This window comes from Methanothermobacter thermautotrophicus, from assembly GCF_014889545.1.
Taxonomy (GTDB): domain Archaea; phylum Methanobacteriota; class Methanobacteria; order Methanobacteriales; family Methanothermobacteraceae; genus Methanothermobacter; species Methanothermobacter thermautotrophicus_A.
In genome coordinates, this window is sequence record NZ_QKOF01000007.1 from 1 (window position 1) to 230,686 (window position 230,686).

The 230,686-nt window shown below is 50.6% G+C and carries 222 protein-coding genes, 1 tRNA gene, 1 other RNA gene and 2 pseudogenes (1 of these 226 cut by a window edge); 109 read left to right on the forward strand and 117 right to left on the reverse strand.

Features of this window, described 5'->3' with window-relative positions; all coding sequences use genetic code 11:
• On the forward strand, positions 1-223 hold a 223-nt coding region (locus tag DNK57_RS09180), incomplete at its 5' end, for a hypothetical protein (RefSeq protein ID WP_226891192.1).
• On the opposite strand, the gene DNK57_RS07370 is transcribed toward DNK57_RS09180, so the two are convergent.
• Both DNK57_RS07370 and ffs read right to left on the reverse strand, forming a co-directional pair.
• Positions 205-289: transfer RNA gene (locus DNK57_RS07370), tRNA-Ser, on the reverse strand. The two genes, DNK57_RS09180 and DNK57_RS07370, sit on opposite strands and share 19 nt — an antisense overlap.
• A 61-nt stretch (positions 290-350) precedes the next feature.
• An RNA gene (gene ffs, locus DNK57_RS07375) (signal recognition particle sRNA) lies at positions 351-666 on the reverse strand.
• A 167-nt stretch (positions 667-833) separates the two neighbouring features.
• Here ffs and DNK57_RS07380 point away from each other — a divergent pair.
• Positions 834-1,769, forward strand: a complete 936-nt coding sequence (locus tag DNK57_RS07380; protein ID WP_320056888.1) for an inorganic phosphate transporter — start codon at positions 834-836, stop codon at positions 1,767-1,769.
• On the opposite strand, the gene DNK57_RS07385 is transcribed toward DNK57_RS07380, so the two are convergent.
• The 7 genes from DNK57_RS07385 to hdrC are packed head-to-tail and all read right to left on the reverse strand — an operon-like array spanning position 1,766 to position 6,544.
• Positions 1,766-2,134, reverse strand: coding sequence for a CBS domain-containing protein (locus tag DNK57_RS07385; protein WP_192962600.1), 369 nt, complete (start codon positions 2,132-2,134; stop codon positions 1,766-1,768). The genes DNK57_RS07380 and DNK57_RS07385 overlap by 4 nt on opposite strands.
• Positions 2,135-2,156: 22 nt before the next feature.
• A complete protein-coding gene (locus DNK57_RS07390; protein ID WP_192962335.1) occupies positions 2,157-3,074 on the reverse strand; it encodes a 2-phosphoglycerate kinase in 918 nt (305 codons plus the stop codon).
• Between the two features lie 53 nt (positions 3,075-3,127).
• Complete coding sequence (locus tag DNK57_RS07395; RefSeq protein WP_320056889.1) at positions 3,128-3,808, reverse strand: metallophosphoesterase; 681 nt, start codon at positions 3,806-3,808, stop codon at positions 3,128-3,130.
• Between the two features lie 4 nt (positions 3,809-3,812).
• On the reverse strand, positions 3,813-4,337 hold the full coding sequence (locus tag DNK57_RS07400; protein WP_192962337.1) for a DUF2096 domain-containing protein: 525 nt from the start codon (positions 4,335-4,337) through the stop codon (positions 3,813-3,815).
• Positions 4,334-4,600: a DUF749 domain-containing protein gene (locus tag DNK57_RS07405; protein WP_192962338.1), complete on the reverse strand. Its 267-nt coding sequence runs from the start codon at positions 4,598-4,600 to the stop codon at positions 4,334-4,336. Before DNK57_RS07405 ends, DNK57_RS07400 begins: the two co-directional genes overlap by 4 nt.
• A gap of 60 nt (positions 4,601-4,660) precedes the next feature.
• Positions 4,661-5,569: a CoB--CoM heterodisulfide reductase subunit B gene (gene hdrB / locus DNK57_RS07410; RefSeq protein WP_192962339.1), complete on the reverse strand. Its 909-nt coding sequence runs from the start codon at positions 5,567-5,569 to the stop codon at positions 4,661-4,663.
• 12 nt (positions 5,570-5,581) lie between these two features.
• Complete coding sequence (hdrC, locus tag DNK57_RS09185) at positions 5,582-6,544, reverse strand: CoB--CoM heterodisulfide reductase subunit C (protein ID WP_226891193.1); 963 nt, start codon at positions 6,542-6,544, stop codon at positions 5,582-5,584.
• Between the two features lie 172 nt (positions 6,545-6,716).
• Here hdrC and DNK57_RS07420 point away from each other — a divergent pair, with 172 nt between their 5' ends.
• Positions 6,717-7,454 (forward strand): archaeosine tRNA-ribosyltransferase, encoded by a 738-nt coding sequence (locus DNK57_RS07420; protein WP_192962340.1) that lies wholly within the window; start codon positions 6,717-6,719, stop codon positions 7,452-7,454.
• Between the two features lie 60 nt (positions 7,455-7,514).
• On the opposite strand, the gene DNK57_RS07425 is transcribed toward DNK57_RS07420, so the two are convergent.
• Positions 7,515-8,078 carry a class I SAM-dependent methyltransferase gene (locus tag DNK57_RS07425; RefSeq protein WP_192962341.1) on the reverse strand — a complete coding sequence of 188 codons (564 nt, stop codon included), beginning with the start codon at positions 8,076-8,078 and terminating at the stop codon, positions 7,515-7,517.
• A 262-nt stretch (positions 8,079-8,340) separates the two neighbouring features.
• Between DNK57_RS07425 and DNK57_RS07430 the strand changes: the two genes are divergently transcribed.
• Positions 8,341-8,538 (forward strand): hypothetical protein, encoded by a 198-nt coding sequence (locus tag DNK57_RS07430; protein ID WP_192962342.1) that lies wholly within the window; start codon positions 8,341-8,343, stop codon positions 8,536-8,538.
• Between the two features lies 1 nt (position 8,539).
• Here DNK57_RS07430 and dph5 read toward each other — a convergent pair whose 3' ends face one another.
• Complete coding sequence (gene dph5, locus DNK57_RS07435) at positions 8,540-9,334, reverse strand: diphthine synthase (protein ID WP_192962343.1); 795 nt, start codon at positions 9,332-9,334, stop codon at positions 8,540-8,542.
• A gap of 97 nt (positions 9,335-9,431) precedes the next feature.
• On the opposite strand from dph5, the gene DNK57_RS07440 reads away from it, so the two are divergent.
• On the forward strand, positions 9,432-10,514 hold the full coding sequence (locus DNK57_RS07440; RefSeq protein ID WP_192962344.1) for a class I SAM-dependent methyltransferase: 1,083 nt from the start codon (positions 9,432-9,434) through the stop codon (positions 10,512-10,514).
• 14 nt (positions 10,515-10,528) lie between these two features.
• On the opposite strand, the gene mtnA is transcribed toward DNK57_RS07440, so the two are convergent.
• From mtnA to DNK57_RS07495, 11 genes are all read right to left on the reverse strand, one after another.
• Positions 10,529-11,458 carry an S-methyl-5-thioribose-1-phosphate isomerase gene (mtnA, locus tag DNK57_RS07445; RefSeq protein ID WP_192962345.1) on the reverse strand — a complete coding sequence of 310 codons (930 nt, stop codon included), beginning with the start codon at positions 11,456-11,458 and terminating at the stop codon, positions 10,529-10,531.
• A 15-nt stretch (positions 11,459-11,473) separates the two neighbouring features.
• Positions 11,474-12,340 (reverse strand): FeMo cofactor biosynthesis protein NifB, encoded by an 867-nt coding sequence (gene nifB / locus DNK57_RS07450; protein ID WP_192962346.1) that lies wholly within the window; start codon positions 12,338-12,340, stop codon positions 11,474-11,476.
• Positions 12,341-12,344: 4 nt separating this feature from the next.
• A complete protein-coding gene (locus DNK57_RS07455; protein WP_192962347.1) occupies positions 12,345-12,902 on the reverse strand; it encodes a methanogenesis marker 17 protein in 558 nt (185 codons plus the stop codon).
• A 1-nt stretch (position 12,903) separates the two neighbouring features.
• A complete protein-coding gene (locus DNK57_RS07460) occupies positions 12,904-14,142 on the reverse strand; it encodes a methanogenesis marker 15 protein (protein ID WP_192962348.1) in 1,239 nt (412 codons plus the stop codon).
• Complete coding sequence (locus DNK57_RS07465) at positions 14,135-14,581, reverse strand: methanogenesis marker 5 protein (RefSeq protein ID WP_192962349.1); 447 nt, start codon at positions 14,579-14,581, stop codon at positions 14,135-14,137. The genes DNK57_RS07460 and DNK57_RS07465 overlap by 8 nt, the downstream gene beginning before the upstream one ends.
• On the reverse strand, positions 14,578-14,949 hold the full coding sequence (locus tag DNK57_RS07470; protein WP_192962350.1) for a DUF2111 domain-containing protein: 372 nt from the start codon (positions 14,947-14,949) through the stop codon (positions 14,578-14,580). The genes DNK57_RS07465 and DNK57_RS07470 overlap by 4 nt, the downstream gene beginning before the upstream one ends.
• 11 nt (positions 14,950-14,960) lie before the next feature.
• Entirely contained in the window at positions 14,961-15,407 is a 447-nt protein-coding gene (locus tag DNK57_RS07475; RefSeq protein WP_192962351.1) for a methanogenesis marker 6 protein, read from the reverse strand.
• Positions 15,382-16,923: a methyl-coenzyme M reductase-associated protein Mmp3 gene (mmp3, locus tag DNK57_RS07480; protein WP_192962352.1), complete on the reverse strand. Its 1,542-nt coding sequence runs from the start codon at positions 16,921-16,923 to the stop codon at positions 15,382-15,384. The genes DNK57_RS07475 and mmp3 overlap by 26 nt, the downstream gene beginning before the upstream one ends.
• 73 nt (positions 16,924-16,996) lie before the next feature.
• Entirely contained in the window at positions 16,997-17,983 is a 987-nt protein-coding gene (locus DNK57_RS07485; protein ID WP_192962353.1) for a methanogenesis marker 2 protein, read from the reverse strand.
• 22 nt (positions 17,984-18,005) lie between these two features.
• A complete protein-coding gene (locus DNK57_RS07490) occupies positions 18,006-19,127 on the reverse strand; it encodes a DUF2117 family protein (protein ID WP_192962354.1) in 1,122 nt (373 codons plus the stop codon).
• A gap of 16 nt (positions 19,128-19,143) precedes the next feature.
• Positions 19,144-19,635 carry a type II toxin-antitoxin system VapC family toxin gene (locus DNK57_RS07495; RefSeq protein WP_192962355.1) on the reverse strand — a complete coding sequence of 164 codons (492 nt, stop codon included), beginning with the start codon at positions 19,633-19,635 and terminating at the stop codon, positions 19,144-19,146.
• Positions 19,636-20,229: 594 nt separating this feature from the next.
• Between DNK57_RS07495 and DNK57_RS07500 the strand changes: the two genes are divergently transcribed.
• Positions 20,230-20,760: a MogA/MoaB family molybdenum cofactor biosynthesis protein gene (locus DNK57_RS07500; RefSeq protein ID WP_192962356.1), complete on the forward strand. Its 531-nt coding sequence runs from the start codon at positions 20,230-20,232 to the stop codon at positions 20,758-20,760.
• Between the two features lie 21 nt (positions 20,761-20,781).
• On the opposite strand, the gene pyrE is transcribed toward DNK57_RS07500, so the two are convergent.
• On the reverse strand, positions 20,782-21,324 hold the full coding sequence (gene pyrE / locus DNK57_RS07505; RefSeq protein ID WP_192962357.1) for an orotate phosphoribosyltransferase: 543 nt from the start codon (positions 21,322-21,324) through the stop codon (positions 20,782-20,784).
• A 141-nt stretch (positions 21,325-21,465) separates the two neighbouring features.
• Positions 21,466-21,699 (reverse strand): PRC-barrel domain-containing protein, encoded by a 234-nt coding sequence (locus DNK57_RS07510; protein ID WP_192962358.1) that lies wholly within the window; start codon positions 21,697-21,699, stop codon positions 21,466-21,468.
• Positions 21,700-21,847: 148 nt separating this feature from the next.
• Here DNK57_RS07510 and DNK57_RS07515 point away from each other — a divergent pair, with 148 nt between their 5' ends.
• Positions 21,848-23,743 (forward strand): YhgE/Pip domain-containing protein, encoded by a 1,896-nt coding sequence (locus tag DNK57_RS07515; RefSeq protein WP_192962359.1) that lies wholly within the window; start codon positions 21,848-21,850, stop codon positions 23,741-23,743.
• Between the two features lie 302 nt (positions 23,744-24,045).
• Here the strand turns inward: DNK57_RS07515 and DNK57_RS07520 are convergent, their stop codons facing one another.
• Both DNK57_RS07520 and DNK57_RS07525 read right to left on the reverse strand, forming a co-directional pair.
• Entirely contained in the window at positions 24,046-24,237 is a 192-nt protein-coding gene (locus DNK57_RS07520; protein ID WP_192962360.1) for a symporter small accessory protein, read from the reverse strand.
• 12 nt (positions 24,238-24,249) lie between these two features.
• Positions 24,250-25,830 (reverse strand): sodium:solute symporter family protein, encoded by a 1,581-nt coding sequence (locus DNK57_RS07525; protein ID WP_192962361.1) that lies wholly within the window; start codon positions 25,828-25,830, stop codon positions 24,250-24,252.
• Positions 25,831-25,938: 108 nt separating this feature from the next.
• Between DNK57_RS07525 and DNK57_RS07530 the strand changes: the two genes are divergently transcribed.
• Together DNK57_RS07530 and DNK57_RS07535 are read left to right on the forward strand one after the other, a co-directional pair.
• Entirely contained in the window at positions 25,939-27,240 is a 1,302-nt protein-coding gene (locus DNK57_RS07530; protein ID WP_192962362.1) for a phenylacetate--CoA ligase, read from the forward strand.
• 38 nt (positions 27,241-27,278) lie between these two features.
• Complete coding sequence (locus DNK57_RS07535) at positions 27,279-27,710, forward strand: ACT domain-containing protein (protein WP_192962363.1); 432 nt, start codon at positions 27,279-27,281, stop codon at positions 27,708-27,710.
• Between the two features lie 30 nt (positions 27,711-27,740).
• Here the strand turns inward: DNK57_RS07535 and iorB are convergent, their stop codons facing one another.
• On the reverse strand, positions 27,741-28,331 hold the full coding sequence (gene iorB, locus DNK57_RS07540) for an indolepyruvate ferredoxin oxidoreductase subunit beta (RefSeq protein ID WP_192962364.1): 591 nt from the start codon (positions 28,329-28,331) through the stop codon (positions 27,741-27,743).
• Positions 28,328-30,184, reverse strand: coding sequence for an indolepyruvate ferredoxin oxidoreductase subunit alpha (iorA, locus tag DNK57_RS07545; protein WP_192962365.1), 1,857 nt, complete (start codon positions 30,182-30,184; stop codon positions 28,328-28,330). The genes iorB and iorA overlap by 4 nt, the downstream gene beginning before the upstream one ends.
• A gap of 318 nt (positions 30,185-30,502) precedes the next feature.
• On the opposite strand from iorA, the gene tfrB reads away from it, so the two are divergent.
• The 5 genes from tfrB to glyS are packed head-to-tail and all read left to right on the forward strand — an operon-like array spanning position 30,503 to position 36,127.
• Entirely contained in the window at positions 30,503-31,969 is a 1,467-nt protein-coding gene (gene tfrB, locus DNK57_RS07550) for a fumarate reductase (CoM/CoB) subunit TfrB (protein ID WP_192962366.1), read from the forward strand.
• A 15-nt stretch (positions 31,970-31,984) separates the two neighbouring features.
• Positions 31,985-32,707 carry a TrmJ/YjtD family RNA methyltransferase gene (locus DNK57_RS07555; RefSeq protein ID WP_192962367.1) on the forward strand — a complete coding sequence of 241 codons (723 nt, stop codon included), beginning with the start codon at positions 31,985-31,987 and terminating at the stop codon, positions 32,705-32,707.
• Positions 32,708-32,719: 12 nt separating this feature from the next.
• The gene (locus tag DNK57_RS07560) at positions 32,720-33,817 is read left to right on the forward strand and encodes a DUF1512 domain-containing protein (protein WP_192962368.1); all 1,098 of its coding nucleotides are present in this window, start codon (positions 32,720-32,722) and stop codon (positions 33,815-33,817) included.
• A 15-nt stretch (positions 33,818-33,832) separates the two neighbouring features.
• Complete coding sequence (dcd, locus tag DNK57_RS07565) at positions 33,833-34,426, forward strand: dCTP deaminase (RefSeq protein ID WP_192962369.1); 594 nt, start codon at positions 33,833-33,835, stop codon at positions 34,424-34,426.
• A gap of 12 nt (positions 34,427-34,438) precedes the next feature.
• A complete protein-coding gene (gene glyS, locus DNK57_RS07570; protein WP_192962370.1) occupies positions 34,439-36,127 on the forward strand; it encodes a glycine--tRNA ligase in 1,689 nt (562 codons plus the stop codon).
• Between the two features lies 1 nt (position 36,128).
• Here the strand turns inward: glyS and DNK57_RS07575 are convergent, their stop codons facing one another.
• Both DNK57_RS07575 and DNK57_RS07580 read right to left on the reverse strand, forming a co-directional pair.
• A complete protein-coding gene (locus tag DNK57_RS07575; protein WP_192962371.1) occupies positions 36,129-37,010 on the reverse strand; it encodes a helix-turn-helix transcriptional regulator in 882 nt (293 codons plus the stop codon).
• Positions 37,011-37,134: 124 nt separating this feature from the next.
• A complete protein-coding gene (locus DNK57_RS07580) occupies positions 37,135-37,983 on the reverse strand; it encodes a helix-turn-helix transcriptional regulator (RefSeq protein WP_192962372.1) in 849 nt (282 codons plus the stop codon).
• A gap of 93 nt (positions 37,984-38,076) precedes the next feature.
• Here DNK57_RS07580 and DNK57_RS07585 point away from each other — a divergent pair, with 93 nt between their 5' ends.
• Positions 38,077-38,817 carry a TatD family hydrolase gene (locus DNK57_RS07585; protein WP_320056898.1) on the forward strand — a complete coding sequence of 247 codons (741 nt, stop codon included), beginning with the start codon at positions 38,077-38,079 and terminating at the stop codon, positions 38,815-38,817.
• A gap of 26 nt (positions 38,818-38,843) precedes the next feature.
• Here the strand turns inward: DNK57_RS07585 and DNK57_RS07590 are convergent, their stop codons facing one another.
• From DNK57_RS07590 to DNK57_RS07610, 5 genes are all read right to left on the reverse strand, one after another.
• A complete protein-coding gene (locus DNK57_RS07590) occupies positions 38,844-39,677 on the reverse strand; it encodes a carbohydrate kinase family protein (RefSeq protein ID WP_226891246.1) in 834 nt (277 codons plus the stop codon).
• A gap of 25 nt (positions 39,678-39,702) precedes the next feature.
• Positions 39,703-40,482: a septum site-determining protein MinD gene (minD, locus tag DNK57_RS07595; RefSeq protein WP_192962374.1), complete on the reverse strand. Its 780-nt coding sequence runs from the start codon at positions 40,480-40,482 to the stop codon at positions 39,703-39,705.
• 174 nt (positions 40,483-40,656) lie between these two features.
• Positions 40,657-41,754: a DUF2226 domain-containing protein gene (locus DNK57_RS07600; protein WP_192962375.1), complete on the reverse strand. Its 1,098-nt coding sequence runs from the start codon at positions 41,752-41,754 to the stop codon at positions 40,657-40,659.
• An 8-nt stretch (positions 41,755-41,762) separates the two neighbouring features.
• On the reverse strand, positions 41,763-42,122 hold the full coding sequence (gene sepF / locus DNK57_RS07605; protein WP_192962376.1) for a cell division protein SepF: 360 nt from the start codon (positions 42,120-42,122) through the stop codon (positions 41,763-41,765).
• Positions 42,123-43,175, reverse strand: a complete 1,053-nt coding sequence (locus DNK57_RS07610) for a DUF1611 domain-containing protein (protein WP_192962377.1) — start codon at positions 43,173-43,175, stop codon at positions 42,123-42,125. It abuts the gene before it with no gap.
• 122 nt (positions 43,176-43,297) lie between these two features.
• On the opposite strand from DNK57_RS07610, the gene DNK57_RS07615 reads away from it, so the two are divergent.
• The 3 genes from DNK57_RS07615 to DNK57_RS07625 are packed head-to-tail and all read left to right on the forward strand — an operon-like array spanning position 43,298 to position 45,262.
• Positions 43,298-43,645: a roadblock/LC7 domain-containing protein gene (locus tag DNK57_RS07615; protein ID WP_192962378.1), complete on the forward strand. Its 348-nt coding sequence runs from the start codon at positions 43,298-43,300 to the stop codon at positions 43,643-43,645.
• A 28-nt stretch (positions 43,646-43,673) separates the two neighbouring features.
• Positions 43,674-44,639 carry a 3H domain-containing protein gene (locus DNK57_RS07620; RefSeq protein ID WP_192962379.1) on the forward strand — a complete coding sequence of 322 codons (966 nt, stop codon included), beginning with the start codon at positions 43,674-43,676 and terminating at the stop codon, positions 44,637-44,639.
• A gap of 47 nt (positions 44,640-44,686) precedes the next feature.
• On the forward strand, positions 44,687-45,262 hold the full coding sequence (locus tag DNK57_RS07625; RefSeq protein WP_226891195.1) for a ZPR1 zinc finger domain-containing protein: 576 nt from the start codon (positions 44,687-44,689) through the stop codon (positions 45,260-45,262).
• Here the strand turns inward: DNK57_RS07625 and DNK57_RS07630 are convergent.
• Positions 45,259-45,651, reverse strand: coding sequence for a hypothetical protein (locus DNK57_RS07630; protein WP_192962381.1), 393 nt, complete (start codon positions 45,649-45,651; stop codon positions 45,259-45,261). The genes DNK57_RS07625 and DNK57_RS07630 overlap by 4 nt on opposite strands.
• Before the next feature lie 139 nt (positions 45,652-45,790).
• Positions 45,791-46,630, reverse strand: coding sequence for a carboxylating nicotinate-nucleotide diphosphorylase (nadC, locus tag DNK57_RS07635; RefSeq protein ID WP_192962382.1), 840 nt, complete (start codon positions 46,628-46,630; stop codon positions 45,791-45,793).
• Between the two features lie 95 nt (positions 46,631-46,725).
• On the opposite strand from nadC, the gene rnz reads away from it, so the two are divergent.
• The 5 genes from rnz (at position 46,726) to nadA (ending at position 51,134) form a co-directional block, all read left to right on the forward strand.
• Positions 46,726-47,646: a ribonuclease Z gene (gene rnz, locus DNK57_RS07640; RefSeq protein ID WP_192962383.1), complete on the forward strand. Its 921-nt coding sequence runs from the start codon at positions 46,726-46,728 to the stop codon at positions 47,644-47,646.
• The gene (locus tag DNK57_RS07645; RefSeq protein ID WP_192962384.1) at positions 47,624-48,370 is read left to right on the forward strand and encodes a mechanosensitive ion channel family protein; all 747 of its coding nucleotides are present in this window, start codon (positions 47,624-47,626) and stop codon (positions 48,368-48,370) included. Before rnz ends, DNK57_RS07645 begins: the two co-directional genes overlap by 23 nt.
• Positions 48,371-48,970, forward strand: a complete 600-nt coding sequence (locus DNK57_RS07650; RefSeq protein WP_192962385.1) for a class E sortase — start codon at positions 48,371-48,373, stop codon at positions 48,968-48,970.
• Entirely contained in the window at positions 48,928-50,052 is a 1,125-nt protein-coding gene (locus tag DNK57_RS07655; RefSeq protein ID WP_320056890.1) for a roadblock/LC7 domain-containing protein, read from the forward strand. Before DNK57_RS07650 ends, DNK57_RS07655 begins: the two co-directional genes overlap by 43 nt.
• A 167-nt stretch (positions 50,053-50,219) precedes the next feature.
• Positions 50,220-51,134 (forward strand): quinolinate synthase, encoded by a 915-nt coding sequence (gene nadA / locus DNK57_RS07660; RefSeq protein WP_192962386.1) that lies wholly within the window; start codon positions 50,220-50,222, stop codon positions 51,132-51,134.
• 58 nt (positions 51,135-51,192) lie between these two features.
• Here the strand turns inward: nadA and DNK57_RS07665 are convergent, their stop codons facing one another.
• Entirely contained in the window at positions 51,193-52,296 is a 1,104-nt protein-coding gene (locus DNK57_RS07665; protein WP_192962387.1) for a DUF362 domain-containing protein, read from the reverse strand.
• 253 nt (positions 52,297-52,549) lie between these two features.
• Between DNK57_RS07665 and DNK57_RS07670 the strand changes: the two genes are divergently transcribed.
• Both DNK57_RS07670 and DNK57_RS07675 read left to right on the forward strand, forming a co-directional pair.
• Entirely contained in the window at positions 52,550-54,472 is a 1,923-nt protein-coding gene (locus DNK57_RS07670; RefSeq protein ID WP_320056891.1) for a right-handed parallel beta-helix repeat-containing protein, read from the forward strand.
• A gap of 154 nt (positions 54,473-54,626) precedes the next feature.
• Complete coding sequence (locus DNK57_RS07675) at positions 54,627-55,040, forward strand: ferritin-like domain-containing protein (RefSeq protein ID WP_394354495.1); 414 nt, start codon at positions 54,627-54,629, stop codon at positions 55,038-55,040.
• A gap of 45 nt (positions 55,041-55,085) precedes the next feature.
• On the opposite strand, the gene DNK57_RS09190 is transcribed toward DNK57_RS07675, so the two are convergent.
• The 4 genes from DNK57_RS09190 to DNK57_RS07695 form a co-directional block, all read right to left on the reverse strand.
• The gene (locus DNK57_RS09190; protein WP_226891197.1) at positions 55,086-55,796 is read right to left on the reverse strand and encodes an HIT family protein; all 711 of its coding nucleotides are present in this window, start codon (positions 55,794-55,796) and stop codon (positions 55,086-55,088) included.
• 56 nt (positions 55,797-55,852) lie between these two features.
• The gene (locus DNK57_RS07685) at positions 55,853-56,140 is read right to left on the reverse strand and encodes a DUF5750 family protein (protein WP_320056892.1); all 288 of its coding nucleotides are present in this window, start codon (positions 56,138-56,140) and stop codon (positions 55,853-55,855) included.
• Between the two features lie 83 nt (positions 56,141-56,223).
• The gene (locus tag DNK57_RS07690; RefSeq protein WP_320056893.1) at positions 56,224-57,192 is read right to left on the reverse strand and encodes an alpha/beta fold hydrolase; all 969 of its coding nucleotides are present in this window, start codon (positions 57,190-57,192) and stop codon (positions 56,224-56,226) included.
• Positions 57,193-57,197: 5 nt separating this feature from the next.
• Positions 57,198-57,428, reverse strand: coding sequence for a ferredoxin (locus DNK57_RS07695; RefSeq protein WP_192962391.1), 231 nt, complete (start codon positions 57,426-57,428; stop codon positions 57,198-57,200).
• An 82-nt stretch (positions 57,429-57,510) separates the two neighbouring features.
• Here DNK57_RS07695 and DNK57_RS07700 point away from each other — a divergent pair, with 82 nt between their 5' ends.
• The gene (locus DNK57_RS07700; RefSeq protein ID WP_226891200.1) at positions 57,511-57,855 is read left to right on the forward strand and encodes a hypothetical protein; all 345 of its coding nucleotides are present in this window, start codon (positions 57,511-57,513) and stop codon (positions 57,853-57,855) included.
• A 28-nt stretch (positions 57,856-57,883) separates the two neighbouring features.
• Here DNK57_RS07700 and DNK57_RS07705 read toward each other — a convergent pair whose 3' ends face one another.
• Positions 57,884-59,281 carry a M48 family metallopeptidase gene (locus tag DNK57_RS07705; protein ID WP_192962393.1) on the reverse strand — a complete coding sequence of 466 codons (1,398 nt, stop codon included), beginning with the start codon at positions 59,279-59,281 and terminating at the stop codon, positions 57,884-57,886.
• 274 nt (positions 59,282-59,555) lie between these two features.
• Between DNK57_RS07705 and nucS the strand changes: the two genes are divergently transcribed.
• On the forward strand, positions 59,556-60,308 hold the full coding sequence (gene nucS, locus DNK57_RS07710) for an endonuclease NucS (RefSeq protein ID WP_192962394.1): 753 nt from the start codon (positions 59,556-59,558) through the stop codon (positions 60,306-60,308).
• Here the strand turns inward: nucS and DNK57_RS07715 are convergent.
• The 3 genes from DNK57_RS07715 to DNK57_RS07725 all read right to left on the reverse strand — a co-directional run bounded on the left by DNK57_RS07715 (position 60,305) and on the right by DNK57_RS07725 (position 63,279).
• Positions 60,305-61,414, reverse strand: coding sequence for a vWA domain-containing protein (locus DNK57_RS07715; RefSeq protein WP_226891202.1), 1,110 nt, complete (start codon positions 61,412-61,414; stop codon positions 60,305-60,307). The genes nucS and DNK57_RS07715 overlap by 4 nt on opposite strands.
• The gene (locus DNK57_RS07720; RefSeq protein ID WP_192962395.1) at positions 61,374-62,270 is read right to left on the reverse strand and encodes an AAA family ATPase; all 897 of its coding nucleotides are present in this window, start codon (positions 62,268-62,270) and stop codon (positions 61,374-61,376) included. The genes DNK57_RS07715 and DNK57_RS07720 overlap by 41 nt, the downstream gene beginning before the upstream one ends.
• 67 nt (positions 62,271-62,337) lie before the next feature.
• Positions 62,338-63,279 (reverse strand): S1C family serine protease, encoded by a 942-nt coding sequence (locus tag DNK57_RS07725; RefSeq protein WP_226891204.1) that lies wholly within the window; start codon positions 63,277-63,279, stop codon positions 62,338-62,340.
• A 222-nt stretch (positions 63,280-63,501) separates the two neighbouring features.
• Between DNK57_RS07725 and DNK57_RS07730 the strand changes: the two genes are divergently transcribed.
• The 3 genes from DNK57_RS07730 (at position 63,502) to cruF (ending at position 65,726) form a co-directional block, all read left to right on the forward strand.
• Positions 63,502-64,062, forward strand: coding sequence for a manganese efflux pump MntP (locus DNK57_RS07730; protein ID WP_192962397.1), 561 nt, complete (start codon positions 63,502-63,504; stop codon positions 64,060-64,062).
• A gap of 78 nt (positions 64,063-64,140) precedes the next feature.
• The gene (locus DNK57_RS07735; protein WP_192962398.1) at positions 64,141-64,977 is read left to right on the forward strand and encodes a carbon-nitrogen hydrolase family protein; all 837 of its coding nucleotides are present in this window, start codon (positions 64,141-64,143) and stop codon (positions 64,975-64,977) included.
• Positions 64,978-64,988: 11 nt separating this feature from the next.
• Positions 64,989-65,726: a bisanhydrobacterioruberin hydratase CruF gene (cruF, locus tag DNK57_RS07740; protein WP_226891206.1), complete on the forward strand. Its 738-nt coding sequence runs from the start codon at positions 64,989-64,991 to the stop codon at positions 65,724-65,726.
• Positions 65,727-65,743: 17 nt separating this feature from the next.
• On the opposite strand, the gene DNK57_RS07745 is transcribed toward cruF, so the two are convergent.
• The 4 genes from DNK57_RS07745 to DNK57_RS07760 all read right to left on the reverse strand — a co-directional run bounded on the left by DNK57_RS07745 (position 65,744) and on the right by DNK57_RS07760 (position 69,733).
• Positions 65,744-66,610 carry a prenyltransferase gene (locus tag DNK57_RS07745; RefSeq protein WP_192962400.1) on the reverse strand — a complete coding sequence of 289 codons (867 nt, stop codon included), beginning with the start codon at positions 66,608-66,610 and terminating at the stop codon, positions 65,744-65,746.
• Between the two features lie 19 nt (positions 66,611-66,629).
• On the reverse strand, positions 66,630-67,490 hold the full coding sequence (locus tag DNK57_RS07750) for a phytoene/squalene synthase family protein (RefSeq protein WP_226891207.1): 861 nt from the start codon (positions 67,488-67,490) through the stop codon (positions 66,630-66,632).
• Between the two features lie 54 nt (positions 67,491-67,544).
• A complete protein-coding gene (locus tag DNK57_RS07755; protein WP_192962402.1) occupies positions 67,545-69,020 on the reverse strand; it encodes a phytoene desaturase family protein in 1,476 nt (491 codons plus the stop codon).
• A 161-nt stretch (positions 69,021-69,181) separates the two neighbouring features.
• Positions 69,182-69,733 carry a HEAT repeat domain-containing protein gene (locus DNK57_RS07760; RefSeq protein WP_192962403.1) on the reverse strand — a complete coding sequence of 184 codons (552 nt, stop codon included), beginning with the start codon at positions 69,731-69,733 and terminating at the stop codon, positions 69,182-69,184.
• A 211-nt stretch (positions 69,734-69,944) separates the two neighbouring features.
• Here DNK57_RS07760 and DNK57_RS07765 point away from each other — a divergent pair, with 211 nt between their 5' ends.
• From DNK57_RS07765 to DNK57_RS07775, 3 genes and pseudogenes are all read left to right on the forward strand, one after another.
• A complete protein-coding gene (locus tag DNK57_RS07765; RefSeq protein ID WP_192962404.1) occupies positions 69,945-70,874 on the forward strand; it encodes a prenyltransferase in 930 nt (309 codons plus the stop codon).
• Complete coding sequence (locus tag DNK57_RS07770; protein WP_192962405.1) at positions 70,871-71,614, forward strand: metallophosphoesterase; 744 nt, start codon at positions 70,871-70,873, stop codon at positions 71,612-71,614. Before DNK57_RS07765 ends, DNK57_RS07770 begins: the two co-directional genes overlap by 4 nt.
• Positions 71,615-74,205, forward strand: a pseudogene (locus tag DNK57_RS07775) (ATP-dependent helicase).
• A 16-nt stretch (positions 74,206-74,221) separates the two neighbouring features.
• Here the strand turns inward: DNK57_RS07775 and DNK57_RS07780 are convergent.
• On the reverse strand, positions 74,222-74,914 hold the full coding sequence (locus DNK57_RS07780) for a class I SAM-dependent methyltransferase (RefSeq protein ID WP_192962406.1): 693 nt from the start codon (positions 74,912-74,914) through the stop codon (positions 74,222-74,224).
• Positions 74,915-75,472: 558 nt separating this feature from the next.
• Here DNK57_RS07780 and DNK57_RS07785 point away from each other — a divergent pair.
• Positions 75,473-75,955 carry a flavodoxin family protein gene (locus DNK57_RS07785; protein ID WP_192962407.1) on the forward strand — a complete coding sequence of 161 codons (483 nt, stop codon included), beginning with the start codon at positions 75,473-75,475 and terminating at the stop codon, positions 75,953-75,955.
• Here the strand turns inward: DNK57_RS07785 and tsaA are convergent, their stop codons facing one another.
• From tsaA to DNK57_RS07800, 3 genes are read right to left on the reverse strand one after another with little or no spacing between them, the layout of a single operon-like run.
• A complete protein-coding gene (gene tsaA / locus DNK57_RS07790; RefSeq protein ID WP_192962408.1) occupies positions 75,956-76,369 on the reverse strand; it encodes a tRNA (N6-threonylcarbamoyladenosine(37)-N6)-methyltransferase TrmO in 414 nt (137 codons plus the stop codon).
• Positions 76,366-77,016: a cyclase family protein gene (locus tag DNK57_RS07795; RefSeq protein WP_192962409.1), complete on the reverse strand. Its 651-nt coding sequence runs from the start codon at positions 77,014-77,016 to the stop codon at positions 76,366-76,368. The genes tsaA and DNK57_RS07795 overlap by 4 nt, the downstream gene beginning before the upstream one ends.
• Positions 77,017-77,018: 2 nt before the next feature.
• The gene (locus tag DNK57_RS07800; RefSeq protein WP_192962410.1) at positions 77,019-77,378 is read right to left on the reverse strand and encodes an ArsR/SmtB family transcription factor; all 360 of its coding nucleotides are present in this window, start codon (positions 77,376-77,378) and stop codon (positions 77,019-77,021) included.
• Between the two features lie 72 nt (positions 77,379-77,450).
• Between DNK57_RS07800 and DNK57_RS07805 the strand changes: the two genes are divergently transcribed.
• From DNK57_RS07805 to rfbB, 6 genes are all read left to right on the forward strand, one after another.
• Positions 77,451-77,666 carry a hypothetical protein gene (locus DNK57_RS07805; protein WP_010877396.1) on the forward strand — a complete coding sequence of 72 codons (216 nt, stop codon included), beginning with the start codon at positions 77,451-77,453 and terminating at the stop codon, positions 77,664-77,666.
• A gap of 43 nt (positions 77,667-77,709) precedes the next feature.
• Positions 77,710-78,411: an HAD family hydrolase gene (locus tag DNK57_RS07810; RefSeq protein ID WP_192962411.1), complete on the forward strand. Its 702-nt coding sequence runs from the start codon at positions 77,710-77,712 to the stop codon at positions 78,409-78,411.
• Positions 78,412-78,527: 116 nt separating this feature from the next.
• The gene (gene rfbD / locus DNK57_RS07815; RefSeq protein WP_192962412.1) at positions 78,528-79,373 is read left to right on the forward strand and encodes a dTDP-4-dehydrorhamnose reductase; all 846 of its coding nucleotides are present in this window, start codon (positions 78,528-78,530) and stop codon (positions 79,371-79,373) included.
• Positions 79,374-79,390: 17 nt separating this feature from the next.
• On the forward strand, positions 79,391-80,269 hold the full coding sequence (gene rfbA / locus DNK57_RS07820; protein WP_192962413.1) for a glucose-1-phosphate thymidylyltransferase RfbA: 879 nt from the start codon (positions 79,391-79,393) through the stop codon (positions 80,267-80,269).
• A complete protein-coding gene (gene rfbC / locus DNK57_RS07825) occupies positions 80,262-80,819 on the forward strand; it encodes a dTDP-4-dehydrorhamnose 3,5-epimerase (RefSeq protein WP_192962414.1) in 558 nt (185 codons plus the stop codon). The genes rfbA and rfbC overlap by 8 nt, the downstream gene beginning before the upstream one ends.
• 10 nt (positions 80,820-80,829) lie before the next feature.
• A complete protein-coding gene (gene rfbB / locus DNK57_RS07830) occupies positions 80,830-81,840 on the forward strand; it encodes a dTDP-glucose 4,6-dehydratase (RefSeq protein WP_192962415.1) in 1,011 nt (336 codons plus the stop codon).
• A gap of 32 nt (positions 81,841-81,872) precedes the next feature.
• Here rfbB and DNK57_RS07835 read toward each other — a convergent pair whose 3' ends face one another.
• A complete protein-coding gene (locus DNK57_RS07835; RefSeq protein WP_192962416.1) occupies positions 81,873-82,214 on the reverse strand; it encodes a hypothetical protein in 342 nt (113 codons plus the stop codon).
• Positions 82,215-82,276: 62 nt separating this feature from the next.
• Between DNK57_RS07835 and DNK57_RS07840 the strand changes: the two genes are divergently transcribed.
• The 3 genes from DNK57_RS07840 (at position 82,277) to DNK57_RS07850 (ending at position 85,708) form a co-directional block, all read left to right on the forward strand.
• The gene (locus DNK57_RS07840) at positions 82,277-82,873 is read left to right on the forward strand and encodes a TetR/AcrR family transcriptional regulator (protein ID WP_226891209.1); all 597 of its coding nucleotides are present in this window, start codon (positions 82,277-82,279) and stop codon (positions 82,871-82,873) included.
• Between the two features lie 81 nt (positions 82,874-82,954).
• The gene (locus tag DNK57_RS07845) at positions 82,955-84,319 is read left to right on the forward strand and encodes a radical SAM/SPASM domain-containing protein (RefSeq protein ID WP_226891211.1); all 1,365 of its coding nucleotides are present in this window, start codon (positions 82,955-82,957) and stop codon (positions 84,317-84,319) included.
• Between the two features lie 9 nt (positions 84,320-84,328).
• Positions 84,329-85,708, forward strand: a complete 1,380-nt coding sequence (locus tag DNK57_RS07850) for a B12-binding domain-containing radical SAM protein (RefSeq protein ID WP_320056899.1) — start codon at positions 84,329-84,331, stop codon at positions 85,706-85,708.
• Positions 85,709-85,754: 46 nt separating this feature from the next.
• Here DNK57_RS07850 and DNK57_RS07855 read toward each other — a convergent pair whose 3' ends face one another.
• The 6 genes from DNK57_RS07855 to uvrC form a co-directional block, all read right to left on the reverse strand.
• A complete protein-coding gene (locus DNK57_RS07855) occupies positions 85,755-86,555 on the reverse strand; it encodes a hypothetical protein (protein ID WP_192962420.1) in 801 nt (266 codons plus the stop codon).
• A complete protein-coding gene (locus DNK57_RS07860; RefSeq protein WP_192962421.1) occupies positions 86,555-87,112 on the reverse strand; it encodes a YIP1 family protein in 558 nt (185 codons plus the stop codon). Before DNK57_RS07860 ends, DNK57_RS07855 begins: the two co-directional genes overlap by 1 nt.
• Before the next feature lie 130 nt (positions 87,113-87,242).
• Entirely contained in the window at positions 87,243-88,007 is a 765-nt protein-coding gene (locus tag DNK57_RS07865; RefSeq protein ID WP_192962422.1) for a slipin family protein, read from the reverse strand.
• A 256-nt stretch (positions 88,008-88,263) separates the two neighbouring features.
• Positions 88,264-88,980, reverse strand: a complete 717-nt coding sequence (locus DNK57_RS07870; RefSeq protein ID WP_192962423.1) for an ATPase domain-containing protein — start codon at positions 88,978-88,980, stop codon at positions 88,264-88,266.
• Between the two features lie 34 nt (positions 88,981-89,014).
• Positions 89,015-90,262, reverse strand: coding sequence for a methanogen output domain 1-containing protein (locus DNK57_RS07875; RefSeq protein ID WP_192962424.1), 1,248 nt, complete (start codon positions 90,260-90,262; stop codon positions 89,015-89,017).
• Positions 90,263-90,462: 200 nt separating this feature from the next.
• The gene (gene uvrC / locus DNK57_RS07880) at positions 90,463-92,202 is read right to left on the reverse strand and encodes an excinuclease ABC subunit UvrC (protein ID WP_192962425.1); all 1,740 of its coding nucleotides are present in this window, start codon (positions 92,200-92,202) and stop codon (positions 90,463-90,465) included.
• Between the two features lie 171 nt (positions 92,203-92,373).
• Here uvrC and uvrB point away from each other — a divergent pair, with 171 nt between their 5' ends.
• The 14 genes from uvrB to DNK57_RS07950 all read left to right on the forward strand — a co-directional run bounded on the left by uvrB (position 92,374) and on the right by DNK57_RS07950 (position 116,434).
• A complete protein-coding gene (gene uvrB / locus DNK57_RS07885; RefSeq protein WP_320056894.1) occupies positions 92,374-94,314 on the forward strand; it encodes an excinuclease ABC subunit UvrB in 1,941 nt (646 codons plus the stop codon).
• Between the two features lie 36 nt (positions 94,315-94,350).
• The gene (gene uvrA / locus DNK57_RS07890) at positions 94,351-97,215 is read left to right on the forward strand and encodes an excinuclease ABC subunit UvrA (protein ID WP_192962427.1); all 2,865 of its coding nucleotides are present in this window, start codon (positions 94,351-94,353) and stop codon (positions 97,213-97,215) included.
• 317 nt (positions 97,216-97,532) lie between these two features.
• Complete coding sequence (locus DNK57_RS07895; protein WP_192962428.1) at positions 97,533-98,558, forward strand: sensor histidine kinase; 1,026 nt, start codon at positions 97,533-97,535, stop codon at positions 98,556-98,558.
• Positions 98,555-98,992, forward strand: a complete 438-nt coding sequence (locus tag DNK57_RS07900; RefSeq protein ID WP_226891213.1) for a response regulator — start codon at positions 98,555-98,557, stop codon at positions 98,990-98,992. Before DNK57_RS07895 ends, DNK57_RS07900 begins: the two co-directional genes overlap by 4 nt.
• Before the next feature lie 35 nt (positions 98,993-99,027).
• Positions 99,028-100,779: a histidine kinase dimerization/phosphoacceptor domain -containing protein gene (locus DNK57_RS07905; protein WP_192962429.1), complete on the forward strand. Its 1,752-nt coding sequence runs from the start codon at positions 99,028-99,030 to the stop codon at positions 100,777-100,779.
• Positions 100,780-100,952: 173 nt separating this feature from the next.
• Positions 100,953-101,786 (forward strand): methanogen output domain 1-containing protein, encoded by an 834-nt coding sequence (locus DNK57_RS07910; RefSeq protein ID WP_192962430.1) that lies wholly within the window; start codon positions 100,953-100,955, stop codon positions 101,784-101,786.
• Between the two features lie 74 nt (positions 101,787-101,860).
• The gene (locus DNK57_RS07915) at positions 101,861-102,949 is read left to right on the forward strand and encodes a DUF763 domain-containing protein (RefSeq protein WP_192962608.1); all 1,089 of its coding nucleotides are present in this window, start codon (positions 101,861-101,863) and stop codon (positions 102,947-102,949) included.
• A gap of 186 nt (positions 102,950-103,135) precedes the next feature.
• Positions 103,136-104,230: a glycosyltransferase family 4 protein gene (locus DNK57_RS07920; protein WP_192962431.1), complete on the forward strand. Its 1,095-nt coding sequence runs from the start codon at positions 103,136-103,138 to the stop codon at positions 104,228-104,230.
• Between the two features lie 140 nt (positions 104,231-104,370).
• Positions 104,371-106,146 carry a magnesium chelatase subunit D family protein gene (locus DNK57_RS07925; protein ID WP_192962432.1) on the forward strand — a complete coding sequence of 592 codons (1,776 nt, stop codon included), beginning with the start codon at positions 104,371-104,373 and terminating at the stop codon, positions 106,144-106,146.
• A gap of 49 nt (positions 106,147-106,195) precedes the next feature.
• A complete protein-coding gene (locus DNK57_RS07930) occupies positions 106,196-106,747 on the forward strand; it encodes a hypothetical protein (protein WP_192962433.1) in 552 nt (183 codons plus the stop codon).
• Positions 106,748-106,767: 20 nt separating this feature from the next.
• Positions 106,768-107,505 carry an energy-coupling factor transporter transmembrane component T family protein gene (locus DNK57_RS07935; RefSeq protein WP_192962434.1) on the forward strand — a complete coding sequence of 246 codons (738 nt, stop codon included), beginning with the start codon at positions 106,768-106,770 and terminating at the stop codon, positions 107,503-107,505.
• The gene (locus tag DNK57_RS07940) at positions 107,506-108,948 is read left to right on the forward strand and encodes an ABC transporter ATP-binding protein (protein WP_192962435.1); all 1,443 of its coding nucleotides are present in this window, start codon (positions 107,506-107,508) and stop codon (positions 108,946-108,948) included.
• 97 nt (positions 108,949-109,045) lie between these two features.
• Positions 109,046-112,600 carry a cobaltochelatase subunit CobN gene (locus tag DNK57_RS07945; RefSeq protein ID WP_192962436.1) on the forward strand — a complete coding sequence of 1,185 codons (3,555 nt, stop codon included), beginning with the start codon at positions 109,046-109,048 and terminating at the stop codon, positions 112,598-112,600.
• Between the two features lie 243 nt (positions 112,601-112,843).
• Positions 112,844-116,434, forward strand: coding sequence for a PAS domain S-box protein (locus DNK57_RS07950; protein ID WP_192962437.1), 3,591 nt, complete (start codon positions 112,844-112,846; stop codon positions 116,432-116,434).
• Between the two features lies 1 nt (position 116,435).
• Here the strand turns inward: DNK57_RS07950 and DNK57_RS07955 are convergent, their stop codons facing one another.
• A complete protein-coding gene (locus tag DNK57_RS07955) occupies positions 116,436-117,677 on the reverse strand; it encodes a putative PEP-binding protein (protein ID WP_192962438.1) in 1,242 nt (413 codons plus the stop codon).
• A 484-nt stretch (positions 117,678-118,161) separates the two neighbouring features.
• Between DNK57_RS07955 and DNK57_RS07960 the strand changes: the two genes are divergently transcribed.
• Together DNK57_RS07960 and DNK57_RS07965 are read left to right on the forward strand one after the other, a co-directional pair.
• On the forward strand, positions 118,162-118,785 hold the full coding sequence (locus DNK57_RS07960; protein WP_192962439.1) for a hypothetical protein: 624 nt from the start codon (positions 118,162-118,164) through the stop codon (positions 118,783-118,785).
• 92 nt (positions 118,786-118,877) lie between these two features.
• Positions 118,878-119,156: a hypothetical protein gene (locus DNK57_RS07965; RefSeq protein WP_226891215.1), complete on the forward strand. Its 279-nt coding sequence runs from the start codon at positions 118,878-118,880 to the stop codon at positions 119,154-119,156.
• Positions 119,157-119,277: 121 nt separating this feature from the next.
• On the opposite strand, the gene hepT is transcribed toward DNK57_RS07965, so the two are convergent.
• The 4 genes from hepT to DNK57_RS07985 form a co-directional block, all read right to left on the reverse strand.
• Complete coding sequence (hepT, locus tag DNK57_RS07970) at positions 119,278-119,715, reverse strand: type VII toxin-antitoxin system HepT family RNase toxin (RefSeq protein WP_192962441.1); 438 nt, start codon at positions 119,713-119,715, stop codon at positions 119,278-119,280.
• Entirely contained in the window at positions 119,708-120,121 is a 414-nt protein-coding gene (mntA, locus tag DNK57_RS07975) for a type VII toxin-antitoxin system MntA family adenylyltransferase antitoxin (protein WP_226891216.1), read from the reverse strand. The genes hepT and mntA overlap by 8 nt, the downstream gene beginning before the upstream one ends.
• Before the next feature lie 191 nt (positions 120,122-120,312).
• The gene (locus DNK57_RS07980) at positions 120,313-121,125 is read right to left on the reverse strand and encodes a DUF368 domain-containing protein (protein WP_192962443.1); all 813 of its coding nucleotides are present in this window, start codon (positions 121,123-121,125) and stop codon (positions 120,313-120,315) included.
• 139 nt (positions 121,126-121,264) lie between these two features.
• Positions 121,265-122,134: a nuclease-related domain-containing protein gene (locus DNK57_RS07985; RefSeq protein WP_192962444.1), complete on the reverse strand. Its 870-nt coding sequence runs from the start codon at positions 122,132-122,134 to the stop codon at positions 121,265-121,267.
• A 367-nt stretch (positions 122,135-122,501) separates the two neighbouring features.
• Between DNK57_RS07985 and DNK57_RS07990 the strand changes: the two genes are divergently transcribed.
• Positions 122,502-122,675, forward strand: coding sequence for a hypothetical protein (locus tag DNK57_RS07990; protein WP_192962445.1), 174 nt, complete (start codon positions 122,502-122,504; stop codon positions 122,673-122,675).
• A 304-nt stretch (positions 122,676-122,979) separates the two neighbouring features.
• Here DNK57_RS07990 and DNK57_RS07995 read toward each other — a convergent pair whose 3' ends face one another.
• Positions 122,980-124,632 (reverse strand): sensor histidine kinase, encoded by a 1,653-nt coding sequence (locus DNK57_RS07995; RefSeq protein ID WP_192962446.1) that lies wholly within the window; start codon positions 124,630-124,632, stop codon positions 122,980-122,982.
• Between the two features lie 172 nt (positions 124,633-124,804).
• Positions 124,805-125,491 (reverse strand): DUF169 domain-containing protein, encoded by a 687-nt coding sequence (locus tag DNK57_RS08000; RefSeq protein WP_192962447.1) that lies wholly within the window; start codon positions 125,489-125,491, stop codon positions 124,805-124,807.
• 320 nt (positions 125,492-125,811) lie between these two features.
• Between DNK57_RS08000 and DNK57_RS09395 the strand changes: the two genes are divergently transcribed.
• From DNK57_RS09395 to DNK57_RS08015, 3 genes are read left to right on the forward strand one after another with little or no spacing between them, the layout of a single operon-like run.
• The gene (locus DNK57_RS09395) at positions 125,812-125,979 is read left to right on the forward strand and encodes a zinc-ribbon domain-containing protein (RefSeq protein WP_192962448.1); all 168 of its coding nucleotides are present in this window, start codon (positions 125,812-125,814) and stop codon (positions 125,977-125,979) included.
• Complete coding sequence (locus DNK57_RS08010) at positions 125,951-126,241, forward strand: hypothetical protein (RefSeq protein WP_192962449.1); 291 nt, start codon at positions 125,951-125,953, stop codon at positions 126,239-126,241. Before DNK57_RS09395 ends, DNK57_RS08010 begins: the two co-directional genes overlap by 29 nt.
• Positions 126,242-126,245: 4 nt before the next feature.
• Positions 126,246-127,181, forward strand: a complete 936-nt coding sequence (locus DNK57_RS08015; RefSeq protein WP_192962450.1) for a M48 family metallopeptidase — start codon at positions 126,246-126,248, stop codon at positions 127,179-127,181.
• Positions 127,182-127,417: 236 nt separating this feature from the next.
• Here the strand turns inward: DNK57_RS08015 and DNK57_RS08020 are convergent, their stop codons facing one another.
• A complete protein-coding gene (locus DNK57_RS08020; RefSeq protein ID WP_192962451.1) occupies positions 127,418-127,834 on the reverse strand; it encodes a YkvA family protein in 417 nt (138 codons plus the stop codon).
• A gap of 1 nt (position 127,835) precedes the next feature.
• Entirely contained in the window at positions 127,836-130,589 is a 2,754-nt protein-coding gene (locus DNK57_RS08025; protein ID WP_192962452.1) for an ATP-dependent helicase, read from the reverse strand.
• A gap of 470 nt (positions 130,590-131,059) precedes the next feature.
• Here DNK57_RS08025 and DNK57_RS08030 point away from each other — a divergent pair, with 470 nt between their 5' ends.
• The gene (locus tag DNK57_RS08030) at positions 131,060-132,781 is read left to right on the forward strand and encodes a thiamine pyrophosphate-dependent enzyme (protein ID WP_226891218.1); all 1,722 of its coding nucleotides are present in this window, start codon (positions 131,060-131,062) and stop codon (positions 132,779-132,781) included.
• A gap of 16 nt (positions 132,782-132,797) precedes the next feature.
• On the opposite strand, the gene DNK57_RS08035 is transcribed toward DNK57_RS08030, so the two are convergent.
• From DNK57_RS08035 to DNK57_RS08050, 4 genes are all read right to left on the reverse strand, one after another.
• Entirely contained in the window at positions 132,798-133,841 is a 1,044-nt protein-coding gene (locus DNK57_RS08035) for an ABC transporter ATP-binding protein (RefSeq protein WP_192962453.1), read from the reverse strand.
• Between the two features lie 17 nt (positions 133,842-133,858).
• On the reverse strand, positions 133,859-134,545 hold the full coding sequence (locus DNK57_RS08040) for an ABC transporter permease (RefSeq protein ID WP_192962454.1): 687 nt from the start codon (positions 134,543-134,545) through the stop codon (positions 133,859-133,861).
• Positions 134,546-134,714: 169 nt separating this feature from the next.
• Positions 134,715-135,593, reverse strand: a complete 879-nt coding sequence (locus DNK57_RS08045) for an ABC transporter substrate-binding protein (protein WP_192962455.1) — start codon at positions 135,591-135,593, stop codon at positions 134,715-134,717.
• A gap of 132 nt (positions 135,594-135,725) precedes the next feature.
• The gene (locus tag DNK57_RS08050) at positions 135,726-135,998 is read right to left on the reverse strand and encodes an ATP cone domain-containing protein (protein ID WP_192962456.1); all 273 of its coding nucleotides are present in this window, start codon (positions 135,996-135,998) and stop codon (positions 135,726-135,728) included.
• Positions 135,999-136,117: 119 nt separating this feature from the next.
• Here DNK57_RS08050 and DNK57_RS09330 point away from each other — a divergent pair, with 119 nt between their 5' ends.
• Positions 136,118-136,600, forward strand: coding sequence for a cation-transporting P-type ATPase (locus DNK57_RS09330; protein ID WP_192962457.1), 483 nt, complete (start codon positions 136,118-136,120; stop codon positions 136,598-136,600).
• Positions 136,593-137,288, forward strand: a complete 696-nt coding sequence (locus DNK57_RS08060; protein WP_192962458.1) for a hypothetical protein — start codon at positions 136,593-136,595, stop codon at positions 137,286-137,288. The genes DNK57_RS09330 and DNK57_RS08060 overlap by 8 nt, the downstream gene beginning before the upstream one ends.
• A 27-nt stretch (positions 137,289-137,315) precedes the next feature.
• Here the strand turns inward: DNK57_RS08060 and DNK57_RS08065 are convergent, their stop codons facing one another.
• From DNK57_RS08065 to DNK57_RS08100, 8 genes are all read right to left on the reverse strand, one after another.
• Positions 137,316-137,597: a hypothetical protein gene (locus DNK57_RS08065; RefSeq protein ID WP_192962459.1), complete on the reverse strand. Its 282-nt coding sequence runs from the start codon at positions 137,595-137,597 to the stop codon at positions 137,316-137,318.
• Positions 137,594-137,878: a hypothetical protein gene (locus DNK57_RS08070; protein WP_192962460.1), complete on the reverse strand. Its 285-nt coding sequence runs from the start codon at positions 137,876-137,878 to the stop codon at positions 137,594-137,596. Before DNK57_RS08070 ends, DNK57_RS08065 begins: the two co-directional genes overlap by 4 nt.
• Before the next feature lie 42 nt (positions 137,879-137,920).
• On the reverse strand, positions 137,921-139,882 hold the full coding sequence (locus DNK57_RS08075) for a histidine kinase dimerization/phosphoacceptor domain -containing protein (RefSeq protein ID WP_192962461.1): 1,962 nt from the start codon (positions 139,880-139,882) through the stop codon (positions 137,921-137,923).
• A gap of 12 nt (positions 139,883-139,894) precedes the next feature.
• Positions 139,895-144,643: a DUF3320 domain-containing protein gene (locus DNK57_RS08080; RefSeq protein WP_192962462.1), complete on the reverse strand. Its 4,749-nt coding sequence runs from the start codon at positions 144,641-144,643 to the stop codon at positions 139,895-139,897.
• Positions 144,644-144,705: 62 nt separating this feature from the next.
• Positions 144,706-145,032, reverse strand: a complete 327-nt coding sequence (locus tag DNK57_RS08085; RefSeq protein WP_192962463.1) for a hypothetical protein — start codon at positions 145,030-145,032, stop codon at positions 144,706-144,708.
• Between the two features lie 6 nt (positions 145,033-145,038).
• Positions 145,039-145,380, reverse strand: a complete 342-nt coding sequence (locus DNK57_RS08090; RefSeq protein WP_192962464.1) for a hypothetical protein — start codon at positions 145,378-145,380, stop codon at positions 145,039-145,041.
• Between the two features lie 110 nt (positions 145,381-145,490).
• The gene (locus tag DNK57_RS08095; RefSeq protein ID WP_192962465.1) at positions 145,491-146,402 is read right to left on the reverse strand and encodes a ribonuclease H-like domain-containing protein; all 912 of its coding nucleotides are present in this window, start codon (positions 146,400-146,402) and stop codon (positions 145,491-145,493) included.
• 35 nt (positions 146,403-146,437) lie between these two features.
• Entirely contained in the window at positions 146,438-148,906 is a 2,469-nt protein-coding gene (locus DNK57_RS08100; protein ID WP_192962466.1) for a DEAD/DEAH box helicase, read from the reverse strand.
• Positions 148,907-149,061: 155 nt separating this feature from the next.
• Between DNK57_RS08100 and DNK57_RS08105 the strand changes: the two genes are divergently transcribed.
• From DNK57_RS08105 to DNK57_RS08115, 3 genes are all read left to right on the forward strand, one after another.
• Positions 149,062-149,655 carry a DJ-1/PfpI family protein gene (locus tag DNK57_RS08105; RefSeq protein ID WP_192962467.1) on the forward strand — a complete coding sequence of 198 codons (594 nt, stop codon included), beginning with the start codon at positions 149,062-149,064 and terminating at the stop codon, positions 149,653-149,655.
• Complete coding sequence (locus tag DNK57_RS08110) at positions 149,652-150,152, forward strand: thermonuclease family protein (RefSeq protein ID WP_192962468.1); 501 nt, start codon at positions 149,652-149,654, stop codon at positions 150,150-150,152. The genes DNK57_RS08105 and DNK57_RS08110 overlap by 4 nt, the downstream gene beginning before the upstream one ends.
• Positions 150,153-150,232: 80 nt before the next feature.
• On the forward strand, positions 150,233-152,074 hold the full coding sequence (locus DNK57_RS08115) for an ATP-binding protein (RefSeq protein WP_192962469.1): 1,842 nt from the start codon (positions 150,233-150,235) through the stop codon (positions 152,072-152,074).
• Positions 152,075-152,127: 53 nt separating this feature from the next.
• On the opposite strand, the gene DNK57_RS08120 is transcribed toward DNK57_RS08115, so the two are convergent.
• On the reverse strand, positions 152,128-153,876 hold the full coding sequence (locus DNK57_RS08120; protein ID WP_192962470.1) for a hypothetical protein: 1,749 nt from the start codon (positions 153,874-153,876) through the stop codon (positions 152,128-152,130).
• Positions 153,877-153,925: 49 nt separating this feature from the next.
• On the opposite strand from DNK57_RS08120, the gene DNK57_RS08125 reads away from it, so the two are divergent.
• Both DNK57_RS08125 and DNK57_RS08130 read left to right on the forward strand, forming a co-directional pair.
• Complete coding sequence (locus DNK57_RS08125; RefSeq protein WP_226891219.1) at positions 153,926-156,130, forward strand: MrcB family domain-containing protein; 2,205 nt, start codon at positions 153,926-153,928, stop codon at positions 156,128-156,130.
• Positions 156,131-156,139: 9 nt separating this feature from the next.
• Positions 156,140-157,843, forward strand: a complete 1,704-nt coding sequence (locus tag DNK57_RS08130) for a DUF2357 domain-containing protein (RefSeq protein ID WP_192962471.1) — start codon at positions 156,140-156,142, stop codon at positions 157,841-157,843.
• 99 nt (positions 157,844-157,942) lie between these two features.
• On the opposite strand, the gene DNK57_RS08135 is transcribed toward DNK57_RS08130, so the two are convergent.
• Positions 157,943-158,290: a roadblock/LC7 domain-containing protein gene (locus DNK57_RS08135; RefSeq protein ID WP_115892323.1), complete on the reverse strand. Its 348-nt coding sequence runs from the start codon at positions 158,288-158,290 to the stop codon at positions 157,943-157,945.
• Between the two features lie 12 nt (positions 158,291-158,302).
• A complete protein-coding gene (locus DNK57_RS08140; protein ID WP_192962472.1) occupies positions 158,303-159,328 on the reverse strand; it encodes a H(2)-dependent methylenetetrahydromethanopterin dehydrogenase-related protein in 1,026 nt (341 codons plus the stop codon).
• Positions 159,329-159,560: 232 nt separating this feature from the next.
• On the opposite strand from DNK57_RS08140, the gene DNK57_RS08145 reads away from it, so the two are divergent.
• The gene (locus DNK57_RS08145) at positions 159,561-160,331 is read left to right on the forward strand and encodes a potassium channel family protein (RefSeq protein ID WP_192962473.1); all 771 of its coding nucleotides are present in this window, start codon (positions 159,561-159,563) and stop codon (positions 160,329-160,331) included.
• Positions 160,332-160,333: 2 nt separating this feature from the next.
• Here DNK57_RS08145 and DNK57_RS08150 read toward each other — a convergent pair whose 3' ends face one another.
• On the reverse strand, positions 160,334-160,978 hold the full coding sequence (locus tag DNK57_RS08150; RefSeq protein WP_245942831.1) for a heavy metal-binding domain-containing protein: 645 nt from the start codon (positions 160,976-160,978) through the stop codon (positions 160,334-160,336).
• A gap of 60 nt (positions 160,979-161,038) precedes the next feature.
• Positions 161,039-161,371: a YbjQ family protein gene (locus DNK57_RS08155; protein ID WP_115892527.1), complete on the reverse strand. Its 333-nt coding sequence runs from the start codon at positions 161,369-161,371 to the stop codon at positions 161,039-161,041.
• 493 nt (positions 161,372-161,864) lie between these two features.
• On the opposite strand from DNK57_RS08155, the gene DNK57_RS08160 reads away from it, so the two are divergent.
• Together DNK57_RS08160 and DNK57_RS08165 are read left to right on the forward strand one after the other, a co-directional pair.
• Complete coding sequence (locus DNK57_RS08160) at positions 161,865-162,230, forward strand: PsbP-related protein (protein WP_320056900.1); 366 nt, start codon at positions 161,865-161,867, stop codon at positions 162,228-162,230.
• 28 nt (positions 162,231-162,258) lie between these two features.
• On the forward strand, positions 162,259-162,723 hold the full coding sequence (locus tag DNK57_RS08165; RefSeq protein WP_192962474.1) for a hypothetical protein: 465 nt from the start codon (positions 162,259-162,261) through the stop codon (positions 162,721-162,723).
• A gap of 27 nt (positions 162,724-162,750) precedes the next feature.
• Here DNK57_RS08165 and DNK57_RS08170 read toward each other — a convergent pair whose 3' ends face one another.
• A complete protein-coding gene (locus tag DNK57_RS08170; protein WP_192962475.1) occupies positions 162,751-166,200 on the reverse strand; it encodes a UvrD-helicase domain-containing protein in 3,450 nt (1,149 codons plus the stop codon).
• Between the two features lie 72 nt (positions 166,201-166,272).
• On the opposite strand from DNK57_RS08170, the gene DNK57_RS08175 reads away from it, so the two are divergent.
• The 3 genes from DNK57_RS08175 (at position 166,273) to DNK57_RS08185 (ending at position 171,535) form a co-directional block, all read left to right on the forward strand.
• The gene (locus tag DNK57_RS08175; RefSeq protein ID WP_192962476.1) at positions 166,273-166,470 is read left to right on the forward strand and encodes a hypothetical protein; all 198 of its coding nucleotides are present in this window, start codon (positions 166,273-166,275) and stop codon (positions 166,468-166,470) included.
• 171 nt (positions 166,471-166,641) lie between these two features.
• Positions 166,642-166,893 (forward strand): hypothetical protein, encoded by a 252-nt coding sequence (locus DNK57_RS08180; RefSeq protein WP_192962477.1) that lies wholly within the window; start codon positions 166,642-166,644, stop codon positions 166,891-166,893.
• Between the two features lie 181 nt (positions 166,894-167,074).
• Positions 167,075-171,535 carry a cobaltochelatase subunit CobN gene (locus tag DNK57_RS08185; protein WP_192962478.1) on the forward strand — a complete coding sequence of 1,487 codons (4,461 nt, stop codon included), beginning with the start codon at positions 167,075-167,077 and terminating at the stop codon, positions 171,533-171,535.
• A gap of 77 nt (positions 171,536-171,612) precedes the next feature.
• Here DNK57_RS08185 and DNK57_RS08190 read toward each other — a convergent pair whose 3' ends face one another.
• Positions 171,613-172,473, reverse strand: a complete 861-nt coding sequence (locus DNK57_RS08190; protein WP_192962479.1) for an ATP-binding protein — start codon at positions 172,471-172,473, stop codon at positions 171,613-171,615.
• Positions 172,474-172,492: 19 nt separating this feature from the next.
• Positions 172,493-173,086, reverse strand: a complete 594-nt coding sequence (gene csa3 / locus DNK57_RS08195) for a CRISPR-associated transcriptional regulator Csa3 (protein WP_048061223.1) — start codon at positions 173,084-173,086, stop codon at positions 172,493-172,495.
• Positions 173,087-173,500: 414 nt separating this feature from the next.
• Here csa3 and DNK57_RS08200 point away from each other — a divergent pair, with 414 nt between their 5' ends.
• The 9 genes from DNK57_RS08200 to DNK57_RS08240 all read left to right on the forward strand — a co-directional run bounded on the left by DNK57_RS08200 (position 173,501) and on the right by DNK57_RS08240 (position 178,071).
• On the forward strand, positions 173,501-173,836 hold the full coding sequence (locus tag DNK57_RS08200) for a DUF2085 domain-containing protein (protein ID WP_192962610.1): 336 nt from the start codon (positions 173,501-173,503) through the stop codon (positions 173,834-173,836).
• 33 nt (positions 173,837-173,869) lie between these two features.
• Positions 173,870-174,355, forward strand: coding sequence for a hypothetical protein (locus tag DNK57_RS08205; RefSeq protein ID WP_226891221.1), 486 nt, complete (start codon positions 173,870-173,872; stop codon positions 174,353-174,355).
• A 16-nt stretch (positions 174,356-174,371) separates the two neighbouring features.
• Entirely contained in the window at positions 174,372-174,686 is a 315-nt protein-coding gene (locus tag DNK57_RS08210) for a DUF4064 domain-containing protein (RefSeq protein ID WP_192962480.1), read from the forward strand.
• Between the two features lie 97 nt (positions 174,687-174,783).
• A complete protein-coding gene (locus DNK57_RS08215; RefSeq protein WP_192962481.1) occupies positions 174,784-175,497 on the forward strand; it encodes a PsbP-related protein in 714 nt (237 codons plus the stop codon).
• Between the two features lies 1 nt (position 175,498).
• On the forward strand, positions 175,499-176,047 hold the full coding sequence (locus DNK57_RS08220) for a pseudomurein-binding repeat-containing protein (RefSeq protein WP_320056901.1): 549 nt from the start codon (positions 175,499-175,501) through the stop codon (positions 176,045-176,047).
• 150 nt (positions 176,048-176,197) lie between these two features.
• Positions 176,198-176,866, forward strand: a complete 669-nt coding sequence (locus tag DNK57_RS08225) for a hypothetical protein (RefSeq protein WP_226891222.1) — start codon at positions 176,198-176,200, stop codon at positions 176,864-176,866.
• A gap of 94 nt (positions 176,867-176,960) precedes the next feature.
• Entirely contained in the window at positions 176,961-177,143 is a 183-nt protein-coding gene (locus DNK57_RS08230) for a hypothetical protein (protein WP_192962484.1), read from the forward strand.
• Positions 177,144-177,152: 9 nt separating this feature from the next.
• Positions 177,153-177,839, forward strand: coding sequence for a DUF169 domain-containing protein (locus DNK57_RS08235; RefSeq protein ID WP_192962485.1), 687 nt, complete (start codon positions 177,153-177,155; stop codon positions 177,837-177,839).
• Between the two features lie 19 nt (positions 177,840-177,858).
• The gene (locus DNK57_RS08240) at positions 177,859-178,071 is read left to right on the forward strand and encodes a hypothetical protein (protein ID WP_226891223.1); all 213 of its coding nucleotides are present in this window, start codon (positions 177,859-177,861) and stop codon (positions 178,069-178,071) included.
• Positions 178,072-178,171: 100 nt separating this feature from the next.
• Here DNK57_RS08240 and DNK57_RS08245 read toward each other — a convergent pair whose 3' ends face one another.
• The 5 genes from DNK57_RS08245 to DNK57_RS08265 form a co-directional block, all read right to left on the reverse strand.
• Complete coding sequence (locus DNK57_RS08245) at positions 178,172-178,828, reverse strand: nucleotidyltransferase family protein (RefSeq protein WP_320056895.1); 657 nt, start codon at positions 178,826-178,828, stop codon at positions 178,172-178,174.
• Position 178,829: 1 nt separating this feature from the next.
• On the reverse strand, positions 178,830-180,008 hold the full coding sequence (locus tag DNK57_RS08250; RefSeq protein ID WP_192962487.1) for a hypothetical protein: 1,179 nt from the start codon (positions 180,006-180,008) through the stop codon (positions 178,830-178,832).
• On the reverse strand, positions 179,986-182,988 hold the full coding sequence (locus tag DNK57_RS08255; RefSeq protein ID WP_192962488.1) for a Mur ligase family protein: 3,003 nt from the start codon (positions 182,986-182,988) through the stop codon (positions 179,986-179,988). The genes DNK57_RS08250 and DNK57_RS08255 overlap by 23 nt, the downstream gene beginning before the upstream one ends.
• Before the next feature lie 208 nt (positions 182,989-183,196).
• Positions 183,197-184,450, reverse strand: coding sequence for a Mur ligase family protein (locus DNK57_RS08260; RefSeq protein WP_226891225.1), 1,254 nt, complete (start codon positions 184,448-184,450; stop codon positions 183,197-183,199).
• The gene (locus DNK57_RS08265; protein ID WP_192962489.1) at positions 184,431-184,691 is read right to left on the reverse strand and encodes a hypothetical protein; all 261 of its coding nucleotides are present in this window, start codon (positions 184,689-184,691) and stop codon (positions 184,431-184,433) included. Before DNK57_RS08265 ends, DNK57_RS08260 begins: the two co-directional genes overlap by 20 nt.
• A 49-nt stretch (positions 184,692-184,740) precedes the next feature.
• Here DNK57_RS08265 and DNK57_RS08270 point away from each other — a divergent pair, with 49 nt between their 5' ends.
• The 5 genes from DNK57_RS08270 to DNK57_RS08290 all read left to right on the forward strand — a co-directional run bounded on the left by DNK57_RS08270 (position 184,741) and on the right by DNK57_RS08290 (position 188,889).
• Entirely contained in the window at positions 184,741-185,304 is a 564-nt protein-coding gene (locus DNK57_RS08270; protein ID WP_192962490.1) for a class III signal peptide-containing protein, read from the forward strand.
• A gap of 77 nt (positions 185,305-185,381) precedes the next feature.
• Positions 185,382-185,879: a peptide-methionine (S)-S-oxide reductase MsrA gene (gene msrA, locus DNK57_RS08275; protein WP_192962491.1), complete on the forward strand. Its 498-nt coding sequence runs from the start codon at positions 185,382-185,384 to the stop codon at positions 185,877-185,879.
• Positions 185,880-185,902: 23 nt separating this feature from the next.
• The gene (locus tag DNK57_RS08280; protein ID WP_192962492.1) at positions 185,903-187,573 is read left to right on the forward strand and encodes a 2-oxoacid:acceptor oxidoreductase subunit alpha; all 1,671 of its coding nucleotides are present in this window, start codon (positions 185,903-185,905) and stop codon (positions 187,571-187,573) included.
• Positions 187,570-188,436 carry a thiamine pyrophosphate-dependent enzyme gene (locus DNK57_RS08285; protein WP_192962493.1) on the forward strand — a complete coding sequence of 289 codons (867 nt, stop codon included), beginning with the start codon at positions 187,570-187,572 and terminating at the stop codon, positions 188,434-188,436. Before DNK57_RS08280 ends, DNK57_RS08285 begins: the two co-directional genes overlap by 4 nt.
• A 114-nt stretch (positions 188,437-188,550) precedes the next feature.
• On the forward strand, positions 188,551-188,889 hold the full coding sequence (locus tag DNK57_RS08290) for a hypothetical protein (protein ID WP_192962494.1): 339 nt from the start codon (positions 188,551-188,553) through the stop codon (positions 188,887-188,889).
• A gap of 190 nt (positions 188,890-189,079) precedes the next feature.
• On the opposite strand, the gene DNK57_RS08295 is transcribed toward DNK57_RS08290, so the two are convergent.
• The 7 genes and pseudogenes from DNK57_RS08295 to DNK57_RS09205 form a co-directional block, all read right to left on the reverse strand.
• Positions 189,080-189,640, reverse strand: coding sequence for a hypothetical protein (locus DNK57_RS08295; RefSeq protein ID WP_226891226.1), 561 nt, complete (start codon positions 189,638-189,640; stop codon positions 189,080-189,082).
• A 432-nt stretch (positions 189,641-190,072) separates the two neighbouring features.
• Complete coding sequence (locus DNK57_RS08300; RefSeq protein WP_192962495.1) at positions 190,073-192,586, reverse strand: AAA family ATPase; 2,514 nt, start codon at positions 192,584-192,586, stop codon at positions 190,073-190,075.
• On the reverse strand, positions 192,583-193,839 hold the full coding sequence (locus tag DNK57_RS08305; protein ID WP_226891227.1) for a DNA repair exonuclease: 1,257 nt from the start codon (positions 193,837-193,839) through the stop codon (positions 192,583-192,585). Before DNK57_RS08305 ends, DNK57_RS08300 begins: the two co-directional genes overlap by 4 nt.
• Before the next feature lie 8 nt (positions 193,840-193,847).
• The gene (locus tag DNK57_RS08310; protein WP_226891228.1) at positions 193,848-195,374 is read right to left on the reverse strand and encodes an ATP-binding protein; all 1,527 of its coding nucleotides are present in this window, start codon (positions 195,372-195,374) and stop codon (positions 193,848-193,850) included.
• Entirely contained in the window at positions 195,362-196,423 is a 1,062-nt protein-coding gene (locus DNK57_RS08315; RefSeq protein ID WP_226891229.1) for a DNA double-strand break repair nuclease NurA, read from the reverse strand. Before DNK57_RS08315 ends, DNK57_RS08310 begins: the two co-directional genes overlap by 13 nt.
• Before the next feature lie 151 nt (positions 196,424-196,574).
• Positions 196,575-196,919 (reverse strand): YbjQ family protein, encoded by a 345-nt coding sequence (locus tag DNK57_RS08320; RefSeq protein ID WP_320056902.1) that lies wholly within the window; start codon positions 196,917-196,919, stop codon positions 196,575-196,577.
• Between the two features lie 30 nt (positions 196,920-196,949).
• Positions 196,950-197,105 (reverse strand): annotated as a pseudogene (locus DNK57_RS09205) (zinc-ribbon domain-containing protein); the annotation flags it as partial.
• 47 nt (positions 197,106-197,152) lie between these two features.
• On the opposite strand from DNK57_RS09205, the gene DNK57_RS08325 reads away from it, so the two are divergent.
• The 3 genes from DNK57_RS08325 (at position 197,153) to DNK57_RS09400 (ending at position 200,494) form a co-directional block, all read left to right on the forward strand.
• Entirely contained in the window at positions 197,153-198,445 is a 1,293-nt protein-coding gene (locus DNK57_RS08325) for a hypothetical protein (protein ID WP_226891230.1), read from the forward strand.
• Between the two features lie 68 nt (positions 198,446-198,513).
• Positions 198,514-199,782 (forward strand): amino acid permease, encoded by a 1,269-nt coding sequence (locus DNK57_RS08330; protein WP_192962498.1) that lies wholly within the window; start codon positions 198,514-198,516, stop codon positions 199,780-199,782.
• A gap of 547 nt (positions 199,783-200,329) precedes the next feature.
• Positions 200,330-200,494 (forward strand): HEAT repeat domain-containing protein, encoded by a 165-nt coding sequence (locus DNK57_RS09400; RefSeq protein WP_192962615.1) that lies wholly within the window; start codon positions 200,330-200,332, stop codon positions 200,492-200,494.
• Positions 200,495-200,885: 391 nt separating this feature from the next.
• On the opposite strand, the gene DNK57_RS08340 is transcribed toward DNK57_RS09400, so the two are convergent.
• The 7 genes from DNK57_RS08340 to DNK57_RS08370 form a co-directional block, all read right to left on the reverse strand.
• The gene (locus DNK57_RS08340) at positions 200,886-202,538 is read right to left on the reverse strand and encodes a helix-hairpin-helix domain-containing protein (RefSeq protein ID WP_192962499.1); all 1,653 of its coding nucleotides are present in this window, start codon (positions 202,536-202,538) and stop codon (positions 200,886-200,888) included.
• 125 nt (positions 202,539-202,663) lie between these two features.
• A complete protein-coding gene (locus tag DNK57_RS08345; protein WP_192962500.1) occupies positions 202,664-203,578 on the reverse strand; it encodes a hypothetical protein in 915 nt (304 codons plus the stop codon).
• A 34-nt stretch (positions 203,579-203,612) separates the two neighbouring features.
• Positions 203,613-204,161 (reverse strand): hypothetical protein, encoded by a 549-nt coding sequence (locus DNK57_RS08350; protein ID WP_192962501.1) that lies wholly within the window; start codon positions 204,159-204,161, stop codon positions 203,613-203,615.
• A 225-nt stretch (positions 204,162-204,386) separates the two neighbouring features.
• The gene (locus DNK57_RS08355) at positions 204,387-205,124 is read right to left on the reverse strand and encodes a phosphoglycerol geranylgeranyltransferase (RefSeq protein ID WP_192962502.1); all 738 of its coding nucleotides are present in this window, start codon (positions 205,122-205,124) and stop codon (positions 204,387-204,389) included.
• A gap of 42 nt (positions 205,125-205,166) precedes the next feature.
• Complete coding sequence (locus tag DNK57_RS08360) at positions 205,167-205,313, reverse strand: 50S ribosomal protein L40e (protein ID WP_010876192.1); 147 nt, start codon at positions 205,311-205,313, stop codon at positions 205,167-205,169.
• Positions 205,314-205,315: 2 nt separating this feature from the next.
• Positions 205,316-205,825 carry a DUF367 family protein gene (locus tag DNK57_RS08365; RefSeq protein WP_192962503.1) on the reverse strand — a complete coding sequence of 170 codons (510 nt, stop codon included), beginning with the start codon at positions 205,823-205,825 and terminating at the stop codon, positions 205,316-205,318.
• Positions 205,826-206,294: 469 nt separating this feature from the next.
• Positions 206,295-208,298 carry a VWA domain-containing protein gene (locus tag DNK57_RS08370; RefSeq protein ID WP_192962504.1) on the reverse strand — a complete coding sequence of 668 codons (2,004 nt, stop codon included), beginning with the start codon at positions 208,296-208,298 and terminating at the stop codon, positions 206,295-206,297.
• Positions 208,299-208,459: 161 nt separating this feature from the next.
• On the opposite strand from DNK57_RS08370, the gene DNK57_RS08375 reads away from it, so the two are divergent.
• Genes DNK57_RS08375 through DNK57_RS08390 form a run of 4 tightly spaced genes read left to right on the forward strand, consistent with a single transcriptional unit; the run spans position 208,460 to position 210,672 of the window.
• Positions 208,460-208,615, forward strand: coding sequence for a hydrogenase maturation nickel metallochaperone HypA (locus DNK57_RS08375; protein ID WP_143485748.1), 156 nt, complete (start codon positions 208,460-208,462; stop codon positions 208,613-208,615).
• Complete coding sequence (locus DNK57_RS08380; protein WP_192962505.1) at positions 208,603-209,088, forward strand: hypothetical protein; 486 nt, start codon at positions 208,603-208,605, stop codon at positions 209,086-209,088. Before DNK57_RS08375 ends, DNK57_RS08380 begins: the two co-directional genes overlap by 13 nt.
• Positions 209,089-209,135: 47 nt before the next feature.
• Positions 209,136-209,834: a DUF116 domain-containing protein gene (locus DNK57_RS08385; protein WP_192962506.1), complete on the forward strand. Its 699-nt coding sequence runs from the start codon at positions 209,136-209,138 to the stop codon at positions 209,832-209,834.
• A gap of 4 nt (positions 209,835-209,838) precedes the next feature.
• Positions 209,839-210,672, forward strand: coding sequence for a TatD family hydrolase (locus DNK57_RS08390; protein WP_192962507.1), 834 nt, complete (start codon positions 209,839-209,841; stop codon positions 210,670-210,672).
• A gap of 230 nt (positions 210,673-210,902) precedes the next feature.
• Here DNK57_RS08390 and DNK57_RS08395 read toward each other — a convergent pair whose 3' ends face one another.
• The 4 genes from DNK57_RS08395 to DNK57_RS08410 all read right to left on the reverse strand — a co-directional run bounded on the left by DNK57_RS08395 (position 210,903) and on the right by DNK57_RS08410 (position 214,444).
• A complete protein-coding gene (locus DNK57_RS08395) occupies positions 210,903-211,481 on the reverse strand; it encodes a TIGR00267 family protein (RefSeq protein WP_192962508.1) in 579 nt (192 codons plus the stop codon).
• 21 nt (positions 211,482-211,502) lie between these two features.
• Entirely contained in the window at positions 211,503-212,696 is a 1,194-nt protein-coding gene (hmgA, locus tag DNK57_RS08400; protein WP_192962509.1) for a hydroxymethylglutaryl-CoA reductase (NADPH), read from the reverse strand.
• Positions 212,696-213,562: a succinate--CoA ligase subunit alpha gene (sucD, locus tag DNK57_RS08405; protein WP_192962510.1), complete on the reverse strand. Its 867-nt coding sequence runs from the start codon at positions 213,560-213,562 to the stop codon at positions 212,696-212,698. Before sucD ends, hmgA begins: the two co-directional genes overlap by 1 nt.
• Positions 213,563-213,715: 153 nt before the next feature.
• Positions 213,716-214,444: a hypothetical protein gene (locus tag DNK57_RS08410; RefSeq protein ID WP_192962511.1), complete on the reverse strand. Its 729-nt coding sequence runs from the start codon at positions 214,442-214,444 to the stop codon at positions 213,716-213,718.
• Positions 214,445-214,666: 222 nt separating this feature from the next.
• Here DNK57_RS08410 and aroD point away from each other — a divergent pair, with 222 nt between their 5' ends.
• Positions 214,667-215,332, forward strand: coding sequence for a type I 3-dehydroquinate dehydratase (gene aroD, locus DNK57_RS08415; protein WP_192962512.1), 666 nt, complete (start codon positions 214,667-214,669; stop codon positions 215,330-215,332).
• Between the two features lie 2 nt (positions 215,333-215,334).
• The gene (locus DNK57_RS08420; protein WP_192962513.1) at positions 215,335-215,949 is read left to right on the forward strand and encodes a S24/S26 family peptidase; all 615 of its coding nucleotides are present in this window, start codon (positions 215,335-215,337) and stop codon (positions 215,947-215,949) included.
• 232 nt (positions 215,950-216,181) lie between these two features.
• Here DNK57_RS08420 and DNK57_RS08425 read toward each other — a convergent pair whose 3' ends face one another.
• Complete coding sequence (locus tag DNK57_RS08425) at positions 216,182-217,135, reverse strand: zinc metalloprotease HtpX (RefSeq protein ID WP_192962514.1); 954 nt, start codon at positions 217,133-217,135, stop codon at positions 216,182-216,184.
• Positions 217,136-217,378: 243 nt separating this feature from the next.
• On the opposite strand from DNK57_RS08425, the gene DNK57_RS08430 reads away from it, so the two are divergent.
• The gene (locus DNK57_RS08430) at positions 217,379-218,311 is read left to right on the forward strand and encodes an Ig-like domain-containing domain (protein ID WP_192962515.1); all 933 of its coding nucleotides are present in this window, start codon (positions 217,379-217,381) and stop codon (positions 218,309-218,311) included.
• Positions 218,312-218,611: 300 nt separating this feature from the next.
• Here the strand turns inward: DNK57_RS08430 and DNK57_RS08435 are convergent, their stop codons facing one another.
• Entirely contained in the window at positions 218,612-219,277 is a 666-nt protein-coding gene (locus tag DNK57_RS08435) for a histidinol phosphate phosphatase domain-containing protein (protein WP_192962616.1), read from the reverse strand.
• Between the two features lie 78 nt (positions 219,278-219,355).
• Between DNK57_RS08435 and DNK57_RS08440 the strand changes: the two genes are divergently transcribed.
• From DNK57_RS08440 to cca, 7 genes are all read left to right on the forward strand, one after another.
• A complete protein-coding gene (locus tag DNK57_RS08440; RefSeq protein ID WP_226891232.1) occupies positions 219,356-220,210 on the forward strand; it encodes a pantoate kinase in 855 nt (284 codons plus the stop codon).
• 219 nt (positions 220,211-220,429) lie between these two features.
• Complete coding sequence (locus DNK57_RS08445) at positions 220,430-220,990, forward strand: class I SAM-dependent methyltransferase (protein ID WP_192962517.1); 561 nt, start codon at positions 220,430-220,432, stop codon at positions 220,988-220,990.
• Positions 220,971-221,771 carry a 2-amino-3,7-dideoxy-D-threo-hept-6-ulosonate synthase gene (locus DNK57_RS08450; RefSeq protein ID WP_192962518.1) on the forward strand — a complete coding sequence of 267 codons (801 nt, stop codon included), beginning with the start codon at positions 220,971-220,973 and terminating at the stop codon, positions 221,769-221,771. The genes DNK57_RS08445 and DNK57_RS08450 overlap by 20 nt, the downstream gene beginning before the upstream one ends.
• Before the next feature lies 1 nt (position 221,772).
• A complete protein-coding gene (locus DNK57_RS08455) occupies positions 221,773-222,897 on the forward strand; it encodes a 3-dehydroquinate synthase II (RefSeq protein WP_192962519.1) in 1,125 nt (374 codons plus the stop codon).
• A 41-nt stretch (positions 222,898-222,938) separates the two neighbouring features.
• Positions 222,939-223,886, forward strand: coding sequence for a hypothetical protein (locus tag DNK57_RS08460; protein WP_192962520.1), 948 nt, complete (start codon positions 222,939-222,941; stop codon positions 223,884-223,886).
• Entirely contained in the window at positions 223,883-224,437 is a 555-nt protein-coding gene (gene thpR, locus DNK57_RS08465; RefSeq protein ID WP_192962521.1) for an RNA 2',3'-cyclic phosphodiesterase, read from the forward strand. Before DNK57_RS08460 ends, thpR begins: the two co-directional genes overlap by 4 nt.
• A gap of 199 nt (positions 224,438-224,636) precedes the next feature.
• Positions 224,637-226,001: a CCA tRNA nucleotidyltransferase gene (cca, locus tag DNK57_RS08470; protein WP_192962522.1), complete on the forward strand. Its 1,365-nt coding sequence runs from the start codon at positions 224,637-224,639 to the stop codon at positions 225,999-226,001.
• 91 nt (positions 226,002-226,092) lie between these two features.
• On the opposite strand, the gene priS is transcribed toward cca, so the two are convergent.
• Together priS and DNK57_RS08480 are read right to left on the reverse strand one after the other, a co-directional pair.
• Entirely contained in the window at positions 226,093-227,064 is a 972-nt protein-coding gene (gene priS / locus DNK57_RS08475) for a DNA primase catalytic subunit PriS (RefSeq protein WP_192962523.1), read from the reverse strand.
• 119 nt (positions 227,065-227,183) lie between these two features.
• Complete coding sequence (locus tag DNK57_RS08480; RefSeq protein ID WP_192962524.1) at positions 227,184-228,488, reverse strand: DNA primase; 1,305 nt, start codon at positions 228,486-228,488, stop codon at positions 227,184-227,186.
• 264 nt (positions 228,489-228,752) lie between these two features.
• Here DNK57_RS08480 and metG point away from each other — a divergent pair, with 264 nt between their 5' ends.
• On the forward strand, positions 228,753-230,686 hold the 5' portion of the coding sequence (metG, locus tag DNK57_RS08485) for a methionine--tRNA ligase (RefSeq protein ID WP_192962525.1). Its footprint extends 22 nt past the window's final position; 1,934 of the gene's 1,956 nt are visible here — the first part of the coding sequence; the start codon lies at positions 228,753-228,755; the stop codon falls past the right edge of the window.

Here is a 230,686-nt window from a genome sequence, read left to right on the forward strand (position 1 = left end):
GGCACATCCTATACACAGCCACCCACCAAACACAAACAAAATCGAAAAAATTGCATTGCTTATGCTAAGGTCATCATATAAGTTGTTTCAGCTCCATGGGATTCTGAATCCTGCAAATGTTAAGATAATCAGACACGGTTCCAGCTTCAACAAAACAGAAAAAACATTAAAATCCAGAAAAAATGAACATAAAATCATGAAAGACGCCGGGGACGGGATTTGAACCCGCGAGATCCAAAGGATCATTGGCTTAGCAGGCCAACGCCGTACCAGACTGGGCCACCCCGGCCTTACCATAGACTATCTGCATCAAGCATTATAAGTTTTTCGTTCAGGAAAGTTTGATTGGGAGGTGGGCACGTTCAGGGGTTGACAGATCTTCCATCCACCGGTGATCCTGATAACTGGCTCCACCCCGTTAATCCGCAAGCATCAGCTGTCCATGGTAGAGCTGCTCCTTTCCAGGCCTGACCCGTTCCCATGACTAAGATGGTTTACCCTGACCCTCCAGTCAGGGCCCCATCACCACTGATCCTGCGGGACGAGGCTTCGACACCAGCCATCAGGGCCGATAGACAGTCGATCAGCCGCCCCCTGAACTTCGACCGCGCCGTATAGGGGATTTGCGCTTACAGAGGACCCCTAACCCTCCAGTCTAGCCCATTTTACTGATTATATTAAGTGATATTTTAATGTTTCTATCAAATATCTTCAGAAGCCATGATTCAGACCTTAAAAAGAAGTCCGTGGTACTAAAAAATTAATAGATGAAGGTCCAATAATTAATTTCTATGGACAAACTGATGGTAATAAGTCTAATTTTGAGCCTCTACATGGCATTCAACATTGCTGCCAATGACATAGGCAATTCGGTGGGGACAGCCGTGGGTAGTGGTTCCATAAAGATGAGGAGGGCTCTCCTCCTAGGAGCCTTTTTTGTATCCCTGGGGGCAATATTACTTGGCGGGAACGTCATAAAAACAATAAGTGAGGGGATAATTCCCCAGGGACTCTTCAGCCCCAGAATGGCCCTGGTGGTAACGGCTACAGCTTCAATCTGGATAACATTCACCCTGATCAGAAAGATACCCATTTCAGGGTCAGATGCAATTGTGAGCTCGGTTATTGGAGCCGGAATTACGGCAGTGGGTATTCAAAACATGAACCTGGATGTCATTGGATTCATAGTTCTAAGCTGGCTCATCTCACCCCTCGCAGGTCTTTTGACGGGATTCCTGATATACCATGCTATCAGGAACATGATAATAAAACCACTTCAGGGTATGGGGCTAAGGGACCGTGCTGAGAAGATTTTTTCCTATCTACAGGTACTGAGCTCCTCATTCTCAGCCCTTAACCTGGGTGCCATCGATATAGCTGTTGCCGTTGGGGTTATATTCGCAGTGGGAAGTTTCGGAGGAAACTGGATCAGGATCCTCGGGGTCATCGGGCTTGTTGCTGGAATCCTCCTTGCAGGCAATCGTGTGACAGAAACAATTGGAAGAAGGATAACAGACCTGACACCAAGCAGGGGCTTTTCAGCCCAGCTGGCAGCTGCAGTTATAGTTTACCTTTTCATGGGTTATGGTATGCCTGTATCACCAACACAGACACTCATCGGATCAGTGATAGGTGTGGGGATTGCACATGGGACATCAACAGTCAAGTATGATGTTATAGGGCACATAGCCTATACCTGGATGGTCACGATACCCACATGCATTATCCTATCATCTGCAATATACATTATCACCGGATTCTTGGGTTAAAGACTCTTAAGGGCCCTTATAATATCCCCATCGGCAATTATGCCAACCATATCTCCATCATCCACCACAACAAGCTGGTTTATGATTCCCTCATCAGAGGAGTAGTCATTCATCTTTTCAATGGCATCTGCAAGGGTCTCCCCAGGCGATACGGTTGCAACATCCTTCACCATAACCTCACCGACCGTGGTTCCAAGTTCATAGTTGTCCAGTATTAGGTTGTGGCCAAGGTCTGATGCTGTGACGATTCCGGCAAGCTTACCTTCCTCAAGTACGGGAAGCGCGCTTATCCTGTGCTTCATCAGTTTCTCAAATGCAAATACGACGTCCTCAGAGGGCTCGACTGTTATAACATCACGGGTCATTACATCCTCAACCTTAACCTCATTAAGTCTTTTCAGCACCTTTTTCTCCTCCTTTAACAGTGGTCTTTGTTAATGATTTGATTATCGAGTCGATTGTTGTCACAACATCTATGTTCTCGATTACAGGCACATTGTGTTTCCTTGCCTGGTTCTCTATGTATCTGTGAATTCTTCTGATGGCCCAGAAGTAACTTATGTATCTTTTAAGGGGTCTTCTGGCCCACATCTGCCTGCAGCGTGAATAGAATCTCCCCTTATGCACGTTCTCATCGGAGACTGTCAGTACAAACATTGCAACGTTTTCCTTGTTAACAAGGTCCTCCCTTATGAAACCGGGGACTATGTGCACGCCCTCAATGACTATGCTTATCCCCTCTGTCAGCGCCCTTTCGATTACTGCCTCCACGCCTATGCTCACACTTTCAACGTGGTCCCTGAATCCTATGAGGACCTCGTCGAGTTCCGGTGGTGGGGGTATCCTGAGGGACTGGTAGGCCGTGTAGCTGGATTCATATATGGATGGAAGAAGTTCCCTGGAGACTATCTTACGCATGACCTCCCTTATCATGTCAGTACTTATCATGTTCCTTATTCCTAGGCGGTTTGCAACTTCAAAGGCGATTGATGAAGTTCCCACGCCTGAAGCGCCACCTATAAGTATTATGAGGGGTTCCTTGCACTGTCTTATCTTTCGCCAGAGCATGTATTTCTCCGCAATCTCAGGGTCCTCCTTCCTGAGATGTTCAGAGACTATTTCAACGAGTTCCTCGATGGTTATCAGATCAACACCATTCTTTTTAAGGTGAGCCTCAATCCTTGAAGCGAATGTGTATGCCCTGTTCGGATCCATCTCTGCCCGGGTCAGTGAACGTGCCAGAACACCCTTGGAGAATGGCTCTGTGTATTTCTTTCCACTTACCTCTCCCTGAACCATTATCATGATCTCACCTCAAAAAGAATTCAGTGATAATCTGGAATCCAGTTTTTATATATTTAACTGGATTTGAGATTTATGATTTCGGCCCTTATGGATCCGTCATCATCAATTTCAATCAGGGCTGCCCTGCCCTCGGAAAGCTGCCCAGGGTTTACTATGAGTGTTTCGCCGAGACGGTCCACACCGGGGGACTCATGGATGTGCCCGCAGATATTGATGCATGGTTGGTGCTTCTCAATTGCATCCCTTACACCTGTGCTTCCCACATTATCCCCTGAGGGAATCCTGTCAACCTCTGTTCCATGGGGTGGTGCATGGGTTACAAGAATAAGCCTATCATTCCCTTGGAGGTTCTCAAGGAGTTTATCCAGTTCGCCGTGTATCTCATCTTCCTCAAGTTCCAGGGGTGTGTTGAAGGGTGTTGGATTGGAACCGCCAAGGCCACAGAAGGCAAAATTCTTAACATTAAGGGTTCTTGCGTGGATATTGATGGCCCTGGAATTTTCAATTCTGGATGAGATTCCATGGGGGTCACAGTTTCCCGGTACAGCGAGCACAGGTATGTTGTGTGATGCCAGGTCATTTAGCAGTTCCTCGGCAAGTTCAGGGGGGCCGAAGTGGGTTATGTCTCCTGCCACAACAATAATGTCCACCCTGTTATTCTTCAGGTACCTGTGAAGCTCGGGGATGTTTGATCCATGGAGGTCACTGACTGCAAGGATTTTCACGAAAATCACGCTCCTATTCCCTGAAAAATGAGCCTATTTCTCTCAGGCCCTTCTTTATGTCCTCTGAGTCACCGTAAATCGCTATAAGGTCATCCTCTTCGAATTCTATTATCAGACTATGGGTTTCGGCGATGTCCTGGACCCTGTCCTCTGCAAGTGGCTCCCTGAGGTGGACCCTTGCAGCTGCAAATCCGGGTGGCGCCCCGACAATGAATTTTGATCTTGTTTCGGGGGGCCTGTGGACCTCCTCTCCCCTGGCCGCCCTTTTAAGTTTTTCAATCCATTCTGCAGGGTAATCTGTTGATACTGTCTCTGCAAGCTCAAGGAGTTCCTCCTGGATGGAGTTTAGCATGTCATTTATCCTCTTGAGCTCCTTCATCATTTCAGGATTTTCAGGGTCCGATTTGTAGAAGTTTATTGATGTCCTCACCAGCCTTACATCCTCTGTGATTGATGTGGGGACATCAACATCCCTTTTCCTAAGATCTGTTAGAAGTTCAACTAGAACGAACCATGTCTGTTCTACTGGCAGTATCATAGGTGTCCTTCCAGAATTTTTAGGGTTGTGTGGTTTATCTTTGCGCCTGCTTCTTCAAGCTCCTTTCGGATCTCATCAATGTTGTTGTAGGAGCTGAGGAAAAGCACATGGTTACTCTGGGTGCCCTTGATGGATATTATGGCTATCTCCTCATCATCTGAGAGTTCTTTTTTCTCCAGTCCTGCCTTGTAGTCCACAAAGGGTCTGAATTCTTCTGGAAGATCCTTAAGGGTGAATATTCCCTTTAAAGTGGCTATAAACAAAAAAACACCTCTGTTTATTTATGGGAGTGTAACTCCCCTGAAAAATAAATATTTTGGGGTTTATCCGCTTCCAGGTGCAAGGCGGTCGAGTTCCTCGAGTTTTTCAAGGCACTCGTCCACACATACCTGGTGGGCGTCAACCACAAGGTCCTCTTTTGGAAGACCCATTGCAAGTCCCAGTAGCTGTGCCAGGTGGAGTACCGGTATGTTGAATTCTTCACCGAACTTGTCCTTGATCTCCATCTGACCCACGTCAAACTGCAGGTGGCAGAATGGGCAGACGTTGACTATTGCATCCACACCGGCTTCCTTCATGTTTGTGAGTTTTTCCCTTGTGAAGTCCAGTGCAACATCCAGGTCCCTGGATCTTACTCCACCACCGGCACCGCAGCACATCATCTTGTCCTTGTAGTCGACTGATTTTGCTCCGGTGACCTCGACGAGTTCATCCAGTATTGTTGGCCTTTCAGGGTTGTCTATGTTTATCTCGTCGCTTGGTTTGAGGAAGTGGCATCCATAGTGAACTGCAACGTTGAGGTTGAGGGGTTTTTCAATGATTTCTGAAAGTTTGTCAAGTCCCACATCATTGTAGAGGACTTCGGCAAGGTGCCTTACGTTGATTTCTCCCTTGTATTCCCTTCCTGCCTCCTTGAGGATTTCGTTGATTTTTGCCTTCATCTCCTCGTCTTCCTTGAGGAGGTGGTTTGTTTCAAAGAGTGAACCGAAGCATCCGTTACATTCTGTCATGATGTCTGAGCCCATCTCCTCGGCAATGGTGATGTTCCTTGCTGCTATTGCAGCCCATGTTGTCTTGTCAAATGAACCGAAGACCCCTGGTGCTGGGCAGCAGGATGCTCCTTCCATGTCCTTGAGTTCGATTCCGAGTTTGTCGAAGAGGACTCTTGTTGCCTTTTCAATTCCAGGGTACCTGTTGTTCATGATACATCCTAAAAAGTATGCGATTTCCATTTGCATGCCTCCCTATTCTAGTTCACCTGTTTCCCAGTTGTATCCTATTAACTGGTCGAAGCCTGTTGCCTTGATGATTTTCTGAACCTCTTCAAGGGCTCCTGGGAACTGGTGTGTTGTTGGTGGTAGTTCTCCGAGGCCGACCGCCTTTCGGAGTGCCATTGTTGCATCGTTTATTGGCACACCGTGGCCGGTTTTTATAACGAATGATCCAACGGCCTTGTGGGCTGGTGCCATGAATCCTGCCTTGGCTGCTTCGTTCCTTGCAAGTTTCACGACATCCACGATTTTGACCTTACGTGGGCACCTTTCCTGGCAGGAGTAGCATGTTGTACACATCCAGAGGGTTGGGTCTGAGATTACATCATCCTTTAATCCCACGTTGGCCTTCCTTATGATCTGTCTAACCCTGTAGGGGGTTCTTCTTCCTGATGGGCAGGATCCAGTGCATGTACCGCACTGGAAACAGTATTCCAGGCTGTCTCCTCCGGCTGCTTTTATTTTCTCAGAGAATTCCTTGTCAATATCACCCTTTGTTATCAGGTTCTCATCTCTCTGCAGTAGAGTCATTATATCACTCCTTTCTCTTTTTTCCTCTTCATCCTCTGACCCCTCGTCGGAATCAGAATCCTCCGAAGAGGCTTCATCCTCAACAGCCTCCTCATTTTCATCGGAGGCTCTGGCTGGTTCTTCAGTTTCAGCTTCATCAGCATCTGCAGTTTTCTCATCTGAGACTTCAGAAACCTTAACAGTTTCTTCAGCCTCGGGGGCCTCAGAAACCTCCACGGTTTCCTCAGGGGCTTTTTCGTCTGCAGATGGTGAAGGTTCATCTGAAGGTTTTTCTTCAGGTTGAGGTTTTTCAGTTTCTTTAATGGGCTCGCTTGGAGTATCTGTTTCCACTGGTTTCTCTGTTTTGCTGTCCTCTTCCTTCTTCTCACCCATCAACATTTCCTTTAGGCGTTTTAGAACTGACATTGTTTTCACACCCTGAAAGATCGCTGGTTAGCAAACCTCAGATTTTTCTTATTAGACTGTGATTTTTATCTGTATATAAAGATTCCTAAAATTCGACAGAGTGTAACCTTTAAGGTTACACTATTCTGGAAATGGTTAAGTAGAATGCTACTCCAAGTAGCTATGACGGTGCATGAACATGACCACATACCAGATAAAGCTACATGACGGTCCTGCAAGGCTGGGCCTCCTTGATGACACTGAAACACCCCTACTACTTGAACATGAAGGGATGGATATAGCCCCCCATGAGACCATACCCTACAGTGTCCCGAGGGAAATTGCAGAGTGGGGTGTGGATGAAACCCTGAGGATGGCCTCCGGCTCCGGTGCAGATTATGCCTTCATACATGGATCCAGCTACCAGGACCTCAGGATAAGGTGTGCCCTTGAACTTGAGGAGATGGGGTTCAGGAGACTAATAGTGGCAAATATGGATGAACTGATTCAGAGGCCAGGGGACCTTGTGAGAATCTTAACTGCCCTGAGGGAATCTGTGAAGCCTGAAACCCTGCTTTGCTCCACATTCTCGCACCCTGCATTCATCCCCCTCCTCACCTACATGGGTATTGACCTCTTCTCAGATGCCACTGCAGAGCTATATGGGAGGCTCAGCATTCTCCTGACAGAGAGCCACACCTATCCCCTGGACACCTACGGTCTCTGCGATACCCGCGGAGGGGATCTCATTGAGAGAAACAGGCTCACCCTTGAGTTCATCGTCAGTGAGGTCAGGGAGCATATAAGGAACGGTACCCTCAGGAACCTTGTTGAGGAGCGTGCTGCATCATCACCCCAGAACATGTCAGCACTTAGGATCCTGGACCGTGAGAAGCAGAAATTCCTCCAGAGATACACACCTCTATACTAATTTTGCAGTATTCCGCGATTCACTTTTAGAATCCCACAGCTAATGGAAACCCGGCACCGATCACAACGGAGAACCCACAACAAGATAATGAAAAGACCCTGCATCCACCACATCCTCGACCTCAAATCCATTCTCCCTGAGTATCCCAATGACCTCATCCTCAGATAGCCTCAGGTCAAGGTGTGGACCCGGGGTTCCTGGAATTTTCTTAAAATCAACTATGGCGAGTTTACCACCATTCCTAAGGAGTCTCCTCACCTCGGCAAGGAGAAGGTCAACCTCCCTGTTTGCAACTATCCCATGGAACACGTTTGCCATGAAATAAATGTCAACTGTCCCATCGGGAACCGGGAGCCTCCCTGTTATATCATCAAGGAGCATTAAGATGTTTTTTATTCCTGCAGCAGCTGATCTGAGGGCTTCAACTGATGGTGGGTATATGTCAACTGCAATTACCATCCCCTCATCTCCCACAGCCTTCACTGCCTCAAGTGAAATGAAGCCATCCCCGCATCCAGCATCGAGAAATGTATCTCCAGGTTTCAGTGGAAGCAGTTCAATCAGTTTTCTGGCGTCTATGAGGTCACGTGTCGATTTACCCCCATCTGCATGCACTCTGCCCACACTAACACCTCCTCAGTTATGAGAAAAATGTCATGCCCCGGTAACTACTCTACTTCTAAAAATGAATAATCTTTCGGGATACGACATTGAGAACATCCCAATCACTGACGAAAATACCTTTCACAACCCCCACACATGATCTCCTCAGAAACCAAGAACATTCCATAATCACTGACGAACCGCCAGACAAGACGACACTGAATCCATGATCGCTGCCAAGTTATAAATAAAAACCCTAACAGATTATTAATGGTGTCCTTAGATGATAGAAAAGATTGAGCTCACCATGATAAACGGGACTGTCCATCACTTCAAGAGGGGCAAATTTGGGGTTGAAATGATAAAGGTTGACAAGGATAAGTGCCTCATACTGGTGAGCTTTGCTGAGAGAGAATTCGGGAAAAGAGAGATAATCATCCCCCTCCAGAATGTTGAAAAATGCGAGTATCTCCTGAGATAAACTACAGGATCATCCTCTCCACCACAGCCCTGGGTGCCCCCGCAATCTCAACAAGGTATTCTGCCTCAATGAAATGAAGGCCGGCAGGAATCACAAGGCAGTGAAGTGGATCCCCAAAGTCCTCATCAACCAGTGCATCTATTCTATCAGCCCTCACAACGGGTTCCTCAGACCCCGCCCTTGCTATGACAACTGCAAGGGTTTCGCCGGTAATTGTATCATCATCAAGTTTCTCTGATGCCCTCAGGAGGTACCTGAGTCCCTCATTGGCAGTCATATACCTGTCCCGGTGGGCTTCTATATCCAGGAGCACGAGGGAATGGGAGCCAGCCTCAAGGTTCTCCCCTATGTTGGTGTAGGGTGATGTGGGAAAGTAGTTATCAGTTGTGAATGGTATAGTGATTATCCTTCCAAACTTGTAGGCCTGGAGACCTGCAAGTCCAGGGGCGGCCGATACTATGGATGAAGAATGGATGACCCTCGTCTCTACACCCCTCCTGTGGGCGTCTATTAGGAGCTCGGTGTGTGTTGTTGCCACAAGAGGATCCCCCGCCACAAGTAGTGCCACATCAATCTCTGAGGCCCTTTCAATGGGGATTCTTTCCTCCTCGATTTCTCCCCTCCCCAGTACCTTCACCCTTCTACCTATTCTCTTCTCGATTGCCGATAAACTGGACCCCTGGAGCATTGCAGTGTAGAATTCAGCGTAAACCTCGTCACAGTCCTCTATGGCCTTCAGGCCCTTGATTGATATGTCATCCTCGTCATAGAGTCCAAGTCCAATTATGTATAGCATCTTAACCCTCCATAACAGGTATCAGAAACGATTAATAACGGTATATATGCACGTGACCTAATATAATAGGTGACTAAAGATAGGGGAAGTTTCAATCATGAAGGGTTTGAAGGTTCCAAAGAAGATGGCGAATGATATCATAAAGATGCTTGCTGATGGGTCAGTGCTGAACAGGGACTACCGCATAGGCAGGGACCATGAATACGTGTACATACCCCTGAGGGAGGAGGCAGTGGTCCCTGAGATTGAGGGTGCTGAACTTGTTGATCATGAATTCGAGGAGAGCAGGCGCTCCCCTGCAAACTTTACTGAGATTCTGAAATCAAAAATCCCTGAAGATGCCCTTGCATCCATCAGGAGATCCTTTGACATAATAGGGGATACTGTGATACTTGAGATACCATTGGAGCTTCATGATTACCGTTTCATCATCGGTGAAGCCGCCCTTGAATTCACAGGCAGAAAGGCTGTCTACATGAAGAGGAGTGGTGTGAAGGGGGTTACCAGGACAAGGGAGCTTGAACTGATTGCAGGGTCACCTGTGTCAGAGACCATCCACAGGGAGTATGGAAGCCGGATAAAGGTGGATGTAAAGGACGTGTACTTCAGCCCCAGGCTTGCAAATGAGAGGGAAAGGGTCGCTTCTCAGGTGAAGGATGGTGAGGTCGTCCTTGATATGTTTGCTGGTGCCGGTCCCTTCGCCATTGCAGTTGCAAGGCATGGCAGGGCTTCGCGCATCTATGCCGTTGACATAAACCCCTCCGCTGTCAGTTACATAGAGGAGAATGCCAGACTGAACCATGCAGAGGATGTTATAGTTGCAGTTGAAGGTGATGTTAGGGAGTTCCTCAGGGACAGGGAGTGCTTTGCTGACCATATTATAATGAACCTCCCTGGAAGTGCCTGCGAATTTCTTGATGATGCCATCAGGGCAGTGCGGGACGGTGGAGTTATACACTACTATGAATTTGCAAGGGACTTCAGAACACCTGCGAACCGTTTGAAGGAGGCTGCGAAGCCCTTTACTGTTGAAATCCTTGATAAAAGGAGGGTTAAATCAAGGAGCCCCGGGGTCTGGCATATTGGCATCGACGCCAGAATAAGGAAGGGTGACCCTTTAAATCAGGAAAAAAAGGTGAAGTTGTTTAGGGCCGCTGCAAAGCTGGACTCTCCTGTATGAATTCTGTTTCTCCGCTACAGGGGGTCGAGGATGCCTTTCTCAGTTATAATTCCTGATATGAGGTCTGATGGTACGATATCAAATGCTGGGTTAATGGCCTCTGTCTCCTGAGGTGCTATCCTGCATCCGCCATAATATAGAACCTCTACAGGATCCCGCTCCTCTATCTCAATATCATAGATTGAGTTTTCCATGTCAAATGTGCTCATGGGTGCTGCAACATAGAAGGGGACATTGAAACGTTTTGCTGCGAGGGCAACCATGAGTGAGCCTATCTTGTTTGCCACTCCCCCCTCTGCGATACGGTCGGCGCCTATTATCACCTTATCGATCATGCCAGTCTGCATCAGGTAGCCCGCTGCAACATCCGCTATCAACTTAACAGGGATGCCCTCCTGCTGCATCTCCCAAACACTGAGCCTTGCACCCTGACCAACTGGCCTTGTTTCATCACATATGACGGTTAAACGTTTTCCCTCACCCCATGCGGCCCTTATAACCCCCAGGGCTGTCCCGTAGTCAACACAGGCAAGGGCCCCTGCATTGCAGTGGGTTAAAACCGTGTCACCATCATCTATGACCCCTGCGCCGTGTCTTCCTATGGCCCTGTTGGTCTCCATGTCCTCCCTGTATATTCTGATGGCCTCATCCAGGGGAGAGTCAGATTTCATCACACGGTCAACCGCCCAGAAGAGGTTCACTGCTGTTGGCCTTGAAGCCCTTATCTCATCTGCTGCCACCTCAACATCCTCGCCTGCTAGTTCCGCCATTGCAACACCGAATGCTGCTGTAACACCTATGGCCGGGGCCCCCCTGACAACCATGTTCTTTATGGCATATATGACGTCCCTGTAGTTCCTGCAGTGGAAGTACTCGAGGGAGTCCGGTAGTCTGCGCTGATCTATGAGGACCAGCTCCCCATCCTTCCATTCGATGGTCTTCATGTTATCCATCCATTATCAGTAGTGGCTCGCTGGTGTCATGTCAAGGTGCTTATCGGCTCCCCTCTTCCCAGGGATCCCGTAGGCGTCTGCCCTGCACTGTGTGCATGCCCTGAATACAGGTATTATCTTTTCAACTTCGTTGCGGACCCTTTCGATCTGTTCACATGTGGGTCTCGGGTAGTCCTTCATCTCGCCCATGGGTATGAGGGGTATTATGTTCATGAGGGACGCGCCCCTCTTTTTAACCTCCCTTGCAATGTCAACTATATGTTCATCGTTGAGTCCAGGTATGAGGACGCTGTTGACCTTTACAATGATCCCCCTCTCGGCGAGCTTCTCAATGCCCTCCAGCTGGTTCCTTGAGAGAACCTCAAAGGCCTCCCTTCCATGGTATACCTTATCCCTGTAGACGACGAAGGAGTATATCTTCTCCCCTATCTCAGGGTCCACTGCGTTCACGGTTACTGTGACTGTGTTAACCCCGAGTTCTGCAATTTCATCTGCCTTGTCAGGTAGAAGGAGGCCGTTGGTGCTCATACATTTAAGGAGGTCCGGGAATTTCTTGCTGGCCTTCTTGAAGAACTCGAATGTCTCCTCATTGGCCAGAGCATCTCCGGGGCCTGCCACGCCAATTACACTTATCGGCATCTCTTCCTTAACCTTCTCCACATGTTTTATGGCGTCATCGGCTGTCATGAGCCTTCCTGTCACACCGGGACGTCTTTCACATTCGTTTATGTCCCTGGTGCAGAACTTGCAGTGAATGTTGCAGCGGGGTGCTATTGGAACATGCACCCTTCCCACCCTGTCATGCAGTTTCTCGTTGAAGCATGGGTGGACCTTTGTTATGTGTGCAAATCTTGTCTGTCTCTGATCTGACATTTCTTCACCTCATCCCATCAATTATCTCCCTCGCCTTGAGGATCCATTCATCCCTGAGTAACTCATCGGTGCATACGAGGGCGATTATGTTATCCTCTGACAGGTCCCTTATAACCCGGAATCCCTCTGGTATTATACGGAAGATTGCATCGTATACCCTCTTCTTGAGGTTGAGTGAGGGATCATGGACCGTCATTCCGGTGATATCCGAGACCGGATCCTCGATTATCACCTCAAACCTGGAGGGCTGGCGGATCCTGCCCCTTCCCTGTGTCTCCCATAGCCTTTCAAGTAGCTGTGGGAGGTAGGTCTCATCCTTTATCCTTAGATGAATGGAACCTGTGGCCTTATCAACCTCCATTTCAGCCATGTCCTCCAGGTGAACGGGTTCAGATGTCCTCTGTGTCTTAACAGCTATTATGAAGACCGGTTCCCTTGGATCAACCCATATCCTCAGGTCATCTATGGCCCTTGAAAGTTGCAGGTCCTGGAGAATCTGCCTGGTGATTATGTCGTACACCGCGGCCCCGCGGGGGTCATAGCATTCAATCTGTATTCCCATATTAATCCTCACCGGCCTTCTTCATTCCTGAAACAAGGAGCGCAGCCCCAACTGCACCGATGTGCTGTGAGTATGGTGGCACTATGACATCTATACCTCCCAGGATGTCGCTGACTGCCTGGACAAGGCCCTCTATGAGTGATGTTCCTCCTACCTGTATGAGGGGCTCCCTGACATCTATCTCCTGAAGCTGCTGCTCGTAGACCTGTTCGGCCACAGAGTGACATGCTGCCGCTGCTGCATCCTCCCTGGAGGTTCCCGCTGCCAGGGCTGTGACAAGGTCCTGTATACCGAATACTATGCAGTAGCTGTTCAGAAGGGCCTTCCTGTAGTCTCCCCTGAGGGCGAGGCTTCCAAGTTCATCTATCTCCACCCCAAGTCTCCTGGCGGTTATCTCAAGGAATCGGCCGGAAGCACCGGCACAGATACCCCCCATGGTGAAGTTGTCTGGTATGCCATCGTTGACCGTGATGACCTTGTTGTCCATACCACCTATGTCCAGGACCGTTGCCTCTCCCCTCTGGTGGTCTGCCAGGAACACTGCGCCCTTGGAGTTGACGCTCAGTTCCTCCTGGATAAGGTCCGCCCCATAGTGCTTTCCTATTGTGAGCCTGCCGTATCCTGTAACACCCATCCCATCAATATCCTCAAGTTTGTAGCCGGTCCCTGAGAGTGCCTCCTCTATGCCCTTCTCTGCTGAGCCTATGACATCAGTTGTGGGCAGCCAACCGGTACCTATGACCTCATTATCCTCCATGAGGACGACCTTGGTTGTGGTTGATCCTGAGTCGATACCAAGGGTCAGACCCTCCTGTTTCTCCCTTGCCAGTATGCTCTTCCTTGCGACGATAGTGGATAGGGCCTCCATACGTATGAAGAGTTCATCCGCCTTGGTCCTCTCTGTAAAGGAGTAGGTTACAACCGGCAGCCGGGTATTCTGCTGGATGAACCTCCTGAGCTCATTCCTCACAAGGGCGCCCTCGGCACACCGGAAGCACGTTGCTATGAAGACTGCATCTGCATCTGTTTTACCCTCAACGAGGGACATTGCCCTTGCTATCATCAGTCTTATGCTTGAACTGGCACAGTTGAAACCGAACTTTTCATAGGCCTCCTCTATGTAGTCAAGGTCTGCCTCTGGAATAACTATCTCTGCCCCGAAGGTTTCGGCGGCCTTTTCAATTTCCTTCTGGACACCGCTGTAGTCGGTTCCGCATGAAATCTGGGCTATTTTAACCATTTTGAGCCTCCAGTTCATCTAAGAAATTGTTTATCTTATTTACAACCTCTATTGTCTCCTCACGTGTGCGGGGATACTTCAGTTCAAGGGTGGGTATCCCCCTCTTCCTGAGATGGAAGACACAGAGCTCATTGGTCCTTGCGCAGCCTATGCATCCGAAGCCGAAGGGCGCCTCCTCCATTATTATGGCTGCGTCTGCCTCCTCTATGAGCGGACCGAAGATTGACATTCTGCCCCTGACACCTGATGGGACCTCTATTGCAGCGTACTTCAGTCCCTTGATGGGGTCCTCCTCGGTTATATTGAAGGGAGGCGAGTCTATTTCAGGGTCTGTGACCTTCTTTTTTATTTCCTTCTGGATTACAAGTGGCTCATGTCCCCTTCTCTCAACAAGATCAGCCAGTATCAGTGAGTTCGGTGGAAATATGGCTATCTTCAATAGAATTCCCCCTTATCTGTGTCCTGGGGTCTTCTTGCTATCTCAACCATGTCTGTGAAGAGCCCCTTTGTCGCGTCAACGATGCCCACAGCACATATAACCTCGCCCTCCTCCATGAGGGGTACGACAACGACGGGAATCCCCCTGTAGGGTCCCCTCTCAGGTGTCTCCCTGGCTATTTCCCCTGACTCAAGGACCTTCTCAAGAACGGGTCCTGTGTAGTTATCATCCACCACCCTTCCGTCCTCTATCCTGAGACCGGGTGATTCCCTGCTCCTTATTGTGAGGGGCAGACGACTTACAAGTTCATGTATGCAGATACCAAGTTCCCTCAGTTCCTCTCCAGTTGATGATGATGTTATTTTCATTTTAACCAGCCCTATGTTTTTTGTTTTGATTTTTGAGCTTCTTCAGCTATCCTGCGGAATTCATCAACAGATATCTTCTCCTTTCTTTCGGGTGTGACCTCCTGTGGTTTTTCAAGTGCCTCACATACGTATCCCAGGAGTTTGAATTCCTTCTCAAGCTGATGGTATCCCTCCCGTGCGGCCCCCCTCTGTCCTCTGCATCTCCTGGGGTCCCCCGGTGGAAAGCCCCTCTCCTTTGTGAATATGTTGGTGGGGTCAAGGCTCCTTATCCTTTTCACGGCCTCCATCACCACCTCCTCATCTCCATGGATAAGTGCTCCATAGCATGTTGACTTTATTGTGAGGGGAAGGCCAAGGAGGTGGAGTTTCTGGACGAGTTCCGATGAACTCAGCCTCGCCGATGGGCCCAGTATTATCATCCTGGTTGCCTTTTCACCCTCTTTTTCTTTCCCGGACATATACCGTATCCCCCTCTTTCAGTTTTTCAACATTCTCAATTCCACCTGTGATCTTACCTATCATGTTGGTGCCGTTGAATGGTTCCCCGGTGGGGCCATATTCATCATTGTCCTCAAGCCTCACACCCACCATACCTATGTGGCGCCGTGACATGTTGGTTATGCCTATGTTTCCCTTCTTAACGCATCTCTCAGGCGTATTTTCAGGTATGAGGCCCTTTGCCAGTGATTTATCCCCTTCAAACATGACCACCTTCATTCCAGGGAAGGCAAAGTGTACCTTTAGGGATCCTATCGGTGTGTCTATGAGGCCTGTGAGCCTGCGGAAGTACCAGGAGGATCTGGGGGCATCCGGGTCAAGTTCTATCTCAAGGATCTTATCCGGATCAATGCCAATGGTCCTGACCTTCCCCTCCCTCAGGATGTCCATGGTGTAGGGTGGGTCCTGGACCACGACGATGGCATCATCGTCAAGTATACCCTCACGCACCTGTTCTATACCATATCCCCTGAGATACTCCTCGGCCTCCTTCTGGGTCATGGCCACTGTCATTATCCTTCCAGGTTCGCATTCAACCGTTATCTGGTCTCCCTCACCTGCTATGTCAACCAGTTCCATGCCCTCTGTAACATGGCCTATGATGCTGTGGGAGGGGGTTGAAACCCTGTCCTCCCTGTAGATGTAGACCCTTCCAGCGCCCCTTCCTGTGTTTCTGAGTGTCACTGTCCCACGGTTTCTCTTGTCAATTTTTTCAGGGTCCTTTTTTATCCCCTGGAGCGAGTAAAAGCCTATGAAGGAATTTGCCTCATAGTCAACCCTGAGTTTCCCGTCCTCCAGCATCGAGAAGAAGTGTTCCACTGACTGTGGTGATTCAGGGGAGGGTTTAACCTTCACGTAGGTGAAGAGCTGGTTGCCCTCCTCAAGTTCTGTGTTGAGGTCTGTTACAGCGGCGCTTTCAACAATGCTCTTCCTTTCAACCACGGGTTCAACCGATTTCACCATGTCATCCTGGGTTAAACTCTCAACCGTCCTTTTTCCGCCGGTTATCCTTGCAAATACTCCCCTGTTCTCCCCTGGAACCCCATATACTGCTGAGTGGGGTTCCCTGGATATTATTATATGTGTTGAGTCAGGGCTGAAACCTGATAGGCTCATTATAACTTCATCTTCATCGTAGGTGAATTCATCCCCTGAGGGTTCAAGTTCTGTCCTGAGGGGCCCCATTGAGACCTCAGATGGAGTGGTCCACCTGATGCGCATGTTCTCAAGACCGGTGTAGATCCTCCTCCACTCCTCGACTATGCCCGGTGCATCATCGGGCAGGAGTTCCAGGAGTATGCTACCTGCTGTGGTCCTGATGCGGTAGGTGTCTATTGTCCTCTCAAGTTCCCTTGTACCGCTTATGAGGCAAATCAGTGTTCCCTCCACATATGGGGCGCCTGTTGCCTCAAGGGCATCCCTCACCGTGGAGCCATCCGGAAGTTCGACTTCCACCCCGTTGACCTTAACAAACATGATTTCTCCCTCATAGAATTTCTTCACTCAATCTTTTTTCCCCAAACATAGAATATCCCCATAATATGGTTCTTCAAGACTTCTCCTCGGTCACTCCGGTTATTATATCACTTTCAAGGTCAAAGAGGACCCCCTCATCATCATCAAACCGCAGATAAAGCCTCTGATCGACTATTATTTCTCCGACATCTGATGCTGTTATCCCAACGGATTCCAGCAGTTCGATACATTCATCCACATTTTCAGGGGCTGCTGTTAAAACGAATCCTGATCCTGGATACATCTTAAGCCAGCTGTCCCAGTCAACGGATCTGTTCCTTGGGATGGACTCCATTTCAATCCTTGCCCCCACATCTGAAGCTTCAAGGAGCATTCCAAGTGTTCCGAGTGTGCCGGGGTTACTTATGTCCTTCCCTGCTGTTACAAGGCGCCTCTCTGCGAGTTCTGCCATGATATCTATCTGTGCCTGCACATCCTCGGGGCTCTTATGGGTGGTTGTATCCCAGTTCAGGGGAAATGATGGGTGTGGCCTCCCATCGAGGTCTATCCCAACAATGACACGGTCCCCTGGCCTGGCGTCACAGCTTGTTATGAGGGCATCCTCGGAGGCTACCCCGGCAATTGAAACATCGAGGGCATCGTAGGGGGTGTCGGGGTGAACGTGGCCCCCCACCATTGGGACGCCGAATTTCTCTGCACCATCCCTTATGCCCTCCATGACACGGTAACATGTTTCACTGGAGTTTATTGACAGTACATTGACCATGCCCACAGGTTTACCGCCCATGGCAGCGATATCATTAACGTTAACAAGGACAGAACAGTACCCTGCCCAGTAGGGATCGGCGTCCATCAGACGGCCCCATATGCCGTCTGCTGCCAGTAAAAGAAGTTTACCATCCCCGATCCTTATTGCTGATGCGTCGTCGCCGTATCCCAGGTAGGTGTTCCCTGAAACATTGTATGCATCATTCAGAATAGAAACAATATTCTTTATTGGTCTTTTTCTTGTTACACCCTCAAAATTTTTAAGGGAATGGATGATATGATCTAAATCCAATTCCACACCTCTTTGTATCGGTTTAGGTGTATCTCACAGTGTATTCTGCACCTATATTATCTATAATCTGTAGCAGATCCTTTTTAAAGCTTTCCAAGTCCTCTATTTCAATGGTGTCCCTGCCCCTGAACAGTTCCCTGTGGATCCTTTCACCCACTATGTCATCCCATCCTCCCTCAAATTCTATTATTATGGAGCCAGAGCATTTGAAACCATTCCTGACAACCCTGTCAATGTCGCCGTCGGTGATGCCGATGATGGGAACATCGAACCTGTAGAGTATGTCTGCTGCCACAAGGGTTGTGTCGTCTCCCACGGTGACGACCAGGTCCGCGTCATGGAGGCTGTAGATGTCCTCTGCTGCGTGGTTGAGGAATGAAACCCTGTACATCTCCTTAATATTTTCTCTCAGCTTCACCTTTCTGGGTTTTACATCAGATCGTCTGAGGAGTCCTGTCTTCACCACAGCGTCCTTAAGGTTGACCCTTCCAAGTTTCTCGACACCGTGTTTCTTTATTCGCCCCCCAATTATATCTGTGATCATCCCGTCCTCTGCAACAAGTGTGACGTCATCTGAGGTTGAGGTCCCCACCACTATACCATTGACAAAGATGTTCTCGTTCGCTGAGACACCCACGAGTCTGCGGTATTCCCTGGTGTCAGGTTCCTGTTGGTTACAGGGCTCTCCATGGAATATTTCACGGCATATCTCCTGGGGGTCCACCAGTTCAAGGCCGAGCTCCTCTGCAATCTCTTCAGCAAAGGGGAGGACCTCCTCCCTCCAGGGGACAACGCTACCATCTGGCTCCCCAGGCCTTTCTATCTGTACCATGGGCGGTTTCCTCTCCGACCTCTGGAAGACCTTGTAGCCGAATCCGTGGCCGGTTATACGGGATTTTCCATAGTTCATGAGCACGACAAGGTCATGGCCCTCCTCTGCAAAGAGATCAACCGATTCACTTGGAAGTCTCTTCTCTGAGATGTCTATGACATCCTCAAGGTGGGCGTCATAGACAGCTGTTCTTCCCATGGTGCCTCCCAGTCTTGCCTTCACATGGCCGTATTTTCCAAGAAATTCTATGAGCTTTGCTGCATAGCCAGAATCAACAATGTGTGGCCCGTGAACAACCACTCCTATCCTCATGAAATCACCTGAAGTTTCAGTTTCTGTGCCTCTTGCGGACTATCCTTGAACCGCATATCTCACATTCCTCAAATTCATAGTCAGGGGGATACACCTTCCGGCACCCGGTACATACCCGCCTCCAGAGGTAGGTGTCCCTTATGCCTGATGTTAGGACACTCCTGAACCCTATACCCAGGATTTTCAGTGTGTTCTGTATTGTGTAGTCGTCTGTTATAACAAGAACTTCATCATCCCCCTTCAGTGATAACGCAAGGCCTATTACCTCCATGTCCGTGGGGGAAAGCCTCAGTATGTCTCCTGACTGGCTGATGGCATCATCCACCACCTTCATGCTTTCAGGGTCGGGTTCTGTTATTTTGAGTCTGCCTTCCCTCAGTGCATCCTCCAGTATCATCATTGACCTGAAATCCCTGATCTCATCTGTGACAGACCTTACAGTGTAATTTTCCCTTCCCTCTGGCACGTATCCATTTATGAAGGCGGATGCATCAAGAACCTTCTTCATAAAAATCACATTATCCATGTGAAACCATACTGTTCCCTTTCTTCAGCTTTGAGGGATCATCCTAATAAATGTAGTTGAGGTGATGAAGAGAGAATAGAAATAAGGAGCGAAGACCCAGAAAGACTCCAGCAAAGGATTTACATGGTCATGGTCCTTAAAAGACCCCAGGGTTGGGAGTGGTAACCGGCAAGCTATTAAAAAGTATTACATCAGAATTTAATAAAACTTTTAAAAACTCGTTTTTTTGGATTTAAATGGTTTTAAAGTCCTTAAACATGATTATGACCCCCATATGCTGATTTAAATAACTCAACGAAAACTTTATAAATAGTGCTGTCAATATATAGTAAACGGGTAGGGTCCAGGACTTTTAAAACTTATTCTGGTCTTTTAAATTGGAATTGAAACCGCCTCCAATCCAATATCAAACCCTACCCCAATCAAATCGTCATAAATTTTTATTACTTTTCTCTCCTTGTCAGAAAGGGGATTATAATCATTTTCGGTAATCCAGAAACCAGAAGACTTATAAATCGCGCCTACATAAATAAAGTGTTACGCGCATCATTCTGTATTAACAGGTGGTTGATGAATATGAAAAGTCAGAGTATGGAGGAGCACAGAACCTCAGCCCCAGTGGATATCACATGTGGTGTCATCACCCTCAGTGATTCCAAGTACAGGGAATTCCAGGAGACCGGTGAAATACCGGAAAGTGACATCTCTGGCAGACTCCTTGTTGATGCACTCTCCCGTGATTACACTGTTTCAGAATATACTGTGATACCCGATGATGGGAAGATGCTGATGTCTGCAATTCATGAGATGATCGATGAGGGGGTGTCAGTCATATTCACCACAGGCGGCACCGGCATCGGGAGCCGTGATATAACCGTTGAGACACTCAGGGAAATCTTTGAAAAGGAACTTGATGGTTTCGGTGAGATATTCAGGTATCTCTCATTCAAGGAGCTTGGAGCCGGGGCAATACTCAGCAGGGCAACTGCAGGCGTTTACAGGGGGACCTTGATATTTGCACTTCCAGGATCACCCAACGCCGTTAAACTTGGAATCGAAATTGTGGCCAGTGAGATCGGCCATCTTGTTAAACACCTGCGGGAATAGCCAGAAATATAAAGAGAATGTTCAGGAATGGTTGAAGTCAGATACCGAAAGAAGGGGTATGAGGGTTATGCCCTCCCTTTTAAATTCGTCGACAGCCCCTTCCTCACGGTCAACGACAACAAATGCCTTTTCAACGATCCCGCCGTTCTCCTGGATTGCCCTCACAGCCTTAAGGAGAGATCCGCCGGTTGTTGTAACGTCCTCAACCACTGCAACCCTGTCACCCTTCTGCAGATCCCCCTCAATGAGTTTCGAGGTTCCATATCCCTTTTTCTCCTTTCTTATCATCAGTAGAGGTTTTCTGGAGTACAGTGACACTGCAGTGGCTATGGGGACCGCCCCCAGGGCTGGGCCTGCTACCCTGTCCACGTCACCAGCCTCCACCGCTATGAGCCTCGCTATAACGTCAAGGACAGATGGATCCGTGATTGCCCTCTTTATATCAACATAGTAATCGCTTTCCTTACCTGATGAGAGGATGAATTTACCCCTCCTAACGACATCCCTTTCAGATAGAAGTTCTATAAGCTTCCTTCTGATTTCCTCTGTATCTTCGACCTGCATATTCTACAGACTCCCAGATCTGGAATGTAGCACTCTGAGCATACCTGCGCCCCGCAGAGTCTACATGTGTGAAGAAAACCTGCCTGTCCACAGATGCTGCAGATTCCCCTGAGCTCCAACTTCTCCACCGGCCCCTAGGGTCTATTCTTCGGGGCCCCTGAGGAGTATCTTGTCGCCTATCTTCTTGACCATTTCATAGGGAACTATTGTTTCGCCCTTTGATAGTCCAAGGCCCTCGGATATTCCTCCCTTCCCGAGAACAAGTGATTCTATTGTCTGTGATTCTATGTCGACTTCCACGTCCTTTACCTTCCCTATGACCTTTGCAGAGCTGTCAAGAACCTCTTTACCAACCATTTCCTCAACTATTCTCATGATACCACCATTTAATCACTGTATTTATTATTGGTCCTATTGGTATTTATAATTTTAAATACCGTTCACCGAAAGACTTTTATATTATGATATCCATTAAGTTGTTTTTCTTACAAAAATATATTTTATTTTTGGAGGCATAAAACCCATGAGAAAGGCCCTGGAAATATTCTGGAAGGACATGAAGACCGTTAAAAACAGTCCAGTTGTACTCTTCGTAATCGCAGTTATAATCTGCATCCCGGCTCTCTACGCTGTATTCAACATCCAGGCAACCCTCGATCCATACTCAAGGACCTCCAGTATAGAGGTTGCAGTTGTCAACGAGGACCGGGGAGCAAATTTCAATGGCACACACATGAATATAGGAGCAGAATTTGTCAGTGAACTCAGGAAGAACAGGAACTTCGACTGGCAGTTCGTCGACCGATCCGATGCAATGGATGGCCTCAGGAAGGGGAAATATTACGCTGTTCTCATAATACCTGGAAACTTCAGCTCTGACCTCCTGTCAATAAAGAACGGGACCCCGAGACAGGCAAGTATACAGTACATAGTGAATGACAAGTTAAACCCTGTTGCACCCAGGATAACAAACGCTGGAGCAGATGCCCTCCAGGCAAAGATAAACAGTGAAGTCGTTAAAACAGTTGATGGAATAGTGTTCGGTAAGATAAGTGAAGCAGGTGAACTTGCAAGGGCAAACAGGGATGATATACTGAGGACAAAGAGATTCATCAATGAACTTAATGGAAACCTCGGTAAAATCGATGAAACCCTCAGCAGTGCCAATTCAGACCTTGAAAAGGGACAGAATCTATGGTCATCACTTAAAGCAGATCTGCCAGAAATCAGGGACAACGCCAACTTCGTGAAGGAGAAATACAGCCTCCTTGAGGGTTACATTGGTAAAGACCCTGCAAAGGCCCTTTCAACGGTCCAGAACATGGAGTCACACCTATCAGAGGCAATAACCTCAATGAAATATCTCAGGGCAGTCCTTGCCAGCCTTTACTCAGCCACAGGGGATCCAAAACTGAAGACAGCCATTGACCAGATCGACACAAATATAGAGAAGGCCAGCTCGGTTCTCGGGATACTGCAGGCAATTGAATCCGATCTCAAAACAAAGGGCACCACTGACCGGCTTGTGAAGCTTAAGGCATCCCTCGACAGGATGGACAGCGCCCTCAACAAACTCATGGAGAGCAGGGACGAGATAGATGCTGCAATGCAGGATGCTTCATCAAAACTGGGCATGGCAAACGCCAGATGGCCTACCATGAGGTCAGCCATCCAGGATGCCAGCAGAAAGCTGAACATGATCAGCGAGGATGACCTCAACAACCTCGTGAAGCTGGCTGACATTGACCCACACGCTGTGAGGGAGTACTTCAGGAGCCCTGTGAAGATGGAGAAACAGCACATATACCCTGTGAAGAACTATGGATCTGCCCTGGCACCATTCTACATACCCATATCCCTGTGGATAGGCGGTATAATTGCCGTTGCAATGATAAGCATGAGGGTGAAGTATGGTGAATACAGCAGCATCCAGGTATATTTCGGGAGGATGGGTCTCTTCATAATAATAGCAGTATTCCAGGCGCTCATCGTTGTGGCGGGTGCGCTGCTTCTGAGGGTGCAGACCACGGGAGCTATGCTACTTCTGCTCACATCCACCTATGTGAGCATATGCTCGATGCTGATAATTTATTCACTGACCTCCGCCCTGGGAAATGCCGGTAAGGCGCTCTCAATAATAATTCTTGTACTCCAGATTACCGGTACCGGGGGCATATTCCCTGTGGAACTGCTACCACCCTTCTTCCAGGCTATACACCCATACCTCCCCCTCACCTACGCTGTCGGGGCGCTGAGGGAGGTTGTTGGTGGTGTGATCTGGAGCATCTACTGGACGAACATCGCACTTCTCAGCCTCTTTCCCGTGGTAACCTTCATCATCACGGTTCTCGTCAAGGAGAAAATGGATAAGAGGGCCCACTGGATGGAAAGCAAACTGGAAGAAAGCGGTCTTTTCTGATAAATCCCTAATTTTTTTATTTTTTGCAGCTCAATCAGCTGATTCTCTGCATGAATCTGATGTCATCCACAGAACTGTCAATCATTAATCCATGAAAATGAAATGTGTTCCCTAATAGCTGTGATTACTGTAAACCTTACAAGAGACTGTAGCCCGCCATAGAGACTACTGTAAAACTCACTATCAAAAAAAGTTCAATGATCTCTCATAGATCTGCCAGATTGTTTTAATCCAGTGTAAGGCCTTTAATCATCGACTGGCTGCACGAAAAGAGTTTTAGATGAAAAAAGTGAGGAGTGGTCTTAAAGACCAAGTTCATCCTCTTCCATTCTTTTCTCTTCTTCCTCCCACCTGAGTTCTTCCATTATCTGTTCTTCCTCATCCTCATCGCCCTGGTTCCAGTTCACCAGGCCGTATATAACGCAGAAGACCGTTATCAGGATGCAGAGGATATATGCACTCCATACCCATGGGTCAGGTATTCCAAGTACCATGCTTGACCTCCACTAGACTCCGTTAAAACATTTCTGGATGTGCTCATCAGATGGGGGTTCAGTAAGAAGGCTGACAGCCACCATGAAGATGGCTGAGACAGGCACCCCCACCAGTATCGGGTCGACCACTGGCCATGGCATCGATGCTATAACAGGCCCCCCTAAGAGTGCCTTGGCGATTCCAAGGGCCTCTGCGGTCTTTTTGTATTCAAAGAGTAACCAGAAGAGGCTTACAATGGCCCCTGAAACCATCCCGGCTATTGCACCCTCCCTTGTGGCCCTCTTCCAGAACAGGGCAGCAGTGTAGACCGAAAGGAATGATGCTGCACATATACCGAAGAAAAGGGCTGTGCCCTGTGCAACTATGCTTCCAGGGAGGAGGTAACCAAGGACAACCGCTATGAGTACCGCTATTATTATACCTCCCCTTGTGATGAGGACTGACCTATCACCCTTCTTCCTTCTTATTGTCTCATAGACGTCCCTTCCTATGGCTGTCCCCTGTACATGGAACTGTGCACTGAGTGTCGACATGGCCGCTGAGAGGAGGGTCAGCATGAAGATATATGAGAACCACTCGGGCATGGCAGACTTTATGAAAAAGGGTATTATCTTATCTGCGTTTCCACCAGCAGCCTGCACCGCTATAATACCCATCTTCCTGAAGAAGTAGACATTTGACAGTGCCCCGACGACGTAGGCGCTCCAGGTCATCACAAATATGAAGAGTGCGCCTATCAGGACTCCCCTGTTGAGTTCCCTGTTGGACTTCACCGTCATGAACCTCACTATTAGCTGGGGCTGTGCAAGTACACCAACACCAACACCCAGGATTATGGTTGATAGGAGCGTCCACCAGTATGGACTCCCATATACAGGCATGCTGGTCCACCCGGTTGCCCCTAAGGCCCTTGCCTTGGCAGGTATGAGGTGTGAAATGTTTGTGAGTGCCTGATGAGCGTCCACAACACCGCCAAGAATGTAGTAGGTCGACACAACGAGGAAGATCATTCCAAGGAACATTATGGTCCCCTGGAGGGCGTCAGTGTACATTACACCCCTTATACCTCCAAGGACAACATAAACAGCAACTATTAATGCCATCAGTATGAGGGCGATGTTGAAGTCCAGGCCGAGGGTTGTTTCAATGAACCTCGCAGCACCTATCAGGACAACGGATGCGTAGAGGGGCATCCCAAGAAAGATTATGGTCCCGCCAAAGTACTGAAGGAATCTGCTGTTAAATCTTCTCCCCAGGAATTCCGGGAATGTGAGGGCCAGCATGTTATGGCCCATCTTCCTTGTGCGCTTACCAAAGAACACAAATGCAATGAATATACCGACAAGTATGTTGAGGAACACCAGCCAGAGTATACCCATCCCGAAGACACCTGCCATGCCGCCGAAGCCGACGATGGCAGCCGTGCTTATGAAGGTTGCGCCATAGCTCATGGCCATGATGTAGGGATGGGTCCTTCTACCGGCCACCATGTAGTCCTCCGAGGTCTCTGTCCTTCTCCATGCCACGTATCCGACGTAGCCCACAAGAAGGAAGTAGATGAGAACAACGATACCTAGTATTAAAAGATCCATTCAACATCCTCCTTTATAATCCATCAAATTATAATTAATGATAATGACAGTTAACATATAAGTCTTTAGAGACAGAAAAAACAAGAAAGCTCATCGAAGGAGATCGAAATGATATGGAACCCTGAAGCCGAATGTATGAGTCAGGAAGAAAAACAGGAATTGCAGCTCAGGAGGCTCCAGAATACAGTTGAAAGAGCCTACGAAAACGTGCCCTACTACAATAAGCGTCTGAACGAGGCAGGAGTATTTCCGGAGGATATAGAAACCCTTGATGACATAGAGAAGCTCCCCTTCACCACCAAAAATGATCTCAGGGAGGCCTACCCCTTCGGCATGTTCGCAGTACCCGATGAGGAGATAGTGGAGGTTCACACCTCATCAGGGACAACAGGTAAACCCGTTGTATCAGGTTACACCAGCAGGGACCTTGAAATATGGTCTGAGGTTATGGCGAGGGCCCTGACAATGGGGATGGCCACAAGGAAGGACCGTATACAGAACTGCTACGGCTACGGGCTATTCACCGGAGGTCTGGGTGTTCACTACGGCGCCCAGAAGATCGGGGCCACGGTGATCCCCATCTCAGCGGGTAACACCAAGCGCCAGATTGAGATCATGCAGGACTTTGGCACCACAGTGATAACATGCACTCCATCCTATGCACTCTACCTTGCAGAGGTCCTTGAGAAGGAGGGTGTGGATATCAGTGAACTGAACCTGAAATCAGGGATATTCGGTGCAGAGATGTGGACCGAGGAGATGAGGAAAACCATAGAGGAAAGGCTGGGCCTCACAGCCCTTAACATCTATGGCCTCACAGAGATAATAGGTCCCGGTGTCGCAATGGAGTGTACCGAGAAGAGGGGTCTCCACATTGCAGAGGACCATTTCTACCCTGAGATAATAGACCCAAAAACCGGGGAGAAGCTCCCCCATGGGACAAAGGGTGAACTAGTGCTTACAACACTCACAAGGGAGGGCATGCCAGTCCTCAGGTTCAGGACCAAGGATATAACGGCCCTCAGAGGCGGTGAATGTGGATGCGGCCGCACCCTTGTAAGGATGGACAGGATAACTGGTAGAAGCGATGATATGCTCAAGATCCGCGGTGTTATAGTGTTCCCGTCACAGATAGAGAGGGCCCTCCTCAAGATAAAGGGACTGGAACCCCATTACCAGATAGTTGTAACAAGGCCCGAGTTCCTTGATGAACTTGAGGTACAGGTGGAGGCATCCCCTGATCTCTTCTCAGATGAGGTTAAACATGTTGAAGAGGCTAAGAGGATGATAGAGAAACATATACACAGTGAGATCGGCCTCAGGGTTAACGTGACACTTGTGGAGCCGGGAAGTCTTCCCAGGAGTGAGGGTAAGGCCATCAGGGTCATAGATAAGAGGAAATTTGACTGAAAACCATGAAGTGAGAGAGGCTCAAAGAGGTGTTTTGAATGAAACTGAAACAGATATCTGTATTCCTTGAAAACAGGAAGGGAAGATTGAAGAATGCCATCCACGCCCTCTCGGAGGCGGGCATCAACATCAGGGCACTTTCAATTGCAGACACATCCGAGTTCGGAATACTCAGGATGATAGTCTCAGACCCTGACCTGGCCAGGAGGGCCCTTGAGGAGAGAAACTTCGTTGTGAGGGTCAACGATGTGATAGCCGTGGAGGTCCCGGATGAACCAGGCGGCCTTGATGGAATACTTGGAGTCCTCACAGACCATGACATAAATGTTGAATACATCTATGCCTTCGTTGAGAAGAAGGGTGAGAAGGCCGTTGTGGTCATAAGGACAGAGGATGTGGATGAGGGCATAAGGGCCCTTGAGGATGCAGGCATACCTGTGCTCTCATCAGAGGACATCCTCATCCTCTAAATCCCTTCCCGGATACCAGCCGCACAGCACTCAGACCTCAGCTGCGGCCTTGAATCCTTCCCTGAAAGCCTTCAAATTCACGTCAATCAGCCTTGGTGGCAGGTTATCCCTCATGGAGCTGATCAGTGCCTCAGATTCGAGGGGGAATCCGGGGGTGGCTGCTGCAGCTCCAAGCATCACCATGTTGAGGGATAGTATGTGACCCGCCCTCAGTGCAATTTCCTCTGCATTGAATCCCCTCACACTCCCCACCCTATCCTCAAGGGTTGAGATTATCTCATCCAGTGGGGGATAGGGGTGCTGGCTCCTCATGAGGTTAAAGGGAGGTATAATTGATGTGTTCATAATGACCGCTGATTCTTCAGACATCTTTGGAAGGGCCCTCATGGCCTCAAGTGGTTCGAAGGCCAGCACAAGGTCTGCTTCTCCATCAGGGATGATGGATCCATGAACTTCACCCATCCTTATCTCAGTTGAGACCGACCCTCCCCTCTGGGCCATGCCATGTATTTCACTCATAACGACGTTGATGTCCCCTTTCATGGCGGCCTCACCGATTATGACAGAGGTCTTTATTATGCCCTGGCCGCCCACACCACAGACGTAGATATTGTAGTTCATCCTTTTCCCTCCGGTTTTATGGCTCCTGCTGGACATATCTGGAGACATACACTGCATCCCCTACACTTGAGGGGGTCTATGAAGACCTTCCCATCAAGGGTCACCATTGCCGGGCAGGCAAGGTCCATTATGCATTCCAGGCAAAGGTCACATTTCTCCTCATCAACAGCCATTGCCCTTCCACGGACAGCTCCAGATGAGAGCATGCATGGATACTTTGAGATCACCACAGCCACTGATTCATGCTCCAGGGCGCGTCTAACTGTTTCTGATGTTCTCTTTATGTTCATGGGGTTCACTGTCTCCACAAACTCCACTCCAGATGCCCTCACTATCTGTTCAATGGAGATCTCAGGGGCCTCATTGCCCATCCCATCAACGGGTAGACCCGGATGTGGCTGGCCACCAGTCATGGCTGTTGTCCTGTTATCGAGGACGACCAGCACAAATCTATGCTTGTTGTGCACCGCATTTATAAGGGGAGGTATGCCTGCATGGAAGAAGGTGGAGTCCCCTATGAATGAGACTATCCTCTGGCTGGTTGCAGCCGAGAATCCGCAGGAGGTTCCTATGCTCGAGCCCATGCTCAGGAGGTAATCGGCTGCAGAGTATGGTGGCTCTATTCCAAGGGTGTAGCACCCTATATCTGTAGGGAATACGATTTCATCCTCTGGTAGGCCCAATTCATCAGCAGCCCTCCTAACTGCATAGTAGACCGCCCTGTGAGGACATCCAGGGCATAGTGAGGGGGGTCTTTCAGGTATTTCAGGAACATAAGATTCCTTTTCAGCTGAAGGTGCGCCTGTAAGCTCTGATATTGCTTTTCGGAGTATGTCCTCGTTGTACTCATATATCTCAGGGAGTGTGCCGTCAAGTTTTCCATGGACATCCACGTCCAGGCGGGCGGATCCCACCACTGCAAGGACCTCCCTCTCCATTACCGGGTCAACCTCCTCCACAACCAGGACCCCTTCAAGGCCTGACAGGAACTCCTCCACCAGCCCTGCTGGGAATGGATAGGTGAATCCGAGTTTGAGTATGGGTAATTCAAGGCCAAGGGAGTCAAGGGCATCGTATACATAGTTGAAGGCCCCCCCTGATGCCACCACCCCGAGGTCTGAGTCACTGCCCCCATTGAATACTCGGTTGAGTTCTGATTCATCGGCACGTATCCTCAGTTCCCTCATCTTATCAACAAGTTTCCTGTGCATCACCCTGGCAGTGGCCGGTACCGGTACAAATCGTTCCGGTTCCTTACTGAAGAACCCCTCTGATGGTTCATGCATCCTGCTGCCCACCTCAACCACTCCCCTCATGTGGGATACCCTGGTTGTTGTCCTCAGGAGGACCGGGAGACCATAATCCTCTGAGAGTTCAAAGGCGTGGTTCATGAATTCAAGCACCTCCTGGGGGTTTGATGGTTCCAGGAGGGGTACACATGCAAGTCGGGCGTAGTGTCTGTTGTCCTGTTCGTTCTGGGATGAGAACATGGAGGGGTCATCGGCTGTGAGAACCACCATGCCGCCCCTCACACCTGTGTAGGCTGTGCTCATGAAGGAGTCAGAGGCCACGTTAAGGCCCACATGTTTCATGAAGGTGAATGATCGCACACCTGAGGCTGCTGCAGCTGCAGCCACCTCCATGGCCACCTTTTCATTCACAGAGAATTCAAAGTACATGCCCGCCCTCTTCGCAATCCCTGAGAGTACATTACCTATCTCAGATGATGGTGTTCCAGGGTAGGTGCTTGCAACCCCCACCCCAGACTCTATCGCTGCCCTCACAGCAGCCTCGTTACCAAGTAAGAAGAGTTTATCGCCCCTTCTGGCGTTAAGGATATCCTCCAGTTCCATTAAATCACCTTTTTCATGTGGATCTTCACATACTGAATCCGGTTAGTTTGATGAACAGTGATCTTCCCGCCCTGATCTGATAATCTCTGAACAGTTCTTCAGTGGTGGCATGGGGCCGATACCCATATCATGTTCAGTATCCATGAAGCCTGGAGCCGGGATGGCACATTCAGAGATTTAGCAGGGACTTCCAGAATACATCTGTCTGTACTGTTTAAAAGTTTATCAGTTGAAGGCACAAACCTTAATATGTGTTAATCAACAATTAAAATTCAGTTCCTTCTGAAGTTTTTCATATGAGTCAGCATGGAGATGGAAATGATAAATATCAGGGTTTTAAGATTTGAGCCAGGCGTGGATGAGGAACCACACCTTGAAAGTTATGAAATACCCTCAAAGGAGAACATGAAGGTCCTTGACGCCCTTCAACTCATAAATAAAATTCATGGAGCCAATATTGCATTCAGGAGCTCCTGCAGGGCAGGGCAGTGCGGTTCATGCGCTGTTAAGATGAATGGGGAAGTTGTGCTGGCATGCCGCGCTGAGGTGGAAGATGGTGCCATCATAGAACCCATCGACCTCCCAGTTATAAAGGACCTTATGGTCGACCGTGGAGAAATAGAGGAGAAGGTCAGGTCAATGCAGTTATACCTCCAGTCATCATCTGAGGGAATCCAGAGGATCAAACCAGAGGATTACCTGGACTCCAAAAAGCTGAGGGGATGTATTGAATGCTTCTCCTGCATAAGCTCATGCCCGGTTATAAAGGAGAGTGCAGAGTACGCGGGGCCCTACTTTATGAGGTACCTCTCCAAGTTCGCCTTCGACCCCCGTGACACCGCTGACAGGGCACGGGAGGGTGTGGATGAAGGGCTCTACTGCTGTACAACCTGCGGTAAATGTGCAGAGGTCTGCCCCAAGGAACTCAATGTGCCAGGTGATGCCATTGAGAAACTGAGGGCTATGGCATGCAGAGAGGGTGCCGGACCCCTCGATGCCCACAGAAGGATCAGGAAACTCATATCAGAAACAGGAAGATCCGTTGACAGGATAAAGGACGGCTTCATTGAATCAGTCGGTGAAACCCCTGGGTCAAGGATAGGTTTCTTCACCGGCTGCCTCGTGGATTACCGGATGCCGGAGGTGGGAATGGCACTCCTCCGGGTTCTCAGGGAACACGGCTTTGATGTTGACGTCCCGGAGGGGCAGGTCTGCTGCGGATCCCCCATGATAAGGACAGGGCAGGTTGACATCGTTGAGGACCTCGTTGAGAAGAACAGGAGGGCCCTGCAGGACTATGATACCATAATAACCGTCTGTGCTGGCTGCGGAGCCACCCTTAAGAAGGACTATCCACGCTACGGTGTTAAACTGAACGTCCTCGATATAAGCGAATTCCTTGCAGACAGGATCGACACCCTCAAAATGAAGCCAGTCAATATGAGGGTGACCTACCATGACCCATGCCACCTCAAGCGGGGACAGGGAGTGGAACTGGAACCCAGGGAGATCCTGAGGAAGATACCTGGTCTGGAATTCGTTGAAATGGAAAAGCCCGACCAGTGCTGTGGATCAGGTGGAGGTGTGAAGTCTGGTAAACCAGAGGTGGCAGAGGCCCTCGGCAGGAAGAAGGCTGATATGATACGCGACCTCGACGTCGACGCTGTTGTGACGATATGCCCCTTCTGTCAGCTACATATAAGGGACTCCCTTGAACTGGCGGGTCTGGGTGATGTCAGGGTCATGAACATACTTGAACTGCTGGACCTCGCCTATTCTGATTGAAGGGTGGAGAGATACATGGAAGCCACTGAACTGCTGGCAGAAAACATCAGCGTTGTCTTCGTCGAACCTGAAACCCCTGGAAACATCGGTTTCCTTGCAAGGGCCATGAAGAATTTTGGTCTCAGGACCCTGATTCTCATAAACCCATGTGAACTTGAGGATGAAGCCTACTACCAAGCGATGCATGCAAGGGACATCGTGGAGGGCGCCCTTATTTACCGGGACCTGCCTGAGATGATGACTTCCCTTGAGCCTGACTTCCTTGTGGGGACCACCGGTGTGCCGGGTGGCAGTTACAATGTGGACAGGATCCCCCTCAGACCCTCCCAGCTTGCAGATGCCATCAGGCCCTCCTCAAGGACCTTCATACTATTCGGACGCGAGGGTGACGGCCTTTCCAATGAAGAGATAGGCATGTGCGACATGGTTGTGAGTGTACCTACCTCAGAGGAGTACCCCATAATGAACATAACACATGCCGCAGCCATAATATTCTATGAACTGTTCAGGAACAGGAAATTCAGATGTGAGGGCCTTGAAGAGGCTTCTGGCCTTGAGAAGGGTCTTCTCCTGGATGAAATGGATGATATACTCTCACTGATTGACATCCCGGAACATAAGCGGAGGGTTGCCTCGAGGGTATTCAGGAACATCACCGGAAGGGCCTTCATAACCGCAAGGGAGGCCCACACACTTAAGGGAGTGCTCAGGAGAATAAAGAATAGCATCAAAGGTTGATGGTGGTTCTCTATGCCCTTCAGCATGCTTGATATCCTTGGTATGGCTTTATTTATCCTCCTAATCATACTGCTCCCTGCCATCGTCAGGATGAGGATCTTCTCAGCCATTGAGGGGGCCATAACCGAGCTGGAGGATATGGATGAGAAGGCCCTGAAGATACTGGCAGAACTAACAGGTGCTGAAGACGTCACTAGCCTTGATGGTTACCTTGAATTCTTCATAATCCCCCCATCGGATATAGACCCATCAGGACTGGCAGATAAATACCGGAGGCTCCTCGAGATGGGTGATATGAGGCTCCGGGAACTTGTTGAAAAATTTCCGCCCGCCGCTGATACTGAAAGGAGGGCTAACATCATTATGTGCATCAGGGTTGCTGCAGGAATGAGGGGGATACTCAAATTCCTCAGGCACAACCTTGAAGTTGCAAGGAAAACCGGGAACCTCCAGGTCCTTGTGGCGCTCCAGATGAACCTTGGACTGATCATGAGAACCGCTAGGGCCTACATGGACGGCTGCAGGGCCATATCCTCCTCCCTTCCCATCGGTGATGGTGCAGGTCCCCTCACAGCCGGGATGCTGATAGATGACCGTGACCCCAGGGAGTACCTCCATGAAATGGTCTACGTTAAAAAGAGGTTTATGGGGAAGGATGTTGGCATCTTGAGGCCCATGGGCACCGGTTCAAGGCTCGGAATGATAATAAAGGCCCTGGAGGATGTCCTTGCCAGGGATGAATTTGATGAGATAATAATGGTCGATGCCGCTGCAAAGCTTGAGGGTGAGAAGACCGGGGCTGTGGCCTGCGGGATGGGTGTGGCCATCGGCGGCTCAGGTGTTGAGAAGTGGTTCATAGAGAACATGGCGCTGGAAAAGAGGACCCACTCCATCATAATAAAGATGTCACCTGAGGAGGCGATGGTTCAGATGACAGAGGACGTCCTGAAGGGCTGTGAGGCTGCCCTTGACCAGATAAGGGGAATACTATCTGAATCGGATGCAGAATCCATCCTCATTGTGGGTGTCGGTAACAGCAGCGGCATCCCTGATTCCGTAGAAAACCCCGGTGAAATCCGGGTTAAGAAGGAGGATAACAGCAGAGAATAGATAGGAGATGTTTTAATGGCGATACTCAGTGACCGTGACATAAAGAGGTACATCGAGGATGGTCTCATCACCATAGACCCCCTTGATGACCCTGAAAGACAGATACAGCCCTCATCGATTGATCTCAGGATAGGTAATGAATTTAAGGGATTCAGGGTTATAAGGAAACCCTGCATTGATCCGAAGGATCCCTCAGATATAGAGTCATATATGGAGACATTCCATGTTGAGGACGGTCCCTTCATAATACATCCGGGTGAGTTCGCCCTTGCAACGACCCACGAATATATAGGTCTCCCTGATGACCTTGTTGCGAGGGTTGAGGGCCGTTCATCCATCGGGAGGCTGGGTATAACCATGCATGTAACAGCAGGGTACATAGACCCTGGTTTCCATGGAAGGATAACCCTTGAAATATCCAATATAGGTAAGATGCCCGTTGCGCTTTACCCCAGACAGAGGGTGTGCCAGATAGTATTCGAGACAATGACGTCTCCAGCAGAGAGACCCTACGGGCACCCCTCACGTGACAGCAAGTACATCGGCCAGACAAGGCCCCAGACAAGCAGAATAAAGGATGACTATGAGATAAAAAACTCCAGACTTTAGGGAGTGATTAATGTGAACCATGAAAAAACCATGACAGTTGCAAGGAAAAGAGGTTTCCTGTGGTCTTCATTTGAAATTTACTCAGGTGTCGCGGGTTTTGTGGACTACGGTCCACTGGGTGCGATACTCAAGAACAAGATAATGAACCGATGGCGTGAATTCTATGTTGTCAGGGAGGGCTTCTATGAGATAGAGTCCCCCACAATAATGCCAGAGGAGGCCCTCAAGGCATCTGGGCACGTAGACCACTTCAATGACCCCATGACCCAGTGCAAGGAATGTATGGATGTTTACCGTGCCGATCATATCATTGAGGATGCCACCGGACGCGACGTTGAGGGTCTTGAGAACCAGGAACTCACAGAGATCATATCAGAGGAGGGCATAAGGTGCCCGAGGTGTGGAGGACACCTGACCCATGTCTGGAGCTACAACCTCATGTTCCAGACCCTCATAGGGGCCAGGGGTAAGAAGACAGGGTACCTCAGGCCTGAAACAGCTCAGGGCATATTCATACCCTTCAAGAGGCTCCTGAGGTTCTTCAGGAACCGTCTGCCCTTTGGCGTTGTCCAGCTTGGTAAATCATACCGTAACGAGATATCCCCCAGACAGGGAGTTATAAGGCTCCGTGAATTCACACAGGCAGAGGCAGAGATATTCGTGGACCCTGAGGACAAGACACACCCCGACTTTGAGGAGGTTAAGAATGACACCCTCCGGCTGTACCCTGCCGAAAGACAGATTGAAGATTCCGGGCCCGTGGATATGACGGCCTTGGAGGCCCTTGAAGATGGTGTAATTTCGAGTGAAGTCCTCACATACCATCTATGCCTTGCAAAAAGATTCCTGACAGATATAGGCATCCCTGAGGAGGCCCTCAGGTTCAGACAGCACCTTCCATCTGAAATGGCCCACTATGCAATTGACTGCTGGGACGTTGAGGCGTTTACAGATTCCTATGGGTGGATAGAGATCATCGGGATTGCTGACAGGACCGACTATGATCTCAGGTCCCACAGCCAGCACAGCGGAGAGGACCTCAGGGTCTTCATAGAATATGATGAACCCAGGAGGATTAAGAAACGTGCTGTCAGGCCGGACATGGGTAGACTTGGGCCAAGGTTCCGTAAGGATGCCGCCAGGATAGCCAGCGCCCTCAGTGAGGTTGATGTGGAGGAAATGGAGAGGGCCCTTGAGGAGGAGGGAAGGTTCATCCTTGAGGGTGAATTCGAAATACTCCCCGGTGATGTCACCTTTGAGGATGTTGAGGAAGTTGTGACGGGAAGGAAGGTGTATCCCCATGTCATAGAACCCTCCTTTGGTATTGACCGTATAATCTACACCCTCCTCCTGCACTCACTTGTGGATGATGGGGAGAGGACCTACTTCCGTCTCCCTGCCCACGTCGCACCAGTTGAGGTGACCGTTCTTCCCCTGGTGAACCGGGAGGAGATGGTGAGAAAAGCCCTTAATATAAAGAGAAACCTCAGAAGATCAGGTTTTATCGCTGAATTTGATTCATCGGGAACAATAGGGAGGAGATATGCCCGTGCAGATGAGATAGGGGTTCCATTTGCAGTTACAGTGGACCATGAGACCCTTGAGGATGGTACAGTGACCCTCCGGAAGCGTGATGACTGCAGTCAGGTGCGTGTGAAGATCGAGGAACTGGTCCCAACACTTGAAAAACTCAGGGGATAAATCATTCCTCTGCAGGGACCACCTCATCCAGGTTAACACCCAGCATCTCACTGTCCAGAGCTGCAGAGAGGCCCCAGTGATAATCAAAGAGGTCGTTACCCCACCGCAGGAGTTCATCAGCGTGGCCAATTATGACCCTTGTTCCTGCGGGGTCATGTCCATCCTCCCTCATCAGACTCATTGAAAAAAAGGTGTCGGAGACCATATATGATATTTCCTGTTTCTCCTCAAGGATTCCTATCCTTAGAAGACCAGAATCCATGGCCTCCTTAATGTTCATGCCGGCTGATTCCCTGATGAATACAGGGTAGCTTTCATGTGTGAGTATGAGTTCAGCTGCCCCTCCACTCTCAAGGAAACTGCCTATAGCATCGGTGTGCCGGGGAAGACAAATGGAAAGCATTGACCTGAGGTGGGTGGAGTTATCCAGCATCTCCAGATAGGTTGCATATGGCTCCTCAAGGTTACTTAGGGTGGCTTCGACAGTGTAGGCGTCCCTGAATACATTTATCCTCATTAGAAATTCCATTGGTATGCCAACTATTGAGTGTTCATTCCAGAAGTCCCTGTGAAGCCTGACTGCGTCCATTGAGGCTATGAACCTTGAAAGGATTGCACCCATAAGTTTCCCCTTCGACGTCAATCTGCAGGCATCCTGACTCCTCTCAACCACTCTTTTTGATTCCAGTTCCATTAAGGAATGGGTTATGGTTGAATCTGGAGCCATCATACTCCCCCTGATATCAGAAATAGATTTTTCACCATCCATAAGGGAGAATATTATCCTTGACCTCACACGTGAGCCAGTGAGAAACTTGATTTCAGCCAGATCCTGAAGATCATATTCATAACTTGACGATAGCTCATCATGTTTAAATTTCATTCCATCCCTCCACCGTAAGTCAGCTTACCCGAAAGATCTCCCTGAAATTCATAATTTTATATGGAAAGCATTATCCTTGAAGTTTGATTTCCTTGAATCCACCAGCACACTGAAATTCATAATTTTATATGGAAAGCATTATCCCGGTAATATTCCTTAGGCCAAGCTTCTCTGATCGTTCACGATAATGTTCATAAAGACGATGGCCCCACTCAATGGCCCTCCTGTCCGTGCTCATGATATCCCTGTTCTGGTCATAAAAACCGTTCCTATCAAATAGGCCCAGTGAGAGAAACTTATCGGTTACCGTGAAAGCAACCTTCAGATCACCGGCAAAACGTCTTACCTTGAGGTTTCTGTTTTTAATGGCTGTCTTTAGGAGGCTGAAGCTCGCATTTAAAACCATTTCCCTTATAACACCGTCACTTAAAACAAGTTCAATGGGTACACCCTCCTCAAGGAATCCTTCATATATGTCTATGAGGTCCCTGTGGGATATGGGTGAAACACCGTATATCTCACTGGATCCCCTTATGAGTTCCCTGTATGTGTTATGGGGCCGGTATATATCTGAAGGTGATGCCATTATTAGTTCTGAATTGATGAGCCAGTCAATATCCTCGAGGAGGTCCCGGGGGATCCCGCTTATATCATGGTCAAGCCATATATCCTCAAGGCCATTTATGACCCTCACAGAATCAATTAGTTTCATTGCAGAGAGTCCCATGAGTTTCATCTCAGGGGTGAGACTGTACCTCTCCCCCCTCAACCTCACTGAACCCTCATCAATAAGAAGTCTAATGTTACTGTAGAGTGCTGGCAAGCTTACATTAACTTCCCCCCTTATCTCATCAAAGGTTTTCGGTGATTCAAGTAGGGATGCTATTATCCTGAACCTTACCGTTGATTTCAGGATGAACTGAATGTCATCATAAAGATATTCATATACATCCGTGAGTATCTCACCATCCATGCATGCATCACTCCTCTCACTACAGTTATATCCTCCAGAGTTAAATATTTTTGATAGAACTGAACGGGAGGAGTTGAGCTGATAGACAGTCATATACATGCAGATACAAGACCCATTGAGGATTTTGATTTGATGGCTGTGAGTGGTGTTGAGGAAGCCGTAACATGCGCCCATGACCCCCTTGAGGCCCTATCATCAGATGTTATCCTTGCACACCTCAGGAGGCTTCTCATGGTCGAGCCCGGAAGGGCGTCCTCCAGAGGCCTCAAACTCCACGTGGCGCTGGGGATACACCCGCGGGCCATACCCCCGGACCATGGGAGGGTCCTTGAAGAACTTCCTGGCCTCCTTAAAAATCCATCTGTGGTTGCTGTGGGTGAGATAGGTCTTGATTCAGGGTCAGAAATTGAAAAAAGGGTGTTCGTAGAGCAGCTGCAGATGGCAGATGAACTGGGATTCCCTGTTATTGTGCACACCCCCCGCACCGGGAAGCCAGAGGTGACCCCCCGGATAGTAGATCTGATAGGAGAGAACATTGATGAGGATAGGGCTGTGGTTGAGCATGTCAACATGGATGTGCTCCCCGATCTGATTGAAACTGAATGCATACTCGGCCTCACCGTGCAGCCTGAAAAGCTCACTCCCAGCGAAGCCGTGGATATTCTCAGGGAATATGGGACCGAAAGATTCGTACTGAACAGTGACATGAGCTCAGCACCATCGGACCCCCTTTCTGTTCCGAGGACAGTTCACCGGATGAGGATGGAGGGCTTCGGGAGGAGAGAGATAAGGAGGGTGTCCCGGGAGAATATCAAAGATATCCTGAAGATTTAACCTCCTGAAAACTATGCTGAGAACCACTAAAGGGCCCCGAACCTCGAAATCACATTAAGGGCTACTCTGTGGCCTCCCCTGAGACATTGTGATGGTTCAGATCCCCTGAGCCATTCTGACATGAAACCCGCTGCAAAGGCATCACCTGCACCGGTTGTGTCGATGGCCCCAGCATCCTCAACCTTCATTTCAAGGGAGTGGTCTGCTGAGAAGAAGGATGCACCACCCGGTCCATGGGTTACAACAACGTTATCGACACCGAGATCCAGCAACCTGGAAATCCCGGATTTACGGGAGCCAGTAAGAACCTCAAGTTCATCATCATTCAGAAATAGGACCTCTGTCCTCCTGAGGACAGGTTCAAGGACATCAAGGCCATAGGATGCCAGAAGGCCGCCTGGACTGAATGAGAGCTCCCTGATTTTGGCAACAGTATGTGCAACTTCAACGTAGCATCCGCTGATGTGAACAGCATCCGCGGCCCTGATACACCTTTCCTCAAGTGTTCCGATCTCAAGTTCTGCATTGGCCCCCATGTATGAATAGATTGACCTCCTACCAGCACCATCAACCGATATGAAGGCCATGCCTGTAGGCCTCTCAACCACAGAGAGACAACTTGTGGATACGCCCTCTGATTCCAGTCTTGACCTTATTATTTCCCCGTACACGTCTCTGCCCGTGACAGCCACTATACCTGAACTGAAACCAAGGGCTGAGAGCCAGACAGCAAAGTTAAGTGCGGAACCCCCTGGGATGATGTGGATGTCGTCTATGTACATCTCAGAGTCTGGTTCAACAAACTCCGGCACCCTGAAGATGAAGTCCATGTTGCAGGTCCCGACACTGACAACATGCATCAAAATAAATCACCAGGGGGGGTGATCATCTCCGCCCCATTAAACCGCTTATGAGTTTTGCAATAACCCCCTGCTTGTTAGGCTCAATTGGCTGGTATTCCTCGCCAATGAGGTCTGCTGCAAGCTTCATGAGGGCGTTACTTGCAGGGGACTTTGGATTCTTAATGACTATCGGCTCACCAAAGGCCGCTGCACGGCTTACCTCAGGGTCATCCGGTATCACCGCAATTACAGGGACCTCCAGTATTGTTTCAACCTCATCAACACTCAGGAAGGTCTTATCGTACTGTTCACGGTTTATAACAACACCTATTATATTTATATCCAGTTTACTTGCGACGATCTTTGTCTTAAGGGCGTCACTTATTGATGGTACCTCAGGTGTTGTGACAAGGAGAAGTTCATCTGCAGCTGCAAGGGCTGCTACAGCGTCCTTTTTAAGTCCCGCAGGGGCATCTATGAGGAGTATGTCGGTATCCTCTATGAGGTAGGCCAGGGCGTCCTCCAGGCGGTCAAGCTTAACATTCCTCAGACCCTCAAGGGATATACCCGCCGGGACAACCCTCACACCGTTTGGTCCCTCATAAACAGCGTCCTCGATTGAAGCATTACCTGCAAGAACATCATGGAGGGTAACTGATTTCCCCTCCATCCCAAGGATCAGTTCAAGGTTCGCCATTGCTATATCAGCGTCAAGAACGACAACTCTTTCACCGTAGGTTGAGAGCGCAACACCAAGGTTTGCAGTGATGGTTGTCTTCCCCACACCTCCCTTACCTGATGCGACTGTAATCACTCTTGTCATTCCAATACCTCCAGATAATAGTCGGTCATTCCAGTATAAATATTGTTACACGCATCGTCCTTTTCATTACCCTAATCTGACATTCAGGAGTTCATGTAAAGTGGTTATATCCAGATAGGACACAATTCCAATCTGGATGGGTACCCGAATCGGTTAACCTCTGGTCTTCGACCATCAGCGTATCTCAATACTCACCTCAAAGTTATCCACAATCTCAGGGAAATCCCTGAAGGTCTTCCTGAGCTCCATCTCGACTATGTCCATGATGTGGAACTTGAGTTTGTCCTCCTCACCGGAGTCTCCCATTATCCTTGAGAACAGTCCCTTACCCTCATGTTCAACCATTATCTTTATCTTTCCACGGAGGTCATAGGCGTTGTCAAGGAATACTATGACCTCAGCACCCTTTATCCTGGGTATTCCAAGTATTGACATCTTTATCTTATTCATCAGGGTGAGTTCAACCCTCTCGGGATCTATATCTGTGATTGCGCCCCCCTTATATGTCTCAAGGACCCTTTCAACTTCCTCTTCAGCAATATCCCTGAGGCCATACTTTTTCATTAACTCGTCCCTGCTGAGGGGTTTTCTGGGCTCTTCAGACTCTTCCGGAGTTTCAATCTCCTCTGAAGATACTTCTGGACCCTGTGAAACCTCAGAGGATTCTGTTAATGGTGCTTCCTCCATGTTAGTATCGTCTGTTAAATCAGAAGCACCCGCATTAACATCAGTCCCTACAGAAACGTCAGAATCTGAATTCGCATCCTGTTTAACCTCTACCTGAACATCTGTTGCTGAATTCAGAGCCCCCTCACGAACCTCGACCTCACCATGTCCCTCCTTTTCAGCTTCCGCTTCCGGGGGGTTTAATGGCTGCCTGTAGCTTGCCTCCCTGGGGTTGAAGTAGGACTCCTCCTCAACCTCTGGCACTTCAACTTCAGTTATCTCATCAACAGCCTCTTCGATTCTGTAGATCTTGTTTATATCAATGAGATAGTCCAGCTGTGACCTTTTAAGGTCAAACAGTTCTATGAGGGTGTCTGTTTTATCAGCCACCTCCATTATCCTATCAAGAGCCTCCCCCTTCATGAAGCGTCCATAGGATGCTGCAACATGTGATCCATCCCTGAAGAGGATGTAACCCTCATCCGATGCATGTGTAACCCTTATGAATCCATTGTATTCATCTCTGGCAAGTTTTTCAAGAAGTTCCGTGAAGTCTATTTCATCACCGTAGGATATCTTTGATGGTTTGGTGATCGGAAGCTCCATTAATTTCACTACCCCTTCCTGATGAGTTTGATTTCCCTTGGAGTTATTATAACAACGTTCTTCTCCTTATTGCAGAGCAGTATGGCTTCAGCGCCGTGGTTCTCCCTCAGATCCTTTATACGTTCACCGACGGCTTTGAAGTCCTCGGGACTGTCCCTCTGAATTTCGGTTAAGTCAAGTATAACCGGATTTTTCTCTTCGGTCACCTGAGAAAGGGCGTCCTCCACATCCCCCAGGGATCCTGCCTTAAGGAGAATTATCTCATAGAATGAATGTTCCGGCACTATTATCGTCTCTGTCTCCTCAGATTCCCTCACTTCCTCATCCAGCCCGACACTTTTTTTCAGCATTTCCAGGATATCCCTCAACTAAATCTCCCCTATGTAATCCATGATGACGTCCATCAACCGTGATGCCCCCCCATTTTTAACATCAACAACAGGAAGTCCGAAGCGGTTTTCATATTCCTCCATTATGGATCTGTCATTAATGTTTCTTAAATTTAAGGAAATAGCTATAACCCTTGTTGGCTCGAGTGCCTCTATGGCCCTTATCTCCTCTTTTATTCCTCGAGGTTTTCTGTAGGGATGGTTTGGTCTGTGGCAGAGTACCGTGACATCTGGCATTGCCCCTATGAGTATCGAGGCCGACAAACCCCTGGGATGGGGGTTCCCCATTTCAGTCAGACTGGACTGGCCCTCTATGAATATGATGTCAGGGTTCTTCTCCTCCTCAATGTACCTGACTGACCCCATGAGGGCAGCTGCAACATCCATCACCGAAAGACTGCCCGCACGGAAGTTTATGTCCACTGGCTGTTCAAGGCCCATCTCATCGGTTGATATCACGCCCACCTCAAGACCCCTCTCAATGGCCTCCTTCCCCAGCAGCCTTGTGGTTGTGCGCTTACCGCATTCCTGTGAGGTTCCACCTACAAATACGAGAGGCGCCTTATGCCTGTAATTTATCTTGGGGAGTATCTCGGTGCAGCGTGGAGGGGCTACTCCAAATATTCTCCTTATGTTATCGAGTCTGGGGCTTATCTCCTTTATCTTCACATTCATCCTTTCAGCGAATTTGATGAGTGATGTGTTCTCGGATAGTGGGAGTGATCTGAAGGATGTGACAACGTTCTTGCCCTCATTTATTGCCTGGACAGCGTACTTGAGGGCTGTGCCCTCGGCACCTATGGGGAGCATGATGGCAACACTACGGGCGTCTGTCTCCTCTATTAAGTCAAGGAGGCTTGATGACACCTTAAAACCGCAAAAATCAGTCCCATGTTTTTTTGGGTCGTCATCAACGAATCCAACAGCCTCAACACCCTCAAAGTTTGCGAATTTTTCTCCTCCGCCACCACAGCCTATTATTATGAATGGATTCAGCTCCCTGAGTTCCTCCACAGAAGATAATGTGTGCAAATAATCACTCCTTTAATACTTGCTGGAATCAAATAGAAACTGACTTAGTCATACCCATTTAATTAATAAATACTCAAAGCATATATATTTTAGGTGGAATACTCTGTTTATGGAGGCATAGTATGATAGCAAGAATACTTAAAGATTTAGGTAGGATCAATGGGGTAAACGGTTCCCTTGTTGTCGGTAAGGATGGTCTGGTAATTGAGAGCGAGGTGCCATCTGATATCGATGGGGAACTGGTTGCTGCAATGGCTTCAGCAGTGTTCGGTACCGCCGAGAGGTCAGCTGAGGAGATAAAGCACGAGCCCCTTGAACAGGTCATGATTGAGGGTACCAGAGGGAAAACTCTCATGATAGATGCTGGGGAGGGAATACTTGTACTTATAACCGATGTTGATATAAATCTTGGACTTATACGTATAGAGATGAGGAGAAGCGCTGAGCGCATTAAGGATCTCCTGACATAATCTTCATTTTAGTTTTGGGGAGTGTAAATTGAAAAAGCCCTACGTTATACTTATTGGAAGTGCCTCTGGTATAGGGAAGTCAACGGTGGCATCTGAGCTTGCAAGGGAACTCAACATAAAGCACCTGATAGAAACGGATTTTATAAGGGAGATAGTGAGGGGTATAATCGGGCCAGATTATGCTCCAACACTTCACAGGTCCTCCTTCGATGCCTACACAGCACTCAGGGACAAGGAACGTTTCAAGGGAGATGGCATGGAGGCACTGATATGTGCCGGTTTTGAGGAGCATGCCTCCTTCGTAATTCCCGCCATCGAGAAGGTCATAGAAAGGGCTGTTGCAGATTCCGATGACGTTGTAATAGAGGGCGTACATCTCCTCCCCGGATTCATAAACACGAAAAAGTTCGGTGAAAATGCCTCAATTCATTTTTTTGTTCTCTCGGCTGAGGAGAATGTTCACAAGGAACGTTTCGTCAAGAGGGCCATGGAGATTAAAAGGGGCGGTAAACACCTTGAATACTTCCGGGAGAACCGTATAATACATGATCACCTTGTTAAGAGTGCCAGGGAACATGGAGTCCCTGTCATCAACAATGATGATATAAACTGTACAATCAGGAGGATGCTCTCCTTCATAAGGGAGAACTGCGCCGAGGTGACCCTCCAGCACCCCGTTGAAAGGCTGGGTGATGTCATTGAAATAATCATAAAGAGACATGGCGGCAGGATCGTTGACGTCTCCTACCCAATACCTGGATTCTCACAGCCGCTTAAACGTGAAGTGAACGTATACGACCCAGCTGAAGCTGAAAGATTTCTTAAAAGATTAAATGAGAGTCCCAAAAGGAAAAGAGATCTTGAAAGGTTATATACACTTTCAAATAATGTTCACAGTCATAAAATATGTGCTCCAGATCCTGAAACTCTTCAGGAAATACTCAGGGAACTGGAAGAGAGTGGACTGGTCTACACTGAAGAGAATGGCGACTGAAATTAAATCCAGAAACATCAAGGGGTGGCAGTGTGAATCAGCAGGATATGAAAATTGACTGTCCGGTCTGCGGTGGAGAACGATGCATGACTGCAATAACAAGGGTTGAAAGGATTCCCTACTTTGGAGAGATAATGGAGTCAGTACTGATCTGTGAGAGATGTAGCTACAGGAGCACCGATATAATATGCCTCGAACAGAAGGAACCCTCCAGGTACATAATCGAGGCAGATGAGGATACACTCAACGCAAGGGTGGTTAAGTCACAGTCAGCAACCATCAGGATACCTGAACTGGGACTGAAGGTCGAGCCAGGCCCCAGGTCAGCCGGTTACATCTCCAACATAGAGGGTGTTGTTGAGAGATTTGAAAACGCCCTTAAAACCGCTCTCAACCTATTTGAAGAAGAAGAATCAAAGGAAAAAACCTCAAAGATTTTAGAGATGCTACAGGAAGTTCGCGGAGGTTCCAGAAAGGTTACAGTGATAATCGAGGATCCCTTCGGCCAGAGCTTTGTGGGCCATCCCAGGGCTGTGAAGGAAAAACTTTCAGAGGATGAAATAAAATCCCTTAAGACTGGATTCCTTGTCTTTGAATCAGAAGAGAATGATGATGAGGATTAATCCTCATCGATGTCCCGGAGTTTAAGCGTGCGCTGGATGTCCATGGCCATGGCATCACAGTCAGCCTTTATTGCCTCAAGGTGGGCCAGGAGACGTTCCTTCTCATGGTTGATCCTTTCAATGTTCTTGTAGGGGTATATGCACTCCTTGAGCATTTCATATTCCACTGTTGCATAGGGGTACTGGTTCAGCTGGGTGCAGACCCTTTCAAGGATCTCACCGAGGAACTTGTTCATTTCAACCTTGACCCTCTCACGTATCATCTTATCGCTGTCAAGGTGCTGCTTCATCAGCCTGACAACCTCTGCCTTTGCAAAGGGTAATTCCTCAGTTTCCTCTTCAGTTTCAGTGATATCAGCATTATTATTCTGAAACTCTTCATTTTCCATAATTTCAACCTCCAATGAACTATATCTGGGTCAAGGTATATAAATCTATTCCATATCCTTGAAGAAACCATCAATTATAATTATTAAGTGGAGGGTTCGGATTAATTAAATTGATGGTTTCAATCACCAGAATCAAAATTCATTTTAGTTCCCTTATTTCAAGGCTGAGGTCAACTGGACAGGCTGAAGAGGTTATAAAGCCCATTGATATAACTTCGACACCAGTGGATGCGTAATCTTCAATATTATCAGGTTTAATGCCCCCTGATGCCTCAACTATAACATCACCCCTGAGTCCGCGCCCTTCAAGTTCCTCCAGGGTATTCCTGATTGTATCAGGTGACATGTTATCAAGGAGTATTATGTCAGCTCCGGCCTCAGCCGCCCTCACAGCATCATCCGAACTCTCAACCTCCACCTCAACCTTCTTTGTGAAACTCACATGGTCCCTCACACGCCTAACCGCATCCTCAATGCTGCCCACAATGGCTATGTGATTATCCTTGATCATTGCACAGTCATCAAGCCGGAATCGGTGGGTGTCTCCTCCACCAATCCTGACAGCCTGTTTCTCAAACCACTGAAGACCAGGCGTCGTTTTCCTTGTGGCCGCTATCCTTATACCCCCATTCACCGCCCTGGCCCTCTGAAGCATTTTCCGTGTAAGGGTCGCTATACCGCTCATCTTCATCATGAGGTTCAGCATGGTCCTCTCAACCATAAGGATATCCATGGCATCCCCCTCAAGGGTTAGAAGGCGCTCACCGGCCTTTATGGTATCACCATCATCCTTCCACCGGATCAGGGATATGGAGAACTCCCGGGCCATCATCTCCGCAACATCAACACCCGCAACAACTCCATCTTCCCTGGAAACGACATCAGCGACCACCTCTGTTCCCCTTTCAATGAGTGCCTCCGTTGTTATATCCTCAAATCCAACATCGGCCCTGATCATCTCCCTGATAATATCAATCATAAAGATCCCCTAAATTAATATAAAGGGAAGAATTATAAATCTTATGTCCAGCAGGGAGATCTGGAAAAGAAGAGCATTTATGAAAGAGGGATAGGATGGAAGTGACATTCCTTGGCACATCATCAGCGGTTCCATCGAAAAACAGGAACCACACCTCCATAGCCCTCCGCATACCCGGTGAAGTATTCCTCTTTGACTGCGGTGAGGGGACCCAGAGGCAGATGGCCCTTGCAGGGATCAGTCCCATGAAGGTTACAAGGATATTCATAACACACCTCCACGGGGACCACATACTCGGAATACCTGGAATGATACAGTCCATGGGCTTCAGGGGGCGTGAAGAAGCCCTTGACATCTATGGCCCCCCCGGTATCCATGAGTTGCATGAGTGCATAATGAAGATGGGCTACTTCACCCTCGACTTCGATATCAACGTCCATGAGGTCAGGGGCGGTAACGTTATTGAGGAGGAGGATTACCGTGTCACCTCAGCCCCGGCCTCCCACTCAGTCTTCAACCTCGCATACTGCTTCGAAGAGAAGAAGAGGCCCAGGTTCCTCAGGGAAAAGGCCATTGCACTGGGACTCAAACCAGGCCCAGCCTTTGGGAAGCTACACAGAGGCATGCCTGTAAGGGTCGGTGATCGGGTTATAATGCCTGATGAGGTTCTAGGAAGCCCCAGGAAGGGTGTGAAGGTATGTTACTCGGGGGACACTCGCCCCTGTGAGTCTGTTATAAAACTTGCAGAGGGTGCGGACCTCCTTATACATGAATCAACACTGGAGGCGGGTAGTGAGGATAAGGCCGCTGAAAGCGGGCACTCAACCGCCAGAGAAGCTGCAGAGGTTGCAAAATCAGCAGGAGTGAAGAGACTGATACTCACACACCTCAGCACGCGCTACAAGCGCACTGAGGTTATCCTGGAAGCTGCCAGGGAGGTATTCCCCATGACCGAGGTTGCTGATGACCTTATGACGGTGGAGGTGAAGGCTGATGACTCCTCTCCCGACAGTTGAAAGCATTCTAATAATAACTGTAACCGTGATGGCGGCTGTCCTCCTTGTTAAGTGGACGTCCTACTTCCTGAGGAAATCCGCCAGAAAATGGGAACTGGACCTAACACTCATACAGGTCATCAATGACATAATAAAGTACAGTGTTTATTTCATCGCAGCAAGTATAGTCCTTCGGGAACTCGGCATCGATATAACTGCAATAACCGTCAGCCTGGGAATAGCCGGTGTTTCAGTGGGTTTTGCATCAAGGGACATAATATCCAACTTCATATCGGGGATGTTCATCCTTGCAGATAAGAGTTTCAGGGTGGGTGACACCATAGAGGTTGCCGGCCAGCGCGGAAGGGTCAGGAAAGTTGGATTCAGGACAACGACTATAGAAACTCCAGAGGCAGGGTTAGTGACGGTTCCAAACTCCACCTTCTCAAAAACAGCCTATGTGAATTACAGCGCTGAGGACCGGAGGAGGGTTGAACTGAGGGTCAACCTTGACTATGACATCGACCTGGAGAGATTTGAATCCGATGTGAAGGACGTCCTCATGAGGGTTCCCGGCATACTGAAGGACCCTGAACCCGGACTGATCATACTGGAATTCACTGATACAGGCATCAGCGCCAAGGTAACTGCCTGGATACCTGATCCTGACAGGGTGACAAGATACAGGTCCGTGCTTGCTGCTCATGTGAAAAAAATCCTGAGGAAACACAGAGAAGGGTCATGAATGAAAAAAACAGGACTCTACGCATCTCTCATATGCCTTTTTTTCATCATGTTAAGTTCGGGTATAATAATAAAGGGATTGGAGGACTACAAGGCCCTTGAAAGATCGAGGGCCCACCTTGAGAATTACAAGAACGCCCCAAGGGAACTCTTTGACCCTGCGCCCAGCAGCAGCGCAGGTTCCAGGGGCCCGGTCATTGGAAAGCTCATCATACCCCGCATAGGGGTCAGTTGCTGGATAAGGGAGGACACCGTCAACGCCTATGAATCAGTGTATCACTATCCCGAAAGCGTTATGCCAGGATCCAGCGGGGAGTGCGGAATCCTCGGGCACAGGACAACCTACTCAGGGCCCTTCAGAAGGATTGGAATGCTGAGGAAGGGTGACCAGGTGATAATAGAGGATGCATCATCCTCCATCCGCTACATCTACACAGTGACATCCAATGGTGATGATATAAGGTGGGATTACAAAACGAACCCTGTGAGGTTTTCCCAGGGCGGGGATGCCAGGCTAATGCTCATAACATGTTATCCCCCAGGTCAGAAGAAGGCTGCGTGGATAACACACTGCAAACTTGTAAAGAAGGAGAACATCTAAGCGGGGGTTTTAGAATAATTGAAGATATAATTGGTGAAATCCTGGAAATTGATGGCGTTGAGGGGGTTATCCTAATAGATGGGTCAGGCCAGATCATCTACGGTGCTGGATCCTTCAGCAGGGAGGTGGGGTCAATGGCCCAGGTGATGGCCGAGGCCTCAGGTAAACTCATAAACCGGGCAGGTCAGGGGGAATACCGGTCTGCTGTGATGGAGTTCCCTGGCGGGAAGATGGTGCTCCTGAACGACAGCCACCAGCTACTTGTAATGGCTGATAGGAGATCCAATCTTGGGAGAATCATCCTTCTTGCAAGGAAGACCATGAGCAGGCTCTCAGAACCTGGCATGGCCAGTGAACTGGCTTCCCTGAAGACGGCCATTGCCCCTGATAGGGATGAGGCTACAGTTGCACAACCGGAATACACTGCTGTTAGAGTAAGGTCCGAAATCAGCGAGGTTGAAGATTCAGATGTATCTGAGACGCTCCTATCTGATGCTCCGGCAGATTCAGCTGAATCTGAGGCCATGGATGATGAAGATGGGATGGTCGCCAGGGTCCCTGAGGGTGACCGTGAACCCCTGGAATCACCCGGAATACCTGAGGTCAAACCTCCACTCTCACTACCTGAACTGAGACCCCTTGATGTCCCGGATGACCCGGAGGGACAGATTGAAGTCGCCCTCACCATCTACGAGCACGTACTCCTTGCAATGTCAATAGGGGCCAGCAAGATAATGGGAGTTGCCCCGGCAGGTGGGATGCTCAGAAAGTCCCTTCCATACAGCGAATGTCCTGAAACACTGCGGGACGTGAATGTGCTTGGAAGCGCGTCCCTGAACTTCAGGAGGCTGAGAGAGAACATTGAAGCCTCGGGTCACAGCCTCGAGAAGATTAAAGAGGACTTCGAGAGGATAATCGCGTCCATAACAGAAAATTATGGTCGTGTTATGGGATATGATGCATTCAGGGGGATGATAAGGCCAGAATTCAAGAGGATCCACCGGGCCTACAGTGCTGCCATGGATGAACTTGGAATAACAGGGACCATTCACCCTGAGCTGAGGAAGATCTGGGAGGAATGATTCCCTTCCCCGGAAGCCCAGATTAAAAACTTTATAAAGGGCAACACCGACAATAAAACCCGCCCAGAGCCCAGCCCCCATGGAAAGCTTTATAAAACATGAAATACTATTAAATAAATGCATTGATTCTTAATTTTTACTTATGATAACTCTCAGTAGGGACGCTTATGTTAAATCAGCTGCAAAGAGATATTCTAAGGTTGAAGAAGGAGAAAAATGCAATTATACTCGCCCATAATTATCAGAGGAGAGAGATACAGGAGATTGCAGATTTTAAAGGGGATTCTCTTGAGCTCTGTGTTGAGGCATCCAGGATAGAGGGGAAGGATATTGTCGTCTTCTGTGGAGTAGACTTCATGGCCGAGACAGCCTACATACTTAACCCTGATAAGAAGATCCTGATACCTGACAGGGGCGCTGAGTGTCCCATGGCACACATGCTCAGTGCCGAGGACGTTAGGATGGCCAGGAAGAGGTACCCTGATGCCGCCGTTGTCCTCTATGTTAACACACTTGCAGAGGCGAAGGCCGAGGCTGATATCCTCTGTACATCAGCCAATGCCGTCAGGGTCGTTGAAAGCCTGGATGAAGACCTGGTTCTCTTCGGACCCGACAGGAACCTTGCATGGTACGTCCAGCAGCACACAGACAAAACCGTGATACCCATACCCGAGGAGGGACACTGCTATGTCCACAAGATGTTCACGGCCGGGGATGTTATGGCTGCAAGGGAAAAGTATCCCGAAGCCGAGCTCCTCATACACCCTGAATGTGACCCGGAGGTCCAGGAACTTGCTGATCACATTCTGAGCACCGGGGGAATGCTCCGCAGGGTCCTTGAATCAGATGGTGAGAGTTTCATAATCGGTACAGAGGTTGACATGAGCACCCGCATCAGCCTTGAATCGGACAAGAGGACTATACCCCTCCTTGAAGAGGCCATATGTGAGAACATGAAACTCCACACACTAGAGAAGGTTAAAAATTCCCTGATAAATGAGGAATTTGTTGTTACGGTTCCTGATGAAATCGCCAGAAGGGCCAGGAGGGCTGTTGAGAGGATGATCGAAGTATCAAAATAGAGATCATATCCGCTGGCCACATTCTGTACTGATATATGATCAAACTATCAAAATGGAGTCATACCCTCACAAGATGGTACCTTCGTGATCCAAGGCCAATCTCTTCGGCATAAACCAGCTGGTAACCTGAATCAACCTTGGCCCAGACCCCCCTGAACTTATCGGCTCCCTCCTCAAAATTCTTCTCAAGCATGGATCCCATGAGGCCCGCCTGCTGGTTCACAAGATCGTAACTTGCAGCATCCATTGCAACGGGATCATTCGAGGCCAGTATCCCTATATCCGGTACGATGGGATAATCACTCCAGGCCACGCAGTCACAGTCAGGTGTTATGTTTGTAAGGAAATTGAAGTATGCAACCTTGCCCTCCTTACCTTTAATGGCTCCAAGTGAATATTCCATCATTCTCTCAATGAAGATCGGTATATCATCCTCCCAGTTAAGATCATAGACCTCATTTGGGCAGCTGTCCATGCAGTTCATACATGCTATGCACCCATCATAGTCTATCCTGGCACCATCCCCGGTGAGGTTGATGGCCTCCACCGGACACGCCTCCACACAGACGCCGCAAAGGTTACAGTCACCTATTATTACGGGTTTTGCGCACTCATGCTGTTCCATTTTCCCGTGGATCGTTGCACATCCCATCGCAAGGTTTTTAAGGGCGCCTCCAAAACCGCTCATCCCGTGACCCTTAAAATGGGACACCACAACCATCCCGGAGGATTCATAGATGTCACCAGCTATCTTCACAGTATCAAAATGCTTCTGATTCACCTCCACGAGCCTCTCATTCCCCCCATGGAGTCCATCCGCGATTATAAGTGGAGCCCCGACAACGGAATAGTCAAAACCATTCATTACTGCGGTAACAAGGTGATCAACTGAATCATGCCTCGAACCATGATACAGTGTATTTGTATCTGTTAAAAAAACCTTCCCTGATCTGTCTTTAACCCTATCGACAATGTGCCTTAAAAGAACGGGACTTATAAAAGAATCATTCCCCCTTTCCCCAAAGTGGACCTTCACGGCCACCACATCATCCTCTGAGAAGATATTCCCACATACCCTCTCAAAGAGCTTCCTTATTTTACTCCCCTTATTCTCATCAGCAGACCTCGCCCTAAGGTCTGCAAAGTAAACCTTAGATGCCACAGAACATCCCTCCTGTAAGAGATATCTTCAAAACAATATATAACCACATCTACTCCCACTGAAGACCCTTTCAGAGCACTTCAAAGAAAGTGAGACAAGAATGCAGTGCAAAGTATTAAATGTAATCCATTGACATATTTACACCTAGAAGGTGGAGAATTTGAATAAAACCAGTTCTAAATTTTATAGAGGACTTTTTCTGGTTGCTATTTGTCTTTTCTGTGCAGGTAATGCATCGGCAACCCAGTGGGATGTGGGTTCAGGGCAGATCTACACCTCAATCCAGGCAGCAATTGATAATTCCAGTACCCTGGACGGTGACGTCATAAATGTGCACGGTGGAACCTATCATGAGGATGTTACCGTGAACAAAAAACTCATAATCCAGGCTAATAACGGCGATCATGTGGAAATAAACCCGGCTAACACAGCATTCGCCCTGGTAAACGAGGGTACTGGTGATGGCAGCGGAAGCACCATAAGGGGGTTCATAATAAACAGTCCTCCCCATGGTGTTGGGGTTAATATAAGTGCAGATAACTGTAAAATTGAAAATAACCGGATTAATGGTGGTAAAACAGGGATTGCTGTTTCGGGATGCAACACAACAATCCTAAATAACGTTATTTCTGGTCCCCATGAGAATGGCATATTTGCTAACATTTCCCAGGGTTTCTTCACGGTTTCAGGGAACCGAATATTGAATATGGATGGTGATGGAATCCTCTGTGGGGTTACTGTTTCAACGAACGGGACCTTAGACAGTTTTAATCTCAGTGGGAACACACTGTCAAATATAAGTACCTCTGATGGTGCCATATTCGGATTACAGCTTGGAAAAAGTAAGGGTGCAGGTGGAAACCCCGAACTGGCCAATGTGGTTAATCTGGTGGTTACCGGGAACATCATCGATGGTTTAACCGCCTTCAGTGCCATTATGGGGATTGAAATAGTCAGTGACAGCGCCAATGCCCTCATATCCGCTAATGATATCTCTAATCTACATGGTTCTGCCAGCAGTTCAGTCTATGCACTCGAAGCTGCCATAGTGGGAAACGGTACCGTTGAGATCTCCAGGAATATAATATCCCATATAGTGGCGGGGCAACAGGCAGTTGGTATGGTGATCGTTGCCATGGGTGACCTGAAACTGGAGGGTAACCTTGTCTCAGGTATCAGCGAAGCCAGCGCATCGGTGGCCATGTTAGGTCTGGGCCTTTTAAATAATGCGACCCTGAAAAATAACATTGCTTCAGATATCACCTCCCCGGGTGTGGCTGCAGGTATTGTGGGTGTTGCCCTTGCACATCTTGAAATGATCCATAACATGGTAAATGGAGTAAATGGAACCCGTGACGTTTCCCTGGTGGCTGCTGGCTTTAACACCACGAGGGTTACCGGTAACAACATAGAAGGGGACGGTGAAGGGATAGGTATTGTCATCTGCTCACCCAGCGGAACCATAAACTACAACCGCATCGCCAGTTACGAATATTACATCCAGAACTTTTTATTTTCCAACTTCGGGCCCAGCATCGATGAAATGCTTAAACCCCTTGATGATGCCATTAAAAAGCATCCAGAACTGGAGCCCATCCTGAAGCCCATAAGGGACGACCTGGACAGACTCTTTCATCAGCTGGAAAACAGTAACACCAGTGCCTGCTACAACTGGTATGGCACCAACAGTCCAGATACCGCTAAATTCTTCCCTGGCAATGGAACCCTGAATTATTATCCCTGGCTGGTTCTGAACATCGACGCCACTCCATCCATAATAAGCCAGGGTGGAAAGTCAACCCTTACCGCCACTGTCTACCATGATGTGGCTGGTGGTGATCACAGTAAGGATGCCGCACTCTTCTTCAGCGGCCCAAGGGTGACCTTCACAACCAGCCTGGGGAACCTGGGTAGTAAATCCATAACAGTCCCCTGGACCAACGGTATGGCCATTACGGTTTTAAGGGCTGATGAAGGTCCCGGTACTGCCACAGTAACCGCCTCAGACTACCAGCTCGTTCAAACCACTGTAACTATCCGGGGATATCCAGGTCCTGCTAACAGAACAAACACCACCACCGTCGTTGGGATGGAGACAACGGGTTCACCAGTTGCAGGGATCATAATATCCATTCTTCTGGTTCTTGGAGGCTTAACATCCGCCCGAAGACTTTAATCACCCCTTTTTTTATAAATTACTTTTTAATTTCAGAAAATGAGCTCAGAGGGACTTCAGAAGATCTCTGGTGTAAATGAGTCTTCAGCATGGATTTTCCTGATGGAGACGCATAGGATAACTGATAAATAAATAAAAAACATAAATTACTTTGGTGATTCTGGTGGACAGAAAAGAAATAGTGGAACTCCTCAACATTGATTTCAGGCATGAACTCGAGGCCACGATGATGTACACCTATAATTCCTTTGTCATCGAGGACTGCGATATAAGCCGCCTGACCGAGGCCATTGCAGCCGATGAGATGAGGCACATGTGGTGGCTGGCTGACCTCATAACAAAGAGGGGAGGTAGGCCATCCATGGAGCTTGGTGAGGTGGAGTATGTTGGTGAAGATATAAAGGAGGGCCTTGAGAGGCAGATCCAGAAGGAAACAGAGGGCATTGAAGAGTATGAGAGGCAGATTAAGATAATAGATGATGAGGAGGTTGTCGGTGTTTTAAGACACATTGTTGATGAGGAGAAGAGGCACAGAAAGGAGTTCAGGGAGCGTATAGAGCGACTGTAATCAGACCCCTCAATTTCCTAAATAGGCCCCCTTAGACCAGGGCACTCATATCTTTATCCATCTGAGGATCTTCCTACCTATTTCAAGGAGGGTTTCCCCGGATATCCTCTTTGGTGGACGGGGCCTCATGTAGCCGAAGAAGGGGTCATCGAAGGTTTCACCGTTGACTGTGACCTTCCCCCTGTACCTCGGTATGAAATGCCAGTGCAGATGGGGTGGAGGGGTGTTATCCCGGTAGAATGAGTTTAGGAGGACCCCCCAGTTGAACATGGTTGCTCCGAACTCCCTTTTCACGGCATTCTCAAGTTCAGATATTATGAGAAGCATTTCCTCCCATTCATCCTTCCTCAGGTTCCCCAGGAATTTCTCATTCCTCTTAAGGGCAACAACACATGTGCCAAGGTTGCTCTGGTTGGGTGCCAAGAAAACAATCCAGTGGTCCCCCTCATAGAGGTACTCCCCAAAATCGTATTCCTCAAAGACACCAAATTCTCCCATTTCATCTATAAACAATGAGAGTTCAGCCACTACTGTTTCAACAACCTCATGAACCGTTTCATCCTCCCATGGTTCAGTTATCCCGAATGAAACAAGGACATCCACTCCATAGGGACCAGAAGAGAAATAGTAGTCCCTGAATTTATCTGCAAGGGCATCAACAGCCCTCTCCCTAATTTCCTCGGGGACCATCAGCTTAAGTCTGATGTTCCATCCTTCAGGGGATTTTCTGAGTTCATCAACAGCTACAAGAACCATCTTCCACCTTTGCCGGCATGATTCAGTTCAGTTACGGGACATGAACATCTATGCTGTCAGTCCTCAAGGACACCGGAAAGGAAGACCATCATCTCGATCTCCTCCCTTGCAATGAAGTCCTCCATTCTAAGCTTTGACTCCTCGGATCCAAAGGGGAAGTACTCCCTTTCATAGAACACCGTTATGATGAGGTCCCCATCATCCCTTTCAGTGTCCTCCTCAAGCCTCTCAATCAGCTTCTCGGTGAGTTCCTCATCAAGGCCGGATACCCTGTAACGTACATAGTTCAGGCCCTTATCTTCACTGAAGCCAAAATCTTCAACCTTAACCTTCAAATAAAACACCACCCATCATTTATATGGAGCTATCAATGGTATCAATGAGCTCCCCAAATAAACCTGAACTGATTTCTGACCATATCATCACCTCAATCACCGCCGATAAAGGACGCTACAAGCTCATTGTATTTTCCTATCTCATTCACCCCAAGGTGTCCGCACTCTGAATCAAAGAGAACAAGCTCTGCTCCAGGTATTAGCTGAGCCATTGGGATTACGTCAAGTTCAGGTGGGAAGTAACGATCCTGGTTCACCCCGAATATGAGGGTGCGTGCCCTGATCCTCTCAAGTTTTCCGCTGAGGTCATGTTTCATGGCGGCCCTGTTTCTCCAGATAACATCATAGGGGTCCATGAGGGACCCCTCAGAACCCATATCCATCATTGATGACTCCAGTTCAGCGTTATCAAGGCCATGATAGTATTCCCTTGAGAGTCCGTGTAGGTACATTAGCATCGATGCCAGGGAAAGGGCCCTCTCCGGCCTTCTGCTGGCCCTCAGTTCAGGGTCCTCCTCGATGAGGTGGTTCATGTAGCTGAAGAGTGCATAGTTTATACCCCGCACCCGCCATGATGTTACAAGGGGCATGAGGAACTCCATTTCATCAGGATACTCCACCGCCCACTGGAGGGCCTGAAAGCCGCCCATGGATGTGCCTATAACACCCTTAACCCTCCTTATCCCGAATCTTTCATTCAGGAACTGCCTCTGGAAGTTGACCATGTCAAGGATGGTGTACTCCGGGAAATCCTTCCCCATGGATGTTGTGGATGGTGATGCTGAGCCGGGTGATCCGAGTGAGCTTATGGAGATTATGGGGAAGTCCTCAAGGGCCCCTCCGGGTCCTGTGAGGGCGGCTATCCTCCTAACCGATGAACAGTCCCCGCTCCAGCCATGTATGTATATGACAGCATTATCCATATCCTCACTGGATGGTTTAACTGTTGTTCTGTACTCAACTGGGGCATCCCTGATTTTTTCTCCTGAATCAAACTGGAATTCTCTGATTTTGAAGTATGATGGTTGGACCTCATCCATGAATACGTCCTCCCCTGACACTGATGTTAGATGACCTCCTCCCCATCCCTGTAAAGCTTTATGCACATTACCGGGCAGTTACCTGCAGCCTTTTCACTGCAGGATGGATCCTCAAGTTCAAGTGCCTGGATATCAGAAACTTCAACCCCTTTAATGGATGACATTCCATCATCCGCGAATTCAAATAGATCTGGGCAGCTGTCGATGCAGTTTCCGCATGATATGCACATTGTCCTATCCAGTTCAAGTCTGTACATGATGTCACCCTAAACCTGACTCACATATTAAATATGGGTGTGTTGCTAAAAATAGTTGATGATGGATCATAGGGATGATTACATGAGAATTATGGATGCACTGGAACTTCAGGACAAGCTCATAATAATCTACAAGGGTATGCAGCAGAGGAGATCCTTCGAAAAATTTTTCGGGAAGGATAAATCCCTGGATAACGACTTCCTTGACAGGCTCATTGAAATGGATGCCGATGATCTCATCAGGGACGCCATAGTCGAGCTTGAAGATTTAATCAGAAGGGACAGCTACAGCCTTGAGGAGTGCAGTGACCCCTTTGACTCCATCGTGAACCGTGAAGCACTGGAGTATAAATGTATGAGGTATGGAATCCGTGGCCCTGAGGGCATAAAACTTGAGGACATTGAATGTGTCCTGTCAAGGGTATGAACCCCGGCACTGCCCACCACCTGTGGATTCATGAGAACATGCTGAGGAGGGCCTCCTTCAGTCCCCTTATAACATCCCCTGCAGATTGAAGAAGTGGACTCTTAATGTTCCTGTAATCCCTGAGGTTTTCGAGACGATTTATCCTGAAATATATGGGTGGATGGGGATCCCATGCTGTCCAGCCAGTTATCCTCTGTGAACCCCTTTTCTCCAGGGCAAGTTTCTGGTAACCTATCTTCCTGAGGGCCCTGGCCAGTACTTCAGGTTTACCTAGGGTCATTGCAGATAGCAGGTCAGCCCGGGCCTCAAAGAACTTCGCCACGAAGAATATTATGCCCATTGCAACGATTATGTAAAGGATGGGTGAAATGATAACCACTGGTAGGAGTACCGTCAGTCTCAGTATGAACTCGGCAGAGACTATGCTGAAGAGTATGATGGGGTCCCGTCCAACAAGGTGGCCCATCTCATGTCCTATGACTGCAAGGATCTCATCATCATCGAGCTGAACAAGCAGGCCCGTGGTTACAAGTACCAGGCCCCTTCCCGGACTTGGACCCGTGGCTGCAGCGTTTGCTATCATGGTATTTGCAAGCACAACCTCTGGTACAGGTATCCCGAATGCTAATGCAGCTCTTTCTACTATTCTGTAGAGGTTCACAGTCCTTGACCTCTCATAAAGGGGGTTGCATCTGAATCCATGCCTTTCCAGGACTCTCCTGGCGTCATCACATGTTGGGGGCCTTTTATTTGCAAGTGAAACGTCATATATCTCCCTTTTTATCCTGACAATCGCATCTTCACCCATTGTTTTTATAAAGAACCTGAATTCGTCCTCTGGGAGCTGGAACTGGACTATGTGTACGTTTGGATTATCCTCTGTGATGACCCACTCCCCCATCCGTGCATATATCCTGTCAGATAGCATGATTATTCCAAGCTGCATGAGGAGGATTGCGATAACAGCATAGAAGCCGAGGATTATGAAGAGGATTATGTTCACCCCGAAGAACAGGACATAGACCAGGAGCATGCTGCTTCCGAATATACCCCTGGATGCCATTCCCCTCCTTGTGGGTGGTTTTTCAGGGATTATTTCCTCCCCCTCAACCCATGCAAAGTATACTGTGTGCTGCCTGAGGGCATCCTCAAAGACCTGGATGGATGTGAATATATCCTCATATATGGAGTGGGCCCATTCCTCAAGATTCTGAGGGTACTCCAGGACCAGTTTAAAGTCCTCACCCCCGATAATCTCCCCGTAGATCACCCCATCATTCCTTAAAGCCCGGAATGATATCTTAAGGCCCTCTTTCCGGATGTCAGTGAATTCTCCGGGGATTAGGTAGTAACGGTGAATGAAATCAAGTAGCTCCCCGTAATATGCAGGCGATATCTCAGTTCCTATGAAAAATTCCTTTATCATGGACACCCAACTTTCTCCAGCTCATAAAATATCCACTGCTAGACACAAAACTCTCATAGAGTATAAGTTATATCAATGTCGATATTAATATTTACACTGAGCGGTAGAGTTAGTTGCCAGGTTAGTGGAGTTAAATCACAGTGAAGGTAAAATTTATGGACTATATGGGCCGTTAAAAAGGACTGCCCCCGTCTGGACTGACATCACACTTGAGGAATCCCGTGCCGTTAGCTGACTGAACTTCCAGCGTCAATAAATTCTGAATGTGAATTGCATGAAGTGCAAGGTATCTGAAAATCCGTCGATAAAGGAGGCCTACCGTTTAATAGAGGATGGTATAAGGAAAAGAGCCCTTGTGGTTATACTTGCCTGCTGCAGCGCATCCTATGAGGGTCGTGCGAGAAGCAGGCTTGATGCCGGTGAGAGGCTGATCGTCATAAAACCCGATGGGACCTTCATGGTGCACCAGGACCGTAAGGTGGACCCTGTTAACTGGCAGCCACCGAAATCAAGGTCAAGGGTCTACATCAAGAGGGGCCGCCTGTACCTTGAGAGCATCAGGAGGGACCCCGAGGAGCGCCTTGAGGTCGAGATCCATGAGGCCCACCTTGTATCCTATTACCTTGCAAGGGACATCCATGATCTCGTGGTTGCAGGTCATGAAAACGATATGGGTAACATGATCATCATGAACCCCCACCTCATCGAGAAGGGCTTCAGGCCCGTTGCAAGGGAGTATGCCGTCGGTTCAGGCTTCATTGACATCCTTGGAAAGGACGAGAATGGTTCCCTCATGATAATTGAACTTAAAAGCAGAAAAGCTGGTGTGAGTGCAGTTAAACAGCTAAAAAGGTACGTGGATGAGTTCATGGATGACAGGGTCGGTGTACGTGGTGTTCTGGTGGCCCCCTCAATAACACATGACGCCCGGGAGATGCTTGAGGAGGAGGGCCTTGAGTTCAGGGAGATCGAACCTCCAAGGGAGCTGAGATCAAACAGGGGCGTTACACTGGACAATTTCATTTAGAGACCCTCTATAACCTCTGCAAGCTGTCTGAGTGTCCTGACCTCCATCACGCTTGCCCCGGCATCCCTGTAAAGTGAAACACAGCTATCCACGACGTCCCACTTCTTTTCAGGTTCCGGGTTAAGTATCATGACCTTCCGGGCCCTCTCTGACATCTCAGCTACCAGTTCAACACTCTCAGGGATACCATCCCGCCTTGGACCTGCCCAGTCCCTGCAGTCTGAGAGGATAACTATGTAGGATTTCCCCGTGAAGTTTACACCTTCAATAAAGTCCCTGAACGCTGTGTACATGTTTGAAGTTCCGTGGATCATTAAATTACGTATCCTTGACTCCCTGAGATTCCTGAATGCATCGTAGAGATCGTCCTCATCCAGGAGGTGTGTTGTCTCAACTATACGGCTGTCGAAGTCGAAGAAACGTGAACGGTAGAAGGTGCGCTGTGCAGCGTAGATTATGCAGAAGAACCAGTTGCTTATCCAGTCACATGACCCGCTCACATCACTGAGGAATATGTGCTGGCTCTTCCTCTCCCTTGGTTCTGACCGTATAAGTTCAAGCACTGTGCCCCCATGTTTAATGTTCTTCCTTATGCTCCGCCTTATATCAGGCCTCATTCTCCTGGACTGGCGTAGCCTCCTTGAACGCCTATTTGCGATTTTTATTCCAAGTCTGCGGCATAGTTCAAATATCTCGGGGTCGAATGAATTGATGGTGGACATGTCCCTGTCCATGACTGCAGCATAATCCATTGAAGGGTCAGTGAATTCCTCGATCTCAGGTTTGAGCTGTGCAATATCCTCAATTCCAATCTCAACCTCTGAATTACCTGAAAAATTTTCTGAAACCCTGAAATGATTTAGCCCTTCAGCTTCCCCAGATCCCTCTGATTCATTTTCCACTGGAACTCCGAAGACCTCATCATAGGCCTCCCTGAATGCATCCGCGTGTCTCATGTCCTTAACGTAAATAGAGAAAAGGGCATCCCTGAGTTCAGGCCTCCCCTTAAATATTCGGTAGGCCTCAGATGCGTCCAGGGTGCCCCTTACACTTACCGGGACGCCCCTATCCCTTAATATGTTTGAGAGATGAATGATCCTCTTCATCTTTCCCATCAACCGATTCCACAAGGTCAAGGACCTTTGCTTCATCTGCCCTGTTCTTTATAACAACTCCAAGGGTTTCCTTAAGCGTCTCAGAGTCCAGTCTATCCCTTCCAAGTGCCATGATGGTTCTGATCCAGTCCACCGTGGCCCTTATGGATGGCTTCTTGATGATGCCCAGTCCCCTTATCCTGTTTATGAGCATTACAGTTTCCCTGATGAGGTCCTCTGGTGCTGATGGGATGTGGGCCCTCACGATCTCCATCTCACGTTGGGGGTCAGGGTAATCTATGTGGAGGTAGAGGCACCTGTCCCTTGTCTCATCCAGAAGGTTCCTCTGGGAGTTGGATGTGAGGAAAACCATTATATCATTCCTCAGGTCAAAGGTTCCCAGGTCATTGACTGTTATCTGCTTCTCGCCGAGGGCCTGGAGGAGGAAGCTCTCGACCTCCTCATCTGCCTTGTCTATCTCATCTATCAGGAGCAGTGATGGTTTCTCATTTATAAATGCAGATAGAAGGGGTCTTTTTATGAAGTAATCCTCTCTGAAGACATCCTCATCGGATCCATGGATCCTTGACCTTTCAAGACTCAGAAGCTGTTTCTGGTAGTTCCATTCTCCGACTATCTGCTCGAAGGTTATACCCTCATAGCACTGTATCCTGAAGAACTCCCTCCCCATGGCCTCTGCAGTTTTCTTAGCGAGAAGTGTTTTACCGGTCCCTGGCGGGCCTTCCACCAGAACAGGTTTTTTCAGTTCTGATGAGAGAAAAAGGGTTATGATGATATCCCTGCCCGGGATGTATCCCACATTTCTGAGTGATTTGTCGATTTTATCCAGCTTTTCTTTTATATTCATTCAGACCACGGCCACGGAATTGCCAGAATTACTCTGCCATTCTCTCCTAATAAAATTTTAGACATGTTCATTGGAGTTCTGAGGGTTTCACCCGGATTTTGCATATCTCAGATCCTCTTATGATATGCAGCTCACATTCCCTGCCAATTTTTTCTTCATTTAGGATCCTGTGAAGGTCATCAACTGTTTCAACGGGTTCTGAGTCCAGTGATACTATTATATCACCCCTCATGACTCCAGCATCTCCTGCAGGGCCGCCTGAGAGTGATACCACCATAACTCCCCTGTCTGAATCCAGTTTCAGCTTCTCAACCGTGTCTGGCTTGAGCACCATGTTCTGGCAGGCCACTCCCAGGTGTGCTCTCCTTATTTTACCATCCTCTATGAGTTTATCTGCGACTTCCCTGACTGTATTTGATGGTATTGCAAAGCAAAGACCCTGAGCAGGCCTTATAAGGGCAGTGTTTATTCCAAGGACCCTTCCACGAAAATCAACCAGTGGCCCGCCTGAGTTTCCAGGGTTAAGTGCCGCATCTGTCTGTATAACCCCATCAACGAGTCTGCCTGTCATGGTCCTCAGGGATCTGCCGGTTGCACTCACCACCCCTGCTGTTACTGTGAACTGGAACCCGAAGGGGTTGCCTATTGCAAGGGCAAGCTGTCCAACCCTCACCCTGCTGGAGTCTGCAAATTCAGGTGTCCTGAGTTCATCCTGAGGTTCTATTTTCAGAACCGCGATGTCGGTGTGGGGGTCATCACCAACAACAGTGGCCCTGTACTCTTCTCCTGTGTTGAGTGTTACGTCAATTCTCTCTGCTCCATGCACAACATGACTGTTTGTGATTATGTGGCCATTTTCAGTGTATATGAGGCCTGAACCTCCCCCCAGTGTCCTTTTTTCTGTCCTGGACACCGTTGTTACCCTTACGACTGAAGGGCTCACTCTATCGGCTGCCCCCGTAACAGCCTCTGAGTAGGCATCCATTAAATCCTGCTCTTCAGCTTCCATTTCGGTTAATTCAGTTCTATTATTTTTATATTCTGACTTAATCATTTCCCTATACTTAAAACAATTTTTTAAGTCCTTTTTAAAACTTTTTGAATGTTTTTCGGGCTTGGCAGTTTTTAGTTAAATTTAGTTATTAAAATTTTTTGTATATAAACTTTTCCTGGAGGACTGGCTTTAAATATGGGAGGACAGAAAATATTGTCATCAAACCCCCACAGGTGTATGAAAGTGGATCTTCTATCAATGGTGCTCATAGGAGTTGGCCTTGCAATGGATGCCTTCAGCATATCTGTGAGCCGTGGCCTTACACTACATGAATCAGAGACAAACTACGCCCTGCTATCTGCATTATCCTTCGGGACATTCCAGGCTGTTATGCCTGTCCTTGGATGGGTATCCGGCCTTGAGATCCAGAGGCTCGTATCAGCCCTTGCACCATGGGCAGCATTCCTTCTGCTCCTCATAATAGGCCTTAAAATGATCTACGAAAGCCTGATCATGGAGGAGGATGAATTCATCTTCAGTTACCGTGAACTCCTTCTACTCTCAATTGCAACCAGCATCGATGCCTTTGCAGTGGGTGTAAGCTTCGCCCTCCTTGACATATCCATATTGCTCCCTGTAATCGTCATAGGCCTGATCACATTCATACTGTCACTTGCCGGTAGCTACCTGGGGGAGAGGATAGGCCACATATTTGAAAACCGCCTTGAGGCCCTTGGTGGTGTGGTTATAATCCTAATAGGCATCAAGATCCTCCTGGAAAATGTTCCGCTCACCTGAATCACATTGAACTATCCCACATCAGCCTTAAAATACTTCAAAATATTTCATACACCTGAATCACATGGAAGTGTCCCCATGAGGCTTGGAATATGTCAGATGATGGTAACTGAGGATAAAGGGGAGAATGTTGATACTGCAGTGAAGATGATTGTGGAGGCCTCTGAAAGAGGCGCCCAGCTCATTGTTCTCCCTGAAATGTTCACATGCCCCTACGATGTAAACCTCTTTCAGGAGTATGCAGAGGAGGAGGATGGAGATTCCATAAGAACACTGAGGTCAGCTGCAAGGAAACTGGGGGTCCACCTGGTTGCAGGTTCCATCCCCGAGAAGACAGCAGAGGGTATCTACAACACCTCCTTTGTGATAGATGATAGGGGAAACATCATCGGGAGACACCGTAAGGTCCACCTCTTCGACATCCGCATGCCCGGGGAGATAACCTTCAGGGAATCAGAAAGCCTCATAGCCGGCGACTCTGTAACTGTTATAGAAACTCCCCACGGGGTTTTGGGTGTGGGTATATGCTATGATATGCGTTTCCCTGAACTTTCACGGATGATGGCACTGAGGGGTGCGGAGATCCTCATATTTCCAGGGGCATTCAACATGACAACCGGTCCGGCCCACTGGAAACTCCTTGTAAGGTCAAGGGCCCTGGATAACCAGTGCTACTGTGCTGCTGTATCACCTGCAAGGAATCCATCTGCATCCTATGTTGCCTATGGCCACTCCATGGTCGCTGATCCATGGGGTTCTGTTGTCTGTGATGCCGGCGCATCCCCCTCTGTGGTCACAGCCGATATTGACATGGAAACCGTTGAGAGAATCCGCAGAGAGCTTCCACTCCTGAGAAACAGGAGGCCAGATGTTTACAGGTGGAGATTTGGTGCCTTGAATGATAATTGTCCATAAAGGTGTTGAGTATGTCTGATAGGGCTGGAAGAACCTCAATTGTGATACTTCTCACTGGTATCCTGCTGGCTGTGAGCTCATACTTTGTTAGCGGGGTGAGGATAGAGGGTTACTGGATCCTGTCAGTTATATTCATAATTTCAATGGCGGTTCCATCATTCATATCAACCATGGGGAGCCTTAAGTCCCGTGGCTTTTTACTGATACTTCTCCTTGGCATCTATGCAATTTCGATTGAAACCCTTGCCATAATAACCGGTTTTCCCTACTCTGAATTCCACTATGGGGACATGATCGGCCTGAAGATACTGGGCTACACACCCTTCACGGTCCCCTTCGCATGGCTGCCCCTCTTCCTTGGATCAGCCTACCTTGCAAAGGAGTCTGTTGAGGGCAGAGCTAAGTTTATGGTCCTTGCAACCCTGATTGCTGTATTAACCGACGTTGTTATTGACCCGGCTGCAGTTAACCTCAGGTTTTGGGTCTGGGAGAATCCAGGGATCTTCTATGGGGTTCCACTACAGAACTTCGCGGGCTGGATTCTATCTGGCCTTGGGGCTGCAATGATCTCACTGCTGGTGGCCGGTGACTCCCTGCAGGAGATGGGTAATGGTACTGTATCAAGCCTTTACCTGATAATGTGTTTCTGGACAGGTGTCTGCCTCTTCCGGGGGCTTGAAATGCCCTTCATTGTGGGTCTAACACTGATTGCACTCATATTAAGAACATCCAAGTTTAAATTATGGTGAAGTATCCCGCTGATGGGCTATATCCAGTGAAACACCCTGTGGTTTACAAGTGCAATGAACAGGAGCCCTCCAAGGGCGGTGTTAACATGGGGCAGATACCAGTATATCTCCTCTATTCTTATTTTCCTTATCAGAAGCACTGAAAGGGGGAATGCCGGGTATATGAACACCAGGAAGCTCAGCGGATGGAACCCTGTGAGGTAAACTGTTATAATGGACAGGAGCAACCAGAAGAATGCTGAAAGTGCAAGGGCCGGCCTTCTGCCAATGAAAACCGGTGTGGTGTTTATACCTGCCATGCTGTCATAGTCGGTGTCTGGTACAGCCGAGAAGATGTGCATTGCTGCAATATGGCAGTACCCGGCAAAGAGGATCATGGGATCCGGTAGGGAACCTGATGCAAGGTTATATCCAAAGAGACCCGGCATTATATAGAGGTAGTTGGATGAGAAATCCAGGAAGGGCTTCTCCTTGAAGCGAAGTGGAGGCGCACTGTAGAAGTATGATAAAAAAAGAAAGCCGAGAAATATCAGGGTCTCTGTCAATGTCTGTGAGAGCATCAGGAGAAAGCTAATGGCGGTTACCAGTATTATGGATCCCTTCAATCTTTTCCTCTCATCATGAACCAGCATGTGTTCTCTGGAGCCCTTCTTGGGGTTCAGAATATCAGTATCCTCATCCCACCAGTCATTAACCCCGTATATGAAGATATTGGCCGGGAAGAAGAAGTATAGGAGGTAGATGTAGTAGGCAGGGGACATGAAATCTGAGAATCCTGAGGCACCCAGGGTGTATCCTATAACATAGGTTCCTCCTGTGTAGATCCAGAACCTGGGTCTGGATATTCTGAAGAGAAACCCCACATATCCCAGAATAGCCTTCATCTGAACACTGCCCCGACGATCATGGGCCTCTGCTTACCCTTATGGAACCCATGAGGCGGAATATGTTAAATACCGCCCCTGAGACGACACGACCCCTTGATGGCTTAACCTTTCTACTGTAGACTATCATGGGGTCCCTTTCAATGATCCTTGATGTCCACATGTACATGTCAGCCGCTGTCTTTATTGGTACGAGGTAACGGTAGGGGATGTAGCTGTATCCCTTCTCAGCTGTCCTCTGCCATTCCCTGTAGATGTCTATCTGAGCCCTCAGAAATGACCTGAAATTATCCTCCCTGCCCCTTATCTCATGAGGATCAAGGGATTCGAGTCCAAACCTTTCAAGTTCATCCAGGGGAAAGTAGAGCCTGCCGAGCTCAATGTCCTCTGCAATGTCCCTTATGAAGTTCACGTACTGCATGGCCCTTCCAAGGTACCTTGCATAGGGGTATGAATCCGTGTCAAGGCCCATTATGGACGCCATGAAGAGCCCCACAACCTCTGATGAGCCAAGGAGGTACTCATCCAGGTCCGACATTGTACTGTAGGATGAAACACTTAAATCCATCTCCATGGACCTCAGGAAGGCCTCTGTCCAGTCATCCTCAAATTTCTTCCTCCTTGAAAGTTCCACGAAGGAGTCAACCACCACGTCCCCTGTGATTTCACCGGAGTATGCTCTCCTGTACCTTTCCACGAATCCATAGAAGCCATCAATATCCTGTGGTACCCGGTCAACGTAGTCATCGGCCTTTCGAAGGAAGCTGTAAAGTATAAAAACGTCTCTCCTGACTTTCTTTGGGAAGAAGAGCGTGCTGTAAAAGTATGTTTTACTTCCCCTCTTAAATATTGAGTAAATTTTCTCGTCAATCAAAGGCATATCACCCATTAAATCTTAGGTAAATGTTACGAAGTTGCGGTCAATAAAGCAACTTCACTTTCCGGTATCCTCCATTATCTCATTGCAGACTATCTGTGATGAGACAAGTGTCATTGGGACTCCTATACCCGGGTGTGTGTAATGGCCTGTGTAATAGAGGTTCTTAACCTTCTTGCTCTTATGTGATGGTCTCCATAGGGCTGTCTGTCTTAGTGTATGGGAAAGCCCCAGGGCTGTGCCCTTGTATGCATTGTAACGGTCCCTGAAATCATTTATGGCGAATATCCTCTTTACAACAACATGGTCCCGTATATTTTCACCCACCTTCTTCTCAAGGTCATCCATCACCCTTCTGTAGAGGCCCTCCCGCAGTTCCTCATTATCATCCATGCCAGGGGCGAGGGGGACCAGTATGAAGAGGGTGTCTGATCCTTGAGGGGCGGCAGTCGTATCCGTCCGTGAGGGTACATTCACATAGTAGGATGGTTTCTCTGGCCACCTTGCCCTCTGGGGATCAAATACCTCCTGGAATTTATCAGCCCAGTCCCTCTCAAGGAACAGGTTGTGGTGGTCAAGGGCATCGATAACGCGGTCAACCCCCAGGTAGGCTACAAAGGCTGATGGTGCCATTACCCTGGAATCCCAGTACGCCTCATCATAGGTCCTTTGGGGTTCATCAAGGAGTTCCAGTTCACTGTGGGGGTAATCAGCATTCACCAGGACTGCGTCGGCTTCATAGATGTTCCTGTCGGTTATGACGGATGTTGCAAGACCATCGCGTACCTCTATCCTTTTAACCTCCTCGTTGAAGTGGAATCTGGCCCCATGTTCAAGTGCGAGTTCATATATTGATTGTGCGACCCTCCTTATGCCACCCTCCGGGTAGAAGACTCCAAGGGTCATGTCGATGTGGGACATTATATGATACATTGAGGGCGTGTCCTGTGGTGCGCTTCCAAGGAACCCCATTGAGTACTGAAGTATCTTGCGGGCCTCGTCACTCTTGAATCGCTTGTTGACGAAGTGTTCAAGAGATTCAAGTATGTTAAGCCTCAATCCCTGTAGCAGGAGCTTTCCATTAAGGAAGTCCAGGACTGATCTGTAGTCCCTGTAGAGCATTTCCTTAACCACTGATTCATAGAGTTTACCTGCTGATTCAAGGTATTCCCTGAGTTTCTCACCACCATTTTCCTCAAAACTGTCAAAGAGTTCATAGTTCTTCTTAATATCAGATGATACGTCAACGAATCCTCTATCATCAAAGAAGACACGGTAGGCTGGTTCAAGTTTTTTAAGCCTGTAGAAATCTTCTGGCTTAGCATTGAACTCTGCAAAGAAGTTTTCAAAAACGTCTGGCATGAGGTACCATGATGGTCCCATGTCAAAGGTGAATCCGCCCTCACTGTAGACACTTGCACGTCCCCCCGGACCCTCATTTTTCTCAATAACAGTTACTTCCACCCCATTCTTTGCAAGGAGTGCTGCAGCAGATATTCCCCCGAATCCAGCTCCCACGATAACCATGTTCATAAGACCACCGTCATAATCTAAAAATAATTATGTTGAAACAGATATAAAAACTTCATTAAAAATGGTATTTCATTCATATGTAAGATTAAAAAAAAGGATTTGGATTTTTAAATCCCCATTAAATGTTTACGAGTTAATGGTTAAGCCACTGTTAAACTGAATCAGGTCCCGGACTGGATCTTTTTAAGGGATTTGTTTGCAGCCTTCTTGAAGTCCTTATCACCCTTCCTTCTGGCCTTCTTGATTGGCTCTATTGCCCTCTCATCCCCAAGGTCCCCCAGTGACCTTACAGCTGCAAGTTTAACACCCCAGTCCTCATCACTGAGGGCCTCTATCAGGGGTTCAACTGCGCTCAGATCCCCCAGTTCACCCAGGGACCTTGCAGCAACCTTCCTTACGCCCCAGTCCTCATCACTGAGGGCCTCTATGAAGTGATCTGTGACACGGGGGTCCCCTATCTTCTTGAGTGCGAAGGTTGCGTATCTCCTGATTTCGCCCTCAGCCGTATCCATTACTTCCATAAGATTCTCAATGGCTACTTCACCAAATTCTGCAAGTTTTTCAGCGGCTTTGAATCTTACAAGGTGACTTTCATCCTCCAGAAGAGATATGAGTATTTCAACTGATTCCTCTGAAGGTTCAAGTTCTTCTATGGCCTCCATCCTGCCCTGAGGCTCCATTAGACCTATTTCCTTCAATCTTTCATTGACCATGATATCACCTGCCTCTTCTTATCCAGTGATGATGATAATCCTTCTTCAGTGCATGAAGCAAACCGAATTCAATTCATTCTTTATCAACGAAAATCCATTTATCCCCCCGATGATATAAATGTTCAATGACTTTGAGCAGCTCATGAGTGGCTCTCTGATAGTTACTTAAGATAATTTATAAATGTTCAATGATAATCCTGTGGAGATCCCCATGAAGAATTATGCAAATACCTGGATGATCCATGAGATAATCCGGCTTGGAAGGCTCCCCTTCCTTGGAGCAGGCTTTATACTCTATGCCACCGGAGCCGTCCTCGCAGCCATAGAGACTGGGCATATTTCAGCGGAACAGTTCATCGCCGGTTACCTCATAGTGATGCCGGCACACCTATCTGTATCCTACAGCAACGACTACTATGACTTTGACCTTGATGGGTCAGATTCTTCAACGAGGTACTCAGGTGGAAGCGGCGTCCTTCAGAGGCACCCTGAACTGCGAAGTTTCGCCTGGAGATTCGCGGTTTTTCTGATAGCCATATCCATAATGCTATCCATAATCTACGCCATAAACTACAGGAATCCTTCAGTGTTCCTGCTTACAGTTTCTGGCAGCCTCCTGGGATGGTTCTACAGTGCACCGCCCCTGAGGCTTTCATACAGGGGTCTTGGCGAGATTGCAACCGCCATCACAGGATTCATATTTCCAGCCATGGGCTACTCTGTGATTGCAGGTGGACCTGACCTTCAGATTCTCCTCTTCACCATACCCATAATGCTGCTGCAGCTCGTATTCATAATAAACGTTGAAATACCTGACATCCAGGAGGACCTCGCTGGTGGTAAAATGACCCTACCCGTCCGGATAGGGGTCAGGGATTCCCGGAGGATAATGGTGCTTGCCTCAGCCACAGCAACGGTGATGCTGGCCCTTCTTTCATTATCAGAAAGCTTCAGTCCCGGGATCAATTTCCTCTTAATATCCGCCCTGTCACTCACAGTTACAGTCCCATGCATCCATTCACTCCATGGTTCAGGGGATGGGGATGATGTTGCAAGCAAATCTGAGCTTGTTATGAACTCCCTCATAGCCTTCGGGATACTCAACCTCATCTATTTAACGGGAGTCATGGTGACCGCATGAAGACCTACAGACTCATGGATGACCTTGAAATATGTGACCTCTCCCTCCTCATTGAGGATTCCATGGTCATTGCTGACCTCCACCTGGGCTATGAGCAGTACCTCAACAGGCAGGGGGTCATGGTACCTGGATTTCAGTTCAGGAGGATAATTGAACGCATAGACACCATAAGGGATGTTTCAGGAGCCTCATCCATCATCATAAATGGCGACCTTAAACATGAATTCGGGAGGGTGAGCTGGCAGGAGAACCGTGAGATCATCAGAATGATGGATTACCTTGAGGAGAATTTCAGGGATATAACCATCATCAGGGGAAACCATGACCCCCTCATACCCCACATGTCCCGGGTTTCACATCTCAGTGTCACCGACACCCTCAGGATATCCGGTTTCCTCCTTGCACACGGCCACGTTATACCCGAAGACCTTGATGCCGGGACAATAATCATCGGCCATGAGCATCCCTGTGTGGGTTTAAGAAGCGGTGAGAGGGTTGAGAAGATCAAATGTTTCCTGCTTGGTCCCTTCAGGGACAGGAAACTCCTTGTGATGCCCTCCTTTAACTTCGTTACAGAGGGTTCAGACATCCTCCACGAGGATATACTCTCCCCTCTCCTGAGGGAGGCGGAACTCACTGAATTCCTGGTCTATGGTGTTGAGGACTTTGAGGTCTTCGAATTCGGAACCGTGGGTGACCTCCTGAAGTTTCAGCAGAAAACAGGTTATCCTGGTGATTGAATGATAAGGAAACAGGAGAGGATGTACACATCCAGGGAGATACACTCCATACTACACCCCTGGGTTAGTGAGTGGTTCAGTAGGACCTTCGATGACTTCACAGAGGCCCAGAGGTATGCCATAATGGACATCCACAGGGGCAGGAACGTCCTGGTATCCTCACCTACCGGCTCCGGTAAGACCCTCACCGCCTTTCTATCCATAATCAGCGAACTGACAAGACTTGCAGATGATGGGGAGCTTGAGGACAGCGTCTACTGCATATACATATCGCCCCTCAAGGCCCTGGACAACGACATTGAACGGAACCTGGAGGAGCCCCTCAGTGCCATCAGGGATATCGCCGCAGGGGAGGGCAGGGACCTTGAGATAAGGAAGGCTGTCAGGACAGGGGACACCAGCAGCTATGAAAGGTCAAAGATGCTCAGAAAGCCTCCCCATATACTCATAACCACGCCTGAGACGCTCTCAATACTCCTTGTCGCGCCGAAATTCAGGGAAAAGCTTTCAACCGTCCGCTATGTTATCGTTGATGAGATACACTCCCTTGCAGATAATAAGAGGGGAGTCCATCTCTCCCTAAGCCTTGAGAGGCTGCAGCACCTCGTGGGGGACTTCACTAGGATAGGCCTATCAGCAACCGTCCACCCCCTCGAGAGGGTCGCGCGGTTCCTTGTTGGCTACAGTTACGGTTCAGAGAGGGAGTGCCTGATAGTTGATGTCAGCTACCTGAAGGAACTGGACATCGACCTCATATGCCCCGTGGATGACATCGTTGCCGCTGACCCTGAGGAGATAGGAACGCCCTATATGACATCCTCCATGACCTCATAGAGGATCACAGAACAACCCTAATATTCACAAACACCAGGAGCGGCACAGAGAGCGTTGTATATAACCTTAAAAGCCGTTTCCCTGAGAGTTACAGTGACAGTAACATCATGGCCCACCATTCATCACTCTCAAGGGAGATCAGACTTGAAACCGAGGAGAAACTCAAGAGTGGTGAGCTGAAGGCTGTTGTGTCATCCACCTCCCTTGAACTCGGTATCGACATAGGCTACATAGACCTTGTGGTACTTCTGAGTTCCCCAAAATCAGTTTCTAGGGCCCTGCAGAGGATCGGGAGGAGCGGCCATCAGCTCCACCAGAAATCAAAGGGGAGGATAGTTGTTGTGGATATGGACGACCTTGTGGAGTGTTCACTCATACTCAAAAACGCCCTTGAGGGTAAAATCGACTCCATCAGGGTACCCGAGAACTGCCTGGACGTTCTGGCCCAGCACATATACGGGATGGCCATAGAGCACCCCTGGGACATCGACCATGCCCTTGAGGTCATAAGGAACAGCTACTGTTACAGGAACCTGGAGAGGGAGGATTACCTGTCTGTCCTCAGTTACCTTGCCGGTGAGTACGTGGAACTTGAGGAGAGGTACGTCTATGCAAAGATCTGGGTTGACTATGATAAGAACCAGTTCGGGAGGAGGGGTAAACTTGCACGGATGCTGTATTCAACGAATATAGGCACGATACCAGATAGAAGTGCTGCAGTTGTGAAGTGCAATGGTAAGGTTGTGGGGAGGATCGAGGAGGACTTCATGGAGAAGCTCAGGAAGGGGGACACCTTCGTGCTTGGTGGGAGGATATACCGCTTCAACTATGCCAGGGGCATGACCGTTAACGTCACACCGGCCTCAGGGCCTCCAACGATCCCCTCCTGGTTCTCAGAGCAGCTGCCCCTATCCTTTGACCTTGCAGTGGATATACAGCGCTTCAGGGATATCATGGATGGAAAGTTCCAGTACGGACGTTCCAGGGATGAGATAATGGAATTCATAGGGAGTTACCTCCATGTGGATGAGAGGGCTGCGTCCTCCATCTATGAGTACTTCCGTGAGCAGTACCTCTACGCAGGGATACCCAGTATAAGGAGGATGCTGGTTGAGTACTATACAGGGTTTGGTGGGAGGAAGTTCATTGTATTCCACAGCCTCTTCGGGAGGAGGGTAAACGATGCAATCTCCCGTGCAGTCGCCTATGTCATCGCCAGGCGCTACCGGAGGGATGTTATGATATCTGTATCTGACAATGGGTTCTACCTAAGCTCGGAGGGCAAAATGGGTGGTCTTGAGTCCTTCAGGGAACTTGAACCTGAAAACCTCAGGGATGTGCTCAAGAAGGCCCTTGACAGGACAGAGACGCTGGCAAGCAGGTTCAGGCACTGCGCTGGCCGTGCCCTTATGATACTGAGGAGGTACAGGGGCGAGGAGAAATCGGTCGGCAGGCAGCAGGTGCGGGGCAAGATACTCCTCAAATTTGTGAGTGAACTTGATGATAAGTTCCCCATCCTTGAGGAGGCGCGGAGGGAGGTCATGGAGGACTACATGGACATTGAAAATGCTGTGAGGGTCCTTGAATGGATAAGGGACGGTGAAATGGAGATAAAACAGGTCAACACCCGCATACCATCACCCTTCGCCTTCAACCTTGTGGCCCAGGGCTACCTGGATGTCCTCAAATACGAGGACAGGATAGAATTCATAAGGAGAATGCACCAGGCCATAATAGATGAAATAAGAAGTAGGTAGATGTCTGAAAACTGGATCATCTCCTCAGTATGAGCATCCTGTTGCCACCTCTCCTGAACTCATAGTCCACCTCCACCACATCCACATCCACATCCACATCCACATCAACTCCCCTCATCCCGTTATTTATTAGTTCCCTAGCATAATCCGCCAGTTCACCGTTTTCCCTAACGATTGGGTAAATCCTCACCTCGGAGCCCACCCTTGTGAGTTCCTCAAGGGCACTTCTGTGGAATTCCCTGTCAAGTCTGTGCTCATAGATGAATAGTAGGTGTGATGAGACCACAAGGTCGAATTCGCTGTCATCAAATGGTAGATCCCTGAGATCACCCCTTATGTAAAGGTCAGGGTTCAGTCTGTAGCTTTCCTCGAAGCAGCTGCATGCTTTAAGGCGTTTTTCAAGCATCTCATCAGGGGATTTATAAAAATCCCACTTAAAGGTATCTTTAATTCTTTTTAAGGCTTCTGTGAGGATCCGAAGGTGCTCCCTGCACCTTTCACCGAGGATCTCTGGTTCCTCGCCGTACATGATGTCACATGCCATCACATCAAAACCAGCTGCGGCCATGATGGGGGTGAATGAACTGGCACCCCCCGGGCAGTCCAGTATCCGCAGGCCCTTCAGGTCGGGAGGGTTGAGGTTGAACATTTTAAGGTACTCTCTGCATGTGCGGGCCGTGAATAGGGGCCCTTCCACCGGTTCTTTCATGTATGCACTCCTTCAGGTTCTGAAATTAATCATTGTCATCTCATGGTGCACTACATAATTATGTTCAATCACCTAATTCACCCTTCACCTCACCGAAATGTTTATATAGGAGTATTCTAACATATAGGTTTGTGTGTCTCATACACACATCACCCCCTTATTATGGCTTTCAACATCCGGGATATTCGTTCTGTTGAAAGCATAAAAAATATCAGCTTCCAGAGATGTGAAAAAATAAAGCACCTCCCCGTTTTTTCACTCCTAACAACCCCCCTTAAAATCTCTGGAAGCTACCCCCCATATTATCACGGTCAGGGACTATTTCTAAGTTTATATGAAGGCCAGCTTCAATTTAGTGCATGTTATCATTTCACAGTTTTACCGGTTCTTCAGCTAACATAAAAGAATACATTCCGCAGATAAACACAAGAGAAACCCTGCTTTTAAACCATCAAAGAACACTCCATGATATGAAACGCAAGAGAATCTGTGGAAGACAAAAAACTGATTTTAAAATTAAGCAATAATATAAATGAACAGATCCACATATTAGACTACATGAAAGCGCTTGTGGTATATTACTCAAGAACCGGGAACACAAGGGAGGTTGCAACCAGAATAGCCGATGAACTTGGATGTGATATCGAGGAAATCCATGATACCCAGAAACGTACAGGAATCCTGGGATTTATAAAATCAGGTTACCAGGCTGCAAGGGGTAAGGATACCGTCCTTGAACCCTATGAAAAGGACCCCTACAGTTACGACCTTGTGATAGCTGGAACTCCAGTATGGGCGGGTAAGCCATCTGTACCCATAAGCACCTACCTGAAGGAGAACCGTTCAAAGATAAAGAGGGTGGCCTTCTTCTGCACCTATGGTGGAAGCGGTGCAGAGGGAACCTTCAGGACCATGAAGGAGATCCTTGGCATGGAACCCATAGAGACCGTCGCCATTACAGAGAAGGAGATAAAGGAAGATAAATGCGACTGCAAGATAGAACCCTTCGTAAGGGACGTTGAAGAAGCATTCAGAGAATGATCACCGCCCAGGTGAATCTATATCCTCATAGTATGGCTTTATGTCAATAACAGGGGAACCGTCCAGGGCATCAAGGCCCCTGACCCTCAGTATCTCCCCGCATTCAAGTAGCTCAACAAGACAGAGCCCCACAGGGTTGGGCCTCGCAGGAGCCCTGGTAGAGAAAACCCCCCTCTTCTTCCTTTTACCCCGCGGCACCACCCTCAAAACGTTCCTCTCAGCCAGGTGCTGCCAGTATAAAACAAAGATGTGTCTGAAGAGTTCAAGGCCGTCCACCGCATCCAGGTACTCTGGAAAGATGTGGATCTCACTCTCCTCGCTGGAAAACCTTCCCTGTGCCGGTGCATTGCTCCTGGTCCTGAAGGGGGACCTTACAACCCCGACGGGCCTTATCCTTATCTCCATGTCACTCATCTCAGCTCCGCTATAACGGTGCAGGGTGCGCTGTCAACTGATCCAAGCATCCATGGAACCGCGAACACCCTCCCGGTAACCTCCCGGATCCTGTCAAGTTTCATGTCCTCTATGAGGAGCAGGGGGTCCCCATAGTAAGGTTTCTCCATGAAGGCGTTCAGATGGGCCATCCTCCCCTCAGAGGGCCTTGATGAAGTGGATATGGATATGCAGTCAATCCCGATAGCCCTTATCCCCTTGAAGTTTCTTCTTATATGGTCTATGAGTTCAGGGGTTATCCATGGGTTGTCCCTGAGGTAAACCTCCTCTCCCCTGAGTGACCCGAAACCTGTTTTTATGATGAGGAGCTCACACTCCACAAGTTCAACGTCATCCTTCCCTATGGGGACACATGGACCTGCATCCACCTCAACGATGGAGACCTCGTTGAAGATAAGATCATTGATGCTGTATTCAGAGATCCTCCTTCCGCCCTCAATGAAGTGTGCGGGTGCATCTATGTGTGTACCTGCATGGTTGCTGGTCCTGATGGTGTGGGTCTCATATCCATCATTCCCTACAGTGGTGCTCATGGTTATACTCACATCCTCAAGGGATGGGTGGACCGGTGATCTGTCCTCAAGGGGGTATGAGAGCAGCTCATACATTTTTATTCCTCAGAGCGTGAATGCAGTTTACTGCACTGCTCTATGAACTCCACAACCCCATTATCCCGCAGGTAGTAGCGTGCCATCTTACCATCCCTCTCATAGTCAACCATCCCCGCGTTCCTGAGGATCCTCAGCTGATGTGAAACCGCTGACTGGGTTACATCCAGTAATGATGCCAGTTCACATACGCAGAGGGAGTCCAGTGAAAGTGCCATGAGTATCTTAAGTCTTGTTGGTTCAGATAATATCTTAAAAATGTCACAGATCCCCCTTATCTCATCCCCGGAGGGCATTTCAGCCCTGACCCTGAGCACCTTTTCCTCGTCTGTATGCTCAATTTCACAGATATCCCTCTTCATGAAATACTTTATAGATGGAAGTGTAGATAATAATAACGGAGAGACTCTGGTGAAATATGTGGATGGATTAGCATGGCCGTTGACTGGATAAGGATAAGGGACCTTGTGGGGGAGGAGCACACCTACAGTACGGGTCCCCGTGGGAATGCAGTGGAGATTCGTGTGAGTGAGAGGAAGATAACCGTCACATACCTTCAGGATGATGAACCCGTGCAGAGGGTCTTTATAAAGTCCAATATTGTCTATTATGATTACAGTTCAGAGCATCTGAGAAAAAAGTACAGCTAGAATTGAATTTCAGCTGATCTGCTTTAAGTAATGGAATGATACCATGAAGACCATCATATTTGATATTGATAAGACACTCCTTGTGGGTTCCCACTGCCACTTCTACTCCTTCAGGCTGGCATTCAGGGAACTCTTTGATGTTGATGTCAGGATAGACATCGGGAACATTCAGGGGATGACCGATAAGGAGATAATATTCAGGACAGGGGCAGAACATGGCCTTGAGATTGGAGATGAAGAGTTCAGAAGGATAGTTGACAGGATATCCTGCAACTACCGGCTGAACCTTGGCAGGGATAATATAAGGGCCCTTGATGGTGCCGGAGCGGTCCTTGAGCGCCTCAGAGATGCAGGGATACCCCTTGGAGTTGTAACCGGTAACATTGAACCCGTGGCCTGGCTGAAACTGAGGGCTGCGTCCTTTGATACTCACTTCAGCTTCGGAGGCTTCGGTAATGAGGGCTGCAGCAGGGCCTCAATTCTGAGGCTGGCCCTTGAAAGAGCTTCAGGTATCTATGGAAACCTCAAAGCAGGGGATGTTATTGCCGTGGGCGACACACCCCGTGATATCGCAGCCGGCAGGGAGGTGGGTGTTACAACGGTGGGGGTTGCAACAGGCGATTTCAGCATGGATGAACTTGAGGAGGCGGGTGCAGACCACGTCCTTGAGGGACTGTTTGATGTTGATGCTTTTCTTGAGATAGCAGGGTATCCTTACCCGGTAACCTCAGAGGTTCCAAGATGATTCCTGCAACCAGATAAGGGATTTGTTATCATGAAAAATATCCTGGAGAGAATCAGGAAAATAGGGGTCTGTATGAAGATCCCTCTAACAATAAAAGACCAGAGAGAGGTGCTCAGATGAAGATCCTTATAACCGGTTCCTCAGGCATGCTTGGAGGGGACCTCGTTGATGTCCTCTCCCTGGGGCATGAGGTTGTAACTTCGGGCTCCCTTGACATTCGTGACCTTGATGGTGTTATGGAATTCCTAAGGGAGACCCGTCCAGATGTCGTTGTACATGCCGCGGCATTCACAGATGTTGACTGTGCAGAAACAGAGAGGGACACTGCATACCAGGTGAATGTGCTTGGAACCAGGAACATTGCAGCCGCGGCATCTGAGGTGGGGTCATCCATCCTTTACATATCAACGGATTACGTCTTTGACGGTGAAAAGGGTGAGGGATACCTTGAATTCGATGAACCAAACCCCATCAACTTCTATGGTAAAACAAAGTACCTCGGGGAGGTTTCGGTGCGTGAGCTTTCAGAGAGGTTCTACATCGTCAGGACATCCTGGCTGTTCGGGACGAACGGTAGGAACTTCGTGAGGACCATGATTGAACTGGCAGAGATGGGACATGAGATAAGTGTTGTGGATGACCAGTATGGCTCGCCCACCTACACCCGTGACCTTGCAGAGGCCATCGGGAAACTTGTGGAGAGGCCGGCCTACGGGGTCTACCACATCACGAATTCCGGGCAGTGCTCATGGTATGAGTTTGCCTCTGACATATTCCATGAACTCGGCATGGAAGTGCAGCTGAAACCAGTGAAAAGTCATGAATTCCCGAGGCCTGCCAGGAGACCATCATTCTCCGTCCTCAGGAACTATAACTGGTCCATGGAGGGCTTCAAACCCCTAAGGAGCTACAGGGACGCCCTGAAGGATTACCTTAAAGAGACAGGCGCCGGGAGTGAATGATGTAGTGGAGGTGAAGCATGAAGGGAATAGTTCTTGCAGGTGGCTCAGGGACACGCCTCTACCCCATAACAAGGGCTGTCTCAAAGCAGCTGCTACCAGTCTATGATAAACCAATGATATACTATCCCCTATCCGTCCTTATGCTGGCGGGTATAAGGGACATACTCGTAATATCAACACCCCGGGACCTTCCACTCTACAGGGATCTTCTGGAGGACGGCTCGCAGTTTGGGGTTAAATTCACCTACAGGACCCAGGAGGAACCCAGGGGGATTGCGGATGCATTCCTGGTTGGTAAGGACTTCATAGGGGACTCAAAGGTCGCCCTTGTTCTGGGTGATAATGTATTCTATGGACACAGGTTCAGTGAAATACTCCAGAGGGCGGCTTCACTTGATGAGGGTGCGGTAATATTCGGTTACTATGTCAAGGACCCCCGTCCCTTCGGCGTGGTTGAATTTGACAGCGAAGGAAGGGTTATATCCATTGAGGAGAAACCATCAAGGCCTAAATCAAATTACGTAGTACCTGGCCTCTACTTCTATGATAACCAGGTTGTTGAGATCGCTGAAAGGATAGAACCCTCAGATAGGGGGGAACTTGAAATAACATCAATCAATGAGGAGTACCTCAGGATGGGTAAACTCAGGGTCGAGCTCATGGGTCGTGGTATGGCCTGGCTGGATACAGGGACCCATGACGGCCTCCTTGAGGCAAGCAGTTTCATAGAAACAATACAGAAGAGGCAGGGATTCTACATTGCATGCCTGGAGGAGATCGCCTACAACAACGGCTGGATCACCAGGGAGGATGTGCTTGAAATGGCTGAAAAGCTTGAAAAAACAGATTACGGTAAGTACCTCAGGGACCTTGCGGAGGGGAACTTCCATGGGTGAATTCAGGTTCAGAAAAACCCGCCTCGATGGCGCCTTCATCATAGAACCAGAGGTGTACATGGACGACAGGGGATACTTCATGGAGACCTTCAATGAGGCCATATTCAGGGAGAATGGCCTTGAAGTCAGTTTTGTGCAGGACAACGAGTCGATGTCGGTTCGGGGAGTCCTCAGGGGGCTGCACTTCCAGAGAAAGAAGCCCCAGGGAAAACTTGTCAGGGTGATAAGGGGTGAAATATTTGATGTTGCGGTGGACCTCAGGAGGGACTCAGAGACCTACGGGGAATGGGCTGGCGTCAGGCTCTCAGATGAGAACAGGAGGGAGTTCTTCATCCCCGAGGGATTTGCACATGGATTTCTGGCCCTCTCAGATGAGTGCATAGTTAACTACAAGTGCACCGAGCTCTACCACCCGGAGTATGACTCCGGTATCCCCTGGGACGACCCCGACATTGGAATAGACTGGCCCCTTGAAATGGTTGACGACCTTATAATCTCAGAGAAGGACAGGAACTGGAAGCCACTGAGGGAGAACCCTGTATACCTGTGAGGAGATCTGAATGGACAGGATTCTTGTAACTGGTGGGGCCGGTTTCATCGGGAGCAACTTCATAAGGTACATGCTCCAGGAACATCCCTACCAGATAATAAACCTTGACGCCCTCACCTACTGCGGAAACCTTGAGAACCTCAGGGGGGTTGAGGATGACCCCCGCTACACGTTTGTGAGGGGGAGCATAACCGACAGAAAACTCGTGGATGGCATCATAAAGGACGTGGACGCTGTTATTAACTTTGCGGCGGAGTCACATGTCGACCGGAGCATCGAGGATCCCGGGATATTCCTAAGGACCAATGTCCTGGGAACTCAGACACTGCTGGAGTCCTCAAGGAGACATGGAGTTGAAAGGTTCATACAGATCTCAACCGATGAGGTCTATGGTTCACTGGAGAAGGGCTACTTCACAGAGGAGACCCCACTGGCGCCCAACAGCCCCTACTCTGCCAGCAAGGCCTCTGCGGATCTCATGGTAAGGGCTTATCACAGGACCTATGGCCTGCCGGTTAATATAACCCGCTGCTCAAACAACTATGGGCCCTACCAGTTCCCGGAGAAACTCATACCCCTAATGATAACAAATGCCCTTGAGAATAAGCCGTTGCCTGTCTATGGTGACGGAATGAATGTCAGGGACTGGATACATGTCCAGGACCACTGCAGGGCAGTTGACCTTGTCCTGCACAGGGGACGTGCGGGTGAGGTCTACAATATAGGTGGTAACAGTGAGAGGAGGAATATAGAGATCGTTGAGCTGATAGTGAGGGAACTTGGCAGGGACGAATCCCTCATAAGGTTCGTTGAGGACCGCCCGGGCCATGACCGGAGATATGCAATCGATGCGAGTAAGATAAGGAATGAACTTGGATGGAAGCCCCTTTACTCCTTTGAGGAGGGTATAAGAGAGACCATAAGGTGGTACATTGATAACAGGGAATGGTGGGAGAATATAAAAAGCGGGGAGTACCTGAGGTACTATGAGAGGATGTACGGTGGTAGACTCAGGGATTAATTTTTTAATTAGGGTTATTCCTGATATCCAGGTTAATCCCTTTGAGATCTCTGTGAAATTAGGTTTCTGATCTCATCCAGGTTAATCTCTATGAATCTCCTGCTCGAGGGGTCTGCGAGTATCTCCAGCTGCTTTTTTCCTGTTTTCTGGTGGGCAGCCCCAAGGATATCCTGGATATCAGAGACATCCATTTCAAGGACGGCCCTCACCCTCTCCCTTTCATATTCTGATAGCTGTGAATAGCCCTCGATTATCTGTGATCTGAATTTAGAGGCCAGATTTGTCCCTCCACGAGCCCAGCGCCTGAGAAGGAATGAAGGGACCCTTGTGAAGAGTTCAAGGGATTCAATAACATCTTCCTCGGTTATTTTCATGTTAATCTCTGTGGCGATAATTTTATATAACACTAACCCCCAGAATGTTAGTAAGTGCTTACATGCGTGGTATCATGGTCTCCACAGAGAATAGAATAACCGACGCTGCAAGGGAACTGTTCATAAAAAAGGGATACAGGGGTACAACTACCCGGGAAATTGCATCCCGGGCCGGTGTGAGTGAAGTAACAGTCTTCAGGAAATTTGGATCCAAGAAAAACCTTCTAAAAAGGATAATGGATGAGAGCATCGAAAGGATATCACCGGCCCTCCAAGTCCTTGAGGGAGATGGTGAACCCCGTGATGTGCTGGAGGAGGTCAGCCAGCAGCTTGTAAGGGTAATGGTCCGGGAGAAGATTGACCTTCTATTCGTGATGATGGTAGAGAGGGAACTTGAAGAACACGGCTTTGAGGAGTGGGAGATCCCTGACTCAGCTGGCAGATTGATATACGATTCAATTGAGGGTTACCTCAGGAAGAAGATCAGGGAGGGATCCATAAGAGCCGTGGATCCAGGGACAGTCGCAGAGATGATGATAAGTTACATCTCCCATGCAAGCCTCAGTTCACACTTCCGTGGACATGAAACACCTGCAGCAGGGAGGTTCATAGACATACTCTGGGAGGGCATAGGAGGAGGTGGTATGATTAAGGGATAGTTCCAGGGGGACCTTAGGGACCTTATAGGTACATTCAGAAGGGTTGCTGAAAACCCGGCTTCAAGAATCCTTCTAAAGCATATGATGGGGGAGTGCCGGAAGGACAGAGCTCCCCGGATAGAGAGTGCCCTGAGACACTTCCTCCATGACGATGAATGCTGCTTCGAGTGCAGGGTGCTCTCCAGTATCCTCGGCCTAATAGTGAGCAGAGGAGCAGAGGCCTTTGGCGTGAATGAGGATGATATAAAGGAACAGATGCATGATCCCCACTGGTTGAGGGGCCTCATCAGCGTCCTCCAGGGCATCGGGTTCTTCGGTGTCAGCAGACCCTTCATACCTGGAGCCCCATTCCAGGTGGTGTGGAACATTACAGGGCGTTGCAACCTGAAATGCAAGCACTGCTACGAATACGCCGGTAATAGTTCACATGAAATGGAAGTCACTGAAGGTCTCAGAGTTATAGACACCCTCGCAGATGCAGGCGTAACATCCCTTGCCTTTTCAGGTGGAGAGCCCGGAATACACCCCGGCATAATCGAATACATCTCCCGGTCCCATGAGAAGGGCATGTACACCGCCATGGCAACCAATGGCTACATTTTCAGTGACAGTAAGCTCTGCAGTAAATTCGTTGATGCTGGCCTGCAGTTTGTACAGATAAGCATCGATTCCATGAGGCCAGAGGTCCACGACAGATTTCGTGGTGTTAATGGCTCATGGGAGAGGGCCTGCAAGGCCGTTAAAAACTTCTCAGAGTATGACATCTTTGTGGAGGTTGCAACCACTGTAACCTCAGAAAACTGTATGCACCTGTCAGGAATGGCTGAATTTTTCCATGAACTGGGTGCAGACTGGTTCATGCTCTACAATTTCATCCCGGCTGGCAGGGGAAATGAAAACCGCCAGCTGGACATAAGCCCTGAAGAGAGGTACAGGGTCCTCTGTGACGCCTACTACAGTAACCTCCGTGGAAAAATCCAAGTCCTTTCAACAGCGCCACAGTTCGCACCAGTCGCAGCAGATCTAAGCGAGCATAAGACGATAATACCCACCCACTTCTATAATCCTGAATACACAGAGGAAACACTCCATCTGGCAGAATTTATTGGTGGATGTGGCGCTGGAAGATTCTACCTGAGCATCGAACCGGATGGTGATATCTATCCCTGCGTATTCTTCCCCCACCATGAGGACCTGCGTGTGGGCAACATTCTCGAAGACGACTTTGAAGATTTATGGAAGAACAACAGGATCCTCAAGAGCCTCAGGGACAGGGATGAACTCAAAGGTCACTGCGGGTCATGTGAATCCAGATACATCTGCGGCGGCTGCAGGGCACGCGCCCTATCCTATCTTGGGGACATCAATTCACCGGACCCTGGCTGTGTGAAGAACACTGGGGAATGGTTCAGGATCTGTGGAGAAAAGCAAAATGGTGGTGTTTAATTGGACGTTGTGCTTATAAACCCCGAGGACCGGACAGCTGTTAAGAATAAACTGGGCTTTGTTTTGCCACCCCTCAACCTGATGTACCTTGGAGCCGCCCTTGAAAGCGCATCCTTCACTGTTAAGATAATCGACGATGACCTTAAGAGGATGGGAGCTGAGGGGGTTGCCAGAATAGTTGAAAGGATCAACCCACTCATTGTGGGAATAACAGCAACCACTGCAACGATAAAGACGTCCCTCGAGTACGTAAGGGCCATAAAGAATCGTTTACCCGAGGTCCTGACAGTTATAGGGGGGCCACATCCCACATTTCTCCCCGTGGATACCCTCAAGGACTGCAGGGACCTTGATGTTGTTGTAATGGGCGAGGGTGAGGCCACCATCGTGGACCTTGCAGAGGCCTGTGAAAGGGGAGGATGCCTTGATGGTGTAGCAGGTATCACCTACCGTACGGGTGACAGGATAAAGACAACCGGGCCCAGGGCCCTAATAGAGGACCTTGACAGTATCCCCTTCCCTGCAAGGCATCTGGTACCCTTCAGGGACTATGAAACCTCCAGCCAGGACGCCGGCGGGATGATAACCAGTCGCGGCTGTGTCTACCCCTGCAGGTACTGCTCATCATCCCTCATAATGGGTAAGAAGTTCAGGTTCAGGAGCCCGGAGAACGTTGTTGATGAGGTTGAGGAACTTGTGGAGGTCTACGGCCTGCATGATATAGCATTCCTTGACGACACCTTCATGCTACACAGGCCCCGTGCCAGGAAGATCTCTGAGGAGATACAGAGGAGGAACCTTGATGTGAGCTTTGTCACGTCCTCCAGGGTTGACATGGTCCAGGAGTCCCTTCTAAGGGACCTCAAGGCCGCCGGTATGAGCACAATATACTATGGTGTTGAATCAGGGTGTCAGCGCGTCCTTGATATGATGAAAAAGGGCATAACCGTGAAGCAGGCAGAGGATGCTGTGAGGGTCACCAAGAAGCTTGGTGTGGACGTCATAACATCCTTCATCCTGGGATACCCCGGTGAAAAACCCGCAGAGATGGACCGGACCATAGACTTTTCAATAAAGCTTGACCCTGACTACAGCCAGTACTCAATACTGACCCCATTCCCGGGCACTCCAATCTACGCCGAGCTCAAGAGCCAGGGACTCATTGAAGATGACTGGGAGAATTACACCGTCATAAAGCCTGTTATAAAATACGAGAAGCTGGGTCTGAGCCGTGAGCTCATCCAGAAAAAACTTGTGAAGGCCTACCTGAAATTCTATTCAAGGCCACGTTACCTCATTAAGCACAGCTACATGATACGCGTATTCTTCGAAACCCTCTACAGGACCTACATCGAGCCAAAGATCCCCTTTAAAAAGATTGAAGGGTGAATGGGTTTATGGAACTGCAGATATGAGGGGGTGAAAAATGGGGGGTTCATGCCATCGGCATCCTGAAAACCCCCACATTAACACCTCCCAGGCCCACACGATTTATGATGTCAATTTTCCCTGATCCTTCAAGTTCAAGGTAGCCTGTTGAATTCCTTATAACCCTGAAACCTGCCGGTTCAAATGCGATGCCACCGTAATCCACTGAACCAGTGATTCTAAGGATGTTGTCAGGGGAAATGGCCAGGGAAGTCCCCCCCATGGTTACATTGGTGCTCATATTACCGCTGGCCCTCAGATTCTGATGAAGGTCTGCTATGTAGAAACCGCCGGTGTTAACATTGAAGGAGGCGTTCCTGAAGGTGGAATTTCCGATTAACACTGTCCCTCCCCCTGCGTACTGGATAGTCAAATTGAGGTTCTCTATCCTTGAATCATTGGCGAGTACAACCCTGAATCCACCTGTCCTGGTTTTAAGGGTGATATTGTAGATGTACCCGTTTGATAGCATTATCCTTGCACTGGCGGTGTCCATTGTAATGTTCAGGTTCAGGTTTTCACCATTCACTGTATGGTTAACCATGGGCCGCGGACTGCCAGAGCTCCTCTCTGTCTCAACGGTGTAAACACTCCCTGATGTGTTTGTAAATTCAAGGTCCACGCCGCTGGCATTTGATTCCAGGTTCACATTCACATACCTGACACCGGATACCTCACTTGAGTTAAGTGTGAAGTTCTCAGTCACAGCCTCATCTGACCGCGGCAGGAGCGATGCTGCAGATGCAACGATAAATGCAGCCACCAGTATGATGAGGAGTACTGCCCCTGCAATATTCATTCTGTCCATCATAACACCCCCAGAATCATCATCAGAACGGTTACCACAACTGCTGGAAGTGCAAATACTGATAGAAAGGCCCTTCCATAGCCTATCCCATGCTCAGCATCCACTGCAGCAACAGCAGTGGTAATGGTCCATATGTACATCACCACCATGAGGGCTGTGGATGTGAAGATTGTTCCCCAGAGTATCAGGGTCATGAAGGCGAATATTCCAACCACGAAGGGGGCCGCTGCAAAGCCCATCATCTTAAGGGTCCCTGAGAATGTCCCTACTCCACTGAAAACCCTGGATGCGACTATATGGGATATCAGTGCCCATAAAATGAGTTTTATGAATGAAACAATCAGCACAGCAACTGCAAAGAACACAGGCACCAGAATGCCTGCCCCTGTTACAGCTGAGACCACACCTCCAAGCATGTACCCTAGAAAGGCTGCGAGGAAAACGTACAGGTAGAGACCCTGCCCTTGAAGTCCCCTCTCCCGGACCCTCCTGAAGGCCTCCTCGGGTGATACAAGGACAAGTATCATGTCCCTTGAAAAGTTCATTATTCTGTTCAAGACTTAACCTCCTACCTAATCTCAAATTTCCTGGTTATATCCACTAAAGCATCTCAAAAATAATTCTGTTTATACGCTTCACAATTCTGATCTGCTATCACCCCATTTTCAGGAAGAAATAATGAAATGACTATTCAACCTCCCTTTCAATGAATTCCTTCACGTCCCTGATGCCTGACATGAACTGGGCAGGGAATACTATGGTTGAATTCTTTTCCGTGGCTATTTCAGCGAGGACCTGTAGATTTCGCAGTTGAAGGGCCACTGGATGTTTCTCAATCACGTCGGCGGCCTCTCCAAGCTTTGCTGCTGAGAGGTATTCTCCCTCTGCAGTGATTATCTTGGCACGTTTTTCCCTTTCAGCCTCTGCCTGTTTTGCCATTGCCCGCTGCATCCCTTCAGGGAGCTTTATATCCTTTATCTCCACGGTTGTTACGTTTATACCCCATGGTTCGCTGTGCTCATCTATCATCTCCTTTATCTTCTCATTTATCCTGGCTGTTTCTGAGAGGACTTCGTCGAGGGCAAACTGGCCTATGACGTTCCTCACCGTGGTCTGTGAGATCTGGTTAACAGCTCCGTAATAGTCCTCAATTGCAACAACTGCCCTTAGAGGGTCAGAGACCTTGAAGTAGGCAACGGCGGCCACATCTATTGAAACGTTGTCCTGTGTTATTATCTTCTGGGAGGGTATGGGCATCGTAACTATTCGAAGCGAAACCTTTACCATCCTATCGATGACCGGGATTATTATGCGGAGGCCAGGTTCCCTGACTCCTATAACCTTTCCCAGTCTAAAAACAATCCCCCTCTCGTACTGTTTAACTATCTTCAGGCTCATGGCCAGAATAGCGATTATAATAGCTACCAGCAATCCTGCAATTAATGGATCCATAAGCACCTCCCCCTCGATTTCTTATATATTTCTTTGAACCCAATCTATATCTAGATTTTGGTATCTGTTTCATTCGTTATAGGTAAACATAAAGAATAATATAATAATGTAATATATAAATTTATCTAATTATTATGATCTTCGTTATGTGTCAATCAGAGTTATTGGACATGGGCAGGATCCTTAGTTATGCCAATTAAATTAGAGTTATTGGACAAAAAGAAAGAGCCCACAGCAGATCTGAACCTGATTGGAGTTATTCCTCAGGGTTCTCAATAACCTCAATGCCCCTGTCTGATATGGTGTAGGGTATGAACTCGATGGGAGTCCTCGTACTCCTCATCTTGATGATATCCATGACCCTCTCCCTTCTTCCTGTGTAGGGGTTCTCCCTCTTTATCAGCCTTATGGCCCCGTAAACTGAGTAGAGGGCTATATCATTGAACTCCCCCGAGGTGGCGCTGTCAAGGATTATCATGGAAGTGATGTCCCTCCCTTTGAGTTCATAGATGAGGAGGTCGAACTGGTCCCTGAACTCATCCGTTGTGAGCTTCTCTGTGTGGCTACCTATACTGTCTATTATGAGGACCTCGGTGTCATCTGGAATCTCTGCAAGTATCTTTTTGAGGTTCCCCTTGACAGATTCAATCCCGATGGATATCTCAGCCTCTGTAAGCCTGGCCCTTATTGCAGATAAACCGATAATCCTCAGTTCACCGGATTCAAGGAGGTCACCGATCTCCCATCCAAGGGACGCGCACTGTATCCTCAGGTCAGTTTCATCCTCCTCTGTTGTTATGTATATGGTTTTAAGACCAGTTCTGGCGCTCTGAATGGCGAACTGGAGGGCCATTATGGTCTTACCGGATCCCGGGTCACCGGTTACGAGGATGCTCCTCCCCTTCGGGTAGCCCCCTATTATATCATCAAGCCCCTTAATCCCCGTACCTGTACGTGATATTCTCTCTTCCATCCTTTAAACCCCCCATTTTTTGCGAAAATTTGAACTATACCAGGTGAAACTCGAAGGTGAGGTTCTCATCCCGGCTTCTGAGGCTTGAGGTCTGTATGACACTACCCTTTATACCGGTCCAGGTGAAGCTCCTCATCAGCATGGCCCTGAATATAAGGGAAAATATGGGGTTCTGTCTGGCCTCATTGATCCAGGGAAACGTCTTGAATTCAAGTATGTACCTCGGCTTCTCACCTCTGAGCTCGGTTTCAATACCAAGGTTCCTGAGGAAACCAGATATCCACTTTATGTAGGCATCAAAGACCCTCAAGGATTTCCTACCTGCCCTTATATCATCCAGAACACCCAGTTTTTCCATGGTCCTCTGAAAGTTTGGTTTGAGGTTCTTCTCGAATCTATCAGCAAAGTTCTTTATTATGGCATTTCTGAGGTGTGGTGGTATGGAGGATGCGAATACAGGGACCGCCGAGACAACAAAGCCGTAGAGCTCAGCCTTTGACCTTTCCCGTATCAGCTCCTCCCTCTGCCTCTCAGCCTCCAGGCGGTCTGTGATGTCATGGCCTATTACCTGGAGGAGGTTCTTCTCTGATGCTGTTTCAATCCTGGTTGAATGTATCTCAAAGAAGCGCCTCCTGCCCCTGTGGTCAGTGAATTCAATTTCAACGACCTCATGATCGGAATTAAAAAGTTCAAGAATCTTTTTAAGCCTAATTTCAGATATCAGACCCCTCTTCTGAAGCAATGAAAGCTTTTTACCCTTCAGCTGTTTTCTTTCAAGTCCTGTGAGTTCCTCAACAGACCTGTTTACAAAGAGTATCCTTGAGTCAGAGTCCATGAGGATTATGGGGTCAGGGGATGCTTCAAGCAGGGCCCTGTATCTCTCCTCGCTTTCACGGAGTTTGCTGTCCATTTTGTGCTTGTACAGAGCAATCTCAATGGCGCTGTGGAGTTCCCGGTCCTCGAAGGGCTTTATTATGTAACCGAAGGGTTCTGTGAGCTTTGCGCGGCTCAGGGTCTTCTCATCAGAGTAGGCTGTGAGGTATACGGCCGGGATGTTAAGCTCCTCCCTTATAATCTCTGCCGCCTCTATACCATCCATTTCACCCTTCAGGACGATGTCCATGAGGACCAGGTCCGGTTTCTCCTCACGCGCAAGCCTTATAGCATCCTCACCCGAAGCAGCGATTCCCACAACCCGATAGCCAAGGCCCTCAGCCCTGTGCTTGATGTCCATGGCCACTATGCTCTCATCCTCAACAACAAGCAAACTTGTAGGTGACATTTAATCCTCCACAGCATAATATTTAATCATGATCCTGACTTTAGAGTTATATAACATCGGGCGTCTTTTCATCCAGATATTAAGACACACCCCTCAGTTAGGATATTAATATGTGATCAATCATTATAAATAATTTGCTGAAATCCCCCCTTTCAGTCTTTAAGAAAACCATAGCTCATTGGGGGATCAGGTGCCGGGATTTAGCCATTCTGGTCTCCTCTGAGGTGCCTGTGTATCCTCTCTGCAACCTCACGGGTCATCCCTGGGATGGAGGCCAGCTCCTCCACGGTGGCATCCCTCACACCATCAAGGCTTCCGAAGTGCTCAAGGAGGGCCCTCTTTCTTGCAGGACCAACACCCCTTATACCGTCAAGTTCCGATTCAAGGGAATCCCTCTCCCTTATCCTCCTGTGATACTTGACAGCAAACCGGTGGGCCTCGTCACGCAGGTGCCTGAGGATCTGCAGTGCACCATCAGATACATCAACGGGTCCTGATATGCCTGGAAGGTAGACCTCTTCCCTCTTCTTGGCTATACCCACAACCGGCACATTAACCCCGCAGGATTTAAGGGCCTCAAGGGCTGCCCCCAGCTGACCCTTCCCCCCATCTATCAGTACAAGGTCAGGCTTCCTGAGGTCAGGGCTGGAGTACCTCCTCTCAACGAGTTCCCTCATCATTGCATAGTCGTCGGGCCCTGGAGTTGAAATTCTGTACCTGCGGTAGGATCCAGGGGATGGTTTACCATCGATGAAAACGGCGACCGAGCCTGTTGCAGATTCACCTGCAATGTTTGAGATGTCAAGGCCCTCCATTCTCCTGGGTATACCCGGGAGCCTGAGGTCATCCTTGAGCTGGAGGAGGGCGTCCCGGACCCTTCCCTTCTGTTTCAGTATCACCGACGCATTCTTCCAGGCGATGTTGAGGAGCCTGCGGCCGGCTCCGCCCTCAGGGGAGTGTATCCTCACAGCATCCCCCCTGAGCTCAGAGAGCCACTCCTCTATGACATCATCCTCCACAGGGTACTGGGTGAGTATCTCTGAGGGCACCCTGCGGGGTATGGCGTAGTACTGCTTGAGGAAGGCCTCAAGGATTTCGGTCCGGGGGGCTGAGCCCCTGAGGAGGAAGTCGTCCTTTCCTGTGATCTTACCGTCACGTATCTGGAGGACCACAACAGCTGATGTATCCCCATCCCTCTCGAGGGCCACTATATCCTGGTCAATGGAGTCTGTGAAGGATGCGTGCTGTCTCTCCATGACCTCCCTTATGGATTCTATCTGGTCCCTGATCCTGGCTGCCCTCTCAAATTCAAGTTTATCTGCAGCCTCCCTCATCTCCTCCTCAAGCACCTCAATAACGTCCCTGTAGCGTCCCTGGAAGAAGAGGTCGACCTTCTCTATGATCTCCCTGTATTCTTCCCTGCTGATCCCACCATCACATGGGGCGTAACATAGGTCTATCTGGCTGTTGAGGCATGGCCCGTCCATCCTCCTGCAGCTCCTTATCCTGAAGAGTGACTTTATGAGTTTCAGGGTCCTCCGGACCGCCCCGGTATCTGTGAAGGGCCCGTAGTACCTTGCACTGTCCTTCCCTATGGTTCGAACTATGAGGACCCGCGGGTATTCCTCATCCGTTATCTTGATGAAGGGGTACCTCTTATCGTCCTTCAGACGGACATTGTAGGGGGGCCTGTACCTCTTTATGAGGTTGGACTCAAGGATGAGGGCCTCCTTCTCGTTTTCGGTCAGGATGTACTCTATGCTCTCAAGGTGCCTCATCATGATCCTCAGACGGGGGTTCTCCTGTTCCCTGAAGTAGGATGAGACCCTCTTCCTTATGGAGATGGACTTACCAACATAGAGGACCCTGTTGTCCCTGTCACGGAATATGTAGACGCCTGTGGCATCAGGAAGCTTCTCTGGATCCTTAAACCTCGTCAATTTATCATTACCATCCTCTAATTAATGTTTAAAAGAAGTCAGTGGATCATCTCAGGTAACTTAACCCATGATTTTTTCTGGACCCGGTTTCTATTATAATGGCAAAGGTATATATAAGTTGACCCTGAAATATAGTTTCACAATAAATGAGGTTCTTATTTTAAGTGATTTGTGATGAAGTTTAAACTGGTATCAGAGTACAGACCCCTCGGGGATCAGCCAGAGGCTATAAGGTCCCTTGTTAACGGTATAAAATCCGGGATGAGGGAGCAAACCCTCCTGGGGGTCACTGGTTCAGGCAAGACCTTCACGGTGGCCAATGTGATTGCAGAGGTCCAGAAGCCCACCCTGGTAATATCCCACAACAAGACCCTGGCGGCGCAGCTCTACGAGGAGTTCAGGGAGTTCTTCCCTGAGAACGCCGTGGAGTACTTCGTGAGCTACTATGACTTCTACCAGCCGGAGGCCTACATACCCCAGACAGACACCTACATAGACAAGGAGGCGTCCATAAACGACGAGATAGACAGGATGAGGCACTCGGCAACCCAGGCCCTCCTCTCCAGGGACGACGTCATCGTGGTGTCCAGTGTCTCCTGCATCTATGGTATAGGTGCACCGGCAGACTACGGTGAATTCACCCTCCACCTCGAGGTCGGCTCCAGCCCCGGCAGGGAGGAGGTGCTGGAGGGCCTCATCAAAATGCAGTACGAGAGAAACGATGTCGAATTTGACAGGGGACAGTTCCGGGTCCGCGGTGACACCCTGGAGATCAACCCAGTCCATGGGACACCACCCATAAGGATAGAATTCTTTGGCGATGAGATAGATTCCATATCAACTGTCCACAGGGTCACCGGCAGAAGGATACAGAAACTGGACCGTGTAACCATATTCCCGGCCAAGCACTTCGTGATACCCGAGGACAGGCTCCAGAGGGCGATAGAGTCAATAGAGGCGGAACTTGAGGAGAGATTAAGCGAACTTAAAGCCCAGAACAAACTCCTGGAGGCCCAGAGGCTGGAGCAGAGGACAAGATTCGACATGGAGATGCTGAGGGAGATGGGCTACTGCCAGGGCATAGAGAACTACTCGATGCACCTCAGCGGGAGGAAGTGGGGTGAGAAACCAAACACGCTCCTGGACTACTTCCCTGAGGACTTCCTCACAGTCATAGACGAGTCCCATGTGACTGTACCCCAGATAAGGGGCATGTACAACGGTGACCGGGCAAGGAAGGACACCCTGGTGGAGTACGGCTTCAGACTACCCAGCGCCAGGGAGAACAGACCACTACGCTTCGACGAGTTCCAGGAGAGCGTGAACCAGGTGATCTATGTCTCTGCAACCCCTGGAAGGTATGAGCTCTCAAGGAGCCAGAACATCGTCGAACAGATCATAAGGCCCACCGGCCTGGTGGACCCTGAGGTCAAGATAAGGCCAGTTAAGGGGCAGGTGGATGACCTCCTCTCTGAGATAAGGAGGCGGGTTGAGCGGGGTGAGAGGGTCCTTGTAACCACCCTCACAAAGAGGATGGCCGAGGACCTCACAGACTACTACTCAAGGGTCGGTGTGAAGGTCAGGTACCTCCACTCCGAGATAGACACCCTCGAGCGTGTTGAGATCATAGACGACCTCCGGAGGGGAGAATTCGACTGCCTGGTGGGTGTTAACCTCCTCAGGGAGGGCCTGGACCTTCCGGAGGTGTCCCTGGTGGCGATACTCGATGCAGACAAGGAGGGCTTCCTGAGGTCAGAGACCTCACTTATACAGACAATCGGGAGGGCCGCCAGGAACGTTAACGGCGAGGTGATCATATACGCCGACAGGCTCACAGACTCGGTGATGGCGGCGGTTGAGACGACCAACAGGAGAAGGAAGCTGCAGATGGAGTACAACCGCAGGCACGGCATAGAACCGAGGAGTACACGGAGGACCCTCAGGGAGAAGAAGAAGGACCCTGAGGAGCTGAAGGTGGATGATATACCAGGCCATGAACTTGAGGACATAATAAGGGACCTTGAGGTAGAGATGAGGGAGGCTGCAAGGAACCTTGAATTTGAGAGGGCCGCCAGGATCAGGGACCAGATAATGTCCCTGAGGGACAGTTAAACAATTTTGAGTCATCAATGGGAGATACTGAGGATTATGAGTGGTAAAATAGTCATTAAGGGTGCAAGGGAGCACAACCTTCAGAACGTGGACCTTGAACTTCCACGTGATAAATTCATTGTCATAACAGGCATAAGCGGGTCAGGGAAGTCATCACTGGCCTTTGACACAATATACGCTGAGGGGCAGCGCAGGTACGTGGAGTCCCTCTCAGCCTATGCAAGGCAGTTCCTGGGGCAGATGAAGAAGCCTGAGATGGACTACATTGAGGGGCTGTCACCAGCCATTTCCATAGACCAGAAGACGACCCGGGTCAACCCCAGATCAACGGTGGGGACAATAACAGAGATCTATGACTACCTGAGGCTCCTGTTTGCAAGGATAGGTAAACCCCACTGCTACCTCTGCGGCAGGGAGATAGAGCAGCAGACCTCGACCCAGATAGTGGACAGGATAATGGATGACGGTGAGGGTGAACGGATAATAATACTCGCCCCTGCAGTCAGGGACCGGAAGGGGGAGCACCAGCGGGTATTCGAGAGGCTCAGGGAGCAGGGCTTCGTAAGGGTCCGGGTCGACGGTGAGATACACGACCTTGAAGAGGAATTCCACCTCGACAGGAACAGGAAGCACTCGATTGATGTCGTTGTGGACAGGCTGATTGTGAGGAGGGACACAGAGTTCAGGAAGAGGCTGGCGGACTCCATTGAAACAGCCCTCCAGCTGGGGGAGGGGACCGTCAGGGTCCTCAACCATGACACAGGCGAGGAGAGGATCTACAGTGAACACTTCGCATGCCCTGACTGTGGCATAAACTTTGAGGAGATCAGCCCCAGGATGTTCTCATTCAACAGTCCACACGGTGCCTGCCCTGAGTGTAATGGTCTCGGAAGCAAACTTGAGATCGACCCAGACCTTGTGGTGCCCTACCCTGAACGCTCAATAAACGAGGGCGCCATTGTGCCCTGGAGCAGATCAGGGAAGAAGGATAACTACTACCACCAGATGCTGAGGGCGGTGGCCGAGCACTACGGCTTCAGCCTGGACACCCCCTTCAGGGACCTGGAAGAGGAACACAGGAGAATCATCCTATACGGGAGTGATGAGAAGATACAGTTCGTATTCCAGAGAAAAAACAGGACCTACCGGGTGAACCGGCGCTTCGAGGGCGTAATACCCCGCATGGAGAGGATATACATGGAGACCAAGTCCAACTACATGAGGACATATATAGGTAAGTTCATGAGCAACCATGCCTGTCCGGTATGCGGGGGAAGCAGACTCCGCCCGGAGAGCCTCTCAGTAACCATCAACGGAAGATCAATACATGACGTCGTTGAGATGTCGATAAGGGAGGCCCATGACTTCTTCGAATCCCTGAGGCTCACTGAAAGGGAGGAGTACATAGCAAGGGAGGTCCTCAAGGAGATAAGGGAGAGGCTGCGCTTCCTTATCGATGTGGGCCTGGATTACCTCACCCTATCAAGGTCATCCGGAACCCTCTCAGGGGGCGAGGCCCAGAGGATAAGGCTCGCCACCCAGATAGGCTCCGGCCTCGTGGGGGTCCTCTACATCCTGGATGAGCCCAGCATAGGACTCCACCAGAGGGACAACAGGAGACTCATAGAGACCCTCAAGAGGCTCAGGGACCTTGGAAACACCCTCATAGTTGTGGAACACGACGAGGAAACAATCCTATCAGCAGACCACGTTGTCGACATCGGCCCGGGCGCCGGTGAACACGGAGGCCGCGTGGTTGCAGAGGGAACCCCCGGGGAGATAATGGAGGACCCTGATTCACTTACAGGGGCCTACCTCTCAGGCAGGGAAACAATACCCATACCAGAGCTCAGGAGGAGGCCATCAGGAAAGTACATAACCGTGAGGGGTGCGGCAGAGAACAACCTCAGAGAAATCGACGTCAGGATACCCCTGGGGGTCTTCACCTGTGTCACAGGGGTCTCAGGGTCAGGGAAGAGCACACTCGTCAATGACATACTCTACAGGGGCGTCTATGAGAGGCTCAACCACAAGCACATGAACGCCGGGAGGCACACCGACATTGAGGGCCTCCAGCACATCGACAAGGTCGTGATGATAGACCAGTCACCCATAGGCAGAACACCACGCTCAAACCCGGCAACCTACACAGGGGTGTTCACCCACATAAGGGAACTCTTTGCCCAGACCCCTGAGGCCAGGAAGAGGGGCTACAGGCCCGGCAGGTTCAGCTTCAACGTCAAGGGCGGGCGATGCGAGGCCTGCAGCGGGGACGGTATAATCAAGATAGAGATGCACTTCCTGGCAGACGTCTACGTCCCCTGTGAGGTGTGCAGGGGCAGGAGATACAACGAGGAGACCCTTGAGATACGCTACAGGGGCAGGAACATCGCCGAGGTCCTTGACATGACCGTGGAGGAGGCCCTTGAATTCTTTGAGAACATACCCCAGGTGAGGAGGAAGCTCCAGACCCTCTATGATGTGGGCCTTGGCTACATAAAACTCGGGCAGCCAGCAACCACCCTCTCAGGTGGTGAGGCCCAGAGGGTGAAACTTGCGAAGGAGCTCAGCAGGAGGAGCACCGGCAGGACACTGTACATCCTCGATGAGCCCACCACAGGCCTCCACTTTGATGATATCAGGAAGCTGCTCAACGTCCTCGGTAGACTGGTGGATGCAGGTAACACCGCCGTGGTTATAGAACACAACCTCGACGTTATAAAGTCTGCGGATCACATCATAGACCTGGGACCCGAGGGCGGTGAGAGGGGTGGTCTTGTGGTTGCAGAGGGGACCCCGGAGGAGGTTGCTGCCTCAGGTACACACACCGGCCGGTTCCTCAGGGAGGTCCTGGGGGGAGGCAGTGAGGATGTCCCTGTTGGTCAGACGGATACAGGATGAATGAACTGAATGCAGGGGTGTCCCTGCATCATCTGTTACTGAGAACCCTGCGGCAAAATGGTGTTCCAGTGTCCTGTCTTATGTTCTGAGGGGCGTGCTGGATTATCAGCACCCCACCTCCAGTATTTTCATTTCAGCTTCACAGGCCACTGGAAAGCATGATTCTTCACTTATCTTGTTCATTCAGGAGGCAAATCTGATTTTTCTGACACCCCTTTGATCATAGATTTTTCGCTGTTTTTTGTCTCTTCTGTTTTTTAGCCATATTCAAGGAAATTTTTTTATATAATCATCGCCAGAAATTTTATGTGGTCATGATGAAGTATGAGGATATTCTGATGATTCTTGCAGCGGCCTGCCTGATGTTCTCCTTCAGCTGGCTGCATGGCATGTTACTGATTCTACCCCTGATTTCCATCCCTAAACTTTCATCAAGGACCCTTAAATGGGGTGTCCTGATATTCGCAGTTTTCGTGGCCCTCCTGATCCTCCAGCCGATGACCAGGGCAGCCGGCCTTAACATATCTGATGAGCTCTTCAGGATAGTGCTGCTGCTACTCTTCACATTCATGGTGGCTCTCCTGATCGAGAGGGTTGAGAAGGTCCGATCCCTCAGGGAACTGAACATGGAACTTAAGAAACAGGCCGAGAAACTTGAGGATGCAAACAAGGAGCTCGAAGCCTTTGCATACTCTGTCTCCCATGACCTCAGGGTCCCCCTGAGGGCCATAGACGGCTTCTCAAGGATACTCGTCGAGGACTATGAGGACAGACTCGATGATGAGGGGGTGAGGATCCTCGGGATAATAAGGGATAACACCAGGAAGATGGGTCAGCTCATAGATGACATCCTCCTCCTCTCAAGGGCAGGCAGGCAGGAGATGAACCCTGTAATGCTTGACATGAGGGAACTGGCAGAGTCAACCTTCAGGGAAATCGCCTCCCAGGAGGAGGGGCGTTCAATAGAGTTTTCAGTGGCCGACCTGCCGCCTGCAATGGCTGACCGCGCCCTCATGGGCCAGGTAATGGCTAACCTCATATCAAACGCAATAAAATTCACAAGGGACCGGGACCCCGCCGTGATAGAGGTCGGCTACATGGATGGTGGTGATGAACACATATACTATGTTAAGGATAACGGGGCCGGATTTGACATGAAGTACGTCAGTAAGCTCTTCGGACTCTTCCAGAGACTGCACAGCCAGGAAGAATTTGAGGGGACAGGAGTGGGGCTTTCAATAGTCCAGAGGATCATAAAGAGACACGGTGGAAGAGTCTGGGGTGAAGGAGAGGTTGATGGTGGTGCAACAATGTACTTCACACTTCCAAAGGTGATGAAATGATGACAGATGCAGATATACTCCTGGTTGAGGATAACCCCACAGACGCAGAACTAACCATAAGGGCCCTCAAGAAGAATAACCTTGCCAACAAGCTCCACTGGGTGAAGGATGGTGCGGAAGCCCTTGACTACATATTCGCCAGGGGCTCCTACGCTTACAGGGATCCTGAAAACCTCCCTAAACTGATCCTCCTTGACCTCAGGATGCCCAGGGTGGACGGCCTCGAGGTACTCCAGGAGATCAAGAGGAATGATTCAACCAGCAGGATCCCTGTGGTGGTCCTCACATCCTCAAAGGAGGACCGTGACATAGTGGAAAGCTATAAACTTGGGGTTAACAGCTACGTGAGCAAACCCGTGGAGTTCGATGAATTCATAAGCGCGGTTTCAACCCTTGGATTCTACTGGATGATCATAAACCAGCCCCCGGAATAATGATTTCTTAAGCTTACAAAGGAAGAGGAAACGGAATGTCAGAGAAATTGAAGGTACTTATACTCGAGGACGTCCCACTTGACGCTGAACTCATCATAAGGGAACTGCAGAGGGATGGTATAGAGTTCGAGCACCTCACAGTTGACAGTGAGGACTCATTCAGGAGGGCCCTAAAGGAATTCGGCCCCGACATAATACTCGCAGACCACGCCCTCCCAAGCTTCGATGGAGTATCAGCCCTGAGAATTGTGAGGGAGAACCATGACATACCCTTCATATTTGTCAGCGGAAAGATCGGGGAGGAATTCGCCGTTGAGATGCTCAAGGAGGGGGCCACCGACTACGTACTGAAGAATAACCTCTCAAAACTTCCTCTTGCCTTCAGAAGGGCACTTCAGGAGGCTGAGGAGGAGAGGAAGATCAAAAAGGCCAGGAAGGCCCTTGAAGAGAGTGAGAGGAAATACAGGGCACTCTTTGAGAAGTCAGGCAATCCGATATTCATATGTTCAACTGATGGCACCATAATGGACGTTAACCCTGCAGCAGCAGGCTTCCTGAAGTCCTTCAGGGAGGAACTTATAGGGAGAAACATCAGTGAGTGGATCCATGGGGAGGACCTGGAAAGGGTACTCCTGGATGGAGAGGGTGGCCATCTGAAGTTCAAGGTTGGCCTCAGGGGCCGCACCCTGGACACATCTGTAACAGCAGTTGAACTGGACCATGAGAAGCTCATATACATCATGGGTAAGGATGTGACTGCCCAGAAGCGCATTGAGAAGGAACTCAAATCCAGCAAGGAGGAATACAGGGTAATCTTTGAGAATACAGGGACACTCACTGTCATCTGCGGCAATGACATGGTAATTGAACTTGCAAACTCTGCCTTTGAGGAGTTCTCAGGTTACAGTAAGGGGGAGATCCAGGGCTACATGAAGTTCACAGACTTCGTTGACCCATCCGATGTAGACCGCATAGGGGCATATTACAGGCTCAAGAGCATAAACCCGGATGCCATCCCCCACCACTTCGAGGTTGCCCTCAGGAACAGGGAGGGCGAGGAGAGAAACTTCTTCGCAACCTCTGTCGTGATCCCGGGGAGTGAGCGGTGCCTCATATCCCTCATGGATATAACCCACAGGAAATCCGTTGAGAAACGCCTCAGAAGGTCCCTCAGGGAGAAGGAACTCCTCCTGAGGGAGGTGCACCACAGGGTCAAGAACAACCTCCAGATAATATCAACCCTCCTCATGCTCCAGGCATCCACCACCGGTGACCCGAGGTTAAGGGAACTCTACAGGGACAGCCAGCACAGGATAGATGCCATATCCCTGATACATGAGAAGCTCTACGAGTCAAGGGACCTCTCAAGGGTTAACCTGAGGGACTACCTCAAGACGCTCCTCGCTGACCTACTGGACTCCTATGGAGCAGGCAGTAATGGGGTTGACGTGAAGGTTAAGGTGGATGATGTGAAGCTCAACATTGAAACAGCCATCCCGTGTGGCCTGATAATCAATGAACTGGTGTCCAATTCCCTCAAGTATGCCTTCCCTGATGGTTCAGGTGAGATCACCGTTGAGATCCACAGTACCGGTGAGGGATATGAGATGACTGTTTCGGATAATGGGGTCGGCCTCCCGGAGGACCTTGACCTTGATGGTGGTAGCACACTGGGACTCAGGATCGTCCGGAACCTTGTGGAGCAGATAGATGGGGAACTCAGAATAGAGAGGCCCTCAAGGTTCACAATAAAGTTTGCGGAGGTTGAGTACAGTAGGAGGTTTTAGTTCTGGGGTTACTGGCTTTGAGGTTGAGTAGAGTGGGGATGTTTTAGTTCCTGGGTTCCTGGAGTCCTGTTCGCAGTTACAGGCTTCACATTAAAACTTAATTCCACGTGAAGCTAAGCAGGGATCTGAGGCCTTCAAATCCCGGGAATCATCTGTCAAAGGAGGGTTATTAATTGGCAAGAATTCTGGTTGTTGAGGATGAGGCCATAGTTGCCATGGGTATAAAGCATAAACTCGAAACGATGGGTCACAGGGTCGTGGACACGGTTTCAACAGGGAAGGATGCTATAAGAGTGGTGCGTGAGGAGAAACCGGACCTCGTCCTCATGGACATCGTCCTGAAGGGTGAAATGGATGGTATAGAGGCTGCAAGGAGGATCAGGGACCAGTTCGACATCCCCATAATCTACCTGACAGCCTACGCTGATGAGGAGATGCTGACACGTGCAAAGGTCACGGAGCCCTACGGTTACATAGTGAAGCCCTTCAAGTCATCTGAACTTAACGCCAACATTGAGATGGCCATCTACAGGCACAGATCGGCGCTGAGGGAAAGGGAGCTCATGAAGAAGCAGATAATCTCAGACTTCTATAACTTCATACTCAACGCCATGCCCTCAACTGAAGCCGATGAGGACGCCATCAGGGAACTCCTATCAGCCATCTTCAGGGACAGGATCACACATGAACTCGCCCCAAGATTCGAGGCCCACATGGAGGAGTACCCTGGCGATGACCTCCTCGAGGCCTACCTTGCCTGGGTCGCAGACATATTCGAAAACTTCACTGTGAGGGTGGGCTTCCTGGAGGACGATGAGAACGTCTATGTTGAATTTGAGAACTGCCCCTGGCTTGAAGACGCCAGGAAAAACCCGGGCTTCTGCCTGAACTGTGAAGCCATCCTGAAGTTAAGTTTTGAATGGAGCGGCCTCCCCGGCGAATTCAGGCCCCTTGAACATATTGCAAGGGGGGACGAGAGGTGCCTCTTCAGGTTTGGTGTGAAGTGATCCCAGGGTTATGGGCTGTTAGCCTCTTCTGGAACTGATTCTGCTGGAATCATGATGGATGCATGGATGATAAAATGAGGAGAACCGGTATTGCAAACCTGCCACTTCATGGGGGCCACCCACCGGCCTGGCTCATGAGGAGGATGATTGAACTCTCAGGGGCCATTGCAGAGGTTATAATTGAGGAGTACGGGACCTCAGAGTTCATATCAAGGATGTCTGACCCCTTCTGGTTCCAGGCCTTTTCATGTGTAATAGGCTTTGACTGGCACTCATCCGGGACAACCACCACGACCTGCGGGGCCCTTAAGTCTGCCCTTGACCCCGAGGTCCACGGGATAATGGTTGCAGGCGGGAAGGGAAGGGCCTCCAGCAGGACCCCATCCGAGCTCCAGGATGCAGGAGAACTCTTCGACCTCGACGGGGCAGGACTGGTGTATGCAAGCAGGATATCCGCCAGGGTTGATGGGAACTGCATCCAGGACGGCTTCAACCTCTACCAGCACACATTCCTGGTTGACTCAGACGGTGAATGGGCAGTTATCCAGCAGGGCCTTGACCCCCAGGGGGGCTACGCCAGGAGGTACCACTGGCTCGGCTCAGGGGTTGAGGACTACATGGAGTCACCCCACAGCGGCATATCATCCGAAAGGATCCTCAGTGAGGTCCTTGACATGACATCACCCATCAGCCGCCGGGCCCGTGAGGTGAGCGTTGAACTGGTCTGTGATGGTCCATCCCACATCCGTGGTTATCTGACGGGGCAGAGGACGCTCTTTGACTTCAACGTCCTGGACATGCCAGCCCACCATGAGGTTCTCCCCGTGGACCTCACAGAGAGGGACATGGCCGTCCTGGAGAGGGCCTATGAGATCCAGCCAGGGGACTATGAGGAACTTGTAATGCTGTCAGGGTTCGGGGCCAAGAAGGTCAGGGCCCTTGCCCTTATCGCTGACTTTGTCCATGGTGAGAGGGCAAGCTGGAGGGACCCCGTCAAGTACAGCTACGCCCACGGCGGGAAGGATGGCTACCCCTACCCTGTGGACAGGGAGACCTATGACTCCACAGTTGAATACCTCAGGTCCGCCCTTGAGGATGCTAAAATCGAGAGAAAGGAACGTTTAAGGGCTTTAGAGTCTCTTCAGAGGTTTTTAAGGAATTAAATTCATATTTCATCTATGGCTTTAGAGTCTCTTCAGAGGTTTTTAAGGAATTAAATTCATATTTCATCTATATTTAAGATCATTCTCTTCTGCCTCGGCGGAAGGTTTAACCTGTATCTGAATCATATTGAACACTGGATTCTGAAGATCCATGGATTATCAGCTTCATGACTAAAAAGAGGTGTTATGTTGGTTCAGGGAGTTCTTGTGATATCAAACATGTATCCCAGCAAAAAAGGTAAATCCTTTGGCAGTTTCGTTAAGGTCCACGTAGATGCATTCAGACGGCATACAGACATAGAACAGTTTTTAGTTGCAAACACTGATCAGAGAAAGGGTCTCCCAAGGCTCATCAAAAAGTACGGGGACCTGCTTCTGAGGTCCATCTGGTATTCCATACGTAAACCCTTCGATGTGATCCACGCCCACTACCTGCTCCCCACAGGCCTCATAGGCCTTCTTTGTCACTGGATAAGCGGCAAACCCCTCATAGTGACGGTCCACGGCTCTGATGTAAATAAACTTGCAAGGAAGAATTCACTTCTCTTTAAAATCTCAGGCTACGTCCTCAGAAGGGCCTCGGCAGTCATCACTGTCAGCAGGGACCTCAGGGATAAGGTCGTGGAGGAATTTGGGGTTGATGGGGAGAGGGTGCACATCATCAACATGGGTGTTGATACAGACATCTTCAGGCCACTTGATAGGGATAAATGTCGTGAAAGGCTTGGATTACCATTAAACAGAAGGGTGATCCTCTTTGTTGGAAATATCATACCCTCTAAGGGCGTACATTACCTCATTGAATCCCTCAGGGAAGTGGAGGTTGGTGGTGTTAAATGTATAATCCTCGGGGCCCACGTTGATGAGGAGTATCTTAAAACCCTCAGGGGCATGGCCGAATCCATTAATGCTGATGTTGAATTCTTTGAACCGGTACCCTACAGTGAGGTGGCCATCTGGATGAACGCTGCAGACGTCTTTGTTCTGCCATCCCTTGAGGAGGGCTTTGGGCTTGTTGCACTTGAGGCCCTCGCCTGTGGGACCCCTGTCATTGCAACTGCCACAGGTGGCATCAGGGAATTTGTGATTGACTCTGAGACAGGTTATACTGTCTCCCCTGGTGATTCCAGTGCCATTGCTGATAGGATAAACAGTGTACTTGACCCGGCGAACAGTTCTAAGGTTGATTCCATGAGGAAAAAGGGCATACGGATTGCTAGATCCTTCAGTACCCTTAAACAGATAGAAAGGATACTTGAAATATACAGGAAGGTCGCGTGAAAACTGAAGTTGATTTAAGCTTCCAGATATGAACCATCATAATTATTACTTTTAACCCCAACCAACCCATATAAGTAATACTATTTTATTTTTAGAAATTATTAAATAACAGTGAGAACAATCACCGAACAGGTGATAACTTGGATAACCACTTCTTCCCATTCACAGCCATCATTGGACAGGAACTCCTCAGGAAGGCACTCATCCTGAACGCCATAAACCCGGCAATAGGGGGGGTGCTCATCAGGGGCGATAAGGGGACAGGTAAATCCACTGCGGTGAGGTCACTGAGGGATGTACTCCCTGATAGGAAAATGGTGGAGGGCTGCAGATTCGGATGCGACCCTGACGGAGCAGAGCTCTGCGTGGAGTGCCGCAGGAAACTCGAAAAAGACGGGGCACTGCCATCAAGACATGCCAGGATGGAGATTGTGGACCTCCCTGTATCCGCAACTGAGGACATGGTCGTTGGTTCACTGGACATAAAAAGGGCCCTCAGGGAGGGGATAAAGGCCCTTGAACCGGGCATACTCGCAAGGGCCAACGGTAACATCCTCTACATCGATGAGGTCAACCTCCTCGATGACCACATAGTTAATGTCCTCCTTGATGCAGCAGCCATGGGCGTGAATATCATTGAAAGGGAGGGCATATCCATCCAGCACCCATCAAGGTTCATACTTGCAGGCACCATGAACCCTGAGGAGGGTGACCTCAGACCCCAGATCCTTGACAGATTTGGCCTCAGTGTTGATGTGGAGGCCATAAGGGATCCTGATGAGAGAATAGAGGTCATAAAACGCGCAATGGAGTTCCAGGAGGATCCCAGGGCTTTCCACTCAAGGTTCAGGAGGAAACAGGATGAGCTCAGGGAGAGGATCATCAGGGCAAGGGACCTCCTTGAGAGGGTTGAGCTGGATGATGACCTGCTTGGTCTCATAGTCGAGATAGCAGCAGCCCTCGGGATCAGGACCCACAGGGCAGACATCATAACTGCAAGGACTGCCAGGACACTGGCGGCATTCAATGGCCGAATGAGCGTCAGCAGGGATGATGTGACGGAGGCCGCCCTCCTTGCCATGAAGCACAGACTCAGACAGCTACCATTCCAGAGGCAACAGGAACTCAGCCAGGAGATCATAGAGGACATCATGAATGGCGAATTCGAGGATGAATCAGAGATTGACAGGGAACGAAGGCTTAGGCGTGACCTGAAGATTCCGGATATCAGGGCATCCCTCCAGGGCCAGAGCAGTTCAACGGTAACCGGGAGGAGGGGGAAGTACATCCGCGCCCGTGAGAACCCTGAACCCTCCAGCGTGGCCGTTGATGCAACCATCAGGAAGGCTGCTTCCACCGGAACAGGGACCATAGAACCCGAACACCTCATGGAGAAGGTCAGGGTCGGGAAATCTAGGGCACTCTACATAATCGTCCTTGACACCTCATCATCAATGAGACTTGAGAGGAAGATAAAATTTGCAAAGACGGTCTCATGGCTGCTCCTGAAGGACTCCTATGAAAAGAGGAACAGGATAGCCCTCATAGCCTTCAGGGGATATGAGGCAACCCTGGTGGTTGAGCCCACATCGAATCTTGAGACCGTTGAGGAGGCCCTTGAGGGTCTCAGGTCAGGCGGGAGGACGCCCCTGACACCGGCACTCAAACTGGCAGCTGAGGTTGCATCATCAACTACTGAGGAGGCATCCACAGCCGTTGTAATATCAGACGGTCGCTGCAACGTCTTCATCAACTCCAACCTTGAGGAGGACATGACGATGCTTGAAACTGAACTGAAGAACCTGAACCTTTTATTTGTTAATGCAGAACCCGAGAAGAGGAGCCTGGGGATACTTGAGGACATGGCGTCACGCTTTGGCTCTGAAATCTTCTACCTTGATGATATACTCATCTAGGACATCATGAGGTTCATGAAAAACCATGACCCACATGGAGGTGTGATTGTTGTTTAGATTCAGAGATTTCACAACAGCTGATCTGGCCTTCACAGGCCTCATAATAGCCCTCATGTACATCGTTCAGACGGTGACCATCCTTGGTGTTGCAGCCATAACCCCGGTTGATGCATTCAAGTCAGTTGCATCAGCCTTCTTTGTCTGTATCGTCATAAGCGTCGGCCTTGCAAAGGTGGGGAAGATAGGCACATTCACCATGATAGGCCTTGTTAACGGTATAATCTGCGGACTCATAATGCCAGCATTCCTGCCCCTCCTACCCGCGACCTTCCTGGGAGGCCTTGCAGCGGATCTTGCCGTTGGCGTGGCATATGGCGTCTACTCTTCAAGGAATTCCCTTCTCCTGGGCTGCGGTGTTGATAAGTTCATCGAGACCCTCGTCATCCTCACGGTGCCCTTCCTCTTTGGGTTCTCCAGCTTCATGCTGGCACCGGCACTGATAATAATATCTGCCATAACAGTCTCCGTCCTTGGAATGCTGGGTGCCCTTGTGGGTTATGGTATCATAAATGAGCTCAGAAGGGCCGGCGCCCTGGATTAATGTCTCATGGAGGTCTTTCATTGGACCTTAAGGCCGTGTTCTCACCATTCACATCAACCCCGGAGGGGTTCCTTGTGGAGGTAAACCCCCTCTCAAAGCTCACTGTGGTGGTATCTGCCACGCTCCTGTCTGCATTCCTATCAGACCTGACCCCCCTGATAATCATGGGAGTCATTTTCACTGCACTGATAGCCCATTCAGGGTCCCTGAGGTTTGCAGCCCCGTTCCTCTCATTCATCATCCTTTTCTGGCTGGTTTCCATTGCCATCATCATGGTGCTGTCAGGTGCCCCCCACACCATTGGATTTCTGAGCCTCTTCTTCGCCCGTTTCTTCATAATATCAGCGGCCGGACTATCCTTTGCCTTCACGACCGATCCTCAGAAGCTTGCAGAGTCCCTCAGGTCAGTCAGAATCCCCGGGGAGATAGTTTTCACACTCACAGTCGCCCTCAGATACATACCGGCCCTTGCAGTGGAGGCCTCCTCTATATGGGACTCCCTCAAACTCAGGACCAGTCTTTCAGGATCTTCCATCATCAGAAGGCCTTCCCTCCTCTACAGGGGACTCATAATACCCCTGATAATAAGGACTGTGAAGATTTCAGATGAGGTGGCCATCGCTGCAGAGACCAGGGGCTTTAACCCTCGCGAAGGTCCCGGGGGGATTCTAATGTTCAGCGGGAGGGATCTCACCTTCTTAGCATTCTTCACTGTTATCTTCGCATCCCTCGCGATAATGGATGGGGCGGTGGTCTGATTGGACGCCATCCTCCTTGATGATGTGAGCTACAGGTACCCCAATCAGGACCGGCTGGCCCTCCGGGATGTCAGCTTAAGGGTTAAAAGAGGTGAATCTGTCTTCATCACAGGAAGAAGTGGGAGTGGAAAATCAACCCTTGCAAGGGCAGTAACTGCGGTGATACCCTCCATGATGGGAGGGGAGATTGATGGAACAGTAAGGGTGATGGGCAGGGATACCGGCTCCCTCACCCCAGGGGACCTTGCAGCGGATGTTGGATACGTCTTCCAGAATCCAGAGTCCCAGTTCTTCACATTGAATGTTAATTCAGAGGTATCCCTGGGGCCAGATGCCCTCCAGCTGGATAAACGCGAGGAACGCGTGGAGGATGCGCTCCGGAGGGTTGGTATGGAGCATAGGAGGTATGAAAGCGTTTTCAACCTCTCAGAGGGTGAGAAGCAGAGGGTTGCAATAGCATCACAGCTCTCCATGTCCCCTGAAATCCTCCTCATGGATGAGCCCACATCCAACCTGGATCAGGGATCCACCGATGACCTTTTCAGCATCCTCAAAAATCTCAGGGATAAAACACTGATCCTGATTGACCACAGAACCTACAGGGTCCCCGATATCTTTGACAGGGTGGTGGTGATGGATGGGGGTGAAATAGTCGAGGAGACAGACTCTGATGACCTCCTGGACCCTGATTTCAGGAAAAAATATGGTCTGAGGTCTCCATCTCCAGGTTTCAATCAGAGGTCCTGTGGAGGGCGCGGTCTGAGGCCCTCCTCTCAGGTTTCCACCCATACTGAAACGAAACAGGACCCGGTACTGAGGGTAATGAACATCTCCCACACTCAGGGAGACTTCAGAATCGATGGTGTTAACCTGGATCTCTGGAGGGGTGAGGTCCTTGGATTGACAGGCCCGAATGGTTCTGGAAAGACGACCCTTGCAAGGTTGATCGCTGGCCTAATAAAGCCGGAGACGGGTGAGATCAGGGTTGAGGGCACCGCCGGTCTTGTGATGCAGGACCCGGACCATCAGCTGTTCATGGATACTGTGAAGAGGGAGATAACCTTCGGTCTGGATGATTACTCTTATGGGGATGTTGAGGAACTCCTTGAGACCATGAAGCTCCATAGGCTGGTGGAGAGACACCCCCATTCACTCAGCGGCGGTGAAAAGCAGAGAACACTCATATCCGTTTATCTCTTCAGAAAACCTGATGTTCTGATAATGGATGAGCCAACGACTGGTATGGACCTTGATAACATGAAAAGACTTGCAGGATGGATAGATAAGCTTAAGGGGATGGGGGTGGCTGTGATGGTCATCTCCCATGACATGGAGTTCCTTCAGATGGTTGCAGACCGGACGATCATGATGGATAATGGCGCCCTGGTCCTCCAGGACCATGAAGTAGCGGGCACTGATTCAGTATCAGGATGTTTGAGGTGACTGATAATGAAACTGGTATTCACTGTGGTGTTGGGTGGTGGTTACTGATGAAGAGGATACTTGTTGTTGCCGCTGTGGTGTTGGGTGGTGGTTACTGATGAAGAGGATACTTGCTGTTACAACCATGAACAACACGGCCTCACTGAAGGAGGCTCTGACACGGATAAGGGAGGAACATGGGGACATTGTAAGCATAAAGAAGGTCTATCTTGAGAAATATGAGGACCCGCGTGTTCCCCTGGATGAGGTGGCCGAATACGTCGATGAATCCGACATAATACTCGTGGATATAAGGGGCAACGAGAGGATAGGGAGGGAACTTCCAGGCATCCTCAGGGGCAGGGATAAGATCGTCATATCCCTGGTGTGGGGGAGCAACCACATACTCTCCCTGACATCCATGGGCAAACTTCATCTGGGCGAACTCACTGCAAGGGCGCCCTCAAGGATAGATTCACTTGTAAGAAACAGGGACATCGATGCCATAATCGAACTGCACGGTTCAGATGAGATCAGGGATGACCTTGAGAGATGGTTCCAGGCCATGGACTACTATGGGGCCGGCGACCCCGAGAACCTCATGAACCTCATACTCTTCCTCCTGGACAGCTACACAGACCTGGAGGTCCCCTTCAGTGACCCGGTGGAGATGCCACCCTACGGACTCTACCTCCCCTTCAGGGGCTTCTACAGGGACCTCGAGTCCTACAGGAGGGCCTCAAACTTCGACCCGGAGCTTCCAACAGTCGGCATGCTCTTCTACTCAGGGATGCACTTCGATGATACGAGGCCCCTGGTGGAGGAACTCTACAGTCGCCTCCATGGAAGGGCTAACTGTACCGTGGTCTTCTCAGACGTTGAAAACAACCTGAAGGCCATCGAGGAGTACCTGGGGGACATGGACCTCTTTGTCAACATGCAGTACTTCCAGCTGAACCGGGGACCCCTCGGCGGTGACCCTGAGGCCACCAGGAAGCTCCTCAGGAGGATAGGCGCCCCATACCTCATCTGTCTGAGGGGCTATGAAACGGACCTCGACGAATGGGAGGCAGGTGGTGACGGCCTCAACCCCATGGAGATAGTTCTTGGCATAACACTCCCTGAACTTGACGGAGGATTTGAACCGGTATTCACGGCGGGCATGAGGACCATGGATGACCCTGAACTCGGGGAGGTCAGGGTTGTTGACGTGGTACCCGAGCGCATGGACAGATTCGCTGCAAGGATACTCAACTGGCTGAAGCTCAAGAAAATGGAGAACCATGAGAAGAGGATAGGGATAATACTCTACGATTACCCGCCAGGGGAGGCTAACCTTGGAAGTGCAGGCTACCTCGACGTTTTTGAAAGCCTGGAGGTCTTCCTTGGAAGGCTGAAGGAGAGGGGCTACAGTGTCAGGATGCCAGATGAACCCATCAAGGATATTCTCATGAGGGAGGGACTCATCAACAGTCCAAATTACCATGAATACGGCGGCCACAGGATCCCCCTCAGTGATTACCTGGAATTTTTCAGTCGTCTGCTAGAGAGGATCCAGGAAGATGTGGTTGCAGGGTGGGGTGAACCACCCGGGGAGCTGATGGTTGATGGTGATGATATCATAGTCCCTGTGACTGAACTGGGCTCGGTTTACATCTGCATACAGCCATCCCGTGGCATCATGGAGGCCGGCGGCTACCACAGCAGGGATACTCCACCCCACCACCAGTACCTGGCATTCTACGCATACCTGAACTCACTGGGACTCGATGCCATCATCCACTTCGGAATGCATGGGACCCTGGAGTTCCTCCCTGGAAGGGAGACGGCCCTTGGGGGTGATTGTTACCCTGATCTCCTCCTGGGGGAGCTCCCAAACATATACCTCTACTGGGCGGGTAACACCTCAGAGTCAACCATAGCAAGAAGAAGGACCTACGCCCTCCCGGTGGCACATGCATCACCACCCGTGAGGCACTCTGACCTCTACGGTGACTACCAGGTACTGGAGGAACTCATAGACCAGTGGCATGGTGACCCTGATGAGGGACTGAGGGATGAGATAATGGAGAGGGCCTCCCAGCTTAACCTGAGGGGGGATATCCCTGAGATTGAGGCCGAACTCTTCAGGATGAAAAGGCGCCTGATACCAAGGGGCCTCCACATAATGGACTCGGAGTGGAGCCATGATGACATGGTCAGCTACCTCCTCGGCGTCCTAAGGTTTGACAGGGAATACCCATCAATCCATTCAATGGTTGCAGAGAAACTTGGACTGGACTACAGGGATTCAAGGGATACATCCACTGGATGGGAGATTGAGAGCCGTGCAGCTGAGGTCCTGAGGAGGATAATCACGGGCGAACCCGTAGACCTCCCGGTGGACTACGTTGAATGGGTCCATAGGCTATCTGAACGTTGCGACTTCAGGGGTGAAAGCAGGGGCCTCCTCGAGGCACTTGAGGGAAGGTATCTGAACCCCTCCAGGGGTGGGGACCCTGTCAGGGACCCTGAGGTGTACCCCACCGGCTACTCGATGCACGCCTTTGACCCCATGAAGATACCCTCACCCCTGGCTGAATCAAGGGGAAGGACTGCAGCCAGGATGCTCCTGGAGGACTACCTTGAGGAGAATGGAAGGTACCCTGAGACCGTTGCAGTGGTTCTATGGGGATTCGAAACCCTTAAGACGGGTGGAGATACGATCTCAATGATCCTGGAGCTCCTGGGGGTGCGCATAGACCGCAAGTACGGGCCATGGGCGAAGAACATAGATGTCATACCCATCCAGGAGCTTGGAAGACCCAGGGTTGACGTCCTGGTTAACATATGTGGCATATTCAGGGACACCCTCGGATCCCAGATTGAGATACTCAACAGGGCATTCAAGACCGTCGCAGCTCTTGATGAGGACCCAGGGGATAACTACATCATCAAGCACAACCTCGAGGATGGGGGGGCGAAGCTTCCCCCAAGAATATTCGGGCCTGGACCATCAGAGTATGCAAGCACACTCCCTGACATCATAGGAGGCAGTGCATGGGATCATGAGGATGAACTGGCAGCTGCCTACATTGAGGAGATGTGCCACGCCTATCTCCCTGATGGTGTGAGAGAATCCCCTGATGAATTCAGGAGGAACCTCCAGCGGGTCGACCTCGTTGCCCAGGAGAGGGATAACGTTGAGTATGAGGTGACAGACCTTGATCACTACTACGAGTTCATGGGGGGCCTCACCTCCTCGGTGCAGAGCCTGGGCGGGTCCTGCAGTATCCGGGTCGTGGATTCAACTGAGGATGAAATCTACGTTGAGGGCCTCGATGAGGTTATAGGTAGGGCTGCGAGGTGCAGAATCCTCAACCCGGCATGGCTGGATGGAATGCTTGCCCATGACCACCATGGTGCCAAGAACATCAAGGACCGGGTGGAGCACCTCCTGGGGTTCTCAGCCACCACGGGTGCTGTGGATAACTGGGTCTATGATGATGTTGCAGAGACCCTCATCCTTGATGATGAGATGAGGAGGAGGATCTCAGAGAACAACCCCTATGCGGCTCTGAGGATGGGCGAGATACTCCTTGAGACGGCTGAGAGGGGCTACTGGGATGCCCCCGATGAGACCCTTAACAGGATAAGGGAGGTCCTCCTTGGCCTTGAATATGAGCTTGAGTAGCTTCATGGCCATCAGAGCAGAAGGAACTGACGCATTCCCTGGATATGGGCTCCGGGAGGGCCCTGTCACTGGATGTGAAGTTTCCACCCCATGGAGATGATGGTTTTGTAGCTGAAGATGAACCCTGAAGGGGCACAGAACAGGGCATCAGTGCACATATAATCAACCCAAAGGGTTCACAATTCATATTTAACTTCCTTCAATAAAAAATTTAATATAATATGAAGAATTAATATAACATCCATGCCATCTGCCCTTGTTGTTGAGGACGAGGCTGTAACCTCACTTGAACTTGTAAGTCTCCTGGAATCCTGGGGATATGAGGCAGTCAGTGTTAAAACAGGGGAGGATGCCATTGAAACCGCGATCCGGATGAAACCGGACGTCATCCTCATGGACATAGTCCTTCCATCAGATATTGATGGTGTCACAGCAGCAGGGGCCATAAAGGAGAGGATGGACGTACCACTGATTTTCATCACAGCCTACTCCAGCCGGGATATCTTTGAGAGGGCTGCGAAGGTTGAACCTGAGGCCTACCTCCTAAAGCCCTTCAACTCCAGGGAACTCGGATACGCCATGGAACTCGCCATCTACAAGAACAGGATGCAGAGCCTACTCTCCCATACCAGCAGGAGGTACCAGGAGATACTGGACACAACATCTGAGGGTGTATGTGTCTTCGGTGCTGATGGAACCATACAGTACTGCAATGATAGGATGGCGGATTTCCTATCCATGCGAAGGGATGAAATAACCGGGAGGAAGATATTTGATTTTATAGACCCCCATGACAGGGATACCATGGAGCAGATCCTTGAATCATGCAGGAGGGGTTTAGCGGGTGAACATGAGCTCCGCTTCAGGACGGATGAGGGGACGAGGTGGATGATACTCTCAGGCCACCCCCTCATTGAATCCTCCGGCTTCAGGGGAGGATTCTGCATGTTCAGGGACATAACACCCCAGAAGATGCTTGAGAGGAGGCTCCGGAGGAACAACAGGTGCCTTAAACTCCTTAGCAGAATCAACCGCGAAGCCGCCATCTCAACCCGGCCCCTGAACCTGATGGAGAGGGTTTCCAGCATCCTCAGGGAGGCAGGATACTCCCATGCATCCTTCAAGAGAGATGACGGAACTGTTATTGCAGGGGATGCCGGGAAAACAGAGTCACCACCCCGGCCAGGCATCAAAAAAGGGGAAGATGCCTCAACCGCGGTAATTGAACTTGAAGATTGCAGGACACCCCGCTACCTTGTGGTCTCAGCCCCCAGGGAGATTGATGATGAGGAACTCGGCTTCCTGAGGGAGATTGCATCCAGCACAGTAGGGGCCCTCAGGAGGATGGACTCAGAGAGGCGGATGGATGATATTTCCTCAAGGTACCGGGAACTCTTTGAGAATGCCGGTGATGCGATATTCCTCATGAAGGATTCCAGGATAATCGAATGCAACACCAGGACCCTTGAACTCTTCAATGGAGATGAGGAGGACATAGTGGGCAGGAAACCATGGGAGCTCTCACCTGAGCACCAGCCCAGGGGCAAATCCCCAGAGATGGCCCGTAGACTTATTGATAGGGCCATGGCTGGTGAAAAATGTGAATTCACCTGGATCCACAGAAAGATAACCGGTGAGACATTCCCGGCAAGGGTCACCCTCAACAGGTCAGGCGACATCCTAATGGCCACCGTGAAGGATATGACAGAACTCTACAGGGCCCACAGGAGGTTAAAGGCGGAGCACAGGAAATTCAGGGATCTCCTGGAGTCCATACCCGACCCGACATTCGCCCTTGATACAAGGGGGAGGGTGATAGCCTGGAACCGTGAGATGGAGAGACTCACCGGTGTGAAGAAGGAGGAGATCCTTGGAAGGGATGAGCAGGCCTATGCAATCCCATTCTATGGCAGGAGAACACCTGGCCTCCTTGAATTCATACTGAACCCCAGTGAGGCTCCCCCAAGGTACCGTAACATCAGGAGGGATGGTGATGCAATCTACGCGGAGGTCCATGTTGAGCACATGGGCAGGCACTTCCAGCTCAAGGCATCACCCATCTATGACGTGGATGATAGAACCGTGGGGGCCATAGAGATACTGAGGGACGTTACAGATTACATTGAAACCAAGGAGAAACTCAGAATATCAAAGAACCGCTACAAGGCAATATTTGAGAACAGGGCCACCCCGACGGCGATTACAGACACTGACTGGAATATCACCGGGACAAACAGGGTATTCAGGGAACTCTTCGGTGTTGATGATGGCTTCAATTTAAGGGACCTGGTGGACCGGGATGACCTTCAGAAACTTGAAGAACTCCAGGACTCAAGGAGGGTACTGGTGAGGATGAGGGGTGTGAGGGGAAAGCTCCATGTGATGGTCCACAGGGGTGATCTTCCAGATTCAGGGCAGATAGTCCTGAGCTTCAACGACATAACAAAACTCAAGGAGTCCCAGAGGAAACTGAGGGATGAACTTCGCGTTAGGAGGGTCCTGACTGAGATCTACCCGCATGCGGTCTCAGCAGACGTTCTGGAGGAATTTACAGAGTACATACTAAGCGCTGCATGTGAACTCACAGGTGCAGATGGGGGGATCATAAGGCTCAGGAATGGGGATACAGTAACCATCTCAGAAAATTTAGAGTCCATCGAAGAACTCCCAGAACACGATGGACTCTCAGATGATGGTAAAATGATCCACATAACCTCATCATCTGCAGATATGAGCTCAGAGTTCATACTCACAGGTAAATTCAGCAAAGCTGATCTGAGGGCTTTAAGACACATCTCACAGTACTATATGCTTGCTGTGAAGCAGATAAACTACAGGAACAGGATGAAGGAGCACCGCAACCACCTGAGGCTCATAAACATCATACTCAAGTCGACTGATACAGACGACCCTGAGGCATTCCTTGAGGGAGTCCTTGATGCTGTAAGCAGGTGCCCTGAATTCAATGGAGCATCAGCATACCTTGAGCCAGATTTAAAGATTGATAGGGGATTGAGGGCCCCTGACAGCATTCCGGAAACAGAGGGTATCAGCGTGGATGGAGAAATCATTGAGATACCCCTCAGAGCAAATGAAATAAGGGGTGTCTTGCGGCTCAGGGCAGCAGAGAGGGGTGTCACAGAAAAAACCGAGTTTCTTGAGATACTCAGGAGAGAAATATCCGATGGAATGCAGAGGATAACCATGCACAATCAGCTCAGGGAATCCCTCAATGAGAAGGAGGTCCTTCTGAGGGAGGTGCACCACCGGGTCAAGAACAACCTCCAGATAGTGGTAAGTCTACTTTCACTCCAGACAGCCTACACAGACAACCAGGAGACCCTGGATGTCCTCAGGGATAGCCAGTTGAGGGTCCGCGCCATGGCGGTTGCCCATGAGAAGATATACAGGTCAAGCAGTCTGTCCATGATAAACATCGGGGAATACCTCAGGGCGATCGCAGAGGAGATGATCACCCTCCAGTCCGGTGGGGGTCTCCTGGTGGATCTTAATGTCCAGTACGACGATATAATGGCCGGGATGGACAGGTGCATCCCCCTGGGCCTTGTGACCAATGAGATCATCTCTAATTCAATTAAGCACGCCTTCACCGGGGATCGGGGCAGGATAAGGATATCACTCAAAAGGGAGGATGATCGGGGCGTCCTTGAAATATCAGATAACGGAAGGGGGCTCCCTGAGGACTTCAACATTGATGAACTATCATCACTGGGAATGCAGCTCGTATCTAACCTTGTGATGCAGATTGGGGGTGAACTGGAATACGGGAACAGGGAGGGCGCCTTCTTCAGGATTACCTTCCCCCTTGAATGAACTATTCAACCCTTCCAGCGCCCCTGAGCATCAGGGATCTTTCTATCCTGGCTATGAAGTACTTCATCCTCAGGATCTTATCCGGGCTTGTGGATACCCCGTCAACACCCATCTCAACAAGTCTCCTGACGAGCATGTAACTGGTTGCAGCGTATCCAGCGGCGTAGACATCCACACCAGCCCCATGACAGGCGGCTATAACATTCTTCACAAGTCCAAGCACTGCAGGGTGTGAGAGGTTAAAGAGGCCGGCCACGCGGGTGCTTCTGCGGTCAGCTGCAAGGCTGCACATTGTGAGGTCACTCAGTCCGAGGGATATGAAATCAGCGCCGGCCTCCAGGAGTTCATCTATCTGGAGGGCCACCGATGGTGTCTCCACTGATGCCCCGACCATTATATCCCTATGGGGTGTGACCCCTGACTCCTCCAGGAGTTTAACTGCACTCACGTACTCCTCCACGTCCCTGAGAAAGGGGAACTTAAGCTGGAGGTTACTGTAACCCGAGTCCAGGAGGTTCCCGAGGGCCTCGAATTCGGCCATCAGTACCTCAGACTCCTTCAGGTCCCTTGTTATGGCCCGTATCCCGAGGAAGGGGTTCCTCTCACGGGCTTCGAAGGAGCCCCTGAGATGTGTGAGTTCATCCGCGGGGATATCGAAGGTCCTGAAGATGACGGGTTTAGGGTAGAAGGCTTCCAGCACCTCCCTGAGTCCCATCTCAAGGACCCCCGCCAGTTTTCCCTCTTTCAGGAGGAGGTGGGGGTGTTTCCCTGTCTCTATGACCATATTCTCTATCCTCACCGAGCCCACACCATCTGCGAATTCAGCCACCCTCGGTGCCAGCCAGGGAAAGTTTAGGTTTACCATGACATCCGTGGCTGTCTCATGGAAACCGGGGGTATCATCAGCCTCCACCCAGTCCATTACTCCACGGTAGATCCCCCCTGTCTTTCCATCAACGGTTACTATCATACCGTCACGGAGGACCTCGGTGGCAACCTCTGTTCCAAGTACACAGGGTATTCCAAGCTCCCGGAGGGTTATGGCCGCGTGACTTGTGAGGCCGCCGTAGTTTGCTATGACAGCGCCTGCCCTCCGGATCTCTGGTAGCATGTCCCTGGATATCTTCCTGAAGACCGCCACCTCACCCCATTCAAGGTTCCTGGCATCCTCCAGCTTCCTTATCAGGCGGACCCTTCCACTGCTCCTGCCTGCACCCGCACCAATACCCCTCAGAATCTGCATGTATACATATCTGTCCTATCACAGTAAAATAATATCTTCAGTATGGGTGAGCCCACCCCATTTTTTATCGGTTCACCTGGTTAATTAAAAAGTTGATAATATCTGCAGCTGCTGATGACGAGGGTCTGAGGTCATGGAATACCTCTTTAACTGGGTGCACCATTTAAATGTTTCGGTCCCTTTTACTTCATCTACCGCCTTTTTTATTGTTTTGATGGTTTCTGGAAGTTTATTTGTTGTTTATGGGTACTCAGGAGTGTTTTCCCGGGTTTTTGGAGTATTTTGTGCCTTTGTTTCATTTTTTATCTGTTCTCCTTCTCACGTTACTTTTTATTATATAGTGAGGAAACAAAACTTTTCGAGGTGATTGGAATGGTTGTGTACATTGTGACAAGGCATGATGGTACGGTTCACTGGATTAAGTCTATGCTAGCTGATGATGTGCTCGTCTTACCTCATTTAGAAAGACTGTGTGGTGAAGTACATGGAAATAAATGACTATGAAATTCTGGAGTCTGAACCTGAGAGGTCCCATGGTGGACAGGATCTGGCTGACGGTATCTACAGGGTCTCTGATCTTGGTGAGGAAGAGACTGATATGCTGGTTGAATTTGTTGATAAACCAGAATATCATTACCTCTTTGATAGTGAGGCCATCAATGAGGCCTGGGCAAGATTTGCAGAGGACTTCTATGATACAAACAGGGAGCTGCTCTGTGATACCGTGATAGGGTACCTCATTGATGGGGCCCCTGAATTCATAGGGGGCTATTTCAAGAGACTTTACAGGGATAACCAGAAATACATTAAATCCAGATTCGGGTACGATGAAGACCTCATTGCCCTTATTGATTTCAACCCTGAGGACCTGAATGTTAATTTTGATCTGCCTGAGGAACTGGATCTGCACAGCTTCAGGGTATCCTTCAGTACCCGAATATTATGCCCTGCTGAAGAGTACATCACTGATCTGATGGTTGAGGTTTCTGATTATCTTGATTCATCCTGGAAGATCTACATCTTCGAGATACGGGGCGGAGAACTTGTTAAGGTATACCTGAATAGGGAGTTTTTCCATGGGGACGTGGATAGTGATCTAATAATATGAATGCATGCCATTGGCTGCAATGGGCTCATAGCGGGCCCTGATGGTTATCTGATAATTTATTTTAATGGATATGATGATTTTGAGGTGAAAATATGATGGACCTATCAGAGCGCAGCATATTAGAGAAACTGGATGAAATAAAGAACCCCTTAGACATGAACAGGAGAATAAGAAAGATCTGCAGCACAGATGTGGGACGGGAAGAGGCACTCAGAATGTCTTATTTCTTTGATTGTGTTGATCGTGAGGTCAAGGTGGATATCCTGAAGTACACCTTTGATTTCCTCTGCCGGCTGGCACCCGATGAGACAGCCTCATATTACATATCAAAGGCAAGAGATCACATGTTTGAAATTTACCAGATAGAATGATTCTCTGGCGCGGAAAAAACGCAGATAAATGGAGGTGTTACAGAATAAGAAGTGGTTGCCAGTATATTCCGGATCTCTAACTTCTATATATTAGATCATCATGATCTGGTTGAAAAGCCTCTCATTCAGATTTTCTGGAGGATATGGCTTCAAGGAAACTTAAAATATACTCTGAATAGAGGTCGAAGTCTTCAAGGCGGTTTGCAAGGACCTCTGCAATTATGGCAGGGTCAACATCTGTATACATGTGGACAAGAATGTTTCTCAGACCAGCAGCTTCAGAGAATCGCTCTGCAAATTCATGCGGAAGTATTCTGTGCTTTTCAAGGATCTCAATGATGTCTCTGTAGGTCTCGGGCTTTTCAAGATCCTCCATTGAGATAATAATCTCCCCAGTATCCAGAGCAGATTCAATGGCGAGCTGGAGGTTTCTTTCAATTGCAGATCTCAGGAGGTAGTCCTCTGAAAGTTCTTTTTCTGATGCCCTGTGCTCTTTAAGGAACTCAACATAGGAGTTCATGATCTTTATTCTATTAGCGACCCTCTCAATATCATTCATGGCTGTCATCTCTCCTTTCAATGTACCTGGATACCCATCTCCTGTCATAGTATCTTCTATCCAGGTACCTTGAGAGTATGTAGTGTTCAAAGTCAACCTTCACGGACTTATTTTCAATTAAAGGCTTTCTAGACTTTATTATTTCATAATTAAGATTTACAGGAGCATCATTCATTATTACAAGGTCAATCCTGTCAGATTTGAGTAGAGATGTAAGTTCTGATATTAATTCAAGTTTCACTTCGGACCTTTCAACCCTATCCAGATCATCATCAAGGAGTACTCCGATGTCAATGTCACTTAGAGGTCCTCCACTTTCAGATGCCATCGAACCGAACAGGTAAGCCATCTTAACCTGAGCCTTATCTTTAAAGTAGCGCCTCAGCATCTCCATGACATCTTTCATATGATTCCATATAAGGCCGATGCCATATACAATTTTCGTCGTGAGCACCTAGATAGGACTCTGCACATGTAATCGGATGGAATGGCTTTTAATTAGATGATATGGCTCTTTTCTCTATTTAAGAGGGTTTTCGTGGAGGAATGTAAACCTCTATCTGCATTCAGTTACCAAAAAAAGTAGAACTGGAGGATTCAGTAGTCAATGTAGTCGAAGCGGCTCTCAAGTATCATGACCAGCGCAAAGCCAGTGATGGCTATTACAGCCGATATTATGATGGATGAGGTATCAACAATTGATATCTTGTTGTAGGGCAGCCTGAGGGTGCCTATCATGAGACCCACAAGGAATGACATGGTGACGGCCTCATGGTTCCTGAGGAGGTAGTCCAGGACCCTGGAGAAGCTCATTATACCGAGGGCTGCACCTGCAATGAAGGTCACAATTTCAACTATGGCCAGCCTGTTAAGAACCCCGAGCATGTACTCGTACTGGTTCAGTAGAAGGAGAAGGAAGGCACCGGATATACCTGGCAGTATCATGGCGCATATCGCCACAAATCCTGATATGAATACAACCGGGAGTGTATGGTTTGCCTGTATGGGGTTAAGGCCAACAAAGATGTAGGCGAATATCAGACCCGCTGCACCGGATGCAATGTTCTTAACTGAAAACCCGTCGATCTTCTGGTAGACTACGTATGCTGATGCCAGTATGAGGCCTGAGAAGAAGGCGTAGGTGTAGGCTACGTAGGTTGTTATGAAGAACAGTATGACCTTGGACAGTGTCAGTATGGCGAATGCTATACCTGTGAGGAGAGGTATGAAGAGTTCAAAGTCAACCTCCTCCCTTATGGATTTCCTTGTAGCTGCCAGGTCACCCTTAAGGAGGGGCCTTATGAATCCGAACTTTATGCTGCTTATGGCATGCACCAGCCTCTCATATATGCCTGTTATAAGTGCTATGGTTCCTCCTGAGATTCCGGGCATCACGTCTGCGCTTCCCATGAAAAGTCCGCGAAGAATATTGCCAGAAAACCCTTAAATTTCTCATAGTAATCCATCAGAATCCTCCATACATGGAATTGAAGAAGATATTTATGTCCTTCATGCATATAAAGTTGCGGTGCTCTGGGTGTTAATTGAGCTACCAGACCTCTGAGGCGTGGTTCCTGAGAACATCAACTATCATGTTCACCTTGCCCTCACCGAGCATGAGGCGGCTCCTTGATATGTGTTCCGGGATCTGGCAGGGCTTCATTATCATGCAGTATTCGTCGTCCTCCATGATGGTGCAGGAGCTGTTGATGAATGCAACGATGGCGTTGACCCATGATACATAGATCTCCTCTGATTCAAGGAACTCCTTGAGTGTGGCGGCATTTCTCTTTGCCTGGGTGGATGGTGACCTTATCTCCTCCTTCCTGAGATCATCGTCCAGGAACCAGCGATCACCCCTAACTATATATTTTCCTGAGTAGGACTTGGTCTCAATCACATAGACCCCTGTGGGCCCCACAACAATGTGATCGATGTTTCCGTGGGCACCTGGAAGGTGAACGTCGTTGAAGATGTGGTATCCCTGGGGGAGCCGTCGGAGGCAGCTGGCAACTATGAGTTCCCCGACATGACCCTTCTTCCAGCCCCTACCCCTCATCTCACTCATCTTCATGATTGGAAGGGAGATTATAATGATCATGGGCCCTGTGATGATCAGGAGGAAGGCCCAGGCGATATTCTTCATGCTAAGAAGTAATCCGGATGCGAATATCAGGGCCCCGGCAGGGAGTGTCCAGTGCACTGCCCTTGAGAGCCTCCAGTACCTTTCAGCCTTCCTCTCTGCATGGGTCTTCCTGAAGGATTCCGGTACATTTTTTGTCAGGTTACGGTATTCATGGAGGCTGTTAACGTAAAGTAAAGGTGAACCGCACTCGTCGCACATGTAAAATACCCAGAATTCCTCTTCAGAGTTTATCTGCCAGTAGTGGTTACAGTTCTCACATATGAGGTAGGCCATGGTATCACTTAAAAAGATGTTTCCCCTTTAACCTATGGGGTGAGTTTATTATATCCTTTTTCCTTGCGGAGCTCTTTTGTGCGTGGATAACAATATGACCGGGACATGATAGGGTATGGATCGCAACATTTGGTCCTTATATGCAGAGTGTATCACGGGCGCGCCTCAGCCACATGATATCTGTTACGTGCATATTCACCCTTTGTTCCATTCCACATATACTAGGGTTTTGTTTTTCTTTAGCAATACTGCAGTCCTTCTTTAAACAGGGTTTTGCAGTATAACTGTAGCTCATATCTGGATTGGGGTTCATTTCTAAAGTTTTATAAGTTCCGTGGACAAAGTTTATGTAAGGGGGTATAATCTTATGGCTGGAAGGAGACCCGGAGGAGGACTTAAAACCATGGACCCTGTTGTTGTCAGACTCTACTCTGATGAAATCGAGGCCCTTAAAAGAAAAGTCCCGCCCAAGACAAGTATGAGTGCCTATATCCGAAAAATAATTCTTGATCACCTGAAGGAGGATAATCTTCTTGAATGAGATCAATATACTGTTATGTTCATAATTTCATATGGATACCTGCTATCGGCAGTATCTAACCAGGTAATGACTTCCAGTAATGGCCTTCTATATCATGGGGAGTATCAACCCACTGCTTATTAAATTACAGTCTCCAGGGTGGCATCCATGCCCTCTTCGATTCTTTCATTTTATTGAGACTGAAATTTGCGCTGGAATGGAGTAGTTAAACCATCCAGTATATATATTAATGGTGATTTACACCCATCTGATGCCATTTTAATTTTTATGAAAAATCCGGGATAACCTTCGTTAAACGTCACTATTACGAAGGTTCCATCTGGAAGCCTATCCTGAACTCTGTACCGTGATCACGTCTGATGTTGAGGGTTCCATCCAGCTGCTGGGTGAGTATCCTCACCAGCATAAGACCCAGGGTATCGGTGCCCTCAGGGTCAATATCCTCAGGTAAACCAACACCATCATCAGCCACCACCAGCACAGCCCTGCCATCCTCCACCTTGATACTCACTGCAATGGTTCCGGTGCCATCAGGGAAGGCGTACTTGACGCTGTTTGTCACGAGCTCATTTATCATGAGCCCCAGCGGTATCGCGGTGTCAATATCCGGTTTAATATCATCAACCTCAATCACGGTCCTTACCCCTGCACCATAGGAGATGACTATATCATTCACCAGCCGCTCCACGTACTCCCTGAAATTGATCCTGGCCAGTGACTCCGACTGGTAGAGGTGCTCATGTATCATTGCCATCACCTTTATACGGCCCTGACTCTCCTTCAGCACATCAAGGACCTCATCATCCCCCACCCTGAGGCCCTGGAGGTTCAGGAGACTGGATACTATCTGGAGGTTGTTCTTGACCCGGTGGTGCACCTCCCTCAGAAGGACCTCCTTCTCCCTCAGGGATCTCTCGATCTCCGTGATATCCGCCATGGAGGCCACGCTCCTCATGGTACCCGGAATCATATCCACGGTCATCTGCATGTGCCTGACATCACCATGACGGTTACGGAACCGGAAGGTGTACCTCCTCGGTGCAAGGCCCGGGTCCCTCCTTCGAAGGTAATGATACCTCTTCATCCTTTCAAGGTCCTCGTCCACCACGAACTCGGTCCAGCTCTTCTTCCCCTCTATCTCATCCCTTGAATAGCCGCTCAGCCTCTCAAATTCCCGGTTGGCCAGGATTATGGTGGTGTCCTCATCCACTATGGTGGTCGCAGTCCCTGTGGTCTCAAATATGGTCCTGTAGAGTTTCTCCTTTTCCATGAGTTCCTCTTCAAGCTGTTTCTCCCTTGTGAGGTCCTCATAGACTGTCACCACCTCACCTGAGGATAATCTGTACACGAAGTTATCCCTCCATCCACTTATTCTCTCGTCACTGTACCGGGCGGTTGGAAAGTGCTCAGGATTTCCCGTCACGTAGACCCTCCTCATGACCTCAAGGAGTCCGAAATCATCCACACCTGGAAATACCTCGGTAACCCTTCTTCCAAGGACGTCATCCCTCTTAACACCCTCAACTTCCTCAGCGGCACTGTTGAGGTCCCTTAAAATGAAGTCCTCCCCATCATCCACGGCCTCGTAGACCGCGACGCAGGTGTTGATGTTTTCAAAGAGTTCCCTGTATCGTTCCCCCTCCAGGACAAGTCTATCTATGATAAACTCCATGCACTCCCTGATTTCCTCCCCTCCCGGGGGTTTCCCCAGGCATCCGTGGGGGCAGGTTACGACGACGTCCTCATCAAAGTCCAGGAGGTACATGAGGGGCGCCCCGATGTCAAGTGAAGCCCATCCGGGGACCTTCTCAGGGGCTGTGTATACCAGTACAAGGTCGGCATCGGCCTCCCTTTCAGGGGTGTCAGTGACAGTCACCTCAAAGCCGGATGACCTGAGCTTCTCCACAAGGTCAGATACGTCGGCTTCAACGTCCCTTACAAAAAGAATCCTCAGCATTCCTCACACGCCCTCCATGGCCTCCAGTAGGATTCACACAGGTATTAATTTGATTGTGATATACTTCTCTGGATGGTGTTCTAGGGAAGCAAGTAACTTCACACAGGTATTAATTTGATTGTGATTGGCATGTTTACCATTGAATGGAGGATGTTATCCTGTGTTGTCCCCATCACTCCTCCCTGAAGGACCTCCGGGTCCTCATCTCCTCGAGGTTTGAGACTATCCTTTGAAGGTCACCTGCGGGTATGCTGACCATGACATCCTCGTCCCTGATGTCCATGTGCCTCCTTGATCCGGTGTCACCGAAGCCATAGGTTACCTTACCTGTGAGGTAGGGGAGTGCTACCATTGAACTGCATATGGGCCCTGAATCTGCCCCCAGTCCATGTGAACCTGAATCATAGGCGTTGGCGTGGAGTATCTCCATTGCCTGCCTGGCATTGCATACTATGAATATGACGTCTGGTTCGAACTCGGCCCTTCCAAGTGGTGCGAATATGAGGGCCCTGAATATGCCCGGTTCAATGTTAAGATTGTTCCGCCAGGAGCGCTGGACCGCCGGGATGTCCCTGTAGACCCCCATGGCCGTGAGGAATGCTCCGCTTCTCATATTGGCCGGGAACTCTTTCGCGTCCCTTAACCCTGTGTACCTTGCACCCCCCATACATTCCTCCTCATCTGCAGTTGCATAGAAGACCTCCCCCTTCATGGCCCTCTCAAGCTTCTCGCAGAACCTCGATTTACCTTCCTCCCTTTCTATGTCCCGTGGCTCCCTCACTGACCACCTTATGGCCACGGGTTCATTCTCAAGCTTCAAAAGTTCCCTGAACCTTTCACCGATCTGAGTGTAGTCCATTAAAGCACCTCCAGATTTATTATTTAATTCTGGATTATAAATTATTATCTGGACACCCTCATTTTTATGAGCATCTGGCTGAGGTGAAGCCTTTAAACCTGAACCCCCACATCCTCAGATGGTTCAGAGTCTGGCATTATTTTAACCTATGAATACTGTTTTCATTTCCATGATTAGTTATTAGAGGGATATTACTCATTGTTATATGATTTCTGCAGAAAAGAGAATCTGAATTAATTAAGTGAACCACAAATGATAAGGTTTATAATTTAAAAGGCAAATTATGAATTAGAGTTAAACATTTTTTTGGGGAGGTCTCAATGTCCAGAGAAACCACAGATAGTATTTGCTGTGAGAAATGTGGTGAAGAGGTTTCTCCCGGGTTTAAGTTCTGCACCAGCTGCGGCGCCCCTATTAGACAGGGTCCTGCTGATACTGGGGATAAGGGTACTGAAGGATATGTGCATACCTTTTTATGTCCTGAATGAAGTCCAGTTTGAAGATTTAAAGAGGAATTTCCATGAGCTGGAGTCAAAGTTTTTCAGTGCAGTCGATAATGCTATTGATTCTGCAGGAAGCGTACTCCTGAACCCTGGTGGAAATGGCTCAAGGGAGGACGGTGGCACTTATCTTGTATGTGATAGGTGCAATGCTCACTACAGGGTCAGACCACTGGATGATCTGTCTGATTTTTCAGGGACATGCAAGTGCGGAGGAAGGCTAAGATTCATTGAAAAATTCCGGAGATGATAATGTGGGAGAGATAAAGAAACTGGAACTTCTCCATCCCAGTGAATATGAGCATCCTCTTGACCTTAAGGCCCTTCAAGCCCTCGAGGGAACACCCGGTCTTGAAAGCCTAACACGTAAGTTGTTCAAACATGGTGTGGAGAGGGACCTACGTTTGCAATATACTGGAAGCTACATAAAGGTCAATGAAAGAAGTTTTTCTGAAGTTTACGACATTCTTGTTGACGTGTGCAACACTCTTCATCTCAAAAAGATACCCGACCTCTACATTTCATGGGATTACAGTATTAACGGTTTTACAGCTGGATCGGAAAACCCAATAATAGGCTTAACTTCAGGCGCCATAGACTTACTAACAGACAATGAACTCAGATACGTGCTAGGTCATGAAGTTGGACATATAAAAAGTGGGCATATGCTCTACCAGACGATGGCAGAGGTTATACCCATCATTGGTGACATCCTTGGAACAGCAACACTGGGCATAGGCGGAATTATAGGTACAGGACTTCAACTTGCTCTGCTCTACTGGTGGCGCATGTCAGAGTTTACAGCTGACCGGGCCGGGCTACTGGCATGCCAGGACGAAGATTCCGTGATAAACGCCCTGATCAAAATGGCGGGTGCTCCAAAAAAATTTTTTGACAGGATTGAAAGGGATGCATTCCTTGAACAGGCAAGGGAATTCAGGGATTATGACTATGACAGCCTTGATAAGGTAGGGAAGGCGCTTCTTGTAATGGATAACACCCATCCATGGACCGTTATGAGGGCATCCGAAATTCTTGAATGGATTGAATCCGGGGCATACAGTGAGATCATGGAGAGACACACCACTGGACAGCTGGAAAACGGTTTCAATTGCCCAAAATGTGGAACAACCCTCAAAGGTGATGAGAACTTCTGCGGGATGTGCGGCTCAAAGTTATGGGGCCGATGAACCATCATTTATTCATTTCTTTCTGGTTGCAGAGTATAAACCCGAATGAGGACTGATAGGAGGGGGCTCACCAGCAGCATCTTTAATCACCCATGCGCCGGGCATGGAGCGTATTCATGTTGGTGTTCAGGAGGGTCCAGATGCTTAGAGGTCAGCGCATTATAGGCTGTATAGTTATAAGCATATTTTTACACGCCATGCACGGGTTTACATGATGTGGCTATCTGATTTGAAGATTATTTAAGGCCTGTATATTCCAGTACACTCAACCTCTTATCACCCAGTATCTCGGAGGTCCTTGAAATGCATTCCCCAATCACCGCTTCAAGGTCCTCATCGCCGCCCCAGTACTCCTCAAGGAACCGGTAGCCCATCCTCCCTGCAATCCTATCAACCACCACAGAGCAGAGGTAGACGTCATCTATGTATCCATGGGGACCGTATATCTCCTCAGGTATGACGTCATGGGGGGCCACAAGGTAGCCCATGGCTGCGCAGATCATAAGCCGATCCTCCCTCCGGATCTCCCTGCTCTGCAGGAGGTCTGCAAGGAGTCTGAAGAGGTCCGGGGCGTAGTCAACAATCCTCTCATATTCTCCACGGTAACTGTTGAGGTTATCACGGAGTATATCATAGAAATCTGTGAATTCCATACTAATCACCTACACCACAGAAGGCCCTGAATACGCATCTGCTGCAGAAGGGGTTCTTCCGGGGTTCGAAGCATTCATCCCTTATCCTCTCAACGGTTTCAGTTATCCTCTCCTTAACCCGGAAGTCGGGGTCAGGGTCAAAGGATATCCTCATGGAGTCCCGTATAGCATAGGCAGATAGGCGGTCAAATCTGTACCTGTCCCTGAGGGCGTATTCATAGGTCCTGAGCTGGTACTCCAGGGCCATCCTCTCAACACCGCCGTGCTCACGGGCCTTGAAGTCGACAAGTTCAAGTTCACCGTCCCTGGTTCTGATTATCAGGTCTGTCCTTCCCTCTATTATTATATCAGTGTCGGGTATGGAGAAGGGCTCCTCCACCGATACCACCTCACCTGTATGGTCCCTTGTATCATGATAATAGTTGAGGAGCTCCCTCTCAAGGCGCCTCTTTTTAACATTATCGTCTCTACCCATGGGTATCCAGCACCTTTCAACGATTTTCCTTATGAGGGCCCCGTTTATATCCTCTGAATTCTTCATGGCAAGGTGGAGCTCCTCCAGGCACCTGTGCAGTATTATCCCGTAGCGCTGCATGAAGGTCTCAGGGTAGACAAAGCCGTAGTGGTAGATGAGCATGTACCTGAAGGGGCACTCCTCGTAGGTGAAGAGGGCTGAGAAGTTGATCCTGAGGGGATCCTCACCCCACTCCCTCTCGAGGCATCTGCTGATGGATGTGCATTCACACTCGTAGATGCCGCACCTGTCCCTGAGGTCTGTGATGAACGGTGACACCCCCACCTTCCTTGTGTTGATACGGGGTGCTGTTGATATGATGAGGGCGTCCTGGGCCCTTGTCATTGCAACGTAGAAGAGCCTCCGGTCCTCATCAGGTACCTCGCCGGGTGATAGCAGGAGTTCCCGGGGGATGGGTATTGTGTCCTTACTCCCACGCCTTTTAACAGGGAACCTGCCGTTTATGACCGAGCAGATGAAGACAACAGGAAACTCGAGGCCCTTGGCCTGATGCACAGTCATGATCTTCACCGACGCCGGGTCCTCCAGGGATGCCTCGTCGTGGTGGAGGTGGCTGGGGAGTAGGTAGAGGTACCATAAGATGTCCTGGATCCTTGCTCCTGGCTTTATGGCCTCGTATCTGTCTATAAGTGAGCTTAAATTTGCGAGGTTGAATATCCTGGCCCTGCTCCTGTCACTCCCATCCTCTATGAGCCTCCTGAGGTACCCTGTAACCTCAAGTATCCTGTAGAAGGTCTGGAGCACTGTCAGCGATCCCTCCCCGACTTCCTGGCGTATCCTGTTGAGGCCCAGGATCTTCTCTGCATCCTCACCGCGTATGCCGATCTCCTCAAGTTCCTCCATTGACGTGAAGTCTGAGAGCCTGCAGTTCCTGTCAAGGGACTCCATGGCCTCAATGGTTTCACTGGTGAGGCCAAGGAATTCGCCCCTGAACCTGGATATGTTCCACCAGCCATTCCACTTACTGAATCTTCCTCCATAGTCCGGCGGGTCCACGTAGGCCAGGAAGTAGAGCATGCTCCTCACCTCATACCTTTTGAGGAAGGAGCCGTCTCCACGGACTATGTAGGGTATGCCCTCCCTTCGAAGCTCTGCAAGGACCTTATCTGCGTGGTTGCGGACGCTCCTGAAGAGGAGTGCGACGTAGCCGTATTCAGGTATCTTGCCAGAGGATTTCAGTTTCTTTATCAGTGATACTATGTTCCTGGCCTCTGAGTTAACGTCGCGACTCTTCAGTATAACGACGTCAGTCCCGCCGTCCCTTACAGGTTTTATGGTCTTCTCGTAGTGCCTCTCTCCCCTCATGAAGCTGTCTGCAGTCAGGACTATCCCTGCCCTTGACCTGAAGTTGTCCTCAAGTGTGACGACCTCTGCCCCGTATTCGTCGCGGAACCTTATGAAGTTCTCTGGTGTGGCCCCCCTGAAGCCGTAGATGCTCTGGTCCTCATCCCCAACGACGCAGATGCTGGAGTTCTTCCCGGCTATTTTCCTGAATATCATCTCCTGTATCGGGCCTGTATCCTGGTACTCGTCGATCATTATGTACCTGTACCTGTCCCTCACGGATTGGAGGACCCTTTCGCTGGAGTTCAGGAGGATGTAGACCTCCTTTTCAAGGCCAGGGAAGTCTATCTTCTTCTGCTCCCTGAGGAGTTCAAGGTAGCGACCGTAGCACTCTGCGATGCCCTGGTATTCCTTTCTGTCAGGGTACTCCCTCCTGAGGGCCTCCCTGAGCTCCCCTGGTTCAATGCAGTTTTCGGTGCATCTGTTGAAGAATTCCATGGCCCTGTGCACCTCACCCATCCTCATGTAGCGGTTCAGTCCTATTTTATAGAACACCGTTCTGAGGAACATGAGCTGGGATTCCTCGTCGAGTATCTCAAATCCCGCCCCGAATTCGTGTTCCTCGGGGTGGTCCCTCAGCGCCTTGCTGCAGAATGAGTGTATGGTGGATATCTGCATGAGCTCGGCGTCCAGTCCAACACATTTTATGAGCCTCGCCTTCAGTTCACCGGCTGCCTTCTCTGTGAAGGTTATGACGAGTATGTTCTCTGGACTCACACCCCTCCTCTTGACGAGGTATGCGACCCTCTCAACAAGTACACGGGTCTTACCTGCCCCTGGACCTGCCACAACCACCAGCGGCCCCTCAGTCTTCTTAACAGCCCTCTTCTGCTTCTCTGTGCATGCCTCGTCCTTGGTGCAGAGTGATCTTGTCATGGTGAACCCCTGATGATATCACTGATCCTAGATTGGGCTCCTGTGAATATTAATGTTTTGTTCATGGGGTGTGATAGCTCTGATGATGCTGTTAAGCTAGGGATTTTTGCTGTGAATAGTGTTCTGTTTCCAGGGTGTGTCGCGGCTGTAATGCCCTTCACTCCTTGTCCACTTGGGCCATGATTTCCGTTGTGATGGCGGACCTCCTCTGCAGAGTGGATACTCAGGGGACCTCAATCTATTCATGATGTCTGCCCCGGTGACATGAAACCACTGCCCGGGAATGGTTCAACTGCAGTGGGGGGGGGCTGAAATATTTTCATTAATATAGCATGAAGATGGGGAGTGTAGCATTTTATCCTGCATGATACATATAATATCTACAGGTGATATTATGGGCAGTTACATGGGGGAGGGGTTGAAAATTCAGGTAACGGGGGTGATTTGATGGCTGACTTCAGGTGCACAGTATGCAACTACATATTCATGAGAAGACTGAGGGTGAATTTGAGTCCCTCCCTGATTACTGGCGGTGCCCTGTCTGTAATGCTCCACGCAGCGCCTTTGTGAGGGTTTCATCCGCCAGGGAGGAGGGTGGAAGGACGGTATCCGATGTATTCATCTCCCAGCTTGCAGCATGGGGTGTTAGATACGTCTTCGGCATCCCGGGCACATCCACCCTGGGACTTGTTGATGCCCTCAGAAGGAACCATGAGATAAGGTACATACAGGTGCGCCATGAGGCTGCAGCGGCCTTCATGGCCTCCAGCTACGGCAAACTGACGGGTCAACCCGCGGTCTGCATGGCTGTTGCCGGTCCCGGAGCATCGAACCTCATAACGGGGCTCCTTGACGCGGCCCTCGACCGGGCGCCTGTCCTTGCAGTCACAGGGCAGGTCGAGACCTACAGGATGGGTGCAGGTGCAACCCAGGAGATAGACCAGCACAGCCTCTTCGAGTCTTTCTCAGTCTACAACATGACCCTTGTCAGCCCTGAGGAGACGGCGGAGATTGCGAGGGAGGCCTTGAAGCACGCCATCCTTGAGCGGGGTGTTTCACATGTTGAAGTCCCGAGGGATGTTCAGAGCATGGAGTGCACCGCCATGGTGAAACCACTGAGGGGTATGATATCAGGGACTGCAGTCACAGTAACGGAGCATCAGCTGAGGGCTGCAGCTGATCTGATAAACAGGGCAGAGCGGCCCGTGATAATAGCGGGCTTCGGTGCCCTGGAAGCGGCTGACAGTGTTGTTGAACTTGCAGAGAGGATTGGGGCAGTCATCGTATCCACCTTCAGGGCTAAGGGTGTTGTTGATAATGACCACCCCCTCTACATGGGCTGTCATGGTAGTCTGGGCTCAGCTGCTGCGGCTGAGGCTGTGGGAAAATCTGATCTCCTCGTGGTTATCGGGTCATCCTTCTCTGACCTCACACAGATCCCTGCGGGGAGGATCCTCCAGATCGATATTGACCCCCTCATGATTGCAAGGCGACACCCGGTTGAGCAGGGACTCACAGGAAGGTCCTCCCTGATAGTACCCCGGCTTCTCTCAATGGTGGAGGATAGAGAAAGGGATCCCTACCTGGCAGAACTTGAGGAACTTAAGGGCAGATGGCTGAAGCTTATTGAATCAGAGGCGGATCCCTCACTGAGGCCCATCAGGCCCCAGTACATCATATCAGTCCTGAACAGGGAACTGGATGATGATGCCATCATAACCCTTGATGTAGGTGAGAACTGCTGGTGGTTCGGCCGGAACTTCCAGATGAAGAGCACCCAGAGACTTCTCTTCTCGGGTTACCTGGGCTCCATGGGCTTCGGTCTTCCTGCGGCCATCGCAGCCCAGCTTGAATTCCCGGATAGACAGGTTGTGTGTATCAGCGGTGACGGTGGCTTTTCGATGGTGATGGCCGATTTCCTCACAGCCGTGAAGTACGGGCTCCCTGTGAGGGTCTTCATAATGAACAACAGGAACCTTGCAATGATAATGCAGGAGCAGCGTGTTGAGGGATTCCCGGTGTGGCAGACAGAGCTCCAGGAGTGTGACTTTGCAGGGTTTGCAGAGAACTGCGGGGGCAGGGGCCTCAGGGTGGATGATCCAGGTGAACTGGAGGACACTGTGAGTGAAGCCCTGAGAACTGATGGTCCCGTGGTTGTGGATATTGAAACGGATCCACGGCGCTTCATCTGAGCCTCTGATAGGCAGATCACCTGATTATATGAACTGCAGAGGCCTTGAACTCGATCCAGACACTGGACCCTGTGGTTATCCCCATATCATGGAGGGACTTCCTTGTCATGTGGACAGTCAGGGTTTCACCGCCACAGAGAACCTCAAGCTGCTGCAGTGAACCGGAGTCGCGCACAGCCACCACACGGCCCCTCAACTGGTTCAGGGCGCTTGAATCAGTCCGCTGCCAGGAAACAGTAATATCCTCCGGCCTTATGGTGGCTGAAACATCCCCTCTAGCCTTCTCTGATGAGTAAATGCTTATACCGTCGCAGTTGATGATGGATATTCCGTCACCAGTGACACGGGCCCTCCCACTGAGTATGTTCCTTGCACCGACAAACTCCGCCACGAACCTGCTTGCTGGTTTTGTGAATATCTCCCTGGGGCTTCCTGTCTGGAGGATGGAGTGGTTGAGGATAGCAATCCTGTCTGCAAGCTTCTGTCCCTGGAGCAGGTCATGGGTCGTGAATATCACTGTAACATCCAGCCCAGATATGACTTCCTCCATCCGGGACCTTGAGATGGGGTCCAGGCTGGATGTTGCCTCATCGAGAAGCACCACCTCTGGCCGGTTTATGAGTACCTGGGCCAGGGCCAGGCGCTGGCGCTCGCCACCGGAGAGTTCATGGGTCTTCCTGTACTCATAGCCCTCAAGGCCCACCAGCTCCAGGACCTCCTTCACCTCCGACTCATTGGGCCTCTCACCCCTCACGCCAGGACCGTAGAGGATACTCCCGGTCACGGTGCCCCTGAATACGGGGGTGTTCTGGAACACCATACCCATCCTCCTACGGACCTCCAGGGGTTTCAGGTTATCCACGTTCTCTCCATGGAAGAGGATTTCACCCGCATCCGGTCTCTCGAGGAGGTCCATTATCCGGAGGAGGGTGGATTTACCGGCTCCTGTTGGCCCTATGATGCCCAGGGTCTCACCCTCCCGCACCTTAAGGTTAACGTCCTCCAGGACCTTAAGGTCCCCGTAGCTCTTTCCTATCCCTGAAAGTTCAATTACGTTCATAAGAATCACCCAGGCATTCATTTCTCCTGGAAGTGGTTGAGGGCGGTGTTAACCATGAGGGAGATCAGGAGGAGTATTATTCCAAGGGCTATTGAGAGTTCAAGGTTGCCCTTCGATGTTTCAAGGGATATGGCCGTTGTTATGACCCTCGTGAATCCCCTTATGTTTCCACCGAGCATTATGGCCACACCCACCTCTGATATGGCCCTGCCGAAGCCCAGGATGATGGCGGCCATGACCGCGTACCTTGCCTCGGCGATGACCTTCATCATAACCTGGTACTCTGTGGCCCCCAGTGACCTTGCAAGGTCCCTGAGCTCCGGCTTAACACCCCTGAGGGCTGTGAGGCTGAATCCTGTTACGAGGGGCAGTATCAGTATACTCTGGCCCAGTATCATCCCTGCGGGTGTGAAGAGGAGGTTGAATGACCCCAGGGGGCCTGAGCGTGATATGAGGAGGAAGACGAAGAGGCCCACGAGGACCGTGGGGATGCTGTAGAGTGTCTGTATGATGTTCATGATGAACCGCTTACCCCTGAATTCCCTCGAGTCAATTGCTGCTGCTGCTGGCACTGCCACCAGAGCTGCCATGATGGTTGATGATAGTGAGATCATCAGCGTACGTAGGGTTATATCAATGAGTTCAGGGTCAAGTGATGCCATGAGGTCAAGTGCCCTTATGAAGCCTGCTATTATCTCATTCAAGTTCCGGGTCCCCCTTCAGCCTGCTGCTTTCATGGTTATTTCTTTAGTTAGACGAGTATCATGTTCTTTTTGATTATTCTGCCCTTCAGCCTGCTTTCATGGTTATTTCTTTAGATGACTGGATATGCCTAACGGTGCAAAAAAAGGTTAAGATTATTTATTTCATGGTTCATCCGGGTTCATAGCCTCCCGTGATGACCATGAAGAGTGGCTGGCCGTATTTATCCTTCCCGTAATCTGCTATGAGCCTCTGGCATTCCTCGCTCATGAGGAAGTTGATGAATTTCTCTGCGGCGTCAGTGTTTACACCCTTCACCTTTGACGGGTTGAGGGGTATTGCTGAGTATACGTTGAGCAGTGATCTGTCCTCTGTCAGGTAGGCCACAAGGTCTGTTCTGTTCCTGTAGGAGAGGTATGTCCCTGAATCTGTGAGTGTGTAGGCATCTTTCTCATCTGCGACCCTCAGGGTGTCCCCCATTCCACTCCCGGTCTCAATGTACCATGCTGATCCATTGACGGTGGCGTTGTAGTCGGTTACCTTCTTCCAGATACTTATCTCCCTTGAATTTGTGCCTGAGTTATCGCCCCTTGACACGAATTTGACCCTCCTGGGGTTCTTCTCTGCTCCCTCAAGTATCTTACTGAAGGCGTCCTCTCCTGTTTTTGCATTTTTAATGCCTGCCGGGTCATCAGCTGGCCCCACGATGTAGAAGTAATTGTAGGCGAAGGGGTATCTCTTCACGCCATAGCCCTCATTTATGAATTTCTCCTCCCTTTCTTTATCGTGGACAATCACAAGGTCGGCGTCGCCCCTTTTCCCGCGCTCGAGGGCTATGCCGGTTCCACCTGAAACTATCTGCACATCGATGCCGGGGTATTTCCTCTCGAAGGCTGCCTCAACATCCTCAAGGAGGCCGGTGTCCTCGAGGCTTGTTGTTGTGGATATTCTGAGTATTTCTCTATCTCCATTACCTGATATTGCGTAAAATCCTATTCCTAAGAGGATTACAGCTGCTACGGCTGCCAGTGCAACGTATTTCCTGTCCATGGTTTTTAACCTCCATAACTCAGGAAAACTATATCGACATGAACATATATACATATCGGTTCTGTGAAGGAATCAACATGAATCATTCTGAAAAATAAAGAAGGGCTGCTCTGAGGAAGTTATTCCCAAAGTCTACTTCTTGTACTTCTTCTCAAACCTTCTCCAGGACTTTGCAATGTATGGTTCACACCTTTCAAGCTCGGTCAGGAGACACGCCCGTATCGTATCGCTCTTTATCTCCTCCTCAGCCTCTATCTTCTTCTTGACGGTCTCATAGACCCTCTCGATGATCTCCCTCTTCTCCTCCGGGCTGTAACCTGCATCAATGGCTGCCTTCTCCAGTGATGCCCTTATCTTGGATGGCTCATAGGGCTCCCTGAAACCCCTCCTCTTTAGCACCTTCATGGTATCACCCTTTAATGTGAATTATATATGTTCTCAATAAATGTATTTTTCTGGTGGATAGTAGAACAAACTCATAAAGATTATCCACAACAGAAAACATACATGTAAATGGTGTCGAAGTGGCCTCCTGGAAGAAATTATCAGAGATTAACACGTATGAGGTTTTTGATGAACTTGAAACATCCAGCAATGGTTTAGGAGAGGCTGAGGTCAGTAGGAGGTTGAACATTCACGGCCTCAACGAGATCAGGTTCAAAAAACCAGGCCCCCTTTTAAGGTTTCTTAAGCAGTTTCAGAGCCTACTGGTCTACGTCCTTATCGTGGTGGGAGTATTCACAGCGATTATAGGTGAATGGATCGATACGGTGGTCATAGCAGGAGTCGTGGTCCTGAATTCCGCCACCAACCCGTGGGTCCTCTACGGGATACTGATAACAGCAGCCATCACCCTCCTCATAATATATCTCCCGGGCCTTGAGTTCATATTCAAAACAGGCCCATTCCCCTCCACGTGGTGGGCTCTCATAGTACCATTCTCACTGACAGGGCTGCTTGCAGTAGAAGTTGAGAAGTACCTAATGCGAAGGTGGAATCATGAATGAGTGCAGAGAGAACACTTCATGGAAGATGAAACTTTTAACATCACTCAGGATCCTCCTGGTGGCGATGGGTGTTATCATCGTTGTCTTTGGAGCCGGAGGTACGAAGGTATTCGGCCTCATAACCCTCATCGCGGTTGCAGTCGTCTACCTCCCGGCCCTGAGGCACCCCCACGGTTTAAGGGTCATCCCCGTGGAGATCGAGATACTCTTCCTGACGGTGGTTGCACTGGAGTACATCCTCGGCAACACCTTCGGCCTCTACGGGAGGATAGCCTACTATGACAAGTTCATGCACTTCACGGTACCCTTCATAGTAGCCCTGATAGGTATGATGCTCATCTACACCGCCTACGTCCATGGGAAAATAAGGACCAGCCTCCTGATAATGGCCTTCCTCATAATCTTCGTGACCCTGGGACTCGGCGCCCTCCTTGAGCTTGTGGAGTACGGCTATGACCACCACCTCTACCAGCACATAGAGCACGTCCTCCCAACGGGTCCAACGCAGGGGTCCCCTGTAATGGATCCCCTGGAGGATACCATGTTTGACCTCCTCACAGACCTCCTTGGCGGAATATTCGGGGCTGTAACAGGTGTGATACTTGTTAAGAGGGCCGAAAGAAAAAATTACTGCCTTGAATGGGTTGATGGAGTCGCAAGGCTTGAGGGAATCAACGAAGATGAGTAGACATATGAAGCTTAAACCTGATAAGAATTAAAGGGGCTTTAGAATGTCCCTTTTAAGTTCAAAGGATGCTGCGAAGATGAACGCCATCATAACAGGGAGGAGGCATACCTTAACAACCTCAAGTTCAGGGAACGACAGAAACTCCTTTATGAACCTCACAGCAATCAGGATGGTGCCAGTCAGGAGGGCCATTGATACCAGGGCCCACAAACCTGAGGCAAACCTCGTCATGAGATAATTCTTCACCGAGAGTACGGCTGCAAGGGACATGAATATGAGGGCCACTGCCTTCATGATAAGGATCATCATGTCTCAGCCTCCAGTTTCCTGTTTGATTTGAGTGCTGCATAGAAGAAGAGTATCGATGCAAAGGTTATGAATAACCATTCAGCCGTCCTGAAGGCATCAAAGGCCACTGTTTCCCTCAGAACACCGCAGACGGTCGATATGAATAGCATGAGGACTGCGAGGGTCATGTAGACCCATCTCCTGTCCTGCATTGAGACCATGAGCATGTAAAGGAAACTCAGACCCGTTATCACAGCAGATATTAACTGGGCAACCTGAAATTCACGTCCAAAGGGTATCATGGCAACACCACAGACATGTATGTTAATCTACCTCTAAAAATTTTACCTCCCCATCGATGGAAATGTGATCCTGAATACAGCACCATCCTCACTGAAGGTTTCAAGTTCACCCCCAAGCTGACCCACAAGGGCCCGTACCAGGGTCATGCCCAGTGAGTCAGATCCCCCGGATCCGAAGTCATCTGGAAGGCCGGGACCCGTGTCCCTGTACTCCATGAGGTACAGGCCATCCAACTCCCTGAATTCAATCCGTATCCGACCCCTGCCATCAGGGAAGGCATATTTAAGTGAGTTGGTAACGAGTTCGTTCACTATGAGGGCCAGTGGCACCGCAACTTCAATGTCAAGGCCCACCTCATCCACTTCAAGGTCTGATACAACCCCGGAGACGCCGTAGGTTGATAGGAGCTCGATTACAAGCCTTGAAAGGTAACTCTTAATGTTTATCTCTGAGAGGGAGTCTGACTGATAGAGGCTCTCATGTATCATGGCCATTGACTTTATCCTGGCCTGGCTCTCCTCAAATATCCTGAGGTCCTCAGGGTCCCTTATGTATGGTTTCTGGAGGTTCAGGAGACTGGATACTATCTGGAGGTTGTTCTTGACCCGGTGGTGCACCTCCCTTATCAGGGTCTCCCGCTCCCTGAGGGCAGAGATGAGGGACTCCTCATAGCGCCGGGCTTCGGTCACATCCCTCAGAATGACCGCCCTGAGGTCCCCGGTTATATGGAAGCTGAACATCCTGACCCTCCGGCCACCCTCCATGAGGAACTCATCATCCCCCAGTGACTCCAGGATCAGGTCCGAGCATATATCATCCATGGACCTTCCAGCTGCATCATCCCTCCCCATGGATGTTATCTCCTCCAGGGCCCGGTTCCAGTATACCACCTTCCCCTCCCTATCCGTTATTGCTATACCATCAGATATGTTGTCCGCCACTCCACGGAACCTCATCTCACTCTCACGGAGCCTCTCGGTGGCTCTCCTCTGGATCGTTATATCTGTGGCGATGAAAACGAATCCTATGGGCTCAGAGAGGCGCCCCCTGATTGGTGAGGCCGTCAGGAGGACGTCCAGTGCCCTGCCATCTGCTGACAGTATGCGGGTCTCCATCTCAGCCGAACTGGAGGATGATACTATCTCCCTCAGCATGCTGGCCTCTGAAGGCTCGAATATGCTCCAGACGTACTGGCCCCTGAGTTCTGTGTAGAGTAGTTTCTCCTCAATGCTCCGGCTCCACCTGTTTATCCTACCCTCAGGGTCTGTGATGAGGAGGAAGTTGGGCATTATCCCGACTATCCTCTCCGCTGCAACCGCCGGTGATAGCTCCGGGAACTCATACCTCCACACACCGTAGGCGATGAAGAGAAGGCCCAGGCTCAGCATGGTCTGGGTCATCTCAGGGAACATGATGCCCAGGAGGTCCCTCACGATGAAGTCTGTGATGAAGCTGACGATGAGTGGCATGAAGAGGCCTGTGAAAAGGTAGAGTGACTCCCTCCGCCTGTAGCCCTCAGCCCTCATATAATCAACCAGAACCATGAATGCAGCTGCCAGTGCAAGGGCGATGCTCCAGACGGCAAATGCAGCGAATAAGACTGCAGGTTCAGGGAGGGCGTAGGTCCAGCCATAGTAGGTCTGCATTGCCCCACTTATGAGGAGATCCGTTGAAAGTCCTGTGGAGATGAATGCAGCTGCCGGTCCATAGATGGGGGCCAGCATCCAGGGCTTCAACCTTCTTCCAGTGTAGATCAGGGATATGTGGAGGAGAATCGCCGGGATGACTGGCCAGATGAGGCTCAATTTGAGCCAGATGTATGCATTCGCCGGGCTCTCAACAAGCCTGTAGACAAACTCGGTGAATGCAGTGAATGAGACCGTGACTGCAAGGCAGGATACCAGGAGGTTTATCCTGCTGCCAGGATTTCTCTGGTAGATGAAAATTGCGGTGCAGAATGCGATGACTGCTGCCATGAGGGAGATGATGGAGTAGGGATTCATCTGAACCTCCCATCAGAGGGCCCTGACACCTTCATCATCAACCACAATTTCGCCCCTCCTTGACATGTCCTCAATGACCCTCCTTATACCGGAGGCCGTCTTCCTGCTCGTATTCTTAAAGCCGAACATCCTTGATACGCGTGTTACAACCTCATCCATATCAGAGGTTGACCTGAGGGCTATCCTGACGGCCTCCTCGATCTCCATGGGGGATATCAGGGAGATGTCGATCCTCCCGCTTCTCCTCCGGACCGTGACAGGCATGGAGTCTGTAAGGAGGAGGAAGTCACCGTTTCTCTTGACGTTCCCATTGTTCTCAGCCATCTCAATCGCCGAGTTGATTATGCTCCTGACCCTCCGGCCGGCCCTCCTCAACCCGCATGACTCCCTTATGCGCCTTATGACCTCCTCCACATGGATTGGGCCCTCCATGGAGACTATCTCACTAACAATGGAAGATATGACTGGTGTGGGGCTCCGGTAGAGGTCATCAGGTTCCCTGAGCTTATCTGTTTCATACTCGACGTACTCTGCAACTCCATCCCTCCGGGGTTCAGAGTGGACTTTCTGGTCAGCCACAGACTCCACATCCCCAGGGTCACAGGCCACAGACTCCACATCCCCGGATTCAGCGACATCCTGTCCAGTCTCAGCAACCTCAGGTGACTCCCTGGCAGCCCTGGCATCCTCAACAATCTCCTCCAGCCTATCAGAAACCTTCCTCTGTGTCTCCTCACGGTTCCTGTACCAGTCAGATGACCAGAGGTGTATGATGTTCCAGCCCAGGTTCCTCAGGATCTCCTCCCGGAGCCTGTCGCGGTCCCTTGCAACCTCAGCTCTGCTGTACATCTCACCATCTGTGAGTATCCCTGCAATGTACCTGCCAGAGTCATCAGGATCCTTCACCGCGAAGTCAACACGGAACCCTGCGCATCCAACTCCCCTGTCAACCTCGAATCCCTCATCAACCAGGAATTCATATACCGAATCCTCAAAGAGTCCCTGTGAGGTGTCAGTGGAGTCTGAATCCAGCACACCAGTCTCCGCGTACCTCAGGAACCTCTTCAGGGCCCTGACACCGAAGGGGGTCCCTGGCCCTGTTCTGAGGTCAGATGCCCTGAAGTTTGTGAATACAACACACTTCTCACGGGCCCTCGTGATGAGGACATTGAGCCTCCTCTCACCCCCCTCCTGGTTGAGGGGCCCGAAGTTGAGGGACATGCGGCCGTTCTCATCGAATCCGTAGCCCACACTTATGAATATAACGTCCCTCTCATCCCCCTGGATGGTCTCCAGGTTCTTTATGAAGAATGGTTCATCGGTCTCCTGGTTTATGATCCGTTCAAGGTCAGGGTTCTCCCTGAGCCTGGCCTCAAGGGCCTCCAGTATGGCGTTCATCTGGGCCACCGAGAAGGTGCCGACACCGAGACTCCTCGAGGAACCGTACCTCATGAAGTGCTCCTCTATGGCGTCAACCACCGCCGCAGCCTCAAGGGGGTTTGAGGATGTCCTTCCACGCTCATAGACCGTGTCAGGGAGGTAAACAAGGTGCAGTCCAAGCTCATCGTCCTCCCTTGCAGGGGAGGGGTAGACCAGGAGCCTGTTGTCATAGAACTCCTGGTTGGAGACAGCTATCAGTGATTCATGGCGGCTCCTGTAGTGCCACCTCAGCATCCTCACAGGGAAGCTCCTCTTGCAGAGGTGGAGTATGCTCTCAATGTCAGCGGCGGTCGCCACGTCCTCTGAGTCCTCCTCAGAGGATATCATCTGGTCAAAGAAGCTGGTGGGTGGGAGCTGGTTGGTGTCACCCATAACCACCGCCGTCCTGGCCCTCAGGAATGCCCCCAGGGCGTCCTCGGGTTTAACCTGTGATGCCTCATCAAAGATCACAACATCGAACTGGAGCTCGCTGCTCCGGGGGTCAAGGTACTGGGCTATCGAGAGGGGGCTCATCATGAAGCATGGCTTTATCCTCTTTATAACGCCACCTGCAAGTTTCAGGAGCTTCCTGAGGGGCATGTGACCCCTTTTACGTGTGAACTCACCACTGAGGATACTCTCCTCAGAGTTTGGGGCCGCACCCCCGAAGACTGTGGGCATGTTACTGTTGAGCTGGTGTATGAGTCTCTTCCTGTTGAGTTCGATTATCCTGGAGTCCAGCTCCCTGAACTCCCTTATCCTGGCCTCGTGGAGGTCACCTATGAATGTGTACAGTGCGGGTATCTCCCTGAAGGCCCTCTCAAGGAGTGCATCTGCAAGGTTGCCCTCCATTGCGGGCCTTATATCCTCCATACCGATTATACCGGACTCTATTATGGGTATGAATGCAGCCCCCCGGGTCTTCATGCAGAGCCTCTTCTTCTCAAGGTACTGTGACCATAGGGGGAGGAGGTTGAGGGCCTCCCTCCAGGCCTTAAACCTTGACCTCCATGCACGGAAGGGGACCTCCCCTGGTGGGGAGTTGAAGAGGACATGTGGGTGGGTGTTTATACTCTCCTGGAGCCTTTTGAGTTTATCCTCAAGTTCACTGTAGATTTCCATGATGCCCTCGAAGCTGGCCAGGAGTTCCTCACCATCAAGGCCCCTGGAGATGCACTCAAGGGTCCTCTCAGATATGAGGCCCTCACTGTGGAGGTCCCTGAACCTCACTATCCACTCTGCGGTGGCCCTGAGGTCCTCGAGGGCTGGATTCTCAGGGTTCCACATGGGGCCGAAGAACCTCTCAGCCACTTCCCTGTACCTCTCAAGTTCCTCCCTGAGGCTCATGACGTCCATGAGGCTTTCGAGGTCCTCAACGACCTCGTAGTCATTCTCAGGGGCCCTTCCAACGTAGAGGGCCTCTATCTCATTCCTCACCTTCCTGTACCTTCCGCTCAGGAACTTTATGCGGCTGGAGGACTCCTTAAGGTACTCCCTGAGCAGGGCCTCCAGGTTCACTCCATGGACGGATTCATGGAATCTGTCCAGTATCTCGCGCTTCCTGCTGTAGACCTCAAGTTTATCGAGGAGTGTGAAGGCGTCTGCCCTGTAGCGGTCCCAGATATCTGATTCAAGGACCCCCAGGTCGAAGGGCCTTGACTCTGCAACCACAGAGACAACCTCCCCGAGCCTCTCAAGGTCACTGCCAGTTCTGACCTTCATGAACCCGTAGCGTTCCTGGAATTCCCTGATGGCGCCTGTTAACCTGTCAGTGGTCTTCATCACAGATTCAAGGAGCATCTCAAGTTCCCTGACATCTGAGGGCAGCATCATACCGGGGTCAGTGCCGGACCAGGGGTTCTCCGGGAGTGGGGGAAGGAGTTCAGCCAGTTTGGCAAGGTTCCTGAGTTCAACGAGGGCCTCATCCCATTCATCTGGTGTTATGGTCTCAGGGGATGGTATCCTGACGAAGGGCATGTCTCCATTGAAGTACTTCTCTGCACGCTCCTTCATCCCGAATAACTGGAATGGGGAGAGCTGTATGCTGTAGAGTGGCTCATGGAGGGCCCGGCGGTACTCGTTGAGTTCATCACGGAGTTTCTCTATCCTTTTGAACTCCCTCCCGGCGTCGGGTCTCTCTGCCTCAGCCTCCATGAGGGTGGCCTCCAGTTCATTGAGGACGTCCTTCTTCCGGGCCTTGTGGGAGTGGAGTTCAAGGCAGAACCTTCCCAGTCCTATGGAGTCCAGTCTGCTCTTCACAACCTCAAGGGCCGCCATCTTCTCACTCACAAAGAGGACTGTCTTGCCCGAGGCCATGAGCTCCGCTATGAGGTTCACTATGGTCTGGGATTTCCCTGTACCGGGTGGGCCCTCAACCACCAGGTTCTTACCAGCCTTAACATCCTCTATGACTGCTATCTGGGATGAGTCAGCATCCACCACATGGTAGAGGTCCCTGTAGGGTATGCTGTCTATGTCCACCTCCTCAGCGTCATCATCCACATCAATGGAGAAGAGGGCCCTCAGGAGGGGCCTGTCCACTATCTCATCCCAGTTGGGATAGGATGATGGGTCAAGGTCCATGTACATGAGGAACTTGGTGAAGGAGAAGAATCCGAGCTGGACCTCATCTGTAACACCCCAGCCCTCCATTGATGAGACGGCATCCTCGACGCGTTTAAGGTAATCTGAGACACCCCCAGGTGATGGGGGCATCCTGAACTCTGGCAGCTCAACACCCTCCTCCCTGAGCCTTGCCTGGAGGGACATGTTGGTTATGATCTCACTGCCATCCCAGCGAAGGGAGAAGGATGAGCCGGCCCTCCTCCTCTCAAGGGAGACCGGCACCAGGACCAGGGGGGCCCTCCTTATGTCAGGCTCCCCCTCGGTCCTCCACTCAAGGAAGCCGAGGGCAAGGTATAGTATGTTGTAGCCCTGCTCCTGTATCATGGTCCTGGCCCTCTGGTTGATGTAGAAGAGCCTCCTCTGAAGTTCGGCCTCTGTCAGGGCCGTCTGGAGTATGTTCTCATCCTCCACCTCCATGGGGGTTACTTCAGGAGGGGTGATCTCACCTTCACCTGTCAGGGTCTCGCCGGGTTCATCTATACTGTGGGGTTCATCATCATCGTCAAGGGTTTCCTCCTCAATGCGGGGTGCGAGCTTCATCTTCTTCCCGTTGAGGACCAGGTAGCTGTATATGTACTCAGGGTCATGGTTCACCACCTCAACCGTCCTGGATCTTGGCCTGAAGTTCAGGAGCTGGTTCCGCATTGTGAGGTCAAGGAGTTTCTCCCTCAGATTCTCAAATTCCCTTTCGATGATTTCCCTTGCAGATTGGTCCATTCAGATTCTCCTTCAGTTCTGTTACATGGAAGTGTTCAGGATATTCACATTAAAGAGTCTATCTAGATATTCTTCTCCCCAGGTACCGTTATGGTGGCAACCCTGTAGAATACAACTGCGAGTATGATGGAAATCAGCCATGTGAGGGCAGCTATGATCTCATCATTCCCGGGGATTGGCCAGAAGAGGTCTATGAGGTCCATAATCCTCGTGGCTGAGAATATTATCATTGAAACTGCGAATATACTTATCAGAAGGGCTGTTTCATCCAGCCTTGAGAATAGCATCCCCAGGGCCGCCTCATCGTATCGGAGGTTGTTCAGCAGCACCCTCCCCGAAAAGTAGAGCGTCAGGAGTGGGGGTATCATTATAATCCATTTCAGATCCATGGGTCATCACCACAGCACAATCCTAGAACCGGCCTTAGATCCATCACCACCAATTATCGAGGATAGCAGGAACACCGCAAACAGGAGGAAGAGCGCGTTGAGGTTCACGAAGCACTCAATGATGGCCTCATCCTGTCCCGTGACAAAGGTGAAGCCGACCAGTACAGTGAAGATTGAGGCCACAAAGATTGATACGCATATGAGCCTCGCGGCGCGTCTGTGGAGAAATAGCATTGAAACTGCAAGTTCCCGCGCCCCTATCTGCCTGAGTATCCTTACACAGAATACTATTATGAGAAGGCCTATGAGAAGGCCGGCCACCCTGTTTATCAGAAGCAGCTGATCCATATAAACACCATTAGGTATTATGTTCAAGGGGATATTTATCTATTCCAGTCCCCACCCGGCCATCCAGCCGGGCTACCCACAGCGGGCCAGACCCAAAGATGCCATCCTCCTCAGCAGATGGCAGAGGTCACATGGGGGATGAGGAGTGCCATGTTTATTATGTCCTCACGGTTGTGCTCAACGAGGGGGACCAGTGGTCCGGGGCTGCCGGTTGAGAGGTAGGTGCGGTAGTAGTCCGGTACATATGAGCCCGGGATGTCAAGGCCCCTCTCAGCGCCCAGGATATGCCTCTCCACCGTGGACAGTTTACAGTTAGGGAGCCTGTGCCCCCAGAGGCGCCTTGAAATATGGTAGAGGTCCACGTGGCAGTTCTGGAGTCTGTTCTCAAGGCCGTGGATGGCTGACCTCCGCCTGATGTAGGGGATGTCGAAGCTGGCCCCGTTGAAGGTTACAATTATGGATTCTGGTGGTATGTGGTGGTAGATCTCCAGGACGGCCCCCTCCATCTCAGGTGCCGGTGCCAGGCGCTGCATCACCTTAATCCTGCCATCCTCGATCCACGCCATCCCGGCCAGTATGACCGGCTCCCCTCCAAGGCCCAGGGTCTCAATGTCCAGGAAGGTGAAGCTCTCCTCACAGGCAAGGCCAATTGCCCCCACCAGTCTGGGATCAGAGGATGAACAGTTCAGGTAGCCCCTGATCCCCTGGAAGTCCAATGATTCAATGAAGTCGAGGATTCGTGCCGCCTCCACCCCGTGGACCTCATGTTCCATTAGATCCATGATGGTATGATAGCCCTCAGATTTAAGGAGCCTCTCGGTCATGGGGCCAACGCCCCTCACAAGTTTCAGGTCAGAGAGGATGTGGGGTCTAACATCAGGCCGCCTCAACCTCAACCTCCTCTCATGGGATATCTCCAGGGCCTCAGAGCCTGCAGCGGTCACCCTGGACGCATCAAAGGTCTCCTCGAGTGATTCACCATCATATTCTATTACGAGATCCCATTTGAGTTTTTCAAGCAAGACTATACCTCCAGCATCATTTTCAAGCCCTCGGACTATGAGCCGTTCACGGCCCTCTCATGGAAGTATGCCGCCATCTCAACCTCGCCCTGCCTCCTGAGGATTGCCCCCATAAGGTAGCACGCCCCTGGATTCCCGGGGTCCCTCTCAAGGATCTCATGCAGCCTGAGCTTGGCATCCAGGAGCTTGCCCTCACTGCAGAGCTCCTCAACCTCGGCCAGGACGTCCCCATCAACCTCCCTGGCCTCCCTCACCTCACCTGATGTCAGCTCCATGAGGCGCTCCAGTATCATCACCGTGGCGTCCCTGTGCAGGGGTGAGTTCTCGTTTCCGCAGCGGGGTGAATAGATGCAGGATGGGCAGCCGTCGGTGCAGCTACAGGATGATACAAGTTCAAGGGTCGACGCCAGGAGGTCCCCGAAGACCTCAACACCCTTCTCAGCAAGTCCGATTCCACCCTCAAATCCATCATATATGAATATTGTGGCCTCCTGTGTGTCAGGGTGCATGGGCGTCGATATCCCCCCGATGTCGCTCCTGTCGCAGAGGACGTGGAGGGGGAAGAGGGATATCAGGGCGTGTTCAGCGCCATGGATGCCCCCATCGAAGGCATCATCCCCGTACCTATCCTCAACCTCATCCTTCAGGGATTCAGGGATGGTGAACCAGAGGGCCCTGGTCCTGAACCTGAGGGGTGGGAGGTCAAGTTCCCCTCTACCAAGGACCCTGCTGTAGACCATCACCCTGTAGCCAGTGTAGTGCTCGGTCACCTCCACCTCACCGAAGTTAACCTCAAGGTCACCCAGCCTCCTCCTCCTGAGTTTCCCCATAACCCTGAGCTCGCTGTCCCTGAGTACGCTGGTATGGTACTCCACGTCCCTCCTCTCAACCGTTATCCTCCTGGCCTCAAGGTCGAAGTCCCTTACAGTGTAGGTGTTACCGTGGTTCATCAGCACAGCCCCCTCATGGGCCTCCCTGTATGCCTGGGAGCGGCTCATGGTCTCAAGGACTCGGCCCTCACAGATGACCGTGAAGGTGTCCTGGGAGACGTCAACCAGGCCGTGCCTGAACTGGGGGTCGCCGCTGCAGGTGAGGCCGTCTGATGAGAGTTCAAGCTCCCCATCAGCCAGCATCTCCCCTGCAACACCCACACTGAAGTCGTATTCCAGGAAGTCGTCCAGTGTTAGGGGCAGCTCGGATGCCGCGCATGCAGTCTGGTTCCTCAGTATCAGCCTGTTCTGGAGGTCTATTATGGCATTCTCATGGGCCCTCTCAAATATGAATGAGGGGTTCTTCATTATGTACTGGTCCAGGGGGTTCTCAAAGGCCACCAGGACCACCATGGAGTCCTTAAGGTTCCTCCCCGCCCTGCCGGCCTGCTGCCATGTTGATATCATGGTCCCCGGGTACCCTGATATTATGACAGCGTCCAGTGAACCGATGTCTATGCCGAGCTCCAGGGCATTGGTTGCAGTGACACCCAGGAGCCTCCCCTCCTTGAGATCGGCCTCTATCCTCCTCCTCTGCTCTGCAAGGTAACCGGCCCTGTAGGATGTCACCCTGTCAACGAGTTTACGGTTCTCCCTGTCAAGCTGCTGCCGGGTCCAGCGGGTTACAAGTTCAGCCATCTTCCGGGATACGGTGAAGCAGAGGGTTTGGACGCCCCTCAAAACAAGGTAGGTGAGTATGGCTGATGTTTCGAGGTGCGCAGATGGATCACCCCTCTTCATGTAGGGGTTGTAGAGGACGAAGTGCTTCGGCCCTGAGGGTGATGTGTCATCTGAGATCACCCTGAAGTCGAGGCCTGTAAGTTTACGTGAAAACTCGGCAGGGTTGGCCAGGGTTGCGCTTGCAAGGATGAACTGGGGGTCTGAGCCGTAGTAACTGCAGATCCTCCGCAGCCTCCTCAGGAGGAGGGCAACGTTGGAGCCGAAGACCCCCCTGTACTGGTGGGCCTCGTCGATAACCACGTAGCGCAGGTTACCGTAGAATCGCCTCCACTGGTGGTGCCAGGGGAGTATCCTGTGCAGCTGGTGGGGGTTGGTCAGTATCACCCTGGAGTTCTCCCTTATCCAGGGCCTCCTGTCCCTGGGAGTGTCACCATCATAGGTTGAGGGGTTCAACTGGAGTCCTAGGCATGACTCCATCTCCTCCAGGACCCGGAGCTGGTCCCTTGAGAGGGCCTTGGCAGGGTAAATGTAGAGGGCCGTTGCCTCAGGGTTGAGGGTGAGGGTCTCCATGATGGGGAGGTTGAAGGCCAGTGTCTTCCCTGAAGCCGTGGGGGTTGTTATGAGGATGTTACCGCCCTCCCTTACGGCTTCGAGGGCCTCCCTCTGGTGGCGGTAGAGCCTTATACCATGTGTATCCAGGTAGTCCCTGATGTTATCCGGGAGGTCATCCGGGTCAGAGTACCTGGCTTCACGGCCCGGGATGGTCTCCACGTGTTCTATGGCGTCCCTGAACCGCCAGTCCTTCCTGAACCTCTCAAGAACCCTTTTAACCATGAAAATGAATTATGGTTTAATCTTATTTAATGGTTGTCCAGGGGTGCAGAATAACCGTTTATTTAACCTCCAGACTGGCCAGACGGATCCCGGGCGTTACACTTTTCCTTCTGATGGAACATAATATAATACAGTGTAGATGAGGGGGTGTAACTTTGAGGAGATATGTGGCTGTGGCCATCATCGTTGCCGTCCTGGTCCTGGCAGCGGCCCTGTTTTCATGGAACGGGACCCCTGTGGAGGGCCATGTGGCCCTCGTGGTCTTCGAGGACTACAATCAGCATGAATTTGAAACCCTACGCTCCACGGCCACCGATGTCACCGTGGTGGGTGCGGGTAACCTGACATCTGGCTACGATGTCCGCATTGAGGATGTGAAGCCATCCGATATCCTGGGCTACGATGCAGTCATATTCATAGGTGGAAGCGGCCTCTACAGGAGGGTGGAGTCTGGGCGGATGGACAGGGACCTTGAGATGGCAGCCGGGCTCGCAGAATCAGCCAGCAGGAGTGGTAGGATCATAGGCGCCATATGCGCTGCGCCGGCCATACCAGCCATGGCCGGAATCCTGAGGGGCCAGAATGCGACCATATACCCTGGACTTGAGGGTGTGCTCTCAGAGAACGGAGCCAGATACGTGAAGGCCGACGTCGTGGTTTCAGGGAGGATTGTAACGGCACCCACCCCTGAATCCGCCGGAAAACTTAGGGATACCATCAGGGAGATGATCAGGAAGGGATATTCATGAAGAGGTATATTGTAATTGTGATGCTTGCCCTGATGGTTGCGGGCTGCGTCTCAGAGGATGGTAACTACACCAGCGAGGGTTTACAGGACAGTAATCCTGATAGTTCTGTTAATGATGCCGGCGATTCCCAGGGTGAGGTTAACGGTACCGCTGAGAAGGAATCCAGCTATGAGGCATCAGGCTACTGCTACCACGTGGTTGACGGTGACACCATAGATGTTGAGGGTGTTGGGAGGATCCGGCTTGTGGGGGTTAACACCCCTGAGCGTGGGGAACCAGGCTACAGGGAGGCCACGGATTTCGTGAAGTCCATGTGCCTTGGAAGAACCGTCCAGCTGGACATCGATGATGCTAAGAGAAATGATAAGTATGGGAGGGTGCTTGCAGTTGTCTATGTCGACGGGGTGAACCTCAACAGGGAGCTCCTCAGGCGTGGTTATGCGGAGGTCATGTACATACCACCCTCTGAGTTTAATCCCTACGGGTGGACTAGTTAATTCTCAGGAGTTCTGAGAACAGAGTATATAATCATAAATACACTATCTAGAATAGGACTACCCTAACGTGGGGGATTATCATGAAGATTTCAAAAATTCTACTTGAAAATTTCAGAGCTTTTAGATCTTCCGAAATTGATGTCAGAAATCTTAATGTTTTTCTTGGTAAAAATGATCAAGGCAAGTCATCAATACTTGAAGCCATGGATATATTTTTTAATGATGGTAAAGGGACTGTCAAAGTGACAGATGATGACTTAAATAAGATGGCTCTCTCTGGAGGAGTCAGTGAATTTGCTATTGGTATTCAATTTGAGAATTTTCCAGATCCTATCATTATCGATGAAACAAATGAAACATCTCTAAAAAAAGAATGCTTGTTGAATAAGCAAGAGAAACTGGAGATCTGGAAACTATTTAAAAAGGGAAGATTGTCATCTGTGCAAATAAAGTGTTTTCATCCTTGCAATGACGATTTTCTTAGGTTTATGCTAACAAAAAACGTAAATGAACTTAGAGCGTTTGTTGATGAAAATAACATTCATGTAGAAGACAGAAGAAAAGCTGCTGAAATGAGGAGAGCTATAAGAACTCACTATAAAGAGAGAGATGGAAGTTTAGATCTCCAAGAAGTAAAAATCCCTATCAACGATGGAGATCTTAAAAAAATCTGGGATAAAATTAAGATATACATGCCTGTCTTTACATTGGTTTCAGCAGATAGGGAAAATCTAGACACTGATTCTGATTTTCAGAATCCTTTGAAAAACAGAATAAAAGAGATTTTCCAAGGCGAAGAGGAAATTCTAGAGAAATTGAATTCTGTTTCAGAGAAAGTTTATAGCGAGATCATGATATTCGCTGAGAGGACCATTGAAGAGTTCAATATCTTGATGGGAGATAAAATAAATATTAAACCGTCGATACCAGCCACAAGTGATTTAAAGTGGTATAATGTTTATAAAAAAATTGGATTTGAAACTGAAGACAGTATACCTATGAATCAAAGAGGAAGCGGTTTCAGGAGACTAATTCTCTTAGCTTCTATTTTTGCAAGAACTAAAGAAGATTTAAACGATAATGTGGATGTAGTTTATGCAATCGAAGAACCGGAATCCTCTCTACATCCAAGCTGGCAGAAAAAACTTGCAGATGCTCTTATTGAATTATCAGAAAAAGAAAAATATCAGACATTTTTAACTAGCCATAGCCCTGCTATGATACGAATTTTTAACACTTCCAGCATAAAATATGTTGAAAAAGAAAATGGTGAATCCAGAGTTTATGATTTCAATGAGGACATCGCGACAAAGATAATAGAAACTATGGGCCTTCTTCCCAATATAGGTAAAGTTGTTGTATGTGTTGAAGGAAATAACGACATAAACTTCTTATTGAATATTAATCAGAATATTGAAGAACTAAAAGAAATCATAGATCTAAAAAAAGAGATGGAATCAGGAATTCTAACGATTATGCCAATGCATGGAGGTAACCTAAAGGATTTTATCGCCAAGCATTATCTAAAAAATACAAATGTCCTTGAATTCCATTTATATGACAAAGACGATGGGAGCTACTTTGAAGACATTGAAAAGGTCAGACAAAGAAAAGATGGATCCTATGGAACACTTACAAGTTTACGAGAGATAGAGAACTATTCGCCTCCTGAAGTGCTTGAAGAATGCTTTAATGTCAAATTGGCCTCTGAAATGTCTTCTATAGAAGATTGGGGAGAAAAAAACATTCCAAAACTGATAGAAGAAAAGGTAAAGATGAAGGAAAGCATAGTGAAAAAGAAGATCTGTAATGATTGTTCTAAAAAGATTACAAAAGATCATCTTATGGAAATGGGAACTTGGAACGAAGTTAAAGGATGGTTCGAAAAGATAAAGGAAATGGTTGAGAGATGCTATGAATAATATGCTTTGTTTGATAAAGTAGGACTCTCATTATCATAGCCCACGAATAAACTTTAATCCCACCCCTCAATGATCCTCTCTTTCAGTACGCGGAACTCCCCGTCCTCAAGCAACCTTCCATCCTTTACCATGTGCCCCCTGAGGGCCCTCAGAATGAAGGATACCACAGCATGACCTATCATGTCACCCTTAAGACCATATGGGGGCTTGGAGAGGAATTTCATCTCATCCACCGGATCAAAGTCGCCCCTTGAAAATTTTTCAACTGTCACATCCATCATGGTCTTAACTGGGTGGTAGACATCTGGAAGGAGGTTAAGGTTCTCATCAACTATCCAGTCACCCCCGGGGCCCCTGAGGATGTGGGCGATGAACCGTAATAATCCACTCCCTGTTTTCTTTTTGAACTCTTCAAGATTCTCAGAGAAGAATATTTCAAAGACCTTCGGGTAATTTCCAGTCTTCCAGAGGTTTCTGTTTCCACGTATCACAGGGAGGTTCTCAGGGCCAGAGTGGAAGATCCTCCTTGAAAGCTCACTGTTTATCAGCTCGCTGAGACCATAAAGCCTATCCCCCCTCCCTGATTCACCATTGAGGTACCACTGGAAACCTGATGCCATCAGATCCCCGACCCACGCCGACACCATCCTCCCTGCAGCATCACTGTGCTCAGGGTCATCTGAACTCAGCGCAAGGGTCATGTGGTCGAGGAGGATCTCATAGTCCTCAGCAGCCATTGAGGCGTCAGGGAATACCATGAGAACGTTATCAGGTCCTTGGAGGGTCGGGGCGGGCATCCCCTCATGGGTTCTAAGTATGAGGGCCACAAGGATATCTGATCCTCTGCCATGGAAGTCATCAGCTGAGACCTCAGGATTCAGTGTGGAAGCATACCCTATCCGGAGCTCCCTGAGTGAGGAACCCCTCAGGAACCCCTCAAGGTCATCCCTTCTTTCACCAAAAAGTTTATCAGGTTCATTTATTATTAATTCTCCCAGTCTATCCCTGAATTCCAGATCTTCAGAGCCCAAGTGAGGCCTTTCATCGATCTTAACCCTGAATGAGGAGATATAGCTGTCAAGTATCTCATCCGAGGATGTATCATCAAGATGGATGACACCGTCGTCCAGGGTGATTGATGGGGACTCCTGCAGTTTAACTGCGATTGATTCCATGGTGGTCCCGAAAAGTCTGAGGGGGCCCCCCGGGCATTCATCACCGTAAAGGTATTCCAGTCCAATCTCCCGGGAACCGATATCCTCTGCAAGCCTGTAGAGGGAGTAGGCCACCACATGGTGGTCCAGGTCATCCAGATGTATCCTTTTAACCAATGAGCTCCGTCCCCTCTTCCTCATGGATACGATGGCACCCAGACGCGAGTTATCAAACATGTTGATGAGGGCTGAGACAGGATTTTCCACTGTGGAGTCCTTAATATCACCGAGATCCGGCCTTATGGCCTCCATGATCCCCTTCTTATCGAGGTACTCATCGAATCCCACATTGTCACAGAAGAGATTAACGATGGGGGATCCATGGTACATGCTGACCCAGAGGATCTGCCATGCTGCCACGGGTTCCATGAAGTAGAGGTCCCTGATCCTGCCAAAGAGTGGGGTTACTTTTTCCTTAACAATGAGACCTGCATCGGCCAGCCAGGACCCGACGGCCTTCACCTGTACCGGACCCAGATTGTTCCTTTCATGCCATCTTTCCTCATGGGTGAAGATTAATGGCATCCATTCATCCCTGAGGCCAAAGGTGGAGTACCTGTCAATTCCATTTAACTTTCTGGCTCTCATCATAAACTAAATATTGAGATGGGGATAAATAAGGCTGTGGGGTGTGAACTTGATCAGATACGTTAATCTCAGAATAATATCAGACAGGGATGAGATAGAATCTCAGCAGAAAAGGCTGGAAAATATTCTGAAGGAGAGAGCAGATAAGGTCGTTGAGGGGGGTGCCGGTTTTCAGGGGGGTGAGGAGAAGGGTAAGGTATACTGGATGTCTGACCTTGGCATATGGTACATGACCCGATTCATAGAGGGGAGCAGGTACTGGAATGGCTTCGGGACAGAGGAGCCAGAGGAGGGCGGTAACAGGACAATCGTGTGTGAGATAAACTTTCCCCCGGAGGGTATAAACCGTAGGGTTGGGGCTGCTATAGCGCGTGATCCCACAGGAAACTACTATGTGGTGCACAGGGGCAAACTAGGTGGGAATTACAGTAAAAGAATATTTGAGGAGAACTACCACGGTGAATGGACAACAGTCATTGACGGTGATCGGCAAGAAAAGGTTGTGGTCATAGGAAAAATTGATGAGACAATCCCTGAGAAAATAAGGAACTTTGTATATGAGGTCCAGAGGATAAAGGGCATGAAAAGCAATTTTAAGCTGAGGGAGAAACTTCAAAAGGTTCTGGATGAGTATGCAAATGCAAGAAAAGAAGAGTTTAGTGGCCATCCCCTCGCTGGATTCATACGCACGGAGATCCCTGACGAACTCAAAAAGATAGTCCCAGCAGATTATATAATAAAGGGATCAGCTGGACAGGGAAACTGGGCAAGGATACCCTGGATTGCCCTAATGGACCCTGAAGTGACCGAAACCACTCAAAAAGGATTCTACATAGTATATCTCTTTAATGAAAACTTGAAAGGTGTGTATCTATCCCTCCATCAGGGAGTAACAGAAATTAGGGATGAATATAACAATGATGCAGAAAACATATTGAAAAATCGTGCAGAAACTCTAAGATCCTATATAACCGATAAAAATTACCTGAATGAAATCTCATTGAGCGCTACAGGGTATGGGCCTCTATATGAAGCAGGAAACATCATAGCAAAATATTACCCATCCGGTGGACTGCCAGACGATGATGAACTAAAATCTGACCTTGAAGAATTTCTGAATATTTACAGTGAACTTAAAGCAGTCTATAGGAACATCCCCCTAGAAAAAGGGAGAGATCACCAGAGAAAACTTAAGGCCATTGACGTTCCAGGAAACAATAGACGGGGAAAAGGATCAAACTTTTACCAGTACTTAAAAGTGAGGGATTATCACTTCAGACCGGAACTCGTTGAGAACTTCCTCCTCTCCCTCAAGGTCAAGCCCTTCGTGATACTGACCGGTAACTCGGGTACAGGTAAGACAAAGCTTGCACAGCTCTACGGCAGTTACATCTCCACAGAGAATGACAAAAGGTACCTGGTCGTCCCGGTGGGTGCCAACTGGACCGAGACGAGGCACATCTTCGGCTACCTCAACATAATGACGGGGGAATACCAGAGCACCCCCGCCCTGGACTTCATCATGAGGGCCTCCAGGGACCCTGACAACCCCTACATCCTGATACTCGATGAGATGAACCTATCACACGTTGAACGCTACTTCTCTGACTTCCTCTCAGCCATGGAGAGCGGCGAACCAGTACCACTCCATGATGACCCCAACTCTGAGTTCCCATCCATGATAGAGATACCCGAGAACCTCAGGGTCGTGGGAACAGTCAACGTGGATGAGACCACCTACATGTTCTCACCGAAGGTCCTTGACCGGGCAAACACCATAGAATTCGAAACCCTCAGGCCAGGGGAGTATCTTAACGGCACCCCCCACGACCAGGGCCCAGCAGGGGACACAGAATTCCTTGAAGATATCATGGAGTACAACCATGAGAACCTAGAGGACGACCTCCATATGATATGGGATGAACTTGTGGCTGAACTTGACTTCTTCCATGAAACCCTCACAGCCCCGGGATTCGACTTCGGCTTCAGGGTGACAGATGAGATCCTCAGATTCATGCATGCAGCCTGGATCTACGAGAAAAGACCCCGGGAATGGGAAAACTGGGAGCGCTACCTTGACGCCCAGATCAAACAGAAGATCCTCCCCAAGATCCACGGCCCCGAAAGACTCCTCAGGGATACGCTGGAGGAACTCAGGGAACACTGCAGGGACAGGTTCCCTGAATCAGAGAAGAAGCTTGAGGAGATGCAGAACACCCTGAAAACCCAGCGCTACGTCTCCTTCATCAGGTAGTGATCACCGATGGATCAGGAGATAATCATAGAATTCAGGGCAGGGAGACTGAGGATAAATGGGGGTCCAGCCCCCATGGAGGTACCCCCCAGGACAGTGGAGGTCAGCGGCTACCCTGTGAGGCTCATAAATGTCCCCATGGTTGACAGGCCCGGGCTGAACCCCATCGAACACTGCCCCTACTACGACAACCTCAGTGAGATAATGCTCCTGGAGGAGACAGAATACCAGGTACTCTTCGAAGTTGAAGGACCCCTCAAGGATGTGAAGGTCCTCCCCCATGCAGATGAACTCTTCAGGAGGATACGATTCAAATTCAGGGACAGGGTGGCGGGTATACTCAACTTCAGGAGCTACGCCGGCAAATCCTTCCTCGACATCGAGACACCCGGGGGCCATGAATCCATACCCATCGAGGTGAGGTCAAAGAAGATAGACTACCATGAACAGTACCCTGCAATGCTGGCAGACCTCTCAGAGGAGATCACATCCATCATCCTCGAGGCTGACTCCTCCATATTCCAGACCTTCACCCCCTCAGGTGAGGATGACAGGACACTCTACGAGGACTTTCTTTTACTGGAGTACCTCTTCAGACCCGAAAACCTCCCGGCTGCAGCTGAACGCATAAATCACAGCTTCTATTCCGGACTTAAACGTGAGGTCCAGGTTGTACCCGCAGGCCTAGCCTCAGTGGTGGACCCCAACGGACTGGTGGATGTACTCTCAGACCCGGCCAGCATGGATGCAGATGGGAACATAAGGAACCTCCCGCAGCTGAACCTGCGGGAGACGCCTGACACTCCAGAGAACCGCTTCTACAGGTACTTCCTGGAATCACTGGAGGACAGGATACTCTCGCTCCATGAATCAGCCCCCGAGGGTTACATCAGGGACTCCCTGGAGGGATTCCTGGATGAGGTGAACCTCCTCCTCTCTGCAGGGTGGCTGATGGATGTTGGTGAACTCCAGGTCCTCCCCCTGAACTCACAGGTACTCCAGAAGAGGGAGGGCTACAGGGACGTTCTCAGGTACTTCTTCATCCTTGACCTCGCACTCAGGTTCACCTGGGAGGAGCTTGAGGACAGTATCAGGGGATTTGAGAGGAGGCTCAGTGAACTCTATGAGTACTGGTGCTACTTCAGGATCCTCAGGATCCTGGAGGACATAACCGGGGATAGAGTTAACCCCCGGGACATATTCGTCAGGGATTGCTGGAGGGTCCGTCTGAGGACCGGGAACTCCATACTCAGGTTCAGCATGGATGACACCGAGATAGCCCTCTCCTACAATGGAAGGTTCGCCGGGGACACCCCCTGCAGGTCCTATTCACTCCCCTTCAAACCTGACTACTCCATACTCGTGGCTGTGGATGAGTGCACCTGCTTCATACACCTGGATGCAAAGTACCGGTCCACTGTGAGGCCAGATGACCTCTATGAGAGTATCGACATGAGGGACTCTGAGGAGGAACTTGAGAGGAGGTTCAGGGATGGTGATGTTTACAAGATGCACAGCTACAAGGATGCCATACTGCGCAGTGTGGGGGCCTACATACTCTACCCCGGGGATGAGGATGTTTTATTCAGTGAGGGAGGCGGTGAGGTGCCATCGGTTGGTGCATTTCCACTGAGGCCCGGCAAATCCCATGTGGATGAGAGGAGACTGCGTGACTTTATAGAGAGGGCTATTCTGAATATAATCGAAGGGTAATAACCTTTTATACATGGAATCCCCCCAGAGAACTCACCGGGAGATCAGGAATTTAGAAGAAAGAATCAGCGCAGAACTTCTCCACATCAAAAAAAGAATTTACCCGAGAAGGTCACTGACCCTCTCGGAGCTCCTCTTCATCTCTATCCTTATCATACCCAGGTTCACATCAACATCCGTTATGACAACGAGGATCCCCTCCCCTGCATCTATCATGAGGGTCTTACCACGTTTACCCTCAATCATGACCTGCTCGAGGGGCTCATGTTTTATCTCCTCGGCTGACCTCTCGGCTGTACCGAAGACCGCTGATGCCATGGCAGCCACGAGTTCAGCGTCAATGTCACCCGGGACTTCACTCTCTATTATGAGACCATCCTTACCCACAACAAGTGAGCCGTTAACACCGTTGATCCTTCCAAGGTCCTTCAGTATCCTCCCTATCAAATCCTGAACCCCCTATTCAAACATCTTCCTCATGCATTTCCTTATGGTACCCTCAGCTGCACGGTCACCCATAACGGTCTTCAGTTCACCTGTAAGGGCCTGTGCAGCCACCAGGTCAGTGTGTTTAACCTCTGCACCCTCAATCCACTTCATGACGTCATCGTTGAGGTCTGAGATCTTCTTGAGGGCTGCGTCGAGTTCCTCCTGCTCATCCAGCAGGTGCATCGACCTTGCACTTTTTACGAGCAGCTCAGGGTTGATGGCGGCTGCCATCCCGTCAACACCTGATGTCTCAACCAGGGACGCCATTGTCTGGAGTGTCATGAGTATCTGCTTCTCAACCATCTCCTCGGGGGCCTTTATGATCTGTGTACCCACATAGTAGTAGTCCAGTACACCTGCAAGTGCCACCGCTGTGACCAGTGACCCCATATCAGCCACCGCTGAGGTCACATCTGCGGGTACAATGTAGGCCTTCTTGCCTGTGCTCTCTGCCAGTTCAGCACACCTTGATACCTGTTCATCGGTTGCCATGTCCAGTTCAGCTGTGGGTCTCCCGCCGATGACGTAGTGGCCATGCTGTGGTGTCCCTGGCACGGCTGCCGGGTGCATGGAGGATACCCCCACGTCGGTCCTCTCCAGTTTGAGTTCCTTCTCGAGGACGTAGTAGAGGACCACCGGTGATACCGTGCATGTGTTGGCTATGACTGAGCCCTCAGGGAGTTCAGGGAGTATCTCCCTGGCTATACTGAAGGTCCCCTTACCGAAGGGGGTGAAGAGCACTGCCACTTCAGCCTCACTGGCGGCCTCCTTATCGTTATCTGTTACCGTTACACCGGCCTCCTCGACCATGCTCCACTGCTCATCGTCCAGGACTTCCCTTGAAGGTTCCGCCAGTATAACATCATGTCCGGCCATTGCAAACTCCATGGCCATCCTGCTTCCACCGTAGGGTGCCTCCCCACCATACCTTTCAGGGAGGTTCAGTTCATCGGTATATAACTTCTGATTACCAGCACCGTAGACTGTCACCTTCATTGCTATCACTCTTTTCACATTGGAAATCTACAGAAGAAAAGTTTAGTTCTGAAGCCTCACCCTATTAAAGTTTTTTCCTGATTGGGGATTTTATGGGCCCTGTTATTAACTTCAGGGCCCCTTGAATGCTTCTAGTGTCTGAAAATATTTCAGGCCATCATGGGGTGGTTATAAATAATCATCTCGACAGATAGTAATTCTGGGTCATGATTCCAGAGGTGGGGGTTTTGCCGTGAAAGATCTTCAGTCAGGGCTGAGGGTATTATTTGAGGTGGTATTCCTTGCTGTGCTGGGCCTCGATGGCTTCGCACTCTTCATAAGCGTATTCCTGCCGCTGCAGTCGGGCACCTTCCAGGCGGTGGTCCTCCTTGACCTTGCAGCCAGTGCAATGGTCTTGGTGGCCTACCTCACCCGGCCGGGGGTACGTGACAGGTGGAACGTCCCCCTCGTCGCCGCGCCCTTCTACTTCATAGGCGTGACCATCCTTGGCGCGCCCCAGCACTCACCCATACTTGCAGCCCTGAACCTGGTGAAGGTTGCTGGCATCCTCATGGCCGTCAGGGACCTTGCAGGTTCCGTGGGTGAGTTCATGAGGAGGAGCAGGCTCGGCTACGGGGTGGGACTCTTCATATCCGTGATATTCGTCTTCACCATACTCTTCTACATCGTCGAAAGCCCTGTCAATCCCCTGGTGGTGACCTATGAGGACTCCCTCTGGTATGTGCTGCAGACCATAACAACGGTGGGCTACGGGGACATAGTACCTGTAACCTCCCTGGGAAGGTTCACAGGTATGGTCATAATGTTCAGCGCCATCGCATCCACGAGCCTCATAACAGCCTCCGCCACATCCACACTCCTTGAGACCCTCAGGGGGGAGCAGGAGAGGATAGAATCAAGGAGGCGGGATGAGTTCAGGGAAATCGAGGCCAGAATCAGTGGAGTTGAGGAGAGGCTTGAGAGGATAGAGGAGATGCTGGGGGAACTCAGGAAAGGACCATGATACTATTCAATGGCTGTGCCGGTTGCAGTCACAGCCACGAGCTCACCGCCAATCACCGTAACCTTAACTTCGATGTCAACAACTCCCCTGCCACCCATGGACTCTGCATCTGAGAGCATCCTCTCAACCGCCAGCCTCCTGAGTCCATCGAGGTCCCCTGGATCCCCCACGGCCTCACCAGCAGCTATACCTATCCCCACCCCATGGGGCCCATACTCCAGGGCCACGGTACCATCTCCCCCTGATAAACGATCCCCCAAACCCTTACCCAGGAGTCCCAGGGCGTATGTGATGGCAGCTGCAAGGATGAAGTTCACGGTGGTGGGGAATGCTGCCTGGAATGCCATGAGGAGGCCCCCTACCGTGAAGACATTCCACTGGATGGGTTCGGCCGGGAACAGCCAGCCATAGATGTTCACGGCGAAGAATACCAGTATGGCGCTCAGGGCACCTGTGCTGGCCCCGTATTTTCTCCCGGCGACGTATGACTCCATGAAGCCCGCAAGGAGTGGTGATACTATGTACATTATGTTGAAACCGAATATGATAAGCTCTAACTTAACAGATACCGCCGCAGATGCGAGGCCCGCTGCAAGGCCTGCCAGCACAGCCAGTATGGCCCACCTGTAACTCCTCAACTCAGACACCCTCACTCCTCATCCTCAGATTCTGGCTCCATCCAGTTCATACATCCACCCGGACACCCCTCACTCCTCATCCTCAGTGGATACTGCCGTGCCTGTGGCTGATACGAGTATGGTGTTCCCCATGGTCCCCCCGAGGTTGTGGTAGTCCAGGCGCACCCCGATGATGGCGTCTGCACCGAGCCTCTCAGCTGCACTTGCCATGGAGGACAGTGCTAGCTCCCTGGCCCTTGCAAGTTCCCTCTCATAGGCCGAGGTCCTGCCACCCACAACGTCCCTGACACCCGAGAAGATGTCCTTGTATATGTTGGCGCCTATGAGGGCATCACCCGTAACTATACCATGGTACCTGGATATCCTCTTACCATCAATCGTCTGTGAAGTCAGCATCAGCATCCTGAAGTCCTCCACCCACCTCTATGTTTAAGGGGACCCATATATCTACCGGCCTCCGGGTCCATCAGCAGATAGGTGGGAGTTTAAAGATAGGGGTGATGCCACAACGAGATAAGTGGGAGTCCATGACCCTCCCCCTGTATGGGGGTCCCCATTTAGAATTTAATCCCCTCCCGAGGAATCATTAAACAGGTGCCCGAGCTAAATCTGGAGATGGATGATGCTCATTCTTCGAGATACTCATGAAGATTAGGAATAAATAAATAGAAGGTGGGGCAGATACATTACCGTTTTAATGGGGGGAATCTATATGAGAGAACTTATAGCTGTGGGGGTTCTGCTTCTGGCCGTTATGGTTTCAGGCTGCACAACAACCACTGAAACCGGTAACCGTGCCTGACATACCATACAGGACCTACTCTGACAGTGAAATTTCCTTCAGTACCCTGAATCCTGGACCTCTGAAAATCTAACCGTCCAGACACCAAATACCATTGCCGCCGTTGCGGATCCAGCATCTGTGGAGTCATCAGGGAACATCGTAACCCTTGTGATCATACAGAGCATTCCGCTGCCATCAGGTAAGACCCTTAAGGACGTCTATGACGAGACCTACAGGTCCTTTGAACAGGAGTCAGGGTATCAGCTCATATCCGAGAGAACACTGACCATCGATGGCGTTACAGCCTACGAAAACATACACAGGATAAATGTTGATGGTGTCACTAAACAGGAACGTGCAACATGGCTCGAGAAGAACGGTAAGATATACGTCATCCTCTGTGGAACATCACCTGAAAGGTTTGACACAGAGAACAGGAACTTCGACCTCATAACCTACTCATTCCAGGTGAAATGAAAAAACCTCATAACATGAAGGGGTAAAAATGAAAAAAACGGTATTCCTCATCATGATCTTTTCAGTTGCCGTTTCAGGATGCCTCGGCAACGGCTACAGGGTCTTTGAGAATCAGGAGATCATATTCCACTACCCTGCATCCTGGAGCCAGGTTTCCTTCATACACCCACCCGGTGACGTGGACACCTACTATGAATATGCCGTGACGGTGGCAGAACCAGGAGGAGGACTTGATACGGTGGCCACAGTTGAGAAGCTGAAGGCGAACCGCAGTTATCCCACCCCGGAGGGTGTGCCTGATAAAAGGAACATCAGCCTGAGGGGTTACCCTGGAGTTGAGTTCAGGTACCCTGAGAATGAGAGCATGGTGAGGGTTACCATTATAAGCACACCACGCGGACGCTATTGCCTGGTGTGCCGTGCAAGGAGTGAGGACTTTGAGGGTGAACTGGAGAACTTTGACCTCATAAAGTACTCCTTCAGGGTGAAGTAGGATCCACGCTACTGGAGGCGTGCAGCTCTAGCCATACCTTACCTCTCCAAACCTCTGGAGTATATCCATCTCCTCCTCACCTATCTCAGGGTCTCCCCTTAGTATCACGGGTATCTCGCTGAGGGGCTTTGCCCTTGTCACATCGTTTTTGAGTCTCTGGTACACCGCGTTTATGGCCCACCCATAGTCCATATCCCCTGAATCAGTAACCCAGAGGACGTCTATGTCAGCATTTCTCGCCCTCTTAGATTCCTCGTCCCACATGCTGATGAATAACCTGTCTTCCTGCCTCCATGAGTATTCCTCATCACCTATTATGCCCACAACCTCCCTTACTCCATCCTCAAGGAATTTTGAGTGGCCGCAGACACGGCAGACCACGAACTGGCCCTCCGGGGTGTGGATCTTTTTGGGTTTGAACAGGTCCCTCCCGCATATGAGGGTCTGATAATCCTCCTTAAGAGCCCTCTGAGCCTTTTTCAACCTCTCAATGGCCCTCCTGGCAGCTATCCTGACCCCCTCCCCAGGGTCATTGAGGGCCTCCCTCAGCACATCAAGGGCCACGGCATCCCCTGCCTCTCCAAGGTAATCAGCGGCCCGCGCCCTCACCTCAGGGTCATGGGAGTTTCTGAGGTACCCCATGATCCTCTCCATGGCCTCCACGTATCCATCCATGTCATGAGGGTCAAGGTCCATGAAGGCCCTCCTGAGGTCCTCTGCCTCACCACCGGCTCCTGCCTCCTGTCTTCCATTGATGTAGGTGCAGATGGAGCGGAATATGCAGAGACTGCAGAGATTGTTCTCCCTTGGAGGGAACTCCTCCCGCCTTATCCTCTCAGCCACGTCCTCAAGGAGCCCCTCGATGTCTGCTGCCGGTTCTATCAGGTGCCATTCTGAATCCTCAAAGGTGTAGGCCAGGAAGCCGTCGAAGTCAAGGTCCAGGGCGTGCCTGTACACTCCCAGCTGGAGTTCGATGTCCCTTGCATGGATGCCCGACCCTGACATTGACTTGAAGTCCACGAGCTCCAGGCCACCGTCATGGTTCCTTATGATGAGGTCTGTCTGACCAGTTATCATGAAGCCGTCCTTCATTATGCTGAAGGGCTTCTCTGCAGAGACTATCTCTAATGCGCGGCCCCTTATCTCCTCAAGGTAGCGTTTTAGTTTTGATATGAATGCCCTGAATCCATCAGGGGACATTTCGATGTCCCTGAGTGCATGTGATGCCAGTTCCTGAAGGTAATCATCTGTCACGGTCTCGCCACGCATCAGGCGCCTGTTTATCCTCCGGAGGCACTCATGGACCGCTATACCGTAGAGCTGGTCCCTGGTTGAGGGGACGTCGAATCCGTACTCATAGAGCAGCATGTACCTGAAGGGGCAGGTGAGGTAGGTGTTGAGCTCTGTGAAGCTGATCCTGAAGATCTCCCTGGTTTCAATGTCCTCAACCTGGCAGCTGTTCTTTATGATCTCTATCCTGGCATCCTCTGGGTCTATCCTCCCCAGCCTGTCACTGGTTATCCTTGAAGTTTTGATGAGATCCTCTATGAACTCCGAGTAACCGATCCGGCCCCTGTGGTTTTTGGTTGCTGATACTATGAGCATGTCCTGGGCCCGGGTCATCCCCACATAGAAGAGGCGCCTCTCCTCGATCTCATCAGTCCTCATGGTGCTCCTACGGAGTTCCTCGGGTAGTTCGAGTTCACTCCTCTCCCGGACCTTCCTGGGGAATTTCCCGTTGAATACAGAGCATATTATGACCACCGGGAACTCGAGGCCCTTGGCCCTGTGCATTGTCATTATGTTGACTGAGTAGGGGTTATCAAGGAGTATCTGGTCGTACTTTTTGATTCTACCCGACATGGCCATCCTTATGAACTCCATGAGGCCCTCCACGCCTGGCTCCAGGGATATGCGCTCGTAGTCCTTTATGAGTGAGCTGAACCTTGCCAGGTTGTAGAGCTTCTCCCTTGACTCATCATCACCCCTCTCAAGGAGCCTGTGGGGGTACTCTGTCAGTTCAAGGATCTCATAGTACCTCTCAAGTACTCCGAGGTCGCTGTCGATGAGTCTGTTGAGGGCCACAAGTTTCCTGATGTCATCGGGGTCTGTGAATCCTGCCTCCCTGAATTCCCTGTGCTCCCTGAGGCCCCTTAGCTCCTCCTCATCCATGTCCAGGATGAGGTTGACGCTGCCGGGGGTCAGGTCCATGAACTCGCCCTCAAGGTGTTCGTATTTCAGTTTTCTGACTATCTTCCTCCTCTCATTCCGGGTGTGGTGGAGGAGGTGTGTGATGCAGAGTATCTCCTCCCGGTCAAAGAAGCCTCCCTCACCGTATACATTGAAGGGTATCCCCTCCCTCCGGAGTTCATTCATTATCTCCACTGCATCGTGCTTCACGCTCCTGAATAGGAGGGTCACGTAGCCCTGGTGTGGTATTACGCCGCTGTCAACGAGGGCCCTTATTATTCCCACCACGTTGGATGGCTCATCCTGGTGGGTGGGGTTGTCCAGTATGAAGACCCTGTTCTCTGAGTCCCTGACCGGCCTTATGTCCTTGGGGTACTTCCGGTAGCCATCCATGAACCTCTGGGTGACGTCGACTATGCTGGGGACAGACCTGAAGTTCCTCTCAAGCATGACGAACTCTGCACCGTACTTCTTCTGGAAGCCCAGGAAGTTCTCGGGTGTGGATCCCCTGAAGCCGTAGATGCTCTGGTCTTCGTCTCCAACAGCGAAGAGGTTGCATTCCTCTCCCGCAAGTAGTTCAAGGAACCTCTCCTGTATCTGGTTGGTGTCCTGGTACTCGTCCACCATCAGGAACCTGTACCTTGACCTGAGGTCATCCAGCACCTTCCTGTCATTTTCAAGGAGCCGGACGACCCTCCACTGCATCCCTGCAAAGTCAAGGAGTCCAGTCTCATCCATGAGGTCGAGGTACCTCTGGTAGGCCTCTGCAGCGACCCTCTCCAGCCTCCCTGCACCTTTACTTCTATAGTGCTGGCTCAGGGTTTCAGGGTCGACCATGTTCTCCTGGCACTCGCTGAAGAAGGCCTGGATGAGGGGGAATCTCTCCCTCTGCAGATTGCTGAGCCCCAGCTGGTCCCTGTGCTCGTATATGAACATGAGCTGGTTCTCCTCATCCATGACATGGAAGTTTGAGCCGAGGGAGTGGTGGTCCGGGTACATGCGGAGTATGCGGTTGCAGAAGGAGTGTATGGTTGATATCTGCATCTCCTCAGCCCTTCCACCCACACGCTTGATTATCCTCTCCTTCAGTTCATCTGCAGCCTTCCTGGTGAAGGTTATTACGACCAGGGATGATGGTTCAACACCCCTCTCATCTATGAGGTGGGCGACCCTCTCCACTATGATCCTGGTCTTCCCTGCCCCGGGCCCTGCGACCACCAGGAGGGGACCTGTGAAGTGTTCAACTGCTCTGCGCTGTTCATCTGTGAGCTGAATCTCCCCTGTCATGAATGGCACCCCATAAATGTTATTCTATGGTTTCCATCCACTTTTATAGTTTTTCCATTGAATTCCCGTCCTGTGAATTTACTGTGCATAGATTCATTAAGGGTACAGGGACAGCTACAGAGAACCCTTAAATCATATAAACCACTGGAGGACGATTCTGTTAAGAGGACAGGAACAGCTACAGAGAACCTTAAAGCAGGTCCGGACCCAATCCTGGATTCAGGAAAGGAAAAGCCACATGCAGTGAGATTCTACTCCTCAGGCCATTGAATTGGCCTGCTGAGGTTCCCGCATGAGGACAGGAACTGATGACGGAAGCCATGGGAGGACGCCTGCGGTAGGGAGAAAGATGACCTCAATGGATTCAAAAAAACCATTCAAGGGTGTGAAAGAATGTGGTTTTTCCTGTGGCTATAAACGGGACGATAGCTGGACTCGAATTTGTTTCAAGAACTGAGGCCTGCAGGCGGCTCCAATGACAGGATCATAGGAGGTTATGCCATTGAGGCCATTCTGCATGAGAGGGTCAGATATGGTGCCATAGAGCAGGGTAGCTTCATTGAGGAGATAATGGGTGCAAGAGCTACCCATCCGCCGGTTACGGTACAGACCACAGGTACACCTCAGATCACATTACCGGTTCAGCCCTCACACACGGGGGTGAGGTGGTGCACTCTGTTTTCTTCAGACTGAGGAATGATTGCAGCAAGACCAGTTACCGTACTGTGATAAGAAACAACAACAAACAGGTCCACCCATTACCCTTCAAATCATATAAATTTTACATTATAATAATTAAAGTTAATTTTAAATACTGCCTCTCTTAAAATAAATCTGAATAAAATTAAAGGGAGGTGAAATTATCAGGAGATTAATGGCACTGGTTGCAGTGATACTCACAGTCTCACTCGCAGGAACTGTCAGTGCAGCTGAGGTGACAGGACACGTCAGGGAGATCTACAATGAAACATCAGGGACATACACAACCCTTGAAAATGCGCTGCCAGTCAGAAACGCCACTGTAACCATAATACATAATGGATCGGTCCTCAATGAAACACATACAGCGCCGGATGGTTCATACAGAATCAACTTCAACGACACATTCCCTGCGGTTGTCCAGATAAAGTATTCCAGCTACAGGACAGCCACCTACACCATCAACGGCTCATGCACCATCAACCACACCTTCATGCCAGATATAGCCATAATAAGTTCGGTTCCAGAGAAGGGCCGCATCCTCAAATCAATGAACAACCGGAGGATAATCTACCATGACATGTGGGATCCATCATCAGCGGCAAACGACTGGATAATGGAGTACGTGAACTTCGCCTACCTGGACATGGCCATGCCCGGGACAGGATGGGGCGACTCATGGTACCCCTACCTCCTCAGGAGCCCTGCAAACCAGAGGAACATGATAGCAGCGGCCTTTGGTTACCCCACAGATACAGACAGCGACCCCTGGGGGGGCACGGGGCTGAACCTCCTGGGCGGAACCCCTGGAAACGACACAGCAGACACCATCGAGAACACCTACATTGCAAGCTACTATGCCCTTGCATCAGGGACAGCTGCCAGGGAGAACCTGGAGAACATGGTCAGGTACATCCAGTACCTCATGGGTGAGACCACCTTCAACCCCGTGGAGAATGGCCAGGGCCCTGTCATGGCATCCCCTGACTGGGGACTCTACCACCCTGACCGTGGTGTTATGAGCGTCTCGGCAACCAGGGAACAGATAAGGGCCTGGATAGAGGGCAACCCCGGGTTCATCCCACCCTATGACAGCCTGAGGTGGATAGATCAGAACTTCTCATCATGGGCAGAAAACCAGCGGGCAGATCTCTACAGGAACTTCGAGAACTGGTACAGTGCAAACAAGAACATAACAGGACCCTTCATTGTTGTTGTAAGTTACGGTCCATCAGCTACAGTGGACGCACTGATCAGGGAGGCCGAGAGGCAGGGAAGGGCCGCCTTCAACCTCTACCAGGGCGCCACCAGCCCTGCGGTGAGTTCACTCCTCGAGGAGCTCACACTGGGTGTCAACGGTAAGGGGCCCCTGAACCGCAACATAAGCGCCGTCATATCCCTCTACTCATGGTCCCTCAACTACGCAAACCTGCCATCCGGCGGGGCCCTCAGCGAACTTGAGAGGATCAACCTGCCCGTACTGAAGGCTGTGCAGCTATACAGCAACTCAAGCCTGACAAACCCCATGGGTGCACAGTACGAGTGGACCTGGCAGGTCACAATACCTGGATTTGAGGGCGTTTTCTCACCCGTGGTTGTATCATACACCGATTCATCACAGAATGAAGTCGTGGTTCAGTCAGGGGTCCAGAAGATGGTCAAACTGGCTGATGCCTGGGCCAGGCTCAGGGAACTTGAAAATTCAGAGAAGAAGATTGCGGTGATACTCTACAGCTACCCCCCTGGTAAGGATGGATTCACGGCATCATACCTTGACGTCTTCAGGAGCCTCCATGAACTCCTTGTGAAGCTCAATGAGAGCGGCTACAGGGTTGAGAGGATACCATCACCTGAGGAGCTCTACACCATCGTCTCAGAGTTCGGTAATAAGGGCACCTGGGCCCAGCCACTTCTTGAGAGGTATGTGTCAGAGCACAGGAGGGAGCTGGAAGCCAGAGGTCAGCTGCTCGACATCCAGAGGTACCTTGAATGGTTCAACGCCCTCCCTGAGAAGCTGCGCTCAGAGGTCATATCAAGGTGGGGCCAGCCCCCAGGCAACATAATGACGGTTAACGGGTCCATCGTCATCCCTGGTCTGATGCTGGGGAACATCTTCATAACTGTCCAGCCGGCCCGTGGCTGGGATGAGGTCACAGACTACCATAACCCATATCTGCCACCCCACCACCAGTACCTGGCCTTCTACCGCTGGATCGATGAGGTCCTAGGCGCCGATGCCATGGTCCACCTGGGGACCCATGGAACCCTCGAGTTCCTCCCGGGAAGGATGATCGGCCTCATGGAGGATGACTGGCCCTTCCAGCTCACCAGTCTGCCCAACATATACCCATACATAGTCTCAAACCCTGGTGAGGGAATGGTGGCAAAGGACCGCAGCGGTGCACTCATCATAGACCACATGACACCTGCAATGGTCCAGAGTGGCCTCTACGGTGCACTCATTGAGATCCACGACCTCATCCACCAGTACGAGAACGCCCTTAAGGTCGGTAACAACCAGATACTCCCTGCACTGGAATCCCGGATAAAGACTGAGGCCTCAGAGATGGGCTTCAACATGACCGGTAACTTCACAGAGGCCCTCGAGAGACTCCACCTCAGTCTACATGAGATAGAGTCAGACATAATACCCCTGGGACTCCACAGCCTCGGCAGGGTCCTTGAGGGTGACGAGCTCCTGGAGGAGGTTCTCACCATAGCATCATCAAGGTCAGATCTCCTCGAGAATATCAGGAAACAGCTCTATCCGGGTCTGCCAGCCTACACTGAGATGCTGAAGGACCCACTGCGCTACAGTGACGAGATAGCCTCAGTGAAGAACCTTGCACGTCTATGGATAGGCAGCATCATAAACGGTACTGTGCCCTCCGGGATAAATGCCACGGACCTTGAGTTCATCAATGACACCATCATGAAGATACGTGGAAACACCGAATGGCAGAGCATCCTCGCAGCGCTCTCAGGTGGATTCATAAGACCTGGACTTGCAGGGGACCCTGCCTGGTGTGACGTACTTCCAACAGGCGCCAACTTCTACTCAACAAACCCCAGGAAGATGCCCACAAGGGCTGCATGGGAGACCGCAGTGAGGATAGTTGATTCGATGCTTGCAGAGTACTACCAGAAGCATGGCAGCTTCCCTGAACTCATCGGTATGGTTATGTGGGGCACTGAACTCCTGAGGACCGACGGGATAGCCATTGCAGAGTTCCTATACCTTCTCGGAGTTAAACCCCAGTGGAACAGTAACGGTGACGTCAACCCAGCCCCGGTCCTCATGAATGCATCAGAACTCATGATAACAGTGAACGGTACCCGGATACCAAGGCCACGTATAGACGTATTTGTAACAGCAGTCACAGGTAACCAGCTCTGGATAGACCTCATGAATAAGGCCGTTGAACTTGCAGCTTCAGCCAGTGACACCGAGAACTATGTGAAAAAACATTACAGTGAATGCGGATCCCTTGACCGTGTATTCGGTCTCAGGGGACTCGTACTCGAGGGTACTGGTGTATCTGATATGACACCTGCAACCTCAAGGTGGAACACCAGCAGTGAACTCGCAGACGTCTACCTGTCAAGGGTATCCTATGCCTGGAGGTCCACCCCAGGAGGCGTGGATATACAGCAGAACCGGGGCACGTTCCAGTACCTCCTGGGTAAGGTGAACCTGGTGACACAGAACCTGGACAGCACATGGAGGCTGATGGACACCGACGACTACTATGACTGGTTCGGTGGAATGGTCCTCGCATCAAGGCACCTGGGAGGTAACCCCGATACAGCTCTTATAGATATAAGGAACAGGAACACGGTTACAGTGAGAACGGTGGCCGAGGAGATTGAACTTGAGATCAGATCCCAGCTCCTCAACCCGAAGTACATGGATTCCCTCCTCAATTCACCCAGCGGGTGGCTTGAATATGCTTCAAGGTACAAAAATGTCTTTGGAATTGCAGTTACAACCGGCAGCGTCAGCAATGAACTCTGGGACCAGCTCGCAAGGAACCTTCTGAGTGACCGCTTCAGGGCATCCGGGGGCTATGAGGCCACTGCAACACAGTCCATGATTGCCTGGGTCCTTGAAGCCGCAAGGAGAAACATCTGGAGCGCCGACGGTTCCCTGGTGAGGGATCTTGCAAACCGTTACATTGAACTCGCAGGAGAGTACGGTGTTGTCTGCTGCCACCACACCTGCGCAAACATTGTCTTCAATAACTGGGTGGTTAAGGTCTCATCCCTCAACCAGGCATCCCTCAAGAAGTTTGCAGCTGCACTGGCTGCAGCCACAGGGAAGTCCATTGATGTCCCTGGCTCTGATGGTTCACAGCCAGGATCAGCAAATGATGGTAGTGGGGTCGGCGAGACAGGTAAACCGGATTCAGGTTCCGCAGGATCTGCAGGTAGCAGTTCATCAGGCAGTGCATCCACTTCATCATCAGATGCTGCTGGAGAGTCATCATCCAGTGAAGGGAGAGAATCAGGGAAGGCCTATGAGGTTTCAGCCTCAAATAGCAGCGGTTCAGCAGAGAGTCAGGTGCCCCTCTATGCAATTCTGGGTGTCGTGGCACTTGTACTGCTCGTAGGATTTGGTTACTTCAGGGGTAAATAACCCCAATTCCTTTTTTTTAAGGCTCATAAAATTAATCATGGCCATGAGCTGCATCAGCTCTTAAACTAAGCATCATTCTAAAGGCAGCCCACCTGTTTCCTGAGTTCAGTCAGAACACGCAGCAGAAGTTTGCTGGTGAGGTGCCACTCCCCTCCCCTCAGCTCCACGAGGCCCCGGAGCTCAAGCCCCTCAATTTCCTCATCACCAACAGCCCCCTCTGGTATGGGGGCGTCACAGAGATCAGAGAGGATTCTCTTCTCCACGGGACTGAGCTGTGATAGCTCCACCATCCAGGGAAATGCGATCTGCTGAAACTTGGCAGTGAAGTTCTCCTCCAGCAGCGCCGGCCCATAGATGACCCCATCTGAGAGGACGTTCAGGAAGCTGTCAATGAAGAGGGGAAGCCCCTCTGTGAGTCTGTAGATGTAATCCAGACCTGCAGCTGTGGCCCTGAATTTGGGTGCCTTCATGCGGATGTAGTTCTCTGTTTCCCTATCCCTAAGGGGTGGTATGTTGACGATGGCCAGTTCAGGTATTCCCTCTTCAATCAAATCCAGTAAGTGTCTGCTGTAGGTGGTGGAGACCGCGCATCCCATTGAGTACATACTGCTCATCTTCCAGGCCTCCCTGAAGGCTGATGGTTCAGGTGGCATTGAATCTATGAGGATGTTCCACTCAACAGTCCTGGCCAGCGCCATTATCCTCCTGAAGTCTGGTATCCCCTCATGGACCTCCCTTATATCGGCGCACCTCATATCGATTAGAGTTGTCCTGCTGGGGTTCTCCCCATGGAGTTTCCTAAGAATAGCTGTTTTTCCGGAGCCCCTCATACCTGTTACAATCACGAATCCAGGGTCATTGAGGCATTCCCTGATCCTTACAAGTTCCCTTTCCCTTCCAAAAAACACATCAGTCCTGTTCAGGGAGATTATGGGCATAAATACACTTATTCATGTTTTAGAGTACTGCGAGTTCGCCGGCTGAGGTTATTTCAAGCTTTTCCCGGTCGATGAAGCCCATGTCACGGAGTTCCCTTATGTGGTTGTAGGTCATCCCCCTGCTTATGCCTATCTTAACTGCAAGGTTTTTAACGGATTTTTCACCGGCCTTGAGCTCCTCAAGGACCTGTTTCTTTGTCTTGGAGATTCCGAAGCTCAGTATTGGGAGGTCTATCAGTTCATTGTCCTCCTCAGTCACATAGACTATGCGCTGGACGTCGTGGTTTCTTGCGTAGCAGCCAAAGAGTGCGCCGAGTGCCTGGGTCTTCCTGCCCCCGCTTATGTTCACAACCACACGCCTTCCATGGGCCCTTTCCTCGTCTATGATCTCCACCATATCCCTTGCAATGCTCACAACGTCATAGAGGCTGGTCTCAAAGGTTGTTATCTCGACGAAGTTGCCGAGGGTGTCCCTGAGAACCTGCTCCACCTGCTCCTTTTCCCTGGGAGCCTTGTCCTCCTTGAGTAAAACCACCTTTCGCGGTGAGAACTGTGTTATGCAGAACATCACCGGTTCAATGGAGTATATCGTGGATATAAGCGTGGTATCCATTATTATCACGTCCCTCCTGTTTTCCTATCCCAAAGTTTTGTTCACGGAAAACAATTCATCATATTTGAGTTTATATTCTCTGATTACTCTATATATAATTTTCCTATTTTGATTTTACATTCATAAAAAACGCTTTTTTCTATCAGATCATGAGGTATCCTGCAGGATTAAATTTACAGCTAGCAGCATTCATCATCATACCCTGAATTTTAATTCATCCCAATATGGAGATGATGAGATTTCTCTGAGGATACCATGACAGTGAAGGATTGTATAATGAAGTTAATGAAGGCGGCATCCTACCAGTGAAAAAAATTTCTTATCGATGTGGCTGATATTTGATTATGTCAATAAAAAATGTTAACATTTAAATATAATGAGATGCCTATCATATTTTAGATCCATTGATACATGGTGGTGTGTATGAGGTTCAGGTACATATGTCACAGAAAACCGGAGCGAACATTCTCATTCAGGGGGCACTACTTCCCTGTTTGTTCAAGGTGTACCGGCATATACCTGGGGGCCTTCACCTATTTCCTGTATGCATTCCTCATACCTGTGAAGTATAATGCATCAGCCGTTCTCATGGCGTCCCTCCTTGTGCTGCCGACCTTCATTGACGGATTCACCCAGCTGATGGGTTACAGAGAAAGCAACAATGTTCTGAGATTCTCAACTGGGCTGCCAGCAGGTATTGGACTGGCAGTGCTTACAAAGGTCCTCAAACATCTCATACTCCACCTCTGATACTCAATGGATCAAAAAGAGGAAGTATTCTAAATGAGCTGGTGGAAGGAACAGAGTTCAGCCACCAGGGCCGGCGTCCTCATAGGTGCACTGTGCCTTGGTATGATACTGATAGTTGCGATAGCTGGAATGATGGCCCCGGATAACACACAAAGCGGAGCAGAATCCATAGAGGATAGTTCTGGAGCCACAGAAACTGGATCAGGTGTGAAGGTTGAGGATCTTCACGTTGTCGCAGAGGGCTATGGAAGCTACTCTGTGAAGGGAAAGATCACACCCCTCAGTGACTTCTCATACCTGGAGATGCACCTCAAGTGGTATGACTCAGAGGGAAACCTTCTTCAGGACAATCCCCTCGCATGGAACATAAACGATGCCAGGACCGGACAGGCAGTTAAGTTCAGTGCAGTGGACTACATTGACACCGGGACACCAAGCAAGGTTGAGGTACTTATCTTCAGTGATTCTTTCAGTGGTGATGAGAGCTCAGCCATCTACAGGACAACATTAAAAGTTTAAATGGAGGTGAATGGATATGAAGGATGCTCCAGAAACATCAAGGACACTGGAACTCGTCCTTGGAATAATAGGTGGAATATTCGGTCTGCTTGGAGGACTTTTTGCCATTGTGTTCTCGGTGTTCGGGGCCGAGCTTCTATACCTTGGTATGAGCGCAATTCTGGCCTCGATTGTGGGTATCATCGGATCTGTTTATGTCAGGGAGAACCCCCTCAGGGGTGGTGCTGTGCTTATAATAAGTGCAGTATGGCTCCTCATAAGCATATCCGCCTTTGCGATTCCCGGCACAGTTTTCCTTGGTATTGCAGGAGTTCTTGCCCTTGTAAGGTAGGACTCCCCGCAAAAATTTTTTCCATTGGTATTGCAGGAGTTCTTGCCCTTGTAAGGTAGGACTTCTCTACAAAATTTCTTTATGTGGAGGTATTCTATTGAAATATTACAGGTTGAAATGTTCTAAGTGTGGATCAGAAAACAGTAGAGGGGCGAAATTCTGTTTAAACTGCGGATCAACTCTATCCCGTGAAGGCGGGGATAAAGGATGGTGGAAGAGGCAGAGCAGAACCTCAAAGTTTCTTATCATCTCACCCATCGCCCTCCTCTTACTTGTCCTGGCCGTGGGTGCACTCACAGAACCATCCTATGACAGTGATGTTAATTATGATAACGATTATGATAACGATTATGATAACGATGCTGCAAGCGTCTCAGGCGCATCCAGCATGAACACATTCTCTGAAAACGGAATATCATTCAGCTATCCAGACACATGGGAAATCTACACACCCGATGAGAGTAGTGATGATAACGTTGTTTCCCTCAAGTCCTATCAGCAGGGCATGGCTTCAATTCTTTCCGTGTACAGGATGCCAGCCACGGGGGACCTTGAGACCGAACGCGATGCGTGTATTGAAGCCATCTCTAAAAATGGGGATGATGTAACCTATGTTAAGAAGACCACTGTGGACGGCAACAGGGCCTACATCATAGGATCCTCATACTACTATGAGGGTGATGAAGGTGAACAGGAGTACGTGGTATTCATTGAAGGGGACTATGCCTATACTATCCTCTTTACAACCGATGACCTATCACTTATACAGGATGACATAGACAGCATAATATACAGTTTCAGGGTTGATTGAGGTGTCTGATAGGACCATCCTGGTAATTGTGGCTGTCATGGTTATCCTCGCCGGGGCGGCGGTGGCACTGCAGCTCATGGACACCTGCAGCACTTCAGGTGCCGGTGACGATGTTATCATCAAAAAAGCAGATGATGGCTACTACCTCAACCTCCAGGCCGCCCTGGAACTCGCAGAGATGGACACCGGCAATGGGACCGTGAACTACAGGAGCTTCAACTTCACAGGACCACAGCGCCTCTACATCTACTCAAGGGCCGTGGTAATGATAGGATTCAATGACACTGGCATGATACACGTCAGGAATTACGGAGGACCGGAGGACCCCTACGGCTACCTTGACACCGCCACCCTCACAGAGAGCGAGTACCTTGACATGGCAGAGCGCACCTACACATGGATGGAATCCCATGGCAGAAGCCCCAACCATGTTGGGATCTACGTGGAGGGGTCACCTGATATAACGCCAGACCTTGCAGAGAAGATCTTCAGGGAGGTCCTCATTGAATACAGGAGGACAGGTAAACTCCCTGAGATTACAGGTGTCTGAAAAACATTTCCTTATTTTTATTTCTAAGGATCTGAAATGATATCTGATAGGAGTATTCATATTCCATAAAGGAGCAATTCATAAATCAAGGCATCTGATATCGAGGGAAGCGATAAATTGAAGATTAAATTGATGTTAACTCTGCTGATTTTGTTAACCCTTATCAGTGTAATCCACCCTGTGAGCCTTCTCACCCCCTCAGGGGGCAACCATGAGGCCCGGGGTGAGGTCATCGGCTCGGATGAACTTGGCACCGTTGAAAGGCTGGGGCCCTACGGTAACCATGATTCACCCATCAGGATAGCCATCATAACAGGCGTCCACCCCCTGGAGGGGGATGCCCACAGTGCCATGATACAGGCTGTGGAGGAGAACTCAGACCGCCTCAGGTACATGTACGTCATCTACCACGTGAATGTAACCCGGGACCCCTCAGACTATGAGAGGGGGAGGATGGCGGGCCAGGTACTCGCAGGAAGGTACGTGGTCCCTGACGTGTCAGCCGGGGACTACGCCCTCGCAGTTGATGTGCACTCCAACAGGGGCAACTACGCCGTGAGGAGGTTCGTATTCACACCACTCCCTGAGGAGAGGAGCAGAGGGATAGCCATGGAACTCTCATCAAGGATCAGCTGGTTATCCTACCACTTCCCGGAGTCCCAGACAAGCCCCGCCTATGTTACGGAACCCCTGATAAGGAACGGGATACCTGCAATCCTCTACGAGAACTACATGTACCAGGACCCATCCAGGACACTTGAAGATGCCAGGGAATTCCTGATGACCCTTGACTCCATTGACGTCTCCATGTTCAACTGAGAGAACAGCAACCACCAGGTCAATCATGAGGTCACCCACCTAAAGAAGAAGCACCACCAGATTAATATACGTGGTGGATGAAATATTATAGTCGATGATACACTACAGAATGGACCAGCCAGAGAGGGTGAGGTGCAGTGTCTGCGGCGGCATCGCAGAGGAGGTCGAGGAGACCTACCCCGAGGAGGGCGACTTCATCCTCTTGATCTACAGGTGCCGTGACTGCGGCCATCTCGAGAAGCGCCAGTACGGTAAACCCGTGAAGATAATTGATTGAGGTGATTTAATGGTTGATGTGTGCGGTGTTAATGGATACGATGAGATCTCAGGGAAACTGAAGGATCTTCTGGGCCTTGAAAAATCCCCTGTGGCAATTAAACTCGTCCTGAGGGAGGATGACCTCCCTGAGGGTGTTGAGAAGATAGAAAAACCTGCAAGGCACTGTGAAATGGTCCAGATGGCTGCAGCAGGCGAGGTGTTCTATGCCACTGCAGAGGCCCAGGCATGCAAGGGTGGTGCCGATGCCCTCGGAATCGATGAGGCCCCTGAGAAGGTCAGGACAGGGGAGTTCTACTACAACCTCGGAAGGTTTGCAAGCTTTGCATCAGCCAAGAGGACCTTCGATGGGATACCATCCATTGACCTCAAATTCTATGCAGCAGTCTACGCACCCCTGGAGAAGGCCACATTCGACCCCGACGTAATATTGATAATCTGCAACCCGGCCCAGGCCATGAAGATCTCACAGGCCCTCGTCTACACCCTCGGGGGCCGTGTGGAGGCAGACTTCTCGGGTATACAGTCACTGTGTGCAGATGCCGTTGCAGGGCCATACATGAGGAAGAGGCCAAACATAACCATGGGCTGCAGCGGATCAAGGCAGTACGCTGGTGTAAGGGACGATGAACTCATCGTCGGCCTCAACGGTGAAAACCTGGGATGCTTTGTTAACGCCCTTGAGGCCATAAGTTAAGACAATCCATGGGGATGATATGGTGGTTGAGACGAAGACCTTCAGGATCCTTGAGGATGTTGCAGACCTTGAGGAGAAGATAAGGAAGTATGAGGGTGAGGCAGACCAGGAACTTGTAATCAACTGGATCTACGACACCCTCGAGATCCTCAGGAGTGTTGGTAAACTCCTCGAGGAGGTGGAGGACCGCCTGGATTTACTTGAAGAGGAGACCGAGGAAAAGAAATTCTAGGTCTCCACCTTTCTATTTTTTCTGTGAAAGATAGCATTCCATTGAGATCATTCTGTATCTTTATCTACATCCCTGAAATGGTCCCTGATCCTCAAAGAGATCATTCTGTATCTTTATCTACATCCCTGAAATGGTCCCTGATCCTCAAATAATCACTGTAATGGTTTATGTTAACAAGTTCAATGGGGTCAGAGGCCTCTACACCGTAGAGCCTCACACCATCCTCCAGCATCATCCAGAGGAGGGGGTTTATGTTACCATCCCCCCGGGGCAGGTACTCCCTGAGGAGATCGGCGCCTGCTGCAAGGGGCATCCCGATCCCCCTGGCACTCTCAAGCCAGCCACTCTCACCCCTCGCGAGGATTGAAACCGTGCAGGGATCAGCATGTTCAGCTATCCTCCTGAGGGTTGCAGGTGATACTGCTGGCTGGTCCCCTGCAGCGCAGAGAATTATATCTCCAGCTGCAGCCTTTACACCCCTCAGGAGTGACGAGGATAAAGGGACATCCACGGGGTCGTTTCTCACCACACGGACATCCAGACTGGAGAGGGCCTCCTCCACCTCCCCTGCCCTGTGGCCTGTCACGACTATGCACTCATCAACCCCCGCAGAGAGCACAGCCCTGACTGTAGCCTCTATGACGGTAACCCCATTGAGGGGGAGGAGGAGCTTGTGGACCGGTTCGAGGCCAAGTTCAGCCATGTCCCTCATCATCCGGCTCGCCCTGCCGGCTGCAGCAACGACAGCAGATATCACATTAACCACCCCAGGCGGGTTCAAGCCTGTATAGCCTGGCGTATATCCTTGTATTGGCACCTGAACCCGTCGTCCACATCTCTATGAGTACCGGGTATTCCCCTGTGTTCCGGACCTTTATACCCGTTGCCGGGTTGAAGCCGAAGAGGACCGCATGGAACTCCCAGGTCATACCCCTCGGAAGGGGCATGCCAGCTGAGGTCACGATGGCCCTCAGTGCCCTTGCAGGGGGGCATGAACCATGGGATGCATAACCGCCGGGGGCTTCAGGATCCCTTGATGCCGTGAATCTCACGGTCTCCTTACCAGAGGCCTCACTACCCGGAGGGATTATTGTTCCATTCCAGGCCTCTGCGAAGGCCCTCGCATTGAAGGCCCTCTTATTATCATCATACTCCGGGTAGGATCCAAGGAAACTCACTGCACTGGATACCAGGACCCGCCGGCTATCATCGGTGTAGACCATCACAGGGGATCCTGATGGGTAGTTCTCCATGTACTCGAGCGCAGAAGCGCCAAAGAGTTCCTCTATCATCCCTGGCGGGACAGGAAGCCTTCCATCACTGAAATTTGAGAGCTGATAGTCCAGCGTAATCCTGTCACCCTCATCGGCCCTCCTGTACCATCTCTTTATCCTGTCAATCGATTTGTATCTGTGGGGGACTGTGCTGTTGCTTATGCTCCCTGCCGGTACAAAACGGACCCTCTTTCCATTTTCAACTATCTCCAAACCATCCTTCCTTTTAACCCCATAGGTGTAGGGTGTCTTGTAGGCCCAGAGGAAGGTGGGGGGCTCCTCCACCACGAGCCTCCCACCCTGGACCCTGAGGGACCCTGGACCGCTGACAGTGGACCTGCCACTGGCATCCACACCCTCTGTCATCTCAGATATGGGGACGTGTACAGTCCCTGTCAGGATGGCCTGGATGAGGTTTGATGGGTTGAGGTAGTTGAACTCGTCAAGTATGTAGTCGGGGTGGAGTATGAGTGGCACGCTCCTAACCCTGGACTCATCGATGACATCCTGGCCCTCGAGCACGGTACTCCCCATGGGAAGTGCCGCTATCTCCTCAGGGTCCTGTGGTTCAACCCTTCCCTCAAGGTACCATCCAGCAGCCGCCGCTAGTGCAACCAGAACAATTAAAAGGATCAGGTGTTTACCTGATAGCTTCCTCACCATACCTGTATCCCCCCTCTCCTATTATGAGTACAGTGTCATCTGGTCCTGCAATTTCAAGGGCCCTCCTGACGGCCTCGGCCACCTGCTCCCTGCTGGCCCCCAGGGTGCCTCCACCGGCCCTCATCCTGCTGGATTCTATGTGGACCGCCTTCTCCCCGAGGATGCCCGAGGCCCTCCTGGCGGCATAGGATGCAGGTATGACCACATCTGCATCCTTGAGGATCGCTGCCATCTCCCTGTCCCCTTCGATTCCGCTCTCTGATGCCACGGTGTTGACCACTATAAGTCTCCGGTCACCCCTGAGCTCCTGCATGACGGCCCTGACACCTGCAGGGTTGTGGGCGTAGTCCAGGATGACCCTGGGCGACTCTAAGATCTCCTGGAACCTTCCGGGGACGCCTTTGAATGATTCGATGCCCCTGACGATGTCATCGATCTCCACTCCCAGGGTCCATGCGGCTGCAGCCGCTGCAAGGGCATTGTAGACATTGAACATCCCGGGGGTTGCAAGTCTAACCTCCCTCATCTCCTGTCCGATCAGGAGCTTGAAGCCACCAGGGGTTGCATCGATGGCCATGACGTCTGGCTGGGGCCTCCTGTACCCGCAGATGCACTGGTAGTCGCCGAGGTGCCCCATGGTCCTCCTGGTGTACCTCAGGGGCTTTCCGCACCTGGGGCACTCCCTGCCCTCAGGCACCACTCCCCTGGACTCAGAGCTCTGTATGCCATAGAAAACCACCCTTTCACCAGGGAGTCCATCTGCAAGGGAGGCCACAACAGGGTCATCTGCATTGAGCACGAGATCCTCTGCAACCTCCACCATTTCAGCCTTGCATTCTATGTAGTCAGAGAATCTCCTCCCGCCCGACAGGTGGTCCCTTGATATGTTTGTTATAACACCCAGTGAGACGCCGGAGAGCATGGCTGAACTTCCTATCTCACCCTTCCTCCCGAAGGTGCCTATCTCAACAACTGCGAGGTCACCCGGGAGCCTGGCCTGCAGGGCGGGTACAAGTTCCGTGTTTCCCTGGATCTTCAGGTGGTGCTCCGGGACCCTCATCCCTGCAGCCCTCATTATGGATTTGAGCATGGCAGTGGTTGTTGTTTTCCCGTTTGTCCCTGTAACACCCACCACGGGTTTATCGACCGGGCACATGTTGAGTACGTCCTTAACACCTATTATGTCTGCTTCAAGGCCCTCTATGAGTTCACGGATCCTCCTGTTATTCTCCAGGGCCGGTGTTATGGCCACAGTCCTCGCCCTCCTGAGTATATCAGGGTCATGGCCTCCGAGGTCGAGGTGTATCCCCTCCTCCCTCAGCACATCCGCCAGGGGTGTATCCTGCCGGAGATCCGAGACCACGACCCTGTGGCCCCTGGCCCTGAGGTTTCTTGCCATGAGGCTTCCCACGTTTCCCAGGCCCCCGAGGACGACCACACAGTCATCCATGGACTTCAGGGCCTCCTCGATGTCGGACCTCACATTTTCGTAGGCGTTGACAACCCCGGGGCCTATATGAAGGATGGTATCCCCTGGTTCTGCAATCTCAAGGGCCCTCCTTATGCTATCATATACGCTCTCTGTCTTTATGGTCCTCTCCTCACCGGCGCCCCTGGCAACCTCATCGGCGGCCTCCATGTCAGTGACTCCGGTTGTCTCGTTCTTTGCACTTACGATGATGGTGTCGGCCCTTTCAGCCAGGACCCTCCCTATCCTCTCCTTGTCCCTCACCGTGAGGGTGTCCGGGTTGTCCAGGCTCACTATGAGTCTGCCCTGGAACTCCATGCCCTCGAATAGTTTCTCCATGCTCTCGGGGTTGTGGGCTGCGTCCATGTACACCCTGACACCGTCAACCTCATCTATGAATTCGAATCTGCCCCTGATGCCCCTGAAGTCCTCGATACGCCTCTTTATATCCTCCATGTCAAATCCGAGTATGAGTGCGACGGTTATGGCTGCAAGGGCGTTTTCAACGTTGAATATGCCCGGAACCCTGAGGTTTATCCTCTCCCTGATGGGCCCCACAGAGGCCATACCGTCATGTTCCCTGCAGTTGAGGACTCCGCAGGTGCTGCAGATGGCTGTGGGTATCTCAGAGACATCCAGCGTGAAAGTTGAGCCTGCAAGTCCCCTAAGCTCTATATCGGAGGCCCTGACCTGGATCCTGGCTGAGCCAGTGAATCTCCTGCCCATAAATTCTACCGTCCTCTTCTCACCCACACCATAGACCGCCTTTGCCACTTCAAGGTCGTCCAGGAGTCTTGATATAACTGGATCATCGCCGCAGAGTGCCAGAACACCTCCGGGGGCTATTAGATCCTTTATTGAGAAGTTCCTCTCAATGTACTCATCGTAGTCACTGAATTCGTCCATGTGATCGGGTGTGAGGTTTGTCACAACCCCTGCTGAGAGTTCGAGGCCCTCGGCCATCCTTATTGTGCCGTGGGGGAGTTCGAACACCGCAAGATCCCTGTCGCATGTATCCCCCTTCACCACGAGTTCCACGAGGCCCTCTATCACCAGGGAATCCTGGAGTGATGAGAATGATACTGTCCTGTAGCGTGAGGAGAGGATGTGGTCTATCATGTTGGTTGTTGTGGTCTTCCCGTCGGTTCCCGCCACTCCGACCATGGGGATCCCTATGAGCTCGTTGAGGGTCCTCCCTATATCTGAGCTTGTTATTTGGACCAGGTCCCCGGCATCCCTTACCATTTTACGTACCGGTGCGTCCTGGGGGATGTTGGGTGATATGAAAACAGCGTCTGCCCAGAGTATATCCTCCATGCTGTGACCCCCGAACCTGAACTTCACACCCTCATCCTTCATCTCAGCTATCCTCTTCTGGGCCTTCGGGGGGAGTTCATGGAGTTCCCTGACATCGTTAACAAGGACCCTGTTGTTGAGGTGGTTGAGCAACCTCGCTGCAGGCCTACCTGCGTTTCCAGCTCCAATCACAAGCACTTTCCTGTTCCTGATCAATTACATGCACCCATAAACCTTTTTATCAAACAAGCTCTCCTTCCTGATGAACTGTGAATAAGAGTAACACCATATGCCAATGATAGTAGCTTTACCTTACCGGTCAGACAGTCTACCTAAAGATATGTGCTCATCCTATATAGCTATCAGGATCCCGGACCAATCCCTGGAGGTGCCCATCACCACCAGTGGGTCCTGTCAATGTGATCTAGGCACATGATACAATGGCCTCGAGTTCCTCCTGGATCCTGATAAGCACATCCTGTCCGTTACCTGCCACAAGTATCCTCCCATACTCCCTGGAGAACTCCCTGACCATCCCTGGAATCTCCCGGGGGTCATGGGTGGTGAGGACCTCCGATGGGATCCTGAGTTCCCTCAGGTGCTCAAGGGCCATCTCAACCGTGTCCTCAAGCCCCGGAAAGAGTACAAGGATTTCAGGTGGAGACTCTGCGATTTCATCAAGGATCCCCAGACGCCACTCCTCTGATCTTCGTGGTGTGCCCAGGAATACGACATCAAAATCAGATTCACTGAGCAGGGCCCTCATGGCGTGGGGGTTATCGGTTTTACCTGCAACCACCACTGCACCATTCACACTGAACGATCTTATGCGGCCCGCCACCGGTCTGAACCCTGAGAGGTACCTGGCGGTGACCTCAGATGGTATTCCAAGAAATTTCAGGGCCTCCTCAGCGGCCCCTGCGTTGAGTCTGTTGAACTTCCCCTCCAGGACGAGTTCACCCCGGTAGGGGGTGTATCTCATGACCCTCCTGGCCCTCACTGTGAGTTCCCTGAGGTGGGGTTCGTCTTCAGATATGACCACATCCCTGCCCTCAAGGAACCCGGCCACCGAGTCCCTGTAGTTCTCCATGGACCCGTGAAAGTCCAGGTGGTCCTCTCCCAGGTTTGTGAGGACAACCAGGTCAATGTCGAAGCACCTGGATGCGAATTCAAGGGTCATGTCGCAGACCTCCACCACCATGTAATCGAATTCCTCCTCAGATGCCCTCAGTATGACCTCAGTGTATCCATCGAATCCGCCTCCTGCGTTTCCGCCGAGGAGGACCCTCCTGCCTGCACTCTCAAGTACATGTGCTATCATTGACGCCGTCGTGGTCTTCCCGTTGGTCCCTGTAACTGCAACTGTGACCGGCTCCCTGTGACCCCTGAGTACCCTGCAGAGGAGCCTGTCACTGAACCTTTCCCAGAGATCTGTGCCAAAGAGTGAGGGGCTCAGTACAACGGCATCAGATGAGGCTATCCTCTCTGTGTCATGGAAGCCAAGGTCAACGTCCACGCCCTCCATGTTCAGTTCAATATCATCCCTTATATCACTGGCGTATACGCTGTGGCCCCTCCTCCTGAGGGATTCAACAGCCTTTAAACCCTCAACTCCAAGTCCCAGAACCGCAATCCTCATCGATTCACCGTTCCTGCCCTCAGTTATCATCCCTTTCATCAGAGACTCCCTTATCCTCTTCATCATCGGATACTCCGTACTCCTCCTTGAGCTGGGCTATTATATCCTCATTCTTTGACACCTCTGGCTTCACCGTCCCTTCATCCCCACTAACCTTCTTTCTCCTTCCTATAAAAACAATCAGTACGATTATGACTGCAATGGCCGCTATAACAGCTGCAACGGTTATGATAACGTCAATGCCTATTACTGGAGTCTCTGTACCGGCTCCGGGTCCCATTGTCACACCTCAAAATTTTATATAAACGATCATACAATATATATCTTACATGATAATCAGGGATTTAAGGGGGCAGGGGGGTGCAGAATACATACTGCTCTTCGCAGCGATAATAGTGATAGCTGTTGCAGCCCTCTACATATACAGCTCCTACTTCAAATTCGCAGGGAACGAGACCGTGGAGGTCAAACTCACCATAACGAATATCGGACCATCCAAGAGCAAGTTCATCTATGAGGCCAACAACACCACGGGTGGTGGGAGCAGGCACATAGTATCAGGGGACCCAGGTAACAGATTCTTCCTTCTCCAGCCGGGTGCAAGCAGGACCTTCAACCTTGGGAGGATGAGTGGGGGTACAAGCTTCACCATTGAGGGGGGAGTGGGAGACCCCCGCGGCGGAACAGATGACCTGAGGGGTATAGGTCAGAGGGGCCGCTGGACCCTCACAATCGGCAACCAGACCTACTCATGGGTTATAAGCGGACCCTACGACTACCGCAGGAACCCCACCGGCAGTGTGCTGATGTCCTTCTCAATAAGTGGAGGTGGAGGTTCACCCTTCAAATTCAGCAGTGACCAGGTTCAGGTGAGGGGAAACGTATCAGGCTGAGAGATCTGAAGCTAGAGCAGCAGAAATTCACTGTGATGGGGAACCCGTCAGGATTAGATGAGAAAATGTGAGGGGTGATGTGTTTGAGCAGATATGAGAGGGCCACATTCGGTGCTGGATGCTTCTGGGGGGTTGAGGATGCCTTCAGGAAGGTTGAGGGTGTTGTGTCCACCAGGGTGGGATACATGGGGGGTCACACTGAGAACCCCACCTATGAGGATGTATGCACCGGCCTCACAGGACATGCCGAGGTGGTTGAGGTAACCTTTGACCCTGAGGTTGTGGGTTACAGGGACCTCCTTGACGTCTTCTGGAGCATACATGACCCGACAACCCTCAACAGGCAGGGCCCGGACGTTGGGGAGCAGTACCGCTCGGTCATATTCTACCACAGCGATGAACAGAGGAAGGAGGCCCTGGAGTCAAGGAGGAGGCTTAAAGAGTCCGGGAGGTTCATGGACAGGATAGTTACAGCCATAGAGCCGGCAGGCACCTTCTATGAGGCCGAGGAGTACCACCAGCAGTATCTTGAGAAAAACCCCCAGAGGAGATGCTACATAAGGAGATTTTACTGAACCTAGACAGGATGGCTGATTAAATGAAAAGGATATGTGATGATGTATCCCTGGTGCTCTGCGGTGAGGCAGGGCAGGGCATACAGACAGTGGAGACCCTCCTGATAGGGGCCTTCAAGGCCACCGGCTACCACATATTCTCCTCCAAGGAGTACATGTCCCGTGTCCGTGGAGGAGAGAACTCCACACTGATAAGGGTGTCATCCAGGCCGGTGCGGGCCTTCATAGAGAGGGTGGATGTGCTATTTGCACTGAGCCCGGGTGCAGTGGAACACATGGGTGACCGTGCGAAGGAGACACTGGTCATTGCAGATGATGGCTTTGATGAGGAGGGCGCCATAGGGTTGCCGATAATAGCCGAGGCAGAGAAACTTGGGGGCAGGATATTCGCCAACGTCGTTGCAGCGGGTGCAGCCGCAAACCTCTTCGGTGTTAATGAGGAAACATTTGATGGGGCTGTGAGGTCCCTCTTCGAACGTAAGGGTCCAGATATATTGGAGGCTGACCTGAGGGCCGGTAGGAAGGGCTATGAACTCGGTGAGGAACTCAGGGGGCACCTGGAGATCAGCATTGAGCCCCAAACATCGGTGAGGGAACACGTGGTCCTCAACGGGACAGAGGCCGTTGGCATAGGATGCATCGCAGGGGGCTGCCGCTTCATGTCATCCTACCCCATGACACCCTCAACTCCACTGCAGATATTCATATCAGAGAATGCCGATGAATTCGATATGGTCTTCGAGCAGGCAGAGGACGAGATTGCAGCCATTAACATGTGCCTGGGGGCCTCCTATGCAGGTGCAAGGTCCCTTGTTGCAACCTCAGGGAGTGGATTTGCCCTCATGGAGGAGGCTGTGGGCCTTGCAGGTATGATAGAAACGCCTGTGGTTATATACATAGGCCAGAGACCCGGGCCGGCCGTCGGTCTTCCCACCAGGACAGCCCAGGAGGACCTGAACCTCGCCCTCTACTCCGGGCCGGGTGAGTTCCCCAGGGCAATTCTGGCTCCCGGGAAACTCGAGGATGCCCCTGATATAGCAGCCCATGCCTTCAACCTTGCAGAAAGGTACCAGGTACCCGTATTTCTGCTCTCAGACCAGTACCTGGCGGACCTCTACTACAACCTCCCTGCTCCTGTGGTCAGCGTGGAACCCGAGTACCATTTAGTCAGGACATGGGAGGGGTACAGGAGATTCGAGTTCACAGATGACGGTATCTCACCCAGGGGTATCCCGGGCCATGGTTCCGGGATGGTCAGGGTGGACTCTGATGAACACGATGAGGAGGGCCTGATAACTGAGGACATGGATGTCAGGAGGCGGATGGTTGAGAAGAGGAACATGCGCCTTGATATGCTGAGGGATGATGCCCTGAAACCCGAGGTCATCGGTGATAATTCACATGCCCTGATATGCTGGGGCTCCACCTACTGGCCGGTCCGGGAGGCCATAGAGTCCTCGGATGCCGATGTGGCCATGGTGCACTTCAGTCAGGTATACCCCCTCCCACATGACACCCTGGAGCTCCTTGAATCCTTTGAAAGGACCGCCGTGGTTGAGAACAACTATGGGGGCCAGTTCGCGGACCTCCTTAAGCTCGAGGGATTTGAGGCCGATGCCAGGTTGAACAGGTATGATGGTATGCCCTTCAGTGTTGAGGGTGTTGCAGGGTTCATTGAGGAGGTTCTACTATGAGGCCAGAGGATTATGACATGGAAACTGACATCGCATGGTGTCCTGGATGCGGTAACTTCTCCATCCTGAGGGCCCTTAAAATGGCCCTTGCAGAACTTGAGATACCCCCTGAGAGGCTTGTACTTGTCTCGGGGATAGGCCAGGCCGGGAAGCTCCCCCAGTACATGAGGTGCAACCACTTCAATGGACTGCATGGCAGATCACTCCCGGCTGCGGTGGCCATCAAGGCCGTGAACCCTGAACTCACCGTTATCGATGTGAGCGGTGACGGCTGCATGTACGGTGAGGGCGGGAACCACTTCATCCATAACATCCGGAGGAACCCTGATATAACCACCATCGTCCATGACAACATGGTCTACGGCCTCACCAAGGGCCAGGCGTCCCCCACAAGTCAGCCCGGCTTTAAGACTCCGGTGCAGGTCCATGGGGTCTTTGAGGAACCATTCAACCCCATAGCCGTGGCGGTTGCCCTGGGGGCCACCTTCGTTGCAAGGGCCTTCTCAGGGGATGTTGAGAGGACACGTGACATACTGGTTGAGGCCATCAGCCACCATGGATATGCCCTCGTGGATATATTCCAGCCATGTGTGACCTTCAACCGTGTTAACACCTTCCAGTGGTTCCGTGAGCACACCTACTACACTGAACATGACCCTGAAGACAGGTTGCTGGCCTTTGAGAAGTCCCTTGAGGGATACGGTGGGGGTAAGTTTCCACTGGGGGTCATATACAGGGTTGAGGGTGAGAGGACCTTCGAGGAGAACCTGAGTATATACCGGGAGGATTCCACTCCACTCTGGAGGAGGAGCCATGACCCTGAAAAACTGAAGCGTCTCATTGAATCAAAGAGGAGGGTGTAGCTTCAATTTAATTGATGCTGTATTCAATTATCGATGGGGGAAAATAGAAAATTAATGAAGGTATAAAGGTGATTGTGAATAAAAGTTCCACACACCCATTGGAGTGGTGATACCGTGAAAGAGAACATCAAACTCTACATAACCAGTGGTGAGGTTGAGGACTACCATGTTTTTCTTGAGAGGCTAGGGCAGTCCGGTCTTTCCTGGAGACCAGCGGATCCCGGGGATGCCGATGCAGTCATAGTACTTGCAGGTCTCTGGGGAAGCCAGAGGGATGAGATAATGGGTGCTGTGGATCTTGCACGTAAATCATCAAAGCCCGTGATAACAGTGCGGCCCTATGGTCTTGAGAATGTGCCGCCTGAACTGGAAGCTGTGAGTTCTGAGATCGTCGGCTGGAACCCCCACTGCATAAGGGATGCTGTTGAGGATGCCCTGGACTCAATCCATTAGGGAACATAGGATCCCTATCTGCAAACTGAAAGATGAATCCATCAGGAACATAGGATCCCTATCTGCAACCGCTGAAGCAGGTCTATAAAGAAGCACATGAGATCAATACACAATCATAGAACCAGAAACCATCAATAAAAATGACTTAAAGCTATCAGGATTTAAAAAAGAAAGTTTGGGGTGGCCATTTTCAGGCCGATGATTTAACCACAAACATACCGGGCTTACTTGAAGTGGGGTGGTATATCTTGTTGTAGCCACTGTAGTCGTAGTCAACCCAGCGCCCCCCACTGTACACCTGTACAGTACGGTGACGTGGTGACATGCCTGTGGCGTACTGTATTATACGCACCGTCTTCCCGGATGATGTGAGTTTTCTGTATAAATATTCACTCATGGCCCAGCAGTCCCCTATGTCTGGATCATAGCGATACGTGCTGGTACTGTAGGCTGCCCGCACCCGCTTCTTCCTGTAGGTCTTCTTTGAGTACCTTTTCTTCACGCTGGTACGGTATGTAGCCCTGACCTTCTTCCTGTAGGTCTTCTTGTACTTCTTGTACTTCTTGTACTTGTATGCGGCGTCAACCTTGACAGGTTCAGCCTTTATATTATCAGTTTTCGTTACTATTTTTGCGTTTTCTGTTCCACTATTTACTGCCTCACTGATGGGCACTGAACCCACAGTGAACATCAGTGCAAAGAGCACTGTGACTGCTTTGAATCGCGTAATTTTATCGCCTCCAATGTCCAATACTAACCCTAAGGTCACTAAGGACACTGAGTCAATGGTTACATCATCCTAGTATATAAATGTTTCCATAAAATAAAAGCTCTCTGAGCTTCTTTAATCCAGAAAAGCCTTCAGAATCCTTTTCTAATATCCAGATACTCTCTGAGAGTCCATGGCATTTTATTTAAGGAGAGGGGTCTCTGGGGAATCCCATTTGAGGTTTTGGACAGTAAGCACTGTCTGATCGAAAAGCAATTCAGAGGACAAATCCAGTATAAAGAGCCATCCATATATCCCATTAATGTTAAAAGAAGATCCAGAAGGTTTAATATGTTAAAAACGAGGTGATAATTGAAATTTGAATTTAAAACTTTTCTGATAGCTCAAATAGCCTCAAAGACAACTTTAAACACACAAAATTAAAAATAGAATTATTTCTGTGTCCCTGAAAAATCAGCCGGCCTTTTCTATGATGGATGTTCCGTCAGACTTTTCAACCCTGTAGATATGGTCTGCAAGGTTTTCAAGTTCCTCCTCATGTGATACAAGGATTATCTGTCTGGATTCAAGTTCATCAAAGATGTCCCTGAGCTTGTAGAGCTGTTCCTTGCTGAATCCATCGGTGGGTTCGTCAAGTATGAGGATGTCTGACCTCACATCGGTGAGCCTCTGTACCACCATGTTCAGTGCAAGCCTGTATGCAAGTGCTATGCTGGTCCTCTCACCACCACTGAGGTATTCAAGGTTCTGCTCATAGCCGTCCTGCTCGATGATGGGTGTGAAGTCCTCATCAACCCTCACAGATTTGCTGGGGTCATCCACGAGGACCCTGAACCATTTCTGGAATCTCTCATTGAACTCATGGTTTATCTGTGCCATCACATGGGTCTCAATGTCGGCGAGAGCAGGGATGAAGTACTCCTCGAGCCAGGTCACATAGTTTCCCAGTTCCCGTGCACGTTTCCTGAGTTCTCTCTTTTTAGCAATTTCAGACTCAAGGTTACCAATCTGTCTCTGCTTCTCCTCGATTTTTCCTTCAACTGCACCCCTTCTGTCTCTTTTTTCATCTCGAAGATTTTCCATTTCACCGATACTCTGGGTTAGCTCATGTATACTGGACTCAACTTCATCCCTGTTTTTGAGTGCCTCTTCATTTTCCTTGATTTTAGCTTTCTTTTCAGCGATTTTATTTTTATTTTCATCAATTTTCTTGAGGTTATCTCTGTATTCCCTGCTGGTCTCAGGGTTGAGTTCACTGATCCTGGTCCTGAGATGATCCATCCTGTCCTCTGTTGCTGCAAGTCTGCCAGAGCATTCTGACTCACGCTCACGCAGGGATTTCAGTTCATTCTCCACACTGTTAAATTCAGATTCTGCGTCCTTCAGTTCCTCGATTATCCTCTCAGTCCCTGCAATCTCTTCCTCAATCTCCCGGATCCTTTCTCTGGTTTTATCAAGCCCTTCACGCTTTCTACGGCACTCATCAATCCGTTTCGCAAGGTCCTCCCTGAGCAGCCTCAGTTCATCCCGGGCCCTCTTATATTCCCCTATACGCTTCAGGAGTTCATTTTTATCCAAGATTTCATTTCTGAGCTCTGATATCCTTGATTCAACTGATTTCCTTCTTTCACGGGCCTCGCTGAGTCTATCATCTATGTAGTCCGGGTCAACCTCCTGGTCACATGTGGGGCATATCCCCCTGGTTCCGATGGATTTGTAGTCCTCTATCTTACCCTTGATCCCGCCGAGTTCCTGCTGGAGAGCCGACACCTCAACCTCAAGCCTCCTGATCCCGGCTTCAACTTCATCCTCCCTGTATCCAGGATCCTCAATGGACTCCATGACCTCTATCTTTGATTTTATTCGGCCAGTGTACTCTTCAATCCATGATATTTCATCCTCAAGTTCCTTCCCTGTCTTAAGGAGATTTTTGAGTTCACTGGTAAGGTTCCTGAACTGGATTGAGGCTTCCCTGAACCTCCGGGAGTCCTCCATGAGGGATTCCCTTTTCATCTCAATTCCCTGTATCCTTTCCCTGAGTGACCCGAGTTCCTCCTGGACCTTCTCCCTTCTATCCTTGCATCTCTGGAGTTCATCAACGGATCTCTGATACTCCTCCTCTATATCCCTGTTCCTTTCCATGAGTCTCTCTGAGGATGACATCAGGATTTCCATCTCATTTTTAAGGGATTCTATCTCCTTCTCGGCACTATCAATCCTGTTCTTCTCTACCTGAAGACCCTCCATCTCTGATTCAAGTTTACGTATCTCTTCCTCAATTTTTTCTATATCCCCGTCAAGGAGTTTCTTCTCTGCTTCAATCTCCTTCTTCTCGCTCAGAAGGTTCTCAAGTTCTCCCTCCTTATCCTCAAGGTCATAGGACCTATCTTCAAGGCTCTCTGATTCCCTTCTTATTCTCCTGGAAACAAGCCTTGCATTATCAGCCGCCCTGCTGTACTTCTCAATGTCAAAGGCCTTCCTGAGCCTTTCAAGACGGTCATTCCTGGGGGCCTCAATTATGCTCTTCATCTGCTCCTGTGGGGTGAAGACAGCGTAACGGTATATCCTGCTCTTGGCCCTGGGGTTCAGGGGTTCCCTGTAACCGAGTATCTCAAGTACCTCGGCCTTCAATTCCTTTGCAGAGAGTTTCCTGACCCCACGGGGTGTTCTGATGTGGAGTTCGCCCTGCTGAACCCCGCTGGACCCCCTCCTGAGTTCCCTGTAAACCGTGTACTCCTCTCCCTCAACGGTGAAGGTGAGCTTAACCGAACCTGAATTTGATGTGGCCCTCAGGAGGCTGTCACCCCTCTGATCACCCAGGCCGAAGAGGGCGAATTCTATTGCAAGGAGCAGAGTGGTCTTACCTGAACCAATATCACCCTCAAATAGGGTCACCCCCTCATCAAACTCAACCCTTCCCGACTCATAGCTCCTTATGTTCCTGATTTCAAGTGAATTGATGATCAAGTACCATCACCACCCAGATCCAGGTCCAGGACATCCTCGGCATCCTCGGTGATCCTCTTCTCATATTCGCTCCTGTTCTCACCCGGGGCCTTCTCATTCTCAAGTCTCCTCAGGAGCTCAACCGCAATGGAATCACCCTCATCCATGAGTCTCCTGTTTTTGATGTCAAGCCCTGCAAGTTTCTCCCTGAAGATCCTCCTCTCCATTCTGGGCACATCACTCTCCACCACCCTGACCTTCTGGATCTCGCGGGTGCTGAGGCCGTACCTGTTTATCTGGACGACACGGGCCCCCATGGATTCAAGTCTTTCCCTTATACTCGCCGAGTTTATGTCCGATGTCCTTCCTGAGCTGAGCTCACCCCTTATCTTGAGCATCACAACCTTCCCTGTAACATCATGGTCCGCTATCTCCCGCCCTATCAGGGAGAATGCGTCCTGGGAGTTCCTCCCTGTAACATCACATTCAATGTACTCGAACTCGGCCGGCCTTATCTCCCTGAACTCAGGTTCCCTGACCTTATCAGTGAATTCCACCAGATAGTAACCCCTGACCTCTCCCCTGGCGTTTTCCTCGAGGTCACCGGCGTATGAACCAAAGAGTGTGCCCGGGTACACGATGGGACCGTAGCCCTCCTCATGGTAGCATCCACTCCTGTGGACGTGTCCACCGGCATAGTACTCGAATCCCCTGGGGAAGAGGTTCAGGTCCACCGATTCCATGTCTGCAAGGTCAGCCGGTTTGAACTGGGTTATGGCGCTGTGGAAAAGGAATATCCTGAACCCCTCCTCGGCCTCCAGGGCATCCCTGTCGAGTTTCATGAAGTAGTCGACCTCAAGGGTCCTTGATCTGCCTGAAAGTCCTGTGATCTTTGCGCCTGTCTTCTCGTCCACCGTGAACTCAAGTCCAAGCCTCTTACCTGGGATGGGGCGAACGACCTTCTCTATCACCCCTGCACTTTCAAGGATGTCTATCATGGATGTGTTGGATGGGCTGTAGTCGTGACTCCCGTAGTTGACGTATATGGGGACCCCCGCCTCCCTGACCCTCCTGAGTTCAAGGGTGGCCCTCTTGACGGTCTCCATGTTGGGTATGTTGGAGTGGAAGAGGTCCCCTGCTATTATTATGAAGTCAACGTCATTCTGGAGTGCATCATCCAGGGCCATCCTGAAGGCCTCAAATTCAAGTTCCCTGAGGTCAGGCTGTTTCTGAGCCCCCAGGTGGCAGTCTGAGAGGTGTGCGAATCTGTACATGCCCACACCTACCCTATAAACTCAATCTCCTCATCTTCACTATCCTCTGATTCCAGTCCCGCTGATTCAATGAACTCCTCAAAGAGGGGTATCTTCACAGGGACTGCGAACTTTGTGAATATGCTGCTCACTATGGCTTCACCCTTATCAAGGCTTGCTATGGTCCTGTTATCATCTGATAGATCCTGTGAGGCACTCCCTATTATCTCAGCCCTCTCCTGGGCCATCTCATTTCCCAGGATTATCTTGGTGTTCATGTTGGCAAGGACAGTCCTGGGTATCAAACTCACGAGCTGGGTTATTGCAATTAGTCCTATGTTGAATTTACGCCCCTCCCTTGCTATGGTGCTGTAGATGTTGTTTCCCTGCCTCTCAATGACCTCCTTTCCGAGGACGCGGGGGGCCTCCTCTATCACTATCCCTATGACCGGTTTTCGCCGGAGCTTCCCATCGGCCTTGTACTGCTGGTACCTCCTGAAGATCTCGGCTGAGATGACACTTCCAACCAGGAGTTCGGCCTCACCCATGAGTCTTGAGGTGTCCACCACGACGATCCTTCCATCCTCAAGGCTGGCCGCGATGTCCTTTATTGTTGACTCGCCTCCACGCTCCCTGAAGACTCCTCCCCTTGACTTTATTTTGCCGTCATCAAGGTACACTCCGAGGATGACGTCGAAGATCCTCCTCAGCACGTTGAGTGTCACCTGCTGTACGCCGGGTAGTTCCTCTCCCTTCACGATCTTCAGGATCCATTCATCCCCGTATTCGTTGTAGTACCTTGCAATTGCCTGCTCCTGTGCCTGTGTGAAGGGAATTATGCCCTCAAAGTGCTCGGGGCGGAGTGACCTTAGGTTTATGGTGAGGGTGTTCCCGCCCACAGGGGCATCAGGGGAGTAGTAGACCACATTATTTGAGGGGTGCCTCCGGAGGCCGGCCTCGTTCCTCCCGTAGTACTCATCGTGTGGGTCCAGGACGAGAATGCCCACCCTGTCCATCTCTGCAAGGCTCCAGAGCATCACCTTCACAAGGTTACTCTTACCCCTCCCTGTGGTTGCAGGTATTAGGATGTGGTGGGTTATGGCGTCAACTGCATCGACGTAGACCGGTGTATCCAGGACCTTCGAGCCGCTCCTCACGTGTCCAAGGAATACAGGGTTTCTGGGCTTCTCAAGGAAGTCCAGGTCCCCCTCTCTGATCCTCCGGACCTCCCTGAAGAATCTGGGGAGGCGTTTGGGTATCAGTGGCTCCCCCTCCCTCACATGGAGTATGGGGCGGGCCTCTGCAATGATGTAGTTCCTCAGCTCCGGTTCGAGGAACTCCACGTCCCCGCTGTAACCCTCAAGGTTGAACCCCGATGCCAGCTCCCTCATGCCCTGGGGTATCTGGGACCTGTACCTGAGGTCCTTGACCTGGAGTATTGTGTATCCATCGCCCTCTGCAACCAGCAGGTCGCCGAGTTCTACGGGTTCACCTGATTTCTGCCTTATGAGTACCGCGGCTGTTTCACCGCCTATTATCTGGCCTACAGCTTCCATTGATCCTCACCTGCATACCTGTTAAGTTCATCATGGTAGTTCATGGTATCGATCTCCTCCCTTATGCCCTCAAGGACCTCCCGGTCCCTGACCTGTGAGAGGAGCCTCCTCCTGTATATCTCCACCTCATCACCTGAGACCCTGGCCCTCATATCCACATCAACCAGGCCGTAGGGGTATCCAGGGAAGCATGCATCCCTCGCATTGAGGGATAGGGCTGATGCGACCTCCATGGCATCATCCCTTCCGCACTCGCCGAGGATGTCCATCCTGAATATCCTCCCTGCCGGGTTCAGTTTAACTGCAGTGATGGTGGTCGGCCTGTCCGTCCTGATGGCGACTGGGTGGTAGCACCAGCCCCCCTCCATGTAAGATTCTGCGGCGAGTCTCCCCACCGCAGCTAGGAGTGAGATGGATGTGGTGGTGTAGAGGGTGCATGTCTTTGAGAGTCCAGCCACATGGATGTCCCTGGCCTCATCCATGAGTTTCATGATGTAGCGGTTCTCCCTCTCGAATGATGCCTGGAGTGACCCGTCCCTCACCAGGATGTCCCCATCATCGAGTTCATTGAGGGCCCCTGTGGCCATGGTCCACTCTGCGAACCTCCTCGGGAGGCCCCTGAGGGTTGACTCATCAACCAGCTCTGCATCTGCAAGCCCAAGCTGGAGGTCATCCTCATCTGGAAGGAACTCCCGGTACTCCTCCCTGATTGGGTGTAGCTGGAACCTGCATGTCCCATCCTCTGGATGGATCTTCATGACCGAGAAGAACTCGATCCTTGATGGCATCTCTGGCTGGATCCTCGCATCTCCCCTGAAGAGGCTCAGGGCGACCCTGTTGATCTGGACTGATATTGCCGGTCCCTCCAGTATGGGGCTGTTACCCCCATCTATGAAGGCCAGGAGCCTCTTATCTCGCCCCTGAATGGGTATGAAGCCATCCGCGGTGAATTCATGGACCCTGTATCGTGATGATCTGAAGTAGGGCCTCCCAAGATCGGCTCTGACACTCCCCTCCAGGGTCTGTGCAATCCTATCAAGAACGTCCAATAAAAAATCCCCCATGTAAATGTTTAATATTGAATAAGAAATGAATGTTATAAATAGTTTGTGGTTTTCTGCTGAAGTACTCTGTCCATTGCAAAGCCCCTGCTCCTTCTCAGGAGAGGGGTCGCCATGGCATCCGATGGCACCGCGGGACTCACTCCTCTGGTTCAACTATAACAGCTGTACCGTAGGCCAGGATCTCCTGCATAATATCTGAGATTGAGTCTGAATCAAATCTCACACTGATAACCGCATTGGCGCCCATTTCACGGGCATGATCCAGCATCCTTTCAAGGGCCTCCTGCCTTGAGTGCTCCATCATGGTGACGTACTCCTTGATCTCACCGCCCACAATGGACCTTAAACCGGCACCTATCTGGCCCCCCAGGCCCCTGCTCCTCACTGTAAGGCCGTATACAAATCCAAGTACCTTGACGGCCCTGTAACCAGGGACATAGTTGCTTGTAACGTATATAATATCCCCGTGCTCCTCAACCACCACAGGTTTTTCCCTTCGCTCCTCCAGCCTTGTGCCGCACTCATCGCAGAAGTTGGCTTCAGCCCCATACTCCTTGCCACAGTTTGGGCAGAACTTCTCGGCTTTCTTGGGCTCAGATCCTGCAGTTGCAGGTCCCATACCCTTCTTCTCGGCGAGTCTCCTCTTCATCTCTTCACTTGTAACCATAATAACACCATAATTAATTTCTACTGCAAGTGTATAATAAGGTTACCATGAAATCAGGGAAAGCCTATGTTGAACCATTCACCAGAAGAGGCACTATCTGGGGGCTTATAATCCCCTACATCCCCCTCATCATTCTTACCTTACTCCTCATCCTCAAACCATACTACCTCTTCCCGACCCATGGCGACCTTGACTTCCACCTTGTGAGGGCCAGGGAGATAATGCTGGACCCAAGCAGGGGCCTCCTCTGGGATTACCTGGTCTATTACCCCATGGGAAGACCCCTGGGCCATCCGCCGCTCATCCAGGCAGTAATCGCGGGACTGTGGACCCTGGGGGGTGTCAGGTTCGCCCACTCCATAATGTGCGTGACCCAGATACTTCTCACAGTATTCACGGCATCATGGGTTGCCTCAAGGTGGTATGGCAGGCGTGCGGGGCTCATCGCAGGTACACTGGTCCTTGCATCCCCCCGCCCTGACACACTCTCTGTTATAATGCCAGCAGCCTACATACCCGTCCTGGTTGTCCTGACAGTGTACCTCCTTGGGGAGGACCGCTTGTCTGCAGCGGTGACAGGGACCCTGGCGCTCTGGACCCACTTCATAGCCCTCATAACGGTGGTGCCTGCTGTCATGGCGGATGGCATCAGGAGAAACCTGAGGGTGATCGCCGCCCTTACACCATCCCTGATACTCTGGTGGGCCTACTTCCTCAGTTTCAGGGGGGCGCCGCAGGAGGCCTCCCCGGGCGGCTACTTCAGTGCAGGGTGGCTGGTATTCATGGTCCTCCTCTACTTCGGGGTCCCCGGCCTCTACCTGGTGAGGGATCGGAGGGAGTTCCGGCCCCTCATGGTCTACATTGCCATTGTACTTGCAGCGGAGTTCCTCTTCGATGACATATCAAGGGGTCTGCAGTACGTGGCCCTCCCCCTTGCAGTTGTTGGTGGATATGCAGGGTCAAGGATGCTTGAAACCCCATCAACTGCCATGAGACTGGTTACAGTGGCACTGATAATCTCATCAGCCACTTTATTTACAGAACAGCTGCTGCTCACCGATATAAGGTGGTCGGACACTGCCATACCATTTGAGAACCATTATCACCCCCTCAAGGAGTACATCGAATCCCATACGGGCCCTGATGAGGTCGTCTGGGCCTCAGCCCCCATTGCAGATAAGGTGGCCTGGATGACAGGTAGGAGGGTCTCCAGCGGTCACTACGGTCCACCCCCCGGCTTCAGGGAGACCCACCAGAGGATCAACATCTACCAGGAGGATGGAAGGTTTGTGGTGAGGGATGGAAAAAACAGGACAGTGGATGTTATAGATCCGCTATAAGATAATCAAATTCAGATAGCATCTAAAAGAGGGAAAAATTAAATCCAACCAACTCACTTATTAAATCCATGAAGTCCAGACTGAGAAGGGAACTCGGCCTCTTCGACGCCGTGAACCTCGTGGTGGGTACCATCGTGGGGGCCGACATATACATAGTGGCCGCCTATGGTGCAGGCAGCCTCGGCCCGGCCTCCATACTCGCCTGGATCCTCGCAGGGTTCATGGCCCTCATAATCGCCCTGGTATTCTCTGAGGCCTCAGCCATACTCCCCAGGACAGGTGGGCCCTACGCCTATGCAGTGGAGGCCCTGGGCGGGTTCACGGGTTTCATAACCGGCTGGTCCCTCTGGATCTCATCATGGGTTGCCATAGCTGTTTTTCCCATAGCCTTCATCTACTACCTGGAGTACTTCATCCCCCTGAATCCCCTGGGGGAGGCCCTCATAAAGGTCCTCTTCATCATCTCACTCACCCTGATAAACATTGCAGGGGTTGGGAGGGCTGGTAAAGTCAACGACGTCCTCACGGTCCTCAAGGTGGCCCCTGTGCTCCTCTTCGCGGTCCTGGGCGCGCTCCACCTTGCACTGAACCCGGGGCTCCTTGCATCTAATTACACGCCGGTGGCCCCCATGGGCCTCGGTGCCCTGGGCAGCGTGACGGTCCTCATATTCTGGGCCTACGTGGGATTTGAGCTCGTGACGGTCCCTGCAGATGAGGTCAGGGACCCTGAGAGGACCATACCCCTCGCCATAACCCTCGGAATAGTCTTCGTGGCCCTCTTCTACATCCTCACCAACGCGGTTATCCTTGGCCTTGTGCCCTGGAGGGTGCTTGCATCCTCAACTGCGCCCCTCACCGTGGCAGGTTACAGCCTCATGGGGGGCCTGGGGGCCCTCATACTCACAGCGGGGGCTGTCTTCTCCATCGCAGGTTCAGAGGAGGCGGGTATGCTCACAACTGCAAGGCTACTCTTTGCCATGTCAGAGGACGGGTTTCTTCCAGGCTTCCTCTCCAGGGTGCACCGGAGGTTCGGCACCCCCCATGTGAGCATACTGGTCCAGAACCTCACAGCCCTCATAGCTGCCCTCGCAGGCACCGTTTCGGGTCTAATCGAACTATCAGTGGTCACCCTCCTCCTCCCCTACGCAGCAACCTGCATCTCACTGGCCGTCCTGAGGAGGAGGGAGGGTTCAGGGGTCCCCCTTAAGAGTGTTCTGGGTGTCCTTGTCTGCCTATACCTCCTCATGAACACCACACCATCCACCACCCTGCAGGGGATCCTCCTGATCCTTGCAGGGGCACCACTATATCTGATATTTAGAGGTAGACGGCTGTAACACTGATCATCAGAGCAACCGGTAAGGTATATCTGATATAGAGGTAGACAGCTTTAACACTGATCATCAGAGCAGCCGGTAAGATATATCTGATATTTAGAGGTAGACAGCTTTAACACTGATCATCAGAGCAGCCGGTAAGATATATCACCGGGGATCCCATAATAGTCCTGTATATTCCGGGCAGCATCGATACCATCCATCTCACCCGGGAAGTAAACGTCCTTATTTTTTTGAGCCGTGCTGTGTGGTGGTGGGGGCTTCCCCGCGGATGTTGATAGGCACTCCTGCAGTGAATCCCGGAGCCTTATAGTCCCAGCTGTTTTATGTATGGAGAATAATTCAGCAACGCGAATACTCAGAAATCAGGACGACTACCATGAAGCCAATAAATGCAAATATAGGAATCCTTCAGAGGCAAAAATTAAAAAGCTCCCTGTAAGCAGGGTAATTAAGTATCAGGAGGGGGCAAGATGCAGGAGAACAGAACCCTGCAAAAAAACTACCCAAGAGCAGTAGAACCACTAACCCAAACACTAAAAGATGAATATCAGGACGTGCGCAAGCTGCAGCAGAAGCCCTGGGCGAGATAGGAGACCCAAAAGCAGTAGAACCACTCACAAAAGCACTGAAAGATGAAGAACCATCTGTGCAAACGCAAGTAGAAGAGGCATTAACAAAGTTAAATGGCGATGATCTGGAGACTACCTGAAAAATAGAGGTAAAGAAAAATGCCCATTCAAACCTCAATCGGTGGGTTTTATTCGTCTAAACGAACCTTCAAAAAAAACTCCAGATCACATAGATTTCTTTAGACCCGCTGGTTCTGACAGGGTGACATTCCCTGGCAGTGACGAGTTGAGCATCTAGCTGTTTCAGGTTAGGGTATGCTGGTTTTGCAATTTATAAACTTCAAGAGGATGACCATGAATAGATCTTCAAGGGCTTGAAATCACCTTTACCATAGGAAGAGACCTACACCAGTACAGGGGGCCCCTGAGATAGATGGAAAAAGTACCGAACACGAGTTAAACCTGAAACAGTGAACATCCATGCATCGATCCTTTAAGTTACTGACCCCTGCCTGAAGCTTAAATGGGAAATCAGCCCCTGAGCCATTTCATGAACCTTCTTAATCCCATGGTGTTAAGAACATTCTCAGCCTCTGCCCAGCCCCTCCTGGCGGTGATGACACCCCACCTGATGTTCTCAAGGCCCCCACGGGAGTGGGCGTCACTGTTGATTGCAATCCTGCAGCCCATATCAACCGCCATCTTAACATGTGAATCCCTCAGGTCGAGTCTCAGGGGGTTGGAGTTAACCTCCAGGGCCACGCCCGCATCAGCAGCCCCCTCAATCACCCTCTCAATATCCACGACAGGTTCAGGTGAACCAAGAACCCTCCCTGTCGGGTGGCCTATGATACTCACAGGATCATGGTCCATTGCTGCAAGGAGCCTCTCTGTCAGGTTGCCGGGCTCATGGATGCTAGCAACGACGAGGTCGAAGTCCCTCAGGAAACGGTCGGGTACCTCAAGGCTGCCATCGGGGAGGATGCTGACCTCAACACCTGCAAGGACCTCAATCTCCTCAATCCTCTCAGCCGCCCTTAAGTAGGCGTCGGGGTCATCGATGTACCTGGCATGGTCTGTGATGGCTATGTACTCCCTCCCGAGTACCGATGCATACTCTGCCATCTGCTCCACCGTATCAACCCCGTCACTGAAGAGGCTGTGCATGTGCAGGTCCCCCCGTATATCAGCGGGTGTTACAAGTTCAGGCAGTTCACCCCTGGCTGCGGCCTCCACCTCGCCACGGTTCTCCCGGAGCTCGGGTTCAATGTAGTTCAGGCCAAGGGCCTCCAGGACCTCGGCCTCGGTTCTCCCGGCCACCCTCTCATGGCCCCTGAAGAGGCCGTATTCACTCAGCTTCATTGAAGAGGATATCGCCCTCCTCCTCAGCTCCACGTTGAACTCCCATGACCCGGTGAAGTAGAGGAGGGCTGACCCGAAGACCTCATCATCGAATACCCTGAGGTCGCAGTCGAGGCCCTCCCTGAGGCGGACTGTGGACTTCCTTGGACCCCTAACCACGACCTCCTCCACCTCATCCATGGATGTGAAGTGGTCCATGACGGCCTCCGGGTCTGTGGCTGTTACGAGGATGTCGATATCCCCAACGGTCTCACGACCCCTCCTTATGGAACCTGCAACCTCCACCCTCTGAACCCCCTCAAGTTCAAGGAGCCCTGACTTTATCCTGGATGCCAGGGGGACCACATAGGCAAGGGGTCTTCTTGAGATCCTTGACCTTGCAAGTTCGATGTTCCGTAGTATCATGGCCTCCCTCTTATCACCCATACCAGGGAGTCTCCTGAGTCGGTGCCTCCTTGCCTGCTCCTCCAGGTCTGCGAGGGTCTTTATCCCAAGTTCCTCGTAGAGGAGTTTAACTGTCCTTGGCCCGACACCCTCCACTGAGAGGAGGGAGTCAAGGTCCACAGGGTACTCCTCTGAGAGTCTCTCGAGGAGTTCCAGGGACCCTGTGGCGAGGATCTCCTCTATCTTTGCAGAGATATTCCTGCCAACTCCTGGAAGTTCCTGGAGTCTTCCCTGGGCTGCAACATCCTCTATATCCTCATTGAGGAATTCTACCGTCCTTGCAGCCCTCCTGTAGGCCTTGGTCCGGAATTCATCGCCTGCAAGTTCCATGTAGTCGGCCACGCGGTTCAGTATGTGGGCCACAAGATGATTCTTCATGAACATAGTTATGGTGGCCATCATTAACCAGTCTTTTGGTGGAGAGTAACGGTAAATGATTTCTCCAGCCCAAGTCGATGACCTTGCAGAAATAAAAAAACTATATGAAAAAGATTAATGAATTTTCATCTTTCTATCTTAACCCTTATCCTGGGTATCCTGGGTTTTCTTGATCTGAGGAACCATACAGTTACAATTAGGACAAGTAGAACTATCAACCATACAGGAATAACAATCAGTGTTCTCTCAGCCACCACAGGTTTCTGGCTGCTGTAGCGGCCGTAGGCCACATTGATGGTGGCCGTGTAGATCCCCATATCAAGTATACCGGGGGTCCAGGTCACCTCATCACTGTAGGCGTCACCGGGATAGACGCCCCCACTTGAATTCACAGCGTCAGAGAGGAACCCGTTAACCTGGAGGGTTGATGTGAAGTTTTCATAGACATTTCCCCTGTTTTTAACGGTGTAGGAGAAACTCCCAGGCATAAGACCCAGAAGGATGGATGGACCCGTGAAGGACTCAATGAATAGTGACTCCCTTATATCACCGGGCAGTCCTATCAACACCGGCACTATGACCTCTGTGGCCTGTTTGAGTGTCACAGAGGTCCCCCTACTGTTAAGGGTGCCGGCCTTTGATGTCGATGTTACAACAAGCGCCCCGACGGCGTCCCTGTAGTTGTAGTTTACCGGAACGTTGACCTGGAAGTTCACCTCCCGTCTCTCACCTGGCCTCAATGTGAATGATCCGTTCTGGACCCTTATCCATCTTGCAACTCCATCATCCATGAGGAGAAGGTTCCTTTTATCCTTAAGTATTCTCTTTGGGGTAATGGTGATGATTGCGGTTTCCCTGTATGGGTTGGAGATGGTGATTTTACCTTCATGCGAACCGGCTCCAGTGAACTCAAACCTTGTGGGTGAAACAACGATGCCCGCTGCGAAGCACTCGCCGATGATTGAAATGAGGATTATAACTGAAACTAAAATTAATGCTCTCCTATCCAGTTTAACACCTCCAGAATTGGTTTCTCGCATTTAAACTCCTAAAAAAAATAAGATGGAATGGAATTTATGGACTTGTTGGTGCTGTTCCACCGGTCTGAACAGCGGCATGGTAGACTGTTGTGGTGTAGTTGCCTGGTGGTGTTGCAAATGGAACAAGCAGGTAGAGGTCCACAGGGATTGTCAGCTCATTGCCCTGACTTGGAGCTGGCCAGTTTTCCCTGACCATTACATAGCTTGTTGTGAATGCTGTTTTTGCTACACTGGCACCGTAATCCGCGTATTTGAGGTTTGAAAGGGGTATGGTATTTGAACCGTTGGTAAGGTCTCCCGCTGCACGTACATAGAGGTCTATTGCCACGTTGGATGAATGTTTGACCTGTTCACCGCTTGCTCCCCCATCCCAGGAATATTCCTGGTTATCTGCAAGGAGATCAAGGAGGTATATCGTACTGTTGTTGGCTCCATTCGCCCAGAAGGCCCCGATGGCTATTGTTGGTTCCACCTCTGCCTCAAGCTGCTGTGTTGCTGATGGTGACGCGGCTCCAAAAACCGGTGAAAAGGATGCCACAGTCAAAACCACTGATAGAATAAGCACCGCCAGAAGTGATCTCACGCCCATCACCTCCCTTAAGTTTGTTAATAAATTATTGAGACAACACATATGTATATTTTACTGTGACTCAGAAAAAGATGCAAAGTTTTTATATATAAGAACCTATGCTGGAATAAATGGCCTCCGAAGAGCTGATCTAAGGAGAGTTAATATCAGGTAAAAGGATAATCTATGGAAATAAAATAGTTTCTGCCTATGAAAAAAATGACCATGTATAGAGATCCTTCAGGCAGAAGCCATACCCTCAACGATCTCCCTGATCTTGTCCTCAACGTTGTCACTGTTCTCGACCACGGTACCTGTCACCACGACGTCTGCGCCTGCCCCTGCAACCCTTGCAGCGTCCTCACCACTCCTTATACCACCGCCGACTATGAGTATCTGATCCGTGCACCGCTTAACAAGGGCTATCATCTCCTCAGGCACATGCTCAGGTGCCCCTGACCCTGCCTCCAGGTAGAAGAGCCTCATGCCAAGGAACTCAGCTGCCATGGCATAGGCGGCTGCAATGTCTGGTTTGTTCCTGGGGACCGGCTTGGTGTCACCGACCCATCCAACCGTACCGCCTGGTTCAACCACCAGGTAGCCCATGGGGAGAGCCTCTATACCCATCTTCTTAACGGTGGCTGCGCCCAGGGCCTGGGCACCTATGATCCAGTAGGGGTTTGTGGAGTTAAGGAGACTCATGAAGAATATTGCATCGGCGTAGCGGCTAACACCGGTGGTGTTACCCGGGAAGAGTATTATTGGGACGTCTATGTTCTCCCTAAGGGCCCTGGCTGTATTGTCAAGTTCACTGGAATCCGTGGTTGACCCTCCAAGCATTATACCATCCGTGCCTCCCCTTATGGCTGCCAGGGCTATCTCAACGGCCTCCTCTGGGGCCTGCTCCTCGGGGTCTATGAGGGTAAGGTGTATCTTCCTCTCCCTAAGAATATCATGGAAGTAATCTTCAACCTTCATTTTGAACACTCAGAAAAATAGTAAAAAAGGAGAGGGGGCTGCTTAACCCCTTGGTTCCTTGGCCTTGTACCTTAATCCCTTGTAACCACACTTCCTGCATGTCTTTGCAGTTGGTGGGTTCCTAGCGTTACATTTAAGGCAGATCTTGATATTGAACAGTCTGTTTTCTGCTTCCTCAAACCTTGCCATAATTAGCCTCCTATGAATTTGTTCTGAATCTCTACAACCTCAAGGCTGTTCTCAGCCCTGGAGTAAGCTTCAAGAAGTTCACGGTTGAGGTCCAGGAAGTGTGGACCCCACTTGAAGTAGGACATTATATCCGACGCTATATCTTTCAGTCCAACTATATAAAGGGTTGCCGCCACGGCCTCTGCAGTTGAGAGTATGCAGGGCTTCCCGTAGTTTGTCGGGTTTGCAGCCACAAGGAATGGTAGGGACCTGTGGTTCCTTGCGGTCTGGAATATGACGGACGATTTCTTAACCTTTTTCCATGAGCAGTCAAGGGCTGCAATGCCCCTCCTGAGGACCATGTCCCTGTCCTCTGGGGAGACCGCCTTCTCAGAAAAAGGGTTGAGGACAAGTGCCCCTCTTGGTAACTGGTTGAGACTACTTACTATTTTAAATTTTCCCTTCCTTCCAAGTTTGAGGCTCGTGCACTTCTTCCTGTCACACTCCTCTGCATGGTAGACCACAATCTTCATCAGGCTGATATTGGTTATTCGGCTATATAAAATTTGGATGTTGAAACCAGAGAAAACAAGCATCCACCCAGATCTGGATTGCCGGGACAGCATCTAAAGCCCCGCGGACCGCAGAATAATCTGTAGCCAGCATGGAGAAAACAATCAACGAAGGTGATTGAAGAGGATCAGAACCTAAAACATTGCCCTCTCATACTCCATTATCCTGGAAACAGCACCAAAAACATTAAAATCTAAAACATTGCCCTCTCATACTCCATTATCCTGGAAACAGCACCAAAAACATTAAAATCTAAAACATTGCCCTCTCATACTCCATTATCCTGGAAACAGCACCAAAAACATTAAAATCTAAAACATTGCCCTCTCATACTCCATTATCCTGGAAACAGCACCAAAAACATTAAAATCTAAAACATTGCCCTCTCATACTCCATTATCCTGGAAACAGCACCAAAAACATTAAAATCTAAAACATTGCCCTCTCATACTCCATTATCCTGGAAACAGCGCTGGATGGGTCCCTGAGGTCATGGAGGTCATAGTAGCTGCCCCCTGAAGCCAGGGCTATCTCCATGTTGAGGTCCCTTCCACCCCGTGATCCCCTCTCAAAGTTTATCACCGTTGAGGGTATCTCCTCATCCTTCAGCCTTGAGGCCGCCTCAACAGCCTCCCTCTTGGGGTCCCTGCCCACACCAACATTGGGCATACCATCACTGAGTATTACCATGAATGGAACGTACTCGCCGCGCCTCTTCTCCTCCCTGAGTATCTCAAGACCGCGCTCTATGCCCTGGGCCATGGGTGTTGTCCCACCGACCCTTATGCTCTCCACGGCATCCCTGAAGGATGATGCATGGGCAGTTGAGGGTATTATCACCTTCGCGTCCCTGCCCCTGAATCCAACAACACTTATCCTGTCCCTGTGCCTCTGCGCATCCTCTATGAACCTCTCTATGAGGCCCTTGACCATTGCGGCCTTCCTGTCAGAGAACATGGACCCGCTTATGTCGACCACAAGGACTATGGATGCCCTTGCACCGTGTTTGCGTATCTTCTCCCTTATATCACCGGGCCTTATCTCAAGTTCACCCCTGGAGGCCGCAGCACGGATTGTGGCGTCTATGGCCACATCCCCGGGCTCACCCCTGGGGAACCTGCTCCTTATGTACTTCCCCTTACTTGTCTTTGACTCGACACGTGCACCGTAGAGCCTCTCCTTCTTCCTGCCCCTGACCTTAAGGAGCTTCTTTATATCAACATCCACGTCCTCGGTTTCAGGGCTTCTATCTGGTCCCCCCGCAGATAGGCCGGCCAGGGAGGCTGAACCCCTTGACTCTGAACCTTCATTCCCCTGAGAACCTCCGGAGCCCTGACCTGACTCCTCACCCTCAGAACCCCCTGAACCTTCACCCCCTGATGATGCCTCTGAGTCGCCCTGATCCTCCTCAGATTCCCTCTCACGCTCCATCTCCTCACGGGCCCTCTGCATCTCCCTCCTGGTGTTCTCGCGGTTGTAGGTCCTGCCTGGTATCCTCTCACCAAGGACAAGGACTATTGCATCCTCAACGTCCTCCTCGCGTACCCTCCTTCTTCCATTGAAGGCGGCTATTGCCTTTGATGTCCTCACTATGGCAATGTCGGACCGGTGGCCGTCAACACCTGCATCAACACAGACCCTTGCTATGAGCTCCAGGAGGTCATCGTCGATGGTCACCGCCGGGAGAAGCTTCCTGGCAGCCATTATCCTGTCACGTAGCCTGCTCTGGCTTTCAGCGAACCTCTCAACGAAGCCCTCAGGGTCGTCCTCGAATTCATCCCTCCTCTTCATTATGAGGACCCTCTGCCCTATGTCGGTCACGGTCTCCACGTTTATGTGTATACCTATCCTGTCTGAAAGCTGGGGCCTAAGTTCGCCCTCAGCAGGGTTCATGGTACCGACGAGTATGAACCTTGAGGGGTGCTGGAGGGATATGCCCTCCCTCTCCACCGTGTTGACACCGTAGGCCGCCGCATCCAGGAGCACGTCGACCAGGTGGTCATCCAGGAGGTTTATCTCATCAACGTAGAGTATGTTCCTGTTGGCCTCTGCAAGTATACCCGGCTCAAGGGCCTTTATCCCCTCGGTGAGGGCCTTCCCTATGTCGAGTGACCCGACAACACGGTCCTCTGTGGCCCCCAGTGGGAGTTCAACGACCCTCATCTTCCGGTATTCAACCTCCACGTCCCCGCCACGGCACATGTCACATGCACCCTCCGGGTCATCCGGGTCGCAGTTGAAGGGGCAGCCCTTAACAGTCCTCAGGGAGGGCAGGAGATCCGCCAGGGCCCTCACCGCCGTTGTCTTACCTGTACCCTTATCACCCTTGATGAGGACACCGCCTATCCCAGGGTTTATTGCGTTGAGTATAAGGGCCTTTTTAACCTTTTCCTGTCCTACTATGGCTGTGAATGGAAAAATAAGGTTCTTCATTAACTCACCTGGTCATCCTGACCATTTAATTTTATATTTATTCTGAATAATAAGTTTTTACATGGTATGGTATTAATGTTTCATGATATCTTAGGATAAAGAAGCGCCCTGCTGGATAAAATAGATAAGTGATTGACCCCATAGAAGTAACAGGTGATATCATGTGTACCGTTGGAGGTCCAATGGCTGATATAGATATTAAGAAGATGAAGACCCGTAAATGCAGGTGCCTTGACTGTGGAAACGAATTCAAGGGTGTTGGAAGGCGGGTTATCTGCCCATCATGCCAGTCAGATAACGTTGAATGCGAGGGCTAGGTGGTACCCTGGAATTCAAAATCAATGAGGACGAGATACTATTTGTTGAGGGCGGGGGTCTCCTCGGCATCATACCATCAGGTAGAGAGCGGACCATATTCATGAACACAGCAGAGGATGAAGTTGCCCTCTTCCTGGACCCCAGGGACCTCATAGTCATATCCGCCTTCAGGGCCGATGCTAAAATGAGGAGGGGTATAAAGGCCCTCGCGTACCTCATCCTTGAGACCGGGAACCCCCTCGTGGTCCTTCCAGAGGATCACCCCGGGTCCCGGAGGCTGAAGATGGTCGTCTCGGCAGCAGAGAGGGTGAGGCTCAGCTGTGACATAACACCGGGCACGCACCCTGACCACCACCTCCTCTGCTCTGCACCGGCACTCTCTGGTATGGAGATCGTGTCGGTGGATGGTGGTGTTGAACTCCTGAATGCACCCCCTGGTATCAGGGTGTGGAGGGAGGGCCTTGACTGGTGATGTGGGAAACCATTTTTAAGGCAGGGCCACATAAACCATCACAGTGAATGAAGATGATAAGTGAATTCTATCAGATATTTGGACAGCTGGTGTTCCTTGCAGGGGTGGGCATCCTGATCATGCTGGCATCAAGCCTCTTCCTTGGAAGGCTCCTCCTGAATGAGGACCGGTTGATATTCCCCAGACTCCTCCTCATCACGGTCGACATGTTCTATGGACCATTCAAGAAGTTCTCAGAGACCCTTGGCCTCAACAGCCGTATAGTGGACCAGATAGGCGTTGAGGTCAGGAACAAGATCAACGAGAAGAGGTTCAGAGCCATAGACCCCCATGATAAGGCCCTTGTACTGCCACACTGCCTCAGAAATCCCGAGTGCGAGGCCCGGCTTGAAAGGACCGGGCTGGTCTGCACCGGATGCAACAGGTGCATAATAGGGAAGATCAAGGAGAGGGCCGAGGCCATAGGATACACGGTCTTCGTGATACCCGGGTCAACCTTCATAAAGAAGATCGTGGAGGAGCACAGGTTCAAGGCGGTCCTTGGGGTTGCCTGCTACCAGGACCTGAACCTGGCCATGATGAAGCTGTCGAAGTTCTCGCCCCAGGGTGTGCCCCTCCTGAGGGACGGCTGCTTCCGGACGAAGGTGGACTTCAGGGCTGTCCTGCAGAAGATGGGAATCGAAGAGGAGTTAAGAAGACCGAGGGCCTGTATGAGCCAGGTCCCTGGAGGGACACAGGAGCGGTGATACCTTGGACATCCCCATCACAGATAACCACATACACGTTGACCCTCTAAACGGTGATGGCCCTGTTGCAGTTGCAGAGAAATTCTACAGGGCCGGTGGGAGGCGGATGATAATCCCGAACAAGCCCTCATGGACCATAAAGGCGGGGACAGACTACCGCAGGACCATGGACACGGTCCTGGACTACGTTGAGATGATCAACAGGGAGACTGAAGTTGAGGCCCATGCAGTTGTGGGACTGCACCCTGCAGAGCTATCAAGGCTCCTTGAGGCGGGTCGTGAGATTGAGAGGGCCGAGGAGATGATAAGGGATGGCCTGGAATACGCCCAGTCCCTGGTACTCGAGGGGAGGGCTGTGGCCATCGGCGAGGTTGGGAGGCCCCACTATCCTGTCAGTGATGAGGAGCTTGCAGCCCACAACAGGCTTATGATCTATGCCATGGAGCTTGCAGCCGAGGCATCATGCCCTGTTCAGCTACACACCGAGAGCTCGGGTCCGGAGGAGTTCAGGGAATTTGCCGGGATGGCTGAAAGGGCTGGTATAAAGAAACACATGGTTATAAAGCACTTTTCAGGGCCCCTCACAGCACCTGAGGAGAACCATGGACTCACCCCATCATTAATCGCATCAAGGGACGTTGTTAGGGATGGCATCATGAAGGGTGGCCGCTTCCTCATGGAGACAGACTACCTGGATGACTCCGGGAGGCCGGGGGCAGTCCTTGGGCCGAAGACCGTGCCCCGGAGGACCATTGAATTCATCAATAGGGGTATATTCACCGAGGAGGATGCCTACAGGATCCACGAGGAGACCGTTGAGAGGGTCTACGGGATCTGAATTTCTGGACGAATTCCACTAAAAGCATCCAGTGCAGAAAAAGATCTATTTTTTGATGATCCCTCTGCGATGATCATGCCCTAAATCATATAAGAAAGATAATTCTTATCCTGCTGAAGTTAACTATCCGAGATCCTGGAGGGGTTCCCCTGGCAAAGTTCTACCATTTTCAGATCCCTGAGATTTTAAGGGTATTCAGATCCATGGACACTAAAAAAGGATCAGATAGTTCAGTGTGAACCCCCCAGAAGCAGGCTCACCACCCCTATAAGTAACCCTATGACCACCACCTCAAGGCTCGTCCTCAGGATGTTCTCCCTTGAAACCCTCCCCAGGTATACTCCGAGGATGAAGAGTGCTGTGAGGCATAGAAGGACCGTTACCATGGTTGCAGTTATCCTGTCACCTATAACAAGGAAGGGTAGGACCGGTACAAAGGATCCCAGAAAACTGGAGAACCCATGGGTGAACATGCTCATGTAGACCCTCCTCCGGGCCTGCTGGTGGATGATGGTGTCATCTAGCTTACCCTCATCCATCATCATCTTCCTCTCAAGTTCACGCATGGTCCGGGTCTCCTCGGCCCTCTCACCGATGAATGACCCGAAGGCATTGGACATTGCAAGGGCCACACCACCGCTGAGGCCTGTGAGGGCTATGAGGTAGTTATCCACGCTGAGGCCCCCGGCACCTGCAACACCGCTTGCTGTCAGGGTGACACCCATAACAGCCAGTATCCCGTCAAGGGTGCCCAGGGCCACGTACCTGCTCATATTTATGTACTCATGAAGAAATCCGCGTACATCCATCCCAGATCATCCACCTCTCAATCATCCACGGCCGAGTTCACTGTGGGCCCGTGCAAGGTGACCCGCTGCGAGGGCACCCATGAGGGAAAGCTCACCTGCAAGAACAGCCCCTCCAACTATCTCTGCAAATTCGTGGACCCTGCCTCCTCCCCTGACACCCATGATGTCAAGGCACTCAGAGGCTGTTTCAAGTCCAGTGCCGCCGCCAACGGTTGCCAGGGGGACATCCGGGAGGTTCACCGCGAAGTAGAGGTCCCCGTTCCTCTCCTCTGCAATGGTAACCCCCAGGCTACCCTCAACTATGTGGGCCTCGTCCTGTCCTGTTGCAAGGAATATTGCCCCTATTATGTTGGCGTAGTGCGCATTGAATCCCATGCTACCAGCCGCCGCTGATCCAATGAGATTCTTGGCCGTGTTAACCTCCACCACTGCCCCGGGAGTTGTTTTAAGGACAGACTCGACCATGTCGCCGGGTACCATTATCTCGGCTGTTATACTCTTACCCCTCCCCTCTATGAGGTTAACGGCGGCGGGCTTCTTATCGGTGCAGAGGTTGCCGCTCAGTGCTATCACATGGGCCCCGGTCTCCCTGGTGAGGAGTTCAAGGGCCCTCTCAGTTGCAATGGTGACCATGTTCATCCCCATGCTGTCACCGGTTGTGTAGACGAAACGCGGGTAGACATAGGAACCCGCCACGATAACAGGGTCTATCTTAACGAGCTTACCGTGCCTGGTTGTGGATTCTGCCTCCTCCCTGAGGGCATCCATGTTCTCATAGATCCATTCCCTCAGCCTGAGGGCCTCAACCACGGACCCTGTCCTTATGACTGGTGCGCGGGTCATGGAGTCACCTGTCACCCTGACGGTGGCCCCTCCGGCCCGTGTTATCACCGAGCAACCCCTGTTCACCGATGCGACAAGGGCGCCCTCAGAGGTTGCCAGGGGCACATAGTACTCTCCATCTGCATGTTCACCCCTCACCCTCAGTGGACCCGCGACTCCCAGGGGGATCTGCACAGCCCCTATGGGGTTCTCTATGTTCCTCCTTGAAGCCCGCTCCATGTCAATGCTGTAGTTTGAGACATGTTCAAGTTTAACCCCGCAGGTCCTCTCAATGAACTCCCTTCTTATCCTGACGGCCTCATCCACCGGGACGTGCCTTTCGATCTCGTAGAGCTTGATCCTCCCCTCCAGGAGGTCATCCATGAGTGACATCAGCGCACCCCCATGTGGGCCCTGATCTCATCCACTATGGCTGATGGCCTGTCAACAACCACGGCACCTGCCGCCTCCAGTGCCTCCCTCTTGCTGCTGGCGGTGCCTGTGCCTCCCTCGATTATTGCCCCTGCATGTCCCATCCGCTTACCTGGGGGTGCAGTTGCACCGGATATGAATGCGAAAACAGGCTTTGACATCTGCTCAATGTAACTGGCAGCCCTCTCCTCTGCATCTCCACCGATCTCACCTATAAGGACGACGGCTTCTGTATCGGGGTCATCCTCGAATCTTTCAAGGACATCCACGAATCCGAGTCCTGTTACAGGGTCCCCCCCGATACCCACACATGTACTCTGGCCTAATCCAGCCTCTGTGAGCTGGGCTGCAAATTCATAGGTCAGTGTGCCGCTCCTTGAGACTATGCCTATGCTTCCCTCGGTGAATATGTGGGTGGGCATTATACCAAGCTTCCCGACACCCGGGGTGATTATGCCGGGGGTGTTGGGACCTATAACCGTCTTACCCATCCTTGAGGCGTACTCCATTATCTGCATGGAGTCATGGACAGGTATGTGCTCGGTTATTATCACGACAAGGTCGAGGTGTCGTATTGATTCAAAGGCTGCATCCTTTGCGAAGGGTGCAGGTACGAATATTATGGAGGCATTGACATCCATCTCCTCGGTGACCTCCTCCACCGAGTTGTAGACGTCCAGGCCAAGGAACTCCTGGCCGCCCTTACCGGGTGTGACACCCGCCACTATCCTGGTTCCGTACTCGAGCATCTGTTTAGTGTGAAATGATCCCTGTTTACCTGTTATGCCCTGAACAAGGCACCTGGTATCCTCATCAAGCAGTATCATGATCTATCCCCTCATCCTTTCCTTTGTGGTCTGAACTATTTAATTATGCCCATAAGAGCCTGACCTTCAAGGGAGCCTTATATGGTAGACTCTGGAGAGCATGTAACCTTAAATGATGATGTCTCCGCCGCATTTGAGGCGGGTATGAAATCATTAAACCCTCAGGATCCTCGTCCTCTCCTCAAAGGGTACCGCGAGGTCTATGAGGTTACCGTTAAGGAATGCCGTGGCCGAGACTATGACGCTGCCAGGGATTACGTGTGACGGTGAGCCCCTCCTTACAAGGTAAACGTTCTTATGGCCGAGGGCGGCGCCGAGCATCGCCCCTGCTGCAACGCCAACACTCTCAATGTCCTCTATGGTCGCAGCAACCACCGGGTCGTCGGTCTTATCGGATACAAATCCCACCCCCGGGATCTCACGGACACCAGGCATGACCTCCTGGCTCACATCTGTAACACCATCCATGCCCCTGGCTGCGGCTATGGCAGAATTTGCAACGTCAGCCACGAAGTCTTCACCACCATAGGTGTCAAATGCAAGTATAACCGCATCTGGATACCTGTCCTGCCTTACAGCTGCCTCTGCATATGATATGCCCTCCCCTGCACCATCAGGTTCATCTGATATACCCTCAAGGTCTCCGAGGCTCTCTGACGAATCCCTGAGTATCTCAACTATTGCCCTGTTCACAGTCTCAAGCATGTCATCCTCCACGAATGCACTTATAACAACGTCGTCACCCGTTATATTTGTCAGTGCCGCTCTCTCTGCACCCGCATCAAGAAGCCCCGGTATGGAGGCCTCAAGGGAGGCAATAAGTTCCCTGCTGCAGCTCGTATCATTATCTGATATATCTGCACCTATGGAAGTTACCTTCAAAACAATCACCTATACCTAATTTGAGGTGCCTGAATAAATAGTTTAGATGACCTCACACCTGGCAATGGGAGGATGCATGTGAACCTGTATCAGAGACCTGGCCTCAGACGGTATCAACGCTCCCCTCAAAAAAATTATTTTATATCAAAAGGGACATAAAGAATCACACTAAAATCTTTAGTTCTCTGAAGACTCCAGAAAATCACGGGAGAAATATTTCACATGAACACAAAGATCTGTGTCCCGGTATTTGAGAAGACACCCCACGAGGTTACTGAATCAGCCATGAGGGCCATTGAGGCCGGTGCTGATATCCTTGAAATACGAATTGATGGCCTCCAGGAACCTGGAGAAATTAATATCAGGGAACTCATAGAGGATATAGGGTTCCCTGTGATTGCAACCAACCGGTCACCGGCCGAGGGTGGTCATTTCAGTGGCAGCGAGGATGAAAGAATAAAGCTGCTCATGGCTGCGGCTGAAGTCGCCGACTTCGTGGATATTGAACTCAGCAGTGCCCGTGAGGACATAGAGAGGGTCACCATGAATGCCAGGAGAAGCATCATATCCTACCATAACTTCAGGGAGACACCCTCACTGGAGGCCCTCCTGAGGATCGTCAGGATGGCCAGGGAGATGGGTGACATGGCCAAGGTTGCTGTGATGCCAGAGAACATGGCAGACACCCTGGTGGTCCTCCAGCTCCTCAGCCTCGAGGATGACACTGTGGCGATATCCATGGGTGAACTCGGCAGATACACGAGGGTTGCAGCCGCCCTTTTCGGCTCCCCCATCACCTTCGCATCACTGGGGAGGGGGACTGCCCCTGGACAGATGGATGTTGATGTAACCCGGAAAATGATCAGAGAACTCATGCCGGAGGATTGAAGATGAAGAAGGTTCTGATTGCCATTGCGGTGCTTGCTGTTATTGCAGTTTCAGGTGCATTTTACTACCTTGATCATGTGGATTCGGTTGACATAACCATAAAGACCGATGGTGTCAACATCACAGTTGAGGCCGACACGATCTTCTTCCAGAAGGTCCCGCCTGAGATGGAACAGGAGATAGGGGACTATATGGCTGATGTCATCAATGACCCTGACAGCACCGTTGAATCAATAAAAAAGGACGTTAAGGGTATAGCAGAGAGGTACGGTTACAGGAAGGTTGAAGTGAGGATAGAGTCACAGTTCGGTGTTGACCAGCTCCCCATGCCTGCCGTTGTGAGCGGTGACTCAATGTATCCCACACTGAAGGACGGCCAGGACCTGATAGTCCTCAAGACAGACAAGTACAGGGTGGGGGACATAGTGATAGCCAAGCACCCTGAATATGGCCTCATCGTTAAGAGGGTTGGAAAGATCGAACCTGACAGGGTCTACCTGATGAGTGATAACAAGAAGGTTGAACGCATCTACACCCCAACCTCTGTTATTGTGAAAACACCCCTGAACACATGGGTTCCAAGGTCAGCCATTGTGGGTGTTGTGAAGGAGTACTGAAACCCACACAATGGCACTGTTTTCAGAGGGATTCAAAATTTATTTTTTGGTACCCTCTGATCATCCTTTTACTATAAACGAAACAGCAAAAAAAGGAGATGGCTTTCTGATCATGCCCTCTTTTTAATGGCTCTGCCACTGCAGTGACTGAGGTCCATTGATTCAAAGGAGTATGATCACTTAATACTCGAGCAAAAGAGTGATAAAAAGAATTGGATGAAGCGACCGGCCCCTAGGTGAACTCGGATAACCTCTTCACCCTCTTAAGCATGTTCGGGTGTGTTGATAATAGTTCAAGGATCCTTGCACCCAGTCCAACCTTAACTCCACCGTATTTTATCCTCTGGAGTTCAGCAAGGTCTATGGTCCCATCCAGGTTCATGTCAAGCTGGCGGAGGTCCTCCACCTCACTTTGAGCTGCTGAGACGTCGTTCAGGAAGAAGGCCTTGACACCCTCAACCTGTTTCAGGTCGTCCCTGTTGAACTGGGCTGAGCCGTAGACAAGCTTGTAGAGGGCGCTTGCAAGTTTGTGTGGCTGGCCACCGATCTCCACGCTCCCCTGGTCCGCGTAGTACTCCCTGGTCCTTGATATGAAGAGTACTATGAGCTGGCCTATGAAGTATGCCAGGAGCGCTGCAATACCCACCAGATTTGCCTCATCATCCCTGCTGAAGACCGTGCTCCAGAATATGTAGTAGCATATCAGGGGGACGGCGCTCACCAGGGTCATGACTATCATGTCACTGTGCCTTATGTGGGATATTTCATGTCCGAGGACAGCCCTCAGTTCCTCCTCGTCAAGGAGGTTGAGTATCCCCCTGGTCACACACACCCTTCCATCAGACTTTGTTCTGCCGAAGGCGAATGCGTTGGGCACTGCGATCTCCGCGATACCCACCCTTGGTTTGGGTATACCTGCCCTTCGTGCGAGTTCATCAACCATTGCATGTAGACGGGGGGCCTCGGCCTCGCTCACGTAGTGGACGTTCATTGTGAGTTCCACTATCTTAGGGGAGATGAGGTACTGCAGGAATATCACCCCGAAACCCAGGAGGGCGTAGAATAGTGGCCCTCCAACTCCAAGGAGGGATCCCACGACGAGGAGTATAGCGTAGATTAATCCAAATAAAAGTGCTGTCGCCAGGAACATTCTGAGCTTCAGTTTCCATGTGCTGAGTCTTCTCATTTTGGCTTTTTCCTCCATCGAGCCATTAGTTACAAAGTGTTATTTTATCATGTGATGATATAAATCTTTTGTTATTATTAGAGGGCCCTGAATATGGAGGTTCTTAACTGTAATCACGGTGGCCGGGACCTGCGTGTAGGCATCGAGCAAAGGGGCCATCCCCCTGAGACCAAAGTTTATTAAATATTAAGGTATAGTTCGTATTAAGGGGATGATACTATCAGGAATCTATGGAAATTTCTAATGTTAGTGGCCATCTTTGCCCTTATTGGATCCAGTCAGGCCGTCCAGATAGGTAACACCAGTTACGGCTATGTTGAGAAGGACTGCTACGGTAACCAGAGCTCCAATGAGACCATAGGACTCATAATAGGGGTTCATCCCCGTGAGTCAGGTATACATGAAGCCGTGCGGGAGACACTCCAGACATCAAACCTGACAAGGAGGTACGTCCTCTACAGTGTACATGTTACATCCAACGCCTACGACTACTCGAAGGGCCGTATGAACGGTCAGCTCCTTGCGAGAAACTTCATTGTACCCGATGTGAAGAATGAGAAGCCCATGCTGGTTATTGACTGCCATGAGAACTGCTACCATCAGAGTGGATACACATACCCCCGCTTCCTCTATATGATCTCAGAGAACCTTGCGACCATAAACTACACAGAACAGATAGTATCCCAGCTTGGCTTCCTGAGGATCTACACTCCCCCAACGGCAACAAGCCCCAAGTACGTGACAGTGCCAATAGCCTCACAGGGATACAGCACCATAATATATGAGACCTATAAGTATGACAGTCAGCCAAGAAAGCTAAGCGACGCGAGGATGCTGATATCGGCCCTTGACAACCTCAGGGCCTACATTTCAAAGGGTATAAATGTTACATCAAGTAGTCCGGTTGCTGGAGCTGTAACCTCAAGGATGTCAGTGATAGGGGTCACCTTTTCAGATATCATCCGACCTGGAAGGTACTGGAGCAGGGTAACCCTCAAAAACAGGTACGGTAAATCTGTGAGTATCAGAACATGGGTTTCCGGTAACACCCTCCATGTGAAACCGGTCTACAGACTATCACGTGACAGCTGGTACACCCTCACCATACCGGCCGGTGCACTGGTCGAAGCCCCTGAACATAAATGGACGCTGAGGTTCAGGACAGGGCGAAGATAGAGCAAAAAACCATTTTATATTTATTTTCAGGATCTGTGATAGATGAATATCAGGAAGTAAGGAAAATTTTCCCTGAAAAGTTAGGTTCACTTCCCCCATCCTGATCGTTGATCTCAAATTTTTCATTACACCAAGTTTACTGCCAAGATAATCCATGAGAGGTTTTTATCCAGGAATAAGCTGAAAAAAGGGCTGGTGATTGTGAATCTGGCAGAAAGAAGGATTAGAGGTTTCCTTTTTGCTTTTTCACTTCACAGAATAATCAGCAGACAGAAAGATAACGTCCTACTTTTCCATGAGTCAGATGATACCATTCCTCTTAAGGAGCCTCCTGGGGTTCCTCACCAGTGCCTCCTCGACCCTGGATTCGCTTAGACCCGCCCCGAGGCCGATCCTCCTAGCCATCTCATAGTCAATCAGATCCCCAGGTGCATGGGTATCCGTATCAATCACGAGGGGGACACCAACCTCCCCTGCGATGGAAGCCACATGGCCATTACCAAGGCAGTGCCCCTTCCTCGCACTTATCTCAAGGGTCACATCATTCTCACGTGCCAGTTCAACGTCCTCGACCGTTATCAGGCCCGGATGGGCCAGTATATCAACCTCAGGACAGCTGACTGCGGCATGGTTGGTGCCGGGGATCACAGGCTCAACCAGGGTTTCGCCGTGTACAACGATCACCTCTGCACCCAGCCTCCTTGCCCTCACTGCAAGCTTCTCAATTATCTCAACCGGTGCATGTGTGATCTCAGCCCCCGGGATAACCCTGATGTCCCAGTTATCACCTATATCCTCAACGGCGTCTATGAGGTTCGTTATGGTGTTTATGTTTGAGGCGTCTATGTGGTCAGTTATTGCTATTGCCTCATGTCCAAGCACACATGCCCTCCTTGCAAGTTCCGATGGCAGGAGCTCACCGTCACTCAGGAGGCTGTGGGTGTGAAGATCTATCCTCTTTCTAATGGCAGGCCCTCCCTGAAAATCATTATATTGTTGTTGATACACATCAAGGGTTAAGGTATGTTCAGGGAAGTATTTAAAATGAAGCCCACCGTCTTTGTACCAGCACATATAACCGGATTCTTTGAGGTTGTGAGGCACAGGGACCCCCTCAGGACGGGATCCAGGGGCGCCGGCGTCGTCCTGGACAGGGGTGTTAGAACCCGGGTGAAGCTCAGGGGCTCAGAGGGTGCCACGACCGTCAGGGTGAACGGAAGGAGAGATGATGGGGTGAGCATGAGGGCCGTTGAGATCCTCAGGGAGCTCACAGGGTTCACTGAGGGGGTGAGCATCCACCATGAGGTGGAGGTGCCCATAGGGTGTGGTTTCGGTACATCGGCGGCCTGTGCCCTCGGGAGTGTCCTTGCAATCTCAGCTGAACTTGAACTCCCAATAACCTTCAACATGGCAGGTGAGGTGGCGCACCGGGCAGAGGTCGAACTCGGGACAGGCCTAGGGGATCTTATAGCCGAGTTAACAGGAGGCATGGTCATAAGGACCAGGGAGGGGCCTCCAGGGTACGGGAGGGTTGACAGGATCATCCAGGACGGACTCCACGTTATAACAAGGACCCTGGGGGAACTTGACACCGCGTCTGTGATACATGATGACGCCCATGTGAGGGCCATCAACAGTATGGGGGGCGGTATGGTAGGCCGCCTCCTTGAGAGGCCAACAGCCTCCAGGTTCATGGAGCTATCCCGGGAGTTTGCGGAGGGAGCATCCCTCATACCCCCTGAGCTCAGGGGACCCCTTGAGGAGCTCTCGGAGGGAACACTGGGGGCCTCCATGGCCATGCTTGGAAACACCGTCTTCGCCCTATCAGAGGACCCTGACGCCGGTGGAGCCGGCACCAGCACCTACGGGATTGACAGGGAAGGTGCCAGGTTCCTGTGAAAGTAATGCCAGAACCCTGATTAAGACCGGTAAACTCCAGAAGAGGATGTATGATCTCTCTGAAAAACTCCTTCACTCATGATGAAATCTTATATGGTCTTTTTCTGACATCTGAGCCTCATAATGAACAGATATGTGGATCTGGTGGGGAAAATACTTTAAATTAAAGTGATATATTAACTTATGTCCGGTTAGAAGAAGACAGTCTCAAGTGATCAGATGATAAGGATAGTCTATGATATTAACATCTACCGTGAGGTCCTAAGGGAGGTGCTTGAACCATCCCACACCGTCGTGGAGCTCGGCTGCCACGTGGGTAACTCAACGCGCATAATCTCGGACCTTGTATCTGAGGGGAGGGTTGTGGCCATCGACAACAGCCCAGAGGCTGTTGAGGTAATGGAGTCCCTCAGCAGGGAACGTGACAACGTTGAATTCATCTCAGGGGACGTGCGGCTCCATGAAACCCTGGAGAAGGTATGCGAAATGATAGACAGCTGTGATGTTCTCAGCGTGGACCTCGGAGGCGGCTACCACCCTGATACAACCTTCAAGGTCTACTTCATCTGGTCATCAACACTCAAACCAGGGGTCTCCATAATAAGGAACAGGGGACTCGTGGACTTTGTATGCTCATCCATCACCGAAGAGTCATTCACCTCAAGGTATGGATGGCTTGAGTCGAGTGGGGACGCTGGAATCCCACCACGGCTCAGGGAGTTTAAACTCTGGTCCAGCAGGATATACAAGGAGGGTGCCCATGATAGGCAAGAGGATTAGGATTGAGAGGATAATCAACAGGAAGACGGACAGGACTGTTATAGTACCCCTTGATCATGGAGTCTCCATTGGACCCGTCCGCGGGATAATAGACATGGCAGGCACCATAGATGAGGTTGCAAGTGGCGGTGCAAACGCCGTTCTCATGCACAAGGGAATGGTCAGGAGTGGACACAGGGGATACGGGAGGGACATCGGACTGATAATACACCTCTCGGCCAGCACGGGCCTCGGCCCGGACCCGAACCATAAGGTCCTGGTGACCTCGGTGGAGAAGGCCCTCAAGCTGGGTGCCGACGCAGTATCCGTCCACGTGAATGTGGGATCCGAGAGGGAACCCGAGATGCTCATAAAACTTGGGACCGTTGCAGAGATCTGTGATGACTGGGGAATGCCCCTCATCGCCATGATGTACCCCAGGGGTAAGAAAATAGATGATGAGCACGACCCGGAGGTCGTGAAGCTGGCGGCCCGTGCAGGTGCAGAGCTCGGTGCAGACATAATAAAGACCAACTACACCGGTGACCCTGACACCTTCAGGGAGGTTGTTAAGGGGTGCCCCGTCCCTGTGGTGATAGCCGGAGGACCAAAAATAGAGACAGAGGAGGAGCTCCTCCAGATGGTGAAGGACTCCGTGGAAGCAGGGGGCGCTGGTGTGGCCATTGGCAGGAACATATTCCAGGCCGATTCACCCGCAAACATGACGAGGGCAATAGCAGGCATAGTCCATGATGGCCTCAGTGTTGAGGAGGCCGTCAGGATACTGAAGGGTGGCGAGTGAGATGAAGTTCGCATGGCTCCTTGCCCCCGACACCTACTGGGATGAAAAGAAGGCCTTCATAACCGCGGCCCTTGAATCCGGCATAGACCATGTGGTGGATAGAGGTGATGCTGAGAGGATAAAGAAGCTGGGCAACCTTACCCTCATCTCCCCCGAGGATGACGCCGACATTGTACTGGTGGGGATGGACGGTGAGGGTGACGGGACCCTTGAACTTCCTGAGTCCCTGGATTACTCAAGGGACCTTGAACTGGCATCGGAGCTCAGGGGGGCCGGAAGGGAGGTGGCGGCCTACGTGGAGATAAGGAGCAAGGCCCATGAGGAGCTTGCCAGGAGACTCGGACGCATCGTTGACTACCTGATACTGGTGGGTGAGGACTGGAAGATCATCCCCCTGGAGAACATAATCGCGGACCTCCAGGACGAGGACGTTAAACTCGTGGCGGCGGTGGCAGACGCCGCTGAGGCCCGGGTTGCCCTTGAAACCCTTGAACATGGGACTGACGGCGTCCTCATAGAACCGGCAGACATATCCCAGATAAAGGACATTGCAGCCCTCCTTGAGGAGATTGAGAGTGAGGCCTACGAACTCAAACCCGCCACCATAACCCGCATAGAGCCCATCGGGTCAGGTGACAGGGTCTGTGTTGACACATGCTCCATAATGGGGATAGGTGAGGGCATGCTCGTGGGTAGCTACTCCCAGGGACTCTTCCTGGTGCACAGTGAATCCCTTGAAAGCGAGTACGTGGCATCGAGGCCCTTCCGTGTCAATGCGGGTCCTGTTCAGGCCTACGTCATGGTACCCGGTGGCAGGACCCGGTACCTCTCGGAGCTTGAAACAGGGGACGAGGTCATCATAGTGGACAGGGATGGCAGATCACGCTCCGCAATCGTGGGGAGGGTGAAGATCGAAAGGAGGCCCCTCCTCCTCATTGAGGCGGAGTATGAGGGCATGAGGGTCAGGACACTCCTCCAGAACGCCGAGACCATAAGGCTCGTGAATGATAAGGGTGAACCGGTATCTGTAAGTGAACTCGGTGAGGGTGACAGGGTCCTGGTCTACTTCGACGAGTCTGCAAGGCACTTCGGGATGGCCATAAAGGAGACCATAATCGAGAAATGATGTGGAGCCATGCCTCCAGCACGGAAGGGGATGATTATGGCATGTACGATGTGAAGCTTATAGGGCCCTCAGAGAAGGATGAGATCCTGTCCGAACTCTCAGATCTTAGGTTTTTTGAGAGGAAGGCCAACCTTCACGGTGCCTGCGTCAAACTCCTGACAGATGATGCCTCATTCAAGGAGGAGTGGGAGGATAACTTCAAATTCATGAGTGATGATGTGAGGCCCCATGCAAAGGTATTCGCGGTCTCGGATGGTGGGGCGCTGGAGGTGCTCTATGAACCATTATCCAGGACAGTGATAATCAGGAACTGCGACTACTATGGCTGGGTTAAGAGCATAGCCCTTGCAGCGGTCTCAGACTTCTTTGAGGAGTACCACTCAGAGCACCGCCGCTACTCTGTCCACGGTTCAGCCATTGACAGGAATGGGGAGGGCATGGCGATCATCGGCCCACCCGGGACAGGGAAGACGACCCTAACCTACGGCCTCCTCCTTGACAGGGACTACAGTTACATATCAGATGACTGGTTCTTCACCCGCCTCTTTGAGAATGGCGTCCTGGTATACGCCTCAGAGAAGAACTCCTACATACGGGATGACATAGGGGATGTCTGGGGTGAGTACTCGGACATCACAGGATCTGTTAAACTTGACAGCATGGGGAGGGGTGTTGCGGATGTTGGCATGCTCTTCGGGGACAGGATAAGGGACTCCACAACCCTCAGGAGGGTCGTCCTCCTTGAGAGAGACCCTGAGAACCCCCCGGTAAGGAGGCTGAAGGCCAGGGAGGGCCTGGAGTACATGGCCAGGAACGACTTCTGCAACCCCCACCAGCTCATAAGGGATGAGAGGAAAATGAGGCTCAGGAGGGACTTCTTCATGGAACTCTTCAGCAGGGTGGACATTTACATCCTCAACACCATCGAAACACCAGGGGAGAGCCTTGAAAGGCTCAGAGGCCTTGAAGAAGGGGAGGTTAAGTCATGAAGGTCAGAGCATTCCTTGCAGTTGACCTCGATGAGGGACTCAGGGACCATGTATCCAGGGTACAGGATACCCTCAAATCTGCGGATGCCCAGGTCAAATTCGTTGAACCAGAGAACCTGCACTTCACCCTCAAGTTCTTCGGTGATGTTGGTGGGGGTAAGCTCAGGAGGATAGAGGATGCAGTGAGGGAGACCCTCAGGAATTATGAGCCCTTCGAAATCAGCATAAGGGGGGCTGGTGTCTTCCCGAACCCCAGATACATACGTGTGGTCTGGCTCGGAGTTGAAAACCCTGAAACCTTCTCAGATCTTCAGAGGAACCTTGACATGGAATTCGTTAAGATGGGCTTCCGTCCTGAGAGGGACTACGTACCCCACCTCACTGTTGGAAGGGTTAAGGGACCCAGGAACAGGGACAAACTCGCTGAGCTCATAGGGGAGCTTGAAGACGTTGAGGTGGGATCAATGAGGGTCAGTGAGGTTTCACTCAAGAGGAGCGAACTCACACCTGCCGGGCCAGTCTACTCTGATATTGAGGTCTTCAGACTTTAGGTCTGCTGAACGATGAATTTAACTTCAAAAATTTTAATCCAGGGCCGCTGATAGCAGACAGAACTTTTATCCTAGCAGACACTGGCACATTCCTGTCCATTTTAACTCAATTTATTGTAAACTGCAACATATAAAACCCTGATATAGTCGAACCGGTCAATATAGGACCGCAGCATAAAGCCGACGGTGATGATGATCTATGATCATGGACTACAGCAACATATTAAAGACCATAAAACCCGACGGTGAGGAATACCGGCGGGTCATGGAACTATCAGATAGTCTCGTTGATTGCCTTAATGGACTCGCAGATGAATGGGGGATGGATGCTGAGGCCGTCCTCGTGGGTTCAGTTGCCAAGGGGACCTGGCTTTCAGGTGCAGCGGACATAGACATATTCATACACTTCCCACTCACGACCCCCGAGGATGAGCTCAAGGAGAAGGGCCTCAGACTTGGCTATGGATGCATAGAAAGGTTCAGTGGTGAAGCCGAGGAGAGATACGCATCCCACCCCTATGTAACCGGCCACATCGATGGCTATGAGGTGGACTTTGTGCCCTGCTACAGGATAGATGATTCATCCATGCTAAGGTCAGCCGTTGACAGGACCATACTCCACACCAGGTACATACAGGAGAACCTCAGGGATGAGCAGAGGGATGATGTTCTCCTCCTTAAGCAGTTCATGAAGTCAACAGGTACCTACGGTTCAGAGTTCCGGGTTGGTGGCTTCGCAGGTTACCTTGCAGAGTTACTGGTGCTCCACTACGGCGACTTTGAGGGGGTCCTCCAGGGCGCCCTTGACTGGAGGCCCGGCTACATAATAGACCTTGAGGGCCACGGGACCGGGAAGGGGTTCGAGGAGCCCCTGGTGGTGGTTGACCCGGTTGACAGGAACAGGAACGTTGCAGCAGCCCTTACACTCCAGAGGATGGCTGAATTTGTAACAGCATCCCTGAACTTCCTGGGGAACCCGAAACCAGAATACTTTCAACCCCCCACCTACGCCAGAGATGCCGCTGAAATAACCGGGACCCTCAGGGGGCGGGGTTCCAGGGTCATCGTCATCTCAACGGGGGCCCCGGATGTACCCTCAGACGCCCTCTACCCCCAGCTGAGGAAGACCCTTGACTCCGTGGTTAAGAACCTTGAGGCTGAGGGTTTCTCTGTCCTGGATGCTGATTACTGGAGTGATGAGAGCACCTCGGCATTTATGGTCCTTGAGATGGAGGTATGGGAGCTCCCCTCCTACCGGAAGAGGTATGGTCCCCCTGTATGGTCCCGGCGACACAGGGACAGATTCCTGGGAAAGCATGAGAGGGTCTGGGTTGAGGGATCAAGACTCACCATCGAATCCCCCAGGAGGCACAGATCTGCAGTTTCATACCTGAGGGACCTGCTATCAAAGCCGGACCGGTTGAGGATGGGTAAACACATAGGTGAGGAGGTCCGGAGGGGCTTCAGTGTTGATCTCCTTGATGATGTGATTGAAGAAGCTGAACCCGGATTCCTGGAGTTCATGGATGCATTCCTGAACCCCTGGAAGGCCATTGAAAGATGATCCGCTACCCCATCCTATGCAGCCCCTGAACCAGAAAAAAACTATTCCCTCTCATCCAAGCAGCCCTGATTAACCCCCACCTGCAAAAAAACTATTCCCTCTCATCCACAAACCTGGGGACGGCGATTTTAAGGGGGTCAAAGGTCTCTGGATTCTTAACCTCCATGCAGATCATGCTGACCTTTGAGTGGAGGGATGTTGGGAGTCTCAGTATCCTCTTGAGGTCAATGGTCACCTTGGCATCAAGCATCCTCATGTTAATCTTCGATATCCCCTTAACAAGCCTCGGGTAGACCCTTGGGCCGATCATGGCCTTGAAGTCACCCCACCTGTCCTCAAGGATGAGATCCCTGTTTTTAACCGCATCCTTAACTGTCCTTGCAGTGACATCCTCCATCTCCTCATCACCCCTCATATGTAGAAGCACATGCCTGGCCCTCTCAGTGAATACCCTGTGATATCCCAGTGGTATGGAGAAGTGCTCCATTTCATAGGATAAGACACCATCAGTAAACTTCCTCCGCGGCTCCCTTGCACCTGCAGTGTACCTCAGTATCTCAGCCCTCACCTCCGAGCCGAGCTCCATGACATCAGGGTCAAGGACCCTCACATGGTATCCCCTACCCGAGTAGATCACATGGATGTCGCCAAGGCCCAGGTCCCCCCTCAGGGTGTCAACCATCATGAGGACCAGCTCCCTCGCCTCATCAAGGCAGGTTGGGCATACACCATCACATTCACATGACCTCACCGGGAGGTCCTTGGCATCAACATCGAAGATGAGCTCCGACCCCTGCCAGCCCTTCCTCCTCCCGGGTTCCCTGTAGAATGCCACCGATGAGTAGGCTGCAAAGGGGAATCGGGCCCTCATGAACCTCGATAGGCTCCTCTCATCCCTGAAGACCCTGTACCTGTCACTGGGTCCCCTTCCATTGTGGTCGAACCCGAATTCCCTCAGGTGGATGTTATCGGCTATGAATGCCGGGAGTTCCCTGACGTTCCACTCCTCACGGTAGTACCTCTTCCTCTCAAGGGGTGTTGCCGGTTCGAACAATACCATCATTCCTCCTTACTAACTTTATCGGGGTCCGGCATCCCCCGGACACTCCTAGTTCGAACAATACCCTCATTCCTTCCGTGAAGGAAGCCTCCTGGATACTCAACCAGAAGGGGCCTCAAACATCATTCCTCCTTCTCCCCGGTTGATCTGAGCTTCCACCTCTTCCTGTTGTAGTAGGTCAGTGGATTGGAGATGCTGCTGCAGAGTTCATCCGGCCTGCAGAGGTCCGGGAGGTGTATCTTGATCTTCTCACAGCTCATGGGTGTGTACCATTTACTTTCGCCCTCATTTTCCAGTTCAGGCATGTCATGGACACCGAAGCCCAGCTTTGCAGTTATGTTCAGCTTCTCCTGCGGGTCATCCTCAAAGAGGGGTGGTTCGCATCTATCGGCGGCCTCATAGATCACGGGCAGTATCTCCCCCAGGGTTATCCCGAGGTCAGGGTCAAGGTCAGAGACCTTCAGGGGGGTCCTGTCCCTGAATACCGAGGGGTAGAGGCGTGCATAGGATATGAAGGACGTTAGAAGGAGGACTATGGCGTCGTTCCTGTTACCAGACTTAACCCCATCCAGTGTCCCCCTTATGCATGGTGGGAAGGCCTCCGGCACAAGTTTACCTGGCCTTGCAGATTTAACAGGCCCCCCTGTGAATGAGGTCATCGCCTCCACGGTCTCCCTTATCCTCTCTGCTGTTTCAAGTATTAGGGGGTGGACCTCAACCCTTGAACTCATCTCCCTGACCCTCCCGATGTAGTCCTCTGTCCTCTGCATTATCATGCGGGATATCATCGTCTCCCTGAGTTCAAGGCCTACGAGGATGTCGTAGAGTCTATCAGGGCTCCTGTCCCTTATGCTGTCCTGGAAGGTGGTTACGAATTCGTCCCTGTCTATTATGACCCTCCCCTGGTTGAGGATGAGGTCTGTGAGTTTCAGTTTCCCTGACCCCATGAGGTCAGCCAGCTCAGTCCACCTGAGGCCCTCTGAGCCGAGTTCATAGAGGACCTCAGCTATGATCTCCTCCCTCTCAGTCCCCAGGATGTTGAGGCGGTCCTCCACCATGGCCCCGGCAGATTCAACCACCAGCCTGGCCTCCCTTGAGGCCTTCCTGAACCCTGCGCCGGCTGCCTGGGCCAGGACATAGAAGGCCAGAACATCGTACTCCTCAATCTCAGGGTTCATCAGGTAAGCGTAGTCCCCGTGGTTGAAATCCTTCCTCTGCCTCCTGAGGTACCATTCCAGGCGTTTAACTGCAAGTTCAGTTATGCTGCCCGGGAGGAGTGAATTGTCTGAGAGGTTCTGTCCGCGTGTGCGCCTGGCTATCTCCATGATCCCGTCCACTGCATCTGATATGGTGTCCAGTGATCCGTAGTTCCTCACGATTTCCCTGGCATCCTCTGAGAAGGGGTTTATGAAGAGTGAAGATACCATGTTTAATCATTATACCGGTTGGCCCATAAAGGTATCGAAGTGTTCCATCATTAACCAGGGGCCGCGTGCACCGCCGGTTGATAGGGCCTTCAGGTGCGTTTTTACCCGGATCATGGCCGCGCAGTCTCTTGCCGGGAATATGGGAGCAACGCATTGACTCACATAAATTTATATAGAAGTAAACCGTAAATTAAACTGGACCTAATTGCCTTAAATCAGCCCGTCTTATTCTTATCTGGTTCATGATTCAAGGAGGAGTTTGAATTGAGCAAAGTATTTATCACCTGCGCACTTCCATATGCCAACGGCCCAACGCATCTCGGTCATCTGAGGTCAACCTACATACCGGCAGACATATATGCAAGGTACCGGAGACTCAGGGGCGACGATGTCCTCTTTGTCTGCGCCACCGATGAACACGGGACCCCCATAGCCGTGAAGGCAGAGTCAGAGGGCAGGGATCCCCTGGAGGTCGCCACACGCTACCATGAGATGATACGGGAGGACCTTGAGAAGTGTGACATATCCTTTGACAGCTTCACCAGGACCACAGACGAGCTCCACTATGAGATAGCCCAGAAATTCTTCCTTAAACTCTACAGGAAGGGCTTCATATATGAGAAGGACATAAAGCAGCTCTACTGTGAGGACTGCCAGCGATTCCTCCCTGACAGGTACGTTGAGGGTACCTGCCCCTACTGTAGAAGTGAGGGTGCACGCGGAGACCACTGTGAGGGCTGCGGGAGGCACCTTGAGCCGCTGCAGCTTGAGGATCCGCGCTGCATGGTCTGTGGTTCAGAGCCGGAGGTCAGGGACTCCAGGCACTACTTCTTCCGGCTGAGCCAGTTCCAGGATGAAATCAGGGAGTGGATCGAGGGCTCAGAGATGCCATCAAACGTGAGGAATTACGCCCTCCAGTGGCTCCGTGAGGGCCTTAAGGACTGGATACTCACAAGGGACATGGAATGGGGTGTACCTGTACCCCTGGAGGGTAACGATGGTAAGATCATATACGTGTGGGGGGAGGCCTTCCTCGGCTACATATCATCTGCAGCCGCCTGGAGCAGGAGAACAGGGCGTGACTGGAGGGAATACTGGGACTCCGGAGCCATCCACTTCATAGGAAAGGACATAATATACCACCACGCCATATTCTGGCCTGCCCTCCTCATGGCCTATGGCTGCAGGACCCCCGAGAACATAGTAGCCGGGGAGTACCTCTCACTTGAGGGTCAGAAGATGTCCACCAGTAAAAACTGGGTGGTCTGGACATCAGACTTCCTTGAAAGCTTTGACAGGGACCTCCTGAGGTACTATCTCACAGTTAACGCACCCCTGACCAGGGACACTGACTTCTCATGGGATGACTTCCAGAGGAGGGTTAACGATGAACTGGCCGATGTCCTCGGTAACTTCCTCCACAGGACCTTCTCATTCACAGGGAGGTTCTTTGATGGGCGGGTCCCTGGTAAAGGTGAACTTACAGTTGAGGACCTGGAATTCCTTGAATCCATCAGGGCTGCCCCTGATGCAGTGGGTGAACTCCTGGATAAATTTCAGTTCAGGGATGCACTCATGTACATAATTAAACTTGCCAAGAAGGGTAACAAGTACTTCAATGACCAGGAGCCATGGAAGGCGGTTAAGGAGTCACCAGCAAGGGCCTCAACCTGCCTGTACCTCTGCAACCTCCTGGCAGCCAACATCGGGAAACTCCTGAGGCCCTTCATGCCATCATCAGCCGGCAGGATACTCTCCATCATGAACCTGGAGGATGAATCCTGGGGATTCCATGAACTGGAGGAGGGGCAGGTTATAGAGAGGGCAAGGCCCCTCTTCTCCAAGATACCCGACGAGGTAATTGAGGAGGAGAAATCAAAACTCGTTGAGGAGGATGATGAATTGGAAACCGTGACAATCGACGACTTTGCAAGGATGGACATCAGGGTTGGCGTGATAAGGTCAGCCGAGAGGATAGAGGGATCAGATAAACTACTGAAACTCATGATAGATGTGGGTGAGAGGGAGATGCAGGTTGTTGCAGGACTTGCAGAGAAATACAGCCCCGATGATCTGGTTGGGAGGAAGGTTACAGTCCTTGTGAACCTCAAACCCGCGAAACTCTTCGGTGTGAAGTCAGAGGGGATGGTACTTGCCACAGGTGACTCCCTTAACATACTTGACCCCGGGGACGCCGG

Coding starts and splice junctions, on each gene's coding strand:
- DNK57_RS08130 (WP_192962471.1), top strand. CDS start 156,140: ATGGATCAGGAGATAATCATAGAATTCAGGGCAGGGAGACTGAGGATA.
- DNK57_RS08375 (WP_143485748.1), top strand. CDS start 208,460: ATGTGTACCGTTGGAGGTCCAATGGCTGATATAGATATTAAGAAGATG.
- dcd (WP_192962369.1), top strand. CDS start 33,833: ATGGCGATACTCAGTGACCGTGACATAAAGAGGTACATCGAGGATGGT.
- DNK57_RS07460 (WP_192962348.1), bottom strand. CDS start 14,142: ATGGTTAAAATAGCCCAGATTTCATGCGGAACCGACTACAGCGGTGTC.
- DNK57_RS08430 (WP_192962515.1), top strand. CDS start 217,379: ATGTTAGTGGCCATCTTTGCCCTTATTGGATCCAGTCAGGCCGTCCAG.
- DNK57_RS07985 (WP_192962444.1), bottom strand. CDS start 122,134: ATGGCCTACCTCATATGTGAGAACTGTAACCACTACTGGCAGATAAAC.
- cca (WP_192962522.1), top strand. CDS start 224,637: ATGATCATGGACTACAGCAACATATTAAAGACCATAAAACCCGACGGT.
- hdrC (WP_226891193.1), bottom strand. CDS start 6,544: ATGTCAGTTCTAAAACGCCTAAAGGAAATGTTGATGGGTGAGAAGAAG.
- DNK57_RS07960 (WP_192962439.1), top strand. CDS start 118,162: ATGGAAATAAATGACTATGAAATTCTGGAGTCTGAACCTGAGAGGTCC.
- DNK57_RS08185 (WP_192962478.1), top strand. CDS start 167,075: ATGGCACTGGTTGCAGTGATACTCACAGTCTCACTCGCAGGAACTGTC.
- DNK57_RS08360 (WP_010876192.1), bottom strand. CDS start 205,313: ATGGCAAGGTTTGAGGAAGCAGAAAACAGACTGTTCAATATCAAGATC.
- DNK57_RS08385 (WP_192962506.1), top strand. CDS start 209,136: ATGAAGATGATAAGTGAATTCTATCAGATATTTGGACAGCTGGTGTTC.
- DNK57_RS07905 (WP_192962429.1), top strand. CDS start 99,028: ATGTCAGAGAAATTGAAGGTACTTATACTCGAGGACGTCCCACTTGAC.
- DNK57_RS07715 (WP_226891202.1), bottom strand. CDS start 61,414: ATGAAGAGGATCATTCATCTCTCAAACATATTAAGGGATAGGGGCGTC.
- DNK57_RS08370 (WP_192962504.1), bottom strand. CDS start 208,298: ATGAAGAACCTTATTTTTCCATTCACAGCCATAGTAGGACAGGAAAAG.
- DNK57_RS08210 (WP_192962480.1), top strand. CDS start 174,372: ATGAAGGATGCTCCAGAAACATCAAGGACACTGGAACTCGTCCTTGGA.
- dph5 (WP_192962343.1), bottom strand. CDS start 9,334: ATGCTATACATAATTGGACTTGGACTCTATGACGAGGATGACATATCA.
- DNK57_RS08285 (WP_192962493.1), top strand. CDS start 187,570: ATGAGGCCAGAGGATTATGACATGGAAACTGACATCGCATGGTGTCCT.
- DNK57_RS08205 (WP_226891221.1), top strand. CDS start 173,870: ATGAGCTGGTGGAAGGAACAGAGTTCAGCCACCAGGGCCGGCGTCCTC.
- pyrE (WP_192962357.1), bottom strand. CDS start 21,324: ATGCAGGTCGAAGATACAGAGGAAATCAGAAGGAAGCTTATAGAACTT.
- DNK57_RS07895 (WP_192962428.1), top strand. CDS start 97,533: ATGAAGTATGAGGATATTCTGATGATTCTTGCAGCGGCCTGCCTGATG.
- DNK57_RS07965 (WP_226891215.1), top strand. CDS start 118,878: ATGATGGACCTATCAGAGCGCAGCATATTAGAGAAACTGGATGAAATA.
- DNK57_RS07705 (WP_192962393.1), bottom strand. CDS start 59,281: ATGATAAAGGAATTTTTCATAGGAACTGAGATATCGCCTGCATATTAC.
- DNK57_RS07900 (WP_226891213.1), top strand. CDS start 98,555: ATGATGACAGATGCAGATATACTCCTGGTTGAGGATAACCCCACAGAC.
- DNK57_RS08425 (WP_192962514.1), bottom strand. CDS start 217,135: ATGAGAAGACTCAGCACATGGAAACTGAAGCTCAGAATGTTCCTGGCG.
- DNK57_RS07525 (WP_192962361.1), bottom strand. CDS start 25,830: ATGGATCTTTTAATACTAGGTATCGTTGTTCTCATCTACTTCCTTCTT.
- DNK57_RS07645 (WP_192962384.1), top strand. CDS start 47,624: ATGACTCCTCTCCCGACAGTTGAAAGCATTCTAATAATAACTGTAACC.
- DNK57_RS08170 (WP_192962475.1), bottom strand. CDS start 166,200: ATGACAGGGGAGATTCAGCTCACAGATGAACAGCGCAGAGCAGTTGAA.
- DNK57_RS08345 (WP_192962500.1), bottom strand. CDS start 203,578: ATGCGAGAAACCAATTCTGGAGGTGTTAAACTGGATAGGAGAGCATTA.
- DNK57_RS07840 (WP_226891209.1), top strand. CDS start 82,277: ATGCGTGGTATCATGGTCTCCACAGAGAATAGAATAACCGACGCTGCA.
- DNK57_RS08230 (WP_192962484.1), top strand. CDS start 176,961: ATGATACACTACAGAATGGACCAGCCAGAGAGGGTGAGGTGCAGTGTC.
- nadA (WP_192962386.1), top strand. CDS start 50,220: ATGTTAAATCAGCTGCAAAGAGATATTCTAAGGTTGAAGAAGGAGAAA.
- DNK57_RS07560 (WP_192962368.1), top strand. CDS start 32,720: ATGCCCTTCAGCATGCTTGATATCCTTGGTATGGCTTTATTTATCCTC.
- DNK57_RS07765 (WP_192962404.1), top strand. CDS start 69,945: ATGAAGAATTATGCAAATACCTGGATGATCCATGAGATAATCCGGCTT.
- DNK57_RS07990 (WP_192962445.1), top strand. CDS start 122,502: ATGGCTGGAAGGAGACCCGGAGGAGGACTTAAAACCATGGACCCTGTT.
- DNK57_RS08440 (WP_226891232.1), top strand. CDS start 219,356: ATGAAGCCCACCGTCTTTGTACCAGCACATATAACCGGATTCTTTGAG.
- DNK57_RS08280 (WP_192962492.1), top strand. CDS start 185,903: ATGAAAAGGATATGTGATGATGTATCCCTGGTGCTCTGCGGTGAGGCA.
- DNK57_RS08110 (WP_192962468.1), top strand. CDS start 149,652: ATGAAGAGGTATATTGTAATTGTGATGCTTGCCCTGATGGTTGCGGGC.
- DNK57_RS08395 (WP_192962508.1), bottom strand. CDS start 211,481: ATGGATGTACGCGGATTTCTTCATGAGTACATAAATATGAGCAGGTAC.
- DNK57_RS08115 (WP_192962469.1), top strand. CDS start 150,233: ATGAAGATTTCAAAAATTCTACTTGAAAATTTCAGAGCTTTTAGATCT.
- DNK57_RS08355 (WP_192962502.1), bottom strand. CDS start 205,124: ATGAAGGTTGAAGATTACTTCCATGATATTCTTAGGGAGAGGAAGATA.
- DNK57_RS07495 (WP_192962355.1), bottom strand. CDS start 19,635: ATGAAGAAGGTTCTTGATGCATCCGCCTTCATAAATGGATACGTGCCA.
- DNK57_RS08240 (WP_226891223.1), top strand. CDS start 177,859: ATGGTGGTTGAGACGAAGACCTTCAGGATCCTTGAGGATGTTGCAGAC.
- DNK57_RS08050 (WP_192962456.1), bottom strand. CDS start 135,998: ATGAAGGTGCTAAAGAGGAGGGGTTTCAGGGAGCCCTATGAGCCATCC.
- DNK57_RS07745 (WP_192962400.1), bottom strand. CDS start 66,610: ATGAAGGCTATTCTGGGATATGTGGGGTTTCTCTTCAGAATATCCAGA.
- hmgA (WP_192962509.1), bottom strand. CDS start 212,696: ATGTCACTCATGGATGACCTCCTGGAGGGGAGGATCAAGCTCTACGAG.
- DNK57_RS08030 (WP_226891218.1), top strand. CDS start 131,060: ATGCAACTACATATTCATGAGAAGACTGAGGGTGAATTTGAGTCCCTC.
- csa3 (WP_048061223.1), bottom strand. CDS start 173,086: ATGGATACCACGCTTATATCCACGATATACTCCATTGAACCGGTGATG.
- nucS (WP_192962394.1), top strand. CDS start 59,556: ATGAAGTGCAAGGTATCTGAAAATCCGTCGATAAAGGAGGCCTACCGT.
- DNK57_RS08340 (WP_192962499.1), bottom strand. CDS start 202,538: ATGAAGAATCATCTTGTGGCCCACATACTGAACCGCGTGGCCGACTAC.
- DNK57_RS07800 (WP_192962410.1), bottom strand. CDS start 77,378: ATGAAGAGGGATATCTGTGAAATTGAGCATACAGACGAGGAAAAGGTG.
- tsaA (WP_192962408.1), bottom strand. CDS start 76,369: ATGAGTGACATGGAGATAAGGATAAGGCCCGTCGGGGTTGTAAGGTCC.
- aroD (WP_192962512.1), top strand. CDS start 214,667: ATGAACACAAAGATCTGTGTCCCGGTATTTGAGAAGACACCCCACGAG.
- iorB (WP_192962364.1), bottom strand. CDS start 28,331: ATGAACTACAATATCTACGTCTGTGGTGTGGGCGGCCAGGGCATAATA.
- DNK57_RS08100 (WP_192962466.1), bottom strand. CDS start 148,906: ATGGTTAAAAGGGTTCTTGAGAGGTTCAGGAAGGACTGGCGGTTCAGG.
- DNK57_RS07590 (WP_226891246.1), bottom strand. CDS start 39,677: ATGCATGTTGTCAGTGTCGGGACCTGCAACATGGACTTCATCTTCAGG.
- DNK57_RS07475 (WP_192962351.1), bottom strand. CDS start 15,407: ATGTCCGGGAAAGAAAAAGAGGGTGAAAAGGCAACCAGGATGATAATA.
- DNK57_RS07870 (WP_192962423.1), bottom strand. CDS start 88,980: ATGGAAGAGAGAATATCACGTACAGGTACGGGGATTAAGGGGCTTGAT.
- cruF (WP_226891206.1), top strand. CDS start 64,989: ATGTCTGATAGGGCTGGAAGAACCTCAATTGTGATACTTCTCACTGGT.
- mtnA (WP_192962345.1), bottom strand. CDS start 11,458: ATGAAGACCATCGAATGGAAGGATGGGGAGCTGGTCCTCATAGATCAG.
- DNK57_RS08235 (WP_192962485.1), top strand. CDS start 177,153: ATGGTTGATGTGTGCGGTGTTAATGGATACGATGAGATCTCAGGGAAA.
- minD (WP_192962374.1), bottom strand. CDS start 40,482: ATGACAAGAGTGATTACAGTCGCATCAGGTAAGGGAGGTGTGGGGAAG.
- DNK57_RS08250 (WP_192962487.1), bottom strand. CDS start 180,008: ATGGTGAGGAAGCTATCAGGTAAACACCTGATCCTTTTAATTGTTCTG.
- DNK57_RS07770 (WP_192962405.1), top strand. CDS start 70,871: ATGAAGACCTACAGACTCATGGATGACCTTGAAATATGTGACCTCTCC.
- DNK57_RS07380 (WP_320056888.1), top strand. CDS start 834: ATGGCATTCAACATTGCTGCCAATGACATAGGCAATTCGGTGGGGACA.
- DNK57_RS07530 (WP_192962362.1), top strand. CDS start 25,939: ATGATATGGAACCCTGAAGCCGAATGTATGAGTCAGGAAGAAAAACAG.
- DNK57_RS08035 (WP_192962453.1), bottom strand. CDS start 133,841: ATGAACGTAATTGAACTTTCAGGGATAGGAAAGAGCTACGGGGACCTT.
- DNK57_RS07700 (WP_226891200.1), top strand. CDS start 57,511: ATGAGAATTATGGATGCACTGGAACTTCAGGACAAGCTCATAATAATC.
- rfbD (WP_192962412.1), top strand. CDS start 78,528: ATGAAGATCCTTATAACCGGTTCCTCAGGCATGCTTGGAGGGGACCTC.
- DNK57_RS07535 (WP_192962363.1), top strand. CDS start 27,279: ATGAAACTGAAACAGATATCTGTATTCCTTGAAAACAGGAAGGGAAGA.
- DNK57_RS08455 (WP_192962519.1), top strand. CDS start 221,773: ATGAAGTTCGCATGGCTCCTTGCCCCCGACACCTACTGGGATGAAAAG.
- DNK57_RS08120 (WP_192962470.1), bottom strand. CDS start 153,876: ATGAGAGCCAGAAAGTTAAATGGAATTGACAGGTACTCCACCTTTGGC.
- DNK57_RS08420 (WP_192962513.1), top strand. CDS start 215,335: ATGAAGAAGGTTCTGATTGCCATTGCGGTGCTTGCTGTTATTGCAGTT.
- DNK57_RS08365 (WP_192962503.1), bottom strand. CDS start 205,825: ATGAAGATTGTGGTCTACCATGCAGAGGAGTGTGACAGGAAGAAGTGC.
- DNK57_RS07720 (WP_192962395.1), bottom strand. CDS start 62,270: ATGAATATAAAAGAAAAGCTGGATAAAATCGACAAATCACTCAGAAAT.
- DNK57_RS07845 (WP_226891211.1), top strand. CDS start 82,955: ATGATGGGGGAGTGCCGGAAGGACAGAGCTCCCCGGATAGAGAGTGCC.
- DNK57_RS07755 (WP_192962402.1), bottom strand. CDS start 69,020: ATGAACATGGTTATCGTGGGAGCTGGATTCGGGGGAATATCTGCTGCA.
- DNK57_RS07730 (WP_192962397.1), top strand. CDS start 63,502: ATGAAAGTGGATCTTCTATCAATGGTGCTCATAGGAGTTGGCCTTGCA.
- DNK57_RS07520 (WP_192962360.1), bottom strand. CDS start 24,237: ATGGTACTTGGAATACCTGACCCATGGGTATGGAGTGCATATATCCTC.
- DNK57_RS08140 (WP_192962472.1), bottom strand. CDS start 159,328: ATGAAGGTGACAGTCTACGGTGCTGGTAATCAGAAGTTATATACCGAT.
- nadC (WP_192962382.1), bottom strand. CDS start 46,630: ATGATTGATATTATCAGGGAGATGATCAGGGCCGATGTTGGATTTGAG.
- DNK57_RS07855 (WP_192962420.1), bottom strand. CDS start 86,555: ATGGACAGAATGAATATTGCAGGGGCAGTACTCCTCATCATACTGGTG.
- uvrA (WP_192962427.1), top strand. CDS start 94,351: ATGAGTGGTAAAATAGTCATTAAGGGTGCAAGGGAGCACAACCTTCAG.
- DNK57_RS08080 (WP_192962462.1), bottom strand. CDS start 144,643: ATGGACCAATCTGCAAGGGAAATCATCGAAAGGGAATTTGAGAATCTG.
- DNK57_RS07440 (WP_192962344.1), top strand. CDS start 9,432: ATGAAGGGTTTGAAGGTTCCAAAGAAGATGGCGAATGATATCATAAAG.
- DNK57_RS07555 (WP_192962367.1), top strand. CDS start 31,985: ATGGAAGCCACTGAACTGCTGGCAGAAAACATCAGCGTTGTCTTCGTC.
- mntA (WP_226891216.1), bottom strand. CDS start 120,121: ATGAAAGATGTCATGGAGATGCTGAGGCGCTACTTTAAAGATAAGGCT.
- DNK57_RS07630 (WP_192962381.1), bottom strand. CDS start 45,651: ATGGAAAATGAAGAGTTTCAGAATAATAATGCTGATATCACTGAAACT.
- DNK57_RS08265 (WP_192962489.1), bottom strand. CDS start 184,691: ATGGGACCCGGAGCCGGTACAGAGACTCCAGTAATAGGCATTGACGTT.
- DNK57_RS07865 (WP_192962422.1), bottom strand. CDS start 88,007: ATGGATCCATTAATTGCAGGATTGCTGGTAGCTATTATAATCGCTATT.
- DNK57_RS07995 (WP_192962446.1), bottom strand. CDS start 124,632: ATGCTGAGGATTCTTTTTGTAAGGGACGTTGAAGCCGACGTATCTGAC.
- DNK57_RS09190 (WP_226891197.1), bottom strand. CDS start 55,796: ATGGTTCTTGTAGCTGTTGATGAACTCAGAAAATCCCCTGAAGGATGG.
- DNK57_RS07805 (WP_010877396.1), top strand. CDS start 77,451: ATGGCCGTTGACTGGATAAGGATAAGGGACCTTGTGGGGGAGGAGCAC.
- msrA (WP_192962491.1), top strand. CDS start 185,382: ATGTGTTTGAGCAGATATGAGAGGGCCACATTCGGTGCTGGATGCTTC.
- DNK57_RS08165 (WP_192962474.1), top strand. CDS start 162,259: ATGAAAAAAACGGTATTCCTCATCATGATCTTTTCAGTTGCCGTTTCA.
- DNK57_RS07615 (WP_192962378.1), top strand. CDS start 43,298: ATGATAGCAAGAATACTTAAAGATTTAGGTAGGATCAATGGGGTAAAC.
- DNK57_RS08445 (WP_192962517.1), top strand. CDS start 220,430: ATGATAAGGATAGTCTATGATATTAACATCTACCGTGAGGTCCTAAGG.
- hdrB (WP_192962339.1), bottom strand. CDS start 5,569: ATGGAAATCGCATACTTTTTAGGATGTATCATGAACAACAGGTACCCT.
- DNK57_RS07810 (WP_192962411.1), top strand. CDS start 77,710: ATGAAGACCATCATATTTGATATTGATAAGACACTCCTTGTGGGTTCC.
- DNK57_RS07945 (WP_192962436.1), top strand. CDS start 109,046: ATGAAGAGGATACTTGCTGTTACAACCATGAACAACACGGCCTCACTG.
- sucD (WP_192962510.1), bottom strand. CDS start 213,562: ATGATACTGCTTGATGAGGATACCAGGTGCCTTGTTCAGGGCATAACA.
- DNK57_RS07625 (WP_226891195.1), top strand. CDS start 44,687: ATGAAAATTGACTGTCCGGTCTGCGGTGGAGAACGATGCATGACTGCA.
- DNK57_RS08060 (WP_192962458.1), top strand. CDS start 136,593: ATGAATGAGTGCAGAGAGAACACTTCATGGAAGATGAAACTTTTAACA.
- DNK57_RS08070 (WP_192962460.1), bottom strand. CDS start 137,878: ATGATACCCTTTGGACGTGAATTTCAGGTTGCCCAGTTAATATCTGCT.
- DNK57_RS07600 (WP_192962375.1), bottom strand. CDS start 41,754: ATGGAGCTTCCGATCACCAAACCATCAAAGATATCCTACGGTGATGAA.
- DNK57_RS07785 (WP_192962407.1), top strand. CDS start 75,473: ATGAAAGCGCTTGTGGTATATTACTCAAGAACCGGGAACACAAGGGAG.
- DNK57_RS08020 (WP_192962451.1), bottom strand. CDS start 127,834: ATGGAATTCACAGATTTCTATGATATACTCCGTGATAACCTCAACAGT.
- rfbC (WP_192962414.1), top strand. CDS start 80,262: ATGGGTGAATTCAGGTTCAGAAAAACCCGCCTCGATGGCGCCTTCATC.
- DNK57_RS07735 (WP_192962398.1), top strand. CDS start 64,141: ATGAGGCTTGGAATATGTCAGATGATGGTAACTGAGGATAAAGGGGAG.
- DNK57_RS07650 (WP_192962385.1), top strand. CDS start 48,371: ATGAAAAAAACAGGACTCTACGCATCTCTCATATGCCTTTTTTTCATC.
- DNK57_RS07875 (WP_192962424.1), bottom strand. CDS start 90,262: ATGTCACCTACAAGTTTGCTTGTTGTTGAGGATGAGAGCATAGTGGCC.
- DNK57_RS07420 (WP_192962340.1), top strand. CDS start 6,717: ATGAACATGACCACATACCAGATAAAGCTACATGACGGTCCTGCAAGG.
- DNK57_RS09395 (WP_192962448.1), top strand. CDS start 125,812: ATGTCCAGAGAAACCACAGATAGTATTTGCTGTGAGAAATGTGGTGAA.
- DNK57_RS07780 (WP_192962406.1), bottom strand. CDS start 74,914: ATGAAAGAACCGGTGGAAGGGCCCCTATTCACGGCCCGCACATGCAGA.
- DNK57_RS08155 (WP_115892527.1), bottom strand. CDS start 161,371: ATGCTGATGCTGACTTCACAGACGATTGATGGTAAGAGGATATCCAGG.
- hepT (WP_192962441.1), bottom strand. CDS start 119,715: ATGAATGATATTGAGAGGGTCGCTAATAGAATAAAGATCATGAACTCC.
- DNK57_RS07490 (WP_192962354.1), bottom strand. CDS start 19,127: ATGAGGATAGGAGTGGTTGTTCACGGGCCACACATTGTTGATTCTGGC.
- DNK57_RS08310 (WP_226891228.1), bottom strand. CDS start 195,374: ATGGAAGCTGTAGGCCAGATAATAGGCGGTGAAACAGCCGCGGTACTC.
- mmp3 (WP_192962352.1), bottom strand. CDS start 16,923: ATGTTTGTTAAGGTCAACGGGGTGGAAGTCGAACTTCCGGATGGCTCC.
- DNK57_RS07950 (WP_192962437.1), top strand. CDS start 112,844: ATGCCATCTGCCCTTGTTGTTGAGGACGAGGCTGTAACCTCACTTGAA.
- DNK57_RS07500 (WP_192962356.1), top strand. CDS start 20,230: ATGAAAAGTCAGAGTATGGAGGAGCACAGAACCTCAGCCCCAGTGGAT.
- DNK57_RS08045 (WP_192962455.1), bottom strand. CDS start 135,593: ATGGACAGGAAATACGTTGCACTGGCAGCCGTAGCAGCTGTAATCCTC.
- DNK57_RS08075 (WP_192962461.1), bottom strand. CDS start 139,882: ATGAATCCCTACTCCATCATCTCCCTCATGGCAGCAGTCATCGCATTC.
- iorA (WP_192962365.1), bottom strand. CDS start 30,184: ATGGAACTGGAGGATATCCTTAACGCCAGAAGGGGCGATAAACTCTTC.
- DNK57_RS07515 (WP_192962359.1), top strand. CDS start 21,848: ATGAGAAAGGCCCTGGAAATATTCTGGAAGGACATGAAGACCGTTAAA.
- DNK57_RS07835 (WP_192962416.1), bottom strand. CDS start 82,214: ATGAAAATAACCGAGGAAGATGTTATTGAATCCCTTGAACTCTTCACA.
- DNK57_RS08330 (WP_192962498.1), top strand. CDS start 198,514: ATGAAGTCCAGACTGAGAAGGGAACTCGGCCTCTTCGACGCCGTGAAC.
- DNK57_RS08190 (WP_192962479.1), bottom strand. CDS start 172,473: ATGCCCATAATCTCCCTGAACAGGACTGATGTGTTTTTTGGAAGGGAA.
- rnz (WP_192962383.1), top strand. CDS start 46,726: ATGGAAGTGACATTCCTTGGCACATCATCAGCGGTTCCATCGAAAAAC.
- DNK57_RS07915 (WP_192962608.1), top strand. CDS start 101,861: ATGAGGAGAACCGGTATTGCAAACCTGCCACTTCATGGGGGCCACCCA.
- DNK57_RS07760 (WP_192962403.1), bottom strand. CDS start 69,733: ATGGTCAATGAAAGATTGAAGGAAATAGGTCTAATGGAGCCTCAGGGC.
- DNK57_RS07470 (WP_192962350.1), bottom strand. CDS start 14,949: ATGAAAATAACATCATCATCAACTGGAGAGGAACTGAGGGAACTTGGT.
- DNK57_RS07510 (WP_192962358.1), bottom strand. CDS start 21,699: ATGAGAATAGTTGAGGAAATGGTTGGTAAAGAGGTTCTTGACAGCTCT.
- DNK57_RS07385 (WP_192962600.1), bottom strand. CDS start 2,134: ATGACCCGTGATGTTATAACAGTCGAGCCCTCTGAGGACGTCGTATTT.
- DNK57_RS08260 (WP_226891225.1), bottom strand. CDS start 184,450: ATGAAAGGGATGATAACTGAGGGCAGGAACGGTGAATCGATGAGGATT.
- DNK57_RS08065 (WP_192962459.1), bottom strand. CDS start 137,597: ATGATGATCCTTATCATGAAGGCAGTGGCCCTCATATTCATGTCCCTT.
- DNK57_RS08380 (WP_192962505.1), top strand. CDS start 208,603: ATGCGAGGGCTAGGTGGTACCCTGGAATTCAAAATCAATGAGGACGAG.
- nifB (WP_192962346.1), bottom strand. CDS start 12,340: ATGTCAGATCAGAGACAGACAAGATTTGCACACATAACAAAGGTCCAC.
- DNK57_RS07400 (WP_192962337.1), bottom strand. CDS start 4,337: ATGATACTGCCAGTAGAACAGACATGGTTCGTTCTAGTTGAACTTCTA.
- DNK57_RS07795 (WP_192962409.1), bottom strand. CDS start 77,016: ATGTATGAGCTGCTCTCATACCCCCTTGAGGACAGATCACCGGTCCAC.
- rfbA (WP_192962413.1), top strand. CDS start 79,391: ATGAAGGGAATAGTTCTTGCAGGTGGCTCAGGGACACGCCTCTACCCC.
- DNK57_RS07580 (WP_192962372.1), bottom strand. CDS start 37,983: ATGGATGGTGAGATACTCACGGATGTATATGAATATCTTTATGATGAC.
- tfrB (WP_192962366.1), top strand. CDS start 30,503: ATGATAAATATCAGGGTTTTAAGATTTGAGCCAGGCGTGGATGAGGAA.
- DNK57_RS08270 (WP_192962490.1), top strand. CDS start 184,741: ATGATAATCAGGGATTTAAGGGGGCAGGGGGGTGCAGAATACATACTG.
- thpR (WP_192962521.1), top strand. CDS start 223,883: ATGAAGGTCAGAGCATTCCTTGCAGTTGACCTCGATGAGGGACTCAGG.
- DNK57_RS07955 (WP_192962438.1), bottom strand. CDS start 117,677: ATGCAGATTCTGAGGGGTATTGGTGCGGGTGCAGGCAGGAGCAGTGGA.
- DNK57_RS07750 (WP_226891207.1), bottom strand. CDS start 67,490: ATGCCTTTGATTGACGAGAAAATTTACTCAATATTTAAGAGGGGAAGT.
- DNK57_RS08325 (WP_226891230.1), top strand. CDS start 197,153: ATGAAATCAGGGAAAGCCTATGTTGAACCATTCACCAGAAGAGGCACT.
- DNK57_RS08000 (WP_192962447.1), bottom strand. CDS start 125,491: ATGGACTACACTCAGATCGGTGAAAGGTTCAGGGAACTTTTGAAGCTT.
- DNK57_RS07390 (WP_192962335.1), bottom strand. CDS start 3,074: ATGATAATGGTTCAGGGAGAGGTAAGTGGAAAGAAATACACAGAGCCA.
- DNK57_RS08450 (WP_192962518.1), top strand. CDS start 220,971: ATGATAGGCAAGAGGATTAGGATTGAGAGGATAATCAACAGGAAGACG.
- DNK57_RS08460 (WP_192962520.1), top strand. CDS start 222,939: ATGTACGATGTGAAGCTTATAGGGCCCTCAGAGAAGGATGAGATCCTG.
- DNK57_RS08480 (WP_192962524.1), bottom strand. CDS start 228,488: ATGGTATCTTCACTCTTCATAAACCCCTTCTCAGAGGATGCCAGGGAA.
- rfbB (WP_192962415.1), top strand. CDS start 80,830: ATGGACAGGATTCTTGTAACTGGTGGGGCCGGTTTCATCGGGAGCAAC.
- DNK57_RS08025 (WP_192962452.1), bottom strand. CDS start 130,589: ATGACAAGATCACTCTGCACCAAGGACGAGGCATGCACAGAGAAGCAG.
- DNK57_RS08085 (WP_192962463.1), bottom strand. CDS start 145,032: ATGGATCTGAAATGGATTATAATGATACCCCCACTCCTGACGCTCTAC.
- DNK57_RS08090 (WP_192962464.1), bottom strand. CDS start 145,380: ATGGATCAGCTGCTTCTGATAAACAGGGTGGCCGGCCTTCTCATAGGC.
- DNK57_RS07455 (WP_192962347.1), bottom strand. CDS start 12,902: ATGGGAATACAGATTGAATGCTATGACCCCCGCGGGGCCGCGGTGTAC.
- DNK57_RS07920 (WP_192962431.1), top strand. CDS start 103,136: ATGTTGGTTCAGGGAGTTCTTGTGATATCAAACATGTATCCCAGCAAA.
- DNK57_RS07575 (WP_192962371.1), bottom strand. CDS start 37,010: ATGAAATTTAAACATGATGAGCTATCGTCAAGTTATGAATATGATCTT.
- DNK57_RS07695 (WP_192962391.1), bottom strand. CDS start 57,428: ATGTACAGACTTGAACTGGATAGGACAATGTGCATATCATGCGGAAAC.
- DNK57_RS07430 (WP_192962342.1), top strand. CDS start 8,341: ATGATAGAAAAGATTGAGCTCACCATGATAAACGGGACTGTCCATCAC.
- priS (WP_192962523.1), bottom strand. CDS start 227,064: ATGATGGTATTGTTCGAACCGGCAACACCCCTTGAGAGGAAGAGGTAC.
- DNK57_RS08010 (WP_192962449.1), top strand. CDS start 125,951: ATGTGCATACCTTTTTATGTCCTGAATGAAGTCCAGTTTGAAGATTTA.
- DNK57_RS07725 (WP_226891204.1), bottom strand. CDS start 63,279: ATGGAAGCTGAAGAGCAGGATTTAATGGATGCCTACTCAGAGGCTGTT.
- DNK57_RS07980 (WP_192962443.1), bottom strand. CDS start 121,125: ATGGGAAGCGCAGACGTGATGCCCGGAATCTCAGGAGGAACCATAGCA.
- DNK57_RS08305 (WP_226891227.1), bottom strand. CDS start 193,839: ATGTACAGATTCGCACACCTCTCAGACTGCCACCTGGGGGCTCAGAAA.